General features: G+C 72.5%; 199 protein-coding genes, 1 other RNA gene, 2 pseudogenes and 1 riboswitch (1 of these 203 running past the window's edge). Of the genes and pseudogenes, 105 read left to right on the top strand and 97 right to left on the bottom strand.

Annotated elements, in window-relative coordinates; translation table 11 throughout:
• The 3 genes from ACIPUC_RS08335 to ACIPUC_RS08325 all read right to left on the bottom strand — a co-directional run.
• On the bottom strand, window positions 1–567 hold the 5' portion of the coding sequence (locus tag ACIPUC_RS08335; protein ID WP_446587568.1) for an NlpC/P60 family protein. It extends 462 nt beyond the left edge of the window; only the first 567 of its 1029 coding nucleotides appear in the window; it begins with the start codon at window positions 565–567; its stop codon lies beyond the left edge, outside the window.
• A gap of 252 nt (window positions 568–819) precedes the next feature.
• On the bottom strand, window positions 820–2184 hold the full coding sequence (locus tag ACIPUC_RS08330) for an NYN domain-containing protein (RefSeq protein ID WP_446587684.1): 1365 nt from the start codon (window positions 2182–2184) through the stop codon (window positions 820–822).
• 38 nt (window positions 2185–2222) lie between these two features.
• Window positions 2223–2462: a hypothetical protein gene (locus ACIPUC_RS08325; protein WP_008738811.1), complete on the bottom strand. Its 240-nt coding sequence runs from the start codon at window positions 2460–2462 to the stop codon at window positions 2223–2225.
• Between the two features lie 137 nt (window positions 2463–2599).
• Here ACIPUC_RS08325 and ACIPUC_RS08320 point away from each other — a divergent pair, with 137 nt between their 5' ends.
• Together ACIPUC_RS08320 and ACIPUC_RS08315 are read left to right on the top strand one after the other, a co-directional pair.
• Window positions 2600–3322: a rhomboid family intramembrane serine protease gene (locus ACIPUC_RS08320; protein WP_446587565.1), complete on the top strand. Its 723-nt coding sequence runs from the start codon at window positions 2600–2602 to the stop codon at window positions 3320–3322.
• Window positions 3319–3600, top strand: coding sequence for an Lrp/AsnC family transcriptional regulator (locus tag ACIPUC_RS08315; RefSeq protein ID WP_008738815.1), 282 nt, complete (start codon window positions 3319–3321; stop codon window positions 3598–3600). Before ACIPUC_RS08320 ends, ACIPUC_RS08315 begins: the two co-directional genes overlap by 4 nt.
• A 374-nt stretch (window positions 3601–3974) precedes the next feature.
• Here ACIPUC_RS08315 and ACIPUC_RS08310 read toward each other — a convergent pair whose 3' ends face one another.
• The 6 genes from ACIPUC_RS08310 to ctaE form a co-directional block, all read right to left on the bottom strand.
• Window positions 3975–5372 (bottom strand): aminotransferase class V-fold PLP-dependent enzyme, encoded by a 1398-nt coding sequence (locus ACIPUC_RS08310; RefSeq protein WP_446587564.1) that lies wholly within the window; start codon window positions 5370–5372, stop codon window positions 3975–3977.
• Window positions 5373–5591: 219 nt separating this feature from the next.
• A riboswitch (SAM riboswitch) is annotated at window positions 5592–5708 on the bottom strand.
• Between the two features lie 84 nt (window positions 5709–5792).
• The gene (gene trpD / locus ACIPUC_RS08305) at window positions 5793–6857 is read right to left on the bottom strand and encodes an anthranilate phosphoribosyltransferase (protein ID WP_446587563.1); all 1065 of its coding nucleotides are present in this window, start codon (window positions 6855–6857) and stop codon (window positions 5793–5795) included.
• A gap of 164 nt (window positions 6858–7021) precedes the next feature.
• Entirely contained in the window at window positions 7022–8653 is a 1632-nt protein-coding gene (gene qcrB, locus ACIPUC_RS08300) for a cytochrome bc1 complex cytochrome b subunit (protein ID WP_446587562.1), read from the bottom strand.
• Window positions 8650–9705, bottom strand: coding sequence for a cytochrome bc1 complex Rieske iron-sulfur subunit (gene qcrA, locus ACIPUC_RS08295; protein ID WP_446587561.1), 1056 nt, complete (start codon window positions 9703–9705; stop codon window positions 8650–8652). Before qcrA ends, qcrB begins: the two co-directional genes overlap by 4 nt.
• Window positions 9702–10511 carry a cytochrome bc1 complex diheme cytochrome c subunit gene (gene qcrC, locus ACIPUC_RS08290; RefSeq protein WP_446587560.1) on the bottom strand — a complete coding sequence of 270 codons (810 nt, stop codon included), beginning with the start codon at window positions 10509–10511 and terminating at the stop codon, window positions 9702–9704. The genes qcrA and qcrC overlap by 4 nt, the downstream gene beginning before the upstream one ends.
• Window positions 10512–10587: 76 nt before the next feature.
• The gene (ctaE, locus tag ACIPUC_RS08285) at window positions 10588–11208 is read right to left on the bottom strand and encodes an aa3-type cytochrome oxidase subunit III (protein WP_446587559.1); all 621 of its coding nucleotides are present in this window, start codon (window positions 11206–11208) and stop codon (window positions 10588–10590) included.
• A 199-nt stretch (window positions 11209–11407) separates the two neighbouring features.
• On the opposite strand from ctaE, the gene ACIPUC_RS08280 reads away from it, so the two are divergent.
• Window positions 11408–11812 carry a hypothetical protein gene (locus ACIPUC_RS08280; protein WP_446587558.1) on the top strand — a complete coding sequence of 135 codons (405 nt, stop codon included), beginning with the start codon at window positions 11408–11410 and terminating at the stop codon, window positions 11810–11812.
• 60 nt (window positions 11813–11872) lie between these two features.
• Here ACIPUC_RS08280 and ACIPUC_RS08275 read toward each other — a convergent pair whose 3' ends face one another.
• From ACIPUC_RS08275 to ctaC, 4 genes are all read right to left on the bottom strand, one after another.
• Window positions 11873–13117, bottom strand: a complete 1245-nt coding sequence (locus ACIPUC_RS08275) for an Ig-like domain-containing protein (RefSeq protein ID WP_446587556.1) — start codon at window positions 13115–13117, stop codon at window positions 11873–11875.
• Window positions 13118–13234: 117 nt separating this feature from the next.
• The gene (locus tag ACIPUC_RS08270; protein WP_422465332.1) at window positions 13235–13633 is read right to left on the bottom strand and encodes a cytochrome c oxidase subunit 4; all 399 of its coding nucleotides are present in this window, start codon (window positions 13631–13633) and stop codon (window positions 13235–13237) included.
• Entirely contained in the window at window positions 13630–15366 is a 1737-nt protein-coding gene (gene ctaD / locus ACIPUC_RS08265; protein WP_446587554.1) for an aa3-type cytochrome oxidase subunit I, read from the bottom strand. The genes ACIPUC_RS08270 and ctaD overlap by 4 nt, the downstream gene beginning before the upstream one ends.
• On the bottom strand, window positions 15363–16337 hold the full coding sequence (gene ctaC / locus ACIPUC_RS08260; RefSeq protein ID WP_446587552.1) for an aa3-type cytochrome oxidase subunit II: 975 nt from the start codon (window positions 16335–16337) through the stop codon (window positions 15363–15365). The genes ctaD and ctaC overlap by 4 nt, the downstream gene beginning before the upstream one ends.
• A 283-nt stretch (window positions 16338–16620) precedes the next feature.
• On the opposite strand from ctaC, the gene ACIPUC_RS08255 reads away from it, so the two are divergent.
• Window positions 16621–18000 carry an aminotransferase class V-fold PLP-dependent enzyme gene (locus ACIPUC_RS08255; protein ID WP_446587551.1) on the top strand — a complete coding sequence of 460 codons (1380 nt, stop codon included), beginning with the start codon at window positions 16621–16623 and terminating at the stop codon, window positions 17998–18000.
• 50 nt (window positions 18001–18050) lie between these two features.
• Here ACIPUC_RS08255 and ACIPUC_RS08250 read toward each other — a convergent pair whose 3' ends face one another.
• Window positions 18051–19025, bottom strand: coding sequence for a carbohydrate kinase family protein (locus tag ACIPUC_RS08250; RefSeq protein WP_446587549.1), 975 nt, complete (start codon window positions 19023–19025; stop codon window positions 18051–18053).
• A 133-nt stretch (window positions 19026–19158) separates the two neighbouring features.
• Here ACIPUC_RS08250 and ACIPUC_RS08245 point away from each other — a divergent pair, with 133 nt between their 5' ends.
• A complete protein-coding gene (locus ACIPUC_RS08245) occupies window positions 19159–19398 on the top strand; it encodes a hypothetical protein (RefSeq protein ID WP_446587547.1) in 240 nt (79 codons plus the stop codon).
• Window positions 19399–19471: 73 nt separating this feature from the next.
• Entirely contained in the window at window positions 19472–20926 is a 1455-nt protein-coding gene (locus tag ACIPUC_RS08240) for a hypothetical protein (RefSeq protein ID WP_446587545.1), read from the top strand.
• A gap of 73 nt (window positions 20927–20999) precedes the next feature.
• Here ACIPUC_RS08240 and erpA read toward each other — a convergent pair whose 3' ends face one another.
• Entirely contained in the window at window positions 21000–21356 is a 357-nt protein-coding gene (gene erpA / locus ACIPUC_RS08235) for an iron-sulfur cluster insertion protein ErpA (RefSeq protein WP_030010511.1), read from the bottom strand.
• A 324-nt stretch (window positions 21357–21680) separates the two neighbouring features.
• Between erpA and nadA the strand changes: the two genes are divergently transcribed.
• The 3 genes from nadA to ACIPUC_RS08220 all read left to right on the top strand — a co-directional run bounded on the left by nadA (window position 21681) and on the right by ACIPUC_RS08220 (window position 25635).
• Window positions 21681–22868 (top strand): quinolinate synthase NadA, encoded by a 1188-nt coding sequence (gene nadA, locus ACIPUC_RS08230; protein ID WP_446587542.1) that lies wholly within the window; start codon window positions 21681–21683, stop codon window positions 22866–22868.
• Window positions 22869–22952: 84 nt separating this feature from the next.
• The gene (locus ACIPUC_RS08225) at window positions 22953–23342 is read left to right on the top strand and encodes a hypothetical protein (RefSeq protein WP_446587540.1); all 390 of its coding nucleotides are present in this window, start codon (window positions 22953–22955) and stop codon (window positions 23340–23342) included.
• A complete protein-coding gene (locus ACIPUC_RS08220; protein ID WP_446587539.1) occupies window positions 23329–25635 on the top strand; it encodes a caspase, EACC1-associated type in 2307 nt (768 codons plus the stop codon). Before ACIPUC_RS08225 ends, ACIPUC_RS08220 begins: the two co-directional genes overlap by 14 nt.
• A 53-nt stretch (window positions 25636–25688) precedes the next feature.
• Here the strand turns inward: ACIPUC_RS08220 and ACIPUC_RS08215 are convergent, their stop codons facing one another.
• Both ACIPUC_RS08215 and ACIPUC_RS08210 read right to left on the bottom strand, forming a co-directional pair.
• Window positions 25689–28808 (bottom strand): efflux RND transporter permease subunit, encoded by a 3120-nt coding sequence (locus ACIPUC_RS08215; RefSeq protein ID WP_446587537.1) that lies wholly within the window; start codon window positions 28806–28808, stop codon window positions 25689–25691.
• A 146-nt stretch (window positions 28809–28954) separates the two neighbouring features.
• Entirely contained in the window at window positions 28955–29680 is a 726-nt protein-coding gene (locus ACIPUC_RS08210; protein WP_446587535.1) for a response regulator, read from the bottom strand.
• Window positions 29681–29786: 106 nt separating this feature from the next.
• Between ACIPUC_RS08210 and ACIPUC_RS08205 the strand changes: the two genes are divergently transcribed.
• Entirely contained in the window at window positions 29787–30683 is an 897-nt protein-coding gene (locus ACIPUC_RS08205; RefSeq protein WP_446587533.1) for an alpha/beta fold hydrolase, read from the top strand.
• A 52-nt stretch (window positions 30684–30735) separates the two neighbouring features.
• Here ACIPUC_RS08205 and ACIPUC_RS08200 read toward each other — a convergent pair whose 3' ends face one another.
• Window positions 30736–31557 (bottom strand): adenosylcobinamide-GDP ribazoletransferase, encoded by an 822-nt coding sequence (locus ACIPUC_RS08200; protein ID WP_446587531.1) that lies wholly within the window; start codon window positions 31555–31557, stop codon window positions 30736–30738.
• A 70-nt stretch (window positions 31558–31627) separates the two neighbouring features.
• On the opposite strand from ACIPUC_RS08200, the gene ACIPUC_RS08195 reads away from it, so the two are divergent.
• A complete protein-coding gene (locus tag ACIPUC_RS08195) occupies window positions 31628–32404 on the top strand; it encodes a hypothetical protein (protein ID WP_446587529.1) in 777 nt (258 codons plus the stop codon).
• 69 nt (window positions 32405–32473) lie between these two features.
• On the opposite strand, the gene pspAA is transcribed toward ACIPUC_RS08195, so the two are convergent.
• Together pspAA and ACIPUC_RS08185 are read right to left on the bottom strand one after the other, a co-directional pair.
• On the bottom strand, window positions 32474–32752 hold the full coding sequence (pspAA, locus tag ACIPUC_RS08190) for a PspA-associated protein PspAA (RefSeq protein WP_446587527.1): 279 nt from the start codon (window positions 32750–32752) through the stop codon (window positions 32474–32476).
• Between the two features lie 13 nt (window positions 32753–32765).
• On the bottom strand, window positions 32766–33560 hold the full coding sequence (locus ACIPUC_RS08185; RefSeq protein WP_446587525.1) for a PspA/IM30 family protein: 795 nt from the start codon (window positions 33558–33560) through the stop codon (window positions 32766–32768).
• Window positions 33561–33842: 282 nt separating this feature from the next.
• Between ACIPUC_RS08185 and ACIPUC_RS08180 the strand changes: the two genes are divergently transcribed.
• Together ACIPUC_RS08180 and ACIPUC_RS08175 are read left to right on the top strand one after the other, a co-directional pair.
• A complete protein-coding gene (locus ACIPUC_RS08180) occupies window positions 33843–34451 on the top strand; it encodes a DUF3043 domain-containing protein (protein ID WP_446587523.1) in 609 nt (202 codons plus the stop codon).
• Window positions 34452–34513: 62 nt separating this feature from the next.
• Complete coding sequence (locus ACIPUC_RS08175; protein WP_446587682.1) at window positions 34514–35272, top strand: class I SAM-dependent methyltransferase; 759 nt, start codon at window positions 34514–34516, stop codon at window positions 35270–35272.
• 114 nt (window positions 35273–35386) lie between these two features.
• On the opposite strand, the gene ACIPUC_RS08170 is transcribed toward ACIPUC_RS08175, so the two are convergent.
• Window positions 35387–35599 (bottom strand): hypothetical protein, encoded by a 213-nt coding sequence (locus ACIPUC_RS08170; RefSeq protein ID WP_446587521.1) that lies wholly within the window; start codon window positions 35597–35599, stop codon window positions 35387–35389.
• A gap of 93 nt (window positions 35600–35692) precedes the next feature.
• Between ACIPUC_RS08170 and ACIPUC_RS08165 the strand changes: the two genes are divergently transcribed.
• The 6 genes and pseudogenes from ACIPUC_RS08165 to ACIPUC_RS08140 all read left to right on the top strand — a co-directional run bounded on the left by ACIPUC_RS08165 (window position 35693) and on the right by ACIPUC_RS08140 (window position 42681).
• Window positions 35693–36898 (top strand): bifunctional adenosylcobinamide kinase/adenosylcobinamide-phosphate guanylyltransferase, encoded by a 1206-nt coding sequence (locus tag ACIPUC_RS08165; protein ID WP_446587519.1) that lies wholly within the window; start codon window positions 35693–35695, stop codon window positions 36896–36898.
• Between the two features lie 13 nt (window positions 36899–36911).
• Window positions 36912–37832 carry a DMT family transporter gene (locus ACIPUC_RS08160; protein ID WP_446587518.1) on the top strand — a complete coding sequence of 307 codons (921 nt, stop codon included), beginning with the start codon at window positions 36912–36914 and terminating at the stop codon, window positions 37830–37832.
• 33 nt (window positions 37833–37865) lie between these two features.
• Window positions 37866–38930 (top strand): nicotinate-nucleotide--dimethylbenzimidazole phosphoribosyltransferase, encoded by a 1065-nt coding sequence (gene cobT, locus ACIPUC_RS08155; RefSeq protein WP_446587516.1) that lies wholly within the window; start codon window positions 37866–37868, stop codon window positions 38928–38930.
• Between the two features lie 83 nt (window positions 38931–39013).
• Complete coding sequence (locus tag ACIPUC_RS08150) at window positions 39014–40906, top strand: phosphatidylglycerol lysyltransferase domain-containing protein (RefSeq protein ID WP_446587514.1); 1893 nt, start codon at window positions 39014–39016, stop codon at window positions 40904–40906.
• Window positions 40903–41417: pseudogene (locus tag ACIPUC_RS08145) on the top strand (hypothetical protein). Before ACIPUC_RS08150 ends, ACIPUC_RS08145 begins: the two are co-directional and overlap by 4 nt.
• An 85-nt stretch (window positions 41418–41502) precedes the next feature.
• On the top strand, window positions 41503–42681 hold the full coding sequence (locus ACIPUC_RS08140) for a sensor histidine kinase (protein ID WP_446587680.1): 1179 nt from the start codon (window positions 41503–41505) through the stop codon (window positions 42679–42681).
• A gap of 50 nt (window positions 42682–42731) precedes the next feature.
• Here ACIPUC_RS08140 and ACIPUC_RS08135 read toward each other — a convergent pair whose 3' ends face one another.
• From ACIPUC_RS08135 to ACIPUC_RS08115, 5 genes are all read right to left on the bottom strand, one after another.
• On the bottom strand, window positions 42732–43550 hold the full coding sequence (locus ACIPUC_RS08135; protein WP_446587512.1) for an endo alpha-1,4 polygalactosaminidase: 819 nt from the start codon (window positions 43548–43550) through the stop codon (window positions 42732–42734).
• Window positions 43547–44197: a spherulation-specific family 4 protein gene (locus ACIPUC_RS08130; protein ID WP_446587510.1), complete on the bottom strand. Its 651-nt coding sequence runs from the start codon at window positions 44195–44197 to the stop codon at window positions 43547–43549. Before ACIPUC_RS08130 ends, ACIPUC_RS08135 begins: the two co-directional genes overlap by 4 nt.
• Before the next feature lie 56 nt (window positions 44198–44253).
• Window positions 44254–45777, bottom strand: coding sequence for a hypothetical protein (locus ACIPUC_RS08125; RefSeq protein ID WP_446587508.1), 1524 nt, complete (start codon window positions 45775–45777; stop codon window positions 44254–44256).
• On the bottom strand, window positions 45774–47342 hold the full coding sequence (pelF, locus tag ACIPUC_RS08120; RefSeq protein WP_446587507.1) for a GT4 family glycosyltransferase PelF: 1569 nt from the start codon (window positions 47340–47342) through the stop codon (window positions 45774–45776). The genes ACIPUC_RS08125 and pelF overlap by 4 nt, the downstream gene beginning before the upstream one ends.
• 101 nt (window positions 47343–47443) lie before the next feature.
• Entirely contained in the window at window positions 47444–49471 is a 2028-nt protein-coding gene (locus tag ACIPUC_RS08115) for a hypothetical protein (protein WP_446587505.1), read from the bottom strand.
• Between the two features lie 345 nt (window positions 49472–49816).
• On the opposite strand from ACIPUC_RS08115, the gene ACIPUC_RS08110 reads away from it, so the two are divergent.
• The 8 genes from ACIPUC_RS08110 to ACIPUC_RS08075 all read left to right on the top strand — a co-directional run bounded on the left by ACIPUC_RS08110 (window position 49817) and on the right by ACIPUC_RS08075 (window position 65644).
• Window positions 49817–51358: a leucyl aminopeptidase gene (locus tag ACIPUC_RS08110; RefSeq protein WP_446587503.1), complete on the top strand. Its 1542-nt coding sequence runs from the start codon at window positions 49817–49819 to the stop codon at window positions 51356–51358.
• 300 nt (window positions 51359–51658) lie between these two features.
• Window positions 51659–53047, top strand: a complete 1389-nt coding sequence (gene lpdA, locus ACIPUC_RS08105) for a dihydrolipoyl dehydrogenase (protein WP_446587501.1) — start codon at window positions 51659–51661, stop codon at window positions 53045–53047.
• 53 nt (window positions 53048–53100) lie between these two features.
• On the top strand, window positions 53101–54864 hold the full coding sequence (sucB, locus tag ACIPUC_RS08100) for a 2-oxoglutarate dehydrogenase, E2 component, dihydrolipoamide succinyltransferase (protein WP_446587499.1): 1764 nt from the start codon (window positions 53101–53103) through the stop codon (window positions 54862–54864).
• Window positions 54865–54994: 130 nt separating this feature from the next.
• Window positions 54995–56380, top strand: a complete 1386-nt coding sequence (locus tag ACIPUC_RS08095; protein WP_446587497.1) for a lipase/acyltransferase domain-containing protein — start codon at window positions 54995–54997, stop codon at window positions 56378–56380.
• Window positions 56373–61361: a caspase family protein gene (locus tag ACIPUC_RS08090; RefSeq protein WP_446587495.1), complete on the top strand. Its 4989-nt coding sequence runs from the start codon at window positions 56373–56375 to the stop codon at window positions 61359–61361. Before ACIPUC_RS08095 ends, ACIPUC_RS08090 begins: the two co-directional genes overlap by 8 nt.
• A 121-nt stretch (window positions 61362–61482) precedes the next feature.
• On the top strand, window positions 61483–62106 hold the full coding sequence (locus tag ACIPUC_RS08085; RefSeq protein WP_215140754.1) for a GntR family transcriptional regulator: 624 nt from the start codon (window positions 61483–61485) through the stop codon (window positions 62104–62106).
• A gap of 219 nt (window positions 62107–62325) precedes the next feature.
• Window positions 62326–65010 (top strand): pyruvate dehydrogenase (acetyl-transferring), homodimeric type, encoded by a 2685-nt coding sequence (gene aceE, locus ACIPUC_RS08080; RefSeq protein ID WP_446587493.1) that lies wholly within the window; start codon window positions 62326–62328, stop codon window positions 65008–65010.
• Window positions 65011–65125: 115 nt separating this feature from the next.
• Window positions 65126–65644, top strand: coding sequence for a DUF4240 domain-containing protein (locus ACIPUC_RS08075; protein WP_446587491.1), 519 nt, complete (start codon window positions 65126–65128; stop codon window positions 65642–65644).
• 3 nt (window positions 65645–65647) lie between these two features.
• On the opposite strand, the gene ACIPUC_RS08070 is transcribed toward ACIPUC_RS08075, so the two are convergent.
• Complete coding sequence (locus ACIPUC_RS08070; protein ID WP_446587490.1) at window positions 65648–66418, bottom strand: SDR family NAD(P)-dependent oxidoreductase; 771 nt, start codon at window positions 66416–66418, stop codon at window positions 65648–65650.
• Window positions 66419–66505: 87 nt separating this feature from the next.
• On the opposite strand from ACIPUC_RS08070, the gene ACIPUC_RS08065 reads away from it, so the two are divergent.
• Window positions 66506–67159 (top strand): TetR/AcrR family transcriptional regulator, encoded by a 654-nt coding sequence (locus ACIPUC_RS08065; protein ID WP_446587488.1) that lies wholly within the window; start codon window positions 66506–66508, stop codon window positions 67157–67159.
• Between the two features lie 57 nt (window positions 67160–67216).
• Here the strand turns inward: ACIPUC_RS08065 and ACIPUC_RS08060 are convergent, their stop codons facing one another.
• Both ACIPUC_RS08060 and glnA read right to left on the bottom strand, forming a co-directional pair.
• Entirely contained in the window at window positions 67217–67777 is a 561-nt protein-coding gene (locus ACIPUC_RS08060; RefSeq protein ID WP_446587486.1) for a hypothetical protein, read from the bottom strand.
• 286 nt (window positions 67778–68063) lie between these two features.
• The gene (gene glnA / locus ACIPUC_RS08055; RefSeq protein ID WP_446587484.1) at window positions 68064–69473 is read right to left on the bottom strand and encodes a type I glutamate--ammonia ligase; all 1410 of its coding nucleotides are present in this window, start codon (window positions 69471–69473) and stop codon (window positions 68064–68066) included.
• A gap of 186 nt (window positions 69474–69659) precedes the next feature.
• On the opposite strand from glnA, the gene ACIPUC_RS08050 reads away from it, so the two are divergent.
• On the top strand, window positions 69660–70127 hold the full coding sequence (locus tag ACIPUC_RS08050; protein ID WP_446587482.1) for an RDD family protein: 468 nt from the start codon (window positions 69660–69662) through the stop codon (window positions 70125–70127).
• An 82-nt stretch (window positions 70128–70209) separates the two neighbouring features.
• On the opposite strand, the gene ACIPUC_RS08045 is transcribed toward ACIPUC_RS08050, so the two are convergent.
• From ACIPUC_RS08045 to ACIPUC_RS08025, 5 genes are all read right to left on the bottom strand, one after another.
• On the bottom strand, window positions 70210–70908 hold the full coding sequence (locus ACIPUC_RS08045; protein ID WP_362597079.1) for a DUF4191 domain-containing protein: 699 nt from the start codon (window positions 70906–70908) through the stop codon (window positions 70210–70212).
• Window positions 70909–70918: 10 nt separating this feature from the next.
• Complete coding sequence (locus tag ACIPUC_RS08040) at window positions 70919–71116, bottom strand: SCO2195 family GlnR-regulated protein (RefSeq protein WP_446587678.1); 198 nt, start codon at window positions 71114–71116, stop codon at window positions 70919–70921.
• Window positions 71117–71396: 280 nt separating this feature from the next.
• Window positions 71397–72350 carry a lipoyl synthase gene (gene lipA / locus ACIPUC_RS08035; RefSeq protein WP_446587480.1) on the bottom strand — a complete coding sequence of 318 codons (954 nt, stop codon included), beginning with the start codon at window positions 72348–72350 and terminating at the stop codon, window positions 71397–71399.
• A 131-nt stretch (window positions 72351–72481) separates the two neighbouring features.
• Complete coding sequence (gene lipB, locus ACIPUC_RS08030) at window positions 72482–73279, bottom strand: lipoyl(octanoyl) transferase LipB (RefSeq protein ID WP_446587478.1); 798 nt, start codon at window positions 73277–73279, stop codon at window positions 72482–72484.
• Window positions 73280–73322: 43 nt separating this feature from the next.
• Window positions 73323–73619: a hypothetical protein gene (locus ACIPUC_RS08025; protein WP_446587476.1), complete on the bottom strand. Its 297-nt coding sequence runs from the start codon at window positions 73617–73619 to the stop codon at window positions 73323–73325.
• Window positions 73620–73791: 172 nt separating this feature from the next.
• On the opposite strand from ACIPUC_RS08025, the gene ACIPUC_RS08020 reads away from it, so the two are divergent.
• The gene (locus ACIPUC_RS08020) at window positions 73792–75231 is read left to right on the top strand and encodes a regulator (protein WP_446587474.1); all 1440 of its coding nucleotides are present in this window, start codon (window positions 73792–73794) and stop codon (window positions 75229–75231) included.
• 91 nt (window positions 75232–75322) lie between these two features.
• On the opposite strand, the gene ACIPUC_RS08015 is transcribed toward ACIPUC_RS08020, so the two are convergent.
• The 3 genes from ACIPUC_RS08015 to ACIPUC_RS08005 form a co-directional block, all read right to left on the bottom strand.
• The gene (locus tag ACIPUC_RS08015) at window positions 75323–76594 is read right to left on the bottom strand and encodes an NAD(P)/FAD-dependent oxidoreductase (protein WP_446587472.1); all 1272 of its coding nucleotides are present in this window, start codon (window positions 76592–76594) and stop codon (window positions 75323–75325) included.
• 176 nt (window positions 76595–76770) lie between these two features.
• Entirely contained in the window at window positions 76771–77658 is an 888-nt protein-coding gene (locus tag ACIPUC_RS08010) for a TIGR01777 family oxidoreductase (RefSeq protein ID WP_446587470.1), read from the bottom strand.
• 101 nt (window positions 77659–77759) lie between these two features.
• Window positions 77760–78521 (bottom strand): VIT1/CCC1 transporter family protein, encoded by a 762-nt coding sequence (locus ACIPUC_RS08005; protein WP_446587468.1) that lies wholly within the window; start codon window positions 78519–78521, stop codon window positions 77760–77762.
• Window positions 78522–78610: 89 nt separating this feature from the next.
• On the opposite strand from ACIPUC_RS08005, the gene ACIPUC_RS08000 reads away from it, so the two are divergent.
• Together ACIPUC_RS08000 and ACIPUC_RS07995 are read left to right on the top strand one after the other, a co-directional pair.
• On the top strand, window positions 78611–79708 hold the full coding sequence (locus ACIPUC_RS08000; protein ID WP_446587466.1) for a PP2C family protein-serine/threonine phosphatase: 1098 nt from the start codon (window positions 78611–78613) through the stop codon (window positions 79706–79708).
• A gap of 39 nt (window positions 79709–79747) precedes the next feature.
• Window positions 79748–80626 (top strand): thermonuclease family protein, encoded by an 879-nt coding sequence (locus tag ACIPUC_RS07995; RefSeq protein ID WP_446587464.1) that lies wholly within the window; start codon window positions 79748–79750, stop codon window positions 80624–80626.
• Between the two features lie 75 nt (window positions 80627–80701).
• On the opposite strand, the gene ACIPUC_RS07990 is transcribed toward ACIPUC_RS07995, so the two are convergent.
• Entirely contained in the window at window positions 80702–80953 is a 252-nt protein-coding gene (locus tag ACIPUC_RS07990) for a hypothetical protein (protein WP_446587462.1), read from the bottom strand.
• A 140-nt stretch (window positions 80954–81093) separates the two neighbouring features.
• On the opposite strand from ACIPUC_RS07990, the gene ACIPUC_RS07985 reads away from it, so the two are divergent.
• Window positions 81094–81465 (top strand): ArsC/Spx/MgsR family protein, encoded by a 372-nt coding sequence (locus tag ACIPUC_RS07985; RefSeq protein ID WP_446587460.1) that lies wholly within the window; start codon window positions 81094–81096, stop codon window positions 81463–81465.
• Window positions 81466–81654: 189 nt separating this feature from the next.
• Here the strand turns inward: ACIPUC_RS07985 and ACIPUC_RS07980 are convergent, their stop codons facing one another.
• The gene (locus tag ACIPUC_RS07980) at window positions 81655–82560 is read right to left on the bottom strand and encodes an alpha/beta fold hydrolase (RefSeq protein ID WP_446587458.1); all 906 of its coding nucleotides are present in this window, start codon (window positions 82558–82560) and stop codon (window positions 81655–81657) included.
• Between the two features lie 46 nt (window positions 82561–82606).
• Here ACIPUC_RS07980 and ACIPUC_RS07975 point away from each other — a divergent pair, with 46 nt between their 5' ends.
• Window positions 82607–83086: a MarR family transcriptional regulator gene (locus ACIPUC_RS07975; RefSeq protein WP_446587456.1), complete on the top strand. Its 480-nt coding sequence runs from the start codon at window positions 82607–82609 to the stop codon at window positions 83084–83086.
• On the top strand, window positions 83083–84534 hold the full coding sequence (pdxR, locus tag ACIPUC_RS07970; protein WP_446587454.1) for a MocR-like pyridoxine biosynthesis transcription factor PdxR: 1452 nt from the start codon (window positions 83083–83085) through the stop codon (window positions 84532–84534). Before ACIPUC_RS07975 ends, pdxR begins: the two co-directional genes overlap by 4 nt.
• A gap of 484 nt (window positions 84535–85018) precedes the next feature.
• Here the strand turns inward: pdxR and ACIPUC_RS07965 are convergent, their stop codons facing one another.
• Window positions 85019–85636, bottom strand: a complete 618-nt coding sequence (locus ACIPUC_RS07965) for a DinB family protein (protein WP_446587452.1) — start codon at window positions 85634–85636, stop codon at window positions 85019–85021.
• Window positions 85637–86236: 600 nt separating this feature from the next.
• The gene (locus ACIPUC_RS07960) at window positions 86237–87190 is read right to left on the bottom strand and encodes a Gfo/Idh/MocA family protein (RefSeq protein ID WP_446587450.1); all 954 of its coding nucleotides are present in this window, start codon (window positions 87188–87190) and stop codon (window positions 86237–86239) included.
• A gap of 224 nt (window positions 87191–87414) precedes the next feature.
• Between ACIPUC_RS07960 and glnII the strand changes: the two genes are divergently transcribed.
• The 3 genes from glnII (at window position 87415) to ACIPUC_RS07945 (ending at window position 89830) form a co-directional block, all read left to right on the top strand.
• Window positions 87415–88434 carry a glutamine synthetase gene (gene glnII / locus ACIPUC_RS07955; RefSeq protein WP_446587448.1) on the top strand — a complete coding sequence of 340 codons (1020 nt, stop codon included), beginning with the start codon at window positions 87415–87417 and terminating at the stop codon, window positions 88432–88434.
• A gap of 116 nt (window positions 88435–88550) precedes the next feature.
• Entirely contained in the window at window positions 88551–88880 is a 330-nt protein-coding gene (locus tag ACIPUC_RS07950; RefSeq protein ID WP_446587446.1) for a hypothetical protein, read from the top strand.
• Window positions 88881–89230: 350 nt separating this feature from the next.
• A complete protein-coding gene (locus tag ACIPUC_RS07945) occupies window positions 89231–89830 on the top strand; it encodes a winged helix-turn-helix domain-containing protein (protein ID WP_446587444.1) in 600 nt (199 codons plus the stop codon).
• 81 nt (window positions 89831–89911) lie between these two features.
• On the opposite strand, the gene ACIPUC_RS07940 is transcribed toward ACIPUC_RS07945, so the two are convergent.
• Entirely contained in the window at window positions 89912–91411 is a 1500-nt protein-coding gene (locus tag ACIPUC_RS07940) for a PepSY-associated TM helix domain-containing protein (RefSeq protein WP_446587442.1), read from the bottom strand.
• 58 nt (window positions 91412–91469) lie between these two features.
• A complete protein-coding gene (locus ACIPUC_RS07935; RefSeq protein ID WP_446587441.1) occupies window positions 91470–92045 on the bottom strand; it encodes a hypothetical protein in 576 nt (191 codons plus the stop codon).
• 212 nt (window positions 92046–92257) lie between these two features.
• Between ACIPUC_RS07935 and ACIPUC_RS07930 the strand changes: the two genes are divergently transcribed.
• The 7 genes from ACIPUC_RS07930 (at window position 92258) to ACIPUC_RS07900 (ending at window position 99025) form a co-directional block, all read left to right on the top strand.
• On the top strand, window positions 92258–92836 hold the full coding sequence (locus ACIPUC_RS07930; RefSeq protein ID WP_446587676.1) for a rhomboid-like protein: 579 nt from the start codon (window positions 92258–92260) through the stop codon (window positions 92834–92836).
• A gap of 28 nt (window positions 92837–92864) precedes the next feature.
• Window positions 92865–93662 (top strand): tyrosine-protein phosphatase, encoded by a 798-nt coding sequence (locus tag ACIPUC_RS07925; protein ID WP_446587439.1) that lies wholly within the window; start codon window positions 92865–92867, stop codon window positions 93660–93662.
• Between the two features lie 68 nt (window positions 93663–93730).
• Window positions 93731–95653, top strand: a complete 1923-nt coding sequence (locus tag ACIPUC_RS07920) for a hypothetical protein (protein WP_446587674.1) — start codon at window positions 93731–93733, stop codon at window positions 95651–95653.
• Window positions 95654–95767: 114 nt separating this feature from the next.
• Window positions 95768–96688: a metal-dependent hydrolase gene (locus tag ACIPUC_RS07915; RefSeq protein ID WP_446587437.1), complete on the top strand. Its 921-nt coding sequence runs from the start codon at window positions 95768–95770 to the stop codon at window positions 96686–96688.
• A complete protein-coding gene (locus ACIPUC_RS07910; protein WP_446587435.1) occupies window positions 96685–97728 on the top strand; it encodes a PDR/VanB family oxidoreductase in 1044 nt (347 codons plus the stop codon). The genes ACIPUC_RS07915 and ACIPUC_RS07910 overlap by 4 nt, the downstream gene beginning before the upstream one ends.
• A 23-nt stretch (window positions 97729–97751) precedes the next feature.
• Window positions 97752–98468: a TetR/AcrR family transcriptional regulator gene (locus ACIPUC_RS07905; protein ID WP_446587433.1), complete on the top strand. Its 717-nt coding sequence runs from the start codon at window positions 97752–97754 to the stop codon at window positions 98466–98468.
• Window positions 98469–98488: 20 nt separating this feature from the next.
• Window positions 98489–99025: an N-acetyltransferase family protein gene (locus tag ACIPUC_RS07900; RefSeq protein ID WP_446587431.1), complete on the top strand. Its 537-nt coding sequence runs from the start codon at window positions 98489–98491 to the stop codon at window positions 99023–99025.
• Here the strand turns inward: ACIPUC_RS07900 and pulA are convergent.
• Window positions 99012–104357, bottom strand: a complete 5346-nt coding sequence (gene pulA, locus ACIPUC_RS07895) for a pullulanase-type alpha-1,6-glucosidase (protein ID WP_446587429.1) — start codon at window positions 104355–104357, stop codon at window positions 99012–99014. The genes ACIPUC_RS07900 and pulA overlap by 14 nt on opposite strands.
• A 97-nt stretch (window positions 104358–104454) precedes the next feature.
• Complete coding sequence (locus ACIPUC_RS07890; protein WP_446587427.1) at window positions 104455–106143, bottom strand: carbohydrate-binding module family 20 domain-containing protein; 1689 nt, start codon at window positions 106141–106143, stop codon at window positions 104455–104457.
• 150 nt (window positions 106144–106293) lie between these two features.
• Here ACIPUC_RS07890 and cutA point away from each other — a divergent pair, with 150 nt between their 5' ends.
• The gene (gene cutA / locus ACIPUC_RS07885; protein WP_446587425.1) at window positions 106294–106620 is read left to right on the top strand and encodes a divalent-cation tolerance protein CutA; all 327 of its coding nucleotides are present in this window, start codon (window positions 106294–106296) and stop codon (window positions 106618–106620) included.
• Window positions 106621–107122: 502 nt separating this feature from the next.
• Here cutA and ACIPUC_RS07880 read toward each other — a convergent pair.
• From ACIPUC_RS07880 to ACIPUC_RS07860, 5 genes are read right to left on the bottom strand one after another with little or no spacing between them, the layout of a single operon-like run.
• Window positions 107123–108145, bottom strand: a complete 1023-nt coding sequence (locus tag ACIPUC_RS07880; RefSeq protein ID WP_446587424.1) for a LacI family DNA-binding transcriptional regulator — start codon at window positions 108143–108145, stop codon at window positions 107123–107125.
• The gene (locus tag ACIPUC_RS07875) at window positions 108130–109719 is read right to left on the bottom strand and encodes a glycoside hydrolase family 13 protein (RefSeq protein ID WP_446587422.1); all 1590 of its coding nucleotides are present in this window, start codon (window positions 109717–109719) and stop codon (window positions 108130–108132) included. Before ACIPUC_RS07875 ends, ACIPUC_RS07880 begins: the two co-directional genes overlap by 16 nt.
• Before the next feature lie 51 nt (window positions 109720–109770).
• On the bottom strand, window positions 109771–110643 hold the full coding sequence (locus ACIPUC_RS07870) for a sugar ABC transporter permease (RefSeq protein ID WP_446587420.1): 873 nt from the start codon (window positions 110641–110643) through the stop codon (window positions 109771–109773).
• Window positions 110644–110645: 2 nt separating this feature from the next.
• Window positions 110646–111674 (bottom strand): carbohydrate ABC transporter permease, encoded by a 1029-nt coding sequence (locus ACIPUC_RS07865; protein WP_446587418.1) that lies wholly within the window; start codon window positions 111672–111674, stop codon window positions 110646–110648.
• Window positions 111675–111683: 9 nt separating this feature from the next.
• Entirely contained in the window at window positions 111684–112958 is a 1275-nt protein-coding gene (locus ACIPUC_RS07860; protein WP_446587416.1) for an extracellular solute-binding protein, read from the bottom strand.
• Between the two features lie 222 nt (window positions 112959–113180).
• Here ACIPUC_RS07860 and ACIPUC_RS07855 point away from each other — a divergent pair, with 222 nt between their 5' ends.
• The 3 genes from ACIPUC_RS07855 (at window position 113181) to ACIPUC_RS07845 (ending at window position 116823) form a co-directional block, all read left to right on the top strand.
• Window positions 113181–114791, top strand: a complete 1611-nt coding sequence (locus ACIPUC_RS07855) for a glycoside hydrolase family 13 protein (protein WP_446587414.1) — start codon at window positions 113181–113183, stop codon at window positions 114789–114791.
• Window positions 114792–114817: 26 nt separating this feature from the next.
• On the top strand, window positions 114818–115858 hold the full coding sequence (locus ACIPUC_RS07850; protein ID WP_446587412.1) for a LacI family DNA-binding transcriptional regulator: 1041 nt from the start codon (window positions 114818–114820) through the stop codon (window positions 115856–115858).
• A gap of 74 nt (window positions 115859–115932) precedes the next feature.
• The gene (locus tag ACIPUC_RS07845) at window positions 115933–116823 is read left to right on the top strand and encodes a phosphatase PAP2 family protein (RefSeq protein ID WP_446587410.1); all 891 of its coding nucleotides are present in this window, start codon (window positions 115933–115935) and stop codon (window positions 116821–116823) included.
• 57 nt (window positions 116824–116880) lie between these two features.
• Here ACIPUC_RS07845 and ACIPUC_RS07840 read toward each other — a convergent pair whose 3' ends face one another.
• Complete coding sequence (locus ACIPUC_RS07840) at window positions 116881–118470, bottom strand: amidohydrolase (RefSeq protein ID WP_446587408.1); 1590 nt, start codon at window positions 118468–118470, stop codon at window positions 116881–116883.
• A 96-nt stretch (window positions 118471–118566) separates the two neighbouring features.
• Here ACIPUC_RS07840 and ACIPUC_RS07835 point away from each other — a divergent pair, with 96 nt between their 5' ends.
• A complete protein-coding gene (locus tag ACIPUC_RS07835; RefSeq protein WP_446587406.1) occupies window positions 118567–119100 on the top strand; it encodes a SigE family RNA polymerase sigma factor in 534 nt (177 codons plus the stop codon).
• Complete coding sequence (locus ACIPUC_RS07830; RefSeq protein WP_446587404.1) at window positions 119097–120017, top strand: hypothetical protein; 921 nt, start codon at window positions 119097–119099, stop codon at window positions 120015–120017. The genes ACIPUC_RS07835 and ACIPUC_RS07830 overlap by 4 nt, the downstream gene beginning before the upstream one ends.
• A 98-nt stretch (window positions 120018–120115) precedes the next feature.
• Here the strand turns inward: ACIPUC_RS07830 and ACIPUC_RS07825 are convergent, their stop codons facing one another.
• Window positions 120116–123103, bottom strand: coding sequence for a bifunctional [glutamine synthetase] adenylyltransferase/[glutamine synthetase]-adenylyl-L-tyrosine phosphorylase (locus ACIPUC_RS07825; protein ID WP_446587402.1), 2988 nt, complete (start codon window positions 123101–123103; stop codon window positions 120116–120118).
• Window positions 123104–123274: 171 nt separating this feature from the next.
• On the opposite strand from ACIPUC_RS07825, the gene ACIPUC_RS07820 reads away from it, so the two are divergent.
• Complete coding sequence (locus ACIPUC_RS07820; RefSeq protein WP_446587400.1) at window positions 123275–125974, top strand: PIG-L family deacetylase; 2700 nt, start codon at window positions 123275–123277, stop codon at window positions 125972–125974.
• A gap of 243 nt (window positions 125975–126217) precedes the next feature.
• Complete coding sequence (locus tag ACIPUC_RS07815; RefSeq protein WP_446587398.1) at window positions 126218–128272, top strand: PIG-L family deacetylase; 2055 nt, start codon at window positions 126218–126220, stop codon at window positions 128270–128272.
• Between the two features lie 31 nt (window positions 128273–128303).
• On the opposite strand, the gene ACIPUC_RS07810 is transcribed toward ACIPUC_RS07815, so the two are convergent.
• Complete coding sequence (locus ACIPUC_RS07810) at window positions 128304–129125, bottom strand: helix-turn-helix transcriptional regulator (RefSeq protein WP_446587672.1); 822 nt, start codon at window positions 129123–129125, stop codon at window positions 128304–128306.
• A 161-nt stretch (window positions 129126–129286) separates the two neighbouring features.
• Here ACIPUC_RS07810 and ACIPUC_RS07805 point away from each other — a divergent pair, with 161 nt between their 5' ends.
• Window positions 129287–130699, top strand: coding sequence for an MFS transporter (locus ACIPUC_RS07805; protein WP_446587396.1), 1413 nt, complete (start codon window positions 129287–129289; stop codon window positions 130697–130699).
• A gap of 126 nt (window positions 130700–130825) precedes the next feature.
• On the opposite strand, the gene ACIPUC_RS07800 is transcribed toward ACIPUC_RS07805, so the two are convergent.
• The 3 genes from ACIPUC_RS07800 to ACIPUC_RS07790 all read right to left on the bottom strand — a co-directional run bounded on the left by ACIPUC_RS07800 (window position 130826) and on the right by ACIPUC_RS07790 (window position 132909).
• Window positions 130826–131023, bottom strand: a complete 198-nt coding sequence (locus ACIPUC_RS07800) for a hypothetical protein (protein ID WP_446587394.1) — start codon at window positions 131021–131023, stop codon at window positions 130826–130828.
• A 46-nt stretch (window positions 131024–131069) separates the two neighbouring features.
• Window positions 131070–131411 (bottom strand): hypothetical protein, encoded by a 342-nt coding sequence (locus ACIPUC_RS07795; protein WP_446587392.1) that lies wholly within the window; start codon window positions 131409–131411, stop codon window positions 131070–131072.
• A 136-nt stretch (window positions 131412–131547) separates the two neighbouring features.
• Window positions 131548–132909 (bottom strand): glutamine synthetase family protein, encoded by a 1362-nt coding sequence (locus tag ACIPUC_RS07790; protein WP_031148703.1) that lies wholly within the window; start codon window positions 132907–132909, stop codon window positions 131548–131550.
• Window positions 132910–133353: 444 nt separating this feature from the next.
• On the opposite strand from ACIPUC_RS07790, the gene ACIPUC_RS07785 reads away from it, so the two are divergent.
• The 4 genes from ACIPUC_RS07785 to ACIPUC_RS07770 all read left to right on the top strand — a co-directional run bounded on the left by ACIPUC_RS07785 (window position 133354) and on the right by ACIPUC_RS07770 (window position 135547).
• Window positions 133354–133554 carry a hypothetical protein gene (locus tag ACIPUC_RS07785; RefSeq protein WP_446587390.1) on the top strand — a complete coding sequence of 67 codons (201 nt, stop codon included), beginning with the start codon at window positions 133354–133356 and terminating at the stop codon, window positions 133552–133554.
• Between the two features lie 53 nt (window positions 133555–133607).
• On the top strand, window positions 133608–134279 hold the full coding sequence (locus tag ACIPUC_RS07780; protein ID WP_446587388.1) for a DUF3105 domain-containing protein: 672 nt from the start codon (window positions 133608–133610) through the stop codon (window positions 134277–134279).
• The gene (locus tag ACIPUC_RS07775) at window positions 134276–134995 is read left to right on the top strand and encodes a DUF305 domain-containing protein (protein ID WP_446587386.1); all 720 of its coding nucleotides are present in this window, start codon (window positions 134276–134278) and stop codon (window positions 134993–134995) included. The genes ACIPUC_RS07780 and ACIPUC_RS07775 overlap by 4 nt, the downstream gene beginning before the upstream one ends.
• A gap of 132 nt (window positions 134996–135127) precedes the next feature.
• Complete coding sequence (locus tag ACIPUC_RS07770; RefSeq protein ID WP_446587384.1) at window positions 135128–135547, top strand: CBS domain-containing protein; 420 nt, start codon at window positions 135128–135130, stop codon at window positions 135545–135547.
• Here ACIPUC_RS07770 and ACIPUC_RS07765 read toward each other — a convergent pair.
• A complete protein-coding gene (locus tag ACIPUC_RS07765) occupies window positions 135532–136539 on the bottom strand; it encodes an alpha/beta fold hydrolase (RefSeq protein ID WP_446587382.1) in 1008 nt (335 codons plus the stop codon). The genes ACIPUC_RS07770 and ACIPUC_RS07765 overlap by 16 nt on opposite strands.
• Window positions 136536–137237 (bottom strand): DUF998 domain-containing protein, encoded by a 702-nt coding sequence (locus ACIPUC_RS07760; protein WP_446587380.1) that lies wholly within the window; start codon window positions 137235–137237, stop codon window positions 136536–136538. The genes ACIPUC_RS07765 and ACIPUC_RS07760 overlap by 4 nt, the downstream gene beginning before the upstream one ends.
• A 153-nt stretch (window positions 137238–137390) precedes the next feature.
• On the opposite strand from ACIPUC_RS07760, the gene ACIPUC_RS07755 reads away from it, so the two are divergent.
• The 3 genes from ACIPUC_RS07755 (at window position 137391) to ACIPUC_RS07745 (ending at window position 142141) form a co-directional block, all read left to right on the top strand.
• Window positions 137391–138989, top strand: coding sequence for a multicopper oxidase family protein (locus tag ACIPUC_RS07755; protein WP_446587378.1), 1599 nt, complete (start codon window positions 137391–137393; stop codon window positions 138987–138989).
• 91 nt (window positions 138990–139080) lie between these two features.
• Window positions 139081–140331, top strand: a complete 1251-nt coding sequence (locus tag ACIPUC_RS07750) for a DUF4352 domain-containing protein (protein WP_446587376.1) — start codon at window positions 139081–139083, stop codon at window positions 140329–140331.
• A gap of 55 nt (window positions 140332–140386) precedes the next feature.
• Window positions 140387–142141: an NAD+ synthase gene (locus ACIPUC_RS07745; RefSeq protein WP_446587374.1), complete on the top strand. Its 1755-nt coding sequence runs from the start codon at window positions 140387–140389 to the stop codon at window positions 142139–142141.
• A 77-nt stretch (window positions 142142–142218) separates the two neighbouring features.
• Here the strand turns inward: ACIPUC_RS07745 and ACIPUC_RS07740 are convergent, their stop codons facing one another.
• Window positions 142219–143244: an endonuclease/exonuclease/phosphatase family protein gene (locus ACIPUC_RS07740; RefSeq protein WP_446587372.1), complete on the bottom strand. Its 1026-nt coding sequence runs from the start codon at window positions 143242–143244 to the stop codon at window positions 142219–142221.
• Between the two features lie 309 nt (window positions 143245–143553).
• Here ACIPUC_RS07740 and panB point away from each other — a divergent pair, with 309 nt between their 5' ends.
• The 3 genes from panB (at window position 143554) to ACIPUC_RS07725 (ending at window position 146420) form a co-directional block, all read left to right on the top strand.
• Window positions 143554–144432, top strand: a complete 879-nt coding sequence (panB, locus tag ACIPUC_RS07735) for a 3-methyl-2-oxobutanoate hydroxymethyltransferase (RefSeq protein WP_446587370.1) — start codon at window positions 143554–143556, stop codon at window positions 144430–144432.
• 135 nt (window positions 144433–144567) lie between these two features.
• Window positions 144568–145569, top strand: coding sequence for an ATP-binding cassette domain-containing protein (locus ACIPUC_RS07730; protein WP_446587368.1), 1002 nt, complete (start codon window positions 144568–144570; stop codon window positions 145567–145569).
• Window positions 145566–146420 carry an ABC transporter permease gene (locus ACIPUC_RS07725; RefSeq protein ID WP_446587366.1) on the top strand — a complete coding sequence of 285 codons (855 nt, stop codon included), beginning with the start codon at window positions 145566–145568 and terminating at the stop codon, window positions 146418–146420. The genes ACIPUC_RS07730 and ACIPUC_RS07725 overlap by 4 nt, the downstream gene beginning before the upstream one ends.
• Window positions 146421–146477: 57 nt before the next feature.
• Here ACIPUC_RS07725 and ACIPUC_RS07720 read toward each other — a convergent pair whose 3' ends face one another.
• Window positions 146478–149819 carry an AfsR/SARP family transcriptional regulator gene (locus tag ACIPUC_RS07720; protein WP_446587364.1) on the bottom strand — a complete coding sequence of 1114 codons (3342 nt, stop codon included), beginning with the start codon at window positions 149817–149819 and terminating at the stop codon, window positions 146478–146480.
• 73 nt (window positions 149820–149892) lie between these two features.
• On the opposite strand from ACIPUC_RS07720, the gene ACIPUC_RS07715 reads away from it, so the two are divergent.
• On the top strand, window positions 149893–150693 hold the full coding sequence (locus ACIPUC_RS07715) for a site-2 protease family protein (protein ID WP_446587362.1): 801 nt from the start codon (window positions 149893–149895) through the stop codon (window positions 150691–150693).
• Here the strand turns inward: ACIPUC_RS07715 and ACIPUC_RS07710 are convergent.
• The gene (locus ACIPUC_RS07710; RefSeq protein WP_446587360.1) at window positions 150690–150869 is read right to left on the bottom strand and encodes a hypothetical protein; all 180 of its coding nucleotides are present in this window, start codon (window positions 150867–150869) and stop codon (window positions 150690–150692) included. The genes ACIPUC_RS07715 and ACIPUC_RS07710 overlap by 4 nt on opposite strands.
• 238 nt (window positions 150870–151107) lie before the next feature.
• On the opposite strand from ACIPUC_RS07710, the gene ACIPUC_RS07705 reads away from it, so the two are divergent.
• Entirely contained in the window at window positions 151108–153135 is a 2028-nt protein-coding gene (locus ACIPUC_RS07705) for a TerD family protein (protein ID WP_446587358.1), read from the top strand.
• Window positions 153136–153193: 58 nt separating this feature from the next.
• Here the strand turns inward: ACIPUC_RS07705 and npdG are convergent, their stop codons facing one another.
• A complete protein-coding gene (npdG, locus tag ACIPUC_RS07700; RefSeq protein ID WP_446587356.1) occupies window positions 153194–153910 on the bottom strand; it encodes an NADPH-dependent F420 reductase in 717 nt (238 codons plus the stop codon).
• Between the two features lie 141 nt (window positions 153911–154051).
• Between npdG and ACIPUC_RS07695 the strand changes: the two genes are divergently transcribed.
• Window positions 154052–154663: a hypothetical protein gene (locus tag ACIPUC_RS07695; protein WP_446587354.1), complete on the top strand. Its 612-nt coding sequence runs from the start codon at window positions 154052–154054 to the stop codon at window positions 154661–154663.
• A 22-nt stretch (window positions 154664–154685) separates the two neighbouring features.
• Here ACIPUC_RS07695 and ACIPUC_RS07690 read toward each other — a convergent pair whose 3' ends face one another.
• Window positions 154686–154922 (bottom strand): hypothetical protein, encoded by a 237-nt coding sequence (locus tag ACIPUC_RS07690; RefSeq protein ID WP_446587352.1) that lies wholly within the window; start codon window positions 154920–154922, stop codon window positions 154686–154688.
• A gap of 81 nt (window positions 154923–155003) precedes the next feature.
• Here ACIPUC_RS07690 and map point away from each other — a divergent pair, with 81 nt between their 5' ends.
• Together map and ACIPUC_RS07680 are read left to right on the top strand one after the other, a co-directional pair.
• Window positions 155004–155861: a type I methionyl aminopeptidase gene (map, locus tag ACIPUC_RS07685; protein ID WP_446587350.1), complete on the top strand. Its 858-nt coding sequence runs from the start codon at window positions 155004–155006 to the stop codon at window positions 155859–155861.
• Between the two features lie 126 nt (window positions 155862–155987).
• A complete protein-coding gene (locus ACIPUC_RS07680) occupies window positions 155988–156635 on the top strand; it encodes a biliverdin-producing heme oxygenase (protein ID WP_446587348.1) in 648 nt (215 codons plus the stop codon).
• Between the two features lie 84 nt (window positions 156636–156719).
• On the opposite strand, the gene ACIPUC_RS07675 is transcribed toward ACIPUC_RS07680, so the two are convergent.
• The 3 genes from ACIPUC_RS07675 to ACIPUC_RS07665 are packed head-to-tail and all read right to left on the bottom strand — an operon-like array spanning window position 156720 to window position 160231.
• On the bottom strand, window positions 156720–157382 hold the full coding sequence (locus ACIPUC_RS07675) for a PhzF family phenazine biosynthesis protein (RefSeq protein WP_446587346.1): 663 nt from the start codon (window positions 157380–157382) through the stop codon (window positions 156720–156722).
• A gap of 26 nt (window positions 157383–157408) precedes the next feature.
• Window positions 157409–158803, bottom strand: coding sequence for an HtaA domain-containing protein (locus ACIPUC_RS07670; protein WP_446587345.1), 1395 nt, complete (start codon window positions 158801–158803; stop codon window positions 157409–157411).
• A 51-nt stretch (window positions 158804–158854) separates the two neighbouring features.
• The gene (locus ACIPUC_RS07665) at window positions 158855–160231 is read right to left on the bottom strand and encodes an HtaA domain-containing protein (RefSeq protein ID WP_446587343.1); all 1377 of its coding nucleotides are present in this window, start codon (window positions 160229–160231) and stop codon (window positions 158855–158857) included.
• Between the two features lie 115 nt (window positions 160232–160346).
• Between ACIPUC_RS07665 and ACIPUC_RS07660 the strand changes: the two genes are divergently transcribed.
• The 6 genes from ACIPUC_RS07660 to efeU all read left to right on the top strand — a co-directional run bounded on the left by ACIPUC_RS07660 (window position 160347) and on the right by efeU (window position 166820).
• Window positions 160347–161360, top strand: coding sequence for a heme/hemin ABC transporter substrate-binding protein (locus ACIPUC_RS07660; RefSeq protein ID WP_446587341.1), 1014 nt, complete (start codon window positions 160347–160349; stop codon window positions 161358–161360).
• Between the two features lies 1 nt (window position 161361).
• Window positions 161362–162399 (top strand): FecCD family ABC transporter permease, encoded by a 1038-nt coding sequence (locus ACIPUC_RS07655; RefSeq protein WP_446587339.1) that lies wholly within the window; start codon window positions 161362–161364, stop codon window positions 162397–162399.
• 71 nt (window positions 162400–162470) lie between these two features.
• The gene (locus tag ACIPUC_RS07650; RefSeq protein WP_446587670.1) at window positions 162471–163307 is read left to right on the top strand and encodes a heme ABC transporter ATP-binding protein; all 837 of its coding nucleotides are present in this window, start codon (window positions 162471–162473) and stop codon (window positions 163305–163307) included.
• A 123-nt stretch (window positions 163308–163430) separates the two neighbouring features.
• Window positions 163431–164564 carry an iron uptake system protein EfeO gene (gene efeO, locus ACIPUC_RS07645; protein ID WP_446587337.1) on the top strand — a complete coding sequence of 378 codons (1134 nt, stop codon included), beginning with the start codon at window positions 163431–163433 and terminating at the stop codon, window positions 164562–164564.
• Between the two features lie 32 nt (window positions 164565–164596).
• Complete coding sequence (efeB, locus tag ACIPUC_RS07640; RefSeq protein ID WP_446587335.1) at window positions 164597–165892, top strand: iron uptake transporter deferrochelatase/peroxidase subunit; 1296 nt, start codon at window positions 164597–164599, stop codon at window positions 165890–165892.
• Between the two features lie 43 nt (window positions 165893–165935).
• Window positions 165936–166820, top strand: coding sequence for an iron uptake transporter permease EfeU (gene efeU / locus ACIPUC_RS07635; protein WP_446587333.1), 885 nt, complete (start codon window positions 165936–165938; stop codon window positions 166818–166820).
• A 74-nt stretch (window positions 166821–166894) separates the two neighbouring features.
• Here efeU and ACIPUC_RS07630 read toward each other — a convergent pair whose 3' ends face one another.
• On the bottom strand, window positions 166895–167758 hold the full coding sequence (locus ACIPUC_RS07630) for a PhzF family phenazine biosynthesis protein (protein ID WP_446587331.1): 864 nt from the start codon (window positions 167756–167758) through the stop codon (window positions 166895–166897).
• A 40-nt stretch (window positions 167759–167798) separates the two neighbouring features.
• Window positions 167799–168560: an SDR family oxidoreductase gene (locus ACIPUC_RS07625; RefSeq protein ID WP_446587329.1), complete on the bottom strand. Its 762-nt coding sequence runs from the start codon at window positions 168558–168560 to the stop codon at window positions 167799–167801.
• 108 nt (window positions 168561–168668) lie between these two features.
• Between ACIPUC_RS07625 and ACIPUC_RS07620 the strand changes: the two genes are divergently transcribed.
• Together ACIPUC_RS07620 and ACIPUC_RS07615 are read left to right on the top strand one after the other, a co-directional pair.
• A complete protein-coding gene (locus tag ACIPUC_RS07620) occupies window positions 168669–169967 on the top strand; it encodes a Bcr/CflA family multidrug efflux MFS transporter (RefSeq protein WP_446587327.1) in 1299 nt (432 codons plus the stop codon).
• A 115-nt stretch (window positions 169968–170082) separates the two neighbouring features.
• Window positions 170083–171090: a small ribosomal subunit Rsm22 family protein gene (locus ACIPUC_RS07615; protein WP_446587326.1), complete on the top strand. Its 1008-nt coding sequence runs from the start codon at window positions 170083–170085 to the stop codon at window positions 171088–171090.
• Here the strand turns inward: ACIPUC_RS07615 and ddaH are convergent.
• Entirely contained in the window at window positions 171087–171896 is an 810-nt protein-coding gene (gene ddaH / locus ACIPUC_RS07610) for a dimethylargininase (RefSeq protein ID WP_446587324.1), read from the bottom strand. The two genes, ACIPUC_RS07615 and ddaH, sit on opposite strands and share 4 nt — an antisense overlap.
• A 131-nt stretch (window positions 171897–172027) precedes the next feature.
• Here ddaH and ACIPUC_RS07605 point away from each other — a divergent pair, with 131 nt between their 5' ends.
• Both ACIPUC_RS07605 and ACIPUC_RS07600 read left to right on the top strand, forming a co-directional pair.
• Entirely contained in the window at window positions 172028–172663 is a 636-nt protein-coding gene (locus ACIPUC_RS07605) for a TetR/AcrR family transcriptional regulator (protein ID WP_446587322.1), read from the top strand.
• A 149-nt stretch (window positions 172664–172812) separates the two neighbouring features.
• A complete protein-coding gene (locus ACIPUC_RS07600) occupies window positions 172813–173562 on the top strand; it encodes a bifunctional DNA primase/polymerase (protein WP_446587320.1) in 750 nt (249 codons plus the stop codon).
• Window positions 173563–173716: 154 nt separating this feature from the next.
• Here ACIPUC_RS07600 and yaaA read toward each other — a convergent pair whose 3' ends face one another.
• On the bottom strand, window positions 173717–174520 hold the full coding sequence (yaaA, locus tag ACIPUC_RS07595; RefSeq protein WP_446587318.1) for a peroxide stress protein YaaA: 804 nt from the start codon (window positions 174518–174520) through the stop codon (window positions 173717–173719).
• Between the two features lie 264 nt (window positions 174521–174784).
• Here yaaA and ACIPUC_RS07590 point away from each other — a divergent pair, with 264 nt between their 5' ends.
• On the top strand, window positions 174785–176227 hold the full coding sequence (locus ACIPUC_RS07590; protein ID WP_446587316.1) for an RNB domain-containing ribonuclease: 1443 nt from the start codon (window positions 174785–174787) through the stop codon (window positions 176225–176227).
• Here ACIPUC_RS07590 and ACIPUC_RS07585 read toward each other — a convergent pair.
• Window positions 176178–176525 (bottom strand): annotated as a pseudogene (locus tag ACIPUC_RS07585) (hypothetical protein); the annotation flags it as partial. The gene ACIPUC_RS07590 and the pseudogene ACIPUC_RS07585 sit on opposite strands and share 50 nt — an antisense overlap.
• An 86-nt stretch (window positions 176526–176611) precedes the next feature.
• On the opposite strand from ACIPUC_RS07585, the gene rnpB reads away from it, so the two are divergent.
• Window positions 176612–177013, top strand: an RNA gene (gene rnpB / locus ACIPUC_RS07580) — RNase P RNA component class A.
• Window positions 177014–177119: 106 nt separating this feature from the next.
• Entirely contained in the window at window positions 177120–177317 is a 198-nt protein-coding gene (locus tag ACIPUC_RS07575) for a hypothetical protein (RefSeq protein ID WP_446587315.1), read from the top strand.
• A gap of 128 nt (window positions 177318–177445) precedes the next feature.
• Here the strand turns inward: ACIPUC_RS07575 and ACIPUC_RS07570 are convergent, their stop codons facing one another.
• The 4 genes from ACIPUC_RS07570 to ACIPUC_RS07555 form a co-directional block, all read right to left on the bottom strand.
• The gene (locus ACIPUC_RS07570; RefSeq protein WP_446587313.1) at window positions 177446–178858 is read right to left on the bottom strand and encodes a bifunctional RNase H/acid phosphatase; all 1413 of its coding nucleotides are present in this window, start codon (window positions 178856–178858) and stop codon (window positions 177446–177448) included.
• Window positions 178858–179601 (bottom strand): zinc ribbon domain-containing protein, encoded by a 744-nt coding sequence (locus tag ACIPUC_RS07565; RefSeq protein ID WP_446587668.1) that lies wholly within the window; start codon window positions 179599–179601, stop codon window positions 178858–178860. The genes ACIPUC_RS07570 and ACIPUC_RS07565 overlap by 1 nt, the downstream gene beginning before the upstream one ends.
• Entirely contained in the window at window positions 179598–180455 is an 858-nt protein-coding gene (locus ACIPUC_RS07560) for a Nif3-like dinuclear metal center hexameric protein (RefSeq protein WP_446587311.1), read from the bottom strand. Before ACIPUC_RS07560 ends, ACIPUC_RS07565 begins: the two co-directional genes overlap by 4 nt.
• A gap of 71 nt (window positions 180456–180526) precedes the next feature.
• Complete coding sequence (locus tag ACIPUC_RS07555; RefSeq protein WP_446587309.1) at window positions 180527–181567, bottom strand: ABC transporter substrate-binding protein; 1041 nt, start codon at window positions 181565–181567, stop codon at window positions 180527–180529.
• 217 nt (window positions 181568–181784) lie between these two features.
• Between ACIPUC_RS07555 and ACIPUC_RS07550 the strand changes: the two genes are divergently transcribed.
• A complete protein-coding gene (locus ACIPUC_RS07550; RefSeq protein ID WP_446587307.1) occupies window positions 181785–182867 on the top strand; it encodes a hypothetical protein in 1083 nt (360 codons plus the stop codon).
• On the opposite strand, the gene ACIPUC_RS07545 is transcribed toward ACIPUC_RS07550, so the two are convergent.
• Genes ACIPUC_RS07545 through ACIPUC_RS07535 form a run of 3 tightly spaced genes read right to left on the bottom strand, consistent with a single transcriptional unit; the run spans window position 182854 to window position 185782 of the window.
• Window positions 182854–183795 (bottom strand): 3-oxoacyl-ACP reductase, encoded by a 942-nt coding sequence (locus tag ACIPUC_RS07545; protein WP_446587305.1) that lies wholly within the window; start codon window positions 183793–183795, stop codon window positions 182854–182856. The two genes, ACIPUC_RS07550 and ACIPUC_RS07545, sit on opposite strands and share 14 nt — an antisense overlap.
• A gap of 33 nt (window positions 183796–183828) precedes the next feature.
• Entirely contained in the window at window positions 183829–184905 is a 1077-nt protein-coding gene (locus ACIPUC_RS07540) for a Zn-dependent alcohol dehydrogenase (protein WP_446587303.1), read from the bottom strand.
• 22 nt (window positions 184906–184927) lie between these two features.
• Window positions 184928–185782: a MaoC/PaaZ C-terminal domain-containing protein gene (locus ACIPUC_RS07535; RefSeq protein ID WP_446587301.1), complete on the bottom strand. Its 855-nt coding sequence runs from the start codon at window positions 185780–185782 to the stop codon at window positions 184928–184930.
• Window positions 185783–186045: 263 nt separating this feature from the next.
• On the opposite strand from ACIPUC_RS07535, the gene ACIPUC_RS07530 reads away from it, so the two are divergent.
• Window positions 186046–186402, top strand: a complete 357-nt coding sequence (locus ACIPUC_RS07530) for a DNA-binding response regulator (protein ID WP_446587666.1) — start codon at window positions 186046–186048, stop codon at window positions 186400–186402.
• Window positions 186403–186431: 29 nt separating this feature from the next.
• On the opposite strand, the gene ACIPUC_RS07525 is transcribed toward ACIPUC_RS07530, so the two are convergent.
• Complete coding sequence (locus ACIPUC_RS07525) at window positions 186432–187622, bottom strand: lipid-transfer protein (protein WP_446587299.1); 1191 nt, start codon at window positions 187620–187622, stop codon at window positions 186432–186434.
• A gap of 12 nt (window positions 187623–187634) precedes the next feature.
• The gene (locus ACIPUC_RS07520) at window positions 187635–189779 is read right to left on the bottom strand and encodes an acyl-CoA dehydrogenase (protein ID WP_446587297.1); all 2145 of its coding nucleotides are present in this window, start codon (window positions 189777–189779) and stop codon (window positions 187635–187637) included.
• A gap of 152 nt (window positions 189780–189931) precedes the next feature.
• On the opposite strand from ACIPUC_RS07520, the gene ACIPUC_RS07515 reads away from it, so the two are divergent.
• Window positions 189932–191620, top strand: coding sequence for a serine/threonine-protein kinase (locus ACIPUC_RS07515; protein WP_446587295.1), 1689 nt, complete (start codon window positions 189932–189934; stop codon window positions 191618–191620).
• Window positions 191621–191627: 7 nt separating this feature from the next.
• Here the strand turns inward: ACIPUC_RS07515 and ACIPUC_RS07510 are convergent, their stop codons facing one another.
• The 4 genes from ACIPUC_RS07510 to ACIPUC_RS07495 are packed head-to-tail and all read right to left on the bottom strand — an operon-like array spanning window position 191628 to window position 195781.
• Entirely contained in the window at window positions 191628–193196 is a 1569-nt protein-coding gene (locus ACIPUC_RS07510) for a serine/threonine-protein kinase (RefSeq protein WP_446587293.1), read from the bottom strand.
• Window positions 193193–194710: a serine/threonine-protein kinase gene (locus ACIPUC_RS07505; RefSeq protein WP_446587291.1), complete on the bottom strand. Its 1518-nt coding sequence runs from the start codon at window positions 194708–194710 to the stop codon at window positions 193193–193195. The genes ACIPUC_RS07510 and ACIPUC_RS07505 overlap by 4 nt, the downstream gene beginning before the upstream one ends.
• On the bottom strand, window positions 194707–194973 hold the full coding sequence (locus ACIPUC_RS07500) for a DUF397 domain-containing protein (RefSeq protein ID WP_446587289.1): 267 nt from the start codon (window positions 194971–194973) through the stop codon (window positions 194707–194709). Before ACIPUC_RS07500 ends, ACIPUC_RS07505 begins: the two co-directional genes overlap by 4 nt.
• A complete protein-coding gene (locus tag ACIPUC_RS07495) occupies window positions 194933–195781 on the bottom strand; it encodes a helix-turn-helix domain-containing protein (protein ID WP_446587287.1) in 849 nt (282 codons plus the stop codon). Before ACIPUC_RS07495 ends, ACIPUC_RS07500 begins: the two co-directional genes overlap by 41 nt.
• An 84-nt stretch (window positions 195782–195865) precedes the next feature.
• Between ACIPUC_RS07495 and ACIPUC_RS07490 the strand changes: the two genes are divergently transcribed.
• The 6 genes from ACIPUC_RS07490 (at window position 195866) to ACIPUC_RS07465 (ending at window position 199114) form a co-directional block, all read left to right on the top strand.
• Window positions 195866–196300, top strand: coding sequence for an ATP-binding protein (locus ACIPUC_RS07490; RefSeq protein WP_446587285.1), 435 nt, complete (start codon window positions 195866–195868; stop codon window positions 196298–196300).
• Between the two features lie 83 nt (window positions 196301–196383).
• Window positions 196384–196641 (top strand): hypothetical protein, encoded by a 258-nt coding sequence (locus tag ACIPUC_RS07485; protein ID WP_446587283.1) that lies wholly within the window; start codon window positions 196384–196386, stop codon window positions 196639–196641.
• A gap of 20 nt (window positions 196642–196661) precedes the next feature.
• On the top strand, window positions 196662–197171 hold the full coding sequence (locus ACIPUC_RS07480; RefSeq protein ID WP_446587281.1) for a hypothetical protein: 510 nt from the start codon (window positions 196662–196664) through the stop codon (window positions 197169–197171).
• Between the two features lie 19 nt (window positions 197172–197190).
• Window positions 197191–197340 carry a hypothetical protein gene (locus ACIPUC_RS07475; protein WP_446587279.1) on the top strand — a complete coding sequence of 50 codons (150 nt, stop codon included), beginning with the start codon at window positions 197191–197193 and terminating at the stop codon, window positions 197338–197340.
• A gap of 87 nt (window positions 197341–197427) precedes the next feature.
• Entirely contained in the window at window positions 197428–198078 is a 651-nt protein-coding gene (locus tag ACIPUC_RS07470; protein ID WP_446587277.1) for a class I SAM-dependent methyltransferase, read from the top strand.
• Between the two features lie 88 nt (window positions 198079–198166).
• Window positions 198167–199114 carry an N-acetylmuramoyl-L-alanine amidase gene (locus ACIPUC_RS07465; protein ID WP_446587275.1) on the top strand — a complete coding sequence of 316 codons (948 nt, stop codon included), beginning with the start codon at window positions 198167–198169 and terminating at the stop codon, window positions 199112–199114.
• 15 nt (window positions 199115–199129) lie between these two features.
• Here ACIPUC_RS07465 and ACIPUC_RS07460 read toward each other — a convergent pair whose 3' ends face one another.
• Window positions 199130–200401, bottom strand: a complete 1272-nt coding sequence (locus ACIPUC_RS07460) for an RNA-guided endonuclease InsQ/TnpB family protein (protein WP_446587664.1) — start codon at window positions 200399–200401, stop codon at window positions 199130–199132.
• 228 nt (window positions 200402–200629) lie between these two features.
• Between ACIPUC_RS07460 and ACIPUC_RS07455 the strand changes: the two genes are divergently transcribed.
• A complete protein-coding gene (locus ACIPUC_RS07455; RefSeq protein ID WP_446587274.1) occupies window positions 200630–201448 on the top strand; it encodes a hypothetical protein in 819 nt (272 codons plus the stop codon).
• Between the two features lie 159 nt (window positions 201449–201607).
• Window positions 201608–202621 (top strand): LLM class F420-dependent oxidoreductase, encoded by a 1014-nt coding sequence (locus ACIPUC_RS07450; protein WP_446587272.1) that lies wholly within the window; start codon window positions 201608–201610, stop codon window positions 202619–202621.
• Window positions 202622–202628: 7 nt separating this feature from the next.
• Here ACIPUC_RS07450 and ACIPUC_RS07445 read toward each other — a convergent pair whose 3' ends face one another.
• From ACIPUC_RS07445 to ACIPUC_RS07430, 4 genes are all read right to left on the bottom strand, one after another.
• Window positions 202629–202856 (bottom strand): hypothetical protein, encoded by a 228-nt coding sequence (locus tag ACIPUC_RS07445; RefSeq protein WP_446587662.1) that lies wholly within the window; start codon window positions 202854–202856, stop codon window positions 202629–202631.
• A gap of 17 nt (window positions 202857–202873) precedes the next feature.
• On the bottom strand, window positions 202874–203587 hold the full coding sequence (locus ACIPUC_RS07440; protein WP_446587270.1) for a TNT domain-containing protein: 714 nt from the start codon (window positions 203585–203587) through the stop codon (window positions 202874–202876).
• A 355-nt stretch (window positions 203588–203942) separates the two neighbouring features.
• Window positions 203943–204338 carry a hypothetical protein gene (locus tag ACIPUC_RS07435; protein WP_446587269.1) on the bottom strand — a complete coding sequence of 132 codons (396 nt, stop codon included), beginning with the start codon at window positions 204336–204338 and terminating at the stop codon, window positions 203943–203945.
• A 41-nt stretch (window positions 204339–204379) separates the two neighbouring features.
• The gene (locus ACIPUC_RS07430) at window positions 204380–204883 is read right to left on the bottom strand and encodes a hypothetical protein (RefSeq protein WP_446587660.1); all 504 of its coding nucleotides are present in this window, start codon (window positions 204881–204883) and stop codon (window positions 204380–204382) included.
• Between the two features lie 253 nt (window positions 204884–205136).
• On the opposite strand from ACIPUC_RS07430, the gene ACIPUC_RS07425 reads away from it, so the two are divergent.
• Entirely contained in the window at window positions 205137–205439 is a 303-nt protein-coding gene (locus ACIPUC_RS07425; RefSeq protein WP_446587267.1) for a hypothetical protein, read from the top strand.
• On the opposite strand, the gene ACIPUC_RS07420 is transcribed toward ACIPUC_RS07425, so the two are convergent.
• The 3 genes from ACIPUC_RS07420 to ACIPUC_RS07410 form a co-directional block, all read right to left on the bottom strand.
• Window positions 205436–206533, bottom strand: a complete 1098-nt coding sequence (locus tag ACIPUC_RS07420; RefSeq protein ID WP_446587265.1) for a prenyltransferase — start codon at window positions 206531–206533, stop codon at window positions 205436–205438. The genes ACIPUC_RS07425 and ACIPUC_RS07420 overlap by 4 nt on opposite strands.
• Complete coding sequence (locus ACIPUC_RS07415) at window positions 206530–207273, bottom strand: class I SAM-dependent methyltransferase (RefSeq protein ID WP_446587263.1); 744 nt, start codon at window positions 207271–207273, stop codon at window positions 206530–206532. The genes ACIPUC_RS07420 and ACIPUC_RS07415 overlap by 4 nt, the downstream gene beginning before the upstream one ends.
• Before the next feature lie 85 nt (window positions 207274–207358).
• Window positions 207359–208675, bottom strand: coding sequence for a glycosyltransferase family 4 protein (locus tag ACIPUC_RS07410; RefSeq protein WP_446587262.1), 1317 nt, complete (start codon window positions 208673–208675; stop codon window positions 207359–207361).
• A 226-nt stretch (window positions 208676–208901) separates the two neighbouring features.
• Between ACIPUC_RS07410 and ACIPUC_RS07405 the strand changes: the two genes are divergently transcribed.
• Window positions 208902–209525, top strand: a complete 624-nt coding sequence (locus ACIPUC_RS07405; protein WP_446587260.1) for a TetR family transcriptional regulator — start codon at window positions 208902–208904, stop codon at window positions 209523–209525.
• A gap of 31 nt (window positions 209526–209556) precedes the next feature.
• Here the strand turns inward: ACIPUC_RS07405 and ACIPUC_RS07400 are convergent, their stop codons facing one another.
• The 3 genes from ACIPUC_RS07400 to ACIPUC_RS07390 form a co-directional block, all read right to left on the bottom strand.
• Window positions 209557–210759, bottom strand: a complete 1203-nt coding sequence (locus ACIPUC_RS07400; protein WP_446587258.1) for an acyltransferase family protein — start codon at window positions 210757–210759, stop codon at window positions 209557–209559.
• A gap of 172 nt (window positions 210760–210931) precedes the next feature.
• Window positions 210932–211165, bottom strand: a complete 234-nt coding sequence (locus ACIPUC_RS07395; protein ID WP_446587256.1) for a ferredoxin — start codon at window positions 211163–211165, stop codon at window positions 210932–210934.
• Window positions 211165–212628 (bottom strand): aldehyde dehydrogenase, encoded by a 1464-nt coding sequence (locus ACIPUC_RS07390; protein WP_446587254.1) that lies wholly within the window; start codon window positions 212626–212628, stop codon window positions 211165–211167. The genes ACIPUC_RS07395 and ACIPUC_RS07390 overlap by 1 nt, the downstream gene beginning before the upstream one ends.
• A gap of 180 nt (window positions 212629–212808) precedes the next feature.
• Here ACIPUC_RS07390 and ACIPUC_RS07385 point away from each other — a divergent pair, with 180 nt between their 5' ends.
• The 7 genes from ACIPUC_RS07385 (at window position 212809) to ACIPUC_RS07355 (ending at window position 220855) form a co-directional block, all read left to right on the top strand.
• Window positions 212809–213867, top strand: coding sequence for an MBL fold metallo-hydrolase (locus ACIPUC_RS07385; RefSeq protein WP_446587252.1), 1059 nt, complete (start codon window positions 212809–212811; stop codon window positions 213865–213867).
• A 303-nt stretch (window positions 213868–214170) separates the two neighbouring features.
• Window positions 214171–215436: a prenyltransferase/squalene oxidase repeat-containing protein gene (locus ACIPUC_RS07380; RefSeq protein WP_446587250.1), complete on the top strand. Its 1266-nt coding sequence runs from the start codon at window positions 214171–214173 to the stop codon at window positions 215434–215436.
• Window positions 215436–216101, top strand: a complete 666-nt coding sequence (locus tag ACIPUC_RS07375) for an SCO2322 family protein (RefSeq protein WP_446587249.1) — start codon at window positions 215436–215438, stop codon at window positions 216099–216101. Before ACIPUC_RS07380 ends, ACIPUC_RS07375 begins: the two co-directional genes overlap by 1 nt.
• Window positions 216098–217417, top strand: a complete 1320-nt coding sequence (locus ACIPUC_RS07370; RefSeq protein WP_446587247.1) for an energy-coupling factor transporter transmembrane component T — start codon at window positions 216098–216100, stop codon at window positions 217415–217417. Before ACIPUC_RS07375 ends, ACIPUC_RS07370 begins: the two co-directional genes overlap by 4 nt.
• Window positions 217414–219252: an ABC transporter ATP-binding protein gene (locus ACIPUC_RS07365; protein WP_446587245.1), complete on the top strand. Its 1839-nt coding sequence runs from the start codon at window positions 217414–217416 to the stop codon at window positions 219250–219252. Before ACIPUC_RS07370 ends, ACIPUC_RS07365 begins: the two co-directional genes overlap by 4 nt.
• On the top strand, window positions 219249–220130 hold the full coding sequence (locus ACIPUC_RS07360; protein WP_446587243.1) for an ECF transporter S component: 882 nt from the start codon (window positions 219249–219251) through the stop codon (window positions 220128–220130). The genes ACIPUC_RS07365 and ACIPUC_RS07360 overlap by 4 nt, the downstream gene beginning before the upstream one ends.
• 320 nt (window positions 220131–220450) lie before the next feature.
• Window positions 220451–220855, top strand: coding sequence for an aggregation-promoting factor C-terminal-like domain-containing protein (locus tag ACIPUC_RS07355; protein WP_446586157.1), 405 nt, complete (start codon window positions 220451–220453; stop codon window positions 220853–220855).
• A gap of 160 nt (window positions 220856–221015) precedes the next feature.
• Here ACIPUC_RS07355 and ACIPUC_RS07350 read toward each other — a convergent pair whose 3' ends face one another.
• Window positions 221016–222185 (bottom strand): steroid 3-ketoacyl-CoA thiolase, encoded by a 1170-nt coding sequence (locus ACIPUC_RS07350; protein ID WP_215140956.1) that lies wholly within the window; start codon window positions 222183–222185, stop codon window positions 221016–221018.
• Window positions 222186–222428: 243 nt separating this feature from the next.
• Here ACIPUC_RS07350 and ACIPUC_RS07345 point away from each other — a divergent pair, with 243 nt between their 5' ends.
• Window positions 222429–223673 carry a cytochrome P450 gene (locus ACIPUC_RS07345; RefSeq protein WP_446587241.1) on the top strand — a complete coding sequence of 415 codons (1245 nt, stop codon included), beginning with the start codon at window positions 222429–222431 and terminating at the stop codon, window positions 223671–223673.
• A gap of 287 nt (window positions 223674–223960) precedes the next feature.
• A complete protein-coding gene (locus ACIPUC_RS07340; RefSeq protein WP_446587239.1) occupies window positions 223961–225415 on the top strand; it encodes an FAD-binding oxidoreductase in 1455 nt (484 codons plus the stop codon).
• Here ACIPUC_RS07340 and ACIPUC_RS07335 read toward each other — a convergent pair.
• The gene (locus tag ACIPUC_RS07335) at window positions 225384–227411 is read right to left on the bottom strand and encodes a bifunctional glycosyltransferase 87/phosphatase PAP2 family protein (RefSeq protein WP_446587237.1); all 2028 of its coding nucleotides are present in this window, start codon (window positions 227409–227411) and stop codon (window positions 225384–225386) included. The two genes, ACIPUC_RS07340 and ACIPUC_RS07335, sit on opposite strands and share 32 nt — an antisense overlap.
• Before the next feature lie 119 nt (window positions 227412–227530).
• On the opposite strand from ACIPUC_RS07335, the gene ACIPUC_RS07330 reads away from it, so the two are divergent.
• Entirely contained in the window at window positions 227531–227869 is a 339-nt protein-coding gene (locus ACIPUC_RS07330) for an antibiotic biosynthesis monooxygenase family protein (RefSeq protein WP_446587235.1), read from the top strand.
• Window positions 227870–227967 lie beyond the last annotated feature (98 nt).

Below are 227967 nucleotides of genomic sequence, written 5' to 3'. Positions count from 1 at the left end.
GGCCGCGGCGAGCTTCTCCTGCGAGACCTTCTTCTTCTCGCCGAGCTCCTTGCGGGTGGCGTCGAGGTCGGCGAGCTTGCCGGCGGCCTCCTGGCGCTGCTGCGCGAGGGTGCGCTGCTTGGCCTGGATCTTCTGGACCGCCTCGACCTGCTTGCCGCTCAGGTGCTCCAGGGAGGAGGCCTTGTCGAGGTAGCTGTCGGGGTCCTCGGAGAGGAGCAGGGCGAGCGACTGGTCTATGCCGCCGCTGCGGTACTGCGCGCTCGCCATCGAACCGAGCGTGCCGCGCAGCTCGTTGAGGTCGCCCTGGCCGCGCGCGACCTGGTCCTGGAGCTGCCCGATCTCCTTCTCGAGCTTCTCCTGGCGTTCCTTGGCCCCGTTGAACTTCTCGGTGGCCTGCTCCGCCTCTTCGTAGAGCGCGTCGACCTGGGACTTGACCTCGTCCTTGCTCGGCTTCGCCGGGGCGGCGGTGGCGCCCTGGGTGGAGAGCGCGACGGCCGCGGCCGCGGTGGCGGTCAGTACGGTCACACGAGCGCGGGTCGGCTGCTTGGGTCGACGGTGGGACGCCACGAAGGCGAGCTCCTTCTTCCTAGAGCCGCCGAAGAACGCAACTCGGCAGCACCTTCGCTGCCACCCCGAATGAGTGATCTACCGCACGAAGGTTTGAGCAGACCCTAGTGACCCGACTGTGATCAGTTCAAATCCTGCCGGGAAAAAAGTCGGTCCCCGACCAGCTTCTTTACCTACAGCGCACGCTCTGTGCAGGTCACTTGACGGTACGTTCCCTGAGAGCCCTGCCAATTCGGGCATGCGGGGCGGGAGTTACGAAACGCGCGAAAGCCGCTTCAGTAGCAAAGCGGACGCGACCGGCCGCGCACCCGCCTTGGCCACCCCGTCCGCGACCTCCCGGTCGGTGGAGACCACGACCACCGGCCGGCCGGGCGGCTCCGCGCGCACCAGCTGGCGGATCAGCTCGTCCGCCGTCACCCCTGCCTTGGAGAACAGCACCCGGACCCCGCGCGGCGGCGCGAGCAGCACCGGGGCGGCCAGTTCCGCCCCGTCGAAGACGCAGGTCATCTCCGCGCCCGTCTGCGCGGCCAGCATCGACAGCCCGCCCAGCAGCCGCAGCCGCTGCTTCTCCAGCGGCATCGTCGGATAGCCCGTCTTGGTCACGTTGTAGCCGTCGACCACCAGGTGGGCCTGCGGCAGCGCCAACAGCTGGTCCAGCAGCGCCGGGTCGGTCTCCGACAGGGCACGCGCCGCGATGTCCTTCGGCGTCATCCGGCCCGGCTCCACGGCCTCCACGGTGTCCGCCGGGCGTGTCGACACCGGCGGCAGCGCCAGCTCGCGGCGCAGCCCCGCCGCCGCGTCCAGCACGGTGTCCAGCAGCAGCCGCAGCCGCATGTCCTCGATGCTGCGTCCCTCGCGGGTGGCCCGGCGCGAGGTCTCCAGCGCCGTCTCCACCTCCGCCAGCCGGGACTTGAGCCGCCGGGTCTCGCTCTCGGCGGCGGCCACCCGTGCGGCCGCCTCGCCGCGGATCCCGTCGATCTCCGTGTTGACCTTGCGCAGGGCCGCCTCGCCGCGCTTGACGTCGCTGAGCGCGCTGCGCAGCTTGCGCTGAAGCGATTCCGCTTCCTTGCGGGCCTCGTCCAGCTCGGCCCGCACCTGCTCGCCGCCCGAGCGCTGCAGGTTCCGCACCTGCGCCAGCTCCTCGCGCAGCCGGTCCAGCTCGCGCCGGGTCTCCTCGCCGACCCGCTCGGCGTCGGCGCGCTGCGCCTCCTCGCCCGCGGCGGCCACCAGCTTGACCCAGCCGACCGGCCTCAGGACGTACGCGGCGGCCGCCACGTCCAGCGGATCCGCGGCGGCGGGCGGTGCGCCGGACTCCAGCGCACCGGCCAGGTCCGCCTGCGCCTCGCGCAGCTTCTCGGCGACCCGGCTGCGGAACACGGGGTCGGTCTCGACCGCCGCGGCCATCGCGTTGCCCGCGAACTTGGCGCGCCGGGTCGGGGTGAAACGGGCGTACTGGCGCAGCTGCGCCGGGAGGTCAGCGACCGTCAGTCCGCCGAAGGCGTCCGAGACGAGCGCGACGACCCGGCGCCGCACGCCTTCCGGCAGCGGGCGGTCGAGCACCTCGGCGGCGTCGCCGGCCGCATCGGCCGGCTCAGCGCCGCTTGCTGGCTCCACAATCCGTCACCCCTACCGATCTACCTGTGGGCGGGGCTCCGTCAGGAGTCCGCGCCCGGCCTGTCCACGAGCTCGATCTGGTCCACCGCGTTGCACCAGCGGCAGCGGACCGACTCGATGGTCTCATTGACCACCTCGCGCTCCTCGACCTTGGGCTCCCCGGCGAGGTCCAGGTGGACGTACTCCACGACCTTCGACGAACGGGTGACGTCGAAGCGCGTGAGGTTGCCGCACAGGGTGCAGCGCCACCGGGTGGTGTCGGTCGGCAGGGGAACCGTCATCAGGCCGCTCTCTCCTTCGTAGCTGATTCAATTAAAGCCGTCTGCTGAGCCGTCCGCGCCGATTGGGCGGACGCCGGCTCGTAACCCTACGGCCTGCCACCGCCTCGGGTGGGGTGGGTTGCGTCATGCTCTGTCACATGATCGTAAGGTGGCAGGCCGTTCGCGAGGCCGCCCGGGGACCGGTGGTCACCCATGCGCTGATCGCGGGCTGCGCCCTGGTGTTCGTACTCGGCCCGGCCTCGGGGCTGAACCCGGCCTACGGGACCGGCGAGGGGCTGCTGACCGCCGGTACGGAGTACTTCCGGCGCTGGGGAGTGGTACCGGACGAGTTGTTCACGGGCCGCCCGCGGGCCTGGCTGACCCCGCTGACCGCGCTGTTCGTGCACGGGAGCTGGCTGCACCTGCTCGGCAACATGCTCTTCCTCCACGTGTTCGGCGCGATGGCGGAGGAGCGGATGGGCCGGCCGGCGTTCCTCGTGTTCTACGTCTGTACGGGGTACGCGGCGCTGGCGGTGTACGCGGCGGCCAACGCGGGGTCCGCACAGACGCTGGTCGGGGCGTCCGGGGCCATCTCGGCGGTGCTGGGCGCCTTCCTGTACCTGCTCCCGCGGGCCAGGGTGACGAGCCTGTTCCCGTTCCTTTTCTTCCTGCCGCTGCGGTTCCCGGCGTGGATCGTGCTGCTGTTCTGGTTCGCCCTCCAAGGGGTGGCGGCGCACCGTGCGGGCAGCGGTCCCGGGGTCGCCTATCTGGCCCATCTGGTGGGCTTCTCCGTCGGCTTCCTGTACGCGTGGGCGCGTTATCGGCCTGCGACTAGAGTGGGGCGACCAGCGACGGCCACCGAGGGAGACAGCCAGCCGTGATCACCGCGATCGTGCTCATCAAGACCAGCGTGGACCGCATCCCCGAGATCGCCGAGTCCATCGCCGCGCTGGACAGCGTCAGCGAGGTCTACTCCGTCACGGGGACGTACGACCTGATCGCGCTGGTCCGCGTGGCCCGCCACGAGAACCTGGCGGACATCATCCCGGGCCGCATCAGCAAGATCCCGGGCGTCGAGGCGACCGACACGCACGTGGCGTTCCGTACGTACTCGCAGCACGACCTCGAGGCGGCGTTCGCCATCGGCCTCGACGCGTAGGTCGCCCTCGGCTCCGCCCCGGTCCGCCTCGAACGCCGGCGGGGCCGGGTTCTCCGTCAGAGCCCGGGCAGCCGCTCGCCCGGCCGGGCCGGGCGCCCCATCCGGCGCCCGCCGCCCACTCCCGGACGCGGCCGCGGTCGCGCCACCAGTCCCGGACCGACTCCGGGGTCAGGTCGTCGTAGAGCACGAGCTCCGGAGCCCGCAGCCGTACCGTCCGGCAGCTGTCGGTCTCCGCCCCGTAGAAGGGGCCCGGCACGGTGCGCCAGTTGCGCTCCTGCCACCGTCCCGTCCACGGGGCCCCGGAGGGGAGCCGTACCGGTTCCAGCGTGGCGGCGGTCGGTATCGGGTCCCAGTACGTCATGGTCCGCAGCCTGTCAGACGGCCGGGACGCAGCGGCCCTGCTCGGTGCGGTACTGCCACTTCGCGCCGTCCGCGACGAGTTCGCGCACCGCGCGGACGAAGCGCTCCACGTGCTCGTCCGGGGTGCCTGCGCCGAAGCTGACGCGGATGGCGTTCAGGGCGGGGGTTCCGCCGGACGAAGAGGCCGCCTCCGGGGCGCCGCATTCGCCCTGGGCCTGCGGCTCGCTGCCCAGCAGGGTGCGGACCAGCGGGTGGGCGCAGAACAGGCCGTCGCGCACGCCGATCCCGTACTCCGCGGACAGGGCGGCCGCGAAGTGGGAGCTGTTCCAGCCGTCCACGACGAACGAGATGACGCCGACGCGCGGGGCGCCGTCGCCGAACAGGGAGAGGACGCGGACCGCCGGGACGCCGGCCAGGCCCTCGCGGACCTTGGTGATGAGGTGCCGCTCGCGGGCCACCAGGTTCTCGAACCCGGCTTCCCGAAGGGCCCGGCAGGCGGAGGCGATCGCGTAGACGCCGATCACGTTCGGGGAGCCGGCCTCGTGGCGGGCGGCCGTGGCGTGCCACTCGACGTCCACCCCGCCGTCCGCGCGGCGGGCGACCGTGCGGGAGGCGCCGCCGCCGGCCAGGTACGGCTCGGCCTCCTGGAGCCAGTCCGCGCGGCCGGCGAGGACGCCCGAGCCGAAGGGGGCGTAGAGCTTGTGGCCGGAGAAGGCGACCCAGTCCACGTCGAGGTCCTGGACCGAGACGGGGTGGTGGGGGGCCAGCTGGGCGGCGTCCAGGACGATCCGCGCGCCGTGGGCGTGCGCGGCGGCGGCGAGCTCCTTCACCGGCCACAGTTCACCGGTGACGTTGGAGGCGCCGGTGACGCAGACCAGGGCCGGGCCGTAGGGCGCCCGGTCGGCGAGCGCCCGCTCCAGGGTGGCGACGGCCTCGTCCGAGGTGCGGGGGGCGTTGAGGTAGGTGACCTGCGCGTCCGTCCACGGCAGCAGCGCTGCGTGGTGCTCGGTCTCGAAGACGAAGACCTGGCAGCCGGCCGGGAGGGCGGCCGCGAGCAGGTTCAGGGAGTCGGTGGTGGACCGGGTGAAGACCACCTGGTCGGCGGGGCGGCAGTCGAGGAACTCGGCGACCGTGGCCCGGCTCTGCTCGAAGAGGTCGGTGGAGAGCTGCGAGAGGTAGCCGGCGCCGCGGTGGACGCTGCCGTAGTACGGGGCGTACGCGGCCACGTCGTCCCAGACCCGCTGGAGCGCGGGGGCGCTGGCCGCGTAGTCGAGGGCGGCGTAGGTGACCTCGCTGCCGGTGACGAGCGGGACGGTGACGTCCCGTCCGAGGACCGGCAGCGGCTCCGCGCAGGCGGGGTCGACGGCGGTGACGGGGGCGGCGGTGGCGGCGGCGTTCAGGGATGCGGACATGGCGGAATCTCCCGGCAGGCAGGGGTGAATGGCTTCGGTGTGCCCGTACGCGGCCACGGCGCGGCGCCGTGCGGCGGGGTACGGGAAGCCCTCGGAGCTGAACGCGGGTACGCGGAAACGACCCTGGTCCGAGGGTTGAAGAAGGGGCGGAGTCGCCCTATCGCATTCGCTTGCTCACGGAAAACGCTCCTCGAGAGACCAGGACCCCTGGTGTCGAGGGATCCGCGCTTGCCGTAGACCTCGCTGCCTACGACCTGGTCATCACCCGGGGCACCCCGCCACGGAAGGAGGGTTGCCGGACAGCAAGCCGGGGCCTAAACGCTGTCACTCGTGACCTGGTCAGCATCCTGCCACAAGATCCCGCACGCGCAAGGCCCCGGTCCACCATCCGGACCGGGGCCTTGACCGAAAAGCACGGCGTCAGGCGTTGCTGGCCGCCACCCAGCGTTCCAGGGCGGCCCGGGCCGCGCCCGAGTCGACCGACTCCGCCGCGCGGGCGATGCCCGCCGCGATCTGCTCCTCCAGGCTGCCCGAGCCCGGGTCCAGCGCCACCAGGGCCGCCGCCGAGTTCAGCAGGACCGCGTCGCGGACCGGGCCGGTCTCGCCGGCCAGCAGGCGGCGGGCGATGTCGGCGTTGTACGAGGCGTCCGCGCCCCGCAGCTCCGACACGTCGACCAGGGAGATGCCCACGTCACGGGGGTCGAAGGGCTGCTCGGCGACCTTGCCGTCGCGTACCCACCACACCCGCGAGGTGGCGGTGGTGGTGAGCTCGTCCAGGCCGTCGTCGCCGCGGAAGACGAGCGCCGAGGAGCCGCGCTCGGCGAGGACGCCGGCCACGATCGGGGCAACCCGGGGGTCCGCGACGCCCGTGGCCTGGGCACGGACCTTGGCCGGGTTGGTCAGCGGGCCGAGGAAGTTGAAGGTGGTGCGGATGCCCAGCTCCTTGCGGGCCGCGGCCACGTGCCGCAGCGCCGGGTGGAACTTCACCGCGAAGCAGAAGGTGATGCCGGCCTCCTCCACGACCTCCGCCACCCGCGCGGGGGTGAGGTCCAGGTTGACGCCGAGCTTCTCCAGCACGTCCGAGGAGCCGCTCGCGGAGGACGCGGCCCGGTTGCCGTGCTTGACCACCTTGGCGCCCGTACCGGCCACGACGATCGCCGACATCGTGGAGATGTTCACCGTTTTCGCCCCGTCGCCGCCGGTGCCGACGATGTCCACCGTGCGGCCCGGCACCTCGATGAGGTTGGCGTGTGCGTACATGGCCCGGACCAGGCCGTTGATCTCCGCGACCGTCTCCCCCTTGGCCCGCAGCGCGACCGCGAAGCCGGCGATCTGGGCGTCGGTGGCCTCGCCGCGCATGATCCGGTCCATGGCCCAGGCGGTGTCCTCCGCGTTCAGGTCCCGTCCGGTGAGCAGCGCCTCGAGTACGCCCGGCCAGCCACGGGCCGCCACGCTGTCGCCGCCTGCCGGGGTCGCAACGTTCATGGTCCGCTCCTGCTGTCGTCGCCCGCCGATGTGGGGCCCACGTCGAATGGGAAGGGCTTCAGCCTATCCAGCCCCGGAGACGGCAAAGAGCCCCGTCCAGACACTGGACGGGGCTCTCGCCGTGGCGACACGAGGACTGACCGAAATCAGTCCCTCAAACGGGATCAGTGGTGGCCGTGGCCGCTCTGGATCTCCTTGTACTCCTCCACCGTGGGCTTCGGGATCTGGTTGCCCTCGGCGTAGAAGCCCTTGCTGAGCTTCGCGCGCAGCTTCTGGCTGAGCTTCACCTTGCGCTCGACACCGTTCTCGTCGACCGTCGGGCCGATCTCGATCGGCTCGTAGGTGACGTACGAGGTGAGCGTGTGCAGCTTGTCCTGCGAGAGCGGCTCGTGGACCTCGACGAACTCACCGTGCGGCAGGCGCTTGATGATGCCGGTCTCGCGACCGTGCAGCACCTTGTCCCGGTCCCGGCGCTGGAGGCCGAGGCAGATCCGCTTGGTGGCGATGAAGGCGAGCACCGGGACGACGAAGAAGCCGATCCGGACGAACCAGGTGAGCGCGTTCAGCGACAGGTGGAAGTACTGCGCGAACATGTCGTTGCCGCCGCCGATGAGGAGCACGATGTACTCCGCGATCCAGGCGACACCGAAGGCCGTACGGGTCGGGACGTTGCGCGGGCGGTCCAGCAGGTGGTGCTCGCGCTTGTCACCGGTGACCCAGGACTCGATGAACGGCCAGACGGCGATCGCGCCCAGCACCAGCGGGAAGAGCAGCAGCGGGATGAACACGCCCAGGACGAGCGTGTGGCCCCACAGGTTGATCTCCCAGCCGGGCATGGCCCGGATCAGGCCTTCCGGCATACCCATGTACCAGTCGGGCTGCGCACCGGTGGACACGTGGTCCGGGCGGTACGGGCCGAGCGCCCAGATCGGGTTGATCGAGGCGAGCGCCGCGATGGCCGCGATGACACCGAAGACCAGGAAGAAGAAGCCTCCGGCCTTGGCCATGTAGACCGGCAGCAGCGGCATGCCGACGACGTTGTTGTTCGTCTTGCCGGGGCCGGGGAACTGGGTGTGCTTGTGGTAGAAGACCAGGATCAGGTGGGCCACCAGCAGGCCCATCATGATGCCGGGCAGCAGCAGGATGTGCACCGAGTAGAACCGCGCGACGAAGTCGCCGCCCGGGAACTCCCCGCCGAACAGGAACATCGACAGGTACGTGCCGACGACCGGGACGGACAGGATGGCGCCCTGCATGAAGCGGACACCGGTACCCGAGAGCAGGTCGTCCGGCAGCGAGTAACCGGTGAAACCGGTGAACATGCCGAGGACCAGCAGCAGGAAGCCGAAGATCCAGTTGATCTCGCGCGGCTTGCGGAACGCGCCGGTGAAGAAGACGCGCATCATGTGCACGACCATCGCCGCGACGAAGATCAGCGCGGCCCAGTGGTGGATCTGACGGATGAGCAGGCCGCCGCGGACGTCGAAGCTGATGTCCAGGGTCGAGGCGAAGGCCTCGGACATCATGACGCCCTGCATGGGCACGTACGAGCCGTGGTAGACGACCTCGTTCATGCTCGGGTGGAAGAACAGCGTCAGGTACACACCCGTGAGGATGATGATGATGAAGCTGTAGAGGCAGATCTCACCCAGCATGAAGGACCAGTGGTCCGGGAAGATCTTGCGCATGTTGGCCTTGGCCAGGCCGTAGATGCCCAGGCGGCCGTCCGCCCAGTCGGCTACGCGCTCGCCGGCCGGCGCTTTGCGCGCCTTGGTGTCAGTGGTCGCAGTGCTCATCCGCGCTCCCAGAATGCAGGACCGACGGGCTCTTCGAAGTCGCCGAGCGCTTCGAGGAAGCCTTCGTCATTCACACCGATCCGCAGCTGCGGAAGCGCGTGACCAGCCGGGCCGAAGATGACACGGGCGCCGTCGGAGAGGTCGAAGGTGGACTGGTGGCACGGGCAGAGCACGTGGTGCGTCTGCTGCTCGTACAGGCTGATCGGGCAGCCGACGTGGGTGCAGATCTTGGAGTAGGCCACGATCCCGTCGTGGGACCACTCCAGCTCCTGCTTGTCCTTGATGTCCTCCGGCTTGATCCGGACGATCATCAGGGCGGCCTTGGCGATCTGGACCTGGAAGTCGTGCTGCTCCTCCTCCAGGCCTTCCGGCATGGCGAAGGTCAGCGAACCGACCAGGACGTCCTCGGGACGCAGCGGCTCCATCGTGTTCTGGTTGATGAGCAGCTTGCCCTTGGCCCACAGGGTCTTGCGCAGCTTGTCCTCGGGCAGCGGGCCCAGGTCACGCATGATCACGACGGCGGAGAGCGGCAGCATGGCCAGCGCGCCCAGCAGCGTGTTGCGGATCAGCGGGCGGCGGCCGATGCCGGACTCGTCCGCACCGTCGCGGAAGTCCTGCATGACCTGCGCCTTGACCTCCGGCGGAGCGGCGATCTCGTGCCGCTCGGCCGCGACCTCGACGTCGGACATCAGGGTGCGGGCCCAGTGGACCGCGCCCGCGCCGATGCAGAACAGCGCCGTGCCGAGGGTCATGCCCAGCGCGAAGTTGAGCGCGCTCACCTTCCCGATGGGGAAGATGTACACGATCTTGTCGACCGGGAGGGTGACGTAGGAGGCGATGAAGGCGACCGTGGCCAGCATCGACAGCGTGAACAGCATCGCGACGGTGCGCTCGGAACGCTTCGCCGCACGCTCGTCGATGTCCTGGATGCGCGGCCTGTGGACCGGCAGGCCCGGGTCGGCGAACGGGTTGTCCGCGACCGCTACGGCACCGTGGTGCGCGTCGCCCTGCTCACTCGGCAGGTGCTTCTCTTCGGGAATGTCTTGACTCATGACTTCTTGGCCTTAGCGGTGTGGGCCCCGACCCAGACGGCAACAGCGATCAGCGCACCCAGACCGAAGATCCAGCCGAACAGACCCTCGGCAACGGGACCGAGGCCGCCGAGCTTGAGGCCACCGGGGCTGGTGGACTTCTCGCCGTTGACGTTCTCGAGGTACGCGATGATGTCCTTCTTCTGCTTCTCCGGCATGGTTCCGTCCGGGAAGGAGGGCATGTTCTGCGGGCCGGTGAGCATGGCCTCGTAGATGTGCTTCGGCGAGACGTCCTCAAGGTTGGGGGCGTACTTGCCGTTCGTCAGGGCGCCGCCCTCGCCGGTGAAGTTGTGGCACTGCGCGCAGTTGTTGCGGAACAGCTCACCACCAGCGGCGACGTCGGCACCTGCCGGGTCGTACTGCTTCTCGGTCGGCGTGATCGGACCGGCACCGAGGGAGGCGATGTACGCCGCCAGCTGGTCGATCTGCGCCTGCGTGTAGATGTTGGGCTTCTTCGGCACCTGGGCGCCGGGCTGCTGGGCGGGCATGCGGCCCGTGCTCACCTGGAAGTCGACGGCCGCGGAGCCGACGCCGACCAGGCTCGGGCCGTCAGAGGAACCCTGACCGCCGGTTCCGTGGCAGCTTGCGCAACCCACGGCGTAGAGCTTCTTGCCCTCCTCGATGGCGAGGGACTGGGCGGTTTCATCGGCCTGCGCCTTGCCCGCGGGCGCGAAGGCGGCGTACAGCCCCCCAGTGGCCGCCAGCGCGAGGAGTAGAACGACGACCGCCGCCAGCGGATGGCGTCGTCGTGCGGAGAGCTTTTTCACGGATTACCCCGGTGTCAGGATCTTCTGCGTCGGTGTGTCTGGATGGAGTGCCGGGTCGGGCCCGGTGACGTGTTCGCTACTTGATCAGGTAGATCGTCGCGAAGAGGCCGATCCAGACGACATCGACGAAGTGCCAGTAGTAGGACACGACGATGGCCGACGTGGCCTGTTCGTGGGTGAACCTCTTGGCCGCGTACGTCCGGCCGAGGACCAGCAGGAAGGCGATGAGACCGCCCGTCACGTGCAGACCGTGGAAGCCGGTGGTCAGGTAGAACACCGACCCGTACGGGTCTGACGAGAGGCTGAGGCCCTCGTGCTTGACCAGCTCGGTGTACTCGAACACCTGGCCGCCAATGAAGATCGCACCCATGACGAACGTGATGATGAACCACGTCCGGAGCTTCTTCACGTCACCGCGCTCGGCGGCGAATACGCCGAGCTGGCAGGTGAGCGAGGAGAGCACCAGGATCGTCGTGTTCGTCGCCGAGAAGGGCAGATTCAAGGCCGCGGCCTTCTCTGTCCAGAACTCGGCGCCTGTCACGGATCGCAGGGTGAAGTACATCGCGAAGAGGGCCGCGAAGAACATCAGCTCGGAACTCAACCAGATGATGGTTCCGACGCTGACGAGGTTCGGCCGGTTGACCGTCGGGTGCGCGTGCCCGGTATCTACTGTCGTTGCTGTCGCCACGACCGACATTATGTCGGTCGCTTATCCCGCCCTCACCCCGGGGGGTGCCGTTCGGAGTGTCCGGGGCGTGTGCAAGGCCCGAACGGCCCATCAGATGAGCGAATGAGCGTCTCGTGCGAGGGTGTCCGAACCGATGTTGGCAGCGCATGGGGAGGAGTAGCATCCCGCGCAACATCAACGTGATTCACGTGACACGTGGAGGAACGAAATGCGGGCGACTGCGCGGGTTCTGGTGTACAGCGACGACGCGGGCACCCGGGAGCAGGTGCGGCTGGCGGCAGGGCGCAGGCCGGCCGCGGACCTGCCGCCGGTGGAGTTCCTGGAGTGCGCGACGCTGCCGGCGGTTCTGTCGGAGCTGGACGCCGGCGGCATCGACGTGTGCGTGCTGGACGGCGAGGCGGTTCCGGCCGGGGGCATGGGCGTGTGCCGGCAGATCAAGGACGAGATCTTCCGGTGTCCGCCGGTGTTGTTGCTGATGGGGCGCCCCCAGGACGCCTGGCTGGCCACGTGGAGCCGCGCGGACGCGGCGGTGACCCTGCCGGTGGACCCGGTGGAGTTCGCGGACGCGTTGGCGGCCCTGCTGCGCTCCCGCCTGGCCTCCTCGGCCGCCTGACGGGCCGTCCGCGGGCCCCGGGGTTCCCGTGGGCCCTCGGACGGCCTGACGGCCCGACGGTCAGACGGTGGGCCGCAGGCGGGCCTGGTCGACGGGGCTGCGGCCTTCCTGGGTGCCCTTGAGGAGGGCGCTGCCCTGCCGCCAGTCCTTCCAGTCCATGTTCCAGTCGCCGAAGCCGTTGCCGAAGATGTCCATGTCGTCGCCGATACTGTTGATCACCTGGACGATGTCGCCCTCGGTGATGTTCTCGTAGAACCAGGCGGCGTTGCCGGTGCTCATGCCGGTGCAGCCGTGGCTGACGTTCGCATAGCCGTGCGAGCCGACGGACCACGGCGCGGCGTGGACGTATTCACCACTCCAGGTGACGCGCGTGGCGTAGTAGACGGGCAGGTTGTAGTACTCACTGCCGCCGATGCCGACGGTGTCCCCGCGCATCTGGACGTAGTACTGCTTGCCGAGCACCACCTTGACGCCGTTGCGGGTGGAGAAGCCGGGCTTTCCGGTGGTCACCGGAATGGTGTTGATCACTTCTCCGTTGCGCTTGAACGTGAGGTAGTGCGAGGAGGCGTCGGTGGTGACCTCGACGCGGTCGCCGATCTCCAGCTTCAGCGGCTTGGCCGCGGCCCCGTAGAGGTGGTCCTGGATCAGAACGCCCTCCAGGTTGCTCCGTACGGAGACCTCCGTGTTGGCCGGCCAGTACTCCTTGGGCCGGTAGTGGAGCGTCTTGTCGTCGACCCAGTGCCAGGCGCCCTCGACGCCGGCGGGGGCGGTGACGACGAGCCCCCGTTCGACGACGGCGCGGGCGGCCTTGTCCTTGACGGGTTCGCTGAGGTCGGCGGTGAGGGGCTGTCCGACGCCGTACTTGCCTTCCTCCGGCCCGAATTCGACCTTCAGGACGCCTTTGGCCGGGGTGGTGTCGAACGAGATCGTGCGCTGCCCCGGGGCTCCCTTGCCGTTCTCGGTGCTGACGGTGACCGTGTAGCGGACGCCTGCCGCCATGGACGCCGTGTTGTGCCAGCGGTCTCCCTTGGCGGACAGCTCGCCCGCCAGGCGGCGTCCGTGGGTGTCCACGACGGTGACGTCGGTGATGCGTGCCTCACCCCCCTTCGTGGTGACTTCGAGGGGCTTGTTGGGGTCCACGGGGCGCCCGCCGGCGGCCTGGTTGAAGGCGACTTGCTCGCCCGCGTCGTACGGGCGGGCTGACAGCGGGTTGTCGCCGGACCCGCATGCGGTGGCGCCGGCCCCGAGGGACGCGACCAGCAGTGAGCAGCTGAGTACCGTCCAAAGACGCGGTGAGTGCTTCATGGAGCCAACGCTATGAAGATATGACAATTACGGCGCGCGGGGTGACTGCAAACGAGGGGCCCGGACTCCTCCGAAGAGGTGTCCGGGCCCCGGGTTCACTGCGTGCTACGGGTCTTGCTACTGGTTCTGGTTCTCACCGCGGTAGTACTCGTACACCCAGCCCCACAGGCCGATCAGGATGATCGGGGCCGAGAAGTACATGAGCCACCAGCCGAAGATGACGCCCATGAACGCGAGCGCGCCACCGATCCCCAGCGAGAGCGGCTGCCAGCTGTGCGGGGCGAAGAACCCCAGCTCGCCGGCCTCGTCGGCGACGTCGGCCTCCAGGTTGTCCTGGGCCATCTCGTCTACGCGCTTGGCCGTGAAGGCCAGGTAGTAGCCGATCATGACGCTCAGGCCGAAGGCCAGGAAGAGCGCGGTGGTGCCTACGGGCTCCTTCGACCACACGCCGTACACGACGGCCATGACCAGGATGAAGAAGGAGAGCCAGAGGAACATCTTGCCCTGGATCTTCACTTGCCGGCCTCCTTGTCACCGGTGAGCGCCTTGGTGCCACCGGCGGTGTGGTCCTCGAGGTGGTCGAGGGCCGCGATCTCCGGGTGGTGCAGGTCGAACGCCGGGGACTCGGAACGGATCCGCGGCAGGGTGAGGAAGTTGTGCCGCGGCGGCGGGCAGGACGTCGCCCACTCGAGCGAACGGCCGTAACCCCACGGGTCGTCGACCTCGATCTTCTTGCCGTACTTGGCCGTCTTCCAGACGTTGTACATGAACGGCAGCATCGACAGGCCGAGCAGGAACGAGCTGATCGTCGAGACCGTGTTCAGCGCGGTGAAACCGTCGGCGGCCAGGTAGTCCGCGTAACGGCGCGGCATGCCCTCGGCGCCCAGCCAGTGCTGCACCAGGAAGGTGCCGTGGAAACCGATGAACAGCGTCCAGAACGTGATCTTGCCGAGGCGCTCGTCCAGCATCTTGCCCGTGAACTTCGGCCACCAGAAGTGGAAGCCCGCGAACATCGCGAAGACCACGGTGCCGAAGACGACGTAGTGGAAGTGCGCGACGACGAAGTACGAGTCGGATACGTGGAAGTCCATCGGGGGCGAGGCCAGGATGACGCCGGTCAGGCCACCGAAGGTGAAGGTGACCAGGAAGCCGATCGTCCACAGCATCGGAGTCTCGAAGGACAGCGAGCCCTTCCACATGGTGCCGATCCAGTTGAAGAACTTCACACCGGTCGGTACCGCGATCAGGAAGGTCATGAACGAGAAGAAGGGCAGCAGCACACCGCCGGTGACGTACATGTGGTGGGCCCACACGGTCACCGAGAGGCCGGCGATCGCGATCGTCGCCGCGATCAGGCCGATGTAGCCGAACATCGGCTTGCGGGAGAAGACCGGAATGACCTCGGAGACGATGCCGAAGAACGGCAGCGCGATGATGTACACCTCTGGGTGTCCGAAGAACCAGAAGAGGTGCTGCCACAGCAACGCGCCGCCGTTGGCCGCGTCGAAGATGTGCGAGCCGAACTTGCGGTCGGCCTCCAGCGCGAAGAGCGCGGCGGCCAGCACCGGGAAGGCGAGCAGGACCAGGACACCGGTCAGCAGCACGTTCCAGGTGAAGATCGGCATGCGGAACATCGTCATGCCGGGTGCGCGCATGCAGATGATCGTGGTGATGAAGTTGACCGAGCCGAGGATCGTACCGAAGCCCGAGAAGGCCAGACCCATGATCCACATGTCGGCGCCGATGCCCGGCGAGCGGACCGCGTCCGACAGCGGGGAGTAGGCGAACCAGCCGAAGTCGGCCGCACCCTGCGGGGTGACGAAGCCGGCCACCGCGATGGTCGAGCCGAAGAGGTACAGCCAGTACGCGAACATGTTCAGCCGCGGGAACGCCACGTCGGGCGCGCCGATCTGCAGCGGCATGATCCAGTTCGCGAATCCGGCGAACAGCGGCGTCGCGAACATCAGCAGCATGATCGTGCCGTGCATCGTGAACGCCTGGTTGAACTGCTCGTTCGACATGATCTGCGTGCCCGGACGGGCCAGCTCGGCGCGCATGAAGAGCGCCAGGAGGCCGCCGATGAGGAAGAACACGAACGACGTGACCAGGTACATCGTGCCGATGGTCTTGTGGTCGGTGGTGGTGAGCCACTTCACGACCACGTTGCCCGGCTGCTTGCGCCGTACCGGCAGCTCGTTCTCGTACGAGTCAGCTGCGGCGGCACCCTGGGATTCGTTGAGGATGCTCACAGTTTGTTCGTCTCCGCATTCCGGGCCGGGTCGGTCTGCTTGATGCCGGCCGGGAGGTAGCCGGTCTGCCCCTTCTCCGCCAGCTCCTTCAGGTGCGCCCGGTACTCCTCGGGCGAGACCACCTTGACGTTGAAGAGCATCCGGGAGTGGTCGACGCCGCAGAGCTCGGCGCACTTGCCCACGAAGGTGCCTTCTTGGGTCGGGGTGACCTCGAAGACGTTGGTGTGGCCCGGGATGACGTCCTGCTTGAACAGGAAGGGAACCACCCAGAAGGAGTGGATGACGTCGTTCGACGACAGGATGAAGCGGACCTTCTCACCCACGGGCAGGACCAGGGTCGGCCCGGGGTTGTTCGTGTCCGCGTTGCGGTCGCCGGGGACACCCTTCTGGTAGACGCCTTCGGCGCCCTTGGGGAAGTCCTTGGTGAAGCGGTCCGGGATGGAGGCGAGTTCCTTGGGAACCGCGTCCGCCTTCGGGGTCGCCGCGTCGCCGTCGACGTTCTCGATGTAGTTGAAGCCCCAGCTCCACTGGAAGCCGATCACGTTGATCGTGTGCGCCGGCTTGGCGGAGAGGGAGAGCAGCTTCGACTCGTCACGCGCGGTGAAGTAGAAGAGCACCGAGACGATGATGAGCGGGACCACGGTGTACAGCGCCTCGATGGGCATGTTGTACCGGGTCTGTGGGGGGACCTCCACCTTCGTCCGGCTGCGCCGGTGGAAGATGACGCTCCACATGATCAGGCCCCACACCAGGATGCCCGTGACGAGCGCGGCCGCCCAGGAGCCCTGCCACAGGGAGAGGATGCGCGGCGCCTCCTCGGTGACCGGCGTCGGCATTCCGAGGCGGGGGAAGCTTTTCCAGTTAAACGAGCAACCAGTGGCGGTCGCCAGGACCGCGCCCGCAGTCAGCGCCTGCAGCAGCTTCCGCCGCATCGGGCGCCGCGGCGAGCGGTCGGAGCCGTAGGGACTCACGTAGCGCCTTCCCGAGAGTCTCGGCCCGCGCGGCCGGCCGCGGCCGTGTTCGGGTCGGTCGCCGGCCCTGACGCAGGCAGGGGTTTGGATGTTTATGCGGACCAAACCCTACTGGACGCTATTTGGGGTCGCGCGGGGAGGGTGCCCAACGCGCCGCTACTGCCCCCGAAGGGATGGATCCGCCGTCCGGGGGATGGTGCAAGCAGCCCTGAATGGGGGCCTCCGGAAGACATCTGACGGCCCCTGACCTCGGGCGCTCCCGGTTGCCGGTTAGCGTGCGCCTATGCCGTACTTCGACATCGCGTCCGCCGCCCCCCTGCACCCCGTGGCCCGGCAGGCGTTGCAGGCCGCCCTGGACGAGGGCTGGGCCGATCCGGCCCGCCTGTACCGGGAGGGCAGGCGGGCGCGGCTGCTGCTGGACGCGGCGCGGGAGGCGGCCGCGGAGGCGGTCGGATGCCGGGTCGACGAGCTGGTGTTCACTCCTTCGGGGACGCACGCGGTTCACACGGGGGTCGCGGGGGTCCTCGCGGGGCGCCGCCGCGTCGGGAGGCATCTGGTCCTATCGGCGGTCGAACACAGTTCTGTACTCCACACGGCGCAGGTGCACGAGGCCGCCGGGGGCACGGTCGCCGAGGTCCCGGTGGACCGGTACGGCGCGGTGACCGCCGCCGGGTACGCGGACGCCGTGGGCCCGTCGACCGCCCTGGCCTGCCTCCAGTCCGCCAACCACGAGGTGGGCACGGTCCAGCCGGTGGCGGAGGTGGCCGGGGTCTGCGCGGAGGCGGGGGTCCCGCTGCTGGTGGACGCGGCGCAGTCATTGGCCTGGGGCCCGGTGGAGGGTGCCTGGTCCGTGCTGGCCGCCAGTGCGCACAAGTGGGGCGGCCCGCCGGGGGTCGGTCTGCTCGCCGTCCGCAAGGGAGTCCGGTTCTCCCCCCAACACCCGGCGGACGAACGGGAAGCGGGCCGCTCCCCCGGCTTCGCGAACCTTCCCGCGATCGTGGCGGCGGCAGCGTCCTTGCGGGCCGTACGGGCCGAGGCCGACGCGGAGGCGGACCGGTTGCGGATCCTGGTGGACCGGATCCGGCGGCGGGTGGTCCGGCTGGTCCCGGACGTGGAGGTGGTCGGCCATCCGGACCGCCGGCTGCCCCACCTCGTCACGTTCTCCTGCCTGTACGTGGACGGCGAGATCCTGCTGCACGAGCTGGACCGGGCCGGGTACTCGGTGTCCTCGGGCTCCTCGTGCACGAGCTCGACGCTGACCCCCAGTCACGTGCTGCGGGCGATGGGCGTGCTGTCGGAGGGCAACGTACGGGTGTCCCTGCCGCCGGGGACCACGGCGGAGGAGGTCAACGGGTTCCTGGAGGTGCTGCCGGGGGCGGTGTCCGGGGTACGGGAGCGGCTGGGCGTGACCGAAGCCGTGCCGCCGGTCGCGGAGTCGGAGTCCCTGGAGCTGGACGCGCTCGGGCTGCGGTGTCCGCAGCCGGTGATCGAGCTGGCCGCCGCCATCGGCCGGGTGCCGGTGGGCGGCACGGTCACGGTCGTCTCCGACGACGAGGTGGCCCGGCTGGACATCCCGGCGTGGTGCGGCATGCGCGGCCACGCGTATCTCGGCGAAGCCGAGCGTCCCGTGGGTGTGGCGTACACGGTCCGCCGCCTGCTCTGACCCCGCGGGGGTGCGGGGGGGGCGCCCCCCCCCCCCACCCCTGGCGGGGGCTACGACAGGTGGGCCTGGACTTCGGCCGCGGCCTCGTCGCCGTACGCCTTCGTGAAGCGCTCCATGAAGTGGGCCCGGGCCAGGGTGTACTCCTGCGTGCCCAGGGTCTCGATCACGAGGGTGGCGAGCATGCAGCCGACCTGCGCGGCGCGCTCCAGGCCGACGCCCCAGGTCAGCCCGGTCAGGAAGCCGGCGCGGAACGCGTCGCCGACACCCGTCGGGTCGACCTTCGCGTTCTCCTCCGGGCAGCCGATCACGAGGGGGGCCTCGCCGACCCGCTCGATCCGGACGCCGTTCGAGCCCAGCGTGGTCACCCGCGTGCCGACCTTCGCCAGGATCTCCGCGTCCGACCAGCCCGACTTGGACTCGATGAGGCCCTTCTCGTACTCGTTCGAGAAGAGGTACGTCGCGCCCTCCATCAGGGTGCGGATGTTCTCGCCGTCCATCCGGGCGATCTGCTGCGAGAAGTCGGCGGCGAAGGGGATCCCCCGCGTCCGGCACTCCTCCGTGTGGCGCAGCATCGCCTCGGGGTCGTCCGCGCCGATCAGGACCAGGTCCAGGCCGCCCACCCGGTCGGCGACGGCCTTCAGCTCGATCAGGCGGGCCTCGCTCATCGCGCCCGTGTAGAAGGAGCCGATCTGGTTGTGGTCGGCGTCCGTGGTGCACACGAAGCGCGCGGTGTGCAGCACCTCGGAGATCCGGACGGACTCGGTGTCGACGCCGTGCCGGTCGAGCCAGGCGCGGTACTCGTCGAAGTCGTAGCCGGCGGCGCCGACGAGGATCGGGCGGGTGCCGAGCTGACCCATGCCGAAGCAGATGTTCGGGCCGACACCGCCCCGCCGGACGTCGAGGTTGTCGACGAGGAAGGAGAGGGAGACCGTGTGCAGCTGGTCCGCGACCAGCTGGTCGGCGAAACGGCCGGGGAAGGTCATGAGGTGGTCGGTGGCGATGGAGCCGGTGACTGCGATGCGCACGGCGTGGACGCTCCTGCGGAGGAAGGCGAGGGGGACAGTCAAAACTACCCGGTCAACGGCCCGGAGCCGAACGGCCGAAACTACCCCGTAGTAGGTCTTTCTTCCCGTACGGCGCGGTGCCTACGGTGCCTGCATGACGTATACCGACGACTTCGGCTACTCCGAGTACACCGCCGACAGGCGCGGCGCGGAAGGCTCGCGGCAGCCGGGTTTCGCCCGGTTGCTGGGAGACTGCGCCCGGATGGCCCCGCACTGGGCGGTTCCCGCGGGTCCCCGGCCGGTCCGCGTGGCACCCTCGCAGATCCACGGGATCAGCGTCCCGCCGGCCTCGGCGCGGCTGATCGCCTCCACCGCGGCGTACGGGGACCAGTAGGACGGGAACCGGTTGCGCCTGCGTTCCGTCCCACCCGCATCAGGCAGGACGGGACAGGTAGAGGAGCGATGCGGTGACCAGCGAACAACCCGGCACACCACGCGGTACACGACGGCGGCCGTCCTGGGCCGTCGGCTCGATCGCGGCTGCCGTCCTGCTGACGGGCGGCGGTACCGCGTACTGGGCGTCCACCGCCCACGGCGACGGTGCGGGCCCCCGTACGGAGGGGAGCGCGGCCTCCGCGCCCCGTGACGCGGGCGACCCGTCGGGCCCGGGCATCGCGCCCGGGGAGCCCGACCCGTCCGGCGAGGGCGTGGTCTACCGGGCCGACGTCACGCTGCCGGAGGCGCCGGCCTCCGCGCCCTCCTTCAGCGCGACCGGTGAGGTCACCTCGGCGCAGGCGGCCCGCCTCGCCGCGGCCCTGGGCGTGCCGGGCACACCGCGGCTGAACGGGGACGTCTGGCTGGCCGGGGAGGCCGCCGACGGGTCCGGGCCCCGGCTCACGGTGGCCCGTACGGCCCCGGGGACATGGAACTTCAGCCGCTTCCAGGCGGGGACCGGAAACGGGACGGGCAACGGGGCCGGCGACGACTGCGTCCGCGGCAAGGACACCTGCGGCCCCGCCACCCTGCCGCGGGACGCGGGGAACGCGAGCTCCGGCAAGCCGGTGTCCGAGGAGGCCGCCAAGGCGGCGGCCCGCCCGGTGCTGGCCGCCGTCGGCCAGGACGAGGCGAAGCTGGACGCCCGGCTGACGCACGGCTCCGTACGGGTGGTGACCGCGGACCCGGTGGTCGGCGGGCTGCCCACGCAGGGCTGGTCCACCACCGTGAGCGTGGGGGACGACGGCTCGGTGGTGGCGGGCAGCGGCGAGCTGACGGCCCCCGTACGGGCGGCCGATCAGAAGGTGGTCGGGGCCGTGGAGGCGCTGGCCCGGCTGAACGCGCGCTCGGGCGGTTCGGGCGGCACCGGTACCGGGCCCAGCGGCTGCGCGACCTCGGTCCCGCTGGATCCGGACCATCCGGTGGGAGCCACGGACACGCCGCCGTGCAACCCGGAGCCGCGCCCGATGAAGCCGCCGCGCACGGAGACGGTCAAGGGCGCCGTGCTGGGCCTGGTGTCCGGGACGGTGGACGGGGCCCGGGGTCTGGTTCCGGCCTGGCTGTTCGAGGTGGCGGGCAAGGGCGACGCCCCCGGCCGCACGGTGGCCGAGCCGGCCGCCGCCGCGCAGGACGCCGGCACGCCGGTCCCCGGCCCGAAGGACGGTCGTACCGTGCCCGGATTCTCGTACGCGCAGGCCGACCGGAAGCTGACCGTGAACTTCTGGGGCAGCGTCTGCAGCAGCTACTCCGCGTCGGCCCGGGAGTCCGCCGACGCGGTCCTGGTGAAGATCACGGACACGCCGAACCAGCCGGGTCAGGCCTGCATCATGCTCGCGCAGGAGATGTCCGTCACGGTGACGCTCGAGAAGCCGCTGGGCGACCGGAAGGTGGTCGACGCGACCACGGGCAAGCCGCTCCCCCGGCAGTAGGCGCACGACGAGGGCCCGCCTCCGGTCGCGTGTGCGACGGGGGCGGGCCCTCGGGCGTGCGTACGGTCCAGGCTTAGCTGAACGAGTCGCCGCAGGCGCAGGAGCCCGTGGCGTTCGGGTTGTCGATCGTGAAGCCCTGCTTCTCGATGGTGTCGACGAAGTCGATGGACGCACCGTGCAGGTACGGGGAGCTCATCCGGTCGGTGACGACCTTCACGCCGTCGAAGTCCTTCACGACGTCGCCGTCGAGGGAGCGCTCGTCGAAGAAGAGCTGGTAGCGCAGGCCGGAGCAGCCGCCGGGCTGGACGGCGACGCGGAGCGCCAGGTCATCGCGGCCTTCCTGCTCCAGCAGGGTCCTGACCTTCTCGGCGGCGGCGTCGGACAGGAGGATGCCGTCGCTCACAGTGGTCTTGTCGTCCTGTACGGACATCTGCATTCACTCCCGAAGTGGGCGGCTCCCCGCCGGAGGCAGGGAAACGTCGGACTCTTGCCGTCGGTGGCAACGAGCGGGACCGCGGATTCATTCCGGGACCCGACGCTTGTTTCAGATATTCATGCTCGCACACCACGGGTCGGGCGCCCCCTGCGGATCGACGGCATCGACGGGGTGATGCGTCACATTGACACTATCGGCATCGTCAAACTGACGTGAAGCGGTTATGATAGATAGCGTCAAGTAGACGAGAAGTCGAACCGGCGCCAGAAGAAGTCCCTTGTCAGTACCTCGTCAGTACCTCGTCGCAGAACAGAAAGGGTGCGTGTCGTGACCACCGCCCAGCCTTTGGACGTCCAGCCGACGCCCCTCGCCCTGCTGCTGCTCGGCCGCGAAGCCGACCCCAAGAGCGAGCGCGGGGTGGAATGCCCCGGCGACCTGCCCTCGCCGTCGGACCCGGACCTCGTGGCGCGCGCCCGCGCGGCCAAGGAGAAGCTCGGGGACAAGGTCTTCATCCTCGGCCACCACTACCAGCGTGACGAGGTCATCGAGTTCGCCGACGTCACCGGTGACTCCTTCAAGCTGGCCAAGGACGCGGCCGCCAAGCCGGAGGCCGAGTACATCGTCTTCTGCGGCGTGCACTTCATGGCCGAGTCCGCGGACATCCTGACCTCGGACGACCAGAAGGTGGTCCTGCCGGACCTGGCCGCGGGCTGCTCGATGGCCGACATGGCCACCGCCGAGCAGGTCGCGGAGTGCTGGGACGTGCTGACCGAGGCCGGCATAGCCGGTGCGACGGTCCCCGTCTCGTACATGAACTCCTCCGCCGACATCAAGGCCTTCACCGGCAAGCACGGCGGCACGATCTGCACCTCGTCCAACGCGAAGAAGGCCCTGGAGTGGGCGTTCGAGCAGGGCGAGAAGGTCCTCTTCCTCCCGGACCAGCACCTGGGCCGCAACACCGCCGTCCGCGACATGGGCATGTCCCTGGACGACTGCGTCCTGTACAACCCGCACAAGCCGAACGGCGGCCTGACCGCCGAGCAGCTGCGGGGCGCCAAGATGATCCTGTGGCGCGGGCACTGCTCGGTGCACGGCCGGTTCTCGGTCGACTCGGTCAACGACGTGCGCGCCCGCATCCCCGGTGTGAACGTCCTGGTCCACCCCGAGTGCAAGCACGAGGTCGTGGCGGCCGCGGACTACGTCGGCTCGACGGAGTACATCATCAAGGCGCTGGAGGCGGCCCCGGCCGGTTCCAAGTGGGCGATCGGCACCGAGCTGAACCTGGTCCGCCGCCTGGCGAACCGATTCGCCGCAGAGGACAAGGAGGTCGTCTTCCTCGACAAGACGGTCTGCTTCTGCTCGACGATGAACCGCATCGACCTCCCCCACCTGGTGTGGACCCTGGAGTCCCTGGCCGAGGGCAACCTCGTCAACCAGATCCAGGTCGACAAGGAGACCGAGAGCTTCGCGAAGCTGGCCCTGGAGCGCATGCTCGCGCTGCCGTAGCCGCCGCACCGATCAGCGAAAGGGGCACCCCGAGGGGTGCCCCTTTCGTTTAACCTCCCCCCTACGAAGGGGGAGTTGATCGCCATGACGCGCTACATCGAGGTACTGGCCGACGCGGGTCCGGACGCCGACGCGCAGGCTCAGGAGGAAGCCCGCGCCGAGCTGGTGGCCGCGCTGGACGAACTGGGCGTGGACGAGGTCCGCGTACGGGAGCTGCCCGCGCCGCCGGGGTCCAAGTCCGGTGGCCTGACGACCGCCGAGATCCTGGTGGCCGTGGGACCGCCGCTGTTCGCGGCCGTGGTCGCGGCGTTCGAGTCCTGGGTGCAGTGGGCGGGCTCCCGGCAGGTGCGCGTGCGCATCGGGGAGGACGAGTTCGAGGCCGCGCGGCTGACCGACGCGGAGCGGCAGCGGCTCCTCGACCACTTCATCAGCCGGACCACGAGGGCGGAGGAGCCACCCGGTGGCGGTGCGTGAGGCGCTGGTCGTCGCCACCTCGTCGTACGAGGACACCCGGCTCAACCAGCTGAGCTCCCCGGGCCTGGACGCGATGAAGCTGTCCGAAGTGCTCAGCGACCCCGGCATCGGCGGCTACGCGGTCCGGCCCGTCATCGACCAGCCGGCGCATGTCGTACGGCGCGAGATCGAGCGCTTCTTCGTCCGCCGCAAGCCGGACGACCAGCTGCTGCTGTACCTGTCCTGCCACGGCATCAAGGACTCGAAGCTCCAGCTGTACTTCGCCGCCGCGGACACCGACCGGGACCTCCTGGAGTCCACCTCCGTCCCGGCGGCCTTCGTCAACGGCCGGCTGACCGGGTGCAACTCGCGCAAGATCCTGGTGCTGCTCGACTGCTGCTACAGCGGGGCGTTCAGGCCGGGCGGCGCGAAGTCCGCGGACACGTCCGTGCACCTGCTGGAGGAGTTCGAGGACACCGGCGTCGCGGTGATCACGGCCACGGACGCCCTCCAGCAGGCCTGGGAGGGCGACGGCCCCGTCACCGAGACGGGGGAGGGGAAGCTGTCCGTCTTCACCGCGGCGGCGCTGGAGGGCCTGCGGTCGGGCCGGGCGGACCGGGACGGCGACGGCTGGGTCTCCGTGGAGGACCTGTACGGCCACGTCCGCGAGGAGATGCTGGCCCGCGACGCCCGCCAGAGCCCCCTGCGCTGGATCCTGGGCGGCCAGGGCACGCTGAAGGTGGCCCGCCGGGCCGCCACCGGCTCGGCGCCGCAGCCCCTCCCCCAGCCGCTGCCGGCCCTCGCCAGCCCGGCCGTCGAGATCCTCGCCGGCATCTCGGCCGCGGCCGCGCCGCTGCGCCGGACCCTGGGGCCCGTCCCGCGCCGCGTCCTGCTCCCGGGTCCGGACGGGACCCCGTACACCAGCACGGACACCCGGGAGATCGTCGCGGCGCTGCCGGCCGGGTCCGGCCACGCGGCGCTGGGTGTCGGCCTCGTCCGCGATCTCGTGGCCGACCAGTACGGGCGGGCCGGGGACGGCACCGCGACCGCGGTCGTGCTCCTCGAAGCACTGGTCCGTGCACTCCAGCCGCCGCTGGCGCGGGGCTCCCACCCCACCGTGCTGGGGAGAACCGTCTCAGCGGTCCTCGAAGCGGCCCGGAACCTCCTTTTCGAGTGGTCACCCTCCGGAGTGACCGTCAGCGAGGCGGACCTGCGCCGTGCCGTCGCCCCGGCGCAGGCGCACCCCTCCCTCGCCTGGAACGTGGTCAGGGCCGTACACGGCGCGGGGCTCGGCGCCTTCGTCATGGTGGAACCGTCCGCCGGCTCCACCACCCCCTCCACCCACCGCGTATCCGGGGCCTGCGTCCTGGGCGGCCATCGGTCGCCGCACCTCCCCGCCGACGAAGCGACGGGATGGACGGTACTGCGCAACGCCGACGTGCTGCTCTTCGAACACCCGCTCTCCCCGGAAGACGTCGCCCGGTGGCCCGCCGCAAAGCCGGAAGTCGTCGGCGTGTGGCCCGCCACGAAGAGCGTGGGCGCCCTGATCGTCGTGGCCCCGCGTTTCGCGGAGGAGACCCTCGCCGCTCTCGCGGCACGCTTCCGGGACGCTCCGTACATGGCCGTCCCCCTCCCCGGTCTGAACCCCGTGTGGCTGCGGGCCCAGTGCGAGATCGTGTCGCGCTTCACCGGTGCCCGCCGCCTGAGCGGGGCCGAGACCTCGGGGTACGGCGCCAAGCACCTCGGCACCGCCCGGCTCGTGGTCGCCACGGCGCACAGGACGGCCCTGGTCGGCGGCGGCGGGAACACCGAGGACCATGCCGCGTACCTCGAGCACCTCCGCACCGAGAACAGCGGGGAGGACCGGGCATTCCTCGAAGGGCAGCTGCTGGCCGGGAAAGTCGCCGAGATCTTCGTCGGCGGGGCGGACGAAGCGGCGCTCCAGCAGCACATCGCGGAGGTACGGCAGGCCGTGCGGTGTGGGCAGGCCACCCTGGTCCGCGGCGCGCTGCCGGGCGAGGCCGCCGCTCTGGCGGTGCTGGCGCAGCGGCTCGACGCGCAGGACGAGGTCACCGCAGCGCTGCTGCGGGCGTTCGCCCAGCCGCTGCGGGCCCTGGCCGAGAACCACGGAGAGCAGGATCCGGGCGGGCTGGTCGAGCGGATCGGTACGGCGTGGCCCGCGCTCACGTACGAAGCCGTACGCGGCCTGGTCGCCCCGTCCGAGGACGCCTGGGTCTGGACTCCCGCCACGCAGACCTGGGTGATGCTGCACGCCGTCGAGGCGGCCGTGGCCGCCTACTTGTCGCTTGTCTGAGAAGGGGCGCCCCGCGATTGCGGGACGCCCCTTCCGCTACGGCACGGTCATGGTCAGACCGTTGCCGGGGACTCCTCGTCCGAGGGCTGCGCCGGGTTCGGGACCACCGTCAGGCGGGCCGTCTTCTTCGCCCGGCGGCGTTCCTTGCGGAGCTCGACCATCGTGTAGAGGGTCGGCACCAGGAGCAGGGTCAGCAGGGTCGAGCTGACCAGGCCGCCGATCACCACGACCGCGAGCGGCTGCGAGATGAAGCCGCCCTCGCCGGTGACGCCGAGCGCCATCGGAAGCAGCGCGAAGATCGTCGCCAGGGCCGTCATCAGGATGGGGCGGAGCCGGTGGCGGCCGCCTTCGACGACGGCTTCCACGACGCCCAGGCCCTGGGCGCGGTACTGGTTGACCAGGTCGATCAGGACGATCGCGTTGGTCACCACGATGCCGATGAGCATCAGCATGCCGATCATCGCCGGGACGCCCATCGGGGTGCCGGTGACGATCAGCAGGCCGAGCGCGCCGGTCGCCGCGAACGGGATGGAGACCAGCAGGATCAGCGGCTGGATCAGCGACCGGAAGGTCGCGACCAGCAGCATGAACACGATCGCGATGGCCGCGAACATGGCCAGGCCCAGCGAGGCGAAGGCCTCGTCCTGGTCCTCCGAGACGCCGCCGATGGAGGCCGTGGCGCCCTCCGGCAGGTCCAGGTCCTTGAGCTTGGTCTGGAGCTCGGCGCTGACCGCGCCCGTGTTGTCGCCCAGCGGCTTCGCCGTGACGGTGGCGGCGCGGGCGCCGTCGATCCGGGTCATCGCGACGGGGCCGGGGACCACCTTGACCTCGGCGATGTCGCCGAGCTTGAGCGGGCCGACCGGCAGGGCCTGCAGTTCGGCCAGGGTGGTGGCGGGCTGGGCGGACTTGATGACGATGTCGCGCTCGGTGTTGTCCAGGACGGCCTTGCCCGCCGGGTTGCCCCGTACGGCCTGGGCGACGATCGCGCCGAGCGCGGCCTGGTTCAGGCCCGCGTCCGCGGCCTTGGGGGTGGCGGTGACCGAGATCCGCGGCACGGACTGCGACAGGTCGCTCTGTACGTCGGTGACGTTCCCCAGCTTTGCCACTTCCGCGCGGACCTGCTCGGCGGCCTTGGCGAGGACCTCGCCGTCTCCGGCCTTGACGACGACGCTCAGGTTCTGGCTGCCGAAGCCGTCGCCCGCCGCGATCCGGGTCTCGCCGATGCCGTCGAGGGCGGCCAGCCTGCCCTCGATCTGCTTCTTGACGGCCTCCGCCGTGCCGGAGTCCTTCACGGTGACCTGGTACGAGGCCTGGTTGGAGCCCGTACCGCCACCGAAGGCGGCGAGGAAGCCGGAGGAGCCGACGGTGACCTGGTAGCTCTTGACGCCCTCGACCGAGGCCAGCGCCTGCTCGATCTTGCGGCTCGCCTCGTCGGAGGCGGCCAGCGAGGTGCCGGGGGCCAGCTCCTGCTTGACCGTCAGGACGTCCTGCTCCCCCTGGTCGAAGAAGTTGGTCTTCAGCAGCGGGGTCATCCCGAAGGTGCCGATGAGGATGACGACCGCGATGGCCACGCTGGTCAGGCGGCGCCGGGTGGCGAAGCCCAGGACCCGTACGTAGATCCGCTGGAGCTTGCTGCGCGCCTCCTTCTCCTCGGCGTCGCGACGGGCCTTCGCGGGGTCCTCGGCAGCGCCCTTCGGCGCGCTGAGGAACCAGTACGAGAGCACCGGCACGACCGTCAGCGACACGAGCAGCGAGGCCAGCAGGGCGGCGGTGACGGTGAGCGAGAAGGAGCCGAAGAGCTCGCCGATCATGCCGCCGACCAGGCCGATCGGCAGGAAGACGGCGACGGTGGTCAGCGTGGAGGAGGTGACCGCGCCGGCGACCTCCTTGACCGCGGTGATGATGGCGGCCTCGCGCTCCTCGCCGTAGCCGAGGTGGCGCTTGATGTTCTCCAGCACCACGATCGAGTCGTCGACGACGCGGCCGATGGCGATGGTGAGCGCGCCCAGCGTCAGCATGTTGAGCGACAGGTCGCGGGTCCAGAGCACGACGAGCGCGAGGACCACGGACAGCGGGATGGAGACCGCGGTGACCAGGGTCGAGCGCAGCGAGGCCAGGAAGACCAGGATCACGATCACCGCGAAGAGCAGGCCGAGCAGGCCCTCGGTGGTGAGGCTGGAGATGGACTTGGCGACGGCCGGGCCCTGGTCGCTCACGACGGTCAGGTCGGCGCCGGAGCCGAGCGTGGAACGCAGCTCGGGCAGCTTGTCCTTGACCGCGTCGGAGATGGCGACGGCGCTGCCGTCCTTGTCCATGGTCAGGACGAGGGCGAGGCTGGGCTTGCTTTTGGTGCGGGTGATCGAGACGGCCTTGGCCGCCTCCTGCTTCACGGTGGCGACGTCGCCGAGGCGGACGGCCGGCTTGCCGGGGCCGGGGCTCAGGCGCAGGTCCTCGACCTGGGCGAGGGAGGTGTAGCCGGCGCCCACGCGGACGGTCCGGTTCTTGCCCTCCTCGTCGAAGGAGCCGGCGGGTACGGTCGCGCCGCCCGCCTGGAGGCCTTGGGCGAGGGCGGCGCCGTCGAGGCCGGCGGCCGCGAGCTTGGCGTTGTCGGGGGTGACGGCGACCTGGAGGTCCTGGACGCCGTCCACGGTGACCTGGCCGACGCCCTCGATGTCCGACAGGACGGGGACGACGGAACGTTCCAGCTGGTCGGCGAGGGCCTGCTGGTCCTTGTCGGAGGTGACGGCGAGGATGACGGTCGGGATGTCGTCGGTGGAACCGGCCACCACCTGCGGATCCACCTCGGCGGGCAGCCGGACGCGGGCCCGGTTGACGGCCTGCTGGACGTCCGCGACGAGCTGCTTGGTGCCGCTGTCGCCGTAGTCGAAGGTGGCCATGACGAGGGCGTTGCCCTCGCTGGCGGTGGAGGTGATGCCGGTGATGCCGTCAACGCCCTTGAGCATGGCTTCGATCGGCTCGACGACCTGCTTCTCCACCACGTCGGGCGAGGCGCCCTGGTACGGCGCGAGCACGGACACCATCGGCAGTTCGATGGAGGGCAGCAGCTGCTGCTTGAGCTGCGGGATGGCTATGGCGCCGAAGAGGAGCGCGACGATCGACACGAGGCCGATCAACGCCCTTTGGGCAAGGCTGAAGCGGGACAGCCAGGACATGGATAGGGATCTCTCTGCTGTGACGTCGGCGAAGGGCACTCCAGCCTTTCGCACGCCGCGGCGCCGTTGCGTCGCTCGCAGGTCCCGTCCTTATGTGCGGCATACCGCGTCCGGAGTACGCCGCACTACTCCATCCGCTCCCGCCGCTACTCGGCCCGGGGCCGGACCAGTCCCGATTCGTAGGCAATGACCACCAATTGGGCCCTGTCGCGGGCACCGAGCTTGGCCATGGCCCGGTTCACGTGGGTCTTGACGGTGAGCGGGCTGACCTCGAGCCGTCCGGCGATCCCGTCGTTGGACAGTCCCGCGGCGACGTGGACGAGGACCTCGCGCTCCCGGACGGTCAGCGCGGCGAGCCGCTCCGCGTGCGATCCGGCGACGGCCGCGGCGGCGGCCGGGTCGGCGCCGCCGCCCTGGGCGAGGAAGGTGGCGATGAGCCCCTTGGTGGCGGCCGGCGAGAGCAGCGCCTCGCCGGCGTGGGCGACACGGATGGCGTTGAGGAGGTCCTCGGGCTCGGCGCCCTTGCCGAGGAAGCCGGAGGCGCCGGCCCGCAGGGCGGCGGCCACGTACTCGTCGACCTCGAAGGTCGTCAGCATGACCACGCGCACGGCGGCCAGTTCCGGGTCGCCGCTGATCATGCGGGTGGCGGCGAGCCCGTCGGTCCCGGGCATCCGGATGTCCATGAGCACGACGTCGGCAAGGGTCCGGCGGGCCATCGCGTAGGCCTGCGCCCCGTCGGAGGCCTCCCCGACGACCTCCATGTCCGGCTCGGAGTCGACGAGCACCTTGAACGCACTGCGCAGCAGCGCCTGGTCGTCGGCGAGCAGCACCCTGATCGGGCGTACGGGGATGGCGTCGGCAGGCTCGGTCATACGCCCCACAGTAGGCGCGTGAGCCCCGGTGGACCGTGCCGGGCCTGCCCTTGCGAAGATCGCGTCCGCGGGGGCCGCACGGGCCGCCAGACGGGGGAAGTCGACGATGGCCGCACGGATCAGCTGCTTCACCGATGACACCGCGCGAGCGCGTGTCCTGGCCGCCTATGACCGCGCCATGGCGTACTGGCCCGATCCGCGCGAGGAGCAGGACGTCGCGACCCGTTTCGGAAGGACCCGGGTCCACACCTACGGTGCGGGTGACCGGACACCGGTGGTGCTCCTGCACGGGCAGAGCGCGACGCCCGTCGAATGGGCCCCGCATGTCGTCGCGTTGGCCCGGCAGGGCCGCCGCGTGCTGGCCGTCGACCGCGTGGGCGAGCCCGGATACAGCACGCAGAGCCGTCGGATCGGCGGCGCCGACGACACGGCGGCCTGGCTGGAGGAGACGCTCACCGGGCTGGGCCTGCAGCGCGTCCACCTGATCGGGCACTCGTACGGCGGCTACGTCGCGCTCCGGCACGCCGCACGCAGGCCGGAGCGCATGGTGTCCGTCACGGTGTACGAACCGCCCCGTGCCCTGGCCCCGCTCAAGGCGGGCTTCCTGCTCGGCTCCGTCGCCGCCTTGCTGAGCGGCTCCGAGAGCCTCCAGCACCGCTGGTTCACCGGCCTCATCGGTGAGACGGGCGCACCCCCGGAGGAGGCCGAGGCGGGGGTGCGGCTGTCGCTGGAGGCGATGCGCGGCTTCAGGATCCGGCTGCCGCAGCCACAGCGCATGAGCGATGAGGAGTTGCGCTCGGTCGCCGTGCCCACGCTCGTGCTGCTCGGCGGCGCCGACCGCGTCATGGACTCCCGCCGCGCCGAGGCCCGTGCGCGTCGCCTGATCCCGGACGTACGGACCGAGGTCATACCCGGCGCCGCACACGGCATCCCCGTGCAGGCCTTCAACGCCCGGGTTCCCGAGTTCCTCCACGACGCGGAGCAATCGCGCACCAGTGGCTGACCGGCCCGGCGTCGGGGCGGCCGGGCACCCCCCGGCCGTCAGCCCCCGGCCGTCAGCCCAGGGCGAGGACGATCAGGGCGGTGGTCGCGGAGACCTCGGCCAGGGCTCCGAAGACGTCGCCGGTGACGCCGTCGAACCGGCGGACGCAGCGGCGCAGGAGCAGTTCCGCGACGAGGAGCGCGGCCAGGACCGCCACGGCGGCGCGGCCGGCGGCCGGGAGGCCCAGGGGGAGGGCGGCGGCCGCGGCGAGCGCGACGACCGCGGCGGTGACGGCGGTGGCCGCGGCGCGCGGCACCACCCCGGCGACGGCCGCGCCGAGGCCCTCCGGGCGGGCGGCCGGGACCCCCTCGCGGGAGGCGAGGGTCATGGCCAGGCGAGCGGTGACGGCGGCGGTCACCGCGGCCAGGGCGCCGCGGATCCAGCTGTCGGCGTAGGCGTCGGCCACGGCGGCCACCTGCACCAGCAGGGCGAGCACCAGGGTCACGACGCCGAAGGGGCCGATGTCGGACTGCTTCATGATCCGCAGGGCCTGGTCGGCGGGTTTGGCGCTGCCCAGGCCGTCCGCCGTGTCGGCGAGTCCGTCCAGGTGCAGGCCCCGGGTGAGCGCCGCCGGGACGGCGACGGTGACGGCCGCGGCGAGCAGCGGGCCCCCGCCGAGCACCAGCAGGAGCGCCCCGGGCACGGCGGCGCACAGGCCGACGACCAGCCCGGCGAGCGGGGCGCAGGCCATGCCGGTGCGGGCGGCGGGGCGGTCCCAGCGGGTGATGCGGGCGGGCAGCACGGTCAGCGTGCCGAACGCGAAGCGGACGCCGTCGGCGAACGAGGCGCGGTCCGCCGGCGGGGCGGGGGGCGGATCTTCGAACGAATCTGTCATCGGCGCGAACGCTACCCGCCCACCGTGACCGGTAAATTGCCCATTACCTACCAAACAGGGAGTCAGTGGGATGGGTCACTGGTGGTATCGGAACATCATCGAACCGGGGAAGCTGCCCATGCTCCTCGCCCTGCTCTCCTTCGTGACGTCGTTCCTGGTCACCCGTGTGATCACCCGGATGATCCGGGCCGGCAGGGGGCCCTTCAAGAACGTCACCCCGGGCGGCATCCACGTCCACCACGTGGTGCCCGGCGTCATCCTCGTGATCATCGGCGGCTTCGGAGCGGTCGGCAGCGCCCGGCACGGCTTCGGCGCCGGACTCTCGGCCGTCATCTTCGGCTTGGGCGCGGGCCTGGTCCTGGACGAGTTCGCGCTGATCCTGCACCTCGACGACGTGTACTGGAGCGAGGAGGGCCGCAAGAGCGTGGAGGTCGTGGTCCTGACGGCCGCTCTGGTGGCCCTGGTCCTGGGCGGGTTCGTGCCCTTCGGGGTGAACGACCTGACCGCCGAGGAACGGCAGAGCCGCGGGCTGGTCGCCATGAACACGGCCACCAACTTCTTCCTGGCCCTGATCGCCCTGTGGAAGGGCAAGGCGCGCACGGCCGTCTTCGGCGTGGTCATCCCCTTCGTTGCGCTCATCGGCGCGGTCCGGCTGGCCCGCCCCGGATCCCCGTACGCGAAGAAGTTCTACGCGAACCGGCCGCGCGCCCGCGCCAAGGCCGGGCTGCGCGCCTTCCACCACGACCGGCGCTGGTCGGGACCGCGGCGCAGGTTCGAGAACTTCATCGGGGGAACCCCGGACCCGGAGCGGCCCGCCGTCTCCCTGAAGAAGCCGCCGGGGCACTGAACGGCGGCGGGCCCGCCCCGGGGAGTCCGGAGCGGGCCCGCCACCGTGTCGGTGTGGCCTGGCGTGCGCTCAGCCCGGGATCAGGCCGTTGTCGCTGAGCATCTCCCTGACCTCGTCGAGGGTCGCGTCGTCCCCGGGCAGGATCAGCTCCGACGGCTCCAGCGCCTCGTCGGGAAGCGGCTCGCCGAGCCGCCGTACGGCATCGAGCAGCGCGCCCAGCGTGCGCCGGAAGCCCTCCTCGTCACCGCCCTCCATCTCCGCGAGCAGCTCGTCGTCCAGCTTGTTGAGCTCGGTGAAGTGGCTGTCGGCCACCATCACCTGGCCTTCCCCCATGATGCGGACAATCATGACGGACCCCGTCCTACTGCTTGTCGAACCGGTGCTGGGTCTGGGGCTGCTGGGCGGTGCCCGGGGCGCCGCCCTCGAGGGCCTGCTGCTGGGCGGACGGGCCGCCCGCCAGTTCGGCCTTCATCCGCTGGAGCTCCAGCTCCACGTCCGTACCGCCCGACAGGCGGTCCAGCTCGGCCTGGATGTCGTCCTTGGAACCGAGCCCGCTCTGGTCGTCGAGCGCGCCGGAGGCCAGCAGCTCGTCGATCGCTCCGGCACGGGCCTGGAGCTGGGCGGTCTTGTCCTCGGCCCGCTGGATGGCCAGGCCGACGTCGCTCATCTCCTCGGAGATGCCGGAGAAGGACTCCGCGATCCGGGTCTGGGCCTGCGCGGCCGTGTAGGTGGCCTTGATGGTCTCCTTCTTGGTGCGGAAGGCGTCCACCTTGGCCTGCAGCCGCTGGGAGGCGAGGGTCAGCTTCTCCTCCTCGCCCTGCAGGGTCTGGTGCTGCGCCTCCAGGTCGCTGACCTGCTGCTGGAGGGAGGCACGGCGGGACAGGGCCTCGCGGGCCAGGTCCTCGCGGCCCAGGGCGAGGGCCTTGCGGCCCTGGTCCTCCAGCTTTCCGGACTGGCTCTGGAGCTGGTTCAGCTGCAGTTCCAGGCGCTTGCGGGAGGTCGCCACGTCGGCGACGCCGCGGCGCACCTTCTGAAGCAGCTCGAGCTGCTTCTGGTAGGAGTAGTCGAGGGTCTCGCGCGGGTCCTCGGCCCGGTCCAGGGCCTTGTTCGCCTTCGCGCGGAAGATCATCCCCATACGCTTCATGACACCGCTCATGGGCTTCGCGCGCCCCCTTCTAGACGGACTGTGCTCCAGGTCACCAACAGGACCCACAGTACGGGCCCTGTCTCCATTACCGCACTGTTCGAGTACGGATGCGCTCCTCCTCCAGGACGACTACGTCCCCGCCCTGTCAGGCGTAAGGAGTAGGTGGGCCCCCGACCGGTACGGACCGGTGCGGACAGCGGGCCACCGCGCGCTCCCTGTACGGGGGAAGACGCCCGCCGTTGCCGGATCGTTCCCCACCGGGGTGGGGCCCATGCCCGCAACCACGTAGGCTTGGGTTTTGTGTTTGGTAACCGCTCCTCCAAGGAAGAGAAGGACGCCGCCGCCGACAAGGTGAGCGCCGACCTCTCGCAGCCTCGTGACCCGCAGGCCCCGAAGGGCCGCCCGACGCCGAAGCGTGCTGTGGCCCAGTCGCAGCGCAAGGCCGTCGTGGCCTCGACCGGCAACCGCAAGGAGGACGCCAAGCGAGCCCGTGAACGCCGCCGTGTAGAGATGGCCAAGCAGCGCGAGGCGCTGGCCAGCGGCGACGAGCGGTACCTGCCCGCGCGCGACAAGGGCCCCGTCCGCAGGTTCGTCCGCGACTACGTGGACTCCCGCTTCTCGGTCGCCGAGATGTTCCTGCCCCTGGCAGTGATCATCCTGGTGCTGAGCATGGTGCGCGTGCCGTCCATCCAGAACATCGCGCTGACCCTGTGGATGGGCGTGATCGCCCTGATCGTGGTCGACTCCATCGGCCTGGTGTTCCGCCTCCGCAAGGCCCTCAACGAGCGCTTCGCGAACGAGCCCCGCCGCGGCGCCGTCGCGTACGGCCTCATGCGCACCCTCCAGATGCGCCGGCTGCGCCTGCCCAAGCCGCAGGTCAAGCGCGGGGAACGGCCCTGAGCCGAGGCACGCCCGGAGCGTCGGGGGACGGTTTCGCCTGGGGTGGTCCTGGAGGAGCCCGGCTGTGGCTCGAGGGCCTGGGCGGACTGCGCAACGCGGTCCGGCAGGAACTCGTGGGCCGGCAGGTCGACGAGCAGATCGCGCAGCGCTTCCCGGTCGGGCAGCGGCTGCGCGTTCTCGACGTCGGCATGGGCCAGGGCACCCAGGCGCTGCGCCTCGCCCGCGCCGGGCACAAGGTGACCGGCCTGGAGAAGGACCCGGGGATGCTCGCCGTCGCCCGCGAGGCGCTGGAGGCGGAACCCGCCGGGATCCGCGACCGGGTCCGGCTCATGGAGGGCGACGGCCGCGAGACCGGCGCCCACTTCCTGCCGGGCAGCTTCGACGTGGTGCTGTGCCACGGGGTGCTGATGTACGTGCCCGAGCCGGACGCCATGCTCGCCGGGCTGGCCCGGATGCTGGCACCCGGCGGACTGCTGTCCCTGCTGGTGCGCAACGGCGACGCGCTCGCCATGCGGCCCGGGCTGGGCGGTGACTGGACGGGCGCGCTGACCGCCTTCGACAGCGTCGACTACCGCAACCGGCTGGGCATGGACGTACGGGCCGACCGGCTGGCCGGGCTGACGGCCACGCTGAGCGGGATCGGGGCGCCCCTGCAGTCCTGGTACGGCGTGCGCGTCTTCACCGACGGCACCGAGGCGGGCGAGAGCCTGCCGCCCGAGGAGGAGCTGGAGCGGCTGCTGGCCGCCGAGGACCGCGCCGGGCGCACCGACCCCTACCGGGGCGTGGCCGCGCTGCTGCACCTGTGCGGTGTGCGGGGCTGACGCCGTGCCCCGCTGCGCGGGGCGTTTGCGGCGGCTCCGCCCCCACACCCCCGCGCCTCGAACGCCGGCGAGGCTGGAATTGCCCTCCGTGGCAACCCAGCCCCGCGGCAGGGGCTACGCGTCGAGCGCCGCGCGCAGGCTCATCGTGTAGAGCTCGGTACCGCCGTCGTCGGACAGCTTCACCTGCTCGACACCGCCCTCCAGCAGCTCCTTCCAGACCTCACCGATCCAGGACTCCGCGTCCCCCTGCGTGGTGAACTCCTCCGGTTCCACCGCCGGGCTCGTCTCCGTGCCCTCGGCCGTCTCGAACCGCCACGTCCACGCCATGTCCGCCTCCGTTGCTCGTCCGCTGCTCGCCTTGAGTCTGCCCGCAGAGTAACCGGGCGCGCACCACTCCCGGCGACGCGGGAGGATCTCCCTGTGGAACTCACTCTGCTCGGCACCGGCACACCCGAGGGCCTGCCCCGCCCCGGCTGCCCCTGTGCGGCCTGCGCGCTCTCCGTCGGTACCCGGGCGCGCGCCGCCACGGCCGTCCTCGTCGACGGCGCGCTGCTGCTCGACCTGACCCCCGGGGCGGTGCTGGCGGGCGCCCGCGCCGGGCATTCGCTGGCCGGTGTACGGCAGGTCCTGCTGACCCACCCGCACGACGGGCCCCCCGTGGAGCTGCCGCCGGGGCTGCCGGCCGCCGGGCGGGTACCGGACGGGCGGGAGCTGTCGGTGATCTCCGGGCACCGGGTGCGGGCGGTGCCGATGGACGCGCCGGGCACCGGGTACGAGGTGACGGGCCCGGACGGCGGCCGGCTGCTGTACCTGCCGCCCGGCGGGGCCCCGGCGGGGACGAAGGGGCGGACCGGCCACCGCCCGTACGACATGGTCCTGGCCGATGTGCTGGGGCGGCCCGAGGCCCTCGCCCGGCTGCGGGCCAGCGGCGCGGTGGGCCCGGCCACGGACGTGGTCGCCGTCCACCTCGACCACGACGTCGCGCCCGGCCGGGAGCTGGCGCGCCGGTGCGCGGCCGCGGGGGCCCGGGCGGTGCCGGACGGGAGCACGGTGATCGTCGGGGAGTACCACGCGGTCCCGGACCTGCCGCGCCGGACGCTGGTGCTGGGCGGGGCCCGCTCCGGCAAGTCCGTCGAGGCGGAGCGGCGCCTGGAGGCTTTCCCCGAGGTGGTCTACGTGGCCACCGGCGGCAGCCGGGACGGCGACGCGGAATGGGCCCAGCGGGTCGGGCTGCACCGGGAGCGGCGGCCCGCGAGCTGGCGGACCGTGGAGAGCTGCGACCTGGTCCCGCTGCTCGCCGACGCGGGTCCGCCGCTGCTGATCGACTGTCTGGCGCTGTGGCTGACGGACGCGATGGACCGGGCCGGGGCCTGGGACGACGAGGTATGGGCCAAGACCGGGCAGCACGAGCTGCGCGACCGGATCGCCGAGCTGGTGGCCGCCGTACGCGCGACCCGCCGCCGGGTGGTGCTGGTCAGCAACGAGGTCGGGTCCGGGATCGTCCCGGCGACGGCCTCGGGCCGCCGCTTCCGCGACGAACTGGGCCGCCTGAACGCGACGGTCGCCGGCCAGTGCGAGCACGTGCTCCTCGTCGTCGCGGGGCAGGCGCTCGTACTCAAGGAATAGCTGGGGTGATCCCGTGGAGCCGTCGCGCCTCGGCGGAGAGAGAACCGGCCTCGCCGCATTCGCCGGGTGCTGCCTGCTGGGCGGCGGCAACGCGGTGGGCGTGCGGTTCAGCAACCGCGAACTCGATCCGCTGTGGGGCGCGTCGGTGCGGTTCGGGGCGGCCGCGCTGCTGCTGCTGGCGGTCATGGCCGTCATGCGCCTCGCCCTGCCGCGCGGTCGGGCGCTGGCCGGCGCCGTGCTGTACGGGATCCTCAACTTCGGGGTGACCTTCGCCCTGGCCTACTACGCGCTGGTCCGCATCCACGCGGGTCTGGGCCAGACGCTGCTGGCCCTGGTTCCGCTGGTGGCCTTGTTGCTGGTGGTGGCGCAGCGTCAGGAATCCTTCCGGAGGTCCGCGCTGCTGGGCACGCTCGTCGCGGCCGCCGGGGTGGCACTGGCCTCGCGGGCTCCGCTGCAGGGCGACGTGCCGGTGCTGTCCCTGCTGGCCATGCTGGGCGCCGTGCTGTCCTTCGCCGAGGCGACCGTGCTCGTGCACCGCCTGCCGCCGGTGCACCCGGTGACGATGAACGCGGTGGGCATGGGCGCCGCGACGGCGTTGCTGCTCGTCGGCTCCTTCGCCGTCGGGGACACCTGGCGGCTGCCGGAGCGGACGGCGACCTGGTGGGCGCTGGCCTACATGGTCGTGGCGGGCTCGGTGCTGACGTTCGTCTTCTATCTGGTGGTGGTGCGCCATTGGGGCGCGTCCCGCGCGGCCTACGTCTTCGTCGTCATCCCGGTGGTCACGATCATGCTCTCCGCCTGGCTCGACGACGAGGAGCTGACGGTGGGTCTGCTGCTCGGCGCACCCCTCGTGATGGCAGGCGTGCACCTCGGTGCCCTGAGGCCCGGCCGACACCGGGACGGGCCCACGGACGGGCCCCAGGACAGGCCCTGAGGGGAGGGCCTTACCGGCTGTACTCTCTGGCAGATGAGCACGCTGAATCTCGACGACTTCTCCGATCTGATCGAGCGCCCCGACGGGGGCGTCCGGCGTGACGCCGAGGAACGCCGTGAACGCCTCGCCGTGCCGCCCGGCGCGCTGGGCCGGCTCGACGAACTCGCCGAGTGGCTCGCCGCCGCGCAGGGCCGGGTGCCGGTCGCGCCGATCGAGCGCCCCCGCGTGGTGCTGTTCGCCGCCGACCACGGGATCGCCTCCGAGGGGGTCTCCGCCCGGTCCGCGTCCAGCGCCCACGAGCTGGTGCGGAGCGTGCTGGACGGGTCCAGCCCCGTCGCCATCCTCGCCGGCCGGCTCGGCGCCACCGTGCGGATCGTCGACGCCGGGCTCGACTGCGACCCCGAGCTGCTCCCCGCGGACGTGGTCCGCCACCGCGTGCGGCGCGGCAGCGGCCGGATCGACAAGGAGGACGCGCTCACCCCCGAGGAGGCCCGCGCCGCCCTGGAGCTCGGCATCAAGATCGCCGACGAGGAGGCCGACTCCGGTACGGACCTGGTCGTCCTCGGCGACCTCAGCGTCGGCGGGACCACGGCGGCCGCGACCCTCGTCGCCGCCCTGTGCGGAACCGACGCCTCGGTGGTCACCGGCCGCGGCGGCCTGCCCATCGACGACCTGGCCTGGATGCGCAAGTGCGCGGCCATCCGCGACGCGCTGCGCCGGGCCCGGCCGGTCCTCGGCGACCAGATCGCGCTGCTGGCCGCGGTGGGCGGGGCCGACCTGGCCGCCATCACCGGCTTCCTGCTCCAGTGCGCGGTGCGCCGTACGCCGGTCATCCTCGACGGCGTCGTCTCGGCGGCCTGCGGCCTGGTGGCCCAGCGGGCCGCGTTCCGCGCCCCCGACTGGTGGCTGGCCGGCCAGGCGAGCGGTGAGCCCGGCCAGTCGAAGGCCCTGGACCGGATGGCACTCAACCCCGTGCTCGATCACGGCGTCACTGTGGGAGAAGGTACCGGGGCGCTGCTGGCCCTCCCCCTGGTCCAGGCGGCCGCCGCACTCGCGGCGGAACTCCCGGAACAGGCGGCGCAGGAGCCGGCGGAGTGAGCCGCCGGGGTCCGGGGTCCTGACCAGCCCGCGATCCCGGAGCCGGCCACTATGGACGGCAACGCCCCATAAGATCGATTTTTATGGGAGAGGTCCGTTTGAGCAGGGCAGAGACCGGCCGCGGCACCGTCACGGTGCCCCGACCGGCATCCGGCAGGAAAGAGACCGGCGGCGACCCCGCCGGCAAGGGGACGGGGGGCGGCCGGGAGACCGGCCGGGGGAGCACCCGTTCGCGGCGCGGCGCCGCGTTCGCGGTCTGGTACCTGCGGGCCGTCACCTTCGTCAACTTCCTCAGCGCGGTGTGGGTTTCGCTCGGGCAGGACCTGCGCCGGCACAACGCCGCGGACTTCTACACCCCGTACCTGCTCACGGCCGGTTTCGCCTCCGGGCTCTTCTGCCTGCTGCTGGCGGTCACCATGGGCCGCCGCAAGCGGGCCGCCTGGATCCTGAACCTCGTCCTGGGCGGGGTGCTGCTGCTCGACTTCGCCCGCGCGGCCTTCGTGCCCTGCTCGTGGGGTCCCGAGGTGTGCTATCCGGAGTTCCGCGAACACCCGCAGAACTGGGTCTCGCTGGGCCTGACCGCCGCCTTCGTCGCCGCCCTGCTGCTGGGCCGCCGGGAGTTCTACGCCAGGGGCGACCGCTCCAACCCCGCGCTCGCCACCGTCGTCGCCGCCGTCGGCCTGCTGGTCACCTCGCTGGTCGCGGCCATGCTCGTCGGCGCCACCAACACCGCCGCGGACAGCGCCGGGGCCACGTTCCTGACCCGCTGGCGGTACGGGGCGATGCGGCTGATCACCCTGGACCCGGACGCCAGGGCGTACAGCACCATCGACACCCCCGGCTGGGTGGACGTCTTCGTCAACGTGATGTCGATGCTCCTGCTGCTCGCCGTACTGTTCGCGGCCTTCCGCTCGCGGCGCGCCGTCGACCCCCTCTCCGAGGACGACGAGGAGCGGCTGCGCGCGCTGCTCGCCCGGCAGGGGGACCGCGATTCGCTCGGCTACTTCGCGCTGCGCCGCGAGAAGTCCGTCACCTGGTCCCCCACCGGCAAGGCCGCCGTCACCTACCGCGTCGTCGGCGGGGTCTCCCTGGCCTCCGGCGACCCGATCGGCGACCCCGAGGCCTGGCCCGGCGCCATCGAGCCGTGGCTGGCCGAGGCGCGCGAGCACGGCTGGGTGCCGGCGGTGATGGGCGCGAGCGAGGAGGCCGGGCAGATCTACGCGCGGCACGGGCTGGACGCGCTGGAGCTCGGCGACGAGGCGATCGTGGAGACCGCCGAGTTCACCCTGGAGGGCCGCGCCATGCGGACCGTCCGGCAGGCGTACAACCGCGTCAAGCGGGCCGGGTACACCGTACGGATCCGCCGCCACGCCGACATCCCCGCACAGGAGATGGACGAGCTGGTCGAGCGGGCCGACGACTGGCGCGACGGCGCGACCGAGCGCGGCTTCTCGATGGCGCTGGGCCGGCTGGGCGACCCCGGCGACGGCCAGTGCGTGATGCTGGAGTGCACCGACGGCAACGGCGATCTGCGGGCCGTGCTGTCCTTCGTACCGTGGGGGGCCAAGGGCCTGTCCCTGGACCTGATGCGCCGTGACCGGGACTCCGAGAACGGCCTGATGGAGTTCATGGTCATCGAACTCCTGGAACGCTCCAAGGAGATCGGGATCACCCAGGTCTCGCTGAACTTCGCGATGTTCCGGTCCGTCTTCGAGCGCGGGTCCCGGCTCGGCGCCGGTCCGGTGCTGCGGATGTGGCGCTCCCTGCTGAGCTTCTTCTCGCGCTGGTGGCAGATCGAGTCCCTCTACCGGGCCAATGCCAAATACCGGCCGATCTGGGAACCGCGGTTCATGCTCTTCGAGAAGAGTTCGGACCTGCTGCGGATCGGTATCGCGGCGGGCCGGGCCGAAGGCTTCCTGGAAGCCCCCGGCCTGCCGAAGTGGCTGCACCGCAGACACCTGGAGACCCGCCGTTGACAGCGTGGAGCACCCGAAACACCTCAGCACCCGGGCGGTTCGCCCAGCGCGAATGGGGTCCCCTGTTCCGGACCGTCCGGGACGCGCTCGCCCGCGACACGTGGCGGGCCATCCCGATGACCATCGGCGCGGTCTGCTGACCTCGCTCTTCCAGATCGTGCAGAACACCTCCTGGGGCTTCCAGCCGGTGCAGAACCTCGGGTCGGTCAAGGCCGTCGACCCGCTCTGGCTGGCCCTGCTGCGGACCCGCTGTCGCTGTTCGTGCCCGCGCAGGACCTGCCGGCGTCCGACCGGATCGTCAACGACACCGGGCCCTCGGCGGCGGTGGTCGGCCTCGCCCTCTACGTCTGCCGGCGAGGTGCTGGTCAAGAACAACCTGGCGGGCAAGGAGCACCCGGCGGCCATCGCCGCGGTGATGGTCCTGTGCGTGGTCCGGGCGAAGTGGGGCCCCGAGCGCTCCCGGACGCCGCTGGGCGGACGACCGCCGCCGCTGGACACCCGGCCGCGATGAACCGGCCGGACGGGCCGCGCGGGGCAGGCCGTACCGTATCGGGGTGACGACAGACCTCGGGCGGTTCGCGCCCACCCGGCAGTGGATGCGGACCCACCCGCTCGCCACCGATGCCGTGCTCGCGTTCGGGGCGCTCGTCAGCATGGTCCTCGGCTCCTTCGCCGATCCGCACGGGCCGCACGGACCCACCTTCGGGACGCGCAACCCCGATCCGTTCTCGCTGCTGCTGATGCTGTTCGGCGCGGCCGTCCTGGTGTTCCGGCGCCGGCACCCGCGCGCCGTGCTCGCCGTGACCTGCGGGCTCTCGCTGCTGGAGCTGACAACCGGGGAGCCGCGGGCGCCCGTCGCCATGTGCACGGTGATCGCCCTGTACACGGTGGCCGCGGCCACCGACCGGCCCACGACCTGGCGGATCGGGCTGCTCACCATGGCCGGCCTGACCGGCGTGGCGATGCTCGCCGGGCCGCTGCCCTGGTACGCGCAGGAGAACATCGGGATCTTCGCCTGGACCGGGATGGCCGCCGCCGCCGGCGACGCCGTGCGCAGCCGGCGGGCCTTCGTCGACGCCATCCGGGAGCGGGCCGAGCGCGCCGAGCGGACCCGTGACGAGGAGGCGCGGCGGCGGGTCGCCGAGGAGCGGCTGCGGATCGCGCGGGACCTGCACGACGTGGTGGCCCACCACATCGCCCTGGTCAACGTCCAGGCGGGGGTGGCCGCCCACGTCATGGACAAGCGGCCGGACCAGGCCAAGGAGGCGCTGGCCCACGTACGGGACGCCAGCCGGTCGGCGCTGAACGAGCTGCGGGCCACGGTCGGGCTGCTGCGGCAGTCCGGAGACCCGGAGGCGCCGACCGAGCCCGCGCCCGGGCTGTCCGTCCTGGACGAGCTGGTGGACACCTTCCGGCACGCCGGGCTGCCGGTGGAGGTCATCGTCCAGCTGGGGCCCGCGCCGGGCCCGCTGCCGGCCGCGGTGGACCTGGCGGCGTACCGGGTGGTCCAGGAAGCGCTGACCAACGTACGCAAACACGCGGGCCCGGGCGCCCGGGCGGAGGTCAGCGTGGTGCGGGTGGGTCCCTCGGTGGAGGTGACGGTGCTCGACGACGGCGGCGACTCCGCGGACTCCTCGCCCGACCCGGCGGAGCCCGGCGGCGGCCACGGCCTGCTCGGCATGCGCGAGCGCACCGGAGCCCTGGGCGGGACCTGCTTCGCGGGGCCCCGCTACGGGGGCGGGTACCGGGTGCACGCGATCCTGCCGGTGGCCTAGCCGTTCAGCCTCGCCGGCGAGGCTGGATTTCGCCCGGCCGAAGCGACGGCCTAGTGGCAGGCGCGGCGCCACGCGTCCAGGTCGTACCGCTTCTGCAGAGAGCTCAGCTTCAGTTCGCGCGAGCGGTCGCAGAACCGGGACGCCGGCAGTTCGTACTCCACGTGGAACACGGCCTTGCCGGCTTCGATGAACGGCGTCAGCCGCTCGCACTCGCGGTACTCCGCGCACTGCTCGTTGACCGCGAAGTCGAAGTCGCCGACGAGCTGCGGGATCTGGTCGAGGTCGTTCTTCAGGCCGACCGCCAGGCCCCGGTCGTGGGCGAGCTTCGCGATCAGCCGGTTGTAGCGCAGCTGGTCCTCGGCGGTGAGCGGGAAGCCCGACGTGTTGCGGTAGGCGTCCATGTTGTCGGGCTCCACGGCGTCGAAGCCCTTGTCCCGGCACATGTCGAACCGTTTGGCGATCAGCGGTTCCAGCTCGGTCAGCCGCCGGATGTCCAGCCAGCGCTCGCCCTCCCAGCCGTTGCCCTTCCCGATCATCGATGCCGGGAAGGCCTCCGCGTCGGGCCGGAAGTCCTCCCAGGCGCCCGTGGACAGGTAGCAGATGGTCTTGCGGCCGGCCTTCTTCAGGGCGGCGACCTGCTCCTTGGCGGTGGTGAACCCGTCCACGTCGTACACGGGCGCCTTCACCGACATGTCGAGCTTCCCGGTGAGCTGCCACTGCCAGCCCACGCCCGGCGGGGGCCGCCACCGCTCCCCCGGCGCCTGCTCGGGCCACGGGTACGGCTCGTCCTCGCCGTCGTCCGGCGGCTCCGCGGTGCAGGCGGTGAGCAGCAGCAGAGCCGCGACCAGCAGGGTGGCGAAACGCTTCATCCGGCTGCCTCCAGGGCGTACGGGAGGGTTCCCCACGGATGTGCGCCGGTCCCGGGGACCGCGCAGTGCACCCCCGCCCGCCGCTCCTGGGCGAGTTCGGCTGCGGGGGCGTCCGGCGGGACGGCGTACACGAGGTGGCAGAACCGCTGGGCGGGATGGTCGGCGGTCCAGGGCGGCGCGGTGGCCGCGTCCCGGTAGGCGTCCCACGGGCCCTCGAAGGTGACGAGCAGGTCGGCGAGCCCGGCGTACCCGGGGTGCGGGTGGACGCCGTGGTTCAGGACGAGGGTACGGGCGCCCGCCGCCCGGGCGGCGACGGCGAGCCGCCCGTAGTGGGGCAGCAGTGCGGGATCGGCGGAGGCCTGGTCGAGGAAGGCGCCGTCGGCCTCGTACCAGTCGCGGTGGCGCAGCAGGTCCTGGACGACCTCCGCGTGCGGGCGCCGCCCGTAGTCGGTGTCGACGTAGCCGAGGACGGGTACCCCGGCGGCCCGCAGTCGCCCGGCGACGGCGGCGAACCGTTCGTCGGGGGCCCGGCCCGGCCCGCTGTCGGGGTTGAGCACCACGGAGTGCAGCCGCCCGGCGGAGCGGATCAGCAGTTCCCACTCCTCGGGCCGGTCGGCGGGGTGCTCGTAGAGCGGCACCAGCAGCATGGGGTCCCTCTCGTACGGGGTCGCGGGTATCGGCGGAGGCATCGGCGGCCGGGACATCAGCGGTGCGCCGTCGCGCGGCCCAGCAGCAGGCAGACCAGCGCGGCCAGCGTCGCGGCGGCCGCGCCCGCCACCGCCAGCTGGACCAGCCGGGGCTGCCCCAGTCCGGTCAGCAGGGCCAGGCTCTGGGCGACGGCGGCCGAGGCGCAGACGACGGCCGCCGGCCGGACCGCGCCGAAGGACTGGAGCAGCAGCCCGGTCCACATCACGGCGCCGAGCAGCAGCAGGGTCGCGCCGCGGGCCCCGGTGAGGGCCGGGGCGCCCGGCCAGAGCAGGGTGCCGGCCAGCCCCAGGGCGAGCAGCACCACCAGGTAGACGGCGAGGCACTGGGCCAGCGTGGCGAGCATCCGCCGCCGGAAGGACCGGGGGGAGCGGGCCGCCCGGAGCCCGGCGAGGCTGCCGCTGCGGAACCGGTGCAGCAGCCATTCGGCGGGACCCATGCTGAGGGTGAGGGCCACCGCCGACGGGGCGGCGACGGCCTCGGCCGGCCCCCCGGCGAGCACCTCGCCGAGGGCGGCGTACAGCACGAGCAGGCCGGTGCCGAGGCCGAAGACCCCGTACGGGACGGAGTCCCCGAGCCGGGGGCCGCGCACCACGTGCTCCTCCTCGGCGCCGCGCAGCATCCGCCAGCGCACCGGGCCGGTTCCGGGCCTGCGGATCCACCAGCCCCGGACCCGGGCGGCGGCCGCCCGGGTCCCCTCGGCCAGCGGGAGCTCCCGTACGGCCAGGGTGCATGCGGTCAGCAGGGACACGCCGAGCAGGGTCATCCGTACCGGTACGGGAAGGTCCACGAAGAGCACGAGCAGGGCCCCGGCGGCCATCGGGCCGAGGGCGGCGAGCAGCACCCGCTCGCGGCCGAGGACGAGCAGGACGGTGGCGGCTCCGACGTAGACGGCCTGGCCGGCGGCGAAGGCGTACGAGAAGGGCGGTCCGCCGGGCACGGCCAGCGCGGCGGCGGTGCCCAGCAGGGATCCGGCGGGGGCCCCGGCGAGCAGGGTCCGCCCGGCGGCGGCCCGGTCGCCGAGCCCGAGCCAGGAGTAGGCCCGGTGGGAGAGGGTCTGGTCCCAGACCCAGCCGATCAGCGCTCCGGCGAGCAGGGTCAGGGTGCCGGCGGGCAGGCCGAGGCGGTCGGGCGGGCCGTCGAGCAGGGGCGCGCCGAGCAGGTACGCGAGTCCGGGCAGGGCGAAGATCACCCCGCGCAGGAGGCAGGCGGTGAGGGGCACCTTCCAGGGGTCGGGGGTGTCCTCGGGCTCCGGGAAGGAGCGGGGCACCCGGGCGTAGAGCTCCTCGGCGAGTGCGAAGGAGTCGTGGCGGCCGTAGGTGAGCCGGATGTACTCGTCGGTCATGCCGTCGGATTCGAGGACGGCGGCGATCTCGTCGGGGTGGACGGCTGCGGCGATGAACGGGTCCAGGCGCTCGGCGAGTTCGTCCATGGGGTCGGCGGCGGGGCTGCCGCGGCGCGGCCGGGGGATCGCGGGCAGGGTGTCCCCGCCCGGGGCCTTCAGCCAGAGGGATCCGCTCACCACATGCTCCCGTCGGCCGCGAGTTCGCGGTACCAGGGGTCGGCGATCCGCCGGCCCCACTCGTCGCCGGCGCGGACGGGCAGGATGGGCCGGCCTGCACGCTTCTCATGGGCGAGGCCCCGGTAGATGTGCCGGAAGCCGTCCACGGACTGGTGCAGGGTGAACTTCTCCACCACCCGTTTGCGGGCCGCCCGGCCGAGCTCGGCGCGCCGTTCGTCGTCGCGGAGCAGGGCGAGGGCGGCGCGGGCCATGGTCTCGGGCTCGCGCGGCGGGACGACCAGGCCGGTGTCCCCGACGGCCTCGCGGACCCCGCCCACGTCGGTGGAGACGGTGGTGCGGCCGCAGGACATGGCCTCGATGATGCTGAAGGGGAAGCCCTCGCTGATGGAGGAGAGCATCACGATGCTGCCGGCCGCGTAGGCCCGGGCGACCTGCTCGATGCGGCCCTCGTACGAGATGCCGTCGGTGACGCCCAGGTCGGCGGCGAGCTTCTCCAGCCGGAGCTTGTACTCCTCGCAGCCGGCCGGGACCGGTCCGAACAGGCGCAGCCGCAGCGCGGGCAGCTCCTCGCGCATGAAGGCGTAGGCCCGGACGAGGGTTTCGAGGTCTTTGATGGGGTCGATGCGGCCGCACCAGCTGAGGGTGGGCACCTCGGGTTCGGGGCCGGCTTCGGGGAAGGCGTGCGGGTCGACGCCGTTGTACACGGTGCGGATCCGATCGGAGGCGGCGCCTCCGCGCTCCTCCCAGCGGCGGTTGTACTGGTTGCAGGGGGTGATCAGGTCCGCCTGCCGGTACCCCTCGGTGTTGAGCTCGCGGTAGAAGCCGAGCATGAGGGCCTTGACGGGCCAGCGCTGGGCGGCCGAGCGGTAGCCGAGGTAGCGCTCGCGCAGGTAGATGCCGTGCTCGGTGAGGAGGAAGGGCACCTCGTCGAGGTACTTGGCGGCGAGGGCCGGGAGGGTGGCGAGGCCGCTGCTGACGGCGTGCGCGACGCTGTCGGGCGGGATCCGCACGGAGAGCGGGCGCAGCGCGTGTTCCAGCAGGTCGGTGGCGGTGAGCGCGTCGTGGATGGTGGGTGCGGCGGCGGCGGTGCTCAGGCCGGGGCGGGTCCACACCGTCATCAGCAGGCGGAGCACGGACTCGGAGCGCAGGGCCGGGGCGAGGCGGCCGGCGCGGGCGAGGAGGGCCAGTTCGCGCAGGGCCGTGGAGAACGCGTCACCGGCCGGCCCCTGTCCGGGGGTGCCGGCGGCGGTGGCCGGGGGAGGTTCGAGCAGGGAGAGCAGAAAGGTTTCGTAGACCTCGGTGAAGCGGCGGCGGTCCTTGCCCCGCAGGGCGGTCCGGCGGCCTCGTGCGGGGGCAGCCCCCCAGAGCGGTACGGAGGTGTGCCGGTACACGTTGCGCGGCAGTTCCCAGGTGACCGGCTCGCGTCCGGAGCCGGTCAGGGCTATGACGTTGAAGTCGACCTCCGGCATACCGCGGACCAGCTGGTCGCACCAGGTGCTGACGCCCCCGTGGACGTGCGGGTAGGTGCCTTCGGTGAGCATGGTGACATGGCGCCCATGGCTCATGCGGTGTGTCCCCCCAGGACGTGAAAGGGGCCGGCGCCCGTGGTTCGCGGAGCGCCGGCGCTCGTGTTGCTCGTTACTCGGCTTGCGGAAGGCCCGTACGGTCAGGCGGGCAGCTTGAGCGTGACGGCGCTCTGGAGCAGTTCGGGTCCGGCCCAGGTGGAGCGGGTGCCGGCGTAGGCGGTGCCGAAGTCGGCGGTGCCGAGCAGGAGTTGCTTCTTGGTGCCGTTGGGGGCGGTGACCGGAGCGACGACTCCGGAGGGCGCCTTGACGGTGACGGTGGTGCCGATCCGGTAGGCCGTGACCCTGCCCTCGGCGAGGGCCTTGTCCCAGGCGGCGCGGCGGCCGAGCTCGACGCCGGCTTCCCTCATCGTCTGGTTGACGATCGGGGCGCTGGGCGCGTAGAGGGACCGGTAGGTGTCGAGGACCTGGTTGAGCACCGGGTAGAGGGTGCGGTCCTCGGCGAGGTTGGACTGGTGCACGTAGTGCGGGCGCGGGTCGTTGGCCAGGACGTGGCGCAGTGCGGTCCGCGCCTCCTGGGGGACGATGGTGTCCAGGTAGCCGGTGGCGGCGTCCACCGGGGCCGGCAGGCAGGTGGAGGTCGCCGGGTTGTCCTCGCAGATGCCGCTGCCGCCGTGTGCGCGGCTGGTGTAGATCCAGTTGTACTCGTCGGCCATCTCCGCGTTGGTGCCCGTGTTGTAGTACACGTTCATCGGGTGGCGGGGCACGGTCAGGGCGGCGCCGACCGCCCGCTGCGCGGGTTCGCGGGAGTTGTCGCTGCCCGCCCACTTCACGCCGTTGTCGGCGAGCGCGCCCGCCAGGTTGGGGTTGTCCTGGGGCTGCTGCGGGTTGGTCTTGAGGCCCGAGTGCTCGCCGGTGACGAGCTCGGTCCGGTCGGTGGTGATGCCCTTGAGGGCGGCCCAGTTGTTGTTGTCGCGGATCTGCGCGGAGATCTCCGCACGGCTCATGTACTGGACGGCGCCCTGGGCGTTCTTGACGCAGGACCAGGGGATGGTGGTGGTGTCCTGGACGCAGCCGAGGAAGGGGTGCGTGTAGGTGTGGTTCATCCAGCGGTACTTGGCCCGGTCGGCGACGAGCTGGGCGGTGAGGGCGTCGGTGCCGCCGTTCTCCGCCTTCCACTCCTCGCCGGCGCCCGCGTTGAAGAGCATGTCGAGCTTGAAGTCCTTGGACGTCTGCCACTGCGCCGCGTAGACGGCGTCGGCGGCGGTCATCCGGATGGTGCTCTCCTTGCCCTCGCCGCCGGGGCAGGCGTAGTCGCCGGGCGTGCAGTTGAGCTCCTTGTTCCAGCGGGCGTCCGGCGCGAAGACGTCGTCGACGTGGACCGCGAAGTAGCTGCGGCTCTGGCCGAGGTGGACCCCCTGGGTGAGCCAGTCGACGATGCCGCGCGCCAGCAGCCGGAACTGCTGCTGGTACTGGTTGTAGCCGAAGGTGACGACGAGCTCGCTGCGCCCGTCGTGGGTGTACTCGCCGACGAGCGAGGCCCGTCCGGAGCCGACCGGGGCGTCGAGGTAGCTGGTGTAGCCGGCCCGCGGCTTGCCCATGAACCCGAAACTCTCTGGAACGAGCGCGGAGTTGTCCTCGAAGGCGACTTGTCCGCCGAGGTAGCCGAACGGCCCCGTCTTGCCGGCCGCGGTGACCGCGGCCCGGGTGCCGTCGAGCTGGCCGCTGTAGCCGCCGTTGTCGGTGTACTCGAGGCCGACGCCCGGGTGGGCCCAGGTGTAGGCGTCGACCTGGCGGACCCCGTACGCCGTCTCGTACGCGGTGAGCGCGGCCATCTCGGCCGAGCCCTCGCCGAAGGGGTTCTCGTTCGGCAGGACCACGCCCTGGTACTTGGCGCGGGGACGGCCGTCCACCGTGTCGCTGAGGAAGCCCGCGTTGATGACCGGGCGGCCGCTGCTGCCCAGTTGGACACGGGTGTACGGAACTCCGGTGTCGCGGAGTTCCGCGGTGATCGCCTCGACCGAGCTGCCGCCGTCGTCGACGACCAGCACCTTCAGGTCGATGCGCGGCGCCGTGGCCGCCTGGGCGGTCGCGGCGGGTGCTGCCACGGATACCAGGGCTGCCGCGGCCATGGCGGCGGCGAGCCTGTTCATCCGGTTCTTGTTGACCATTTCGGCCTTTCCCCCCGCAGGCATCCCTCGGCTCGGCCCATGGCGGTCGGCCGGACCGGGGAGGCTCTGTGGAAATGATGCAAAGGAACCCCGCGTCCCCTTGCGAGAGTGGACCGAGTCTTTCGGACCTCGTCAGGTCTACAAGGCAAACCTGGAGCAGAGTCCACAGATGGGTGAATCTCCCGGCATCTTGATCGAACAACTTGACAAACCTTCGAGTGACGTACGGCAGAGTGCGTACGCGTAGGCTCTTTTCCGGCAGCCGTCGGGCCGGAATACGATCGCCACGGATGGCCGTCCACCCACTCGGCCCACACACACAAACGGAAGCGAGACTTCACCACCGTGACTGCTCTGACTCTCAGCACTGCCGGCGCGGCGACGCTGCGCGCCGACGCCCTCGTCGTCGGTGTCGCCAAGGGCCCCAAGGGCCCGGTTGTCGCCGCGGGCGCCGAGGCCGTGGACAAGGCGTACGACGGAAAGCTCGCCGCCGTGCTCGACGCGGTCGGCGCCTCGGGCGCCGAAGGCGAGATCACCAAGCTGCCGGCCCCGGCGGGCCTGAAGGTCCCGGTCGTGCTGGCGGTCGGGCTCGGCTCGGTCCCCGAGAAGGACGAGTCGTTCGACGAGGAGGTGCTGCGCCGCGCCGCCGGCGCCGCCGCCCGTGCCCTGCACGGCTCCAAGAAGGCCGCCTTCGCCCTCCCCCTGGACGACGCCTCCGCCGTCACCGCCGTCGCCGAGGGCGCGCTGCTGGGCGCGTACACCTTCACCGCCTACCAGGGCGGCGAGACCAAGACCTCCAAGAACACCGACAAGAACGGCGGCCCCAAGCTGCCGCTCGCCGAGATCGCCCTGCTCGGCGCCAAGCCGCGCGACAAGGAGCACAAGGCCGCGGCCGAGCGCGCCACGGTCGTCGCGACCGAGGTCAACATCGCTCGCGACCTGGTCAACACCCCGCCGAACGACCTCACCCCCGAGGCCTTCGCCGCCGTCGCCTCCGCGACCGCGAAGGAGCACGGCGTCAAGGTCCAGGTCCTGGACGAGAAGGCGCTCGTCAAGGGCGGCTTCGGCGGCATCATGGGCGTCGGCAAGGGCTCGCAGAACCCGCCCCGCCTGGTGAAGCTCTCCTACACCCACCCCAAGGCGGAGAAGACCCTGGCCTTCGTCGGCAAGGGCATCACCTACGACTCGGGCGGCATCTCCCTGAAGCCGGCCGGCCACAACGAGACGATGAAGTGCGACATGGCCGGCGCCGCCGCCGTCTTCGCCTCCGTGGTCGCGGCCGCGAAGCTGGGCCTGCAGGTCAACGTCACCGGCTGGCTCGCGCTCGCCGAGAACATGCCCTCCGGCTCCGCCACCAAGCCCGGCGACGTGCTGCGCATGTACAGCGGCAAGACCGTCGAGGTCCTCAACACGGACGCCGAGGGCCGCCTGGTCCTCGGTGACGCGCTGACCCGGGCCTCCGAGGAGAACCCGGACGCGATCGTCGACGTCGCCACCCTGACCGGCGCGATGATGGTGGCCCTGGGCAACCGCACCTTCGCCATCATGTCGAACGACGACGCCTTCCGTACCTCGGTCCACGAGATCGCCGAGGAGGTCGGCGAGTCCTCGTGGCCGATGCCGCTCCCCGCCGAGCTGCGCAAGTCCATCGACTCCCCCACCGCAGACATCGCGAACATGGGCGAGCGCATGGGCGGCGGCCTGGTGGCCGGCCTCTTCCTCAAGGAGTTCGTCGGCGAGGGCATCACCTGGGCCCACCTCGACATCGCCGGCCCGGCCTTCCACGAGGGCGCGCCGTTCGGCTACACGCCCAAGGGCGGCACCGGCTCCGCCGTGCGCACCCTGGTGCGGCTGGCCGAGCGCACCGCCACCGGCGACCTGGGCTGATGTAGCCCCGTAGCACCGGATGTGACATGCCTCAAGCCTTGGTCATTCACTTGATCAAGGCTTGAGGCATGTTCACCGACAACGAAATCCGTAGGTTTCTACGCACTGGTAACCCTCGCTCGGGGCAGAACGACCTGCCACATCGTGGGCCCGGCGTCCCGCGTTCCGCCGACAAATGCGAAGATGGGTTCTCGGCAGGACAGGGCCCCCACCACAGGGCCGAAGAACTAGCGGCCGATTACCAGCCGCCGCCCGGTCACAGAGGACCGGTGCCCGGCGCACATGCATGGAGGACGTGACGTGGCGAACGACGCCAGCACCGTTTTCGACCTAGTGATCCTCGGCGGTGGCAGTGGCGGTTACGCCGCGGCTCTGCGCGCATCCCAGCTGGGTCTGGACGTTGCCCTGATCGAGAAGAACAAGCTCGGCGGCACCTGCCTGCACAACGGCTGCATCCCCACGAAGGCTCTGCTGCACGCGGGCGAGATCGCGGACCAGGCTCGTGAAGCCGCCCAGTTCGGTGTCAAGACCTCTTTCGAGGGCATCGACATCGCGGGTGTCCACAAGTACAAGGACGAGGTCATCTCGGGCCTGTACAAGGGCCTGCAGGGCCTGGTCGCCTCCCGCAAGGTGACCTACATCGAGGGTGAGGGCCGCCTCTCCTCGCCGACTTCCGTCGACGTGAACGGCCAGCGCATCCAGGGCCGCCACATCCTGCTGGCGACCGGCTCCGTGCCGAAGTCGCTGCCGGGCCTGAACATCGACGGCAACCGCATCATCTCCTCGGACCACGCGCTGGTCCTGGACCGCGTGCCCGAGTCCGCGATCGTCCTGGGCGGCGGCGTCATCGGCGTCGAGTTCGCCTCGGCGTGGAAGTCCTTCGGCTCCGACGTCACCGTGATCGAGGGCCTCAAGCACCTCGTCCCGGTCGAGGACGAGAACAGCTCGAAGCTGCTGGAGCGCGCGTTCCGCAAGCGGGGCATCAAGTTCAACCTCGGCACCTTCTTCGACAAGGCCGAGTACACGGAGAACGGCGTCCGCGTGACGCTGGCCGACGGCAAGACCTTCGAGGCCGAGGTGCTCCTGGTCGCGGTCGGCCGCGGTCCGGTCTCGCAGGGCCTGGGCTACGAGGAGCAGGGCGTCGCGATGGACCGCGGCTACGTCCTGGTCGACGAGTACATGCAGACCAACGTGCCGACCATCTCGGCCGTCGGCGACCTCGTCCCGACCCTCCAGCTCGCGCACGTCGGCTTCGCCGAGGGCATCCTGGTCGCGGAGCGTCTGGCCGGTCTCAAGACCGTCCCGATCGACTACGACGGTGTCCCGCGCGTCACCTACTGCCACCCCGAGGTCGCGTCCGTCGGCATCACCGAGGCCAAGGCCAAGGAGATCTACGGCGCGGACAAGGTCGTGGCCCTGAAGTACAACCTCGCGGGCAACGGCAAGAGCAAGATCCTCAAGACCGCGGGCGAGATCAAGCTCGTCCAGGTCAAGGACGGTGCCGTGGTCGGCGTCCACATGGTCGGTGACCGGATGGGCGAGCAGGTCGGCGAGGCCCAGCTGATCTACAACTGGGAGGCTCTGCCGGCCGAGGTCGCGCAGCTCATCCACGCGCACCCGACCCAGAACGAAGCGATGGGCGAGGCCCACCTGGCCCTCGCCGGCAAGCCGCTTCACTCCCACGACTAATCGTCACGGGCGCGACGACCACTTCCGCACATTCGTTAGGAGCAACTGAAACCATGTCGGTTTCCGTAACCCTTCCGGCGCTCGGAGAGAGCGTGTCCGAGGGCACTGTCACCCGCTGGCTGAAGGCCGAGGGCGAGCGCGTCGAGGCCGACGAGCCGCTGCTCGAGGTCTCGACCGACAAGGTCGACACCGAGATCCCCTCGCCCGTCGCCGGCATCCTGGCCTCCATCAAGGTCGCCGAGGACGAGACCGTCGAGGTCGGCGCCGAGCTGGCCGTCATCGACGACGGTTCCGGCGCTCCGGCCGCCGCCGCGGCTCCGGCCGCCGAGGCCCCTGCCGCTGCGGCTCCCGTCGCCGAGGCTCCGGCCGCTCCGGCTCCCGTCGCCGAGGCCCCCGCGGCTCCGGCCGCCGAGGCCCCCGCCGCCGCTGCCCCGGCCGCGTCCGGCACCGATGTCGTGCTCCCCGCCCTGGGCGAGTCCGTCACCGAGGGCACCGTCACCCGCTGGCTGAAGCAGGTCGGCGAGTCCGTCGAGGCCGACGAGCCGCTGCTCGAGGTCTCCACGGACAAGGTCGACACCGAGATCCCCGCGCCGGTCGCCGGCACGCTGCTGGAGATCCTGGTCGGCGAGGACGAGACCGCCGAGGTCGGCGCCCGTCTGGCCGTCATCGGTGTCGCCGGTGCGGCCCCCGCCGCCGCCCCGGCCGCCGCCGCTCCGGCTCCGGCCGCCGCCCCGGCTCCGGCCCCGGTCGCCGCTCCGGCCCCCGTGGCCGCCCCGGCCCCGGTCGCCGCCCCGGCCCCGGTCGCCGCCCCGGCCCCGGTCGCCGCTCCGGCTCCGGTTGCCGCTCCGGCTCCGGTCGCGCCCGCCGCTCCCGCCGCCCCGGTTTCCGCCGGTGACGAGGGCGCGTACGTGACCCCGCTGGTGCGCAAGCTCGCCACGGAGTCCGGCGTCAACCTGAACACGGTCACGGGCACCGGCGTCGGTGGCCGTATCCGCAAGCAGGACGTCCTGGCCGCCGCCGAGGCCGCCAAGGCCGCGGCCGCCGCCCCGGCCGCCGCCGCTCCGGCCGCGAAGGCCCCGGCCGCCGCGGTGTCCGAGCTGCGCGGCCAGACCGTCAAGATGACCCGCATGCGCAAGGTCATCGGCGACAACATGATGAAGGCCCTGCACTCGCAGGCGCAGCTCAGCTCCGTGGTCGAGGTGGACATCACCAAGATCATGAAGCTGCGCGAGAAGGCCAAGGCCGGCTTCCTCGCCCGCGAGGGCGTCAAGCTGTCCCCGATGCCGTTCTTCGTCAAGGCCGCTGCCCAGGCGCTGAAGGCCCACGCGGTCGTCAACGCCCGGATCAACGACGACGAGGGCACCATCACCTACTTCGACTCGGAGAACATCGGCATCGCCGTGGACTCCGAGAAGGGCCTGATGACCCCGGTCATCAAGGGTGCCGGTGACCTCAACCTGGCGGGCATCTCCAAGGCGACCGCCGACCTGGCCGCCAAGGTCCGCGGCAACAAGATCACGCCGGACGAGCTGTCGGGCGCGACCTTCACCATCAGCAACACCGGCTCGCGCGGTGCCCTGTTCGACACGGTCATCGTGCCGCCGAACCAGGTCGCCATCCTGGGCATCGGTGCCACGGTGAAGCGCCCGGTGGTCATCGAGACCGCCGAGGGCACCAACATCGGCATCCGGGACATGACGTACCTGACCCTGTCCTACGACCACCGCCTGGTGGACGGCGCGGACGCGGCCCGGTACCTCTCGGCCGTCAAGGCCATCCTGGAGGCCGGCGAGTTCGAGGTCGAGCTCGGCCTGTAAGGCTCCCGCCGCAGGACGGCAGTCACACGTACGGCGCCCTTGTCCGGAAACCACTCCGGGCGGGGGCGCCGTCGTCTTACCCTGCCGGTCCAGGGACGACCAGCGGGGGCATCGCATGTCACGTGCACGGGTGAACGATCTCGTAGTGGTACTGCCGGGCATCATGGGGAGCCGGCTGGCGGACGCCGACGGCAAGCCGGTCTGGGACCTGTCGGGCGGCGCCCTGTGGCGGGGCCTGCGCACCTTCGGCGGCTCGGTGAACCGCCTCCGCCTCCCGAAGGACATCGGCGACGACCATCCCGGCGACGGCGTGGTCCCCGTCGGGGTCATGCCCGACGTGCACGCCATCCCCGGGATCTGGCAGCCGGTCGACGGCTACACCGACCTGCTGGGCTGGCTGGAGCGGTCCTTCAGCCTGTCCCCCGGCGGCAACCTCGTCGCCTTCCCGTACGACTGGCGCCTGTCGTGCCGCTGGAACGCGGAACGGCTGAGGAAGGTCGTCGCCCGCGAGCTGGAACGCTGGCAGGCCTCCGCCCCCGAGCGCCGCGACGCCCGGGTGGTCTTCATCTGCCACTCCATGGGCGGGCTGGTGGCCCGCCACTACGTGGAACTCCTCGGGGGCCACGAGGTCACCCGCCGCGTGATCACCCTGGGCACCCCGCACCGCGGCTCCCTGGACGCCCTCGGCCATCTGGTCAACGGCCTGCACAAGGGGTGGGGACCCCTGGGCGTCGACCTCAGCGCGTTCGCCCGCAGCCTGCCGTCACTGCACCAGCTGGCTCCCGACTACGCGTGCGTGGCGGGCCCGGGAGGCCTCGCGTACGCCCGTGACCTGCCGGGCCTGCCCGGCGTCGACCCCGAGCTGCTGGCGGACGCGGCCCGCTTCCACGCCGACCTGCGCCGGTCCGCCGACCGCCCCGGCCCCACCCCCCTGCACGCCATCACCGGCATCCGCCAGCCGACCCTGACGACGGCGGAGATCGCCGACGGCGGACTGACCCCGCTGTGGCTCATCAACGGCACGGACGAGCGCGGCGACGGCACGGTCCCCCGCCTCGCCGCGCGCCCCGCGAACGCCGACAACTCCGGCTACGCCGTCGACGAGGCCCACACCCCCTGCGAGCAGCACGGCTCCCTCCAGAACAACCGGGGCGTACGGGACGCGCTGGCCGGCCTCCTGGGGCAGGAGCGCCCGTTCCACCGGGACGGGGAGGACGGCGACGTCCCGCTGAGCGTGCTCGCTCCCCCGCTGCTGGAGGCGGGGGAACCGTACGGGGTGGCCGTGACGGTCCCGCCGGAGATCCCGGACCACGACGCCCTGCACCTCACGGCGGAGCTCCGCCCGGCCGACGGCGCGCAGGCGCTCTCGCGGACGCTGCGCCCCCTGGGCGGGGGCCGGTACACCGCGGCCTTCCCGGCGCCGGGCCCCGGGGCGTACCGGCTGGCGGTACGGGTCACCGCGCACGCGGAGACGACCGTGACGGCGCTGACCCTGGTGGGAGGAGCCGGTGAGTGAGCGCTCCGGCGAGATCCGGGGAACGGCCCTCGGGATCGTGGTCGAGAACCACCTGCACCCGGCGAAGTTCCGCACCCTGACCGGCGCGATCTCCCAGATGCGGGAGCTGTGCGCACTCCTGGAGGCCCGGGGCTACGCGCCGACCGTGCTTCCGGACCCCGGGCAGCCGGAGATCAAGGCGGCGGTGAAGGACTGGGCGACGGGCCGGAGCGCGGCGCAGGTCCGCGGCCCCGCCGTCGTCCTCTGGTCCGGCCACGGTGTGCTCGATCCCCGGGGGCTGCGCCTGGTGCTGCACGACACCGAGGACGCCCAGTACGGAGATGAGACATATTCGGCCATCCTCCTGACGGAGGCGGCCATGCGCAGCGGGGCGGACCAGATGCTGCTGCTCATCGACACCTGCCATGCGGGCGCGGGGGTCATGGAGTCCCTGGACACGGCGTTCGGCGTGCTGACCGCGAAGAACCTGCCCCCGGGCCGGTCCACGTGGCTCGGGGTGCTCGCGAGCAGCCGCCCTCAGGAGAAGGCCGAGGCCGCCGGCATCCTGCTGGAGACCCTCACCCGGGTGCTGCGCGAGGGACCGGCGAGCGAGGAGTACCGCCACGAGTGGAGCAGCCGGAACGGGCAGGTCAGCGGGGCCACGGTCATCAACACCGTGCTCGCGCAGTGGCCCGAGGAGGTCGGCCACAAGCCGGTCCCGGCCATGTTCGGCGAGCCCCGGCTGATGTTCGACAACCCGCTGCGGAAGACCGGCTCGGAGCCGGAGCTGGTCGAGCACCTGGTGCAGGCGAGCCGGGGGGCGCCCGTGGACGACGGGGGCTGGTTCTTCAGCGGCCGGCGCAACGTGCTGGGGCAGATCACCGAGTGGCTGGACGCGCGGCAGCCGGGCCTGTTCCTGGTGACGGGCAGCGCCGGATGCGGCAAGTCGGCCGTCCTCGGCCGCGTGGCGACCCTGTCCGACCCCGCCCACCGGAAGGACATCCTGGAGCACCGGGCCCTCGCCCCCGAGGATCCGGACCCGGGCGAGCGGTCGGTGGACGCCTCCCTGCACCTGCGGGGCTACACGGTGCAGGAGCTCGCCGAGGCCGTCGCCCGCGAACTGGCCCTTCCCGTTCCGCAGACCCCCGCGGCCCTGATCGCCGAGGTGGAGAAGAAGTGGCCCGCGGCGTGCCCGGACCGCCTCCCGGCCCTGGTCCTGGACGGCTTGGACGAGGCGGCCCCCGAACAGGCCCACCCGATCGTCGAACAGCTCCTGGCCCCGCTGAGCCGCCTGGTCTGCGTCCTGCTGGGCTCCCGGGACCGCCCGTTCCGCCCGCAGAACGAACTCCAGGAGCCGCTGGACGAGGCAGTGAGCCGCCTGCTGGACGTCCGGGCCCGCGCCTTCGACCTGGACGACGAGACCGACACCGAGAACGACATCCGGACGTACTGCCTGCGCCGGCTGGAGGCCCGCAAGCTGCCGCCCGGGGACGCGGCGACCGCGGCCGGTCTCATCGCGGACCGCGCGTCCGCCCATACCGGCGGCTTCCTCTTCGCGAGGATGGCGACGGACTCGGTGCTGAGGCGGTTCGCCGCCGCGTCGGATGCGGAGGACTGGGTGGAGGCCATTCCGTCCTCCATCAGCGCCGCGTTCACCGAGGACCTTGCGGAGGGCCCGAAGCGGGAGCGGGACGGTGAGACCCTTCCGCATGCCGCCCAGGACCTGCTGGCCGCGCTGGCCTGGAGCGCCGGGAACGGCATGCCCGCGCGGGGCGTCTGGGAGGCGGCGGCCTCGGCCCTCGCCTCCGGCGGGACCGCGTACGGCCCCGAGGACGTGGACTGGCTGCTGAACACGTACGGCCGCTACGTCGTGGAGGACAGCGACGGCGTGCAGGCGGTGTACCGCCTCTACCACCGCGAGTTCATCGGCCACCTGCGGTACACCCCGGAGGGGGCCGACCCGGCGTACCGCGTGGCGCGGGCGCTGGTGGACCTCCTGCTGGAGCAGAGCGCCGACGCCACGGCGATGGAGGCCGCGAACCCCTACCTGCGCCGGTCGCTGGCGGCCCATGCGGCCGCGGCGGAGGGCCGCGGCATCGCCATGGTCCGTGAGCTCGTCGGCGTCCGGGAGGACGAGTTCCGCCCTGATCTCGCAAGCGCGCTGGGCAACGTGTCGATTTCACTGTCGCAGGCCGGGCGGCGCCTCGATGCCGTCGCACCGGCCCAGGAAGCCGCCGACCTGTACCGGGACCTCGCCGACAGCGACCCGGCCGCCTACCGCCCCGAACTCGCCAGGTCCCTCAACAACCTCTCCAACTTCCAAGTCGAGGCCGGAGACCGACAGGGCGCACTGGCCACCATCACCGAAGCCACGTCCCTCCGCAGGGACCTTGCCGAGAGCAACCCGGCCGCCTACCTCCCGGAACTCGCCGGCGCCCTCAACAACCTCGCCACCGCCCAAGGCGCGACCGGGAACCTGCGGGGCGCACTGGCCACCATCACCGAAGCCGCCGACCTGTACCGGGACCTCGCCGACAGCAATCCTGCCGCCTACCTCCCCGACCTCGCCATGGCCCTCAACAACCTCGCCAACTTCCAAGGCGACACCGGAGACAGCCAGGGCGCACTGGCCACCATCACCAAGGCCGCCGACCTGTACCGCGGCCTCGCCGACAGCAACCCGGCCGCCTACCTCCCCAACCTCGCCAGCGCCCTCAACAACCTCGCCACCACCCGGGGCGACAGCGGAGACCGACAAGGCGCACTGCCGATCATCACCGAAGCCGTCGAGCTGTACCGGGACCTCGCCGACAGCAACCCGGCCGCCCACCTCCCCAACCTCGCCGGCGCCCTCAACAACCTCGCCAACTTCCAAGGCAGTACCGGAGACCGACAAGGCGCGCTGCCGACCATCACCGAAGCCACCGACCTGTACCGGGACCTCGCCGACAGCAATCCGGCCGCCTACCTCCCCGACCTCGCCATGGCCCTCAACAACCTCGCCAACTTCCAAGGCGACAGCGGAGACAGCCAGGGCGCACTGGCCACCATCACCAAGGCCGCCGACCTGTACCGGGACCTCGCCGACAGCAATCCGGCCGCCTACCTCCCCGACCTCGCCATGGCCCTCAACAACCTCGCCACCGCCCAAGGCGCGACCGGAGACCTACAGGGCGCACTGGCCACCATCACCGAAGCCACCGCCCTCCGCCGGGACCTCGCCCACACCATCCCGGCCGCCTACCACCCCAAACTCGCCATGGCCCTCAACAACCTCGCCAAGTTTCAGAGCGCGACCGGAGACAGCCAGGGCGCACTGGCCACCATGACCGAGGCCACTGGCCTGTACCGGGGCCTCGCCGACAGCAACCCGGCCGCCCACCTCCCCGACCTCGCCATGTCCCTCAACAACCTCGCCACCACCCTGGGCCATGTCGGAGACCGGCAGGGCGCGCTGGCCACCATCACCGAAGCCACCACCCTCTACAGAGACCTCGCCCACACCAACCGGGTCGTTTACCTGCCCAGCCTCGCCATGGCCCTCAACAACCTCTCCAACTTCCAAGGCAGTACCGGAGACCGACAAGGCGCACTGGCCGCCGTCACCGAAGCCACTGACTTCTACCGGGATCTCGCCGACAGCAACCCGGCCGCCCACCTCCCCGAACTCGCCGGCGCCCTCAACAACCTCGCCACCGCCCAAGGCGCGACCGGAGACCTCCAGGCCGCACTGGCCACCATCACCGAAGCCACCGACCTGTACCGCGACCTCGCCGACAGCAACCCGGCCGCCCACCTCCCCGACCTCGCCATGGCCCTCAACAACCTCGCCAACTGCCAAGGCAGTACCGGAGACCGACAGGGCGCACTGGCCACCATCACCGAAGCCACCACCCTCTACACAGACCTCGCCGGCACCAACCCGGCCATCTACCTCCCCAACCTCGCCAGCACCCTCAGCAACCTCGCGCACATGGCCACGGCCCAGGACTCCCTCGCGGCCTACGCCGACGCCGAGCGTGCCCTGGACGCGCATGCGGAGGCGGCACGCTACCTGGCCCTACGGCGCGCGGCATTCGAGATCACCCATGCGGACGACGGCGCCGGCTTGCGCACCCTCATCCTCCTCGCGGACGATTCGGACCCGACGGCTTTTCACGCGCGGCATCTCCTGCGCACCCACAGCCAGGGCAACGCCGAGAGCGCCGCCCAGGTCAGCGCCCTATGGCGCGACGCGACCGGAGCCGAACCACCGCTCTGGCTGGCGATACCGGAAGCCTCGATCGATCTTGCCGTCAACTGGATCAACTGCCCGACCTGGGCCGACTCCCGCGCCTACTGGGACGAGCACGCCGAAGACCTCGGCTCAGCCGAGACCGCGGCAGCGCTGGAGGAGCTCGCCCTGTTCACCCAGACCGCAGAAGAGCATCTGCGGATCGCGGGCCAGGCAGCGGCAACCGACCCGGACCACGCCTTCCGCCCCTACCTCACTGGTGAACTCCTCCACGCTTGGACCGGCCTCTCGACCTGGGAGGAATCGCAGGCCTATCTCACCGACCACGCGGCGGAGCTCCTGCACGACCAGGCCCTCGATGTGCTCGGCACCGACCTCGGTACAGCCGATACGGCCCTGCGCCACGCGCTGATCGTCCTTGCCCGCGCGGACGGCATCCCCGCCGCCTACCAGAACGTCGAGGACCGCCCCCTCCTGAACGACCGGCTCCAGCAGCTCCTGGCCGCACCCGAGACGCAGCCGGACCTCCTGCGGGCCGTCGCCCTCCTGGAGTTCTTCGTCCACCAAGAGCAGTTCACCGGCGCGGCCCACCTCGCCATCGCCGACGCCCTGTCCGGCGACGTCCCGCCCGCTCCCCCCACCGGCTGGCCCCCCGCCGAGCCCGCCGAGCGGGACCGGGTCATCTCCGAGATCGCCGCCCTCATCGGGCGGCACCCCGCGCACGCCGCGGCCCTGAGCGCCCTCATCCAGAGCCTCCTGGCGGCGTGACCGGCCCTTGTAACCAGCCTCACTCTGCGTCCCTGAGCGCGAACCCTTCGCGCCGGGCCACTGCGCCGTATTGTCTAGGCATCAGAGCTCTGCATGCCCCACAGGAGATGAAGCCCGGATGATCACCCCACCCGTCGTGCACTCGCTGCGCGAGCAGATCCGCGAGCACATCGTGGAGGGGATCGTCAGCGGGCGCTGGAAGCCCGGCGAGCGGATCGTCGAGCGCCGGATCGCCGTGGAGCTGGAGGTCAGCCAGACTCCGGTGCGCGAGGCGCTGCGCGAGCTGGAGACGCTGCGGCTGATCGAGTCGGCGCCGAACAAGGGCGTGCGCGTACGGAACCTGTCCGCGGCGGACCTGGAGGAGATCTACCCGGTCCGGGCCGGTCTGGAGCAGATCGCGGCCGAGCTCGCGGCGCCGCGGCTGGCGGCGGACTGCTCGGCGCTGGAGCCGCACGTGGCCGCCCTGTGGGAGGCCGACCGCAGCGAGGACGGCACGGCCCAGGTGCGGCACACGGTGGGCTTCCACCGGGAGATGGTCCGGGCGGCCGGGAACAGCGTGCTGCTGCACACCTGGGAGAGCCTGGGCATCGAGGTGTTCACGGCCCTGTCCATCCGCTGGCTGGGAACGGTCCAGAAGTCCTACGCGGAGGAGCACGAAGCCCTCGTCGAGGCGTTCCGCAGCCAGGACCCGGAGATCGGTCTGCTCGTGAAGCGGCACGTTCTCGGGTGCGCTCCGAGGGCCTGACCCGCCTTATTGCCCCGATTTGCCCGGCACCGGGTGCCTTGTTCGCTGGCACCGGGTGCCGACTTTCGTCGTATGGACATTTCTTCGTCACTTTTATTTGATCGATCATCGATCAGCGATTTACAGTCGTCGCGGGCCTCAACCAGGTCCAACGACCCTGTCCTGCCCGTCAGGGATTTTTTCACCACCTCTCCTTTGTCCGGAAGGCGGCGCACACCGATGTCCGACCCCGTAGGAAAGCTTCCGAGCGAGCTCGACCAGCTCCCGGACCGCGACACCGAGGAGACCGCCGAATGGGCGGCCTCCCTCGACGCCGTCGCCCAGGCCGCCGGTACGCGCCGCGCCGAATACCTGCTCCGCCGCACCCTCCAGCACGCCGAAGCCGCCGGCCTCGCCCTGCCGAAGCTGCTGGAGACGGACTACGTCAACACCATCCCCACCGCCGCGGAGCCCGAGTTCCCGGGTGACGAGGCGATGGAAGCCAAGATCACCGCCTGGAACCGCTGGAACGCGGCCGCCATGGTGACCCGCGGCTCCAAGTACGGCGTCGGCGGCCACATCGCCACCTTCGCCTCCGCCGCGTGGCTGTACGAGACCGGCTTCCAGCACTTCTTCCGCGGGAAGGAGGCCGACGGATCGGGCGACCAGCTCTACATCCAGGGCCACGCCTCCCCCGGCATCTACGCCCGCGCCTTCCTCGACGGGCGGATCTCCGAGCAGCAGCTCGACAACTTCCGCCAGGAGTCCGGCGGCAACGGCCTGCCGTCCTACCCGCACCCGCGGCGCCTGCCGTGGCTGTGGGAGTTCCCGACGGTGTCCATGGGCCTCGGCCCGCTCTCCGCGATCTACCAGGCGCGCTTCAACCGCTACCTGCAGAACCGGAGCATCAAGGACACCGCCAACTCGCACGTCTGGGCCTTCCTGGGCGACGGCGAGATGGACGAGCCCGAGTCGACCGCCGCCCTGGCCCTCGCCTCCCGCGAGCAGCTCGACAACCTGACCTTCGTCATCAACTGCAACCTGCAGCGCCTCGACGGTCCGGTCCGCGCCAACTTCCGCGTGGTCCAGGAGCTGGAGGCCCAGTTCCGCGGCGCCGGCTGGAACGTCATCAAGTCGCTGTGGGGCTCCGCCTGGGACGAGCTGTTCCAGCTCGACACCACGGGCGCCCTGGTACGCCGCCTGCGCGAGGTACCCGACGCGCAGTTCCAGACGTACGCGACCCGCGACGTGGCCTACATCCGCCAGCACTTCTTCGGCGCCAACGCCGAGCTCGTGCAGCTGGCCGGCGTGCTCTCCGACGCGAAGATCGCCGAGTGCTTCCACAGCTCCCGCGGCGGCCACGAGCCCCGCAAGGTCTACGCCGCGTACAAGGCCGCCCTGGAGCACAAGGGCGCTCCGACGGTCATCCTCGCGCAGACCGTCAAGGGCTACACGCTGGGCGCCGGGTTCGAGTCGAAGAACGCGAACCACCAGATGAAGAAGCTGACGATCGACGAGTTCAAGGACATGCGCGACCTCCTCGGCCTCCCGATCCCGGACAGCGCCTTCGCCGACGGCCAGGTCCCGTACGGCCACCCGGGGGCGAACAGCCCCGAGGTCCAGTACCTGAACGAGCGCCGCGCGGCCCTCGGCGGCCCGGCCCCGGCCCGCAAGGTCAAGCACGTGGCCCTGCCCGCCCCGGCCGACCGTTCCTTCGCCGCGCTGCTCAAGGGCTCCGGCAAGCAGGAGATGGCCACGACGATGGCCTTCGTCCGGCTCGTCAAGGACCTCATGCGGGACAAGGAGACCGGCAAGCGCTGGGTGCCGATCGTCCCCGACGAGGCCCGCACCTTCGGTATGGAGTCCCTCTTCCCGTCGGCCGGCATCTACTCGCCGCTGGGCCAGACGTACGAGCCGGTCGACCGCGACCAGCTCATGTACTACAAGGAAGCCAAGGACGGCCAGATCCTCAACGAGGGGATCACCGAGGCCGGCGCCATGGCCGACTTCATCGCCGCCTGCACGTCGTACGCGACGCACGGCGAGCCGATGATCCCCTTCTACATCTTCTACTCGATGTTCGGCTGGCAGCGCACCGCCGACCAGATGTGGCAGCTCGCCGACCAGCTCGGCAAGGGCTTCATCGTCGGCGCCACCGCCGGCCGCACCACGCTGACCGGTGAGGGCCTGCAGCACGCGGACGGCCACTCGCACCTGATCGCGTCCACGAACCCGGCGTCGCTGAACTACGACCCGGCCTTCGCGTACGAGATCGCGGTGATCGTCAAGGACGGTCTGCGCCGGATGTACGGCGAGAAGCCGGAAGACGTCTTCTACTACCTGACGGTCTACAACGAGCCGAAGGTGCAGCCGGCCATGCCCGAGGGCGTGGAAGAGGGCATCCTCAAGGGCCTGTACCGCTTCAACACGGCGGCCGACCTGGCCGAGGCGGCCCCGGCCGCCGACGCCCCCAAGGTCCAGCTGATGGCCTCGGGTACGGCGATCCACTGGGTCCTGGAGGCGCAGAAGCTCCTCGCCGCCGACTGGAACGTGGCCGCCGACGTCTGGTCCGCCACCTCCTGGGGCGAGCTGCGGCGCGACGCGCTGGAGTGCGACGAGGCGCTGCTGCGCGGCGAGCTGCGCACCCCGTACGTCACCCGCGCGCTGGAGGGCGTCACCAGCCCGGTCCTCGCGGTCTCCGACTGGATGCGCCAGGTCCCGGACCAGATCAGCCAGTGGGTGGAGCAGGACTACACCTCGCTGGGCACGGACGGCTTCGGCCTGTCCGACACCCGTGAGGGCGCCCGCCGCCACTTCGGTGTCGACGCCCAGTCGATCGTCGTGGCCGCGCTGGCCCAGCTCGCCCGCCGCGGCGAGGTACCGGCGTCCTCCGTCAAGGAGGCCCGGGAGCGCTACGGCCTCTGAGCCGAGTGACCGACCGACCGTGAAGGCCGGTGTCCGCCCCTCAGGGGTAGGACACCGGCCTTTCGCCGTACGCGCGGTGGCGGCGCGGGGGCGGACCCGTGATGCTGGAGCGGTGATGGACGAGACGGAGTTCTGGGAGATCGTCGACCGTACCCGCGAGGCCGCCGACGGCGACCCCGAGGAACACGCCGAGCTGCTCGTGGAGCGGCTGGCCCAGCTCGACCCGGACTCCGTCCTGGACTTCGCCCGGCACTTCGAGTCGCGGTACAACCGGGCGTACACCTGGGACCTGTGGGGCGCGGCCTGGGTGCTGCTCGACGGGGCGAGCGACGACGCCTTCGACTACTTCCGCTGCTGGCTGATCGGCCAGGGCCGGGAGGTCTTCGAGGGCGGGGTCCACGACCCCGACCACCTCGCGGAGCTCCTGGGCGACTTCGACGAGGAGATCGACGGCGACGGCGAGGAGCTGGGGTACGCGGCCGACGAGGCGTACGAGCAGCTGACCGGGGCGGTGGCCCCGGACCTGGGCATCCCGCTGCAACCGGCAGAGCCGGAGGGCACCCCGCTGGACTTCGAGAACGAAGCCGTGCTCGCGGAGCGCTTCCCCCGGCTCTGGGCCCGCTTCAGAGGCTGACGGCTAGCTGTGCGTACCGCCGTCGATACGGATCTCCGTGCCGGTGATGAACGCACCGTCCTCGGAGCCCAGCATCGCGACGACGCCGGCCACGGTCTGCGGGCCGGCGAAGCCCTGGCCGATGGCAGGGGCGAGCTTGGCGAAGAGGGACCAGTCGGTGTCCTCGGGCAGGCCGGGGCCGTTGCCCGTGGTCATGCCGCTCTCGATGGAGCCGGGCGCGACGGCCACGCAGCGCAGGCCCTGCTTGCTGTACTCGGCCGCCAGTGCGTGGGTCATCGACTGGATGCCGCCCTTGCTGGCCGCGTAGGCGGACATGTAGGGGTGGGCGAAGGACGCCGAGGTGGAGCTGAAGTTCACCACCACCGGCCGGTCGCCCGCCAGCAGCGCCGGCAACGACTCGCGGATCATCAGGAAGGTGCCGGTCAGGTTGACCCCGATGACCTGGTTCCACAGGTCGAGCGTGGTCTGGTGGGTGTGCGCGGAGCGCAGGATGCCGGCGGCGTTGACGAGTACGTCGACCCCGCCGAGGGTCTCGACCGCGGCGGCCACGCCCTCCTTGACCGCGTGCTCGTCGGATATGTCCAGCAGGGCGGTGGTGAGGCGGTCCTGGTGGCCCTCGGCCGCGGCCCGGTCGGCCGTGACCTTGAGACCGGCCTCGCTGACGTCGACCGTGTGGACCCGGCCGCCTTCGGCGAGGATCCGGTGGACGGTGGCCTGGCCGATGCCGGAGCCGCCGCCGGTGATGAGGACGCGACGTCCTTCGTAACGGTTCATGGGGTGAGCGTACCCAAGCGCTGACACGCTTTGCCATAGCGGCAAAGCATGCAATCAGCCGCGTATGCGAGAGGTACGCTTCACTGCGTGAGATCCCCTCGTCCGTACTCTCCCCAGGCCGGCCCCGGAGCCCAGTCGCTGACCGAGCGCCGCAAGGCCGCCACCCAGCTCGACATCGCCCGCGCGGCCTGCGCACTCTTCGCCGAGCACGGCCCCGACGGCACCACCGCCGAGGACATCGCCCACCGCGCGGGCGTGGCACTGCGTACGTTCTACCGCTACTTCCGCAACAAGCAGGAGGCCGTGGCCCCGCTGCTCGCGATCGGCGGCGACGCCTGGCGCGCCCTGCTCGCCGAGGAGGACCCCGGCACTCCGCTCGCCGAAGCCCTGGAACGCGCCGTCACGCGGACGCTGAGCGAACCCCAGGCGGTCGAGGAGGGCCTGGAGGTGACCCGCGGCCTGCTGCGGGCGGCGGCGACCGACGAGGCCCTGCGGGCGGTCTGGTACCGCGTGAACCAGGACTCCGAGGAGCGCCTGGTCCCGGTGATCGCCCGCCTGGCCGGTCCGGACGCCGACCCCCTGGACGTGCGCCTGCTGGCCGCGGCGGCGACGGACGCGATCCGGATCTCCCTGGAACTCTGGTCGACCACGGACGCCGCGCTCTCGGGCCCCGGCTCCCCGATAGAACTCGCGGTCCGCTCCCTGCGCCACCTCACAGGCGCGATGCCCTTGTTCCGCTGATGTCAGCGGGACAAGGGCATCGGGTCGGGCCCGTGGCCCTCGGTCTCATGACCGGCCTCAGCCGCCCCAGTCGCCGCCCCCGCGACCATCGCCGCCGCCGCCCCAGTCACCGTTGCCGCCGTCGCCGCCGCGACCGCCGCCGCCCCAGTCACCGTTCCCGCCGTCGCCGCCGCCCCAGTCACCATTGCCGCCGTCGCCGCCGCGACCGCCGCCGCCCCAGTCACCGTTCCCGCCGTCGCCGCCGCGACCGCCGTCGTTCCAGTTCCAGTCGCCGTTGCCGCCGCGACCGCCGTCGCCCCAGTCACCCCAGTCGCCGTTGCCACCGCGGCCGGAGTCGTTCCAGTCGGCGTCACGCCAGTTCGAGTCGTTCCAGTTCCAGTGGCCCCAGTCGTGGCGCCCGTTGCCGCCGTTGCCGCCGACCCCGCCGTCGTTCCAGCACCAGGAGGGCCGGTCGCGCCAGTCGCGGTCGCAACAGAAGTCCCAGCGGGCGTCCGAGCGGTTGGAGGGGTACCGATAGCAGTCCCAGCCCCCGTCACCCCCGCCACCACTGGTGACGGCCGAGGCCGAGGCGCTGGCGACGGGCATCAGGCCTATCGCGATTCCAGCGGCGCCCGCCATGGCTGCCGCAACGATCCTACGGCGCATTCTCATGCACCTCCGAACATGTCTCGCTTATCCGGCTCTTAGGTCATTTCCACCCTTACCCGCCCCCGCGTCCCTGTCAAAGCGGAAAGGCCCCCACCGCACTCCGTAGAGCGCGGCGAGGGCCTCCCATCAGGCATTTCCCTCAGATACCGATCTTCAGCCGGCGCGCCCGGCAGCAGGGGCCCGGTCGCACGGCTGAGGGCCGCCCCCCTCATGGGTGGCGGCCCTCAGCGCGGATCAGGGCATCGAGCCCCGTTTCCTAGATGTCGAAGTAGAGCTCGAACTCGTGCGGGTGCGGACGCTGCGCGATCGGGGCGATCTCGTGCGTGCGCTTGTAGTCGATCCACGTCTCGATCAGGTCGGGGGTGAAGACACCGCCGGCCAGGAGGTACTCGTGGTCGGCCTCGAGGGCCTTGAGGACGTCCTCGAGGCTGGTCGGGACCTGCGGGACGCTCGCGTGCTCGTCGGGCGAGAGCTCGTAGAGGTCCTTGTCGATCGGCTCCATCGGCTCGATCTTGTTCTTGATGCCGTCGAGGCCCGCGAGGAGCAGCGCCGAGAAGGCGAGGTACGGGTTCGAGGACGGGTCCGGCGCGCGGAACTCGACGCGCTTGGCCTTCGGGTTCGAGCCCGTGATCGGGATGCGCATGGCGGCGGAGCGGTTGCGCTGCGAGTACACCATGTTGACCGGCGCCTCGAAGCCCGGCACCAGGCGGTGGTAGGAGTTCACCGTCGGGTTGGTGAAGGCCAGCAGCGACGGGGCGTGCTTGAGGATGCCGCCGATGTAGTAGCGGGCGGTGTCCGACAGGCCCGCGTAGCCGGCCTCGTCGTAGAACAGCGGGTCGCCGTTCGCCCACAGCGACTGGTGCACGTGCATGCCCGAGCCGTTGTCACCGAAGATCGGCTTCGGCATGAAGGTCGCGGTCTTGCCGTTGCGCCAGGCGACGTTCTTCACGACGTACTTGAAGAGCATCAGGTCGTCGGCCGCGGCCAGCAGCGTGTTGAACTTGTAGTTGATCTCGGCCTGGCCGCCGGTGCCGACCTCGTGGTGCTGGCGCTCGACCTGGAGGCCCTGGGCGTCCAGCTCGAGGGAGATCTCGGCGCGCAGGTCGGCGAAGTGGTCGACCGGGGCGACCGGGAAGTAGCCGCCCTTGTAGCGGACCTTGTAGCCGCGGTTGTTCTCCTCGGAGCCGGTGTTCCAGGCGCCGGCCTCGGAGTCGATGTGGTAGAAGCCCTCGTTCGCGGAGGTCGCGAAGCGCACGCTGTCGAACACGTAGAACTCGGCCTCGGGGCCGAAGAACGCGGTGTCGGCGATGCCGGTGGAGGCGAGGTACGCCTCGGCCTTCTTCGCGATGTTGCGCGGGTCGCGGCTGTAGGCCTCACCCGTGATCGGGTCGTGGATGAAGAAGTTGATGTTGAGCGTCTTGTCCTTGCGGAACGGGTCCAGGCGCGCGGTGGTGATGTCGGCACGCAGCGCCATGTCGGACTCGTGGATCGCCTGGAAGCCGCGGATCGAGGAGCCGTCGAAGGCGAGCTCCTCCGCCGGGTCGAACGCCCGCGCCGGGATGGTGAAGTGCTGCATCACACCAGGCAGGTCGCAGAAGCGGACGTCGACGAACTTGACGTCGTTCTCCTCGATGTACTGCTTCACTTCGTCGGCGTTCTGGAACATCCAACTCCTCCTACTCCCGGTCCCCGGGGGAGGGACGGGCTTTATAGCTCGTGGTGCGTCAGTGCGGTGCCGCACGCTGACCCGACCATAAGCAGACGGGATTTCTCAAGCATGACCCATTTGTTTCGCACAAGTTAACCAGGGTCCCGCCCGAGGGTCGCGAGGCCGCACCGGTACCGTGGTCGGGTGGACAACAGGCAAGCAATCGGATCGTGGCTCTCCGGCCCTCGCGCGGCCGCGGAGGAGATGGGCGTCGACTTCGGCTATCCCGGCCAGCGCCTCGGCCTGCCGCAGCAGGGGCCCGGCTCGGTGGCCCGGTTCGGCCGCCGCCTCGGGGCCGTCCTCCTGGACTGGGTCGGCTGCCAGGTGATTGCGTACGGGCTGATCACGGGCGGCGACCTGGGCGCGGCGGGCAACTGGACCCTCGGGCTCTTCGCGGCCCTGAGCATCCTGACGGTCGGCACCGTGGGCTTCACGCCCGGTAAGCGGATCGTCGGACTCCGGGTGATCGCGGAGGACGGCGGCCGCCTCGGCATCGCCCGTGTGCTGCTGCGCACGGTGCTGCTGGTCCTGGTCATCCCGGCGCTGATCTGGGACCGCGACGGCCGCGGCCTGCACGACCGCCTGTCGCGCGCCGTCCAGGTCCGCATCTAGAACGGTTGCGAGAACGAGGGTGCCCCCGAGCCGGACGGCTCGGGGGCACCCTCGTTTCGTATACGAAAATCAGCTCAGCAGGTCAGCGCATCTTCCCGCCGCGCGGCATGCGCATGCCCTTAGGCATCGGGCCCTTTGGCAGGGGCATGTTCGACATCAGGTCGCCCATCGCCCGGAGCTTGTCGTTGACCTGGGTGATCTGGGGGCCGGCCAGTACGCGCGGCAGCTTGAGCAGGGTGGTGCGCACCTTCTTGAGCGGCACCTCGCCCTCGCCCGTACCCACGATGAAGTCGTGCACCGGCACGTCCGGCATGATCCGGGCCAGCTTCTTCTTCTCGTTCGCCAGCAGCGGCTTCACCCGGTTCGGGTTGCCCTCCGCGATCAGCACGACGCCGGCCTTGCCGACCGCCCGGTGGACGATGTCCTGCTGCCGGGTCATCGCGACGGCGGGGGTGGTCGTCCAGCCCCTGCCCACGTTGTCCAGTACGGCCGCGGCCGCTCCCGGCTGTCCCTCCATCTGCCCGAAGGCAGCCCGCTCGGCCCGTCGTCCGAAGACGATCGCCATCGCGAGGAACGCCACCAGGAAGCCCAGGATGCCCAGGTAGACCGGGTGGTCGATCAGGAAGCCGATCGCAAGAAAGACACCGAAGGTGACGATTCCCACGCCCGCGACGATCAGACCGACCTTCGGGTCGGCCTTGCGCGTCATCTTGTACGTCAGGGCGATCTGCTTCAGTCGCCCGGGGTTCGCAGCAGTCTCTGCGTTTGACTTCCTCGCCATAGAGCGAAGTTTACGTGGCCTGCGGAGTCCGGGTCGCCGCGGCCTCAAGTACGTGTTCGGTTTCGACCCGGTCCTTGGCCCTGCGGCGGTCTTCCAGCACCGCCGTCCAGGCGTTGCGCCGGGCGCCGCTCATGAGCAGCGACTCGAAGCCCCGGAAGGCGTCGGAGAAGGTCGGGATGGCGATGGCGCGTACGGGCGCGGCCTGCATGATGTCGATCCCTTTCACGGTGCTCACGTCTACCTGCGGGGGTGTGCGGTGCCTTCGGTGCAGTCGGTGTGTGCGGTGCGTGGACCCATCGTCACTGATTGGTGTTACCAGCGCATGACCAGCTGGTCAAACGTTTTCGAAACATTGACGCGGCCCACCAGAACTCTTTCCCGCGAAAGAGCCTAGGGGCCGCGCCGTTACGGTGTTACTGCTTAGTAGCGTTCTGTGCGCGAGTTCACACGGTCGCCATGCGCCGCTCGCTCGGATGGTCGAGCTCCGCCTACGCTCCGGCTCGGCTGCGCTTCTCCATCGCCTGGGTGTACAGGCGTCCCGCACGGTACGAGGACCGGACCAGCGGACCGGACATCACACCGGAGAAGCCGATCTCCTCGGCCTCCTTCGCCAGCTCCACGAACTCGGCCGGCTTCACCCAGCGCTCCACGGGGTGGTGCCGCGGCGAGGGCCGCAGGTACTGGGTGATGGTGATGAGCTCGCAGCCGGCCTCGTGCAGGTCCTTCAGGGCCTGCGAGACCTCCTCGCGCTCCTCGCCCATGCCGAGGATCAGGTTCGACTTGGTGACCAGGCCGTAGGCGCGCGCCTTGGTGATCACCTCGAGCGAGCGCTCGTAGCGGAAGCCCGGGCGGATCCGCTTGAAGATCCGCGGCACCGTCTCGACGTTGTGCGCGAAGACCTCGGGGCGGGAGGCGAAGACCTCCTCCAGCAGCTCCGGGACCGCGTTGAAGTCGGGGGCCAGCAGCTCGACCTTGGTGTGCCCGGCCTCGCGGCCGGCCGTCTGCTGGTGGATCTGGCGCACGGTCTCCGCGTACAGCCAGGCGCCGCCGTCCGCCAGGTCGTCGCGCGCGACGCCGGTGATGGTGGCGTAGTTCAGGTCCATGGTGACCACGGACTCGCCGACACGTCGCGGCTCGTCCCGGTCCAGGGCCTCGGGCTTGCCCGTGTCGATCTGGCAGAAGTCACAGCGCCGGGTGCACTGGTCGCCGCCGATGAGGAAGGTGGCCTCGCGGTCCTCCCAGCATTCGTAAATGTTCGGACAACCGGCTTCCTGGCACACCGTGTGCAGTCCTTCGCCCTTCACCAGGGCCTGCATCTTGGTGTACTCGGGGCCCATCTTCGCCCGGGTCTTGATCCACTCGGGCTTGCGCTCGATGGGGGTCTGGCTGTTCCGGACCTCCAGGCGCAGCATCTTGCGTCCGTCGGGTGCGACTGCGGACACGACCGGCTCCCTGTGACTTCGATTGTTCGGGCGCCCACCAGGGTACGCCCGTAATTTCATACGCTCTTACGTCGGCCAACCTGCGAGGGGCCGGACCCATTCCCCGGCGGCCGGCTCGAGGCCGGCCCGGGCTAGCTCGCGGCCGGCTCTATCTCGCGCGGCTTCAGCTCCGCGTGCTCCAGTACGTCCTTCAGGTGCCGCTCGACGACCGGCAGCACCTCGGCGATGGTGATCTCGCGGCCCAGTTCGTACGAGAGCGAGGTCACACCGGCGTCGCGGATGCCGCAGGGCACGATCCGGTCGAACCAGGTGTTGTCCGGGTTCACGTTGATCGCGAAGCCGTGCATCGTGACGCCCTTGGCGACGCGGATGCCGATGGCGGCGAGCTTGCGGTCCTCGCGGCGCTGGCCGGCGTTGGACGGGGCGTACTCGGGGCCGTTCAGGCGGGCGTCGAACTCCTCGTCGTGCAGCCGCGGGTCCAGGTCGAGGGAGAGCCCGCCGATCATGGGGCGCTCCTCCACCGGGTCGCCGAGCACCCAGACCCCGCTGCGGCCCTCGACCCGGGTGGTCTCCAGTCCGAACTCGGCGGCGGTGCGGATCAGGGCCTCCTCCAGGCGGCGCACGTGGGCGACCACGTCCACCGGGCGGGGGAGCTTCATGATCGGGTATCCGACCAGCTGGCCCGGGCCGTGCCAGGTGATCTTGCCGCCCCGGTCCACGTCGACGACGGGCGTGCCGTCGAGCGGGCGCTCGCTGGGGTCGGTGCGCCGGCCGGCGGTGTACACCGGCAGGTGCTCCAGCAGCAGGCAGGTGTCCTCGACCTCGTCCGCGAAGCGGGCGGCGTGCACCCGGCGCTGCTCTTCCCAGGCCCGGGTGTACTCGACGGATTCCGGTCCGAAGCCCAGATGGACAAACCCAAGCTCAGCCACCGCAGCGCCTCCTCGTTGAACCTGCTGTGTGCACGTATCGCACTCAGCAAGGGTACGGCGGGCCCTCCGCAGGCTCGGGCGGGGGCCACGGCAGCTGCCTGGGCCGGCGCCGGCCCTTCGGCGGCCGGTCCGGGTCCTCGTCCGCCCGCGGCAGCCGCCGGTGGCCCTCCGAGTGGTCGTTGACCCAGCCGCAGACCCCGCACGCGTACCGGCCGTCGAGCCCCGCGATGTAGGTGCCGCACCGCCGGCACTCCGCCTCGGTCAGCTCGGGCGGGGGCAGCGGAGCGGTGGATTCGGGACGCTCCTCGGGAAGGTGCGCCCGATGGGGCCGGCGGTTCATGGCCGCAGCGTACGCGGGCGGAGGGGGTCGGTCCGTAAAGCGCCCTACCGATTCTGCACACGATCGGATGAATGTGGGGCAGAGAGGGCGGTGCGGACGAGGTTCGCCGCTACATTCACGCCGTTCACAGGGCCGGGACTCCGGTCCGTCACGTCAGGAGACCGTGGAGCCGATGACGGAACGACCTGCCCAGCGCGTCCCCAACCGGCAGCTTGCGGCGCTGATCGCGGAAGCCGGGTTCTCCAACGCCGGGCTCGCCCGCCGCGTCGATCAGCTGGGCCTGGAACACGGTCTCGATCTGCGGTACGACAAAACCTCCGTGACCCGCTGGCTGCGCGGGCAGCAGCCGCGCGGGACCACCCCCGCGCTGATCGCCGAGGTCTTCACCCGGCGCCTCGGGCGGCGGCTCTCCGCACAGGATCTGGGACTGGACGCCTGCGCGCCCGTCTACGCGGGCCTGGAGTTCGCGGCCACCCCCGAGGAGGCCGTGGACATCGCCAGCGGCCTGTGGCGCAAGGACTCCGGATCCCACGCCGAGCTGCGGAAGATCGCCTTCACCCCGGCCGGCCTGGTCGTGCCCAGCCGGGACTGGCTGATCGGGCGGGCCGACGAGCGGGTGGGGCGCGGCGCGGACCCGGTGGCGGCCCGGGTCCCGGTGCAGGGCCGGACCTCGGTGCCCCGGCAGCGGCAGATCGACCGGGGGCCCGGGCAGCGGGTCACGGGCGGGGACATCGCGGCCCTGCGCTCGGTGAGCGAGCTGTTCCGGGCCCTGGACCACGCCTACGGCGGCGGGCACGCCCGGCAGGCCCTGGTGCGGTACCTGGAGCACGAGGCCGAGCCGATGCTCCGGGGGACCTACGGGGAGACCACCGGGCGGCGGCTGTTCTCCGCCGCGGCCGACCTGACCCGGCTCGCGGGCTGGACCTCGTACGACATCGCCGCGCACGGCCTGGCCCAGCGGTACTTCGTACAGGCGCTGCGGCTCGCCCAGGCCGCCGGGGACCGGCCGTACGGCTCGTACGTGCTGGTCACCATGAGCCGCCAGGCGGTCTACCTGGGCCACGGCCGGGAGGCGGTGCAGCTGGCCCGGGTGGCCCAGCAGGGTGTCGGCTCGGGTCCGCCGCCGGTGGTGCAGGCGCTGCTGCACTCGGCGGAGGCGCGCGGGCACGCGGTCCTGGGCGAGGTGCGGGCGTCGACGGCCTCGCTGGTGCGGGCCGAGCGGGCGCTGGGCGCGGCCCGGCCGGGGGACGACGTGCCGCACTGGGCGCGGTACTTCGACGAGGCGCAGCTGGCGGACGAGTTCGGGCACTGCCACCGGGACCTCCAGCAGTACCGGGCCTCGGCGCAGCACGCGGAGCGGTCGCTCCAATTGCGGGCGCCGGCGTACGCGCGGTCCCGGCTGTTCTGCCGGGTGGTGCTGGCCACGGCCCGGCTGGGGCTGGGCGAGCTGGACCAGGCGTGCGCGCTGGGGGCGGAGGCGGCGCAGCAGGCGATGGAGATGCGGTCGGTGCGGGCGGTGGAGTACGTACGGGACTTCGAGCGGCGGCTGGAGCCGTACCGGGACGCGTCTGCGGTGCGGACGTACCGGGACAGGGTGGCGGCGTTGTCGTGACCTGCGGGTCGGCTGCCGGGGGCTCGACACCGCACGGCGCGCCTCGGACGCCGGCGGGGCCGCAGACGCCCCGCCGGCGTACGTCGAGCAGTCAGGCGGCCACCGGAATGGCGCGCTCCGCGGCGGTCGGGAGCGGGATGCCGAAGTCGCGCAGGACGGCGTGGGTGGCGCGGCGGGCCGAGTGCAGGGCGCCCTGGACGGTGTTGGTGTCGCGGTGGTCCCCGCACACGTACAGGCCGGCCAGGACGCGCACCGGGCGCCGTACGTCGTAGGGCGGGGGCATGGCGGGAACGGCCTCCGGAGTGTGGTGGACGGCCAGCGTTTCCCAGTCGCGGGTCGCGGTGTCGTAGAGCCGCGCGAGGCGGGAGGCGACCGTGCGCGCCGGGGGCGGCGGGCCGAGCACGGTGGTGGTGACCAGGCTGCGGCCGGCCGGGGCCCGCGTCGGGTCGACCGCGCTCATCACGGCGGTGTGCGAGACGGGCCACTTGGGGTCGCCGTCCAGGAGCAGCGAGCCGTCCCAGGGCAGGGGCGCGGCGGTGGCGTGGTGCAGGACGGTGACCTCGTGGAAGGCGGGCACGCGCAGGCCGGGCAGGAGTTCGGCGGCCGCGCGGGCCCCGGTGGCCAGCAGGACGGAGCGGCAGCTGAAGTCGCCGTGCTCCTCGGTGGTGACCAGGTTGGTCGCCACCGACCGGACCCGGACCCCGGTACGGACGGTGCCGGGCGGCAGGCCTGCGGCGAGCCGGTCGGGCAGGGTCGCGGCTCCCCCCTCGGGCACGGCGAGGCGGCCGCGGGAGAAGGTGCGCAGGGCCAGGTCGGCGACCCGGCTGGAGGTGGTGAGTTCCGGGTCGCGGAGCAGGGTGGAGAGCAGCGGCCGCAGTACGCCGGCCGCGGTGCGCGGTGGCAGGCCCCGGGAGCGCAGGGCGGCGAGGGCGGTGCGTTCGGGCCGGGCCAGCAGGCGTTCCTCGGGCAGGGCGGCGAGCCGGCCGAGGGCGGCGCTGAGCCGTGCCTGGTCGAGGGAGCCGCTGGCCAGGGCGCGGGCCGGGGTGAGGGCTCCGGCCCGGAGCTGCTTTCCGTCGGTGTGGACCAGGACCCCGGGGGCGAAGCTCCGCAGGGTCAGGCCCGCCAGGCCCGGGGTGCGTCCGAGCTCCGGGTAGGCGGTGTTGAGCAACTGGCCGATCCGGTCCAGCCGGAACCCGTCGGCCGACACGGTGGCCATCCGGCCGCCGGGGTCGCCCGCGGCCTCCAGGACGGTGACCGTGACCCCCGCTGCGGTCAGGTGGTGCGCGGCCGCGAGTCCTGAGACTCCGGCTCCTACGATGACGACGTCCGCATGGTGTGCGGAATGGTGTGAGCTGCTGAGCACGTGCCCCTCCCCGAGGTCGGCGCGGCTGTGTCTCGACCTCCTTCCCCCAACCCGCTCCAGAGGAACCCGAGTTGACCGGAGTATTGCGGGATTGTGGTCAACTCCGGTCGCACGGTGGTCGCATCCGGGTCACGAACGGTCGCACGCTGGTCGCACAGCACAGGCAGACCGGCTTTTCACAGGGCGGCGCGGAGGGCGTCCTCGATGCCGGGGTGGCGGAAGACGAAGCCGGACTCCAGCAGCCGGGCGGGCCGGGCCCGCTGGCTGCCGAGCACGTCCTCGGCGAGCTCCCCGAGCACGATGCGCAGGGCCACGGCCGGTACGGGCAGCAGCGCCGGCCGGTGCAGCACGCGTGCCATGGCCGCCGTGACCTGGCGGTTGGTCAGCGGCTCGGGCGCGGTGAGGTTGACCGGGCCGGAGACGGCCGGGGTGTCGATGATGTGGCGCAGGGCCGCGATCTCGTCGTCGAGGGAGATGTACGACCAGTACTGGCGCCCGTTGCCGAGCCGGCCGCCGATGCCGGCCCGGAAGATGGGGAACAGCTTCCCAAAGGCCCCGCCTTCGCGGGCGACGACCAGGCCGGTGCGGGCGAACGCGGTACGGACCCCGGCCGCGCGGGCCGGTTCCGCGGCCGCCTCCCACTCCACGCAGACGGAGGGCAGGAAGCCGTGCCCGGCGGGGGCGTCCTCGTCGACGGCCCGGTCGCCGGTGTCCCCGTAGTAGCCGACCGCCGAACCGCTGACGAGCACGGCGGGCGGCTCGTCGAGCGCGGCGAGGGCCTGCGCGAGGGCGGCTGTCCCGAGCACCCGGCTGTCCCGGATCTCCTTCTTGTACGCGGTGGTCCAGCGGTGCTCCCCCACCCCGGCGCCCGCCAGGTGCACGACGGCCGCGCACCCGGCCAGCCCGGCGGCGTCGACGTACCCGCGCGCGGGATCCCACCGCGCCTCGTCGCCCGCGGCGGGCCGGCGGCGCACGAACCGCACCACCTCGTGCCCGTCCGCCCGGAGGGACCGCACGAGGGCGCTGCCGATGAGGCCGGTCGAGCCGGTGACCGCGATACGCATGGCCCCATCCTGCCGGGTCGCTGCGCCGGCTCGGGCGGATCCGGGGCTCAGCTGCGCTTGCGCCTGCCGCGACAGCGGCAGAGCCGGCCCGTCCGGCCTCGTCAGAGGGTGCCCAGCCAGGTGCCCACCGCGTAGGTGACGGCCATGGCCACGGCGCCGCCGGCGACGTTGCGCAGGACCGCGCGGAGCGGAGGGGCTCCGCCCAGGCGGGCGCTCAGCACCCCGCAGAGCGTGAGCGCGGCGAGAACGGCCACCGCCGTCACCGGGACCCGGCCGGACGGGCCGGTCAGGACGATCGCCAGCAGGGGCAGCAGCGCCCCCACCGTGAAGGCGACGAAACTGGCGAAGGCCGCGTGCCACGGGTTGGCCAGCTCGTCGGGGTCGATGCCGAGCTCCACCCGGGCGTGGGCCCGCAGCGCGTCCCGCTCCGTCAGCTGCACGGCGGCCTCCCGGGCCAGCTCCCGGCTCAGCCCGCGCGCGGTGAGCAGGTCGGTGAGCTCCTCGAGCTCCGCCTCCGGCTCCTCGGCCAGCTCCCGGCGCTCCGTCTCCAGCGCGGCCCGTTCGGAGTCCCGCTGCGAGCTGACCGACACGTACTCCCCCGCCGCCATCGACAGCGAGCCCGCCAGCAGCCCGGCGACGCCCGCCGCCAGGATCGCCGCGCGCGAGGTGGTGGCCCCGGCCACGCCGACGACCAGGCCCGCGGTGGAGATGATCCCGTCGTTGGCGCCCAGCACCCCCGCGCGCAGCCAGTTCAGCCGCGTGCCGATCTCCGCACTCGGCGACCCGCCGCTGCCGCCGCCACCGCCGTGCGCCTCGATGTGCGCCCGCGTCGGGGGCTTGCGGGAGGCATCGTCGTCCGTCACGGCACCACTGTCCCGGCACGGCCCGCGCCGGGCCACCCGGCAGGCCGGTCCGGGGTGCGCGCGCCTGGCCCCCGTACCAGGGTGGAGGGGTGAGACGCGGACGCGAGGAGCCGGGCTGGCTGCGCGGGGAGCCACCGCCGCGCTGGGCCCGGTTCGCGCCCGCGGTGGCCCTGGTGGTGCTGGTCCTCGCGCAGGTGCTCACCCCGGGCGACGTGGAACTCGGCTACTTCCTGGCCGGTCTGCCCCCGGTGGCCGCCTTCGCCTACGGCGCGGGCGGGACCGCGTTCTTCGCCGCCCTCGTCCTCGTACTGCTCGGTGTGCCGAGCCTCGGCATCGCCCGCGCCACGGGCTCCGACCTGGCCACCGTGGCCACCGTCGGGCTGCTGAGCGTGGTGATCGCCTGGGTGCGGCGGCGCCGGGACGCGCAGCTGGTCAGCGTACGGACGGTGGCGGAGGCGGCGCAGCTGGCCGTCCTCCCGCCGGTCCCGGAACGGGTGGGTCCGGTGCGCTGCTCCGGCCTCTACCGGGCGGCGCAGCGCGGCACCCTGGTCGGCGGCGACCTGTACGACGTACGGGCCGGGCCGTACGGGGTCCGGGCGCTGGTCGCCGACGTACAGGGCCACGGCCTGGCGGCGGTCGGCACGGTGGTGGCGCTGCTGGGAGCCTTCCGGGAGGGGGTGCTGGACGACACGGAACTGGCGGCGGTCGCGGCCCGGCTGGACCGGCGGCTGGCGTCGGACGCGGCGGCCGCCCCCGACGGGCACCCCGAGCTGTTCGCGACGGCCCTGCTGCTGGAGTTCCCGCCCGGACTGGACCTCGTACGGCTCGTCTCGTGCGGGCATCCGCCCGCCCTGCGCCTGCGCGGGGCGGCGGTCGAGGAGGTGACCGTGGAACCGGGCCCGCCGCTCGGCCTGGGCCTCGCGGGACCGGACCCGCCGCCGGTGACGGAGCTGACGGTGCGCGCCGGGGACCGCTTCCTCCTGCACACCGACGGGGTGACCGAGGCCCGGGACGCGTCGGGGCACTTCTATCCGCTGGCCACGCGGCTGACCGTGGTGACGCGGGACCCGGCGGGCCTGGTCCGGGCCGTCTGGCGGGACCTCGTCGCGTTCACGGACGGCGGACCGCGCGACGACGTGGCCCTGCTGCTGCTGTCACCGGACCGCCCGGATGTGTACCGTGCGTAGCCACCGAACACTCACAGTGACGCCTGGACGGGAGTCATCATGGCCATGCTGCTGATCAGTGGAAAGTTCAAGGTGGAGGGGGGCGCCAAACCGGACGGCGACACCCTCCCGTTCATCCCGGACAACGTGGCCGACTGGAAGCTGGTGCCCGGGGGCCAGATCGTGCCGAAGGCCGACGGCCGCGGGACCGTCCGGCTCGAAGCGGTCGACGCCCTGGAGACCCACTACGGCGAGCGGGACAAGGAGCAGCACCAGCCGCGGGGCCTCGCCCACGCGGCCGCGGACGCGCTGCTGAAGTTCCTCGACTTCAAGACGGTCCTCCGCGACGACGACGAGACCGTCGCCACCTCGCCGGACAGCGTGCCCGGCTGGATCCTCACCCGGGGCGCCGACGCCTACGGCCGCTGCGTGGCCTTCGTCGGCAAGGGGACCGGGCCCGTGTACAGCGGCTACTGGACGGAGGTCGGCGAGAACCTGCTGAAGAGGACCGCCAACCACCACCTGCTCCTGTCCGGGCTGGCCTACCCGACCTTCTACTCGGGCCTGCCCGAGTACCTGCGCGACCTCCTCGCCGAGGCCTCGGAGAAGGCGCGGGCGGAAGGGAAGGGCGTGTGGGCGGTCGACAGGACCGTCTTCGGGGCGACGGTCACCACGATGGACTCGATCACGCACGACAAGACCGGCGCGGTGATCCTGCCGAAGCTCTTCCGCCGGCTGAAGGACTACCTGGACTTCACCGGCAGCCCCGCGTCCATGGCATGCTTCCGCGCCTTCCTGGCCGGGATCGCGGACGATGAGTACCGCCTCCTCCCGGACACCGAGCGGCTCTTCAAGGGCCTGCACCACATCGTCGAGGTCACCGACGGCACCGTGAAGATGACCCGCCCGGCCAGGGAGATCATCTTCAACGAGAAGTGACCACCGGTCACCGACGCCGGCCCGCCGGGGCCTCGCCCCGACGGGCCGCCGCCTGCCCGACCCGGTACGGCCGGCTCACGCCGCCTGGATGAAGGCGCGCACCATCTTGCAGGTGACGTTGGACGGCCGGTGGATCCCCGTCCGGACGGCCATAGTCCGGATCTTCCGGTTGGTGGCGCGCCGGGCGTCGTACGTCCCCGAGTCGAGCAGGGATATCGCCAGGCGCATCGCCTTGAGACGGCGGTTGTGGGTCTCGTACCACTCGCGGGGCAGACCCGCCGGCAGCGGCTTCTTCTTGACGTGCTGAATGGTGGTGGCAGTGGCCATCTACAGCCTCCCAAACGGTAGTTGGCTTCCTGTCGTTCTCCCTCGATTTTACTGGGCACCACTGACAAAAGCCCTGGCCGGACCAGCCCCGGACCGGCCGGGGACGGGCCCCTGGACGCGCCGTCGATAGGCTGGGCGGCATGGAGATCTGGATCAATCCCGCGTGTTCCAAGTGCCGCAGCGCGCTGACCCTGCTGGACGCCGAGGGCGCCGACTACACCGTGCGCCGCTACCTGGAGGACGTGCCCTCCGAGGACGAGATCCGCGAGGTGCTCGGCCGCCTCGGACTGGAGCCGTGGGACATCACGCGCACCTCGAACCCCCTCGCCAAGGAGACCGGCGTACGCGACCTGCCGCGCGAGGAGACCGACGCGGCGCGGGCACGGTGGATCGCGCACCTGGCCGCGCACCCGAAGCTGATCCAGCGCCCGATCATCACCGCCGAGGACGGCACGGCCGTGGTGGCCCGCTCCGAGGAGGCCGTCCGCGAGGCCCTGTCCCGCAAGGGCTAGGTCGTCTCTTTCGGATCTTGCTCCCCCAGCTACCGCTGGGAGGTGCCCCCAGTTAAGCCCGCGTCGTCCGGTGCCGTGCCTCGGCGCGCTGCCGGGGCTCCCGCGCACTGGACGTACTCGGGTGCTCCGGCAGTGCGGCGAGGTGCGGTGCCGGGCGGCGCGGGTCAGGCAAGATCCGGAAGAGGCGGCCTAGCCGGACGCGACGAAGCGGGCGATCTCCTCGGCCGCCGTCAGCGGCAGCGCGTGGTGCGAGACCCCGGGCAGTACGTCGACACGCGCACCCGGCAGCACCCGGCGCGCGGCCCGGGCCGCCCGGTCGGCGTCGTGGCAGCGGGCGCGCCCGGCGAACAGGACGTGGACGGGGACCGGGACGGGGGCGGGGGTGGGGGCCGGGGCCAAGGCCGGAGCCGGGGCCGGCGGTTGCCCGAGCCCTGTCAGGTCCGGGCGCGGCCCGGTGACCGGCCGGACGGTGGGGAAGCGGGCGGTCTCGTCCTGGAGCCGCAGCCAGGCCGGGTCGAGCGCGGCTCCGCCGCTCTCCCAGGCGAGGAAGGAGCGGATCCGCTCCGGGGCGGGCCGCACCAGCATGGGCAGCGCGCGCAGCACGTAGCCGGGGCGGAGCCCGGCGAAGACCTGGGTCGGGTCGAGCAGCACGAGGCGGCCGAGCCGGGCGGGCCGCGAAGCCGCGTAGTGGGAGGCGATCCAGGCTCCGTACGAGTGGCCGCCGAGCGTGACGGGGCCGCGCGGGCCGAGCCCGTCGATCACCGCGTCCAGCCAGCCGACGAGGTCCCCGGCGGTCCGCATGGCCCGCCCGGGCTCGGGGACGCTGAGCCCGGGATCCCCCACCAGGTCCACGGCATGCAGCCGGTGGCTGCGCGCGAGCCCGGCGGCAGCGCAGGCCCCCCACACCGTGGAGGTGGCGCCCCCGCCGGGCAGCAGCACCAGCGGCGGAGCCCCGGCGGGGCCGCAGCTGTTGACGCGGGTGAGGCCGTAGGGGGTGGGCAGGTCGGCCGTGTCGACCGGCCCGGGCCACCGGGCCAGGACCGCGTCGTAGGCGGTACGGAAGTGGGCGGTACGGAAGAGAGGCGTCCGGGACACGGCTGGCTCCAATACCTCGTCGGGCGATAATCTCGCTCAGCGAGAGATGTTAGAGGAGGGTGATGTGAGCGACAAGCAGGAACCCGAGAACCTGCAGTTGGTGCACCTGCTGCGGGCCGTGACCGTCGAGTTCGGGCTGCGCCAGGCGGAGTTCGCCGCCCGCAACGGCATGCACCCCACCGATGTGCGGGCCCTGATCTGCCTGCTGGACGCGGCCCGCGCCGGCGAGGCGGCCACGGCGGGCCTGCTCGGTGCCCGGCTCGGCCTCAACTCGGCGGGCACCACGGCGCTGATCGACCGGCTGGAACGGCTCGGCCACGTGGCGCGGGCCCGCGACGACCGCGACCGGCGCCGGATCCTGCTGCGCGTGGAGCCGGAGGCGATCCGGCTGGGCCGGGAGTTCTTCGGCCCGCTGATCGACGGGGTGCTGCGGGTGCTGGACTCCTTCGACACGGCCGAACGGGACACCATCCGCCGTTTCCTGACGGCCACCCACACCGTTTTCGCACCGGAGGCCGACGCATGACGGCCGCCGACGGCGGCACGGGCGCCGACCTGCATCTCGACCTCCCCGCCGAAGGAGCCCGGCGGACCGCCCTCGCCCAGGCCCTGCGCAACGCCGTCCGCAGCGGGCGACTGGCCGCCGGGACACGGCTACCGCCGTACCGGACGCTGGCCGCCGACCTCGGACTGGCCCGCAGCGCCGTCGCCGACGCCTACGCCGAACTCGTCGCCGAGGGCTGGTTCACCGCCCGGCAGGGTTCCGGCACCCGGGTCGCCGAGGGGGCAGCCGAACGCGCCGCCGGTCGAGTCGGCGAACGCGGCGCGGGACGAGTCGGCGAACGCGGCGCGGGCTCGGGCGTGCCGTCGGCGGCGGGCGCGGGGCCGCGCTACGACCTGCTCCAGGGGAAGCCCGACTCGGCCTCCTTCCCCCGGGGCCCGTGGGCCGCCAGCGCCCGGCGGGCCCTGGCCGAGGCGCCCACCGAGGCCTTCGGCCCCGGCGATCCGCGCGGCCGGCCCGAGCTGCGGCGGGCACTGGCCGCCTATCTCTCCCGGGCGCGGGGCGTCCGTACCGGCCCCGAGAACATCGTGGTCTGCTCCGGCTTCGCCAACGGGCTGCGGCTCCTCGCGTCCGTCCGGCCCCGGGAGTGGGCCGTCGAGGCGTACGGACTCCCGTTCCACCACGGCATCCTGGACGCCGCCGGGATCCGCCCGCACCCCGTCGCGGTCGACGAGGACGGTGCCCGGACGGCCGAGCTCCCCTCCCGGGCCCGTACGCTGCTGCTCACGCCGGCGCACCAGTTCCCGACCGGGGGTCGCCTGCTGCCCGCGCGGCGCGCCGCCGCCGTGGAGTGGGCCCGTACGACCGGTGGCGTGATCGTGGAGGACGACTACGACGGGGAGTTCCGCTACGACCGCAAACCCGTCGGCGCCGTGCAGGGCCTGGCCCCGGAGCACGTGGTGTACGCGGGCTCGCTGAGCAAGAGCCTCTCGCCGGCGCTCCGGCTCGGCTGGCTGGTCCTGCCGGACCGGCTGATCGACGAAGTCCTGGCGGCGAAGGGACAGCGGGAGTCCTGGGCGAGCGCGCTGGACCAGCTGGCGCTGGCCGACTTCATCGGCTGCGGCGCGTACGACCGGCATGTCCGCCGGATGCGCAAGCGCTATCGGGAGCGCCGTGACCAGCTGGTTTCCGTACTGGCCGCACGGGCCCCGGACATCCGGGTGACGGGCATCTCGGCCGGTCTTCACGCGGTACTGGAACTCCCGCCGGGCAGCGAGGCCCCGGCCCTGTCGGCGGCCCGGGCGGCAGGCCTGTCCCTGGACGGCCTGTCCTCCTACCAACACCGAGCGGACCCGACCCCGCCCCGCGAAGGCCTGGTGGTGGGGTACGCGGCACCCCCCAACTCGGCGTTCGCGAGAGCGGTGGAGGTACTGGCGGGGGTGGTGGGTGCTCGGGGGCTTCGGGGGGCCTGATCCCCACACTGCTCATCAGGGAGGGTTTGGGGGTTTCCCGCCAGTCCCACTGTCTCTCCGGGTCGGGCCGCCCTGTCAAGGGCGCTCCTTCGTCGCGTCGCTTCGCGATGGCCTTCGGCCACCCTTGACAGACCGACCCGCCCCGGAAAGACAAGGACTGACGGGAAGCCCCCAAAAGAACGGTCCACTGGTTCACGATCAGGGGCATTGCCCATCAGGGACCGGATCCTTGGTTCCCGGGGCCATGGCCCCCGCCCGGGCCCGTAGAGAGGTCATCCGGGGTCGGCGGGTGCGCGCCAGATCGCTACACGCTCCTCATATCTAAGCGTCCGACGGCCGTCCGGGGCACAACCCGCACCCCAGGCAGCGATGAGAAGCCCCGGGCAGCTCTGGGGCGCATCAGATCGCTACGCGCTCCTCATATCTCGGCGTCCGACGGCCGTCTGGGGCTGGGAAGCACTCATCGGCGGAAGGGAGCGGCTGGTCAGTGCTGACGTTCCCGGTGGAGGTCGCGGAGGAGGGCGATCTCGGCTCCGTGGTGCAGTACCTCCTGGTTGACCCACCATGCGATGTCGATGAAGGGTTCTTCCGCGTCGCTGCCGTGTGGGTAGGTGCAGTACCCCACGGTGTCGAGTGCGGCGTCGTCGACGCTCAGCAGCGCCTTCCGCCAGGCGGCGGCTGCGGTGTCGAATGCGGCGACTGCCTCCTCGACGTCCCCGCTGACGGGGTAGTCGTCCCGGGTCCGCGTGCGGCTGCCGGCCGTGTGGTCGGCGCGCAGGGTCAGCATTTCGCTGAGGTGGCTCAGGCGCCACGCGATGGTGGTGAAGGGCGGCGGCCAGGGGTGGGGGTAAGTCGCCGCGTCGCGGCCCCAGTCGCCGGTGCCGGCGAGGAGCGTGGCACGCGGGCCGGGTCCGTCAGTTCGCCGCCGCACCGACCAGCACCCCGCCACCGGCTCCCAGAGGTACTCCTCGCCGGTCATGCGTCCGACCTTGGTGTCCGTCCCGTCACCGCTGTCCATGACCGGCCCTGACATGCGGTTGGTGAGGCGCTCACGCGCGAAGTCGAACTGCTTCACGAGTGGGACGAGACGAGGCGGGATCACACATCACTCCTGTGACGAACTGCAGGACTCCGGGCTGACCCGCCACCCTCTCAGAGCAGGCCCGACACCGCGTCTCATTTTCCGCGAGCGTCGGTCGCCGTCAGAGGGAAGCGCGTAGCGATCTGATGCGCCCCAGAGCTGCCCGGGGCTTCTCATCGCTGCCTGGGGTGCGGGTTGGGCCCCGGACGGGCGGCGGACGCCGAGATATGAGGAGCGCGTAGCGATTTGGTGCGCCCACCGACCCTGGACCACTTCCCATACGGGCCCGGGCGGGGGCATGGCTGCGGGAACCAAGGATCCGGTCCCTGATGCCCAATGACTGTCCTTGGAACCAGTGGACCGTTCTTTTGGGGGCTTCCCGCCGGTCCTTGTCTTTCCGGGGCGGGTCGGTCTGTCAAGGGTGGCCGAAGGCCATCGCGAAGCGACGCGACGACGAAGGAGGAGCGCCCTTGACAGGGCGGCCCGACCCGGAGAGACAGTGGGACTGGCGGGAAACCCCCAAACCCTCCTTGATCAGCAGCAACCGGAATCAGGCCCCCGAAGCCCCCGACCGACCGACCCGGCGCCCAGCCTCCCGCATCAAGTAGGGGCGAGAACAACTCAAGCCGGCAGCTGCGCCTCCGCCTCCGCCAGGATCTCCGTCACCCGGGCGCCGAACTCCGCGCCCTGCGGGTCCGGCACCCCCGTCCGAGCCGCAGTGAGCAGCGCGTCCAGGGCGCGCCCGTAGGCGCCGGGTACGTCGCTCCAGCCGGGCAGCGTGTGGATGCCCTCGGTCCCGCGCAGCTCCAGCCCCACCCCGGCGGCCGCCTTCGGCGCGCCCAGGCTGAGCACGGCGGTGCTGGACGCGCCGGAGGTGTGCCGCAGGGACAGCTGGACCACGTCGGAGGGGCCGCGGGTGGCGCTGACCGAGGTGACGTCGCCGAGGATCGGGACCAGTACGGAGAGCGCGTGCGGGCCGACGTCCCACAGCCCGCCCTTGGCCTTGCGCCAGGGCGAGGCGGCGTACGCGCTGGGCGTGCCGTCGGGCGGGAAGACGGCGCCGAGCCAGTGCGCGGCGGCGGTGAACCAGCCGGTGCGGGCGGCTTGTTCCGCGACCCAGCCCGCGGTGGGCTCGGCGAAGCGGAGGGTGAAGAAGACGACGGAGGCGACCTGGTGCCGCGCAGCGGCGTCGGCGACGGCCCGGGCGTCCTCGACAGTCGTCGCGACGGGTTTGTCGAGCAGCAGGTGACAGCCGGCGGCGGCCGCGCGCACGGCGAGCGGGGCCTGGACGTCCGGCGGCAGGGCGAAGGCCACGGCGTCGCAGTCGGCGAACAGCTCGTCCGGGTCTTCGTACACCTTCACCCCGTACGCCTGCGCCAGCTCGGCGGCGGCCTCGGGGCGGCGGCCCCACACTCCGGCGAACTCGGAGCCGGCGTGCGCGGCGAGCGCGGGGGCGTGCGTACGGTGTGCCCAGGGGCCGGTGCCCAGCAGTCCGACCCGGGGTCGGGGACCTGCGGCGGCACTCTCGGGGGCCCGCGCGGCCGGGTTCTCGGCAGGGTCTCCGGCGGATGTCACATCAGACAAAATGCTCACCCGCCCAGTCTGCCCCACTCGGACAGGTGTACCTCCCGCAACCCGCGACCCACCCGCACAACCCACTCGACCTGCGGTGCAAACCTCGGTAACACGGGGTTCACACATGGGCAACGGAAGGGAAATCGCGCGCGGGCACGCTGCGGTCATCACCGCAGCGATGAAGCAGCGACCAGCAGCACCCGCAGAGTCTGAGGATGGGGCCCGTGAGCTACAAGGCTGAGTACATCTGGATCGACGGCACCGAGCCGACGGCGAAGCTTCGCTCCAAGACGAAGATCCTGGCCGACGGCGACGCGCTGCCGATCTGGGGCTTCGACGGATCGAGCACGAACCAGGCCGAGGGCCACGCATCCGACCGCGTCCTGCAGCCGGTCTTCTCCTGCCCGGACCCGATTCGCGGCGGGGACAACGTCCTCGTGCTGTGCGAGGTCCTGAACATCGACATGACCCCGCACGAGTCGAACACCCGCGCGCTGCTGCGTCCGATCGCCGAGAAGTTCGCGGGGCAGGAGCCGATCTTCGGCATCGAGCAGGAGTACACCTTCTTCGACGGCATCCGCCCGCTCGGCTTCCCGGTCAACGGCTTCCCGGCCGCGCAGGGCGGCTACTACTGCGGTGTCGGCTCGGACGAGATCTTCGGCCGCGAGATCGTCGAGAAGCACCTGGACCACTGCCTGGCGGCGGGCCTGAGCATCTCCGGCATCAACGCCGAGGTCATGCCCGGCCAGTGGGAGTTCCAGGTCGGCCCCGTGGGCCCGCTGGAGGTCTCCGACCAGCTGTGGATCGCGCGCTGGCTGCTCTACCGCACCGCCGAGGACTTCAACGTCTCCGCGACGCTGAACCCGAAGCCGGTCAAGGGCGACTGGAACGGCGCGGGCGCGCACACCAACTTCTCCACGAAGGCGATGCGCGAGGGCTACCCGGCGATCATCTCCGCGTGCGAGGCACTGGGCGAGGGCAGCAAGCCGCTCGACCACGTGAAGAACTACGGCGCGGGCATCGACGAGCGCCTGACGGGTCTGCACGAGACCGCCCCGTGGAACGAGTTCAGCTACGGCGTCTCGGACCGCGGCGCCTCGGTCCGCATCCCGTGGCAGGTGGAGAAGGACGGCAAGGGCTACATCGAGGACCGCCGCCCGAACGCCAACGTGGACCCGTACGTGGTGACCCGTCTGATCACGGACACCTGCTGCACGGGCCTGGAGAAGGACGGCCTGGTCTAGGCGCACGCCTGACCACCACGCTTCGCCGCGCCTCAACTCCCGCACCTGCCGACGCCCGCCATGCCGCCCCAGGCCTGGCGGGCGTCGTTGTCAGTGCCTTGTGGCACGGTGTGGACATGTTGGCGATCAGGATCCAGACGGAGCGCGGCGAGTCCTACGAGCGGCCCGCGCTCGCCGTGTTGTCCGAACTCGTGGAGCGCATCGGCGCGGACGGGGACCGCTTCGTCATCGTCGAGCGGGTCATCGACGAACCGGACCTCTACATACAGGTCTGGCACGACGAGGGCGAGGACTACGAGTTGGAGCACCGGGACGGGTCCGCGGAGCGGCACTTCCAGGCGTATGTGCCCACGGCCGCCGGGGTCGTGGAGGTGATGGCCCGCTGGGCCCGCCAGGAGAAGGGCTGGGACCTCGGACCGGACTGGGCGCGGCTGCACCTCGACTGAAGAACCGCGTTATGTCCCGCATTGAGGGGGGTCACTGGAGGGAATATGGGATTCCGCTCCACTACGTGAGACGCACCCTGCCCCCGGGCCGACGCGTCTGCTTGAATGGGGCCATGGCCAGCCACTCGTACACCTCGTCAGGTCGCAGCGACCTCGAGCCGTTCTGGCCCTCCCGTCAGGACCATGATTTCGACCGGGTGTGTTGCCGCGCGAAGAACGCGCCGGCCCTCTAAAGCCTCCGGGACCTCCCACCAGAGCTGCCCCAGGCCTTCGGTCTGCGCGGAACGACATCGATGACGTACGTACGCACGTCTCCTGCCGACTCCTCCGCGTGAAAGAGCTGACCACTCATGGCGAACACCCGCTCCCTGACCTCCGCTGCGACCGCCACCCACCTCACCTTCCCGCCCAGTCCGCGCCACCGGCTGCGATCCGTGGACCGGGACGAGGTGGCCCGGGTGGCGGACCTGCTCCCGCCCGGTGCCACCTGGCTGCCCGCGCCGCAGCACACGCTCCCGACGCTGCCCGGCCAGCCGCCGATGGTCGGCTACCTGATCCTGGTGCCGGCCGACCAGCAGCAGCCGATCGCCTTCGCCCCGCAGGCCGTGGCCGCCGCCCGGGCGACACCCGTACCGCAGGCACCGCCGGCACCGTCCGCCCCGGAGGGCGACGCCCTGGTGCGCATCGACCCGGCGCAGCGCACCGCCGAGGTCGACGGGCGGGTACTCGATCTGACCTACCTGGAGTTCGAGCTCCTGGCCCACCTGGTGAAGCACCCGCACCGGGTGCACAGCCGGGACCAGCTGGTGACCACGGTCTGGGGCTACGGCCATGTCGGCGACGGCCGGACCGTGGACGTCCACATCGCCCGCCTGCGCCGCAAGCTGGGCGCCGCGCACCGCGGTGCCATCCAGACGGTGCGCCGGGTGGGTTACAAGTACGCGCCCTGAACGTGCGCGCCGGGCCCGTACTCCCGAGCGGAGTACGGGCCCAGCGGCGTACTACGGCTTACTACGGCGTACTACGACGCGCTACGCGGCCTTGGCGCGGCGCGCGGCGACGAAGCCGAGCAGCAGGTCGAACGCCAGGAACACGAGCAGGCTGATCCCGAGCATCGGGACGAACCAGCCGACCGCGGCGGTCCCCGCGGCCAGCGGCAGCACCACGGTCACCGGCAGCTTCCGCCAGGCACCGCGCGGCTGGGCGCGGCCGACGGACAGCTTGCGGTCCTTGGTCGGGCGGCGCAGCCACCACATCCGGTAGCCCCAGAAGACGAGGAACATCAGCCCGACGGCGAGTGCGGCCAGCGCGATCTGGTTGGCGAGCCCGAAGGTCAGGCCCATGTGCAGGTCGATGCCGAAGCGGGTCATCTGGGCGAGCACGGGGTAGTCGGCGAAGCGCAGTTCGTCCATGACCCGGCCGTCGGCGGGGTCGACGGCGACGGAGTCCAGGTGTACCGGCACCTGCTTGTCCTGCTCCTTGACGACGTACCCCTTGCCCTTGGCAGGCAGGGTCACGCGGAGGCTCTCGGTGACCCCGGCGGCCCGGGCGGCCTCCACGGCCTTGTCGATGCCGACGTCGGCGGTGGGCGCGGGCGGGGTCATCTCGGTGCCCTCGGGCATGGTGTGGCCCGCGTGTTCGTCGGAGCCGCCCGCTTCGGCGCCCGGGTTGAGCTGGGCGGAGACGGCCGGGGTGGCCCCGCCGAGGCTGTCCTGGAGCTGCCCGATGTTCTCGCCGGCGTACTTCGACCAGGTCAGGCCGGTGGCGGAGAGCACGACGAGTCCGGCGACCGACCAGAGCCCGACGACGCCGTGCCAGGACAGGGTCCGGCGCCGGCCGGTGGCCTCGCGGTCCGGGAGGACGAGTTCGGCCCTGCGCTTGCGGCGGCGGCCGATCCACAGGGCGAGTCCGCCGAGGGCGACCACCCACAGCCAGCTCGCGGCGAGCTCGCTGTAGTTCCGGCCGAACTCCCCGAGCTGGAGGCTGGAGTGGAACTCGCTCAGCCAGGTCCGCAGCGGCAGCGCGTCGCCGGAGGTGGCGAGCTGTCCGCGCACCTCGGCCGTATACGGGTCGACGAACACGGTGAGGGTCTCGCCCTCGGGGAGCCCCTCGCTCTCCATGATCACCCGGGTGGTCGCCCCGGCCTCGGACGCGGGCCACACGGAGACGATCTCGCCCTGGGGGGCCGCGCCCTTGGCCGCCTCGACCTGGGCGCTGAGCGGCAGGGCGCTCTCGCCGACGCGGGAGACGGTCAGCTCGTCGGCGTAGACGATCTCCTCGGCCTGCCACGAGGCGGCGTAGAGCAGCCCGGTGGCGGCGGCGAGGAACAGCAGCGGGGCGATGAGCAGGCCCGCGTAGAAGTGCAGGCGCAGGAGCAGCGGCCGCAGGGCGGCCCAGCCGCCGGTGCGGCGCTTGGCGGGGTCGGCGGGGTCGGCAGGGTCGGCAGGGTCGGCAGGGGGGTCGGATATGCCGGCCGGGTCGGTGGATGCAGCGTCCGGGGTCCGGACGTCCTGGACATCGTCAAGGGACATGGCGGTCCTAAGGGTTGGCGAAGACATGGGGAGTCGGCCCCGGGTCTCGCCCCCTCGCTCAGGCGTGGGCGGGCCGGCCGGGGGCCGTGGTGCGGAAGGCTCGGTCCGCGGGCGGGCCGCGCCGCACCACGGCATGGGCGTGCACGGCTCCGCGCAGGCAGCGCGGCCGCTCGCACGAGCGGCGGGGTGCGGGCGGGACCGGTACGGCGGCCACGCTCGCCCCGGCCAGGGCGAGCGCGCGGGACAGCGGCCGGGCCGCGTGCAGTGCGGCGGCGCCCAGGGTCCGGGCCAGCCGGAAGACGGCGGCCTCGCCCCACGCCAGCCAGCCGGCGCAGCACAGTCCTGCCAGCACGTGCGCGGCGATCATCCCGGCCCCGCCGTGCCCGGCCATGTCGGCCGTACCGGCCGCGTTCGCCATGTCAGCCATGTCCGCCATGCCGCCGGAGGTTCCGGCGGCCGTCGGGCCCATGTCCATGCCGGGCATGTGGTGGTGCACCGCCCCGGGCTCGGGCTTCGCCGCCCGGCTCCCGGAGAAGAGGAGGTGCAGCACCCCCTGGACGGCGAGCACCGAGGCGGCGATCCCCGCCGGTCCCCGCCGTCGGCCGGCGGCTGCCCAGGCCAGTCCGCCGGTCACCGCGAAAGCTCCCAGAAGCCCTGTAAGGGGAAGGTCACTGCCGGACATGTACGAATGCCCCACCGCACCCAAAGAGGTACACACCGCCGCGAACATCGCGGCTCGCGTGGCGCGCATCGGCGCGGGGTGCTGGGACATCGCCGGAACATGCTCGCACGGGGCCCGGTGGTGTCCGCCAGAGGGCCGTATCCGATCATGAGCGGGTGAAGCCAATGCCACTGGGAGCCGTTTACGCGGGCGGGGTCCAGCTCGGGGCGTACGCGCTGGAGCGGATGGGCCTGGAGGAGCGGGAGCGACTGCTCCGGGAGTGCTCGACGAATGTCGACAATCTCGCCGCCGGGCGCTGGGAAACGCTGCTGACCAGCGCTCTCGTCGTCGAGGAGCCCATGCCCCTGCCCTACGCGCTGCTGCTCGTCGCCGTCCTCGGATACGCCGAGTACGCCTACGGCGCCTGGTGGACGGCCGCGGTGTTCCTGTTCGGGCACGCCTCGGCGACCCTCCTCGTATACGGCGCCCTGCGCAGGACAACCGATCCGTGCACGCGACGCGCCCTGGACGTGGGGACGAGCTACGGGTTCAACGCCGTACTCGGCGCGCTGACCTCGGCCCTGCCGCGCGGGGTGGTCCGCACGACCGCCCGGGTCGGGCTGCTGGCGCTCGCCGCGGCGCCGGTCGTCAAACGGGGGCGGACCTTCACGGACGCCGGACACCTGGCGGCGCTCGGGATCGGCGTCGGGGTCTCGCTGGCCCTCGATTGTCTTTCCGGGGCGAAACATCTGAAAATTGCATGAACTGCACGAACCACCTGGAGCCACCACGATGACCGCCACCCCCGCCGCCACCGTCGCCAACCTCCGCGACCTCGGCGGCACCCCGCTCTCCGGCGGCCGCACCGTCCGTCCCGGCCTGGTGCTGCGCTCCGGCCAGCTCGACCGGCTGGACCTCGACGCCGACCCGGCGGTGGCCGCACTGGGGCTGCGGACCGTCATCGACTTCCGCACCGACGCCGAGCGCGTCGACCACCCCGACCGGGTGCCGGCCGGAGCCCGGCTCCTGGTCGCCGACGTGCTCGCGGACAAGGTGTACGCGGGCTCGGGCCGGATGCCCGCCGCCGCCCAGCTCAAGGACCTGCTGTCCGACCCGGTCGTCGCCGAGGAGTACCTGGGCGGCGGAAAGGCGCGGGCCCTGTTCGGCGACGTGTACCGCTCCTTCGTGCACTCCGCCTCCGCCCAGGCCGCGTACAGGCTGCTGCTCACCGAGGCCGCCGACCCCGCGGCCGGCCCGCTGCTCTTCCACTGCACGGCAGGCAAGGACCGCACCGGATGGGGCGCCACGGTCATCCTGTCGCTGCTCGGCGCGGACGACGAGACGCTGATGGCCGAGTACCTGTCGGTGAACCCGGCGGTCAAGCAGGCCTTCGCCCCGATGATCGAGGGCTTCACGGCGGCCGGCGGCGACCCGGACATCGCGCTCGCGCTGATCGGCGTCTTCCCCTCCTACCTGGAGGCCGCGCTGACCGAGGTCGAGACGCGCTACGGCTCGATGGAGAAGTACGTGCGCGAGGGGCTCGGCGTCTCCGACGAGACGGTCGAGGCGCTGCGCGCCCGCCTGGTCTAGCGCTGGAGCGCGCACCGGAGAGGGGCACGTGCACGGGGCACCGGTGACCATCCGACGATTCGCTCGTTCTGCTGAACGTGACTGCGCCGGATACCGCCACCCTCGTCCCGTCTCCCGATGTCGAGCAGGCCGAGGCCGCCATCGTCGAGCACTACCCGCGGCTGGTGCGGCTCGCCTATCTGGTGCTGCCGCCCGCCCTCGGCCGCAACCGCCGGGTGCTCACCGCCCACTCGCTGGTCCAGCGGTCGCTGCCGCGCGGGCGCCGGGACGGAGCGGCCGCCGTGCGCGGCGGGGTCCCGGGCCAGCGCGGCGGCGAGGGTGAGGCCGGGTACGCGTACGTGCGGCTGCGCGTGCTGCGCGCCGCCCTGGAGGCCGGGGTTCCGCTGACCTTCCGGGCGCTGCCCCGCCGTGCGCAGCTCCCGCCGGCGCTGCCGCAGGTGTGGGGGCTGCGGCTGTTCCCCCGTTCCGGCGGTGCCGAGGAGCTGGCCCTCGACCAGTGGCTGGCCACCCTCGACGGACCCGGCCGGGCCGCGTGCGTGCTGCGGGCGCTGGAGCGGCTGCCCGAGCCGGAGGTGCTCCGGGTGCTGGACCAGGCCGGGGTCGCGGACCCGGCCGCCGCGGTGGCGGAGTCCGGCGATCCGGCGAACGACGCCCTGTTCGCCTCCCCGGAGTTCGACCCGTGCGTGCTCCAGGCCCGGCCCACCGACCTGCTGCGGCGGCGCCGGCTCGCGCGTGCCGCGCTGGCCGCCGGGGCCGCCCTCGCCGTGTGCGGGGCGCTGCTCGCGCTGCCGGGCGGGGGCTGGGGCTCGGACGGGGCCGCCGCCCCCTTGTACGCGCGCAACGCCGCGGCCGAGCAGGCGCTGGATCCCGGCAAGCTGCTGCGGGCCGCGCCCGCCCTCTGGCGCACGTCCTCCCGTACGGACTTCTCCGCCTGGCCCGCCCGCGGCGACCGCGCCGACGACGCCGAGCTGCTGCGCCGGGCGCTGGCCGTGTGGGCCCGCCCCGGCTCCTCCGTGGTCGTCTCGGCCACGCCGGGAACTCCGGCCGGGCCGCCGATGGGTCCGGCGCAGCTGCTGTTCGCGGGCGCGGTCGACCAGGCCGTCGTGGTCCTGCTGTACGACGGGCTGCGCGTGGTCCGGTACGCCGAGCCGCTCACCGGGGCCGCCGGCGCGGCCCTGGACTTCGCCCGGACCGACGGCGCCTCGGCGGACACCGCGACCGCCCTCGTGCTCAGCAGGGTGGACGGCAACGTCCGCTACCTGACCGCCCCTTGGGTGACCGGTGCGGCCCGGCGGGACCTGCTCAAGCCCGGCGAGGCCGCGGTGGCGCTGAAGCCGACTGCGGACGGGGTGACCCCGCCGGTGCCGAGTCCCGCTCCGGCGGGCAGTTGCACCAGCTGGAACGCGCTTGCCCTGACCGGCGACGGCGCCACCCGGCTGATCACCGACCTGGGCGAGCTGACCCCGGCCCGGCTCACTTCGGGCGCGCCGGGTGCCGAACGCGATGTGACGGAGGGCGCGGAGCTGGGCGACTGGTCGCGGATCGCCTGCCTGCTGCCGTCGGTGCGCTCGCACGGGGTCCGTACGGTCAACGCCTGGACGTACGCCAAGCAGCCGCTGCCGGAGGGCGACGGGGCGGCGACCTGGCTGTGCACGCGGGCCGAGACCTGGCAGGGCTCGGCGGACCGGGTGCAGGCGCAGTTCCTGGCGCCGGGAGCGCCGCTCGCCGCGCAGGCCGCCCGGTCGGAGGGTTCGCCGGCGTGCGGGCCGCGGGAGCCGCGGGTGCTGGCGGGCGTGCTGTGGAAGTCGCGTGCGGGCCAGTGGTACGTGCTGGCGGCGGGCAGTGCGCAGTTCGCCTCGCTGTCGGTGTCGGGCGGCGGGGTGAGCGGTTCGGCGAACGGCAACCGGCTGGCGGTCAAGGCACCGGCCGGTGCGCAGGTCGATCTGTCGGGCAAGCTGACGGACGGCACGAAGGCCGGGTCGCTGCGCTAGTCGCCGTGGCCGGGAGGGTGGTGGCCGTGGCCGGGAAGGCTGGCCGGGTCACGGCACGGGAGAAGTCCGCGCAGAGGGGTTCTCCTCTCCGCTACCCCTCAGTACATTGACGCCATGTCTAATACGCCGCTCGCGCCCGCCCCCGTGGCGTCGGAACACGTGGATCTGAGGCCCCGGAACGTGTCCTTCGGCTGGGAGGACACCCCGCTCCACTGGCTGCCGAACGACCCCTTCACCGGGCACATGATCAATGTGCTGCACCTGCTGCTCCCCGCGGGTGAGCGGTGGTTCGTGCACGTCTACAAGCAGGTGCTCCCGTACATCAAGGACGAGCAACTGCGCACGGACGTCGTCGGCTTCATCGGCCAGGAGGCCATGCACGCCGCCGCGCACGACGAGGTACTGCCCCACCTGAAGCGGCTGGGGCTGGACCCGACCCCGTACACGGCGCAGGTCGACTGGCTCTTCGAGAAGCTGCTGGGCGACAAGACCCTGCCGCCGGGCAGGGCACGCCACTGGTGGCTGATGGAGCGGGTCGCGATGATCGCCGCCATCGAGCACTACACGGCGTTCCTGGGCGACTGGGTGCTGAACGCGGACGAGCTGGACCGGCGCGGCGGCGACCCGATGATGCTCGACCTGCTGCGCTGGCACGGGGCGGAGGAGGTCGAGCACCGCTCGGTGGCCTTCGACCTCTTCATGCACGTGGACGGCGGCTACCGGCGCCGCGCGCGGACCTGGGCGACCGCCTTCTCGGCGCTGGTCTTCCTGTGGCAGCGGGGCGTCCGCTTCTTCATGGAGAACGACCCGCACCTGGTGGACGGCAAGGCCTCCTTCGGCCAGTTCTTCCGGGCGGGGCAGCAGGGCGTCCTGCCGTCCACGGGCGCCATGCTGAAGTCCATACCGACGTACCTCGCCCGCACCTACCACCCTTCGCAGGAAGGCTCGACGGCGCAGGCGGTGGCCTACCTCGCCGCCTCCCCCGGCGCGAACGGCGGCGCGACCGGCGGCGCGACCGGCGGGGTGAAGGCATGAGGCGCGCCCTCGCGGTCACCGCCGCGGCCGGCGCGGCCTGGATGGCCAAGCGCGCCCTGAGCCGGCGCATCGCGGCCTCCCCGCTCTGGCCGCTGCCGGCCCTGGAGACCCCGGTCTCGGGGTACTCGCCGCGCCGCCCGCTGCGCGCGCTGATCGCCTCCCGTACCGAACCGGCACAGGGGGTGCTCCGGCTGACCCTGGAATCCCCCGAGCTCCCGGCCTGGACCGCCGGCGCGCACGTGGACGTCGTCCTGCCCTCGGGCCTGGTCCGCCAGTACTCCCTGTGCGGCGACCCGGCGGACGCCGGTACGTACACGATCGCCATCCGGCTGATCGAGGACGGCCGCGGCGGCTCCCGCGAGGCGCACGCCCTGCTGGTCGAGGGCGCCGAGCTGGAACTGCGCCCGCCGCGCAACCGGTTCGAGCTGGTCCCGGCCCCCTCGTACGCGTTCGTCGCGGGCGGCATCGGCATCACCCCGATCCTGCCGATGCTGCGGGCGGCCGCGGCCGCGGGCGCCGACTGGACCCTCCTCTACGGGGGCCTCTCGCGCGCCTCGATGCCCTTCCTGGCCGATCTGGCGGTCCACGGCGACCGGGTGACCGTCGTCCCGGAGGACGAGGCGGGCCTGCCCGACCTGTCCTTCCTCTCGTCGGCCGGGCCCGGCACGCTGGTCTACTGCTGCGGTCCGGAGCCGCTGATGCAGGCCGTCACGGCGGCGGCCGCGGACCCGGCGGCGGTCCGTCTGGAGCGCTTCGCGCCCTCGGCTCCCGGGCCGGCCCGGCCCTTCACGCTCGAACTGCGGCGCTCGGGGCGCACGGTGGAGGTGGGCGCGGCCGAGACCGCGCTCGCCGCGGTGCGCCGGGAGCTGCCGGACACCCCGTACTCCTGCGAGCAAGGGTTCTGCGGAACCTGCCAACACCGGGTGCTGGCGGGCGAGGTGGACCACCGCGACGACCTGCTCACGGACGGCGAGCGCGAGGACTCGATGCTGCTGTGCGTATCGCGCGCGAAGGACGGTCACCTCGCCCTGGACCTGTGACCGGTCCGAAGTAGGGTGTCCGCATGACAACCGGGGTGCGGCGCAGGATGGGTGTCGAGGAGCGGCGGCAGCAGCTGATCGGGGTTGCCCTGGAGCTGTTCAGCCACCGCTCCCCCGACGATGTGTCGATCGACGAGATCGCGGCGGCCGCGGGGATATCGCGGCCGCTCGTCTACCACTACTTTCCGGGCAAGCTCAGCCTGTACGAGGCCGCGCTGCGGCGGGCGGCCGACGAGCTGGCGCTGCGGTTCGTGGAGCCGCAGGAGGGGCCGCTCGGGGCCCGGCTGCTGCGCGTGATGGGGCGGTTCTTCGCCTTCGTCGACGAACACGGGCCGGGTTTCTCGGCGTTGATGCGCGGCGGCCCGGCGGTGGGGAGCAGCCAGACCAACGCCATGATCGACGAGGTCCGGCAGGCGGCGTACGAGCAGATCCTCTCGCACCTGGGCATCGGCCTCGCGGACCCGCCGGCGCGGCTGGAACTGGTGGTGCGTTCCTGGGTGTCGCTGGCCGAGTCGACGGCGCTGATCTGGCTGGACGGGCGGAAGATCCCGCGGGCCGAGCTGGAGTTGCAGCTGGTGCACGACTTCGCGGCGCTGGCCGCGGTGAGCGCGGCGTACGACGCCGAGATGGCGGGGATCCTCGTACGGATCCTGACCGGCGAACCCGCCGACGGGCCCTTCGGGGAGCTGGCGGGGCGCCTCGCGGGGCTGGTTCCGACCGGGGTGCCCGACCCGAGGTGATCTTGCTCGATAATGCCCGCGTGATCATTGACGACGGGATCTTGTTCCGGCAGGCCGAGGAGAAGGACGCCGGCCTGCTGGTGCGGCTGTACGACCAGGCTGCCCGCTGGATGCAGAAGCACGGGATCGAGCAGTGGAAGCCCGGGGACAAGGACGCCGCGCACTTCCGTTCGAAGATGCGCGAGGGCGAGGTGTGGATCGCCGCCGACGCCGACGGCCACGTCTGCGGGGCGTACGAACTGTGGTGGTCCGACGAGGAGGCCTGGGGGGTCCAGCCGCCGGTCGCGGGCTACGTGCACCGGCTGATGGTCGCCCGCGAGGCCGCGCCCGCCGGCGCCGGGCGCCGCATGCTCGAACATGCCGAGCGGCGGATCGCCAGGACCGGGCGGGAGCGGGCGCGGCTGGACTGCGTCTCCACCAACCCCCGGCTGCTCGCGTACTACCGGGGCGCGGGCTACCGGGTGGTCGGGGAGTTCCCCCACAAGGAGGGGAAGGACGGCAGGATCTACGGGGTGATCCTGCTGGAGAAGCGGCTGGACCGGCTCAGCGTCGCGTGAAGACCGACACCGTGCGGCCGGGGACGGTGAACTCTCCTGTCGTCGTGTCGTACGTAGACCGCTTGACGGTGGCGTCGGAGCCGGCGGCCTGCACCGGGTGCAGGCCGTAGGCGGTGCCCGCGAGGGCCGGGACGCGCTGGGGCCGGGCGGTGGGGGTGGCGTTGAAGACCACCACCAGGTCGCCGAGGACCATGGTGATCACCCCCGGAGTCTCCTGCGTGCCGGAGAGCGGGAACGACAGCCGGTCCTGGACCGCCTGCGGGGTGGTGAGGGCGAAGGCCGCTTCCGTCGTGCGGATCTTCAGCAGGTCGCGGTAGGCCGCGGAGGCTCCGGTGATCTCGGCGCAGCCGGGGGCCGGGGCGGTCAGCAGGGGCTTCGCGTAGAGCCACTTCGAGGCGTTGTCGGCGGCCGGGGGCAGGCCGCGGCCGAAGCCGTTGCCGTCCCGGCAGTCCCAGTGCAGGGCGTTGAACCAGTCGCCGCTGTCGTAGGAGTTGCGGTCCAGGGACTTGGAGCGGAGCAGGTCGGTGCCCGCCTGGGAGAGGGCCGGACCCTGCGAGAGGGCGGCCGTGGCCATGGCCAGGACCTGCATCCGGGCCTTGTCCGCGGCGCCGGTGGCCGGCGGGAGCTTGTAGGTCAGGGCGTCGGCGAGGGTCTCGTTGTCGTGGGCGTCCGCGTAGGCGAGGGCGTCGCCGGGGGCGGCCGCGTAGCCGGCCGGGGCGCCGTTGTAGTCCACTTCGGAGCCCTTCACCCGGCGGCCGGTGGTGTCGGTGAAGGTGTAGGCGGCGAGGTTGCCGGACAGGCCGACCTTGATCAGGTCCTGGGCGTGCAGGAGGCGGGCCTTCTGCTCGGCCGGGGTGCCGTTGGCGGGTGATCCGTTGGGCTCGGTGAACAGGCCGGAGGCGAAGCCCTGGACGCGCGGGTCCTCGTCGAAGGGGCCGCCGCCGCGGACCGCGTCGCGCGCCCGGTCGGAGAAGGTGGCGATGCCGGTTCCGGCCATGTTCTGCTGGGTGGCCTGGACGAAGCGGGCGTCGTTCGCGATCTCGCCGAAGTTCCAGCCCTCCCCGTAGAGGACGATCTTCTTGCCGTCGACCCCGTCCTTGGCGACGGTGAGCTCGTCGAGGGCCTTGCGGACGGCGAGGATGTTGTCCTTCGGGTGGTGGCCCATCAGGTCGAAGCGGAAGCCGTCGACCTTGTACTCCTTCGCCCAGGTGACGACCGAGTCCACGACCAGGCGGCCCATCATGGCGTTCTCGGGAGCGGTGTTGGCGCAGCAGGTGGAGGTGGCGACGCTGCCGTCGGCGAGCAGGCGCTGGTAGTAGCCGGGGACGATGCGGTCCAGGACGGACTTGTCCGACTGCCCGGAGGCGACGGTGTGGTTGTAGACCACGTCCATCACGGTGCGCAGCCCGGCCCCGCCCAGGGACTGGACCATCCTGCGGAACTCGACCGTGCGGGCCGTGCCGTTCGGGTCGCTCGCGTAGCTGCCCTCGGGGACGGTGTAGTGCAGCGGGTCGTAGCCCCAGTTGTAGGCGTCCTTGGCGGCCGCCGCGGCCACGCAGGCCTGCTGCTCCTGGGAGTCCGGGGCGTAGACCTTCAGGTCGCAGGCGGGCTCGGTGCGGTCCGCCGCCTTCTCCGGGATGGTGCCGATGTCGAAGGCCGGCAGGAGGTGGACGTACGAGGTTCCGGCGGCGGCCAGGTCGCGCAGGTGGGTCATGCCGGCCGAGCCGGTGTCGGTGAAGGCCAGGTACTGGCCGGGGTGCTTCGAGGTGGGGTCCGCGACGGAGAAGTCGCGGATGTGGAGCTCCTGGATCTGGGCAGAGGTGAAGGGGACGGGCGCGGGCTTGCGCAGCTCCTTCCAGCCGGGCGGGGCGAGCTTGGGGTCGGCGAGGTCCACGGCCAGGCTGTGCGTGGAGTCGGCGGTCAGGGCCGTGGAGTAGGGGTCGGTGACGAGGTTGCGGACCACCTGGCCGGTGCTCGGCGCCCAGACGGTAACGGCGTAGCGGTAGGGCTTCCCGGTCCAGGAGCGCTCGCCGCGCACCGACCAGACGCCGGTCGCGTCGTCGCGGCGCATGGCGACGGTGCGGCCGTCGAGTTCGAGGGAGACGTCCTGGGCGGTCGGGGCCCAGACGGAGAGGGTGGGGCGGCCGTCCTTGAAGACGGGGCCGAGGGACGCGGTCGTGGCGTACAGGTCGTCCAGGGCCCCGGCGAGCTGTACGCCGGTGGCGGCGAGGACGGCGCCGTTCGCGGCACGGGCGCTGGCGACGAGCTGGCCGCGCAGGGCTTCGCGTACGCGGTCCCGGTCGCGGGGGTCGACGGTGAAGGCGGAGTACGCCGCCAGGTGCGGGAACTTCTGCTTCTGGGCGGCGGTGAGCTCGGTGCGGTTCAGGCGCAGCCAGCGGGCCCCGCCCTCGTGCAGGCGGCCGTTCTCGGCCTTGACGGCGCCGTCGCGGGAGGCGAGGAGCTGGGCGGAGGCGGCGGCCGCGGGGGCGTTCCAGGCGAGGGTGTCGCGGTCGATCCAGACGGCCTGGGCCTTGGTGAGGTCCAGGGCGGCTCCGGAGCCCACGGGCTGCGGAAGGAGGTACTTCTCCTTGCCGCCCAGCATCCAGACCTCGTGGCCGGTGGCCTTCAGGTCGAGGGACTGGTCGGAGGGGAGGTCCTTCTCGTCGCCCTTGTGGAGGATGTAGCTGAGGCTGGTCGCCCCGGCCGCGAGCGGGACCTCGTACACCGCGCCGTAGGCGTCGAAGCGGGCGGGGAGCAGCGGCTTGGACCAGTCGGTGGGGGTGGCGGCGCCGGTCCAGACGTGCAGTCCCCAGCCCTCGTAGGCGCCGTCGGGGCGCTGGTGGTGCAGGACGGCCTTGGCCGTGTCCTGCGGCGGGTAGGCGGGGCGGTCGGTGCGGGCGGGTTCCTTGCCCTGCTCCAGCCAGATCTCGCCGGTCCGGGTCACGTCGATGGTGCGGTCGGCAGCGACGTCCTTGTTGCCGTCCTTGTCGATGACGAGGTAGCCGACGGAGGAGGCACCGGGCTTGAGCTTGACGTACGCGAAGGCGCCGTACGCGTCGCGGCCGGTGAAGCCGTGTCCGGCGGGCCACGGCGTCGCCTCGCCCTCGGCGATGTCGCCCCAGGCGTAGAGGCGCCAGTCGGTGTAGTCGCCGTCGGGGCGGTTGTAGTGGACGACGGCGTAGTCGCGCTGGGTGGCGGTCGGGATCTCCTTCGGCGGGACCTGTCCGGCAACGGACTCGGCGCGCGCGCTCGCGGTGCGGCCGGCGGCGTCGACGGCGACGGCCTTGTAGCGCAGGGGGGTTCCGGGGGCGGCTTCGACGTGCTGGGTGACCTTGTACGGGGCGTGGTCGGCGGAGCCGAGGACCTGCCACTTGCCGTTGCCGGTCTGTGCGGCGAACACGACCCGGTTGAGGCCGCCGCCGGTCACGTCGGCGGTGAGCTCGACGGTGCCGGTGGCGCCGGGCGCCGGGGCCTTGAGGGTGAGTGCGGGCTTGGCGGCCGGGGCGGCGAGGGGGGCGGCGGCCTGGAGCACCACGGAGCCGAAGGCGGGGACGACGACGGTGAGCTTGCCGGCCGCCGAGGCGCGGATCAGTGCGGTGCCGCCGTACAGGGTGCGGTACTGGGCGCCGGCCGGGGCGTCGATCTCCACGGACACGGACTCGGCCGCGTTGTTGGCGGCGACCAGGTACTCGGTGCGGCTGCGCGTGTCGGTCCGGGCGAAGGCGTAGACGGAGCCGTCGGCGAGGCGCTCGCTCTGGACGCCGTCGCGCAGGGCGGGGTGGTCCTTGGCGAGCTTGGAGAGAGCACTGATCTGCCGGTAGAGCGGGTGCTCCGGATCGTAAGCGTCGCTCGCGTGTGTGCGCACCGTTCCGAGCTGGTCGTCGTCCAGGTAGTCGGCGACCTGAGAGGCGAACAGCGTCTGCCGGGCGTCCTTGTCACCGCCCGCGCCCGTGAACCCCTGCTCGTCACCGGAGTAGATCACCGGGTTGCCCCGGGAGAGGAACATCAGCTCGTTGGCCAGCCGGTAGCGGTCCAGCAGCTCCTGCTCCCCGGCGCCCGGCCGGTCCTGCTTCAGGAAGGAGCCGAACCGTCCCATGTCGTGGTTGCCGAGGAAGGTCACCTGCTCGTAGGCGTTGGCCTTGTCGGTGGTGTACCGGTAGTCGTCCCCGAGGACGGCGGCCAGCCGCCCGGCTCCGCCGCCCTGGGCGGCGTACGAGCGGATGGCGTCCTGGAGCGGGAAGTCGAGGGTGGCGTCGAGGCGTCCTCGCGTCACGTACGGGGAGGTGACGGCCGTGTCGGCGGAGTAGACCTCACCGAACATGAAGAAATCGTCCCGGCCGCGCTTCGCCGCGTACGCATCGAGCGCGGTGGCCCACTGACTCCAGAACCCCAGATTCACGTGCTTGACGGTGTCGATCCGGAACCCGTCGATATCGAATTCCTCGACCCACTTCTCGTAGATCTTCTCCATCCCGCTGACGACCTCGGGACGCTCGGTCCACAGGTCGTCGAGGCCGAAGAAGTCCCCCTGCTCGGAGGACTCGCCGGCGAAGGTGGAGTCGCCCCGGTTGTGGTACATCTGCGGGTCGTTGAGCCAGGCCGGCACCTTGAGGTTCTTCTTGGCGTCGGCCACGAAGGGAGTCCGCGGGAACGAGCCGCTCCCCGTCTTCGGGAACTTCCCCTTCCCGCTCGCGTAATCCTCGTCGTCGAACGGCACGCCGTCCTTGGTCAGATAGGGAAACGCCCCCTTGGAGAGATAGCCGTAAGACCCCTCCCGGTAGTCGACGACGTCGGCGGTGTGGTTGGTGATGACGTCGAAGAAGACCTTCATCCCCTTCCCGTGCGCCTTGTCGATCAGCCGCTCCAGATCGGCGTTGGTGCCGAAGTGCGGGTCGACCTGGGTGAAGTCGGTGATCCAGTACCCGTGGTAGCCCGCCGAGACGTCGTCGCCCTTGCCCTGCACCGGCTGGTTCTTGAAGATCGGCGCCAGCCAGATGGCCGTGGTCCCCAGGCCCTTGATGTAGTCGAGCCGGTCGGTGAGCCCCTTGAGGTCGCCGCCCTGGTAGAAGCCCTTGTCCGTCGGGTCGAGGCCGGTCTCCAGGCGGGAGCCGGTGAGGCCGCCGCGGTCGTTGCGCGGGTCGCCGTTCGCGAACCGGTCCGGGAGTACGAAGTAGAACTGCTCCCGGGTCAGGTCGTGCCGGGCCGGCTGGGCGGCGAGTTTCGCGTCCGAGGGCGGGGCCGGCGGCCCGGCCGTCGCGGCCGCGGCGGGGATGGCGGGCAGGAGCGTCACGGCCAGGGCGGCGGCGAGGACTCCTGCGGCAGGGCGTATCAAGGCGGATCTCCTTGTGTACGGGTCGCATGGATGAGGGCCGCCCGGCGGTGGCGGGAATCGGAGTGCCGGGCGGCCCTGGTCTGTGGGGCGGGGGGGGTCAGCTGCGCCAGGTGTCGGCCAGCGCGACCTTCCCGCTCGCGGGGACGGTTGCCGTGCGGTTGGCGCCGCTCTCCCAGGTGACGCTGCCGGAGGCGTCCTTGCGGACGTACTTGTACGCGAAGGAGGTCCCGGCCGGGAGCGTGACGTCGCGCTTCCAGACGGGGTAGGCGGCGGGGTCGAGCTTGAGGGCGCTGCCGGTGTTCCAGGCGCCGAGCTCGGCGCGGTCGCCGACGACGTAGACGTCCTGGCCGGGGACGGTGGTGGCGTTGACGGCGAAGGAGGCGCCGGCGGAGGCAGCCGGCGTGCCGGAGCAGGTGCGGGCGCCCGCGTGCAGCGCGACGGCGGTCCCGGCGGGGAGGGTGGCGCTGAACTGGCCACCGGAACTCACGTTCACCACCCGCCCGCTCTGCACGTCGCAGTAGTCGCCGCCCGGCAGGGAGGTCTGGAAGGTACGGGTGAGGGCGCTCGCCTCGTGGTTGATCGCCACGTACGCCTTCGAGCCGCGCCCGAAGGCGATCTGGTCGCCGCCGTTGTCCCACCAGTCGGTGACGGCCTGCCCGCGGGCCGCGTTGCGGAAGCCGACCATGGAGGAGATCTCCCGCCAGGCGTGCTGGCACTTCCAGCCGTCCGCGTAACAGGCGCTCACCGCGCCGCCGTTGGGCGGCCCGGCATCCTTGTCGGTCCACTCGTAGCCGGAGTGCACGTCCGGGGACCCGTAGGGCCAGGCCAGCATGAACACGCTCGCGAGCGTGTATTTCGAGCCGTCCTTGTAGCTGAGGGTGTCGCCACCCCGCTCGGTGTCGTGGTTGTCGACGAAGACGGCGGACTGCCCGCCGGCCATGTACCCCCAGGCCTCCCCGAAGTTCTTCAGGTAGGCCAGGTTCTCGTTCTGGAAGACGCGCTTGAGATCCCGCGCGTACCGGAACTCCTGGACGTCCCCGCTGCCGAGGTACTCGCTCGGCGACACGGCCTCACCGGCCCCGTGGATCGCCTCCTGCTTCCAGTAGACGCCGGGATTGCTCAGCCGGGACTTGATGTTGGCGAGGTCGGCGGCGGGCATGTGCTTGGCGGCGTCGATCCGGAAGCCGTCGACTCCCAGTGACAGCAGGTCGTTCAGATACCCGGCGATCCGCCCCCGCACGTAGTCCTCGCCGGTGTCCAGATCGGCCAACTGCACGAGTTCGCAGTTCTGGACGTCGGCCTTGTCCTGGTAGTTGGAGATGGTCGCCCGGCAGTCGTCCATGTCGGAGCCGGAGTAGATCCCCGGATAGCCGTACTTCGTGTACGAACTCCCCCCGGTCCCCGTCCCGTCCCCGGCGGCCATGTGGTTGATGACGGAGTCGGCGACGACCTTCACCCCGGCGGCATGGCAGGAATCGACCATGGCCTTGAAGGCGGTCCGGTCCCCCAACCGCCCGGCGATCTTGTAGCTGACGGGCTGATAGGACGTCCACCACTGAGCCCCCTGGATGTGCTCCTGCGGAGGCGAGACCTGCACGTACCCGTACCCGGCGGGACCGAGGCTGTCGCCGCAGGCCTTGGCCACGGCATCGAACTTCCACTCGAACATCACGGCGGTGACGTCCTTGTCGCCGGGCGGCGCGGCCTGGGCCTGCGGCGCTGGTGCGGTCAGCGTCGCAGCCGCGACGGCGGCGGCGACCAGCAGGGATCTGCGAGTGGGGGGCATGTGGGGCCTCCTGGCGGAGAGGTGGGGATTGCACGCGACCGTATGGGCCGAAACCCGCCCCTGCAAGACCTTGCGCAAGAGATTGCAGAATTGTTTCTTCGACGTGTCCTCCCGGGGCCCCTCGACCAACCGGCTGGGTAGGGTCGCGCCATGGCAACCGACATCGTGATCGCGCAGACCACCATCGACAGCGAACACCGGGCGACCGAACTGGCGCGAGGCGCGGTGGAGGCCCGCCTGGCCGCCTGCGCCCACATCGACGCGCCGTTCACTGCCGTCTACCGCTGGAAGGGCACGGTCGAGACGGCCACCGAATGGCGCATCTCCTACAAGACGACCCGAGAACGCCTGCCTGCCCTCGGCGCATGGGTCGCCCAGGAGCACGGCTACGACGTACCGGAGTGGATCGTCATCCAGGTGGACGCCGGCTCAGACGCCTACGTGTGGTGGGTCACCGAGGAAACCACCCCCGAGTAAGTCTCCGTGAAGACGGCCGGAGGACACATGGCGAGCCCACCGATGCCCAGCCACAGACGGCCGCCGGACGCCAAGCTGCAGGAAGCGCGTAGCGATCTGACGCGCCCACCTGGCTTCGGAGGGGCTTCTCCCCGCTGTTCGGTGCGGGTCGAGCCCCAGACGGGCGGCGGACGCCGAGACGTGAGGAGCGCGTAGCGATTTAGTGCGCCCCCCGACCCCGGATGGCCTCGCTACGGGCCCGGGCGGGGCATGGCTACGGTGACCAAAGATCCGGTCCCTGATGGGCAATGCCCCTGCTCATGAACCAGTGGACCGTTCTTTTGGGGGCTTCCCGCCGGTCCTTGTCTTTCCGGGGCGGGTCGGTCTGTCAAGGGTGGCCGAAGGCCATCGCGAAGCGACGCGACGACGAAGGAGGAGCGCCCTTGACAGGGCGGCCCGCCCCGGAGAGACAGTGGGACTGGCGGGAAACCCCCAAACCCTCCCTGATCGGCAGCGGCCGGAGTCAGCCCCCCGCCCTCACCTGCCCCGTCGAGCCCCTCACCACCAACTCCGGCTGGAAGACGTACTCCGTGCGCTGGACCGGGGTGCCGGCCACCGCCTCCAGCAGCGCGCCCACCGCCGCCGTCGCCATCGCGCGGACCGGCTGGCGGACCGTCGTCAGCGGCGGGTCCGTGAAGGCGATCAGCGGCGAGTCGTCGAAGCCGACCACCGACACGTCCTCCGGCACCCGCAGTCCCCGTTCGCGGGCCGCCCGTATGACGCCGAGCGCCATCGGGTCGCTTCCGCACACCACCCCCGTGCAGCCCCGGTCCAGCAGCGCGCCGCCCGCGGCGTGGCCGCCCTCCACCGTGAACAGGGTCCGCTGGATCAGGCCCTCCGACTCCGCGGAAGGACAGGCGGCCACGAAGCCCTGCTCCTTGCGGGCCGACGGCACGTACCGCGTCGGCCCGATCGCCAGGCCGATCCTGCGGTGCCCCAGGTCCTCCAGGTGCCGCACCGCCATGTCCGCCGCCGCCCGGTCGTCCGGGGAGATGAACGGCGCGTTCACCTGCTCGTTGAAGCCGTTGATCAGGACGAACGGGGTGCCCCGCGCGGCCAGCCGCTGATAACGCGCCGGATCCGCAGCCGAGTCGGCGTGCAGGCCCGACAGGAACACGATCCCCGTGACCCCGCGCTCCTCCAGCTGCTCCACCAACTCGTCCTCGGTGGCCCCGCCCGGCGTCTGCGTACACAGCACGGGCGTGTACCCGTGCCCGGCCAGCGCCTGCTCGATGACCTGCGCGAACGCCGGGAAGATGGGGTTGGTCAGCTCCGGGATCAGCAGCCCCACCAGGCCGTTGCTGCGCCGCTTCAGCCGTACCGGCCGCTCGTAGCCCAGCAGGTCGAGCGCGGCCAGCACCTTGTGCCGGGTGCCGGCCGCGACGCCCGACTTGCCGTTGAGCACACGGCTGACGGTCGCCTCGCTGACCTGGGCCTGCGCGGCGATGTCCGTCAGCCGCAGCGGGGAAGTCACCCCTTCCACCACACCGCGGTGTCGGCGGGCAGTACGTCCGGCTCGGCGAGCGGACCGCTCGCCAGGAGCACCGTTCCCGGCGCGGGAAGGCGTACGTCCGCGGGCGTCGTGTTGACCGTGCAGACGAAGCCGCCGCGCCGGAAGGCCAGCACCCCCTCGGGGGCGGCCAGCCACTCCACGGCGTCGCCCGCTCCCAGGTCCGGGTGCTCCCGGCGGATCCGCAGCGCCGTCCGGTACAGCTCCAGGGTGGATGCCGGGTCCCCGGTCTGCGCCTCCACGCTGAGTCCCGCCCACTCGGCCGGCTGCGGCAGCCAGCTGCCCCCGCTGCCGAAGCCGTACGGGGCCTGGTCGCCGGACCACGGGATCGGCACCCGGCAGCCGTCGCGCAGCCCGTCCTGGCCGTTCGCCTTGAAGAACGAGGGGTCCTGGCGCACCTCGTCGGGGAGGTCGGTCACCTCCGGCAGGCCCAGCTCCTCGCCCTGGTAGACGTACGCCGACCCGGGCAGGGCCAGCATCAGCAGCGCGGCTGCCCGCGCCCGCTCGAGGCTGCCGAAGCGCGTGCGGTGCCGTACGACGTCGTGGTTGGACAGCACCCACGTGGTCGGCGCGCCCACCGGCCGCATCGAGTCGAGCGAGTCGTCGATGGCGGCGCGCAGCGCGTCCGCGTCCCAGCCGGTGCTCAGGTAGTGGAAGTTGAAGGCCTGGTGGAGCTCGTCGGGGCGCAGGTACAGCGCGGTGCGGTCGGCGCTCGGCGTCCAGGCCTCGGCGACGCCGATGCGGTCGCCCGCGTACTCGTCGAGGACCCGGCGCCAGGAGCGGTAGATCTCGTGGACCCCGTCCTGGTCGAAGAAGGGCAGCACCTGGTTGCCGAGCAGCTTGAGCTGCTCGTCGCGGCCGAGGTCCGGCAGGCCGGGGGCCTTGACCAGGCCGTGGGCGACGTCGATGCGGAAGCCGTCGGCGCCGAGGTCGAGCCAGAAGCGCAGGATCGAGCGGAACTCGTCCTGGACGGCGGGGTGTTCCCAGTTGAAGTCGGGCTGTTCGGGGGCGAAGAGGTGCAGGTACCACTCGCCGTCGGCGACGCGGGTCCAGGCGGGGCCGCCGAAGATGGACTCCCAGTCGTTCGGGGGCTCCGAGCCGTCGGCGCCCCGTCCCGCCCGGAAGTGGAAGCGCTCGCGCAGCGGTGTTCCGGGGCCTTCCCGCAGGGCCTGCTTGAACCATTCGTGCTGGTCGGAGCAGTGATTGGGAACCAGGTCGACGATGATGCGCAGGCCCAGCTCATGGGCCTCGCGGATCACGGCGTCGGCGTCGTGCAGGGTGCCGAACATCGGGTCGATGGCCCGGTAGTCGGCGACGTCGTAGCCCGCGTCGGCCTGCGGGGAGGCGTAGAAGGGGCTCAGCCAGACGGCGTCGACGCCCAGTTCCCGGAGGTAGGGCAGACGGCTGCGGATGCCTTCGAGGTCCCCCATGCCGTCCCCGTTGGAGTCGGCGAAGCTGCGCGGATAGACCTGGTAGATCACCGCTTCTCTCCACCAGCCGGGCAGGGTGCCGGTGGAGGTGGGAAGTGCGTCGGCGAGGTGCTGGGTCATGTCGTCCTTGGAGAGATCGGGCCGGGGGTGAGAGGGGGCAGGCACGGGTGGTCAGCCCTTGGTGGCGCCTGCCGTCATCCCGGCGACGAGGTGACGCTGGGCGAAAACGAAGAAGATCGCCGCGGGGATGGCGATGAGGACCGAAGCGGCGCTCATCGCACCCCAGTTGGAGGTGTACTGGGTGACGAAGGTCTGCAGCCCGCCGGCCAGGGTGAGGTTCTCCTCGCCGACCATGAAGGCGGAGGCGTACGCGACTTCTCCCCAGGCGGTGATGAAGGCGTAGAAGCCGGTGACGGCGAGGCCGGGCTTGGCGAGCGGCAGGATCAGCCGCCAGAACGTGCCGAAGGGGTTGAGCCCGTCGACGCGGCCGGATTCGTCGATCTCCACCGGGATGGTGTCGAAGAAGCCCTTCATCATCCAGGCGCAGAACGGCACGGCGATGGTGAGGTAGGTGATGATCAGGCCGACCGGCTGGTTGAGCAGGCCGAGGTCGCCCATCAGGTTGTAGAGCGGCACGATGAGGATGGCCATGGGGAACATCTGCGTGATGAGCAGGGTCCACATGAGCGGCTTCATGCCGGGGAACTTGAAGCGGCTGACCGCGTATCCGGTGGTGGCGGCGATGAACACACCGAGGACGGTGGTGACGCCGGCGACCAGGACGGAGTTCGCGAACCAGCTGAGGAAGTGGCTCGACTCCAGCAGGTACTGGTAGTTGCCGAGGGTGGGTTCCTTGACGAAGTCCGTCGTGATCGCGTGCTGCGCGGGCTTGAGCGAGGTCAGCAGGATCCACAGCACCGGGAAGACGGCGATGACGGACGCCCCGACGAGGGTGGCGTGCAGGCCGACGGAGGCGAGCGGGGAGCGGCTGCCCCGGGTACGGGGGCCGGTCTTGGCGCGCGCATCGGTACGCGAAGTGGTCACGGTCACCACACCTCTCCCTGCTTGCGCAGCGAGCGCCGGTAGACCAGCGCGAAGATCATGAGCACGGCGAGGATCAGTACGCCCCAGGTGGCGGAGCCGGCGAAGTCGCGCGGGCTTTCCACGAACGCCTCGCGGAAGGCCTGGGTCACCAGGATCTCGGTGGAGTCTCCCGGTCCGCCGCGGGTGAGCAGGAAGATCACCGGGAACATGTTGAAGGTCCAGATGGTGGAGAGCAGGATCACGGTCATGCTCACCGCGCGCAGCCCGGGCAGCGTGATGTGCCGGAACCGCTGCCAGGCGCTCGCGCCGTCCATCTCGGCGGCCTCGTACAGCTCGCCGGGGATCGACTGCAGTCCGCCGAGCAGGGCGACCATCATGAAGGGGACGCCGAGCCAGACGTTGACGGTGATGACCGAGAACTTGGCCCAGGTCGGGTCGTCGAGCCACGGGACGGCGGCGATGCCGCCGCCGTCGAGGATCTTGTTGAGGATGCCGCTGTCGCGGTTGAAGAGGAACCGCCAGGCGAAGACGGAGACGAAGCCGGGGACGGCCCAGGGCAGGATGAGCGCCATCCGGTAGGCGGCGCGGCCCCGGAAGTCCCGGTTGAGCATGTTGGCCAGGACCAGGCCGAGCGTGAAGGTGACGGACACGCACGCGACGGTCCACATCACGGTCCACACCAGCCGCTGCAGGAACACCGGGTCGCTGAGCACGGCCGCGTAGTTGTCGAGTCCGACGAACTCGTACGTGGCCTCGATGTGCCGGGCGCCGATGGTGCGCGAGACGTTGCGCTCGTTGGCGTCGGTCAGCGACAGGTAGATGCCCCGGACCAGCGGCCAGCCGATGATCACGCCGAGGACGAGCACGACCGGGGCGATCATCGCCCAGGCGTACCAGTGGGTGGCGAGGGCGCGCCTCAGTCCACCGGGGTTCCTGCTGTCAGTCCTGCGGCTCCGGCCGCGGGCGCCGGCGTCGTCTCCGACGCCGTCACCCGCGGCCTTCGCCACCGACTGGCTGGTGTGAGCAGCCATCTTTATCTACTACTTCCAACCCTTGAGGATCTTGCGGAACTCGACGCCGGCCGCCTTGGCCGCGTCCTCGGGGCTCGAGGCTCCGGTGATCGCCTTGGTGTATTCGATCTTCAGCGGCTCGAAGAGGGAGCCGTTCTCCGGGATCCAGGCGCGCTCGACGGCCTTGTCCACGGCCGGCTTGAAGAACTGCACCATCTCGCTGCTCTTCACGTCCGGCTGCTCGTAGGCGGCGGTGCGGGTGGGGAGCAGGCTCAGGTCCTTGGCCGATTGCACCTGGACCTCCTGCGAGGTCATGTACTCGACGAAGGCGTGGGCCGCGTCGCGGTTCTTGGAACCGGCGTAGACGCCGAGGTCGTGGCCGCCCTGCGGGGCGCCGGCCTTGACCGAGCCGGCCGGGACGGCGGCGACGCCGAGGTTGGCCTTGTCCTTGAACTGGTCGCCGGCGTAGGTGTCGGCGACGGCCCACGGACCGTTGATCATCATGGCGGCCTCGCCGGACTTGAAGGCCGTCTGCATGTTGGTCCAGCCGTCGGTGGCGTTGGTGATCGCAGCGCCCGAGGTGACCAGGTCGCGGGCGGTCTTGAACGCCTTGACGCCCGCCGCGTTGTCGACGGTGACCGTCTTGTTCTTCGCGTCGACCAGGTCGCCGCCCTCGCCGTAGATCAGCGGGAGGAACCAGTAGGAGTCGTCGCCGCGCAGGTAGAGGCCGGCCTTGCCGGTCTTCGCCTTGATCGCGGCGGCGGCGGTCTTCAGCTCCTCGAGCGTCTTGGGGGGCTGGACCCCGGCGTCGGCGAGCATCTTCTTGTTGTAGAAGAGGCCGAGGGTGTCGATGACCTGCGGCACCGCGTAGGTCTTGCCCTCGTACTTGCCGCTGGCCGCGGCCTGCGGGAGGAACTCGGCGTCGACCTTCTTCGCCGTCTCGGCCGGGACCTCGTCGAGGTAGCCCAGCGAGGCGAAGTCGGCGACCCAGCCGACGTCGGCGCGGATCACGTCGGGGGCGTCGGAACCGCTGCTGAAGGCGTTCTTGACCTTGTTCTGCGCGTCGCCGTAGGGAACGTTGACGTACTTGACGGTCACCTTCGGGTGCTTCGCGGTGAACGCCTCGGCGATCTTCTGGAAGCTGGCCTTTTCGGCGTCGTTGGACGTGTCCCACCAGGTGACGGTGCCGGACAGCTCGCCACCGGCCTTCGTCTCGCCGCTGTCGTCCTTGGTGTCACCACCGCAAGCCGTCGCCGCGAGCGCCAGGGCCGCGACCAGCGCGGTGGCCGCTATGCCACGCCGCATATGAACTCCTTCGATGATCCCGGACGCGCCCTCGCGGTCCCGAGTTGCCAGGAACGTAACAAGGCTGAAAGAAGACCGAAAGGGCTTGCGGCAATTTTCTGCAAGAAGGGCTGATCGTTACATCCGTGTGTCCGTACGGTTGCCGCAGCTTGCTGTTAGTTCGAAGCACCTTCGACTGTCCGGGCCCGCAACCAGGGGGCGTGTACCCGCGTTGACCCCGATATGACGCATGAGTCGACGGCCGTCCAGCTTGCAAGCGCTTCCAGCAACGCCACCGCGAGCAGCGGCTGGTGGCGTGATGCCGTCATCTACCAGGTGTACGTCCGGTCCTTCGCCGACAGCGACGGCGACGGCGTCGGGGACCTGCGCGGAGTGCGCGAGCGGCTCCCGCACCTCGCCCGGCTGGGGGTCGACGCCGTGTGGCTCACCCCCTTCTACGTCTCCCCGCAGGCCGACGGCGGCTACGACGTGGCCGACTACCGGGCCGTCGACCCGCTCTTCGGGGACCTCTCCGACGCCGACGACCTCGTGCGGGCCGCGCACGCGCTGGGCCTGCGGATCATCGTGGACGTGGTGCCGAACCACACCTCCGATCAGCACGCCTGGTTCCGGGCCGCCCGCGCCGGGGATCCGCGGGCCCGGGCGCGCTACCACTTCCGCCCCGGCCGGGGGCCCGGCGGCGCCCAGCCCCCCAACGACTGGGAGTCCGTCTTCGGCGGTCCCGCCTGGACCCGGGTCGAGGACGGCTCCTGGTACCTGCACCTCTTCGCCCCCGAGCAGCCCGACCTGGACTGGGAGCATCCGGAGGTCGCCGCCGAGTTCGCCTCCGTGCTGCGCTTCTGGCTGGACCTGGGCGTCGACGGCTTCCGCGTGGACGTGGCCCACGGCATGGTCAAGGCCGCCGGCCTGCCCGACATCGGCCGGGGCGCCCAGGCCACCCTCATCGGCACGCAGCCGCTCCCCTTCTTCGACCAGGACGGGGTCCACGCGATCCACCGCGCCTGGCGCCGGCTCCTCGACTCCTACGAGGGCCCGCGCATCGGCGTCGCCGAGGCCTGGGCGCCCACCTCCGAGCGCCTCGCCCTCTACGTCCGCCCCGACGAACTGCACCAGGCCTTCAACTTCCGCTTCCTGAACTGCCCCTGGGACACCGTCGCCATGCGGACCGTCATCGACGAGTCCCTGGCCGCCACCGGGTCGGTGGGGGCGCCCACCACCTGGGTGCTGTCCAACCACGACGTCGTACGCCACCGCACCCGCTACGGCAGCCTCGAGCGGGCGCGGGCCGCCGCGCTGCTGATGCTGGCCCTGCCCGGGTCCGCGTACGTCTACCAGGGCGAGGAGCTGGGCCTGCCGGAGGTGACCGACCTCCCCGACGGGGTCCGCCAGGACCCGGCCTTCCTGCGCACCGCGGGACAGGAGGGGCTGCGCGACGGCTGCCGGGTGCCGCTGCCCTGGTCCGGCGCGGAGCCCCCGTACGGCTTCGGGCCCGCGGGCGCCTGGCTTCCGCAGCCCGCCGGCTGGGGCGGCCTCAGCGTCGCCGCCCAGACCGGCGATCCGCACTCCACCCTTGAGCTCTACCGGGCCGCCCTGGAACTGCGCCGGGCCCTGCCCGGCCTCGGCTCCCCGGACGCGGGCCCGCTGACCTGGCTGCCCGCGCCCGAGGGCGTGCTCCTCTTCACCCGGCCCGGCTTCGCCTGCACCCTCAACAGCCGGCCCGCCGCCGTCGAACTCCCCGCGCCCGGACGCCCCGTCCTGTCCAGCGCGCCCGTGGAAACGGACGGCCGCACCGTGCTGCTGCCGGCGGACTCGTGCACGTGGTGGGCAATCTGAACGTGCGACCGGTACAGTCCAATCCCGTGACCGCACGGCTAGCCGACATCGCAGCCCAGGCGGGGGTCAGCGAAGCCACAGTCAGCCGCGTGCTCAACGGCAAGCCCGGTGTGGCCGCCGGCACCCGTGAATCCGTACTGGCCGCTCTCGACGTGCTCGGCTACGAACGGCCCGTCCGGCTGCGCCAGCGCAGCGCGGGCCTCGTCGGGCTGATAACCCCCGAGCTGGACAACCCCATCTTCCCGGCGCTCGCCCAGGTCATCGGTCAGGCGCTGACCCGGCAGGGCTACACGCCCGTGCTGGCCACGCAGACGCCCGGCGGCTCCACCGAGGACGAGCTGACCGAGATGCTCGTCGACCGCGGGGTCTCCGGCATCATCTTCGTCTCCGGCCTGCACGCCGACACGACCGCCGACATGGGCCGCTACGACCAACTGCGCGGCCAGGGCGTCCCGTACGTCCTCATCAACGGCTTCTCCGACAAGGTGCAGGCGCCCTTCGTCTCCCCCGACGACCGCGCGGCGATGCAGCTCGCGGTCACGCACCTGACGGCGCTGGGGCACACCCGGATCGGGCTCGCCGTCGGACCGAAGCGCTTCGTGCCGGTGGTCCGCAAGATCGAGGGCTTCCGGCTCGGGATGAAGGAGCGGCTCGGGCTCGACGAGGCCGAGACCGAGGAGCTGATCCAGCACTCCCTGTACACGCTGGAGGGCGGCCAGGCGGCCGCGGCCGCGCTGATCGCGCGCGGCTGCACGGCGGTGGTGTGCGCGAGCGACATGATGGCGCTCGGCGCGATCCGGGCCGCCCGGCAGCAGGGGTTGCGGGTGCCCCAGGACGTGTCGGTGGTCGGCTTCGACGACTCCCCGCTCATAGCGTTCACCGATCCGCCGCTCACCACCATCCGGCAGCCGGTGCAGGCCATGGGGCAGGCGGCCGTCCGGACCCTGCTGGAGGAGATCGGCGGTACGCCGGCCCCGCACAGCGAGTTCGTCTTCCTGCCCGAGCTGGTGGTGCGGGGCTCCACGGCCTCCGGCCCCGGGCAGACTCGGGGCCGGAGTCGTCCGTAGGTCGGAGCGCAGGCGCCGAAGACCGTCCCGGGGGATGATCGAAGGCGAGATCGTATCTGGCAGACTCTCTCCCCATGGGTGAAGCGAGCGTGAAGACACTGGAAACCCGGACGGACGTCTCGTCACCCCTCGTGACCGAGAGCGAGGTCCGGGCGGAGTCCGAGCGCACCCTCCTGACCCGGCTGCGCAGCCCGCGCCGGCCGCGGATCTGGTTCGAGATCCTGCTCATCGCGGTCAGCTACTGGACCTACTCGCTGATCCGCAACGCGGTGCCCGAGCAGAAGGCGGCCGCCCTCGCGAACGCCGACTGGATCTGGAACGCCGAGCGGGCCCTGGGCATCGCCGTGGAGCAGACGGTCAACCACACGGTGAACTCCGTGACGTGGCTGATCGTGGGCATGAACTACTACTACGCCACGCTCCACTTCATCGTGACCATCGGCGTGCTCGTGTGGATCTACCGTTTCCATCCGGGCCGTTACGCGGCCACCCGTCTGGTTCTCTTCGCCACCACGGGCGTCGCCCTGGTCGGCTACTACCTGTACCCGCTCGCGCCGCCCCGGCTGATGAACGGGCAGGACTTCGTGGACACCGTGCTGGTCCACCACACCTGGGGCTCCATGGCCTCCGGAAACCTCAAGAACATGTCGAACCAGTACGCTGCGATGCCGTCCATGCACATAGGGTGGTCGCTCTGGTGCGGGCTGACGATCTTCGCGGTCGCCACGGCCCCCTGGGCCCGGATCCTGGGCCTGCTCTACCCCGCGGCGACCCTGGTCGTGATCGTGGCCACCGCCAACCACTTCTGGCTCGACGCCGTGGGCGGCCTGCTCTGCCTGGCCTTCGGCTACACCGCCTCACGGGCCTGGTTCGGCTCGCTCCCGCACCGGCTGCCGCGCCACCCGCAGCACGCGGGTCCGCACCCGGCGGCGGACCTCCTGAACCGCATCCGCACCCGCACCTGACGAGCCCCGGCCTCCCCTCGGCACGGACCGCGGGTTCCTGCCGGCCCGACCCGCCCGTCACGAGGTGGCGGGGTCCCGGTGGGTGACGCGGCCGCCGGACATCGTGAGGCGGACCGGTGCCCCGGCCAGCTCGTCCACCCCGGCCGTGACCGGATCGAGCGCGAAGGCCGTCAGATCCGCCCGCCGGCCGGCCGCGATCCGGCCCGCCACCTGCTCCTCCCCTGCCGCGAGCGCCGCGTGCGAGGTCATGCCCTCCAGTGCCATCAGCCCGGTCAGGGTGGATCCCGCCGATGCCGCGCCGAGAGGGCTGCGGGCGGTGACGAGCACCTGGCGGGCGTCGTAGTGGGCGACGGGCCAGTCGGAGCCGAGCGCGAGGACGGCTCCCGCGTCCCGCAGGTCCCGGCAGCGCCAGGCGCGCCCGGCCCGGTCCTCCCCCAGCCGCCGGGACCACTCGTCACCGTGGTCGGCACGGGTGTACGCGGCGTGCAGCGGCTGCATGGAGGCGATCACCCCGAGCTCCGCGAACCGCTTCAGCTGGTCGTCGGGCACGGTCTCGATGTGCTCGATCCGGTGCCGCATCCGGGCCCGGTCGCCGAGTGCGGCGACCGTGTCGAGGACGTGGCGGACCGCGGCGTCGCCGATGGCGTGGGTAGCGGTGCGCACGCCGGCCCCGTCGAGGACCCGCAGCGCGCGGGCGTAGGCCCGCGGGTCGGGCCAGAAGGCGTCGGTGCCCTGGCCGTGGCAGTCGGCGTGCTCCAGCCAGGCGGTGCCGCCCTCGACGGTGCCGTCCATGAAGAACTTCACGCCGCCGACCTGCCAGTGGCGGCCGGCCAGGCGCTGGAGTTCGATCAGCGCGGCGAGTTCCTCGTCGTCCGCCCCCGGCATGCACCAGGGGGCCAGGCGCAGCCGAAGCGGCAGGTGGCCCTCGTACTCCACGGTCGAGAGCAGGGCCGGTACGTCTCCGTCGCCGAGGTCCATGACGTGGGCGCCGGTCAGTCCGGTGGCGGCCATGGCGTCGAGGAGGGCGAGGAGGCGGCTGCGGCGTTGGGCGGGGGAGGGATGCGGGACCAGGGTTCCGACCAGCGCCATCGCGGCGTGCTCGACGAGGTGTCCGGTGGGGCGGCCGGCCGTGTCGCAGACGATGGCGGAGCGCTGGGCGAAGGTGCGGGGTCCGGTGATGCCGGCGGCGGTCAGGGCCGGGCCGCTCGCGAGGGCGGAGTGGCCGTCGTAGAGGCGCAGGAAGGCGGGGGCGCCGTCCAGGACGTCCTCGATCAGTGCGCGGTCGACGGGCTGTCCGCCGAAGGCGTTGTGGTCGAGGCCGTGGCCGACGACCCAGCCTTTGGCGCGCTCGGCGGTGCGCAGGGCGGCCCGCAGCTGGTCGAGGTCCCGTACGGCGGACAGGTCGGTGCCGGTGGCCGTCTCGATGCCCCAGACGGGGTGGCTGTGGGCGTCGGTGAGGCCGGGGGTGAGGGTGGCGCCGCCGAGGTCGATCAGCTCGGTGCGGGGGCCGCGCCAGTCGCGTACGTCGGCCTCGTCGCCGACGGCGAGGATCCGCCCGTCGCGGACGGCGACGGCGCGGGCCCCGGGGCGGCCGGGGTCGAGGGTGCGGACGCGGGCTCCGGTGAGGACGGTGTCGGCAGCGGGCACGGCTCTGCTCCTTCGGGGTGGGCGGGCTGAACCAGTTTCCGCCCCCGGGCAACCGAATCCGGGCGGGAGGTGGTCAAGAGGGCGAAGGGGGTGCCGATGCAGGCCGAGCAAGAAGCGCAGTTCCAGTCGTTCGTGGCCGCGCGCTGGAGTCATCTGGTGCGGACCGCGTACCTGCTGACCGGCGATCCGCACGACGCGGAGGACGTGACCCAGAGCGCGCTCGCGAAGGCGTACCGGTCGTGGCGGCGCGTGTCGCGCATGGACAGCCCGGAGGCGTACGTACGCCGGATGCTCGTCACGTGCAACAGCGACCGGTTCCGCAAGCGCCGGGTCGCCGAGCGGCTGACGGACAGCGTGCCGGACACCTCGGTGCACGACAACGCCGTGGCGTGGGCCGACGAGCGCAACGTGCTGATGGCCGCGCTGGCCCAACTGCCCGCCCGGCAGCGGGCGGTCGTGGTCATGCGGTACTGGGAAGACCTCTCCGAGGCCGAGACCGCCGACGTCCTGGGGTGTTCCCCCGGCACCGTCAAGAGCCAGGCGTCCAAGGCCCTGGCGAAACTGCGCGCCTGGCCCGGGCTGGGCCGGATCGCGCCGGTGAACGAGATGAACGAAGGGGCAGTCCTGTGAACGGGCGAGGCGACGACGGACAGGACCGCTTCGAGCGGGACCTGCGCGAGCGGATGGCCCAGGACGCGGCGGCCGTGCGGCCCGCCGCCGTGCCGTATCCGGAGATCGTCCGGCAGGGCCGCGCGGAGCGGCGGCGCAGGCTCGCGGCAGCGGGGGCGGCGCTGATCGCGCTGGCCGTCGTACCGGCGACGGCCCTCGCCTTCACGGGCGACGCCGGCGGCGGGCCGTCGGGCCACGTGACCGTGGGCGGCGGCCCCACGACGAGCGCCGCGCCCCGGCCGCCCGCCGGGCCGGCCGCTCCCGCGACTCCCGGGCAGCTCGCCGACGGCATCACCCTCGCGGACGCGGCCACCGGACTGGAGCAGTGCCTGGAGTACGACCGGCAGCGCCCCGGCGGTGCCGATTCGGCACGCGGCAGCCTGGGCAGGGCCGCCGACTACCGGATCCTGCTCGCGCACCGCAGCATCGGCAACGACAACTCCCCGGGCGACGGCCGCTACATCGTCGCCGTCAAGGAGACCCCGGTGCCCGTCCGGATCATCTGCACCGTCAAGAACGGCGAGACGAGCGGCATCAACGCCCACGTCGGCGCGGACGACGACCCCGCGCGGGGCCCCGTCGTTCCCGACATCAACGGAGGCAAGCTCTACCTGCAGCGACTGAGCTCCGAGGGCCCGTGGAAGCTGCCCTACCGCTGGGGCAGCATCGGCACCGTCGTCGACCCCCGCGTCGCCCGGGTCACCGTCAGCTACGGCGGCGCCACCGCCGAAGCCGCCCTCGACCACGGCTGGTTCGCCGCCACCGGCATCCTGGAACGGGCCGTCACCAAGGCGCCGCGGATCAGGGGCTATGACGCCGAGGGCACGCAGGTCTACGACTCCGACACGGACAAGTCCTACGACAAGCCCATCCCGTAGGGGGATGACCCGGGAGCGGGGCCTCGCCGGCGTACAGGGGTCGGCGGCGAGGCCCCGCCCCCGCTCCCCCGCCCCCGCCCCCGCCCCCGCTGCCCTGCCTACGCTCCGTAGAACAGCTCGTCCACGACCGCGCGGGCCCGTCGCGTGATGCGGCGGTAGTCGTCCAGCATCTCGCCGACCGTGCCCTCCGCGTAGCCGAGGTAGCGGCCCACCGCCGCCAGTTCGCGGGCTGCGGAGGGGAAGGTGTCCCCGGCGCGGCCGCGGACCAGCATCACCGCGTTGCGCACGCGGGTGGCCAGGACCCAGGCCTCGTCCAGGATCTGCGCCTCCTCGGTCGGGATCAGCCCGGCCGCGTGTGCGGCGGACAGGGCCTCGCGGGTGCGGGTCGTGCGCAGGCCCGGCTCGGCCCAGGCGTGCTGCATCTGGATCAGCTGGACGGTCCACTCGACGTCGCTGAGGCCGCCGCGGCCGAGTTTGGTGTGCAGCGTCGGGTCGGCGCCGCGCGGCAGCCGCTCCGATTCCATCCGGGCCTTGAGCCGTCGGATCTCCCGTACGGCCTCCTCGCCGAGGCCCTCCACCGGGTAGCGCAGCGGGTCGATCAGGTCGATGAAGCGCCGGCCCAGGTCGGCGTCGCCCGCGACCGGTTCGGCGCGCAGCAGGGCCTGGCTCTCCCAGGTCAGGGCCCAGCGCCGGTAGTACGCGGCGTACGAGGCCAGGGTGCGCACGAGCGGGCCGGAGCGGCCCTCGGGGCGCAGGTCGGCGTCGATGAGCAGCGGCGGGTCGGCGGTGGGCAGTTGGAGCAGGCGGCGCATCTCGGCGATGACGGTCTGGGCGGCCTTCGCGGCCTCCTGTTCGTCGACGCCCTCGCGGGGTTCGTGGACGAACAGGACGTCGGCGTCGGAGCCGTAGCCCAGTTCGTGGCCGCCGAAGCGGCCGACGCCGATGACGGCGAAGCGGGTGGGCAGGGTGTCGCCCCAGTGGGACCCGACGGCGGCGCGCAGGGCGCCGGCGACGGTGGCGGCGGTGAGGTCGGAGACGGCTCCGCCGACCCGGTCGACGAGGGCTCCGAGGTCCTCCTCGGCCGGGCTGTCCTCCGTACCGTACGAGCGGATGATGTCGGCCGCGGCGGTACGGAAGAGCTCGCGGCGGCGGACTCCGCGGGCGGCCGCGACGGCGGCCTCGGGGTTCTCGGCGCGGCCGACGGCGGCGAGGACCTCCTGCTCCAGGGCCTCGGGGGTACGGGGCTGGAGGCCTTCGGGGTCGCCGAGCAGGGCGACGGCCTCGGGGGCGCGCATCAGCAGGTCGGGGGCGAGGCGGCCGGCGGACAGGACGCGGGCGAGGTTCTCGGCGGCGGCCCCCTCGTCGCGCAGCAGCCGCAGGTACCAGGGGGTCTTGCCGAGGGCGTCGGAGACCTTGCGGAAGCCGAGCAGGCCGGCGTCGGGGTCGGCGGAGTCGGCGAACCAGCCGAGCATGACCGGCAGCAGGGTGCGCTGGATGGCGGCCTTGCGGGTGACGCCGGAGGCGAGGGCCTCGAGGTGGCGCAGGGCCGCGCCCGGGTCGGCGTAGCCGAGGGCTTCGAGGCGCTGTCCGGCGGCGCGCGGGGAGAGCCGGGTCTCGCCGGGGGCGAGCTGGGCGACGGCGTCGAGGAGCGGCCGGTAGAAGAGCTTCTCGTGCAGGCGGCGCACGACGGAGGCGTGGCGGCGCCAGGCCTTGTTGAGTTCGGCGACGGGTTCGGTGCGCAGGCCCATGGAGCGGCCCAGGCGCCGCAGGTCGTGCTCGTCCTCGGGGACGAGGTGGGTGCGGCGCAGCCGGTAGAGCTGGATGCGGTGCTCCATGGTGCGCAGGAAGCGGTACGCGTCGTGCAGCTGGGCGGCGTCGGCGCGGCCGACGTAGCCGCCGGCGGCGAGGGAGTGCAGGGCGTCGAGGGTGGTGCCGGAGTGCAGGGTGTGGTCGCTGCGGCCGTGGACGAGCTGGAGCAGCTGGACGGCGAACTCGACGTCGCGCAGGCCGCCGGGGCCGAGCTTGAGCTCGCGGTCGACCTGGGCGGCGGGGATGTTGTCGACGACGCGGCGGCGCATCTTCTGGACGTCGGCGACGAAGTTCTCGCGCTCGGCGGCCTGCCAGACCAGGGGGCTTATGGCCTGGATGTACTGCGCGCCGAGGTCGGGGTCCCCGGCGACGGCGCGGGCCTTGAGGAGGGCCTGGAACTCCCAGGTCTTGGCCCAGCGCTGGTAGTAGGCGAGGTGGGAGGAGAGGGTCCGGACGAGCGGACCGTTTCTGCCCTCGGGGCGGAGGTTGGCGTCGACGGGCCAGATGGTGCCTTCGACGGTGGTCTCGGAGCAGATCCGCATGAGGTGGGAGGCCAGGCGGGTGGCGGCCTGGAGGCCCTTGCCCTCGTCGGTTCCGGGGACGGCCTCGCCGACGAAGATGACGTCGACGTCGGAGACGTAGTTCAGCTCGTTGCCGCCGCACTTGCCCATCGCGATGACGGCGAGGCGGCAGTGGGCGGCGTCGTCGGGGGCGGCGGCGCTCGCGATGCGCAGGGCCGCGCGGAGGGTGGCGGTGGCGAGGTCGGCGAGCTCGGCGGCGGTCTGGGCGATGTCTATGGTGCCGCAGACGTCGCGGGCGGCGATGGAGAGCAGGCAGCGGCGGTAGGCGATGCGGAGGTCGACGGGGTCGTGGGCGCCGGCGAGGCCGCGCTCGAACTCCGGGAGCCCGGGGTGCAGGTCGGCGGCCTCGTAGGTGACGAGGGCGTGCCAGTCGCGGGGGTGGCGGGCGAGGTGGTCGGCGAGCGCCTCGGAGGCGCCGAGCACACCGAGCAGGCGGTCGCGCAGCGGCTTGGCGCTGACCAGGGTGTCGAGGAGCAGGGACAGCTCCTCGGGCGGCTGCGCCTCGGCGAGCCGGACGAGCCCGAGCAGGGCCAGGTCGGGGTCGGCGGTGGCGCCGAGGGCGTCGAGGAGCACGGGATCGGCGCGTACGGAGGCCAGCGCGTCGGCGTCCAGCAGCCGGGCGGCGGCCGAGGGGTCGGTGAACCCGCTGCGGAGCAGCCGGATGAAGGTGCTGCTCCTGCGTCCCGGGACTGTCATCCCGCCGCCTCCCGCGGTCGTCGCTGCCACTGCCCTGGCGTGCCTCGTGGTGAGCCTAGCCGGAGCAGGCGTTCGACTCACCGACACGTACCATGACGGGGATTATCGGATTATCCGAATACTTATGGCGTGATGGGGCCAGCTCCCCGCCTACCGGCCGCGAGGAGCCCCATGTCCGACGGACGCCCCTACCCCGGCTCCGCCTGGCCCGGGCCGGAGCCGATACCCGGAGCCGGGCCCCCGCCGGCCCCGCCCGCGGCAGCCTGGCAGTCCGACCGCCAAGCCGGGTCCCCGCCGGCCCCGCCCGCGGCAGCGTGGCAGCCCGCCCACCAGGCCGAGGCCCCACCGACCCCGGCCGCGGCAGCCTGGCAGTCCGACCGCCCGACCGAGGCTCCGCAGCCGGACGTTCCGCGCGGCGGCCGCAAGGCCGCCCGACTGGCCCGCGACGCCGAACGCACCGTCAGCCGGGCCGGCCGCGCCAAGGCAACCACCGCACCGGGGGCCAAACGCAGCCGCCGCCAGGCCGGAACCCCCGCCACCCCGCCGGAGGCGCGAGGCAGGCGCGGCCGCCGCCGAAGCATGCCCCAAGCCACCGGCTCCCCGGCCGGGTCACCCACCCACGGGACGGCCGCCACCGCCGCCTCCCCCACCCCGCCGGAGGCGCACGGCAGACGCGGCCGCCGACGGACCGAGGCCGCCACCGCCTCCCCCACCCCGCCGGAGGCCCGAGGCCGACGGGCCGCGGCGGCCGGCGGCGGCAGGTCGTCCACCGCGCCGGAGGCGAAGGGCCACCGCTGGGCCGGCTTCGTCAAGGTCGTCGCCTTCTGCGCGGCCACCGCCGCCGGCAGCATGCTCATGCTCCGCGGCCACGAGGCCCTCGACCGCCTGGCCGCCCCCGTGGTCCCCGACAGCAAAGCCACCGCCCCCGCGGCCCCCGCGGACGCACCCGACCCCGGCCGGGTGCTCCAGATCATCGCTCATCCCGATGACGATCTTTACTTCATGAATCCGGACCTGCGCTATTCCATATCCGCCGGCCTCCCCGTCACCTCGGTCTACCTGACCTCCGGCGAGGCCGACGGCGTCAACGCCGGCTCCGCCAAGCAGGCCACCACCGCGCCCGACAAGCCCGCTTACGCCGAAGCCCGCCAGAACGGCATCCGCGCCGCCTACGCCAAGATGGCCACCGGCGACCGCGGCAGCGCCTGGAAGCGCACCGCCGTCCCGACCAAGGGCGGCGGGCACGCCGAGGTCGACGTCCTCGTCGCCAAGCCCCAGGTGAACCTGGTCTGGCTGCAGCTGCGCGAGGCCGGCAACGTCTACGCCGACGTCCCCGACAGCCTGCACGGCCTGTGGGACGGCAAGGTCCCCCGACTGGAGTCGATGCTCGCCTCCGGAAGCCCCGTCAAGCAGAGGTTCACGTACACGAAGGACCAGGTCGTCCAGACCGTCGTCGGCATCCTGGAGCAGTACAAGCCGACCACGATCCGCTCCCAGGACCCGACCCCCGGCCGGCACCCCGACACCAAGCGCTACACCGACCACCAGGACCACTTCTACGGCGCCCGCTTCGTGCAGCTGGCCACCGCCGCGTACGCGAAGGACGTCAAGGACCGCCCGCACTTCGTGCTGCAGAACTACCTCGGCTACTTCAACGGCTCCCTGCCCAGCGCCCTTGACCCGGACGAGGCCAGGGAGAAGCTGGACATCCTCGACACCTACGCCTGGCTCGACCGGCAGAACCACTGCGGCAGCGACGCCGGCTGCGGCGACCTCAAGGTCGCCGACCACCCGGCGGGCAACCGCTGGTCGGACTCCATCAACTACGCCCGCGGCACCGGTACCTCCTGGCTGACCTCCGACAAGGAGCACGGGCTGTGGGCCTTCAAGGTGCTCGACGGCCAGGTCGCCGTCTGGCACCGGCCGGGCCCGATCGGCCGCTGGAGCGGCCCGAACCTGCTGCCCGGCACCGGCACGGACCCGGGCGTGTCCACCGTCACCCTCCAGGACGGCCGGATAGCCGCCTTCGGCACCCGCACCTCCTTCGGCGCGAAGCCCGCGGACTACCGGCGCGAGATCGTGTACGCGGTCCAGAAGGGCCCCGGCTCCGAGGAGTTCGGCGCATGGCAGTCGCTGGGCACCCCGGAGGCCGCGGACGAGAACTGGACCTCCGACATCAGCGCCCCGGCCGTCTCGGTCGACGGCAGCGGGCAGCTGGCGGCGTACGTCCGCGACGGCGCGTACACCCTGCGCGGCAGGGTGCAGCAGGCGGACGGCAGCTGGGGCCCGTGGGAGAAGTACGGCGGCTCCGACCTGCACGGCACCCCCGCCACGGCGATCGACGGCGCCGGGCGGCGGATGGTGTTCTCGGCGACCCCCAAGACGGTGGTGGGCTGGGTGCAGCCGAGCCCGGGCGGGCCGCTGGGCCCGGCCACCGCCACCGGGCTGCCGGACACCACGCTCCCGCTCACCGCGGAGGGCCGCGAGGGCGGGGTGCGGCTGTGGTTCCGCAAGCCGGGCTCCGGCAACGTCCGCACCGCCCTCGTGACGGGTGACGGCGGACTGAAGGTGAACCACCTCACGGACCTCGGCGGCCTGGGCGGCTTCGGCTCGGTGACGGCGAGCGGGCACGTACTGGCGGGCCGCGCGGCGGGCGGACAGCTGGGGTCGGACGTCGGATGGGGCCGGCCGTGGGAGCGGTCGCCGCTGATGTTCGTCGGCGCCCCGTCCTCGACGATGACCGGCAAGAACCTGGTCAGCCTGGCCGTGGTGGGGCTCGACGCGCGGCTGTACGTGACCTCGTCGGCGGACGCCCCGGACGCCCACCTGGCACCGTGGCAGCCGGTGGGCCCGCGCAACACGGGCCCGTAGCGCGCCCCCGCACGCCCCCGACCACCCCCCACCAGTACGCCGGTTGACCCCGGGAGCGGACGAACGGCGTCCACATCTTGGTCACATATCCGGATCAAAATCTCCACAGGGCACAATCACGTCCGGTCATTTCCGGAAGGCAGCAGTCATCGCCGAAACCGGTGAACCAAGTTCCCCGTATTGGCCTCTCTCTGACTGCTCAGCGGTTTTCCCGCCCGGACGATCGAACCCTAGGCGTGCCCGATGCCCATGACCCGCCGCCGCTTCGCGGCCCTGCTCGGCGTGCTCACCGCCGGTACCACCGGTGTGCTCGCCGTCGCCTCCGGCCAGCAGACATCGGCCGGGGCCACCCAGGAGAACAGCGCCGCCGCGGTCCTGCCCGCGAGCGTCACGGCCGGCTCGGTCGTCCAGGTCGTCGCGCACCCCGATGACGACCTGTTCTTCATGAACCCGGACCTCAGCCGCTCGCTGCTCTCCGGGGTCCCCGTCACCACCGCCTACCTCACCTCGGGCGAGGCCGACGGCCGCAACGAGGCGCGCGGCGCGACCATCCGGGACCCCGAGCAGCCCGCCGACCGCACCCACTACGCGGAGGCCCGGCAGAACGGCATCCGCTCCGCCTACGCGCAGATGGCCACCGGCGACCGGACCAGCGCCTGGAAGCGCACCGTCATACCCACCGCGGGCGGCGGCCAGGCCGAGCTCGACGTCCTCGTGGCGAAGCCGCACGTGAACCTGGTGTGGTTCCAGCTGCGCGAGGCCCGCAGCACCGCCGCGGACAACCCCGACAGCCTGCGCGGCCTGTGGAACGGGCGGATACCCGCACTGGGCGCCCAGCTGGCCTCCGGCACCCCGGTCAAGCAGCAGTTCACGTACACGAAGGACCAGCTGATACAGGCGATAGCCGGGGTCCTGGCGCGCTACAAGCCGACGACGATACGGATGCAGGACCCGACGCCGGGCCGGTACGGGGAGACCGGCCCCTACACCGACCACCAGGACCACATGTACGGGGCGCGCTTCGTGCAGGCCGCCTCCGCCGCCTACGCCGCGCAGTACACGGACCGCCCGCGGTTCTCGGTCCAGAGCTACCTCGGCTACCACAACAGCACCCTCCCGCACGCGCTGGACCCGCAGACGGCCGAGACGAAGACCGGCTACCTGCGGACGTACGCCTGGCAGGACCGCAAGGACCACTGCGGGTCCCCCTCGGGCTGCGGCGACCGCAAGGTCGCGGGCAACCCGACCGGCCGCAACTGGGCCCAGTCGCTGCGCTACACCCGCGCCGACCACACCTCCTGGCTGGTCGAGGGAACGCCCGGCCGGCTCTGGGCGTTCGCCACGCTGGACGGCCAGACCGCGTACTGGACGCGGACCCCCGGCGGCGACTGGGCGGGCCCCTCCCTCCTCCCGGGCACGGGCATCGACCCGGGGGCGACCACCGCCCGCCTGCCGGACGGCCGGATCGCGGTCCTCGCCACCCGCACCGCCTTCGGCGCACGGCCCGAGGACTACCGGCGCGAGGTCGTGTACGCCGTCCAGTCCGCGCCCGACGGCCCGTTCGGACCGTGGCAGTCGCTCGGCACCCCCGAGCGGGTCGACGAGGACGGCACCTCGTCGATCAGCGCACCGGCCGCGGCCGTGGACGCGGAGGGCCGGCTCACCGTCTACCTGCGCGACTCCCGCCGCACCCTGCGCGCCGCCGCCCAGCAGCCGGACGGCGGCTTCTCCCCCTGGCGGCGGCTGGGCGGCGAGGACCTGCAGAGCGACCCGGTGACGGCGGTCGACTCCGCCGGGCGCCGCCACGTGTACGCCACCACCACGAAGTCCGTCCTGGCCTGGACCCAGGCCGCCCCGGGCGCCCCCCTGCTCGGGCCGCAGCCGACGGGCCTGCCCGCCACGACGGTTCCCCTCTCGGCGGCCCCGGACGGCGCGGGCGTCCGGCTGTACTTCCGCCGCCCGGACTCGGGAGTCGTCCGCTCCGCCCTGGTCACGGCGGGCCCGGGCAAGCCCCAGGTCTCCAGCGTCTCGGAGGCGGGCGGCCGGGCCGGCTACGGCGCGGTCGGCGTCGCGGGCCGCCACATCTCGGGCCGGGCGGACAGCGGCACGGTCGGAACGACGGGCCTGGGCGGCCCGCCCGCCTGGACGGAGTCCGGGATGCTGTACGCGGGCGCCCCGGCGGCCGTGGTCGAACCGGCGGGCTCGACGATGGCGGTCGTGGGCCTGGACGCGCAGCTCCACACCACCACGGCGGCCGCGGGCCCCGGCCGGCCCGCGTGGCGCCGCGCGGTGCGCTGACCCCGCCCGGACGTACGGGCGCGGAGGCCGCTCAGCCGGCGACGGGGTACATCGACCCCCGCCGGCCCTCCGGCGAGGTCAGCCACTCCAGCTTCTCCGCCGTCTCGGTGCCCGGCAGCGGGGTGTGGAGCACGATCGCCAGGTCGGGGCGGGCCGGGACGCGCAGCTGCGTGGACTCCACGTACAGCCTGCCGACGACCGGATGCTCCATCTGCTTCTGGAGCTGCCCGCCGGGCTCGACGTCCCGCCGCTCCCACAGCCCGGCGAACTCCGGGCTGAGCTCGCACGCCTCCTCGACCACGGCCCGGAACCCCTCGTCGTGGGGGTGGTCCGAGCAGGCCGCCCGGAACTGGGCCACCACCTGGCACGCGACCTCCTCCCAATGAGGGGTGCGGGCCCGGTGGATGGGGTCGGTGAAGAAGGCGATCAGACAGTTCTGCACGATGTCCGGGCGCATGCCGAAGACCAGCGCGGCCGCGTCGTTGTACATCACCGTGTTCCAGTACCGGTCCATGATGTGTGCGGGGAACGGCATCCAGGCGTCGATCAGCCGCCGCAAGCCCTGGCACATGTCCCGGTCTGCGGGGGCGACTTCGAGGGCGGGCGGATTGAGTCCGGCGAGTACGTACAGGTGTCGCCGCTCGGCGCTGGTGAGCTTCAGCACCCGGCCCACCGCGTCCAGTACCTGCGCGGACACCGTGATGTCGCGGCCCTGTTCCAGCCACTGGTACCAGGAGGCCCCGACTCCGGCGAGCACCGCGACCTCTTCCCGGCGCAGGCCGGGGGTGCGGCGGCGGGCCCCGCCGTCCGGCAGGCCGGCCTCGGACGGGGTGACGCGGGCCCGTCTGCTCATGAGGAACTCGCGCAGTTCGGCCCGGCGGTGCTCGTCGGACGGTGTGGCCACGAAATCCCCCTGCTCGGCTGCCTGATGACACCTGGTGGTGCCTGGTGGTGCCGCCACCAGGATAAGTTCCCACTCTGCACGGGCATTCCCGGGCCGCGAGGGTGGTGGCCATGGCGATCAACACACGGGCTCCCGAAGCTCCCGAGACCACCCGGCTGGCGGGCCGGGCAAGACTGGTCCTCTTCGTACTCTGCGCCGCCCAGTTCATGGTGGCGCTCGACTTCTCCGTACTGAACGTGGCCCTGCCGGTGCTCGGCGAGGACCTCGGGCTGAGCCGGTCCGCCCTCCAGTGGGCGGTCACCGCGTTCGCGCTGCCGTCCGGCGGCTTCCTGCTCCTCTTCGGCCGGATCGCCGACCTGTTCGGCCGCAAGAAGCTGTTCCTGGCCGGCCTCGCGGTCTTCGGCGCGGCCTCGCTGCTCGCCACCCTCGCCTGGGACCCGGCGTCCTTCCTGACCGGGCGGGCCCTGCAGGGCATGGGCGCGGCGGTCATCGTGCCGACGGGGATGTCCCTGCTGACCACGACCTTCCCGGAGGGCCCGCTGCGCGACAAGGCGCTCGGCATCTCCGGCACCCTGCTCTCCCTCGGCTTCACCGTCGGCATGCTGCTAGGCGGCGTCATGACCGACACCCTGGGCTGGCGCTCCACCATGGGCCTGCTCGCGGTCGCCGCGGTGGTCGTGCTGCTCCTCGCGCCGGGGCTGCTGCCGGAATCGCGTACGCCCGAGCGGCCGCGGCTGGACGTGCCCGGCGCGGTCACGGTCACCGGCGGTCTGCTCGCGCTGATCTACGCGCTGTCGACGGCGGCCCAGCGCGGCTTCGGCGGTGCGGACGTGTGGGGCACGCTGGTCGCCGGACTCGCCCTGCTCGCCGCGTTCGTGGTGGTGGAGTCGAAGTCCCCGGCTCCGCTGGTCTCCTTGCCCATGCTGGGGCGGCGTACGGTCGCCTGGGGCAATGTGGGCGGCCTGGTGACGTTCTCGATGATGTCGACGGTCATCTTCGTCCTCACCCTCTACCTCCAGGAGACGCTGGGCCTGTCGTCCTTCCTCACCGGGCTGGTGTTCGGCGTCCAGGGCGCAGCCTCCGTGGTGGCCGGTTCGTACGCCCCGCGGGTCATCGGCCGCTTCGGCGCCCGCCGCACGCTGGTCGCCTCACTGGCCGGCCAGGGCGTGCTCACCGCCGCGCTGCTCGGTGCCGGCGCGGACTCGGGTGCCCTGCTGGCGACCGTGGCCGTATCCCTGGCCAGCATGTGCCACCTCGGCGCGATCATCTCGTACGGCCTGGTGGTGACGAGCGGCGTGCCCGACGGGGAACAGGGCCTGGCGACCGGCCTGGTCACCACCACCCAGCAGGTCGGCCTCACCATCGGCATCCCGCTCCTCGGCGTACTGGCCACGACCCAGACGGCACTCCTCGACGGGGTCCGCACGGTCCTCGCCGTCGACGCGGCGATCGTCCTCACGACGGCCCTCCTGACGGCGGCAGCCCTGACCCGCCGCGGCAACCGCCCCACCGGGACGGCATGACGACGGCGGTACCCCGAACACGGCGACCAGCGGCGCAGCACCCGGCGACGGGACCCCGCTCCTACCATCGCCCTCTCCCCCGGTCCCATCGGATCGACGTGATCACACAAGGCGTCTGACGGCTGCTCACCAGGGCTGGTCCGGGCCGTCCTCGGACTGCGGGTAGTAGCGCATGGCGGGGCCGGCCCGGTGGCGGCTCAGGAAGGGCGGGTGGTGCGGGCCTTCGACGCAGCCGAGGAGCTGGGGCCGCGCCCAGCCCCAGCTTGCCGGCTCGTCCAGCAGTTCCCGCAGTCGCGCCGCAGCGGGCGTCGGTCGCTCGTTCATGCGGGGCACGTTGCCAGACCCCGCTGACAGGCCCGCGCCCCGCGCTTCAGAGTCCGAGCACGAGCAGGATCACGATCACCGGCGGGACGAGCGCGGTCCATGCGCTCCAACGGCCGGCGGCGGTCCCGGAGAAGAGCCAGGACGCCAGGACGAGCAGCGGGGTAAGGGTCCAGCTGGCGAACCAGCAGACGGCGACCACCGCGAGCGTCGCGTCCAGACCCGGCGCGCAGTGGGCGGGACCGCAGCTGTCCGCCGCCATCGGGGCGAGCCCGCCGAAGAGGAAGGCCACGGGGGCGAGCAGCACCGTCAGGACGGAGGTCCAGACGGGCACCGCTCGACTGTCCCGGTCGGCGGGGGCTGCCATGGTGGCCCTGGTCGTTTCGCTCATGGGCCCAGCCAACCGTGCCGGACTCCGCAGCACCTGAGCGCTCGTACTCACCCATGTCGCCGGCCGTACTTACGTCGAGACGGCCTCGGGCTGGTGGTCGTCGACCACCAGCCCGAGGTGCCAGAAAAGGCTGCTGTTACAGCACCGGCAGGTTCTTGCGGAGTTCGAAGGCGGTGACCTCGCTGCGGTACTCCTCCCACTCCTGCTTCTTGTTGCGGAGGAAGAAGTCGAAGACGTGTTCGCCGAGGGTTTCGGCGACCAGTTCGCTGCGTTCCATCAGGGCGATGGCCTCGCCGAGGTTCTGGGGGAGGGGTTCGATGCCCATGGCGCGGCGTTCGGCGTCGGAGAGGGCCCAGACGTCGTCGTCGGCGCCGGCCGGGAGTTCGTAGCCCTCCTCGATGCCCTTGAGGCCCGCCGCCAGGAGGACGGCGTACGTGAGGTAGGGGTTGGCGCCCGAGTCGATCGAGCGGACCTCGACGCGCGAGGAGCCGGTCTTGCCGGGCTTGTACATCGGGACGCGGATCAGGGCCGAGCGGTTGTTGTGGCCCCAGCAGATGTACGAGGGGGCCTCGCCGCCCGAGCCGGCCGTGCGGGAGGAGCCTCCCCAGATGCGCTTGTACGAGTTGACCCACTGGTTGGTGACCGCCGCCGTTTCGGCGGCGTGCTTCAGCAGGCCCGCGATGAAGGAGCGGCCGACCTTGGAGAGCTGGTACTCGGCGCCCGACTCGTAGAAGGCGTTGCGGTCCCCCTCGAAGAGGGAGAGGTGGGTGTGCATGCCCGAACCGGGGTACTCCGAGAAGGGCTTCGGCATGAACGTGGCCTGGACGCCCTGCTCGAGCGCGACCTGCTTCATGACCAGGCGGAAGGTCATGATGTTGTCGGCCGTGGAGAGGGCGTCCGCGTAGCGGAGGTCGATCTCCTGCTGGCCCGGGGCGCCCTCGTGGTGGCTGAACTCGACCGAGATGCCCATCGATTCGAGCATGGTGATCGCCTGGCGGCGGAAGTCCATGCCCACGTTCTGGGGAGTGTGGTCGAAGTAGCCGGAGTTGTCGGCCGGGACCGGACGGGTGCCGTCCAGCGGCTTGTCCTTCAGCAGGAAGAACTCGATCTCGGGGTGGGTGTAGAACGTGAAGCCCAGGTCCGAGGTCTTGGCGAGGATGCGCTTGAGGACGTAGCGCGGGTCCGCGAAGGACGGCGAGCCGTCCGGCATCAGGATGTCGCAGAACATGCGGGCGGTCCCGGGGGCCTCGGCGCGCCACGGCAGTATCTGGAAGGTGCTCGGGTCCGGCTTGGCGATCATGTCGGACTCGTAGACCCTCGCGAAGCCCTCGATCGCGGAGCCGTCGAAGCCGATGCCCTCGTCGAAGGCCTGCTCCAGCTCCGCGGGGGCGACCGCGACGGACTTGAGGAAGCCCAGTACGTCGGTGAACCACAGGCGCACGAAGCGGATGTCGCGCTCCTCAAGCGTCCGGAGGACGAATTCCTGCTGCTTGTCCATGCCTTCATCCTCGCAGTTCAGACGGCCTGTGCACCACCACCGAGGGGGCCCGGCGCACAGCTGGGGGCGGACCAGTATCGCCAGCGGTGGTTTCCGCCACATTACGCACCCCGCAAAGGTCGTGACACCCCCGCTCTGACCATGCAGTGGTCATGAGCATTACCATCTGCGCCCATGGGGGGCCGGCAGCACACGCATGGGGGGCGTCACACACGCCCCGGCCTTCTGCGCGCCCTGCTGCCGAGGGCCTGCGGCCCGCTCGTCGGCACACTGGCCGGGGCGGTCGTCGGGGTGCTGCTTTTCTGTGCGCCACCCGGTGAAACCCGGGTTCCGGCATCCGCCCGAGGGCACGTCCAAGAGCACGTCCAAGAGCACGTCCAAAGGCATGGCCAGGGGCATGTCCAGCGGCACGTCGAGGGGCACGGACCGGCGCGCGCCGTCTGCGTGTCCCCGTACGACCTGCCCGGCTGCTCGGCCCTCGCGCACGTGATGCCGGGGCTGCTGCCCGTGCCGCCGCCCGCCGTGACCGTGGCCGGCGGCGATCCGCCGCCCCTCGCCGCGGCCGGCGCTCCGGGCCGGATCCGGGCTCCCCTCGCCCTCGCGCCCGCCCCCGACCTGCACGCCCTCCAGGTGCTGCGGACCTGACAGGTCCGGTTTCGCGTCCGTCCACCCCCCTCAGCAGAAGGAACCAGGGCACCATGGCCAGCAAGTCCGGAAACACCTCAGACCAGCACTCCCGCCAGGCGCGCATAGCCGAGATGCGCCGCGCCGAAAAGGCGCGCGACCGCCGCAACAAGGCCATCGCGATCACGACCTCCTCGGTCATCGTCGTCGGCCTGGTCGGTTTCGGCGCCTGGGTACTGATCGACCAGAAGCAGACCGAGCAGCGCAAGAAGGACGCCATCGAGCTGGCCCGCAAGACGCCGGTCGACGGCGAGCAGACCTGGGACGCGAAGAACCTCGGCCGCAACCACGTCGAGACCCCGGTGAAGTACGAGATGAACCCCCCGGTCGGCGGTGACCACCACCCCCGCTGGATGAACTGCAACGGCGACGTCTACAAGAACCCGGTGCCCGAGGTGAACGCGGTGCACGCGCTGGAGCACGGCGCGGTCTGGGTGACGTACAACGACAAGGCCGCCCAGGGCCAGGTGGACAAGCTCGCCGAGACGGTCGGCAAGACCCCGTACACGCTGATGAGCCCGGTCAAGGAGCAGGCCGGCGCGATCATGCTCAGCGCGTGGGGCAAGCAGCTGACGGTGGAGAAGGCCGACGACCCGCGCGTGGCGCAGTTCTTCACCAAGTACGTGCAGGGCCCGCAGACCCCGGAGCCGGGCGCCGCCTGCACCAACGGCGTGGTCGGCCAGTGAGCCGACGGCCCGGCGGCACCCCCCGTACGTACTGGGTCGCCGGCACGGCCGTGCTTCTGGCGCTGCTGTTCGCGGCGGCCGCCACCGTCACCGCCGCGACCGGCGACGCCGGCGATACCGGCGGCAGCGGTACGGCGGCCCGCACCCCGGCGCTGCACTCGCCGGACGCGGGCTTCGCGCGGGACATGGCGGTGCACCACCAGCAGGCGGTGGAGATGTCGTTCCTCGTACGGGACCGCACGCAGGACGAGGCGGTGCGCAGCCTCGCCTACGACATCGCCAACACCCAGGCCAACCAGCGGGGCATGCTGCTCGGCTGGCTGGACCTGTGGGGGCTGCCGAAGGTGGTGGCGGGCGAGCCGCCCATGTCCTGGATGGGAACCTCGGGGGCCTCGGGGGCCTCGGGGGCCGGGAGCGGGCACGGCGGCCACGGCGACGGGCACACCGCCAAGCCCGGCGCGCTGATGCCCGGCATGGCCACCAAGGAGGAGCTCGCCCGGCTGGAGGCGGCCTCCGGCCGGGACGCCGAGGTTCTCTACCTCCAGCTGATGACCGACCACCACCAGGGCGGCGTCGCGATGGCCGAGGGCTGCGCGCGGCAGTGCCAGACCCCGGTGGAGCAGGAGCTGGCGCAGGGCATGGCCGACGCGCAGCGCTCGGAGCTCACCCTGATGGCGGACATGCTGGGGCGGCGCGGGGCTGCGCCGCGCGGGTGACGGGGCACGCCCGTACGGTGGTGGGAGGGCGCCTCCGAGCCGTACGGGCGTGTACAGCCCCGCCCCGGGCGGAGGCGCCGAGGCGGGCGCGACCGCGTCCCGCCCCACAACGGCGCTCAGGAGGTTGATGCGATGACCACCGCCGGAGAGATCATGCACGCCGGGGCCCAGTGGATCCCCGCCACCGAGACCCTGGACCGGGCCGCGCAGATGATGGCCCGCCTCAATGTGGGCGCGCTGCCCATCAGCGACAAGACGGAACGGCTCTGCGGCATCCTGACCGACCGCGACATCGTGGTCGGCTGTGTGGCCAAGGGCCACAACCCGGCGAAGGTGACGGCCGGCGACATGGCCAAGGGCACGCCGCGCTGGATCGACGCGGGGGCGGACGTCTCCGAAGTGCTCGAGGAGATGCAGAGCCACCAGATCAAGCGGCTGCCGGTGATCCGGAACAAGAAGCTCGTCGGCATGATCAGCGAGGCCGACCTGGCCAAGCACCTCTCGGACGACCAGATCGCCGGCTGGGCGGAGAAGGTCTACGCGCGGTCCTGATCCGCCGCGGCGTGCAGGACCGCCCGGGCCACCTGGTCCGGGCGGTCCAGCATGACCAGGTGGCCGGCGGGCTCGGCGACCTCGAAACGGGCCCCGAGCCGGTCGGCGAGGTCCGCCTGCCGGGCCGGCCAGCGCAGGGCGCCGCGGCCCCGGGAGCCGTCGTGGCCGACGAGGACGATGGCCGGCGCGGTCAGCGGGTGCGTCCCGCGCAGCGTCAGGACCTCGGCGGCCGCGTCCGGGTAGCCCGCGTTCTCCAGCAGGGCGCCGCGCCAGACACGGCCGGTGCGGTAGCAGCGGCGTACGAGGTCCCGCGCGGCCGGGTCGCCGCCGCCGGTGCGGGAGGCCCGTACGGTCGCCCGCCGGGCCGCCGGTCCCAGCGCCGCGGGCAGTCCGGCGGCCGTCGCCGCCCGGCCGAGCGCGCGGGCGGCGGCGGTGCGCAGGGCCGCGGGCAGCACCGGACGGGGGGCCTCCTCCACGCTGGAGTCGACCAGCACCAGGGCGGCGGTGCGCTCCGGGTACAGGCGTGCGAAGGCCTCGGCGTGGAATCCGGCGATCGAGTGGCCGACGACGGTGACGGGGCCCGGGAGGCGCAAGGCGTCCAGCAGTCGCGCGATCCGGTGGGCCTCCCCGGCGGCGGTCGCCGGAGCGGTGGCGTGGCCGCTGAGGCCGTGCCCGGGGCGGTCGAAGCGGACAACGGTGCGGCCCCGGGCCACCAGCAGGCCGGCGACCGCGTCCCAGTCGAACCAGGCCATGGCGAGCCCGGCGCTGAGCACGGCCACCGGCCCCCGGCCCTCGACCACGACGTGCAGCGGGACCCCGTCCACGCGGACGAACCGGCCGGCGCCGTTCCCGTACGGCGCGTTCCCGTACGGCGCGTTCCCGTACGGCGCGTTCCCGTACGGCGCGTTCCCGTACGGCGCGTTCCCGTACGGCGCGTTCCCGTACGGCGCGTTCCCGTACCCCTTGTCCTCCGTTCCGTCCCCCGCGGTCATGTACGGCGCTCCCAATGGACGGAGTACGCGAGCAGGCCCAGCCAGAGCGCGACGAACAGCACCTGGAGGCGCTGGCCGGCGCCCAGCGCCCAGGTCCCGCGGCCCGCGGTGAACAGCGCGATCGAGAACAGGGTCCAGGCGGTGGCGAGCAGTTCGAGGGCGACGAGCACGGGTCCGTAGCGGGCGAGCGGGGCGAACCAGCCGTAGCGGCGGGCCGCGACGGTGAGGGCCGCGATCCCGACGAGGGCGCCGGTCATGGCCAGGCCGCTGCTGACGGCATGGGCCTGGTGGGTGGCGGGGACGAGCCCGGCGGTCTCGCGGGCCGCGCACTCCGGGTCCGCGGTGGGCGCGCAGCTCAGCGGCAGCCACGCGTCGGCGGCGGTGGCCGCGCCGAACAGGGTGATCCCGGCCCAGCCTGCGACCGCCCACAGGCGGCGGGACTCGGCGTGCCGCACCAGCCGGAGCAGCGCCAGCAGCCCGCCGAGGAAGGCCAGGAGCCCGGCGGTGAAGTCGGTGGCCCGGAACAGTCCGCCGAGCGGCTGGTCCTGGGCGGCCAGCTCGCTCACGTACGTCTCGATGGGGTTGAGGCCCGTGGAGAGGACGACTTCGAGCACCCACGCGGTGTAGGCGGCGGCGCCCAGGCCGATGAGCGCGGCGACGGGTCCGGCAGTGCGCGGAGAGAGGCCATGGGGGGACATAGTGTGACTAATCCTATGCACACGCGGCGTCGCCTCCTTCGACGGGATACCCGCCCCGGGTAACGTCCCGGCCTGACGTGCAGTTCCCGACGAGCCGCCACGCCGCTCGGGGGCGTGGCAACACCCGACCCGTTAGGTGCTCCCATGACTCCCATGCGCTCTCTCCCCAGCCGTCGGGCCGTGCTCGGCGCATCCGCCGCCGTCGCTGCCACCGGGGCCGGTTTCGGCTTGCTCACCGCCTGCGCCCGCCCTCCCGGACCGGACACCGCCCGCGCCGGTCAGGGCGGCCACGGGTCCGTGCACCACGGCGGGTCCGCCGCCGACGGACCCCCGGGGTACGTGGACCCGGCCGGGCCGGAGGTCAGGGCCGCCGAGGCCGCGCGCAACGCCACCGGGCCGGTCACCGAGGTCAAGCTCACCGCCACCGCGACCCCGCTCGACCTCGGCGGCGGGCACACCGTCCGCTCCTGGGCGTACGGGGACCGGCTGCCGGGCCAGGAGGTGCGGGTCACCGCGGGCGGCACCCTCGCCCTCACCCTGGCCAACAACCTTCCGGAGGCCACCTCCCTGCACTGGCACGGCCTCGCGCTGCGCAACGACATGGACGGCGTGCCCGGGCTGACCCAGCGCGACATCGCCCCGGGCGGCTCGTTCGCGTACCGGTTCGCCGTCACCACGCCCGGCACGTACTGGTTCCACCCGCACACCGGTGTGCAGCAGGACCGCGGCCTGTACGCCCCGCTCATCGTCGAGGACCCGAAGGAGCCCCTCGCCTACGACAAGGAGTGGGTGGTGGTGCTGGACGACTGGATCGACGGGGTCGACGGCGCCACCCCGGACGCCGTCCTCGCCGAACTCCGCAAGGGCCAGAACGGCTCCGCCCACGCCGCGCACGGCGGACCGGCCCCCACCGGCGGGCCCTCGCGGCTCCTCGTGGGCGCCGACAGCGACGTCCTCGGCAGGGAGGCGGGCGATGTCGCGTACCCCCACTATCTGATCAACGGCAAGGTCGCGGACGACCCGTCGGTCTTCACCGCCCGCCCCGGCGACCGGATCCGGCTGCGCCTGGTCAACGCGGGCGGGGACACCGCGTTCCGGATCGCCCTCGGCGGCCACGAACTGACGGTCACCCACACGGACGGCTTCCCGGTGGAGCACGCGAAGACGAACTCGCTGCTGCTGGCGATGGGCGAGCGGTACGACGTCCTGGTCACCGCGGGGGACGGGGTGTTCCCCCTGACCGCGCTGGCCGAGGGCAAGGACCGGTCGGCGCTCGCCGTGCTGCGCACGGGTGCGGGGACGGCGCCCACCGCCGCGACCCGGCCGGCCGAGCTGAACGGGCGCCCGCTGATGGCGGACGCGCTGAGGCCGGCCGAATCCGCGGCGCTGGCCCCGCGCGAGCCGGACCGGACGGTCCGGATCAGGCTGACCGGATCGATGTCCCGGTACAACTGGGCGTTCGACGGCAAGCCCTACACGCCGGACCAGCGGCATCCGGTCAAGGCGGGCGAGCGGGTAAGGCTGGAGTTCCGCAACGCGACGCCGATGTGGCACCCGGTGCACCTGCACGGGCACACGTTCGCGCTGCGCGGCGCGGCGGGCGGGGCCCGCAAGGACACCGCGATCCTGCTGCCGGGCGGGCGGCTGACGGCCGACTTCGACGCGGACAACCCGGGGCTGTGGATGACGCACTGCCACAACGTCTACCACTCGGAGTCCGGGATGATGACGGTGCTCGGCTACCGGCTCTAGAGGCTGCGCGGAAAACCCGGCGGGGGCCGGGCGGCGGCGTGGCACCCTTGCGGTGATCAAACTGCTGCGACAGAAGGACGCCTCCGCCGGTATGAGCACCCCGCCGAACCCGCCCAGCACCCCGGACGACCCGCCGACGGAACCGGCCGGCACCCCCATACCCGAGGCGGCCCCGGCCGAGGGACCGCCCACGCCGGTGTCGCTGCCGCTCGAGAAGAGCTCGCCGCCCGCACGGCCCGAGACACCCGAGACCACCGCGCCGTCGCTCGAAAAGGCCGCGCCGCTCGAAAAGGCCGCGCAGCGCGAGACGCCCGAAGAGCCCGCGGAGCTACCGGCGCCGGAGCAGGCCGCTTCGCCCCCCTCGCCCCCGCGGAACCCGTTCGCCCCGCCCACCCCGGGTGCGCCCGCTCCCCCGGCTCGTCCGACGGGCCCTGCGGCCGCCGACGGCCTCGGCCCCGGCGGCCCCGGTGCCCCCGCGCAGCCGTGGGCCCAGCCCGCGCCGGGCTTCGTCGGGGGTCCGTACCCGGGACCGGGATACCCGGGATACCCGCAGGTCGCCCCGGCCACCAACGGGCTGGCCGTCGCCGCCCTGGTCGTCGGGATCATCGGCATCCTGCTCGCCCTCGTCCCCTTCTTCTTCTGGGCCGGCGCCATCCTCGCCGCCACCGCCCTGGGCCTCGGGATCGGCGCGCTGGTCCGCGCTTCCAAGGGCGGCCCGCGCAAGGCGATGGCCGTCACCGGCACCGTCCTCGGCGTACTCGGCCTCGGCGCGGCCGCCGGCGGCGTGTTCCTCACCGCCCTCGTCATGGAGAAGGCCGTCGACCGGGCCGGACGGAACCTCGACCGGCAACAGGACCGCGAGCTGGTCCCGTACCCCGACTCCCCGCCGAACGCGAAGCCGATGCCCACGCCCACGCCCTCCCAGGTCCCGGGCCTGACCAGCGCGCTGGCGTTCGGCGAGACCTTCACGTACGACAACGGCGTCAAGGTGACCCTCTCGGCGCCGAAGAAGTACCGGCCGAAGGGCATCATCGCCCGCGAGAAGGTGAAGAACGCGGTCCAGATCACGATCACCATCACCAACGGCTCGACCAAGCCGCACGACGTGATCCACGCGATGCCCAACGTCCGCGACGACAAGGGCATGACCGCCGAAACGGTCTTCGACATCGACGGCAGCGGCAGCAGCGTCCCCAAGATGATCCGGGGGTCCATCCTCCCCGGCGAGTCCGCCAGCGGGATCGTGGCCTTCGAGCTCCCCGAGGGCACGACGAGCATCAACGCGGACATCTCCGCCGGAACCGGGCTCGACGACGTGAAGTACGCCGGCCCCATCGGCTGACGAAAACAGCCGGGGCCCAGGACATCGCGTCAGAAAGACGATTAGACTGGGCCCCGTGCCTCAACTTCGCCTCGCTCTGAATCAGATCGACTCGCACGTCGGCAACATCGCGGCCAACGCCGACTCGGTCGTCCACTGGACCCGGCACTCCGCCGAGCAGGGCGCCCATCTGGTGGCGTTCCCGGAGATGGTGCTGACCGGGTACCCCGTCGAGGACCTCGCCCTGCGCGAGACCTTCGTCGAGGCCTCCCGCACCGGCCTGCGCGAGCTCGCGCGGCGGCTGGCGGACGAGGGGCTCGGCGAGCTGCCGGTCGTCGTCGGCTACCTCGACCGCACCGAGAAGGCGGCGCCCCGGCTCGGCCGCCCGGCCGGCTCCCCGGAGAACGCGGCCGCCGTCCTGCACCGCGGCGAGGTGGTGCTGCGCTTCGCCAAGCACCACCTGCCCAACTACGGCGTGTTCGACGAGTTCCGGTACTTCGTGCCGGGCGACACCCAGCCCGTGGTCCGGGTCCGCGGCATCGACGTGGCCCTGGCCATCTGCGAGGACCTCTGGCAGGAGGGCGGCCGCGTCCCGGCCACCCGGTCCGCCGGGGCCGGGCTGCTGATCTCGATCAACGCCTCCCCCTACGAGCGCAACAAGGACGACCTGCGCCTCGAACTGGTCCAGAAGCGGGCACAGGAGGCCGGCTGCACCCTGGCCTACGTGGCGATGATCGGCGGCCAGGACGAGCTGGTCTTCGACGGGGACTCGATCGTCGTCGACGCCGACGGCGGGGTCATCGCCCGCGCCCCGCAGTTCTCCGAGGGCTGCGTACTCGTCGACCTCGACCTGCCCGCTGCAGGGCCCGACGCCCCCGGGGGCGTGGTCGACGACGGGCTGCGCATCGACCGGGTGGTCCTCTCCGAAGAGCCGGTCGAGCCGTACGAGCCGGTCGTCCCCGGCGGGTACGCCGACCGCCTCGACGACGACGAGGAGATCTACGACGCGCTGGTCGTGGGCCTGCGCGCGTACGTCAAGAAGAACGGATTCCGCTCCGTCCTGATCGGGCTCTCCGGCGGCATCGACTCCGCCCTGGTCGCCGCGATCGCCTGCGATGCCATCGGCGCGCAGAACGTGTACGGCATCTCGATGCCCTCGAAGTACTCCTCGGCCCACTCCAAGGACGACGCGGCCGATCTGGCCGGGCGGACCGGGCTGAACTTCCGCACCGTGCCGATCGAGCCGATGTTCGACGCGTACATGGGCTCGCTGGGCCTCACCGGCCTCGCCGAGGAGAACCTCCAGTCCCGGCTGCGCGGCACCATGCTGATGGCGGTCTCCAACCAGGAGGGCCACATCGTGCTGGCCCCGGGCAACAAGTCGGAGCTGGCCGTCGGCTACTCCACCCTGTACGGCGACTCGGTCGGCGCGTACGGTCCGATCAAGGACGTGTACAAGTCGGACATCTTCCGGCTGGCCCAGTACCGCAACCGGGCCGCGGCCGAGCGCGGCGAGGTCCCCCCGATCCCGGAGAACTCGATCGTGAAGCCGCCGAGCGCCGAGCTGCGCCCCGGCCAGGTGGACACGGACTCGCTGCCGGACTACCCGGTGCTCGACGCGATCCTGGCCCTGTACGTGGACCGCGACAAGGGCATCGAGGAGATCGTCGGGGCCGGCTTCGACCGCGAGCTGGTCGCGAGGACCCTGCGGATGGTGGACGTGGCGGAGTACAAGCGCCGCCAGTACCCGCCGGGCACGAAGATCTCCGCGAAGGGCTTCGGCAAGGACCGCCGGCTGCCCATCACGAACGGCTGGCGCGAGCACGCGTAGCCGCTGCGCCCGGCTCACGGGACAGGGGGCCCGCCGCATCACGGCGGGCCCCCTGTCCGTCGCTTCCGACAGCCGCCCTACAGCGCCAGCCGCGCGGCGATCGGCAGGTGGTCGCTGCCGGTGCGCGGGAGGGTCCAGGAGGCCTGCGGGGTGATCCCGCGCACCATGATCTGGTCGATCCGGGCCATCGGGAACTGGGCGGGCCAGCTGAAGCCGAAGCCGTCGCCCGCGGCGCCCTGCGTGGAGCGCATCTGCGAGGTGACCTCGGACAGGGCGCGGTCGTTCATCGTGCCGTTGAGGTCGCCGAGCAGGATGACCTTCTTCAGCGGTTCGGCGGCGAGCGCGGCGCCGAGCGCGTCGGCGCTGTTGTCGCGCTGGTTGGCGGTGAAGCCCGCGTTCGGCTTGACCCGTACCGAGGGCAGGTGGGCGACGAAGACGGCGACCTGCCCCTGCGCGGTGTCCACCGTGGCGCGCATGGCCCGGGTCCAGCCCATCTTGATGTCCACGGGGCTGCTGGCGGTCAGCGGGTACTTGCTCCACACGCCGACCGTTCCCTCGACGGAGTGGTATTTGTACGTGCCCGCCAGGGCCTTCTCGTAGACCGGGACGACGCTTCCCTTGAGCTCGGTCAGGGCCAGTACGTCGGCCCCGGACTTCGCCACGGACTCGGCGGTTCCGCGCGGGTCGGCGTTGTCGGCGTCCACGTTGTGGGTGGCGACCATCAGGTTGCCGCCGGAGCCCGACTTGTCGGTGACCAGGCCGCCGAACAGGTTCGCCCAGACCACGGCCGTCAGCAGTATCGCAATCAGCGCGGTCGCCGACCTGCGGAACACGGCGGCGGCCAGCAGCACCGGGACGGCCAGGCCCAGCCAGGGCAGGAAGGTCTCGGTGAGGCTGCCGAGGTTGCCCACGTCGTTGGGCAGCTGCGCGTGGAAGATCATGACCAGGGAGATCAGTACGGAGATCCCGGCCAGCACCAGCCCGCGCCGCCAGATTCCCCGGTCCCCCCGTAGTTCGGCCAGCCGGCGTCGGAAGCGGGATTCGGAGGGCTCGGGCTCCGAGCCGCCGCCGTTCCCCTTTTCCGTCATGTACGCCTGTGCCATGCCGCTGCCCTCACTGCCGTGCTCGCGCTCCGTCCCCGCCCCTTGACCCTAGGCGATGTACGGAGCCTTCCGTGCGCTATGTCACGACCGCCTGTCGCGGCCGTACGTTCCGGAGGACGAACGGCCGTGCGCCAGGGGTTCCGCTTGTCACGAAACGCGCACATTGGCTGGAGGGACCGTGGAGGGGGCGCCGAGCCGCCCGGCGCGCCGCCCGTACCACTTCCGCCGCGGGCCGCGCGGGTGTCACCATGGGGGGTGAGTCCGGGGACGCCGTAAGGGCGCCTCGAGATGACACTAGGAGCAGTTGCAATGACGCATGCCGTTTCGCCTGCCCGCGAACCCGCAGCAGCATCTTCTTCGGGCCCCGCCACCCTGTACGGAGGCTCGGGCACCCGGCGCATCACCATCCGCGACCTGACCCTCGCCAAGGAACGCGGCGAGAAGTGGCCCATGCTCACCGCGTACGACGCGATGACGGCGTCGGTGTTCGACGAGGCCGGCATCCCGGTGATCCTCGTCGGCGACTCCATGGGCAACTGCCACCTGGGCTACGACACCACCGTTCCGGTCACGATGGACCAGATGACCATGCTGTCGGCAGCCGTCGTACGGGGCACGAGCCGTGCCCTCGTCATCGGCGACATGCCCTTCGGCTCGTACCAGGAAGGCGCCGTGCAGGCGCTGCGGAGCGCCACCCGCCTCGTCAAGGAGGCCGGAGTGGGAGCGGTGAAGCTGGAGGGCGGCGAGCGCTCGCTGCACCAGACCGAGCTGATCGTGCAGGCCGGCATCCCCGTCATGTCCCACCTGGGCCTGACCCCGCAGTCGGTCAACGCCATGGGCTACCGGGTCCAGGGCCGGGGCGACGAGGCCGCGCACCAGCTGCTGCGGGACGCCAAGGCGGCGCAGGACGCGGGAGCCTTCGCGGTGGTGCTGGAGCTGGTTCCGGCCGAGCTGGCCGCCGAGGTCACCCGGTCCCTGCACATCCCGACGGTCGGCATCGGCGCGGGCGCGGAGTGCGACGCGCAGGTGCTGGTGTGGACCGACATGATGGGTCTGACCGGCGGGAAGATGCCGAAGTTCGTGAAGCAGTACGCGAACCTGCGCCAGACCATGAACGACGCGGCGAAGGCCTTCGCCGAGGACGTGGTGGGCGGAACGTTCCCGCAGCCGGAGCACGCCTTCCACTGACCGACCGGCTCGTACCCCCCGACGGCCCGCCGACGCGATGTCGGCGGGCCGTCGGCTGCGTGTCGGGTGCGCGTCGGGTGCCTGTCGGCCCGCTGTCGGCCGGCTGTCGGTGCTTTGTCAGTGGCGGCTGGTCCCATGGTGGGCATGACGCGAAACGGCAAGAATCCCAACTCCGTGGAAGTGCGGGGGCTGGTCAAGCACTACGGCGAGACCAAGGCATTGGACGGTGTCGACCTGGACGTCCGCGAGGGCACCGTCCTCGGGGTCCTCGGACCCAACGGCGCCGGCAAGACCACCCTGGTGCGCTGCCTGTCCACCCTGATCGTCCCGGACGCCGGGACCGCGACCGTCGCCGGCTTCGACGTGGTCCGCCAGCCGCGGCAGCTGCGCCGCACGATCGGCCTCACCGGCCAGTACGCCTCGGTCGACGAGAAGCTCTCCGGCTGGGAGAACCTCTACATGATCGGGCGGCTTCTCGACCTGTCCCGCAAGGACGCCCGGTCCCGGGCCGACGAGATGCTCGAACGGTTCTCCCTGACCGAGGCGGCGAAGAAGGCCGTCATGAACTACTCGGGCGGCATGCGGCGCCGGCTCGACCTGGCCGCCTCCCTGATCGGCAACCCGGCGGTCCTCTACCTGGACGAGCCGACCACCGGCCTGGACCCCCGCACCCGCAACGAGGTCTGGGACGAGGTCCAGCGGCTGGTCGCCGAGGGCGCCACCGTCCTGCTGACCACCCAGTACATGGAGGAGGCCGAGCAGCTCGCCGGCGAGCTGACGGTCATCGACCGCGGCAAGGTCATCGCCAACGGCAAGGTCGACGAGCTGAAGGCCCGGGTCGGCGGCCGCACCCTGCGGATCCGCCCCGTGGACTCCGCCGACCTGCCGGGCATGGCCCGCTCGCTGGCCGAGGCCGGGCTCGACGGCGTGGCCGGCTCGCAGGCCGTGCCGGACGAGGGCGTCCTGCTGGTGCCGATCCTGAGCGACGAGCAGCTGACCGCCGTGGTCGGCCTGCTGGCCGCCCGCGGGTACGCGATCGCCGACCTCAGCACCTACCTGCCCAGCCTGGACGAGGTGTTCCTGTCCATCACCGGCCAGAAGCCCGCCATCGAGATGACCGAGGAAGTCGCGGCATGAGCACCGTCACCACGACGAAGCAGCCCGCCGAGAGCGCGCCCGCCCGGGCCGCCGCGGCGGCTCTCCCCGGCGAGGGCCGGATCGGCCTGCGGGCCAACCTGCGGCACATCGGCGCCCTGGTGCGCCGCAACGCCCTGCAGATCAAGCAGGACCCCGAGTCGATGTTCGACGTCCTGTTCATGCCGATCATCTTCACGCTGCTGTTCGTGTTCGTCTTCGGCGGCGCGATCTCCGGCAAGGGCAACCAGGGCCAGTACGTCAGCTACCTGATCCCGGGCCTGATGGCCATGATGGGGATGAACATCGCGATGGGCGTCGGCACCGGCGTCAACGACGACTTCAAGAAGGGCGTGATGGACCGCTTCCGGTCCATGCCGATCGCCCGCTCGTCCGTACTGCTCGCCAAGATCGTCGTCGAGATCGGCCGGATGCTGGTCGCCATCGCCATCCTGCTGGGCGTGGGCTTCGTCCTCGGCCTCTCGATCCAGGGCTCGGTGCTGGACCTGTTCTTCGCCATCGGACTGTCGCTCGTCTTCGGCGCCTCGCTGATGTGGATCTTCATCCTGCTCGGTCTCACCATGAAGACCGCGCAGGCCGTCCAGGGCATGGCGATGCTGGTCCTGATGCCGCTGCAGTTCGGCAGCTCGATCTTCGCCCCGCCGGCCACCATGCCGGGCTGGCTGCAGTCCTTCACGGACTACAACCCGCTGTCCAACCTGGCCGACGCGGCCCGCGCCCTGATCAACGGGGCGCCCGTCGGCAACTCGGTGTGGATGACCCTGGCCTGGTCGGTCGCCATCACGGCCGCCACCATGCCGCTCGCGGTGCGCAAGTTCCGCCAGAAGACCTGATCCGCGGACCGGTCCGTTCCGGATCGCGTCCCGGACGGGCTCCGGCCGGGGGCCGGGTCAGATGAGGGCGGTGGCCTCCTCCAGGGTGAGGCCGCCGCCTTCGGCGTACGCCGCCTCGTACGCGGTGTCGCCGAGCGCCGCCCGCGCCAGCTCCTCGGCGCGGGCGGAGTCCTCCCGTTCCGTGGTGACGGCGAAGTGCCGGGGCGGCAGCAGCGCCCGGTAGGCGCCGAGCAGCCGGGCGGCGTCGTACGCGCGCCGCGGGCCGCCGAGCGAGACCAGCGAGAGCGCCCCGGTCATCAGGTAGACCGCCGGCATCTGCGGGGCCACCATCCGGGCGAGCGGGTCCTGGATGGCCCCCATCGCCTCGCGCAGCAGGGCGAGCGCCTCCTCGTAACCGCCCTCCTGGTTCGCCAGCCAGGCCAGCGTGCCGAGCAGGAAGCCGTCGAAGACGGCGAACGCGCCGAGGGCGAACTCGTCCCGCAGCGCCTGGAGCTGGGCACGGGCCTCCGCGATCCGGCCGGTGCGGCCGAGGATGCCAGCGAGGAACATCCGGGCGGCCGGCATGGCCTCGTTGCCGTACTGCTGCACCGTGGCGACGATCCCGGCGAGGATCTCCTCGGCCTCCTCCATCCGGCCGCTCTCGGCGAGGGTCCCGGCCATGCGTACGCGCAGGACCGTCACCTGCGCCTTGGCGCCGAGGCGTTCGGCGTACGCGATCGCCTCGCGGTAGTCCCGGGCGGCCAGGGCGTACTCGCCGCGCTTCTCCAGGGACTCTGCGCGGGCGGACAGCGCCTCGGCGCAGCCCCAGGCGTCGCCGAGCCCGCGGAACAGGGCCAGGCTCTCGTCGGCGTCGCGGGAGGCGTCGCCGGCCCAGTCGGCCCGGTTGGCGAGGACGTTGGCCCGCAGCTGGAGGGCGGAGGCGAGCTCCCAGCGGTAGCCGAGCGCGCGGGCGGTCTCGACGGTCGCGTCGACGACCCGCTGGAGCAGTCCGGGATCGCCCGCGATCATGACGGCGTAGATCCAGAGGGAGGCCGGGGTCCGGCAGGTCTGCGGGAGCCCGGGGCGGTAGGTGGCGATCACCCCGTCGACCTGGGCGCGGACCTCCGGGCTGTTCCAGCCGACGTTGGTCTGGTCGCGGGAGGCGAGGCGGACCAGGTGGACGGCGCGCCAGGCCTCGGTGAGCAGTTCGCCGCTGTAGGGCGGGGGCGTGTCGACGAGCCGCTCGTACACGGGCTCCGCCGGAACCACCTGCTCCGTGAAGGGGTCGGGGCCGAGGGTTGCGGCCGCCTCGGACCAGTGCCGGGACTCGGCACGCAGGTCGTGCATGTGCCAGTACCAGCCCAGGGAGTGGATGAGGCAGAGCACTTCGTCGGCGTCGCGGGCGGCGACGGCCCGGCGCAGGGCGGTACGGACGTTCTCGTACTCGGTGGCGAGCCGGTCGGCGGCCGCCCGCTGGCCGTGGCCGCGGAGCAGCGGCTCGCTGGTGCGGGCCAGTTCGCGGTAGTGGACGAGGTGGCGGCGCTCGGTGTCCTCCCGGTCGCCGGCCTCGGCCAGCCGCTCGGCGGCGTACTCGCCGACCGTCTCCAGCAGCCGATAGCGCATGCCCGAGCCGTCGGGGCCGGGGGCGGCCACGACGAGGGACTTGTCGACGAGGGAGCCGAGGGAGTCGGCGACGTCGAGGTCGCCCTCGGCGCACACCGTCTCGGCGGCGGCCAGGTCGCAGCCGCCCGCGAAGACGGACAGCCGGCGCAGGACGGTGCGCTCGGGCTCCTCCAGCAGGTCCCAGGACCAGTCGACGACGGCGCGCAGGGTCTGCTGCCGGGGCAGCAGGGTGCGGCTGCCGCCGGTCAGGAGCCGGAACCGGTCGTCGAGGCGGTCGGCGATCTGGCGGGGGGTGAGCAGCCGCAGGCGGGCCGCGGCCAGTTCGATGGCCAGCGGGAGGCCGTCGAGGCGGCGGCAGATCTCCGCGCAGGCGGCCGGGTCCCGGTCCACGGTGAACCCGGCGTGGGCCGCGGCCCCGCGGTCGGCGAGGAGCCGCAGCGCGACCGGGTCGGGCAGTGGCTCCACCGGGCGCAGCGTCTCCCCGGGCACGCCGAGGGGTTCGCGGCTGGTGGCCAGGATCCGGATGCCGGGGCAGTGGGTGAGGAGCCGCTCGGCGAGCTCGGCGGCCGCCTCGACGACGTGCTCGCAGTTGTCGAGCAGCAGCAGGAGCCGCCGCCGCGCGCAGTGCTCGGCGAGGCGGTCGAGGGGGTCGTCGCCGGCGCGCTCGGTCAGCGCCCGCAGCTCCTCGGCTGCGGCGCCGCGCAGCTTGGTCTCCCGCGCCCCGAGCGCGGCGAGCACGGCTTCGGCGACGTCCTCCGGGTCGTCCACGGGGGCCAGCTCGACGAGCCACACCCCGTCCGGCCAGCCGCCCGGGTCCTGCGCCTCGGCGGCCTCCTGGGAGAGCCGGGTCTTGCCCGCCCCGCCGGGCCCGAGCAGGGTGACGAGCCGGGCGCGGGCGAGGTCCTCGCCGATGACCCGGATGTCGTCCTCCCGCCCGACGAAGGTCGTGAGCCGGGCCCGCAGGTTCCCCCTGCCGGCCTGCCGGTCCGGCTGCGCCGGCGCCTGACCGGGCTGCTCCGGAGCCGGGGGCTGCGGCTGGGCACCCGGCCGCGGGGCGGCGGTCGGGACGGAGCGGGGCACGGGGTTCAGGAGCTCGGCGTGCAGGGCGCGCAGGGCCGGGCCCGGGTCCGTGCCCAGGCGGGCGGCCAGGTCCCGGCGGACGGTGTCGTACGCCTCCAGGGCCTCCGCCGGGCGGCCCGCGTCGCGCAGCGCCCGGACGCGCAGGACCTGCAGGGACTCGTCCAGCGGCTGCTGCGCGCACAGCGCGGTCAGCTCCGGCAGCGCCTGCTCGGCCCCGCCCAGGGCCAGGGCCGCGGCGAGCCGGCCCCGGCGCGCGTCCCTGCGTACGGCGTCCCAGCGCGCGGACTCCGCGGCCGGGCCGGGGAGGTCCGCGAGGGCGGGCCCGCGCCACAGGGCGAGCGCCTCCTCGTACTGGGTCGCGGCCTTGGCGGGGTCGCCGCTCTCCAGGGCCTCCGCCCCGGCCCGGGCCAGCCGCTCGAAGCGGTACAGGTCGACGTCCTCGCGGTCCGCGGCCAGCAGGTAGCCGCCCTCGGCGGAGCGCACGGCCTGGTGCCCCAGCGCCCGCCGCAGCCGCGCGACCAGCGCCTGGAGGGCGGCCGGTGCGTCGGCCGGCTGATCGCCGTCCCACACCTCGGCGACCAGCAGGTGCGCCGGCACCGCCCGGCCGGGCCGCAGCGCGAGCGCGGTCAGCAGCGCCCGCAGGCGCGCTCCGCCGACGGCGACGGGGGTCCCGTCGTCGCGCATGGCCTGGGTCGTTCCGAGAATCGCGTAACGCACCGGCCCATTGTCCCCGGACCTGCCCCCGGCCCCGACCTTATTTCCGTCCCGCGACCGGGATAGGTTTCGCGGCATGGGTCATCAGGGCAGCCGCGGTGAGCGGCGGATCAGTTCCGTATTCCTCGGCATCGCGGCCGTCATGGCGGTCACCGGCTGGGCCGTGTGGACCGGGTACTCGACGAGCACCGGGCTCGCCGTGTTCCTCTTCGTGACCTCGGCGTGGGTGGTCTCCCTGTGCCTGCACGAGTACGCGCACGCCCGCACCGCCCTGCACGGCGGCGACCTCTCGGTCGGCGCCAAGGGCTACCTGACCCTGAATCCCCTCAAGTACACGCACGCACTGCTGAGCATCGTGCTGCCGGTGGTCTTCGTGATCCTGGGAGGTCTGGGCCTGCCCGGCGGCGCGGTGTACATCGAGCGCGACCGCATCCAGGGCCGCTGGAAGCACAGCCTCATCTCGGCGGCGGGCCCGCTGACGAACGTGGCCTTCGCCGTGGTGTGCACGGCCCCGTTCTGGCTGGACGCCCTGGACGGCGTCCCGCTCGCCTTCCGCTACGCGCTGGCCTTCCTGGCCCTGCTCCAGGTCTCGGCGGCGATCTTGAACTTCCTGCCGGTGCCGGGCCTCGACGGCTACGGGGTGATCGAGCCCTGGCTCCCGTACCGGGCCCGCCGCGAGCTGGCGCCGCTGGCGCCGTTCGGCCTGATCGCGGTGTTCGCGCTGCTGTGGATCCCGGAGGTCAACGCGTTCTTCTTCGACGTGGTGCGCGACATCCTGTCCGGCCTGGGCGTGTCGGACCTGGAGACGTACTGCGGCCGCGACCTCTACCGCTTCTGGCAGGAGGCCAACGGCCTCTGCGAGGTCCCGCAGGACTAGGCCCGCGCGGCCTTCTCGGCCTTGGCCTTGCGGATGTAGTACCAGGCCATGTTGGACGTGAGGCCCGCCAGCAGCACCCAGACGATCCCGAGGAAGCTCCCCTCCACGAAGGCGACGACGGCCGCGGCCACGGCAAGAACGCAGACGACAACGGCGAACACGGCAAGGCGGGGCATGGGGAGAACTCCTCGAAAACACTGAACGGGGTCGAGCCCCTCCAGTGTCTCCCATGCCCCGCAGTGTTCCCGTAAGGGCGGCAGGAATCCCATCCGGCCCAATTCCTCCTTCTACCTGATCTTCTGTCCCGCGCGGCGCTACGGTTCGCCGGGTACGCGCCATGTCTGGCGCGCGAGAGAACGACAGCCCGGCCTGCTCGGCCCGTGACGGACGACGCCGGGCAGGTGGGGGGAATACATGCAGGAGATCCCGAAGGGCGCGAACGTCAGCCTGACCGCTCTCAGCGAAGACACCGGGTCGGTCGTCGTGAGCCTGAGCTGGACCAGTGCCTCCGGAGCCGGCGATGCCGACGTCTCCGTGCTGCTCCTGGACGACAACGGCAAGATCCGCAGCGAGAACGACTTCTACTTCTACAACAACCCGGCGGCCGCCGACGGAAGCGTGCAGCTGCTCGGCAAGACTCCGACCGACAGCGGCGACGAAGACCGGATCAGCGTGGACCTGACCGCGGTCCCGCCGGACGTCGCGCGAATCGTCGTGGCGGCGAGCCAGTACGGCGGCGCCCGGTTCGGGGATCTGGACGACCTGCGGATGACGGTCGCCGACCGGTCGGGCGAACCGCTCGTCGGATTCTCCATCGACGACGCCGGAGCGGAAACGGCCTTCATCTTCGGCGAGCTGTACCGGCGGGACGAAGAGTGGAAGTTCCGCGCGGTCGGACAGGGGTACGAGACCGGCCTGGCCGGACTGGCCACGGACTTCGGCATCGACGTCCTGGAGGATTCCGACGAGCCGCCGGTGTCCGGGGCCGTGGAGACGGCGGTGCCCGGAGTCGACGCCCCGCCCGCACCGGTTCCGCTCGGCGACCAGGCCTTCCCCGAGCCTGCCGCGCCCGCCTCAACCGAGTCGGCGGCCTCCGTCGGCGCCGTGCCCGCCCAGTCGCGCGGCCGGAGCCCGCGCACGACGCGGAAGAAGGTCACCCTGCCCAAGGTGGCCAAGAAGTCGCTCGCCGAGAACGACACGTGGCGGACCGCACGGCTCTTCCCGGTCCCTTCCCTGAAGAGCGACAAGGAGCGCGAAGTACGGGCGACCTCGGTCCTGTTGTCCGTCATGGCCCAGGTCCCCGAGCTGGGCCGCCGCCTCACCGCCGCGTTCGGTGCACCCGCCGGCCGCATGGAGACGTTCACGGAGGTGCCCCTGCCGCACGGCGACGCGCCGAAGCGCCCCGACGGCATCATCCGGGTGGAACGCGCGGGCAAGCTGTGGACTGCGCTCGTCGAGACGAAGACGAACGGCAACCCCCTGAAGGCCGAGCAGGTCCAGCAGTACATGGACATCGCCGCCCGCCGCGGCTACGAAGCCGTGATCACGCTCTCCAACGACGTCGCCCTCGAAGGGTCCGCCATGGTCGACGTCAAGATCGACGGTCGGCGCAAGCACAAGGTCAGCCTGTGGCACCTCTCGTGGGCCGAGGTGGCCCACCAGGCACAGATGCTGATCCGTCACGAGGGCGTGGGCAACGCCGCCCACGCCTGGCTCCTCCAGGAGCTCCTGGAGTACCTCCAGCACGAGAACTCGGGATGCCACGGATTCCAGAACATGGGGCCCGCCTGGGTACCGGTGCGCAACGGCATCGAGGACGAGACCCTCGGCCTCGGTGATGCCCGCGCCGTCGACGTCGTGGAGAGCTGGGAGCGGCTCATCCGCCAGGTCTGCCTGCGCCTCGGCGGAGAGCTCGGACAGAAGGCGCTGCCCGTGCAACGCGCCCGGCGCGGCAGCGACCCGCAGACCCGTCGGATCACGGCGGCCGAGAAGCTGTGCGCGGACGGCAGGCTCTCCGCGGAACTGCGCATCGACGGGACCAGCTCCGTCATCGGGGTCGTCGCGGATCTGCGCACGGGCAAGGTGCGCACGTCCGTCGACGTCCCGGCCCCGGAGGGGGCCTACCCGCTGAGCACGGTGAAGCGGCTGATGCGGCTCCTCACCGAGGCACCGGCCGATCTGCACGTGCAGAGCCTCGTGGAGGGGGAGAACGGACCGCGCGGCACCCTGGAGCGGCTGCGTCCCGAACCGGGCGATCTGCTGCCCAAGGGCGGCGCCGCGCTCACCGGGTTCAGGCTGTCGCTGATCAAGGGAATGGGCAACAGCCGCGGCAACACGGAGTCCGGGTTCATCCGCAGCGTCGACGACGCCGTCGACCGCTTCTACCACGGCGTGGTGGCCCACCTGGCTGCCGTCGAGGCGCGCCCCGGCCGCCGCGGCTGAGGACGGGAGGGGACCTGCCCTGCGAGCCGGCGGTGGCGCCGGGTCGCAGGGCGCCCGGTCAGACGTCCGTGATGCGGAGGCCCGCGTGGGCCTTGTAGCGGCGGTTGGCCGAGATGAGGTTGGCGACCAGGGATTCGACCTGGTGGGCGTTGCGGAGGCGGCCCGCGAAGACGCCGCGCATGCCCGGGATGCGGGCGGCGAGGGCCTGGACCAGGTCGGTGTCCGCGCGGGATTCGCCGAGGACCATCACGTCGGTGTCGATCTCCTCGATCGACTCGTCCTGGAGCAGGACCGCCGAGAGGTGGTGGAAGGCCGCGGTGACGCGGGAGTCCGGGAGCAGGGCGGCGGCCTGCTGGGCGGCGCTGCCCTCCTCGACCTGGAGGGCGTAGGCGCCCTGCTTGTCGAAGCCGAGCGGGTTGACGCAGTCCACGACGAGCTTGCCCGCGAGGTCCTCGCGCAGCGCTTCGAGGGTCTTGGCGTGGCCTTCCCACGGCACCGCGATGATCACGATGTCGCTGCGGCGCGCGCATTCGGCGTTGTCGGCGCCCTCCACGCCGAGGCCCAGTTCCGCGGCGGCGGTGTGCGCGCGGTCGGCGGCGCGGGAGCCGATGATCACCTTCTGGCCGGCCCGGGCGAGCCGGTAGGCCAGGCCGCGGCCCTGGTCGCCGGTGCCGCCGAGAACGCCGACGACGAGGCCGGAGACGTCCGGAAGCTCCCAGGGGTCCTTGGCGGGCGCCTTGGCCGGGGGCTGCTGCGTGCTGTCTGTGGAGGTCATGGGGGCGAGGGTACTGCCGAGTACCGCACAGCCGAAGAGGAGGGAGGAGGGAGGAGGAAGAGGAGGGAGAAGGGGAGGGGAGCCGAGGGGGGACCGGAGGAAGTGCTCCCGCTTGTCCGGTTCATGGTGCAGGATGCCGCTATGGATGCCGTGAGAGTCGCGCTGCTGCGCGAGGTCCTCGCCGGTACGGAGTGGCCCGGCGCCGCGCGCCGCTTCGCCGGCTCGCTGCGGCGCTCGGTCGTCCCGGCCGGCGGGAACCTGCTGCTCGTGGGGACCGAGCGGTACGAGCCCTGGCACCTGGCGGCGCACCTGGTGGACGAGGCCGCCTGGTCGGGGCAGCCGGAGCTGGCGCCCACCCTCGTACGGCACCGCGTGCTGCCCGGGGAGCCGCCGCACCTGTCGGTGGGGCTGGGCAGGCTCGAGGCGGCCCGGCGCGGGCACACGCTGCTGGTGGTGGCTCCCGAGGAGCCGGGCGAGGGGCTGCTGGAGCGGGTCCACGACGCCCGGCGCGCGGGGGCGACCGTACTGTCCCTCGACGGCGGGGACCCGGATCTGGGCACGCTCGCGCACGACGCCCTCTCGGTGCCGCAGGGTTCCGCGGAGCTCGATCTGGATCTGGACACCGTGCAGCACCTGGTCAGCGCGGCGGCCGGGGAGAACAGCCTGCCGGTGCAGCGCGGGCCGCGCCGGTTCCGGGACCGGCTGGCGCGGCTGGCCGATCAGCTGACCGCGCCGCCGCCCAGCCGCTGGTAGTCCGGTACGCGCCAGCCCCCCGTCAGGTGGCCGAGCCCTCGTCTTCCTCGCGCGTCTTGTCGTTCCACTTGGGATCGGTCTGCCATTCGAGGTTGCGCTCCTGCGCCGTCTCCATGGCGTGGGCCGCCTCCTCGGGGGTCCCGTACGGACCGAAGCGGTCCTTGGCGGGGCACTCGGGGCCTTCCTCGACCTTCTGGTGGACCAGGCAGTAGTACCACTCGCCCGGTTTGCCCACTTGGCGCTTCTTGAAAAGGGCCATCGCTGTCGGGCTCCTCTCGATACCGCTGCTACCGCTCTCTGCCGCCATGCTGCCCCATCCCCGCTGGATACACTCGCTTGCATGTCTGGCCAGTCGCTGCTCGTACCAGGCGAGCTCTCCCCCGTCCGTTCCGTTCCCGGAAACATCCGCCGTCCCGAGTACGTGGGCAAGCCCGCGCCCACCCCGTACACCGGACCGGAGGTGCAGTCGGCCGAGACCATCGAGGCCATGCGCATCGCCGGCCGGATCGCCGCCCAGGCGATGGAGGAGGCCGCCAAGCTGATCGCTCCGGGGGTGACCACCGACGAGCTGGACCGGGTCGCGCACGCGTACATGTGCGACCACGGCGCCTACCCGTCGACGCTGGGCTACCGGGGCTTCCCGAAGTCGCTGTGCTCCTCGGTGAACGAGGTCATCTGCCACGGCATCCCGGACTCCACCGTGCTGCGCGACGGCGACATCGTGAACCTCGACGTGACCGCGTACATCGGCGGGGTCCACGGCGACAACAACGCCACCTACCTGTGCGGGGAGGTGGACGAGGAGTCGCGGCTGCTGGTGGAGCGCACCCGTGAGGCCCTGAACCGGGCCATCAAGGCCGTCAAGCCGGGCCGCCAGATCAACATCATCGGCCGGGTCATCGAGTCGTACGCGAAGCGCTTCGGCTACGGCGTGGTCCGGGACTTCACCGGTCACGGCATCAATTCCTCGTTCCACTCCGGCCTGATCATCCCGCACTACGACAGCCCGCACGCCACCACCGTCATCGAGCCCGGGATGACCTTCACCATCGAGCCGATGCTGACCCTGGGCACCCACGAGTACGACATGTGGGAGGACGGCTGGACGGTCGTGACGAAGGACCGCAAGCGGACCGCGCAGTTCGAGCACACGTTGGTGGTGACCGACAGCGGGGCGGAGATCCTGACCCTGCCGTAGCCGTACCCAGGCGGATTTTTTTACCGACATGGCGTCGGGAACTCATTGACTTAGGCATACCTAAGTAGGAAGATCGGACGTGGCGGGCATGCCGCCACGTCTGTTTCCCCTTCCTGGAGGTCCGTCTTGGACGCCTTCTCTACGGTCATCCGCGTCGCCTCGCACGAGCAGCACACCGAAGCAGAGACGTCGACCTTCATGAGCGACCTGCTGGGCGGCCGGCTCGGGGTGGACGCGTTCACGCGCTACACCGAGCAGCTGTGGTTCGTGTACCGGGCGCTGGAGGACGCGGCCGAGTCCCTGAAGGACGACCCGGTGGCCGGCCCGTTCATCCGGCCCGAGCTGATGCGCGTCGCCGAGATCGAGCGGGACCTCGCGCACCTGCTGGGTCCGGACTGGCGCGAGAACGTGGTGGCCCTGCCCGCGACCGAGGCCTACGCCGCCCGGGTGGCCCAGTGCGCGGCCGAGTGGCCGGGCGGCTACGTCGCCCACCACTACACCCGCTACCTGGGCGACCTGTCCGGCGGCCAGATCATCCGCGACAAGGCGGAGCGGACCTGGGGCTTCGACCGCAAGGGCGACGGCGTCCGCTTCTACGTCTTCGCGGACATCTCCAACCCGGCGGCCTTCAAGCGGACCTACCGCGAACTGCTGGACGCGATCGCCGCCGACGACCTGGAGAAGCAGCGCATCGTCGACGAGTGCAAGCGCGCCTTCGACTTCAACGGCGCGGTCTTCCGGGAGCTGGGCGAGCAGTTCCCGCTCAGCGCGTAGCCCCTCCGGGGAGGTCGGCGGTACGAGGGCCGGTCCCGTGCGAACGCACCGGGCCGGCCCTTTCGCGCGGGTCCTGCCCGGGCCCTACGGCCTCGGACCGGCGAAGCGGACGCGGCCGCCGATCTCCACGGTGCCGTCGGGGCCGGGGGCGGTGAGGATCTGGGAGCCCGCGCCCTGGGTGATGTTCAGGGCGCGGTTGAGCTGGGCGGTGAGCAGGATCGCCGCCGAGCCGGTGGCCTCGTCCTCGGCGATGACCCCGTCGGCGCGGCGCGGGAAGCCGCGGGCCCGTACCCGTCCGGCTGTCTCGTCCTCCCAGGCCCACGCGTACAGCCAGCCCTCGCCCGGCGGCGGGGCCGGCAGCGCCTCGACTTCGGCGACCGACCCGTACTGCTCGGTGCGCTTGCCCTCCACCCACTCGGGCCGGGCCGTGATCCAGGTGAACTCCCCGTCGTCACGGGCCCATACGGAGCCGGCCGGCGGCTGGAGCTCCTCGATGTCCAGCAGCCAGGCGAGCCCGACCAGCGGATGCCCGGCGAAGGACATCCGGGTGCCGGGGGTGCGGATGTCGACGACCCCGCGCTCGGGATCGTCGACGAACACCGTCTCGCTGTAGCCGAGTTCGGCGGCCAGCGCCTGCCGCGACCCGTCGTCGGGGCAGACCCGGCCGTCGCGTACGACCCCGAGCAGGTTGCCGTGCCGGCCGTCACCGGCGCAGAAGACCCTCAACACGTCGAGATGATCGTTCACTCGGGCATTCAAGCACGGCTCGGGCTCTAGGCCGTACGCCGCCTGCGGGCGAGGAACACGGCGCCCGCGCCGGCCGCGATCACGGCGCCGGAGGTACCGAGCAGGGCGCCGGCGGGGATCTCGGCGCCGGTGGTGGCGAGGCTGCCGCCGACGGTGGCCGCGGTGGCTCCGGTGGTTCCGGAACCGCCCGTACCGCCCGTACCGCCCGTGCCTCCGGTGGTGCCGCCGCCCGCCGGGAGGGTGGCGTCCTTGTCCACCGCCACGGAGAGGGTGATCGGGTCGATCGGGTCGCCCGCCTTGTACATGGAGCCGGTGGTTCCGTTGGCGAAGAGGGCCGCGCCCTTGGCGGTGAAGGCGGCCGGTACCGCATTCAGCGTCAGTACGCCGCCCTGGGTCTTGTAGTCCGTCTTCGACAGGTCGAGCGTGGCGAAGGGGAGCTGGTTCACCCAGAGGGTGCCGGTCTTGCCGGTGGCCTCGACGCGGACGTCGCCGAAGGTCATGTCGATCCCGTGGGCCGCGTACTGGAAGCGGAGACTGCCCTCGAACGAGGCGTTCAGCTTCTGGTTCTTCGCGTCCAGATCGCCCTTGCCGAAGGCGAAGTCGAAGAGGTCGCCGTTCTTGGCGGCGCCGCCGGACGGGGTGATCGAGCCCGCGCTCAGGACGTACCGGCGGAAGGACTCCTTCACACCCCACGTCAGCTTGCCGCTGAGGACCTTCTGCGGACCGTCGGCAGGAGCTGTGGGCGTCGCGGTGGGGGTGGCCGACTTCGTCGGAGTCGGAGTCGGAGTCGGGGTCGGGGTGGGCGTCGGAGTCGGGGTCGGCGGGGCGGGCTTCTCGAACTCCAGCTTCGCGGTGAGCGGGTCGCCCGCCTTGTTCTCGTACGACGCCGAACCGAGCGCGTCCGCCGCCTCCTTGGTGAGGGTGGTCGCCAGGCCCGTCATCGACTGGCCGGCGAAGGCCACCGCGGCCAGCGGCACGTCCTGGGCCGTGGCGCCGCCCTTGGTGACGTCCGCGGTGAGCTTCTTGGTGCCGGTGTCGATGCGGAAGTCCGAGAGCTTGACCTCGAAGCCGTGGCCGGTCGGCGGGGCCGGCGAGGAGAAGGTGACGCTGCCCTTGAAGGCCGCCTTCACCACGTGACCGGCGGCCGGCTCGTACTGCCCGGTCGGCTCGCCGAACCGCAGGCTGCCGTCCGCGTTCTGCTGGGCGCCGTCCGCCACGGTGATCGTGCCCTTGGCCATGCCGGTCACGTAGGCGCGGTAGTTGGCGAGCACACCCCAGTCGAGGGTGCCGCCGACGATCTTCACCGGGGCGGTCGGGGGTCCGCCCGCGGCCGAGGCGGGCAGGACCAGGGCGGTGGCGCCGAGCGCGGCGGCCGTCAGGACGGCGGCCGCGACGGCGATCGGGCGGCGGTGGGACGACATGGCTGGGAACTCCTGGGAAGAGAGGGGGAGGTGGACGGGGGGAGGGAGCCGTTACGGTGCTTCGGCCGCGGCACGGCGCTTGCGGATCACGAGGAAGGCGCCACCGGCGGCGAGCACCAGCACGGCCACGGCGAGGGCGATGTACATCCCGGCGTTCGAGGACGTCCCGCCCTTGGCGACCGCCTCGGCGGAGGCGCTGGGTGCGGGCGAGGGCGCGGCCGTGGAGCCCAGGTCGGGCAGCGCGGGCAGTTTCGCGGTGGCGTCGAGGGCGATCGCGAGCGAGACCGGGTCCATCTCGGTGCCCGCCTTGTACATGGCGTTGAAGGCCTGGGAGCCGCCCTCGGTGAGGGTGGCGGGGGCTTCGGCCAGGGTGGCGAGGCCGCCCTCGGCCTTCAGGGCCCCGGCATCGAACTCCACCAGCGCGACGGCGTTCTTCGTCGTACCGCCCGAGGTGACGTCGGCGGACAGGACGCCCTTGCCGTTCTGCACCGTGACGCGCACCGCGCCGAGCTTCAGGTCCAGGTGGGTGCCGGTGAAGTGGACGGTGCCGGCGAAGGCGGCGTCAAGGGTGCCTTTCCCGCCGTCGTACGCGCCCTTGCCCTGCGGGAAGCGGAACAGTGCGCCGCCGTCCTGGGCGCCCTCGGCGAGGCTCCACTTGCCCTGGCCGACGGAGCCGGTGACGTACTCGCGGAAGGTGCGGCGGACCCCCCAGTCGACGGCGGCGTCGGCGAAGGCACCCGGCGCCTGCGAGGTCTCGGCGGACGCGCTCGGCTGCGCCGCGGTGGGCAGCTGCGAGGGCTGCGCGGCCGGGGCGGCCTTGACGTCGGCGGAGAGCGAGACGGGGTCGAGCTGCGCGCCGGCCGCGTAGTAGCCGGCGAAGGCCTTGGCGCCCTGTTCGGTGAGGGTGGCCGGGATGTTGGTGAGGGTGAGCGGGCTCGCGCCGCCCTTCATGTCGACCCCGCCGAGGCCGAGGGTCGCGAACGGCACCTGGGACAGGCTGGTGACCGCGCCGGTGTCCTTCGCCTTGCTGGAGACGTCCACGTACAGGGTGCCGCTGCCGCCGTCGATCTTGACGGTCGGGCGGCTGACGGTCATGTCCAGTTCGTAGACGCCGTCGGGCTTCTGGTGGCCCTGGAAGGTCACCCCGCCCGAATACGAGGCTTCGAAGGCGCCGGACTCCGGGTCGTAGGAGCCGGTCGCGGTGTGGAAGCGGAACAGGCTGCCGCCGACGGTGGCTGCTCCGCTCTTCAGCTTGAAACCGCCTTTTGCAACAGGGCCCGTGACATAACTCTGGAAAGACGATTTGATGCCCCAGTCGAGACGACCCCCCTGCACGGTGCCCGCCCGGGCGACGGCGGCCGGGAGCAGCGCTCCCAGCAGGGCCGCCAGCAGGGCGATGGCGAACGCACGGACGGGTCTTGTGGGCATGACCGCCCCCTCCAGGGTCTAGCGAGCAAGGTTAGGCTAACCTAAGCTACCCCTGGCCGGATGGGAAACCCCCCGGTCTCCACAACCTCAGTCGGACGATCAGGACGGTGCCCTCGTGCCTACGCCCGCCGCGTCACACCGCTTCCCCCGTCTCGCTCTCGCCGCGGCAGCACTGGCACTTGCGCTGACGGGCTGCGGGGGTACGGCCGCCACCCCGGGCCCATCCGCCCACACCGCCGCCGCCCCGGACCGGGTGGAACCGCTCACCCCGGCTCCGGCGCCCGCGATGCCGGCGACCGTGGTCTCGGCCGACGGCTCCCGGGTCACCGTCGCCTCGGCGGACCGGGTCGTCCCGCTGACCGGCAGCCTCAACGAGATCGTCCACACGCTCGGCCTCGGCGACCGGGTGGTCGCCAAGGACATCACCGCCACCTTCGAACAGGCCGCCGCGCTGCCGGTGGTGACCCGGGGCCACGACGTCTCCGCCGAGAGCGTGCTCTCGCTGCGCCCGACGATCGTCCTGGCGGAGACCACCACCGGCCCCGCCGAGGCGATCCAGCAGATCCGCGACGCGGGCGTTCCGGTCCTCGTCATCGCCCCCGCCAAGGCACTGGAGGACGTGCCGAAGCGGATCGACGCGGTCGCCTCCGCGCTCGGGGTCACCGAGGCGGGTGCGCGGCTGAACCAGCGCACCGCCGACCGGATCGCCGCCGTCCGCAAGGAGATTCCGGCTGCCTCCGGCAAGAAGCCCCGGGTCGCCTTCCTCTACCTGCGCGGCACCGCCTCGGTCTACCTGCTCGGCGGATCCGACTCCGGAGCCGCCTCACTGCTGGAGGCGGCCGGCGCCGTCGACACCGGCAAGGAGTCCGGACTCGGCAAGGACTTCACCCCGATCACCAGCGAGGCCCTGGCGGCCGCCGCCCCCGACGCGATCCTGGTCATGTCCAAGGGCCTCGAATCGGTCGGCGGCGTCGACGGCCTGACGAAGATCCCGGGCGTCGCCCAGACCCCGGCCGGCATGGACCGCCGGGTGGTCTCCGTCGACGACGGCGTCCTGCTCAACTACGGCCCGCGCACCGACCAGGTGCTGTCCTCGCTCATCGCCCAGCTCTACGGCAAGGCCGCCTGACGTGGCCCTCCCCGGCAGAAGGGCCTACCTGCTCACCGCGGCCCTCGTCGTCACCGTGCTCGTGCTCGCTCTGGTCTCCGCCGGAACCGGGGCGTACCGGATCCCCCTCGGGGACGTACTCGCCTCCGTGCAGCACCGCACGGGGCTGGGCGGGGCGCCCCTCGACCGGGTCGGGGAGAGCGTGCTGTGGAACGTACGCCTGCCCCGCGTCGTGCTCGCGCTGCTCGTCGGCGCAAGCCTGGGCTGCGCCGGCGCGCTCATGCAGGGCGTCTTCGGCAACCCCCTGGCCGAGCCCGGCGTCATCGGGATCTCGGCGGGAGCCGCGGTCGGCGCCGTCGCCGCCATCGGGCTCGGGCTCAGCTTCCTCGGCAACTGGACGATTCCCCTCTGCGCGTTCGTCGCGGGCCTGGTCACCGTCGGCTCCGTCTACTTCCTCTCCCGCAACGGCGGGAAGACCGAGGTCGTCACCCTCATCCTCACCGGCATTGCCGTCAACGCCTTCGCCGGCGCCCTGATCGGGCTGTTCGTCTTCTTCGCGGACAGCGGGCAGGTCAACCAGATCACCTTCTGGCAGCTCGGCTCCCTCGCCCAGGCCACCTGGCCCAAGGTGCTCGCCGTACTCCCCTGCGCCCTCGCCGGCCTGCTCGTCGCCCCCTTCTACTCGCGCCGCCTCGACCTGCTCTCCCTCGGCGAACGCCCGGCCCGCCACCTCGGCATCGACGTCGAGCGGCTGCGCCTCGCCCTCATCCTCGTCGTGGCGCTGCTCACCGCCGCCGCCGTCGCCGTGGCCGGCGTCATCACCTTCGTGGGGCTGCTGGTCCCGCACCTGCTGCGGATGGCCAACGGGCCCGGTCACCGCTTCCTGGTGCCGGGCAGCGCGCTCGCCGGAGCCGTCGTCCTGGTCGCGGGCGATCTGGCCGCGCGGACCCTCGCCCAGCCGGCCGAACTGCCGCTCGGTGTCCTGACCGCCCTGCTCGGCAGCCCGTTCTTCTTCTGGCTGCTGCGCCGCACCCGCCGCAAGCAAGGAGGCTGGGCGTGACCGAAGCGACCCGCGAGACCCGTGCGACCGGCACGTCCGCCGCCGCCCGCGCGACCCGCAGGCTCACCGGGCTGCTCTCCCGGAACCGGCGGACCGTCCCGGCCCGGCCCGGCCCCGGATCGGCCCTCGCCGAAATCACCGGCCTGCACGTCCGGCTCGGACAGCGCGAGGTGCTGGCCGGCATCGACCTGACCGCCCGGGCCGGAGAGGTGCTGGCCCTGGTGGGCCCCAACGGCGCGGGCAAGTCCACGCTGTTGGCGGCGCTGGCCGCCGACCTGCCGGCCGCCTCCGGGGAGATCCGGATCGACGGCCGCCCGGTGCACGACTGGTCGGCCCCCGACCTCGCGCTGCGGCGCTCGGTCCTCCCCCAGTCGGCCGCGCTGTCCTTCCCCTTCCCCGTGGCGGACGTCGTACGGATGGGCCGCGCGCCGTGGGCCGGCACCCCGCTCGCCGACGCGGACGAGGAGGCGGTGGCCGCCGCCATGGCCGCGACCGAGGTCGCCGATTTCGCCGACCGCCCCTTCTCCGCGCTCTCCGGCGGCGAGCGCGCCCGCGTCGCGCTGGCCCGCGTACTGGCGCAGCGGGCGCCGCTGTTGCTCCTCGACGAGCCCACCGCCGCCCTGGACCTGCGCCATCAGGAACTCGTGCTGCGGATCTGCCGCGAACGGGCCGCCGCCGGGGACGCGGTGGTCGTCGTCCTGCACGACCTGGGCCTGGCCGCCGCCTACGCGGACCGGGCCGCCGTCCTGCACGACGGGCGGATCGCGGCGGCCGGTCCGCCGGCCGAGGTGTTCGAGGACGCGCTGCTCAGCCGCGTCTACCGGCAGCCGGTCGAGGTCCTCCCGCACCCGCGCACCGGCGCTCCCCTGGTGGTCCCGGTGCGCCGCACGCCAACCGGGCTGGTTTGACCTTCCTTTGACCCGGTCATGGAATGACCCTGGTATGGGTCAGGTAAGCCTCGATTAAGTTAGGTCCGCCTCACCGGCCTCTCCCCCTTGGGACGGCCCGTCGTCCGACGCCCAGGAGCCCCTATGCGCCCCGCCCGCCTCACCGTCATAGCCGCCGCCTCCGTGGCGGCCGCCCTGGCCGCCGTCACCGGCTGCTCCCAGAAGAGCGACGCGGGCGGCGACGGCGTGGTCAGGGTCGCGGCCTCCGACAGCGCCTGCGAGGTGTCGAAGACGGAGTTCCCGTCCGGCAAGGTTCAGATCGACGTCGAGAACAAGGGCTCCAAGGTCACCGAGGTCTACGTCCTCTTCCCGGACGCCCGCATCGTCACCGAGCGCGAGAACATCGGCCCGGGCACCAAGGCCTCCATCACCGCCGAGATCAAGGCGGGCGAGTACGAGATCGTCTGCAAGCCCGGCATGAAGGGCGACGGCATCAAGCAGAAGGTCAAGGCCACCGGCAAGGGCGGCGAGGAGAAGCGCAGTCCCGAGGCGGACGCAGCGGTCGCCGAGTACCGCGCGTACCTGGTCGTGCAGACCAACCTGAGCCCGGCGAGCATGTTCACCGGCGCCGTCAAGGCCGGGAACATCGAAATGGCGAAGAAGCTGTACGCCCCGTCCCGCATCGGCTGGGAGAGCACCGAGCCGGTCGCCGAGTCCTTCGGTGACATCGACCCGAAGGTCGACGTCCGCGAGGACGGCCTGGAGCCCGGCCAGGAGTGGACGGGCTGGCACCGCCTGGAGAAGTCCCTGTGGGCCGAAAACAAGATCGACGACAATGACAAGAAGCTCGCCGACACCCTGATGGCGGACCTGACCGACTGGCAGAAGCGGGTCGGCACGGCCGAGATCACCCCCAGCTCGATCGCGAACGGCGCCAAGGAGCTCCTCGACGAGGTCGCCACCGGCAAGGTCACGGGCGAGGAGGAGCGCTACTCCCACACCGACCTGGTCGACTTCAAGGCCAACGTCGACGGCGCGCAGAAGGCGTTCGAGGTCCTCAAGCCGATCGTCTCGAAGACCGACCCCGAGCTCACCAAGACGCTGGACACCCGCTTCGCGGCGATGCACGCGCTGTTGGACAAGTACTACGCCGACAAGGCCACCCTCACCTTCGTCTCCTACGACACGGTCGGCGAAGCGGAGCGCAAGGAGCTCTCGGACGCCGTGTCCGCCCTCGGCGAGCCGCTGTCCAAGCTCGCCGCCGCGGTCACGAAGTAACCGGCACCAGCGGAACCAGGCGGGAGACCCGAATGTCCGAGTCGGAGCCGGCCGTGCAGCCGGAGACGGTGACGGAGACCGAACACAACGACGGCGGCAGGGCCGCGCCTTCGCGGCGCTCCGTGCTCGGCTGGGGCGGGGCCGGGCTCGCGCTCGGCGCCGCCGCGGCCGGCGGCACGGTGGCGGCCCTGGGCACCGGCTCGGACGCCGTCCCGGCGGCCTCGGCCGGGGCGGCCGTGCCGTTCCACGGCGAGCACCAGGCCGGTATCGCCAGCGCCGTGCAGGACCGGCTGCACTTCGCGGCCTTCGACGTGAAGACGAAGGACCGCGGGGAGCTCGTCGCGCTCCTCAAGGAGTGGACCGGGGCGGCCCGGCTGATGACGGCCGGCCGGCCCGTCGGCGAGGGCGGCTTCGGCGGACTCCCGGAGGCGCCCCCGGACGACACGGGCGAGGCACTGGGCCTCAAGCCCTCGCGGCTCACCCTGACCATCGGCTTCGGGCCCGGCCTGTTCGCCAAGGACCGCTTCGGGCTGGAGGACAAGCGCCCCGAAGCCCTGGTGGACCTGGAGCTGTTCCCCGGCGACAACCTGGACGCGGCCCGCTCCGGCGGCGACATCTGCGTCCAGGCCTGCGCCGACGACCCGCAGGTCGCCGTACACGCGATCCGCCAGCTGGCCCGCATCGGCTTCGGCCGCACCGCGGTGCGCTGGTCGCAGCTCGGCTTCGGCAAGACCTCGTCGACCACGCCCGAAGAGCAGACCCCGCGCAACATGATGGGCTTCAAGGACGGCACCCGGAACATCTCCGGCACCGACGAGGCCGCCCTGGACAAGCACGTGTGGGTCGGCCCGGGCGACGGCAGCGACTGGATGACCGGCGGCTCCTACCTCGTGGCCCGCCGGATCCGGATGAACATCGAGACCTGGGACCGCACCCCGCTGGGCGAGCAGGAGGACATCTTCGGCCGCGACAAGGGCGAAGGCGCCCCCGTCGGCAAGTCCAAGGAGCGCGACGAGCCCTTCCTGAAGGCGATGAAGCCGGAGGCGCACGTGCGCCTCGCCCACCCGGACACCAACAACGGCGCGATGATGCTGCGCCGCGGCTACTCCTTCACGGACGGCACGGACGGTCTGGGCCGCCTCGACGCGGGCCTGTTCTTCCTCGCCTACCAGCGCGACGTCCGCAAGGGCTTCATCCCGGTGCAGCGCAGCCTGGCGAAGGCCGACGTCCTCAACGAGTACATCCAGCACGTGGGTTCGGCGATCTTCGCCGTCCCGCCGGGCGTCCGCGACCAGGACGACTGGTGGGGCCGGGCGCTGTTCGCGTAGTCCCCGTCGTACGGCTCGTAGAGCCCGGAGAGGAACAACCGCCGTGTTCGGCAACTATCTGATCGGCCTGCGCGAGGGGCTGGAGGCCGGCCTGGTCGTCTGCATCCTCGTCGCCTACCTGGTGAAGACCGGGCGCAGGGACGCCCTGCGTCCGGTCTGGCTCGGCATCGCGATCGCCTGCGGGATCTCGCTCGCCTTCGGCGCGACGCTCGAATTCGGCACCCAGGAGCTGACCTTCGAGGCGCAGGAGCTGCTCGGCGGCACCCTGTCCGTCATCTCGGTGGGCCTGGTGACGTGGATGGTCTTCTGGATGAAGCGCACCGCGCGGCATCTGAAGGCCGAGCTGCACGGCAGGCTCGACACGGCGCTCGCCATGGGCACGGGGGCGCTGGTCGCGACCGCGTTCCTGGCCGTCGGCCGGGAGGGTCTGGAGACGGCGCTGTTCGTGTGGGCCTCGGTACGGGCCAGCGGCGAGGGCTCCTCCGCCCCGCTGGCCGGCGTACTGCTGGGCATCGCGACGGCAATCGCGCTGGCCTGGCTGTTCTACCGCGGCGCCCTGAAGATCAACCTGGGCCGGTTCTTCACGTGGACGGGCGCCATGCTGGTGGTCGTCGCCGCGGGCGTGCTCGCGTACGGGGTCCACGACCTCCAGGAGGCCCGCTTCCTCGGCGGTCTCGGCGACAAGGCCTTCGACGTCAGCGCGGCCGTCCCGCCGGACAGCTGGTACGGGACCGTGCTCAAGGGCGTCTTCAACTTCCAGCCGGACCCCACCGTGCTGCAGCTGTGGGTGTGGGCGCTGTACCTGGTCCCCGTGCTGGTGCTGTTCTTCGCCGAGCGCTCACGACCTGCCGACGCGAAGGCACGGCCGGCGGACTCCCCCGGCTCGGCGGAGTCTGCGGAGGCACCCGACGCCGCGCCCGCCGGCTGAACGCCGTGGGCGCCTCGGCCCCGCCGAAGCCGAGCACCCTCATGCGGGGCTCGCGTCGGGGCCGAGGCGCGCGCTCACGCGATCCGCACTCCCGTGCCGCCGACCCTGACCCGGGGGTCGCCCGCGCGCAGTTCCACCGTGAGCTCCCCCGGGCGGCCCATGTCCGCGCCCTGGTGGAGGGTGAGCACGGCGTCGTCCGGGACCAGGCCGAGCTCGCGGGCGTACGCGCCGAAGGCTGCCGCGGCCGCGCCCGTCGCCGGGTCCTCGACGACTCCGCCGACCGGGAAGGGGTCCCGTACGTGGAACTCCGCCGGGCCCGCCCGGTGCACCAGCTGCACGGTGATCAGGTCCAGGCGCCGCATCAGCGCCTCCAGCCGGGCGAAGTCGTACGCGAGGTCCGCGAGCCGGGCCCGGGTGCCGGCGCCGAGCACCAGGTGGCGGGCTCCGGCGTAGGCGATCCGGGGCGGGAACGCCGGGTCCAGGTCGGCCTCCGGCCAGTCCAGCGCGGCCAGCGCCTCGGCGAGGTCGGCCGCGCCGATCTCCTCGGTGTGCGGCTCCACGCTCGTGAGCGTGGCCCGCAGCAGCCCGTCCCGCGCCGCGGTGACGGACACCGGGACGGTTCCCGCCCGCGTCGCGAACACCAGCTCCCCGGGGCCGATCCGCTCCCCCAGCGCCACGGCGGTGGCGACGGTGGCGTGCCCGCAGAACGGCACCTCCGCCTTCGGGCTGAAGTAGCGCACGGTGAAGGCCCGGCCCGGCTCCCCCTCCAGCCCCTCGGGCGGGGCGGTCAGGAAGGCCGTCTCGCTGTAGCCGAGCCCGGCGGCGATGCCCAGCATGGCGGAGTCGTCCAGTCCGGCCGCGTCGAGCACGACCCCGGCCGGGTTGCCGCCCGCCGGGTCGCCGGAGAAGGCCGTGTAGCGCAATACCTCAGTCGTCATGATCGTCTCAACTGCGGGGCCGCGGCGGGCATTCCCCGGCTCAGCCGCGCCCGATGTACGGCATCGCCGTCGCCATCACCGTCGCGAACTGCACGTTCGCCTCCAGCGGGAGCTCCGCCATGTGCAGCACCGTGCGCGCCACGTCGGCGGCGTCCATCACCGGTTCGACGGCGAGCTGCCCGTTGGCCTGGAGGATGCCGGTCTGCATCCGCTCGGTCATCTCGGTGGCGGCGTTGCCGATGTCGATCTGGCCGCAGGCGATCTTGTACGGGCGCCCGTCCAGCGACAGGGACTTGGTCAGGCCGGTCACCGCGTGCTTGGTCGCGGTGTAGGCGACGGAGTGCGGGCGCGGCACGTGCGCCGAGATCGAGCCGTTGTTGATGATGCGGCCGCCCTGCGGGTCCTGCGCCTTCATCTGCCGGAAAGCGGCCTGCGCGCACAGGAAGGCGCCGGTCAGGTTGACGTCGACCACCGAGCGCCAGGCCTCGTAGGAGAGGTCCTCCAGCGGGACGCCGCCCGGGCCGAAGGTGCCCGCGTTGTTGAAGAGCAGGTCGACGCGCCCGTACCGCTCGCGTACGGCCCCGAACAGCGCAGCGACCTCGTCCGGATCGCTGACGTCCGTCCGGACGCAGAGCACGTCGGCGCCGTCGCCGGCCGCCCCGGCGGTCTCCTCCAGCGGCTCGGTACGGCGGCCCGCCACCGCCACGGCCCAGCCGGCCGCTGCCAGGGCCAGGGCCACGGAGCGGCCGATCCCGGAGCCGGCCCCCGTGACTACAGCGATCTTCTTCGTACGTTCGTCCATGGGGCCGCAGAGTACGTCACACGGCGCCCCGGTCCCCGGACGTTCCGATTGCTGAGAGCATGGGTCGGTCAGGGGTGCATAAAGAAGACAAGCAGACTGGAGTTCCGCATGTCGGAGAGAGGCCCCGTGACGGCCCGCTCGCACGAACCGTCGCCCGAAACGCCCTCCGCCCCCACCGCCACCGCACCCCTGAAGGCCGCACGCCGCACCGGCCTGCTGGTCACCTTCATACTCGGGGGGCTGACCGCCCTCCCCCCGCTGTCGATGGACATGTACCTCCCGGCGCTGCCGGAGGTCACCAATGCCCTGCACAGCCCGGCCTCCACCGTCCAGCTCACTCTCACCGCCTGCCTCGCCGGCATGGCGCTGGGCCAGCTGGTCATCGGCCCGATGAGCGACAAGTGGGGCCGCCGCCGGCCGCTGCTCATCGGCATGGTCGTCTACGTCCTGGCCACCGCGATCTGCGCCCTCGCCCCCACCGCCGAACTGCTGATCGCCTTCCGCCTGCTCCAGGGCCTGGCCGGCGCGGCCGCGATCGTCATCGCACGGGCCGTCGTACGCGACCTGTACGACGGGGTCGAGATGGCCCGGTTCTTCTCCACCCTCATGCTCATATCCGGCACCGCGCCGATCGTCGCCCCGCTCATCGGCGGCCAGGTGCTGCGCTTCTCCGACTGGCGCGGGGTCTTCGTCGTCCTCACCGCCGTCGGCATCGTGCTCACCGTGATGATGTGGCGCAGCCTCGGCGAGACCCTGCCGCCCGAGCGGCGCCAGACCGGCGGCGTCGGAACGGCCCTGCGCACCATGCGGGGGCTGCTCGGCGACCGCGTCTTCACCGGCTACACGCTGGCCGGCGGTTTCGCCTTCGCCGTGCTCTTCTCCTACATCGCCGCCTCGCCCTTCGTGGTGCAGGAGATCTACGGTGCTTCGCCCCAGGCCTTCAGCCTGCTGTTCGGCATCAACTCCTTCGGCCTGATCGCCGTCGGCCAGATCAACGGCAAGCTGCTGGTCGGCCGGGTGGACATGGACAAGACCCTGTCCGTCGGGCTCGCGGTCACCACGGCCGCCTCGGTGGCCCTGCTGCTCATGGCCGCCGGGGTGTTCGGGAGGGTCGGGCTGGTCCCGATCGCCACCGCGCTGTTCGTGCTGATGTCGGCGATGGGCCTGGTGATGCCGAACACCAACGCGCAGGCGCTCATGCGCACCCCGCACGCCGCCGGCTCGGCGTCCGCGCTGATCGGCACCTCCTCCTTCCTGGTCGGCGCGATCGCCTCACCGCTGGTCGGGATCGCGGGCGAGGACACGGCGGTGCCGATGGCGGTGGTGCAGCTGGTGTGCTCGCTGCTGGCGGTGGGCTGCTTCCTGGGCCTGTGCCGGCCGTGGCAGCCCCGCGAGGCCGCCGCCTAGCCTCCTGCGGGCAGCGCGGCCCTGGTCCTGCGGGCCCGATGGCCCGCAGGGCGCTTGCGCAGCGGCGGCGCCGCACCCGGCGGTGACCATCCGGCCGGCGCCGTAAACTCGGCGGGTGAACGCCTCCGCCCCCACCACCGCCGAGACCCTCCGCAGCGCACTCGCCGGCCTGCTCGACGGGCTCCCGCACAAGCAGGCCACGGCCGCCGTCGAGCGGCTCATCGCCAGCTACCGGGGGCAGACCCCGACCGACGCGCCCGTGCTGCGCGACCGTTCCGACGTGGCGGCGTACGCGGCGTACCGGATGCCGGCCACCTTCGAGGCCGTCCGGTCCGCCCTGGACGGCCTCGCGGAGGCGGCCCCGCAGTGGGCACCGGGCTCGCACGTGGACGTGGGCGGCGGCACGGGCGCGGCGACCTGGGCGGTGGACGCCGTCTGGGACGGCCCGCGCGAGACCACGGTGTTGGACTGGGCGGAGCCGGCGCTGGAGCTCGGCAGGGAACTCGCGCAGGCCTCCGGCTCCCCCGTGCTCCGCGCGGCGGACTGGCGGCGGGCCGTCATCGGCTCCGGGCTGGCGCTGCCGGAGGCGGACCTGGTGACGGTCTCGTACGTGCTGGGCGAGCTGACCCCGCAGGCCCGTACCGCCGTCGTCGCCGAGGCGGCGCGGGCCGGCCAGGCCGTGGTGCTGATCGAGCCGGGCACGCCGGAGGGCTACCTGCGCATCCGCGAGGCCCGCGACCAGCTCATCGCGGCCGGGCTGCGGGTCGCCGCCCCGTGCCCGCACGACGGGACCTGCCCGATCGAGGTCGGCCGGGACTGGTGCCACTTCTCGGCGCGGGTCAGCCGGTCCTCCCTGCACCGGCAGGTCAAGGGCGGCTCCCTCCCGTACGAGGACGAGAAGTTCAGCTACGTCGCCGCCACCCGCTTCCCGGCCGGGCCGGCCGCCTCCCGGATCACGCGGAAGCCGCAGATCCGGAAGGGGCTCGTCCTGCTGGAACTGTGCGGACCCGAGGGTGAGGGCCTGACCCGGGTCAACGTGACCAAGCGCCACGGCGACCTCTACAAGGCGGCGCGGGACGCCGACTGGGGCCAGGCCTGGCCGCCCCCCTCCGACGAGGGCTAGGGCCTCAGCTCCTGGGTGCAGCACTTCACGCTGCCGCCGCCCTTGAGCAGCTCGCCCAGGTCCATCGGGACCGGCTCGAAGCCCCGGTCCCGCAGCGGCGCCAGCAGCCCGGTCGCCGCCTGCGGGAGCAGCACGTGCCGGCCGTCCGAGACGGCGTTCATGCCCAGGGCCGCCGCGTCCTCGGGCTCGGCGAGCAGCGCGTCGGGGAAGAGGCGTGTGAGTACGGCCCGGCTGCCCGGCGAGAAGGCGGGCGGGTAGTACATGACCTCGTCGCCGTCGAGGACGCACAGGGCCGTGTCCAGGTGGTAGTAGCGCGGGTCCACCAGGTCGAGGCCGATGACGGGGCGGCCGAAGAACTCCTGGGCCTCGTCGTGCGAGAGCGGGCTGGAGCGGAAGCCCCGGCCGGCGAGGATGTAGCTGGCGGTGACGGCGAAGTCGCCCTCGCCCTCGTTGACGTGGGACGGCTCGTGGACGTCCCGGTAGCCGCGGCCGCGGAACCACTCGAGGTGGATCTCGGCCTCGGCGGCCCGCTCCGGATGGGCGAACCGGGCCCCGAGCACCCGTCCGTCGACGACGAGGGCCCCGTTCGCCGCGAAGACCATGTCCGGCAGCTCGGGGTGCGGTTCGAGGGTTTCGACGGTGTGCCCGAGGGAGCGGTAGCGGTCCCTCAGGTCCTCCCACTGGGCGAGTGCGAGGGGCAGGTCCACCGGTTTCGTGGGATCCATCCACGGGTTGATGGAGTAGGTGACCTTGAAGTGTGCCGGTGGGCACATCAGGTAGCGCCGGGGTGTGGCGTCTCTGCGCAAAGAAGGCTCCTCACGACTTACGACGAGTGTGGAGAGAATCGTCTCTCCTCACGCGGGACAGCGCAGTGAACTGATTGGGTGGTTTAACGGACAAGAGGAAGACGAGACGTCTCGGTTGGTAGTTTCAGGACATGACCACCAAGCCCCCTGGCAAGAGCGCCAAGAGCCCTGACGCCACCCGCCGCAGCGACCGCTCCCGGCGGGCCATCCTCGACGCCGCGCTCGCCCTGGTCGGGGAGGTCGGCTACAACAAGCTGACCATCGAGGCGATCGCCGCCCGCGCCGGGGTCGGCAAGCAGACCATCTACCGGTGGTGGCCGTCGAAGGCCGCGGTCCTCCTCGACGCCTCGCTCTCGCTCGCCGGGGACGCGCAGACGCAGGCCGAGTGGACCGGCTTCCCCGACACCGGGGACCTCGCCGCCGACCTGAAGCACGTCCTGCGGGCGACGGTGGACGAGCTGTGCGACGAGAAGTACGAGGCCCCCGCGCGCGCCCTGACGGCGGCCGGGGCGACCGACCCCGAGCTCGGCGCCCGTTTCAACGAGCGGCTGCTGGAGCCGCAGCTCGCCCTGTACGAGGCGCGGTTGCGCACCGCCCGGGAGGCCGGACAGCTCGCGCCGGACACCGACCTGCGGCTGACGGTGGAGATGCTGCTGGGCCCGCTGACGTACCGCTGGCTGCTGCGGACGCGGCCGCTGACGCACGCCTTCACCGACGCGCTCGTGGACCGGGTGCTGGGCGGGGTGGCCAACGTCACCGTCACCTGACCGGACGCCAAATGGCCGAATTCTGTGGTTATGTGGGGGTTGCCGGTCACCAATCCCCAACCCCCCGGTCACCGAGACCGGTCACCCGGGGCGCAGGATGGTGGGACCATGTGAAGGTCCGCCGGGGATACGGTGAGGTGAGGGGATAGATGGGGTCTGAGTCCGGCCGCGTCAAACGCGGCGAGCAGAGCAGGATTTCCCAGTGGCTGCGCCGGCGGCAGAAACCCACCGCCGAGGACCCCGGAAAAGAGCGCGAGGCGCTCCTCCTGGCCGTCGCCGCCGCCGGACTGCCGCTCGCCCCCGCCGCCCATCCCGCCGGTTACCGATGTTCGTGCGACCGCATCGGCTGTCCCACGCCCGCGCGCCACCCCGTCTCCTTCGCTTGGCAGACCCAGTCGACCACCGACCGCGCCCAGGTCGAACGCTGGGCGCGCAACCAGCCCCAGGCCAACTTCATCACCGCGACCGGCATGGTCCACGACGTACTCGACGTCCCGCTGGAAGCCGGCGCCGCCGCGCTCGCCCGCCTGCTGGAAGCCGGCATCGAGGTCGGCCCGGTCGCCGAATCGGGCGGCACCGGGGACCAGGCGCGGATGCTCTTCTTCACCGCCACCCGCGGCACTCCCGAGGACGAGGACGAGTGGTGGCCCTGCGAACTGGACTGCCACCCCGAGACGATGGACGAGCACCCGGGCCTGCGGTGGCACTGCCGCGGCAGCTACGTCCTGGTCCCCCCGGCGGCGCTCCCCGGTGAGCACGCGGTGACCTGGCTCCGCGGCATGGAGCACCCCCTCCCGGACCCCCTGACCCTCCTGGAAACCCTGACGGACGCCTGCGCCGCCTACGCGGGCACCACGAACCGAACCCCAGCGGCAGTCGCCTGGCCGTTGGGCCGCTAGCCGCCCGGGCCGGCGGGGCTGGGTTGTGCCCGGCTGGACTGAGATTGCCTGCGGCAATCCAGCCCGGCCGGCGTTTGAGGCGCGGGTGCCCCCCCCGGACGGAGTCGGGGGGAGGGTCCGGGGCAGAGCCCCGAGCCTTCAGCCGCGCCCGGGCTCAGTGGTGGATCTGCGTGACCACCACGTCCAGGGCCCAGGCCTTGCCCGGCTTCGCGGGGGCCTCGGCCTCGACGACGTAGCCCAGGTCCCGCAGGGCCGTCACCAGCTCGGCCGGCGACGCCGGCACCGCACCGGCCAGCAGCAGGTCCCGGACCAGCCGCCCCTTCGTCGCCTTGTTGAAGTGGCTCACCACGGACCGCTTCTCCACCCCGTCCACCACCTGCGCATGCAGCACCCGCACGGTGGCCGTCCGCTCCGCCACCTCCCCCTTCGGCTTCCACGCGGAGCCGTACGCCGCCGACCTCAGGTCCAGCACCAGCCCCTCCCCGGCCACGGTCGGCAGCACCTCGGCCATCGGCCCCCGCCAGTACGCCCCCAGCGCCCCGCACCCCGGCAGCTTGACGCCCATCGAGCAGCGGTACGACGGGATCCGGTCGGTGATCCGCACCGCACCCCACAGCCCCGAGAAGACCAGCAGCGCGTCCTCGGCCAGCGCCCGCGCCGCCGGAGTCAGGTCCGCCAGCCCCAGCGCGTCGTACAGCACACCGGTGTAGACCTCCCCGGCCGGCCGGGCCGGCGCCGACCGCAGCTCCACGTTCTTCGCGACCTCGCCGCGCAGGCCCTCGCTCAGGCCCAGCACCTCGCGCGCCTTGAGCTCGTCGCCCGCGCACAGTTCGACCAGTTCGTCCAGGACCCCCGCACGGGCCGCGGCCAGACCGGGCAGCGACAGCGACTCCGGCTTCAGTGGTGCGCCGGAGCCGCCGGCGGCCTTTCCTTCGGACGGCGGCAGCAGCACGAGCACGGTGGATCTCCTTCGGTACGACACGTCGCAGGGGATGCGGCCCCCGAGCCAGGGTAGACGCCTCGCCGCGCCGTCCGGCCCGGCCGCCCCTAGGGGCTGTCGTCCGGATCAGGCCGGGCCCGCGGCGTCCGGTGCCGCGCCTCGCCGCGTTGTCGTCGGTCGCCGACGCTCCGCGTCGACTCCCTCCTCCGCCTTGCGATGCACGGCACCGGACGCCGCGCGCTGATCCGGCCTGATCCGGACGACAGCCCCTACGCTCGGTGCATGCCACGCCGCCAGATGCACATGACCGGCGCAGACGGGGCTGCCCTGCGGGCCGCCCTGCGCGAACTGCGGACGAAGCTGGGCGTGCCGGACGAGTTCCCGGACGAGGTGCTCGCCGAGGCCGAGCGGGCCGTCCGGGAGCCCCGCCTGCCCGACACCGACGCCACCGGCCTCCCCTTCTTCACCCTCGACCCGCCGGCCTCCCGCGACCTCGACCAGGCCATGCACCTGGCCAAGCGGCCCGGCGGCGGCTTCCGGGTCCACTACGCCATCGCCGACGTCGCCGCCTTCGTCACCCCGGGCAGCCCGCTCGACGCGGAGGCCCACCGCCGCGTCACCACCCTCTACTTCCCCGACGGCAGGGTCCCCCTGCACCCGCCCGTGCTCTCGGAGGGCGCGGCCAGCCTGCTGCCCGGCGAGACCCGCCCCGCGCTCCTCTGGTGCCTCGACCTGGACTCCGAGGGCCGGGTGGAGACCACCGACGTCCGCCGCGCCCTCGTCCGCAGCCGGGCCAAGCTCGACTACGGCGGCGTCCAGAAGGCCGTCGACAGCGGCACCGCGGAGGAACCCGTCGCCCTCCTGCGGGACATCGGCCTGCTCCGCGAGGCCCTCGAGGTGGAGCGCGGCGGCATCTCCCTGAACGTGCCCGAGCAGGAGGTCGTCGCGCACGACGGCTCGTACGCCCTGGCCTACCGCGCCCCGCTCCCCGCCGACGGCTGGAACGCCCAGATCTCCCTCATGACCGGCATCGCCGCGGCCGACCTGATGCTGGCCGCCGGAACCGGAATCCTGCGCACCCTCCCCACCGCTCCCGACGGCGCCGTCGGCAGGCTCCGGCGGGCGGCGAAGGCCCTGCGGATCGACTGGCCGCACCACGTCCCGTACGCCGAACTCGTGCGCTCCCTCGACCCGCACCGCCCCGACCACGCCGCGTTCCTCCAGGAGTGCACGGCCCTGCTGCGCGGCGCCGGCTACACCGTCTTCAGCGGCGGCGAGACCCCGGACCCGGCGCTCCACGCGGCGGTCGCGGCCCCGTACGCCCACTGCACCGCGCCGCTGCGCCGGCTCGTCGACCGGTACACCGGCGAGCTGTGCCTGGCGGCGGTGGCTGGGGCGGAGCCCCCGCACTGGGCGGTGGCGGCGCTGTACGCACTGCCGAAGGAGATGGCGGACGGCGCCCGGCTGGCCAACGCGGCCGAGCGGGAGTGCGTGGACCTCGTCGAGGCCGCCCTGCTCAAGGACCGCGTCGGGGAGACCTTCGAGGCCACGGTGATCGACGTCAAGGACCACGAGCCGCTGGAGGGCACCGTCCACCTGGCGGACCCGGCGGTGGTCGGGCGCGTCGTGTCCACCGACCGGGAGCTGCCCCTGGGCGAGCGGATCCGGGTCCGGCTCACGGCGGCCGACCCGGGCTCCGCCAAGGTCGTCTTCGCCACGGCGTGACGACGCGGACAGGCTGCGCGGGCCGCCGCAGCGCCCTGACCAGCGCGCGCGGGTCGTCGGCGTGGAAGCGGACGGTCCGCGCCGCCCCCCGGGCCCCCAGCGGGCGGACGAACGGCAGGGGCCGGGTCAGCTCCAACGTCACCGTGGTCTGGCTGCCCACGATCAAGTCGAGGACCCCGTCGTCGGACACCGAGACCAGCCGCCCCTGCGGATAGCGCCGGTCGACCCGGACCGAGGCCACCGCTTCCGGCGGGACGACGAGGTCGAACAGGGCCCCGTACCGGATCCGAATCTCTCCGATCCGCATGGCCCCAGTAGAAACCCTGCCGCCGCGTCAAGGTCAAGCCGCGACGGCACAGCCGGTAGCATGGTCGCCACGGCAGACGAGTCGGCCGGGCGGCCGCGTCGGGATCTCCGGATCCCGCCGAGGAACGTCCGGGCTCCACAGGGCAGGGTGGTGGGTAACGCCCACCCGGGGTGACCCGCGGGACAGTGCCACAGAAAACAGACCGCCGGGGGCTTCGGTCCTCGGTAAGGGTGAAACGGTGGTGTAAGAGACCACCAGCGCCTGAGGTGACTCAGGCGGCTAGGTAAACCCCACCCGGAGCAAGGTCAAGAGGATCCGTCTCCGGACGGGTCTGCGCGAACGCTTGAGGGCTGCCCGCCCGAGTTCGCGGGTAGACCGCACGAGGCCGGCGGCAACGCCGGTCCTAGATGGATGGCCGTCTCCCCGGCGACCGCGAGGTCTCCGGGCGACAGAACCCGGCGTACAGGCCGGCTCGTCTGCCGCTCCGCCCCGAACCGGGGTCTCTCCGGTCCGGGGTGGTTCTGCATCCCCCCGGGGGAGATGCCACCGGCAGGCGCGTGCCGGCACACACAAGAGGTGGGGAAAATGACCGTTCTGCTCCTGCTGCTCCTGGCTGCCGCCGTCGGCGGGGCCGTCTGCGTGGTCTGGGCGGAGCGCGGCGGGCCCCGCTGGGTCCGCATCGTGGCGAGCGTGACGCTCGGTATCGGCAGAGCGGTGCGCGGCGCCGACAAGAGCAGGCGACGGGGCGTGAAGGGCAGCGGCAACGGCGACGGCGGCGAATAGGCCCTGCTCGGGCGGCGGCCTTGGGCACCTGCCTGGGGCCGCGGACGCGGCAGCCGCGGGGCGCCCCCTGCGAAAGCCCCCCGCGCGCGGCACGGGGGGCTTTCGTACGGCTTCGCCGGCGGGGCCGGCTAGCGCAGGTGCGAGGTGTCGTTCAGCAGCCGGACCGAGGCGTTGCCGTCCGCGTAGTAGGCCACCGCCGACAGGGAGGCCGCCGAGAGTTCCATGCGGAACAGCGACTCCGGCGGAGCGCCCAGGGCGAGGCGGACCAGGATCTTGACCGGGGTCACGTGCGAGACCAGCAGGACCGTGCGGCCCGCGTGCTCGGCGAGCAGCCGGTCCCGGGTCGCCGAGATCCGGCGGGTGGCGGCCGTGAAGCTCTCGCCGCCGCCCGTGGGGGCGGCCCGCGGGGAGTCCAGCCATGCCTGGAGGTCGTCGGGGAACCGCTCCCGCACCTCGGCGAAGGTCAGGCCCTCCCAGGCGCCGAAGTCCACCTCGCGCAGGCCCTCTTCGACCGTCACCGGCAGGCCCAGGCGGTCGGCGACGGCCTGGGCGGTCTCGCGGCAGCGGCGCAGCGGGGAGCTGATGACGGTCTGGACGGTGCCGCGGGCGGCCAGCGCCTCGGCCACGGCCGACGCCTGGCGCCGCCCGGCCGGGGACAGCTCGGGGTCGCTGCCCCCGCTGCCGGAGAAGCGCTTCTGCGGGGTGAGGGCGGTCTCGCCGTGGCGCAGCAGCACGAACGTGGCGGGAGTGCCCATGTCGGGCCCCCAGCCGGTGCCTCCGGTGGTGGGCCGGGGCAGACCGGCGCCGGGGGCGAGGACGTCTCCCGCCGCACCGGATACCGATGCCGGAGCCGGAATCCGGCCCGGCTCGGCGAACAGAGTGTCGGCGCCCGCCGGTTCGGCGGAGGCGGCGGCGCGGGCGGCGCGCGTGTCCGCAGCCTCCGCCGCGCCGGTGCCCGCGGCGGAGCCCGAGGCGGTCGCAGCCGCGGCTGCGGTGACCCGCGTACTCCCGCCGGAGGCAAGGGCGGCGCGCACGGCGGCAGCACCCTTCGCCGCATCCCCGGGAGGCCCGGCCAGGGCAGCGGCCCCGCGGTCGAGGGCGGCCGAGGAGGCCGACGGCTCCCACTGCTTGCCGCGCTTGCCCGCGTCCATCGCCTCGTTGGCGAGCCGGTCCGCGTGCTTGTTCTTCTCGCGCGGGATCCACTCGTACGTCACTTGGGAGCGGGGCAGGATCGTCGCCGCTTCCGCCGCGAGCGGCTTCATGTCCTGGTGCTTGATCTTCCAGCGGCCGGACATCTGCTCGACGACCAGCTTGGAGTCCATCCGGACCAGGACCTGCGCGTCCGACGCCAGTTCGCGCGCCGCCCTGAGCCCGGCGATCAGGCCCTTGTACTCCGCCACGTTGTTCGTCGCGACGCCGATGTACTCCGCGCGCTCGGCCAGCGTCTCGCCCGTCGCCGGGTCGAGGACGACCGCGCCGTAGCCGGCGGGCCCCGGGTTGCCCCGGGAGCCGCCGTCCGCCTCCACGACAAACCGCGGCATCAGATGCCCGAGTCGGCCGTACGGACCAGGATGCGGCCGCAGTTCTCGTGGCGCACGACCTGGTCGCGGGCCGCGGCCTTGATCTCGTTGACCTCGGCCATGTCGAGTTCGAGGCGGCAGCCCTCGCAGCGGCGCTGGTACAGGCGCGCGGCGCCGACCCCGCCCTGCTTGACGCGGATCTTCTCGTACAGGGCCATCAGGTCGGCCGGCATGGAGCCGACGATGACCTCGCGGTCCTTGACGATCTTGGCGGCCTCGGCGTCGAGCTCGCCGGTGGCCGCGTCGCGGCGCGCGGTGGCGTCGGCCAGCTTGGCCTCCAGGGCGGAGACGCTCCCGGTGAGTTCGGTGACCCGCTCCTGCGCGCCCTCCAGGCGCTCCATGACCTCCAGGACCACGTCCTCCAGGTCGGCCTGCCGCTTGGCCAGGGAGACGACCTCGCTCTGCAGGTTGGCCAGGTCCCGGGCCGAGATGCCCACGCCGGAGTCCAGGCGCTGCTGGTCGCGGGCGGCGCGCGTGCGCACCTGGTCCACGTCCTGCTCCGCCTTGGTCTGCTCGCGAGCGGCGTCGCTGGCCTGCGTCTGGGCGGCGACGAGCAGGTCGCGCTGCTGGGTGAGGTCCTTGGTCAGCGAGTCGACCTCGGCGTGCTCGGGCAGCGACTTGCGCTTGTGGGCGAGCTGAGACAGCCGCACGTCCAGGGCCTGGACGTCGAGAAGTCGGATCTGGTCGGCGGGCTCGGCGTTCAGTTGGGGGCTCCAGAGATAGAAGGGTGTGTGACGGACGGCGCGTGCGCCGTCCACGGGTCGGTGACGGCGAGCGAGACGTGGGTCCGCAGACCCCATCCGTGGCGCTCGGAGATCGCGTCGAGCTGGGCCGCGGCCTGCTCGCACCAGGGCCACTCGGTGGCCCAGTGGGCGGCGTCGACGAGGGCGAGCGGGCTCTGCTCGCGGGCCTCGGAGACCGGGTGGTGGCGCAGGTCGGCGGTCAGGAAGGCGTCCACGCCGGCGGCGCGGACCTGCTCGAAGAGGCTGTCGCCGGAGCCGCCGCTGACGGCGACGCGGCGGATCAGGGCGTCCGGGTCGCCGGCGAAGCGGATGCCCTGGGCGGTCTGCGGCAGCCAGGCCGCGGCGCGCGCGGCGAACTCGCGCAGCGTCTCGGGGCGGTCCAGTTCGCAGATCCGGCCGAGGCCGCGGCGGCCCGCGGGGTCGGTGGGGTCGGGCACCAGCGGGCCGACGATGCGCAGGTCCAGGGCGCCCGCCAGGGCGTCGGAGACGCCGGGATCGGCGGTGTCGGCGTTGGTGTGGGCGACGTGCAGCGCGATGTCGTTCTTGATCAGCGTGTGCACGACGCGGCCCTTGGAGGTGCCGGCCTCGACGGTGGTGGTGCCGCGCAGGTAGAGCGGGTGGTGGGTGACGATCAGGTCGGCGCCCAGCGTGAGCGCTTCGTCGGCGATCTCCTGTACGGGGTCCACGGCGAACAGGACCCGGGAGACCTCGGCGTCGGGATCGCCGCAGACGGTGCCGACGGCATCCCACTGCTCGGCCCGCGAGGGGGGCCAGAGAGCGTCCAGCGCGGCGATGACTTCAGAGAGACGGGGCACGGTGCAAGGCTACCGTCCGTGGCGCCCGCCCCATGGCCCGGCCGCTTGCCGGCCGGGCCGCGGGGGCCCCGCTACCTGACGAGGAAGCCGCGCAGGTCGTCGAGGACCTTGTCGGCGGCGGTCACGCCGAGGCCGAGGTACCAGGTCTCGTCCGGGACGTCCTTGGCGCGGCCCTGCTGCACGGCCTCCAGGCCCTTCCACAGCGGGTTGGCCTCGGCGGAGTCGCGCTTGGTCTTGTCCTTGGCCCCGTAGACGCCGGTGAAGATCCAGTCGGCGGCGGCCTCGTCCATCCGCTCCGGGCTGATCTCGACGGCGAGGTCCTCCACCTGCTGGTTCTGCGGGCGCGGGATGCCGGAGTCCTTCAGGACGGTGCCGATGAAGGAGGCCCCGGCGTACAGGCGGGTCTTGCCCGGCATGTAGCGCAGCATCGTGACGGTGGGCTTCTTCTCTCCGAGGTCGGCGCCGAGCTCGGCCGCCTTGGCCTGGTAGGCGTCGAGCTTGGCCTTGGCCTCGGCGGTCTTGTCGAGCGCGGCCGCGTTCAGGAGGTAGTTCTCCTTCCACGGGAAGCCGGGGCGGATGGAGAAGACGGTCGGGGCGATCTTCGAGAGGGCGTCGTACTTGTCCGCGGCGCGCAGCTGGCTGCCGAGGATCAAGTCGGGCTTGAGGGCGTTGATGGCTTCCAGGTTGAGATTGTTGATCGTGCCGACCGACTTGGGCTCGCCCGCGTCCTTCTTGAGGTACTCGGGGATGCCCGCGTCGCCCTCGGACGGCGCGTAGCCCACCGGCTGCATCCCCAGGGAGACAACGTTGTCCAGCTCGCCGACGTCCAGGACCACGACGCGCTGGGGGGCGGCCTTGAGCTCGGTGGAGCCCATGGCGTGGGTGACGGTGCGCGGGAACTGGCCGGCCGCGGCGGTGGTCCCGAAGGCGGCCGTCTTCTTCGCGGCCTCGCCGAACTCCTTGCCGCCCTGGGCGACGGCCTTCTTCTCGCCGCCTCCGGCGGGGGCCTTGTCCGCGGCCGCCTTGTCGTCCTGTCCGCCGCAGGCGGTGAGGACGAGCGCGGCGGCAGCGGCGAGGGCGACGGCGGCGGCTGGGCGGCGTCGGAAGGACATGTCACAACTCCAGGGGTGGGGGGACCGGGGCGGCCAGGGTCGAGTTAGGCATACCTAACCAATTCCCCACCCTAAACGTCCCGATCTCGCCCAGCACAATCGCCTCCCCGCCCTCAGGAGAACCGCCGCCCGGCCACCCGTACGTGTGAAGCGGGGTTGGGGGTGTTGTTCGGCAGGAAGGGCCAAAACTAGCTTCCTCACCGGAGGTGACGCACGGATGACTGTCTGTGCCATCGATACGACGAACACGGCCCCGTTCACGCTCGCCGCGGACGGGGCGTACGCCGCCCGGCTCGCCGGGGACGGCGAGGCGCTCTACGCGGAGCGCTGGACCCTGGCCGGGCCCGAGCCGTACGCGGTACCGCTGCCGCTCGCGCAGCCCGAGGAGGCCGACAGCGAGGTGCTGCCGCTGGCCGACGGGCGGGTGCTGATCCACCGGCGGGTGGCGGAGCGGCACGCCTTCGCGCTGCTCTACCCGACGGGCGCCGCGGCGGGGCCGCGCACCGGGGAGCTCCAGCTGGGCGGGGTGGAGCAGCAGGACGGGGTACGGGTCCGCCTGCTGCCGCCGTCCCCGGACGGGCGCGGCGCCTTCGCGCTGGCCGCGGGCGACGGGGGGACCACGCTCTGGCAGGTCGCCGGGGCCGCCTTCGGGCCGCAGCGGGTGGCCGAGGTCCCGGGCCGCTGCTCCGGCGGCGTCTGGCTGGACCGTACGGGCCGGCTGCTGGCCCTGGACCGCGAGCTGGACGGCACCACCAAGGCCGTGGCCGTGGACCTGGAGCGCGGCGGCGAGGTGTCCCCGCTGCTCCAGATCGCGGAGGACAGCGAGGACCGGCTGCTGCTCGCCGACCCGGACAGCGGGCTGCTGCTGATCCGCTCCGACGCGCCGGGTGAACCGCGCCTCGGCTGGGGGGTGCTGGGCAGCTCCCTGCCGGTCCGCTTCCCGGAGTGCCTGCGCCACCTGGACGCGGCCCCGTTCGCGGTCCAGCCGGGCCAGGCGCTGATGCCGGAGACCTGCGGGGTGGCCTTGCGGCTGGGCCCGTCGGGGGAGGGCGGCATCGGCCTGTGGCGCCCCGCCGACCGGCACGTCTTCCGGCTCGGGGCACCCCGGGGCTGGCTGGGCACGGGCCTGTGGAGCACACAGGGCCGCCTGCACCTGCCGTACGCGACCTCCGAAGTGCCCTGCGGCGTCGTCGGGTTGGGCATTCCGCCCGCCCCTCCCCCGCCGGTCCGCCTGGACCCCGTACCGCCGTCGGCGCCCCGCCCGGTCCCCCTCCAGCAGGCTCCGCTCAGTCGTGCTTGAGGCCCAGTACCTCCGTCGCGGCGAAGGTCTCGTTCGCGGGGCGGGAGTCGTAGTGCGGGGTCAGGACCCCGTCGAGCTCCTCGTAGGAGAAGGCCTCCTTGGCGGTGTCGAACTTCGCGGCCACCCTGGGGCGTTCCATGACGACCACGATCCCGCCGTGTACGACGAACAGCTGCCCGTTGGCCTTGGCCGCGGCGGGTGAGGCCAGGTAGCCGACGAGCGGGGAGACGTGCTCGGGGGCGAGGGCGTCCAGCTTGCCCTCCTCCGGGACCTCGAAGCCCGCGAAGACGTCCTCGGTCATCCGGGTGCGGGCGCGCGGGCAAATGGCGTTGGCCGTCACCCCGTACTTCGCCAGGGCAAGGGCGGTGGAGGTGGTGAGCCCCACGATGCCGCCCTTGGCCGCCGCGTAGTTCGGCTGGCCGGCCGAGCCGCCGAGGAAGGCCTCGGAGGAGGTGTTGACGATGCGGCCGTAGACCGGGCCGCCCGCCGCCTTCGACCGCTCCCGCCAATGCGCGGACGCGAAGTGCGTGGTGTTGAAGTGGCCCTTGAGGTGGACCCGGATCACCGAGTCCCACTCCGCCTCCGACATGGAGAAGACCATCCGGTCGCGCAGGATGCCCGCGTTGTTGACCAGGATGTCGAGCTTGCCGAAACTGCCGACCGCCAGCTCGACCAGCTCGCGCGCCTGCTCGAAGTCGGCCACGTCGCCCAGGTGCGCGACGGCCTGCCCGCCCGCGGCGCGGATCTCCGCGGCCACCTCCTCGGCCGGGGCGGCCGAGGCCTCTCCCGAGCCGTCCCGGCCGGGCTGGCCGAAGTCGTTGACGACCACGCTCGCGCCGAGCCGCGCGAGTTCGATCGCCTCGGCCCGGCCGAGCCCGCGGCCCGCGCCCGTGACGATGGCGCAGAGCCCTTCAAGTGGCAGTGACATCCGTACGGTTCCCCTCGGAATCGGTAGAACGGGTCAGAGTTCGATGCAGGTGCGCAGGGCCACGCCCGTGCGCATCTGGTCGAGGGCGTCGTTGATCTCGGCGAGCTGCACCCGGTGGGTGATCAGGCCCGCCAGGTCCACCCGGCCGGCCCGCCACAGCGCGATGGTGCGCTCGTAGGACCGGAGCACGTCGCCGCCGCCGTACATCGACGGAAGGATCTTCTTCTCGTCGAAGAAGAGCGAGAACATGTCGATCTGGAAGGTGTCGTCCATGGCGCCCGCGCCGACGATGACCACGCTGCCGCCGCGCCGGGTCATCTTGTACGCGGTCTGCGCGGTGGCGGACTTGCCGACGACCTCGAAGACGCAGTCGAAGCCCTCGCCGCCGGTGATGCGGTTCTTGGCGTCGTCGAAGGCGTCCGGCGCCACCGCTTCGGTGGCCCCGAACCGCAGGGCCGCCTCGCGCCGCGACTCCACCGGGTCGACGGCGATGATCTGGGCCGCGCCCTGCACCTTGGCACCCTGGATGACGGATATGCCGACGCCCCCGCAGCCGATGACGGCGACCGAGGAGCCGGCCTCCACCTTGGCGGTGTTGATGGCAGCACCGAGGCCGGTGGTGACCCCGCAGCCGATGAGGGCGGCGATGTCGAAGGGGACGTCGTCGGGGATCGGGACGGCGCACGCGGCGTCGACCACGAGCTCCTCGGCGAAGGTGCCGGTCGCGGCGAATCCGAAGATGTCGCCGCCCGCCCGGCGGAAGTTCGGGGTGCCCGCGTTGACCAGGCTCGCCAGGCACAGGTGGCCCTGGCCGCGCTTGCAGGACGGGCAGTGGCCGCACGGCGGCAGCCAGCAGACGAGGACCCGGTCGCCGATCTGGTGGCTCGTGACGCCGTCGCCGACGTCGGAGACCACTCCGGAGCCCTCGTGGCCGGGGATGAAGGGGGCGGGCTGCGGCAGGACGCCGCTCATCGCGGAGAGGTCGGAGTGGCACAGGCCGGTGGCCTTGATCCGGATCTTGACCTTGCCGGGACCGAGGCCCACGGCCTCCATGTCGTCGACGACCTCGAGCTTGTCCTGGCCGATCTCGCTCTGCAGTGCTGCGCGCACGGTGCGGCTCCTTCTGTGGGTGCTACGAGTGTTCGACGACGGTGTCGGCGAGGACCGGCGCGTCGTCGCGGTCGGCGGCGCTCACGGCCACCAGGACGCGGCCGGTCTCCTGCCACATCCGGATGCGCAGGGTCTCGCCGGGGAAGACGATCCCGGCGAAGCGCGTGCGGTAGGCGCGGACCCGGGACACGTCCCCGCCGAGGGCCGTGTCGACGACGGCCTTGAGGGTCATCCCGTACGAGCACAGGCCGTGCAGGATCGGCCGGTCGAAGCCGGCCGTCTTGGCGAACTCGGGGTCGGCGTGCAGGGGGTTCCAGTCGCCGGAGAGCCGGTACAGCAGCGCCTGCTCCTCGCGGATCGTGCGTTCCTCGACCCGGTCCGGCGCGCGTTCGGGCAGCTCCTCGCGGACGGAGGGCCCGCGCTCGCCGCCGAACCCGCCTTCGCCGCGTACGAAGATCTGCGCGTCGCTGGTCCACAGCGGCCCCTCGGCGTCCGCGACCTCGGTGCGCAGCACGATCACGGCGGCCTTGCCCTTGTCGTAGAGGGCGGCGACCTTGGCGGAGGAGGTCGCGCTGCCCTTGACGGGGATGGGCCGGTGCAGCTCGATGGACTGGCCGCCGTGCAGGACGTCGGCGAGGTTGACCTCGATCCCGGGGGCGGCGAGGCCGCCCATCATGGCCATGCCGGCGCCGGCGACGGTCGCGAAGCTGGGCAGGACGTGGAGCTTGGACTCGAGGGTGTAGCGCAGCTCGTCGGGGTCGGTCGCCGGGAGACCGGCGCCCAGGCCGAGGTGGTAGAGCTGGATGTCCTTGTGGTCCCAGGCGATGTCCCCCTGGCGGGGGTCGGCGGCGAGGGCCTTGGCGGCATCGATCGGCATGAGGATGCTGCTCCCTGTCGTTGAAAAAAGGGGGGCCATGGGAAGACCTCGGTGCGGCCGTCCGCACCGTCGGCCGCACCGAGGTCGTATGCGGGCCGGTCCGCAGGGCACGTTCTAGAACGCGTTCTAGGACCGGTGAGGGAATGTATAACGCACGTCCCAGCACTTGGGAAGACTGCTGACTTCACGTCAGATGAAGTCGCGGCGGGGCGTGTTGCGCACGGTCGGGACAGCGGGACCCGTAGCCTTCGCGGGTGGAGGAAATGCCCGTGCAGCACCGTCCGGCACGCTCCCTGCGGGTCCTGCTGGAACCGCCGGACCCGGCTCTCGCGCTGCAGCTCGCACTGCAGCCCGACATCGAGGTGGTGTCCTCCGCCACGGCCCGCCCGGTGGTGGCGCTGGTGGACGAGGAGGCCGCCGTACCGGCACTGCTGGCGGAGGACCCGGAGTGCCGGGTGCTGGTCATGACCGGATCCGCACACCCGGGGCTGTCGGCCTCCGTCTTGGCGGCGGGCGCGGCGGGGCTGGTCCTGCGCGACGGCCCGATCGAGGACCTGGCGGATGCGATCCGCCGTGCCTCGATGGGCGAAACGGTGGTCGACCCGGCCCTCGAGGCCTAGTGCTGTGACCCGGTGGCGGCGGTGAGCCGCTACCTCCGGAGGAGGGTCACCACCGCCGCGCCGCCCAGGCCGATGTTGTGGGCGAGGCCCACCCGGGCCCCGGGGACCTGGCGCGGGCCCGCCTCACCGCGCAGCTGCCAGACCAGCTCCGCGGCCTGCGCCAGCCCCGTCGCGCCCAGCGGGTGCCCCTTGGAGATCAGCCCGCCGGAGGGGTTGACCACCCACCGCCCGCCGTACGTCGTGGCCCCGCTCTCGACCAGCTTGCCCGCGGCCCCGTCCTCGCACATGCCCAGCGCCTCGTACGTCAGCAGCTCGTTGATCGAGAAGCAGTCGTGCAGCTCGATCACGTCGACGTCCTCGATGCCGAGCCCCGAGGCCGAGAACACGGCACGCCCCGCCGCCGCGGTCATCGGCTTGCCGACCACGTCGATGCACGAGCCCGACGAGAAGGACTCCTCCGTGTCCGTCGTCATCGACTGGGCGACGAGCTCGACCGCCTTGTCGTGGAGCCCGTGCGCGACGAGGAACCGCTCCGAGACCACCAGCGCCGCCGCCGCACCGTCCGAGGTCGGCGAGCACTGCAGCTTCGTCAGCGGCGCGTGGATCTCCTTCGCCGCCAGGATCTCCTCCACCGAGTACACGTCCTGGAACTGCGCGTTCGGGTTGTTCGCCGAGTGCCGGTGGTTCTTCGCGCCGACCGCCGCCAGCTGCGCGGCCGTGGTCCCGTACCGCTCCATGTGCTCCCGCGCCGCGTTCCCGAAGATCTGCGCGGTCGGCGGGGACATCTCGAAGCCGTGCCCGGCCGCCATGATCCCGTAGTGCCGGGCCACCGGCGAGGTCTTGAAGTCGGAGCCCCCGTCGGCCCCGCCCCCCAGCGCGCCCCGCTTCATCTTCTCGAAGCCGAGCGCCAGCACGCAGTCGTTCAGCCCGCCCTCCACGAACTGCCGCGCCATCATCAGCGCCGTCGACCCCGTCGCGCAGTTGTTGTTCACGTTGTAGACCGGGACCCCGCTCAGCCCCAGCTCGTACGCCGCCCGCTGGCCGGCCGTGGAAGCCTGGAAGCAGTAGCCCACCGGCACCTGCTCCACCAGCCCGTAGTCCACTCCCGCGTCCGCCAGCGCCGCGGTCCCGGCCTCCTTGGCCATGTCCCAGTACTGCCACTCCCTCGACTCCGGCTTCTCGAACTTCGTCATGCCGACGCCCACGATGTACGACTTCATGCCCGACAACTCCTAGTCCCTGGGAAGGCCGAGGATCCGCTCGGCGACGACGTTGAGCTGGACCTGCGTGGTGCCCCCGGCGATGGTCAGGCAGCGGGACATGAGCATCCCGTGCACCGCCCGCTCCCCCGCCCCCTCCCGTACCGCGCCCGCCGGGCCCAGCAGTTCGAGTGCGAGCTCCGCGGTCCGCTGCTGGTGCGGGGTCTGCACGAGTTTGCGTACGGAGGCACCGGCGCCCGGCTCCAGCCCCGACACCTGCTGGAGCGTGGTGCGCAGCCCGATGCAGGCCAGTGCGTGCGCCTCGGCGGCGAGCGCCCCGATCCGCGCCCGGTACGCCCCGTCGAGCTCGGCCGAGCGGGCGATCAGGGCTTCGAGGCCGGTATCGAAGGCCATCTGGTCGGCCATGTGGACCCGCTCGTCGCCGAGGGTGTTGCGGGCGACCTTCCACCCGCCGTCGGCCGCCCCGACCAGCGCGTCCGCCGGGAGCTCCGCGTCGTCGAAGTACACCTCGTTGAAGAGGGCCTCGCCGGTGATCTCCTTCAGCGGCCGGATGTCGATGCCGGCAGTGCGTTTCATGTCGACGACGAAGTAGCCGAGCCCCTTGTGCTTGGGGGCGTCCGGATCCGTCCGGGCCAGCAGGATCCCGAAGTCGGCGCTGCGCGCGGAACTCGTCCACACCTTCTGTCCGTTGACCCTCCAGGAGCCGTCCTCGGCGCGCTCGGCCTTCGTCCGCAGCGAGGCCAGGTCGGAGCCCGCCCCCGGCTCGGAGAAGAGCTGGCACCAGGTCACGTCCCCGCGCAGCGTCGGCAGGACGTAGGCCTCGCGCTGCGCGTCGGTCCCGTAGGCGAGCAGCGAGGGCAGGACCCAGGTGGCGATGCCCAGGTCGGCGAGCTTGACCCCGGCCGCGCGCAGCTCCTGCTGGACGACGAGCTGCTCGACGGGCCCGGCGCCCAGGCCGTAGGGGGGCGGCAGGTAGGGGGCCGCGTAGCCGGTGGGGGCCAGGATCCGCCGGGCGGCCGCCGGGTCGAGTCCGCGCGCGTCCTCGATGGCGGCCCGCGCCCTCGCCCGGTACGCCGCGCCTTCCCGCAGGCCCTCCTCCGTGAATTCCAGCCGCAGCTCGCGCCGGGCGCCCGCCGCCGCGAGCCGCACGGCCCGTACGCGGTGCCCGTCGCCCGGGCCGAGGAGCTGGCGGGCGACCAGGGCCCGGCGCAGGAAGATGTGGGCGTCGTGCTCCCAGGTGAACCCGATCCCGCCGAGCACCTGGATGCAGTCCTTGGCGCAGGAGTACGCGGCGTCCAGCGCGGTTCCGGCGGCCAGCGCCGCGACGAGCGAGCGCACCTCCGCGGGCTCGTCCATCGCCTGCGCCGCGTCCCAGGCCAGCGCCCTGGCCTGCTCGAGCCGGACCAGCATGTCGGCGCACAGGTGCTTGATGCCCTGGAACTGCCCGATGGGCCGGCCGAACTGCTCGCGGACCTTTGCGTACTCGGCGGCCGTGCCCAGCGCCCAGGCGGCGGTGCCGCAGGCGTCGGCGGCGAAGAGCGTGCAGGCCAGGTCCAGCACCAGGGCCGCGTCCAGCTCCAGCACCCGGCCGGGCCCGGCGGTGACCCCGCGCGCGTGCACCTCGGCGGTGGGCCGGGTCGGGTCGGCGCTCTCGTGCGTACGGATGTCCAGCGCGGCGGCGTCCACGGCGAACCAGCGGGTGCCGTGCGCGGCCTCGGCGGCGAGCAGTACGAGGTCGGCCTCGCCGGCGCCGAGCACCGGGGGCGCGGTCCCGTCGAGCAGGTAGCCGCCGCCCTCGACGGCGACGGCGGTCAGGCTCCCGGGACCGAGGGCGACCGCCCCGACCCGGCCCTCGAGCGGCTCGGCCCCGGCCCGGTGCAGCAGGACGGAGGCCAGCGCGCTCGGCAGGTACGCCCCGGGCAGCGCCGCCCGGGCGGCCTCCTCGACGACGACGGCCAGGTCGAGCAGGGTCCCGCCCTCCAGGTGCGGCTCCAGCAGCCCCTGCGCGCCCATCGCGTCCCAGTAGGAGGGGCGCGCCCCCGTCTGCGGCGGGGTGTCGAGGAGCTTGCGCACCTCCTCGGGCGGGACGGTCCGCGCCGCCCATCCGCGCACCGCCTCGGCCAACTCCCGCTGCTCTTGCGTGATTCCGATGCCCATGCGCGGCAGACTAGAACACGTTCCAATCTGACGGAAGGTCAGATGAGAACGTGTTCTTCCTCGGGAAGGCCGCCGGACTCCCCCCGCGCGCCTGCCTCTACCCTTGAGGCCGCCGGCTGATGGATGACGAACGGGTGGGAACGGAGCGTGCGGTGACGACGGGGGAAGCGAATGGCGGAGAGCTGACGGGCAGGGTCCTCGGAGGCCGCTACCGGGTGACCTCCATGATCGGGCGCGGCGGCATGGGCGTGGTCGCCCGGGCGGTGGACGAACTGCTGAACCGCGAGGTCGCCGTCAAGGTGCTGCGAGCCTTCAACGACGCCTCCGCGGCCGAACTGGCCGATCTGCGGACCCGGATGCAGCGGGAGGCACAGGCCGCCGCCCGCATACGGCACAGCGGCGTGGTCACCGTGCACGACGTGACCGAGGAGCAGGGCCTGCCGGTCATCGTCATGGAACTCGTCGAGGGGACCTCCCTCGACGGCCTGGTGATGGAGCGCGGCACTCTGGAGCCGCACGAGGCCGCGGCGATCGGCGCCAAGCTGATGGACGCACTCGACGCCGCACACCGGGCCGGCGTACTGCATCGGGACGTCAAGCCCGCGAACGTGCTGCTGGAGCACGGCGGGAGGGTCGTCCTCACCGACTTCGGCATCGCCACCATGGAAGGCTCCGGCGACGAGGCCGTGGCCAAGCTGACCCGCAGCGGTGACATCATCGGCTCCCTCGACTACCTGCCCCCGGAGCGCGCGCAGGGCAGGGAGCCCGGTCCCGCGTCGGACATCTGGTCGCTCGGCATGACGCTGTACGCGGCCGTGGAGGGCACTTCGCCGTTCCGCCGCAACTCCGCGTGGTCCACGCTGTCGGCCATCGTCACCGAGCCACTGCCGGAGCCCCGCCGGGCGGGACCCCTCGCACCGGTGCTCCGGGCGCTGATGGCGAAGGAGCCGGAGGACCGGCCCACCGCGGACCAGGCGCGCGACATGCTGGAGCGCGTCGCCTCGGGCCGGCCGGTGCACGGCACGTCCGCCGCCCCGGCTCCCGCTCCCGCTCCCGCTCCCACGGTTGATCCCGCGGCTGCGGCCGCCGTCGCACCGCCCCCCGGGTTCGGTCCCCCGCTGTTCTCCCAGCCCGGCCCGCAGCCCCAGCCCCAGCCTCCGCATCCCGGCTACCCCCATCCCCACATGCCGCCGGCAGCGGGCCCCGCCGGGGTCCCCTCTCCCGAAACGAGCCGCTCCACGGCCCGTCGCGCACGGCGCCGCAGCCGCACCCTCGTCGCATCGGCGGCCGCCGTCGCACTCCTCGCCGCAGGCGGCGGAATCACCTACGCCCTGACCGGCCAGGAGGGCGGCACGACCGCCGGGGGCGGGCAGGCGACGCCGCCCGCCGTCAGCTCGCCGACGGGCATCCCTCAGCCGGCCGGGGGCAGCACCCCGTCGTCCGCCGGTTCCGCCGGCGCGTCCCCGAAGACGGGTTCCACGCCGACGCCCGGCAGCTCCGCCGCCAAGCCGGCCGCGACGCCGCCCGCCTCGCCGACCAAGCCCGCCTCCCCGGTGAAGGAGCCCACCCCGGTATCGACGGCGTGCACCGGCTGGGCCCACGAGAACCGCAGCAACGGCTTCGGCTACCTCGTCGACAACTCCCACTTCTACACCGGCCCGTACGCGGAGTGCAGCTACGTGACCGTGGTCAAGACCGGCGTGAAGGTCTTTTACCACTGCTACATCACCAACGCCCACGGCAACAAGTGGGTCTACGCCCGTATCGAGGGCACGAACACCGAAGGCTGGATGTCCAGTACCCACCTCACCCGCGAGAGCGGCACCCTGGCCCGCTGCTAGGCCGTGCTCAGCGCGGTACGGCGGCCAGCGCGGCCCGGGCGATCTCCTTCGCCTCGGCCTCGCAGGTCGCGGCGGGATGCTCGGGGCCGCCCAGGCCCACCCGCACCTCCAGGTTCCCGTCGCGCACGTACAGCAGGCAGGTCTGCCTCTCCCCCGGGGCCACCCAGTGCGCCTCGTCCCCGGCGCCCAGACCGGCATCGGGCCACCCGCTGCCGAAGTCGGCCCGCTGGCGCCGCGTCGCGCTGCCGGGGCTGCGGCCGCTGCGCTCCAGGTACCAGGCGAGGGAGGCGTGCGGCGGGGGTTCCGGGGCGCCGCCGACCACGTCGTAGGCCGCCGTCCAGGCACAGGTCGTATACGCCTGGTCGACGCTCTCGCCGTGGCTGTCCTTCTCCGTGTTCCGTTCCGGCAGCGGGAGTTTCCCGGCCGTCTCCGCGCAGAGCGGCACGCTCGCGTACCGGTCCGGTTCGGCCGGCGGGCCCGGCGGCGGCTCCTCCTGCGTCGCGTAGAGCGCGTACGCCAGCCCGGCCCCGGCCGCCGCGAGGACCCCTGCGGCCACCAGCAGGCGCAGACGCGGGCGGCGGCTCCGAGGCAGGTGCGCCCGCCCCTCGGGGACGGCCCGCGGAGCGGTGGCCGTCGCCGCGTCCGGGTCCACCCGCCCAGCCGCCTCCCCGGGCCCCGGCCGGGGGCCGTGGAGCAGCCGGTCGATCTCCTCCTGCTGTACGGCGGCCAGCCGGCGCACGGCGGGCGGCCACGCCGCGCCCGTGCCGTCGGCCGCGCCCGTCAGCCCCAGCAGCTCGGCGGGGGTGGGACGGGCGGCCGGGTCCTTCGCCAGGCACCGGGCGACGACGCCGCGCAGGCCCGGCGGGAGGCCGCCGAGGTCGGGTTCGGTGTGCACCACGCTGTACAGGGTCAGCGGGACGGTCGCCGCCGCGAAGGGGCTGCGGCCCGTCGCGGACAGGACCAGCACCGACCCGAGGGAGAACACGTCGCTCGCCGGGGTCAGTTCACCGCCCTGCGCCTGCTCGGGCGACATGAACGCGGGCGAGCCGATCACCGTCCCGGCCCGCGTCAGCTCGGTGACCTCGCCGGGCTCGGCCACCCGCGCGATGCCGAAGTCGATCACCCGTACGCCGTCCTCGGCGAGCAGCACGTTGTCGGGCTTGAGGTCGCGGTGCACCAGCCCCGCCCGGTGGATCTCCGCCAGGGCCGTCGCCAGGCCCGCGGCCAGCCGCCGTAGGGCCTCCTCGGGCAGCGGCCCCGCGCTCTCCACCGCGGCCCCCAGCGAGGGCCCGGGCACGAACACCGAGGCCAGCCACGGCGCGGGCGCGTCCGCATCGGCCTCCAGCACGGCCGCCGTGTAGGCCCCGGACACCTTCCGCGAGGCGGCGACCTCGCGCCGGAACCGGACCCGGAAGCCGTCGTCCTCGGCGAACCGGGCGTGCACCAGCTTGACGGCGACGAGCCGCCCGTCCGGCGCGGCGCCGAGGAGCACGCGGCCCATGCCGCCCCGGCCGATCTCGGCGAGCAGCCGGTACGGTCCCGCCGCGGCCGGATCGGACGCTCCGAGCGCTCTCATCGTCCCCCCATGGCGTCCACGATCGACTCGGCCGCCTCCCGGACCACGGCCTCACAGCCGCCGGGCGGGTAGCGGGGACCCGTCACCGAGACGGAAGAGGTCATGTTGACGTCCCGTACGTGCAGCGTGCAGCTCGGGTCCTGGTCGTCGTCCGGCGGCCGCCACAGCCCCTCCTCCGCGAACCCGAGGCCGAGGTCGCGCCGGGTCCGGCCCGGCTGGTGGGAGACCTCGTGGTAGCGCTTGGCCTGCTCGGCGCCGGTGCCCTCGCCGGTCCCGGTCGAGAAGAACCGCCAATCGGCCCGGATCTCGTCCCCGGTCCGGGTGTTCCAGACGCAGGTGGTCGCGAGCGCGCCCGAGTTCCGCTCCGGGCCGTGCCCGCCCGTGGAGGCGAACGCGGACGGCACGCGCACCGTGACCTCCGAACAGCCCGGAGGCGTCCGGTAGGCGTCCCCCACCTGGGAGAGGGGGGTGGTGCCGGGCGTCGGCACGGGCTCCGGCACGAGGTCGCGGTAGGCCTGCACCACGTACGGCCGCCCGACGGTGAACCCCGTCGCGGCCACCGCCGCCACCAGTACGACGGCCAGCAGCGGCCGCAGCCACCGGCGCCGTGCGCGGTGCGGGGCCGGGGCCGGGGCCGTTGATCCCGCCACCAGCCGGGCGGTCTCGTCCCGCTGCCCGGCGAGGAGCTGCCGTACCGCCTCGGGCCAGGGCCGCGCCGCGGGCGGGACGGGCCCGATCAGGGCGAGCAGCTCCGACAGGGCCGGCCGGTCGGCCGGATCCTTGGCCAGGCAGGCCCCGACGACCGGCCGCAGCCCGGCCGGTACGCCGTCCAGGTCGGGCTCGCCGTGCGTGATCTCGTACAGCAGGCCGGGCACGGAACCGGAGGTGAAGGGCGGGTTCCCCGTACAGGCCGCGACGAGGGTGGCGCCGAGGGAGAACACGTCGCTCGCGGGCGTCAGTTCCCGCCCCAGCGCCTGCTCGGGCGACATGAACGCGGGCGAGCCGATCAGCGCGCCCGCGTGCGTGATCCGCGTCTGGTCCCCGGCCGCACGCACGATGCCGAAGTCGATGACGCGTACGCCGTCCTCCGCGAGCAGCACGTTGGAGGGCTTCAGGTCCCGGTGGATCAGGCCCGCCCGGTGTACGTCGGCCAGGGCGTGCGCGAGCCCGGCGGCCAGCCGGCGCACCGCCTCCTCGGGCAGCGGCCCGGCCTCGCCGAGCGAGGGCCCGGGCACGAAAAGCGAGGCGAGCCAGGGCGTCTCCGCGTCCGGGTCGGCGTCGACCACGGGCGCGGTGAACGCCCCCGACACCTGCCGCGAGGCCGCCACCTCACGCCGGAACCGGGCCCGGAACCCGTCGTCCTCGGCCAGGTCGGCATGCACCTGCTTGACCGCGACGAGCCGCCCGTCGGGCCCGACCCCGAGCAGCACCCGCCCCATCCCGCCCTGCCCGAGCAGCGCGACGCACCGGAACGGGCCTATGTGCGCGGGGTCGGCCGACCCCAGGCCCTTCATGCAGACAGGGACCCGACGAACGCCTCGAAGGCGGCGAGCCCGACGGTGAAGGCGGGGCCGTGGGGGTTCTTGGAGTCCCGCACGGCGACGCGGCAGGGCTGGGCGGCGACTTCTACGCAGTCGCCGCCGGTGTCACCGCTGTACGTGGACTTCTGCCAGGCGGCGCCGTTGAGGGGGGCGCACTCGACGCACTCTCCGCCGGTGTCTGAGCTGTACGAGGACTTACGCCACCGCGCGCCCGTCAAGTCCTGGATGGTGTCCATAGCGTTCCTCCATTACGCGGGCGATCCGTGCCGCCGATTTCTCCACAGAGAGAGCGGCAGCCTGCAAGTGATCGTAACGGAGCGAACCTTCCCTGAGAGCCTGCGGATTGGCCGTCATATGGCCCTGGACAAAGTCCTCCGTATAGACAAGGTCCGGGTCGTCGTCGAAGCGCAGGAGAGTGTACGAACCGGGCAATCCCGCATGAGCGCCCGCCTCGAAGGGCAGGATCTGCACCTGCACCCACTCCCGCCTCTGCAAGGCCAACAAATGGGCGAGTTGGTTCCGCATAACCTCGCGTCCACCGATCTCCTGGTGCAGGACGGCCTCGCTCAGTACGACCCACATCAGTGGCGGGTTCTTGCGGTCGAGGATGCGCTGCCGCTCCATCCGGGCGGCCACCTTGGTGTCGAGATCCCCTTCGGTCCGTACGCCCAGCACCGCACGCGCGTAGTCCTCGGTCTGCAGCAGCCCGTACACCAACTGCGCCTGGAAGGAGGAGAGGTAGGCCGCCTTGGCCTCCATCTCCGCGTACGCCTGGAACCACGCCGGCAGCTGGCTCCTCAGCACGAGCCCCACCAGCCGGGAGAACACCCCATCCGTCCCCAGCGCCGCGTCCACCCGTTCCGAGAAGTCCCGGGTCGGCACCTTCCTCGCCGTCTCGATCTGGCCGATCAGCGAGGCGGTACAGAAGATGCTGTCGCCCAGCTGGGCCTGCTTGAGCCCCGCATCCTCCCTCAGGCGGCGCAGCTCCGCGCCGTAGTAGTCCAGCGGCGAGGCGCTGGGGTCCAGATCACGGATGTTGACCATGAGGTGGTCACCCCCAAGTTCACACGGTGCGGCGTTCGTTTCAGGCCGTAGCCGAGCGTAACGACGACACCCCACCCTGGTGACATGAATCACGCAACTGACGCCCCTCCGGCGGAAATTGGCGGCAGCTACCGGATGGGTTTCACTGTCGGTGAGCACTCGGCCCGCCACATGCGCCGGATCCTGCGGGTCTTCCTGGACCGCTGGGGCATGGCCCGGCTGGCCGATGACGCCGAGCTGGCGCTGACCGAGCTGGTCGCCAACGTCGTACGGCACGTACCCGACCGCCGGTGCACCGTACTCATCCTCCGCCGGCCGGAAGGGCTGCGCGTCGAGGTGGCGGACGCGGACCCCCGCCCGGCGAGCCCCGTACGCGGCGGCGACGCCCTCGCCGAGGGAGGCAGGGGGCTGCTCCTCGTCGAGGCCGTCACGGACCGCTGGGGCACGCTGCCGCAGGCGCCCGGCAAGACGGTGTGGTTCGAGTGCGACGGTCAGAGGCAGGTGGACCGAATCGCGTAACCGGCGGCTCCAGTCGGGCGAAAAAGCCGCCCCGCCCGGCCTATCGCCCATAACCGGGCGACGCCGTCGGCGTTGGCGCCGTCATGGCCCACCTCACCTTTGCCCGCATCGCGTCGGGGGCAGCCCTGGCGATCGCCGTCGGGCTCGCCTCCGCTCCCGCCGCCCAGGCCGCTCCCCCCACCGGACGCCCGAGCGCCAGTCCCCTCAGCGTCGACAACCTGCTGTCGCTCCGCTTCCTCACTCCGACGGTCCGGGACGCGAAGCGCCAGATCACCGGCCTCGCTTCCGGCCTGTCACCGGCGCCGGCCAATGCCGTCGGCCTCGGCCAGCTCCTCAAGTAGACGACGAAAGGACGGCCCGAGTGAAGCTCACCAGGACGCTCGCCACCCTTTGCACGACTGCCGCTGCGGCGGTCATCCTCTCCGCCGGCGGAGCCGCCGCCGACGACGACCTGATCTCCGCTCTCAACAACCCGGCGGTCGGAGCGGCCTGCCTCCCGTCCGGGCAGGCGGGCGTCGGTAACACCGTCAACGGCACGCAAAACATCACCTGCGCCCAGAGCACCGACCAGACCATCACCAACCCGACACCCCCGGTGGACGGCGGTGTCACTGGGCATCAGATTGTGTACAGCGAGCTCCCCTCCTTCACGGAGCCGCATGGGACGGAAACGGCCACAGCCACGTGCCCGGCTGGTAAGACACTCACGGGCGGCGGCTTCACCAAGTCCGCGGAGCTCCAACCCACGTACAACGGTCCCGCCTCGCTTTCACCCAACGAAGGTACTTGGCGGGTGGACGTACAAAACCCTACGGACTCCTCCTCCCTGTCCTTCAGGGCGTTTGCGGTCTGCGTGGACTCCGCCGAATGAAGCGGGCGGGGGCGTCTACGTGAACATCGAGGCAGAGAGCGTCCGCGTCGTGCGGTCCGGCACGGTCCCCGGGGAGGACAACACCCGCTGGGACGGCGCGATCTTCAACGGCCACACCGCTCCGGTGGACCTCACGGTCCAGGCGATCTGCGCCGACGTCGACGGCTGACGCCGCGGCGAGACGGCCCCGGCATGGTGCCCTACCCGGCGGTAGGGCACCATGAGCCGCCAGAGACGCTCACCGCCGGAGGAACCCATGGCCGCCACCCCCAAGCCGGAGACCCTCGCCGCTTTCGAGGCGGCCAAGGGGTTCATGCCCGTACGGGAGGGCCTCGCCCTGTACGAGGCTGCCGCCGAGGCCGCCGCGCTCGGGCTGCCGCTGCTGGAGGTCGGGACGTACTGCGGGCGCTCGACGATCCTGCTGGCCGACGCCGCGCGCGAGGCCGGGGTCGCCGCGATCACCGTCGACCACCACCGCGGCAGCGAGGAGCAGCAGCCCGGCTGGGAGTACCACGACCCGACGGTCGTGGACCCGGAGATCGGGCTGATGGACACCCTGCCCACCTTCCGCCGCACCCTGCACAAGGCCGGGCTCGAGGACCACGTGATCGCGATCGTCGGCCGCTCCCCCCAGGTCGCCGCCACCTGGGGCGGCCCGCTCGGCTTCGTCTTCATCGACGGCGGCCACACCGACGAGCACGCCACCGGCGACTACGAGGGCTGGGCCCCGCACCTGGCCGAGGGCGGGACGCTCGTCATCCACGACGTGTTCCCGGACCCCGCCGACGGCGGCCAGGCCCCGTACCGGATCTACCTGCGCGCGCTGGCGTCCGGCGCCTTCGAGGAGGTCTCGGTGACCGACTCCCTGCGCGTCCTGCGCCGCACGGCGGCCGACGTCCGCCCCTAGGAAACACCGGCCCGGCATATAAGCACACCACGCCCCCGGATGGCCCACGGTCCGGATCCGGCCGGGGGCCTCGGTCTAGCATCGCGGCGTGCGCAACGACGACAGCCCCCCACGCCCCGAAGCCGCCGCGTCGGCCGGGCCGGACCACCGGCCCTGGTTCACGCGCCGCTCCACCCTCGTCATCGCGGCCGCCGCGCTGGCGCCGACCGCCCTGGCCGGCTGGGTCCTGACCCAGGTGCTGACCGGGGCCGGGCCGGACGGCCGCGACGCCAAACCGGCGGCCGCGACCGGAGCCGCCGCCCCGGCCGCCGCGGAAACCGCCGCGCCCTCCCCCGCCACACCCGCGGCGGCCCCCGCGAAGGGGCCGCTGTCCGGCCGGACCGTCGTCATCGACCCCGGCCACAACACCGGCAACTTCCGGCACACCGACGAGATCGACCAGCAGGTCGACATCGGCACGGGCCGCAAGGAGTGCGACACCACCGGCACGACCACCAATTCCGGCTACATGGAGGCCGAGTTCACCCTCGACGTCTCCCTGCGCCTGCGGACCGCCCTCGAGGCCCAGGGCGCCGCGGTGGTCCTCACCCACGAGGCGGACCGCCCCTGGGGCCCCTGCATCACCGAGCGCGCCCGCATCGGCAACGAGGCGAAGGCCGACGCCGTCGTCTCCGTCCACGCCGACGGCGTCTCCTCGGGCAGCCGCGGCTTCCACGTCATCCTCCCCGCCAAGGTCAAGGGCGGCGCAGCCGACACCTCGGCCATCGTGGAACCCTCCCGCCGCCTCGGCGAGCGCATCGCGGGCAACTTCGCCCGGACCACCGGCTCCTCCCCCGCCAACTACCTGGGCAGCGGAACCGGGTTGGTCGTCCGCGACGACCTCGGGGGACTGAACCTGTCGACCCAGCCCAAGGTGTTCATCGAATGCGGCAACATGCGTGACGCCAAGGACGCGGCGCAGCTGACGAGTCCGGACTGGCGCCAAAAGGCGGCCCAGGGCATCGCCGACGGCATCGTGACGTTTCTCGCTCCATGAACGGGGCGATTCCCCTCAGCCCGCACAGGCGGGCTTGGGGGCTTCACGCATCCGCCTCCGGCCGGAGGCCGGGACTCGCACCCTGGGGATGCTGCGCGTGCTGTTGATGTCCGAGCCACCCGTCCGGCGGGCTCGGGCCTCGATCTCCACCGAGGCATTGTGGTCGGCGTCATCTACGTGCCCGCAGCGGGTGCAGGCGAACAGCCGACCGCATCCCTTACGGGATTCAGGATCCACCAGGCCGCAAGCGGCGCAGGTCTGGGAAGTGTGGAACGGCGGCACGGCGACGAGTACGGACCCGTACATGCGGGTCTTGTACTCAAGCTGTCGCCGCCGTTCCCCGGGGGTGTTATCGAGGATCGACCGGTTAAGCCCGGCCTTCGCCCGGACGTTCCTCCCCGGCGACTCGGCGGTTCCCTTCGCGGACTTGCTCATGTTCCTCACGCGCAGGTCCTCAATACCGATCAGGCCGTGGTTTTTGGCGAGGTCGGTGGTGAGTTTGTGCGTGAAGTCCCTGCGCCGATTGACCCGCCGGGCGGTGAGCTTCGCGATCTGGGCAATCGTCGTGCGCAGGCGCCGGCTGTACTTACCGCCCTGGTGCTTCTTCGCGTAGGCGATCTGGCGGGCCTTGCGCTGCTCCAGCGCCTTGAGACGCTTCCTCTCGTTGGCGGTGAGCGTCGGCGCCATGAGACGGGGTGAGGTCTCGGTGGACACGAATGCCGAGGCGGCGACGCCGAAGTCCACCCCGCACGCGGGCTTCCCGTTCGGCGCGTCCGGTCGGCGGCCGGTGTGGACGCCGAAGGAGATGTTCCAGCCGCTGCCGTCCCGGGACACCGTGGCGTTACGGATCGTGCCGCCGATCGCGCGGGAGAGGCGGAACCGCAGCCAGCCGACCTTGGGCAGACGCACCTCGGCCCACTTGCGGTTCAGCTTGCGGACCTCGACCGCCTGCCCGGGAAACGGGACCGACAGACGGTGAGTGCGTTTCTTCCGCGCCGGAAACCGAGCCGAATGCCGGGGGTTCCAGAAGTTGGCGTAGCTCTGGTCCAGCTGACGCAGGATCTGCTGCCCCGTCTGCGCGGGCAGATCACCCATCCAGTCGAGATCCGTACGAGCCGCCGTCAGGAACCTGCACTGCTCGACCGACCTCAGTGTGTACCGGCGCTGCTCCCACAGATACACCCGCTGCTCAAGAGCCACATTCCACAGAGCACGCGCCGTATGACCCCACCTGGCCAGGACCTGGTCCTGCTCACAAGGGGGGTACGCACGGTACTTGCGCCCCACGTCCGCCTTCACGCCCCCACTGTGACCGTGGTTGCCGCCGACATGACCCGGATCCCGAAAGGTCCGATGCAGTGCGATCAGTTCCGGTATTCTCCCGGGGCTCCCCCGCCGCCCCCGATCCTTTCAGCCGCGGGACACTCCGTACCATGGTGCCGCCCGCCCCGCTCCAGGCACGATCTGCGATCGCGGCACCACGAGACGACCGAGACCGAGAAGGACACCTAAGACGTGAACATCCGCTCCCTCACTCGAGGCGACGGCGTGGTGATCGGAGCAGCGGTGCTGCTGTTCATCGCCTCGTTCCTCGATTTCTACTCCACCACCGGTGGCGACCTCCCGAGCGCGTGGGACACCGACTCCTACCGCCTGGTGCTCCCCAGCGTCTTCCTGATCGGCTTCATCGCCGCCGGCCTGCTGGTCGCCGGCCGCTTCCAGCCCGAGACCCGCAAGGTGCTGGGCCTGCCGCTGGCGGCGTGGGGCTCCGTGCTCGCCGTCTCGGCCGCCTGGGCCGCGCTGTGGGCGCTGATCACCTGCCCGAGCCAGGTCGACCTGGGCGGCGGCTCGATCCTCGCCTTCCTCGCCACCCTGGCCCTGGCCGGTGTCGCCCTGTTCGGCACGAAGGTCCCGGCGCTCGCCGGCGCCCTGATGCCGGAGCCGAAGCCCGCCGCCATCCCGCCGTACGGGGGCCAGCCCCAGCCGGGCGCCGGGTACGGCTACCCGGGCGGGCAGCAGCAGCAGCCGCCTTACGGTTCCACCCCGCAGCCGGTCCCGCCGTACGGCGGCACCCCCACGCCCGCCCCGACGCCGACGCCGGCTCCGCAGGAGGCCTCCCAGGCCCCCTCGGCCGACTTCACCCCGTTCTGGTTCGCCGTCCCGGTGGCCCGCCCCCTCTTCGCCGAGGACGGCTCCCCCACCCCGATCGCCGAACTCGCCCCGGGCACCTGGTACCTGGCGGTCGAGCAGCGCGGCGCGGCCACGCTGATCGCCCAGACCCAGGACGGCCGCCGCGGCGTCCTGAACGACACCTCGGGCATCCAGCGCGGCTGATCCCGTAACGCAGAACGAACGACAGGCCGGGCGGAGGAGACTCCGCCCGGCCTGTTTCCCGTTCGAGGAGTGCGAACCGGACCGGGCTTCCGGGAGAGGGCCGGGTGCCCTACAGTCACCTGACGCACCGTCAGACACGGCCTCGCGGAGGGACCCGGCATGCGCCTCGGACTCGCACTCGGCTACTGGGGCCGCGGCCCCCACGCGGACCACCTCGACCTCGCCACCGAGGCCGAGAACCTCGGCTACGACTCGGTGTGGACCGCCGAGGCCTGGGGCTCGGACGCCTTCACCCCGCTCACCTGGATCGCCGCGCACACCTCGCGGATCCGGCTCGGCACGGCCATCGCGCAGATGGCCGCCCGCTCCCCCACCGCCACCGCCATGCACGCCCTCACCCTGGACCACCTCTCCGGCGGCCGGATGATGCTGGGCCTGGGCCTGTCCGGCCCGCAGGTCGTCGAGGGCTGGTACGGGCGGCCCTTCCCCTCGAGCCCGCTCACCGCGACCCGCGAGTACGTCGACGTCATCCGGCAGGTGCTGCGCCGCGAGGGCCCGGTCGCCCTCGAAGGACGCTTCCACCAGCACCCGTACCGCGGGGAGGACGGCACCGGCATCGGCAAGGCGCTGAGGCCCATCACCCACCCGCTCCGCGCGGACCTGCCGGTCCTGCTGGGCGCCGAGGGTCCGAAGAACATCGCCCAGACCACCCGGATCGCGGACGGCTGGCTCCCCCTGTACTGGTCGCCGACCCGCACGGACGTGTACCAGGCCTCGCTGGCCGACCTTCCCGACGGGTTCGTGATCGCCCCGATGGCCCGGGCGAAGGTCTGCGACGACGTCGCCGAGGGGCTGCTCCCGGTCAAGGCGATGCTCGGCTTCTACATCGGCGGCATGGGCCACGCGGCCCGCAACTTCCACGCCGACCTGATGGCCCGGATGGGGTACGGGGAGGAGGCCCGCCGGATCCAGGAGCTGTTCCTCGCCGGCCGCAAGGAGGAGGCGGTCCTCGCCGTCCCGGACGCGTTCGCCGACGAGATCTCGCTGATCGGCCCGCGCGGGCGGATCGCGGAGCGCCTCGAACTGTGGCGCAAGGGCCCGGTCACCGACCTGCTCCTCACGGCCCCGGACCCGCACACCCTGCGTGTCCTCGCCGAACTCAACGGCCAGTAGCGGCCCTTCAGAGGCCGATCAAGGTACGGAAGTGCACGCAGGCCTGCGCCTCGGTGGCGTGCACGGCGACGGGCTCGTAGGCGCCCCGCTCGTAGACCCCCGTCTCCCACCCGTCACCGCCGGGCCTCGACCGGAGGTAGAGGAAGTCCGGCGGGGTGGGCGCCGGCTCGTGGACCCCCTCGATCCAGTAGTGGCCGTCGGGCACTCCGGCTGCGCGGAGCGCCCGGGCCAGCATCGCGCGGTCGGGCCGGGTCACGCGGGGACGCGCACCAAGTAGCCGTTGTCGATCAGCCACTTGACGTTGAGCCGCTGGCCCTCGCCCGGGTTCAGGAAGGCCGCGTCGAGCTTGATCTGGCGGCCGCCGCCGGGCTGCTCGAACCAGGGCGCGATCGACCCCTCCCACACGACGAACGACCGGGTCACCTCGTACAGGTGGTAGTCGCAGGGGAAGGCCGCGTCCCGGGTGTTCAGGTTCTGCGGGGGCAGGGCGCGCTTGGCGTACGGGTCGCCGGCCGGGGCGAGGTAGGAGCCGAACTCCGACCCGAAGCGGTCGAGCCGCTCGCCCTCCTCCAGCAGCTCGGGGGCCTTGTCGACCTGGCCGTTGACCTCGGCGAAGCCGTCGTTCGGCGGGTACTTCCAGCTGCCGGTGGCGGCCGGGCCCTCCCAGTACTTCTTGAGGAAGTCCTCGGAGGAGAGCGTGCCGGTGCGGTGGTAGCGGTGGACGAGCGGGCCGACGGGCTCCTGCCACCTCTTCGGCAGGAACTTCGGGCCGAGCCGCTTGTCGCCCTCGAACTCACCGGTGCAGGGAGCGGGAGGAGCGGCAGCCGCGGCGGCGCTCACCGCGCTCGCAGCGGCGGGGGCGGGTGGGGCCGCCGCCTGCGCGGAGGGGGCGGCCGCCAGTGCGGCGGTGACGCCCATCGCGGCGAGTACGGCACGGATCCTCAAGTCGGTGCGGCTGCGCTCCATGCGGCGGTCTCCTGTGTGATGGCGTGTCAGTGCACTGCACCGCACACAGTAAAGGATCAGCAGCGCAGAGTGACGGGGGTGGCGTGATCTCGCCCCTCGTCGGGCCGCTCGTCGGGCCGCTCGTCGGGCCGCTCGTCGGGCCGCTCGCCCAAAAGGCAGGCCCAGGGGCTGTGTTGTGACGATCGGAGGTGACAGCGGCCGGCGCCACCGCGGTCGCGCTCAACCTGACCGGTGCGGGTGCGACGGAGAACGGCCACGTCATCGCCTACGCGGACCCGGCCAACCGACACCACCGGGCCCGGCTTCCTCACGGTCTACGGGCACGGCGGCACGCGGCGACCGGGGCTCCCGGCGCTCAGGAGTCCTTGCCGGGGGCCTGCTCCATCGTGGCCAGCAGCTCGCGCAGGTCCAGCGGCATGACGGCGATCTCCATCGTCCCGCCGCCCTCATAGGCGCAGCTGACGATCCGCGAGCCGGGGTTGATGGACAGCCCCTCCTTCACGGAGGGCGCCCGCACCCCGGTGGCCCGGCCGCCGGGCAGGAGTACGGGCTCACCGCGCTGCGGGTCCCAGCGGGCCGCGCCCTGGCCGGCGTACACCCGGCCCGGCCTCCAGCGGCCCTCGCCGGCGGGGTGGCGGGCCATGCAGGGGATGCCGGGCACGGGCCCGGCGGCCGTCCGCGCGAGGTGCTTGCGCCGCAGCAGCCATCCGGCTCCCGCGGCGGCGAGGACGGCCACCACGATTTCGATCACGCGACCATTGAAACAGGCCGCCGGGCCGGGGCCGTGCTGCCCTATCCGCCCAGCTGGGAGACGCTCGGGACCTTGTCGGTGACCTCGGCGCCCGCGCTCTTGCCGGCTTCCTTGACGCCGTTGATGACGTTGTCGAACGAACTGATGTCGGCGTCGCCCGCCTCGCCCTTGCGGAGCTTGCTGCCCAGGCCCTTGAGGGATTCGATGCCGGCCGTCAGCGGGCCCATCGCCTTCGACAGCAGCGGGTCGCCCTTGGCGTTGTCGGCGGCCGCCTTGAGCCGGTTGTACGCGAAGGCGCCCGCGAGTCCGGCCTTGATGAGCGCGAACGTACGGCCCTTGGCGCCCTTCTTGAACTTGCCCGCCCGGTACGGCTTGATGATCCACTGGTACGTGGCCCCGGCCGCGAGCCCGGCGTTGGCGACGAAGCGGGTCTTGGCGAACTTCTGCTTCTCGGCGGTCGTGCTCGGCGAGGGCGTCGGGGCGGCTGCCTCATCGGCTTCGACGGCGGCCGGTTCGGCGGCCGCCAGGGCCGCCAGTTCCGCCATCGAAGCGGAGGAGACCTCCTCGCGCTGGCCCCTGTCACCGCCGCCGCCACTGCCGCAGGCCGTGGCGCCGGCCAGCAGCGCGGTGGACAGGACCACCGCCGTCAGGGCGCGGCGGAATCGAACGGTCGTGGATACGGACACGGTGTCCTCCGGGGAGTGGGGCGTCCCCCGCAGCCTCACCCCGGCTCCGCGACCGCACCACCGCAGGGACCCGTTCGGGTTTGCGGCGCACTCTGGCGGCAAGACGCGGGACATGCGCACACACGCCCGTGTCCACACCCGCGGCAGCCGTACGGCGGGCCGGGCCGTCGCCCTGGCGGCGGACCTGGCCGCCCTCGTGATCGCCGTGTGGATCCTGCTGTACCTGCTGGACGCCAACCGGGGCAACGAGGTGGTGGAGTTCTTCCACGACGCCGCCACCTGGCTGGCCGCCTGGTCGTACGACCTGTTCACCTTCGGCCGCGAGTGGGTCCAAGTGGTCGTCGGCTACGGCGTGGCGGCCGTGGTCTACCTCCTCGTCGGCCACGCCCTCGCCCGCGCGCTCCACCGCTTCTAGGGAGTCTCCCGCAGACCGCAGCAGTCGGGCTCCAGTCCGGCCGGGAGCGAGGTCCCGCCGAACACCTGGGTGGTGGCCTCGTCCCCGCCCAGCGCCGCGACGGCGAGCAGCAGCGACCCGGCGGTCCAGGTGGTCTGCTCGACGGGCCACACCGCCTTGTCCTGGAACACGTACCCCGTCCAGTACATGCCGTTGTCGGCGCGCAGGTGCGTGATCGAGCGCAGGATCTCCAGCGCCCGGTCCGACTCGCCCGTCGCCCACAGCGCGAGCGCCAGCTCGCAGGACTCGCCGCCGGTGACCCACGGGTTCGGCAGGACGCAGCGCACGCCCAGGTCGGCGACGACGAACTCGTCCCAGCGCTCCTCGATGCGCGCCCTGGCCTCGGCGCCGGTCAGGGCCCCGCCGAGGACCGGGTAGTACCAGTCCATCGAGTAGTGGTTCTTGTCGAGGAACCGCTCGGGGTGCCGGCGGATGGCGTGGCGCAGGGCGCCCGCCGCGAGTTCCCAGCCGGGCTGGGGCTCCTCGCGGTGCTCGGCGATGGCCAGCGCGCAGCGCAGGGCCTGGTGGATGGAGGAGGAGCCGGTCAGCAGGGCGTCGGTGACGGGCGTGCCGTCGGCCTCCCGCTTCCAGCCGATTTCGCCGCCGGGCTGCTGGAGGGCGAGCACGCACTCCACGGCCGCGCAGACGGCGGGCCACATCCGGTCCAGGAAGGCGTCGTCGCCGGTGGACAGGTAGTGGTGCCACACGCCGACGGCTATGTACGCGGTGAAGTTGCTCTCCCGGCTCGCGTCCTGCGGCTCGGCGGTGTCCACGCCGTCCGGCCGGTCGGCGTAGGCCGCGTACCAGGAGCCGTCCTGGTTCTGGTGCCGGGCCAGCCAGGCGTACGCCCGCTCGGCGGCCTCGTGTTCGCCGGCCGCGTCCAGGGCCATCGCGGCCTCGGTGTGGTCCCACGGGTCGAGGTGGTGGCCGCGGAACCACGGGATCGCTCCGTCGGCCCGCTGCGCGGCGAGGATCCCCGCCACGGTCTCGGCGGCCTGCTCGGCGGTCAGCACCCCGTCCAGGACGAGGTGTTCGGTGCGCCCGGGCGAGCTCACTTCGCGTCGCCGTCGGCGAGGACCGGAAGGTGCGGCTTGGTCGCGTACGCCACGAAGCTCTTGCCGATGACCGGGTTGAGGGCCTGCTCCGCGAGGCGGGTGAGCGCGGGCTTCTTCATGATGTCCCAGACCAGGAGCTTGTGGTACGCCTTGACGGGCAGCGCCTTGTCGTTGTCGACGCCGAAGGCGCACTTGAGCCACCAGTACGGGGAGTGCAGGCCGTGCGCGTGGTGGGTGCCGTACGGCTTGAGGCCCGCGGCCTCCATCTTGCCGAGCAGTTCGTCCGCCTTGTAGATGCGGATGTGGCCGCCCTCGACCTCGTGGTAGGCGTCGGAGAGGGCCCAGCAGATCTTCTCGGGGCCGTAGCGCGGCACGGTGATGGCGATGCGGCCGCCGGGCTTGAGGACGCGGACCATCTCGGCGAGCACGCCCTTGTCGTCGGGAATGTGCTCCATCACCTCGGAGATGATGACGACGTCGAAGGACTCGTCGGGGAAGGGCAGCGCGAGCGCGTCGCCCTCCATGGCGGTGGCGGTGGCGCCGGCCGGGGCCTCGCCGGCCTCCTTCATCGCGGCGAACCACTTGGCGACCTCGCGGATCTCCTCGCCGTTGCGGTCGACGGCGACCACCTGGGCGCCTCGCCGGTAGCACTCGAAGGCGTGCCGGCCTGCGCCGCAGCCCAGGTCGAGTACGCGGTCGCCTGCGGCGAGCGGGAACCGGGAGAAATCGACGGTCAGCACGGGGTCCTGCCTTCGCGGTCGCGGGGGTGGTGAGGAGGAAGGGGAGGAAGCGGGAGAAAGGGGTGAAGCGGAGTCCGGTGGTGCGTCACCGCGGGCGGCGGGTACGGGCGGCTGCCTGCGCGATGGCGGTGCGGTAGTGCGCGGCGGTGCCCTCGGCGGCCTTGGCCCAGGTGAAGCGGGCCAGGACCCGTTCGCGTCCGGCGGCGCCGAGGCGGGCGCGCAGCTGGGGGTCGCCCAGCATCCGGCCGAGGGCGGCGGCCAGGGCTCCGGCGTCACCGGGGGGCACGGCGAGGCAGGTCTCGCCGTCGGGGCCGGCGACCTCGGGGATCGCACCGCCGGTGGTGGCGACGAGGGGGGTGCCGGTGGCCATGGCCTCGGCCGCGGGGAGCGAGAAGCCCTCGTAGAGGGAGGGCACGCAGGCGACCTGGGCGCTGCGGACGAGGTCGACGAGCTCGGCGTCGGTGACGCCCTTGACGAAGCGGACGGCGTGCTCGAGCCCGTACGTCTCGATGGCGCGGGCGACCGGCCCCTGCTCGGCGCGCTTGCCGACGACGACGAGGTGGGCGTCGGGCTGCTCGGTACGCAGCTTCGCGAGCGCCTCGACGAGGTGGACGAGGCCCTTGAGCGGCACGTCGGCGCTGGAGGTGGTGACGATGCGGCCGGGTACCTCGGCCACGGAGGCGTCCGGCGACCACAGGTCGGTGTCGGCCCCGATGTGCACGACGTGGATGCGCTCGTCCTGCACGCCCAGGTGCTGGGCGATCTCCTGCTTGGAGGATCCGGAGACGGTGAGGACGGAGGGCAGCCGGCGGGCGACGCGGCCCTGCATGCGGGTGAAGGCGTACCAGCGGCGTACGGAGGCCCGCTTCTTGCGGTCCTTCGCGGCGTCGAGGTCGAGCTGCCGGTCCACGGTGATGGGGTGGTGGATGGTGGTGACCAGCGGCGCGCCGAGGTCGCCCAGGAGCCCGTAGCCCAGGGTCTGGTTGTCGTGGACGACGTCGAACTCGCCGGCGCGGGCGGCGAGGTGGCGCCGGGCCCGCAGGGAGAAGGTCAGCGGCTCGGGGAAGCCGCCGGTCCACATGGTCGCCACCTCGAGGGCGTCGATCCAGTCCCGGTACTCGTCCCGCTTGGGGGTCCGGAAGGGGTCGGGCTGCCGGTAGAGGTCCAGGCTCGGGAGTTCGGTGAGGGTGGCGCCCGTGTCGAGCACCGGGTAGGGCTGCGCGCCGATGACCTCGACGGAGTGTCCCAGGCGTACGAGCTCGCGCGAGAGGTGGCGGACGTAGACGCCCTGGCCGCCGCAGAACGGGTTCCCCTTATAGGTGAGGAGTGCGATGCGCAACGGGCGGTCGCCGTCGGTGGCGGAACCCGCGAAAGGGCTCGTCACCATGGCCTCAGCGGTCACTCTCGGCCCCCTTCTCCCTGCAACTTTCGCCGGAGCGTAACCGCTCGGATAATGTAGAACAAGTTTCAGACTTGATCCGTTGAAGACCATTGAATCTACCGGCCGGAAACTACACCGTAAGAGGCGGAGCAGGTGATTCGCGCCACGGCTGCGGCGCCTGCCATGCTGACTCCCGATCAGCCCGGAATCAGCTCGCGCAACGACACGGAACGGGACAACGGGACACATGACAGCGGAAGTGAAGGCCGTCACCACACCGGCGTCGCCTCCCCTGACGGAGCGCCAGGAGGCGCGCCGCCGCCGGATCCTGCACGCCAGCGCCCAGCTGGCCAGCCGGGGCGGCTTCGACGCGGTCCAGATGCGCGAGGTCGCGGAGGCGGCCGGCGTGGCGCTGGGCACCCTCTACCGCTACTTCCCGTCCAAGGTGCACCTGCTGGTCGCCACCATGCAGGACCAGCTCCAGCACATGCACACCACGCTGCGCAAGCGCCCGCCGGCCGGCGACGATCCGGCGGCGCGGGTCGCGGAGACCCTGATGCGGGCCTTCCGCGCCCTCCAGCGCGAACCGCACCTCGCGGACGCCATGGTCAGGGCCCTCACCTTCGCGGACCGCAGCGTGAGCCCCGAGGTGGACACGGTGTCCCGGCTGACCACGGCGATCATCCTGGACGCGATGGGCCTGGACGCCCCGCCGACGGCCGAGCAGCTCTCGGCGGTCCGCGTCATCGAGCACACGTGGCACTCAGCCCTGATCACCTGGCTCTCGGGCCGCGCCTCGATCGCCCAAGTCAAGATCGACATCGAAACGGTCTGCCGCCTGATCACCCTGACGGCCCCGGAAAAGGCCTGAACCCGCCCGTGCGGGCGGGTCCGTCGGACGCCTATGCGGCGGGCTTCGGCGGCCGCCCGGCCTGCGGGGCCATCAGGCGGCGCAGCAGCCGGGTGAGCGGCCGCTCCACCACGCGGTGCAGCAGCCAGGCGATCAGCACCATCGCCGCGGTCACCCCGAGCAGGGTCGGCCAGGCGCCCCACTGCTCGTTCCACCGCCAGATCACCCGCACGCCCAGCGACTGGTGCACGAGGTACAGCGGGTACGAGATCGCGCCCGCGACCGGAAGCCAGCGCCACTGGATCCAGTCCAGCTTCCCGAGCGCGATCAGGCCCATCAGCAGGTACATGACGGTGATCGCGGTCAGGCAGACCTTCCAGTTGATGCCGTGCCCCTCGGCCCTCATGATCGCGGGAAGGTGGTGCTGCATCAGCAGCCAGGACAGCGCCAGGATGCCCAGGGTCTCGCCCTCGATCCGGCCCGCCCGGCGGACCAGGTAGAAGGCGATCCCGGCGATGAAGAAGGGCGCCCACGCGGGCAGCAGGAGCTGGTCCAGCAGCGGAATGCCCGACTTCGGCGCCAGGACCGAGCCCAGGGCCCAGACCCAGCAGAAGGTCGCGATCCGGCGGTAGCTCGTGCCCAGCAGCACGACCAGCGAGAAGAGCAGGTAGAAGCGCAGCTCGGCCCAGAGCGTCCAGTAGACGTTGTCCACGTGGTACACGCCGAGGGGTTCGTGCAGCATCGTCAGGTTGGTCAGCATCTGGCCGAACGTGACCCTCTGCTCGCCCGGAGTCCGCGGGCCCAGGCGGGCGGCCGCCGAGGCGAGCACGACCGCCGCCCAGTAGAGCGGGAACAGTCGCAGGATCCGGCCCCGCCAGAACTGCTGGAGCGACTTGCCCCAGGCGGACATGCAGATGACGAACCCGCTGATCATGAAGAAGAAGACCACGCCCAGCCAGCCGAACCCGGCGACCCGGTGCAGCGTGGGAAAGAGCTCGACCGCCGTCCGCTGCCAGGGGATCGTCCCCGTGCCGGCCAGGTAGTGGAACAGGACCACCGACACGGCCGCGAGCAACCGCAGACCGTCCAGCACCGCGATCCGCGGCGCCCGCACGGCCCCCTTCGCACCGGCAGTCCGCCCGGACCCGCCGACCCTCAGCAGCGCCTTACGGCGACGGGCAGCGTCGGGGGCTGCCTGCGGCGCCTCGGCGGGCGCCGGGACACGGTCCCCGGCGAGGACGAGCCTGTCGGACATGACACCTCTGGCATTCCTGGGGTGTCCGCGACACCGGCATGTATAGGGGGCATAAAGCCCCGCGATCGTACCGGTGCCGCATGCACGTACAGGACCCGCCCCCGCGCCCGCCGGGCCGCGGGACGGAGCCGGGCCCCGCTGCGGGGCCCGGATCCGTCCCGTGGAGCCGGGGCTACTCCTCCGGCGGGAAGACCGGTTCGCCCGTTGCGGCCAGGGTGATCAGGATGGCTTCGACCGGGCAGCCCTCCGCCGCCGTCAGGATCGGCTCGTTCGCGTCCGACTCCGGGGTGCGGGGGTGGGACTGGCGGGCCGCGTCGAGGACGAAGCCGTCCGGCGCGTGGTTGACGCACATGCCCGAGCCGATGCAGACGCCCCGGTCCACCTCGACCTGCCAGCGGTCGCCCATCAGGCGCCCGCCTCGTAGCCCGCCGGCAGGTGGATCATCTTGTGCTCCAGGTACTCGCTCAGGCCCTCCGGGCCGAACTCGCGGCCCAGGCCGCTGTTCTTGTAGCCGCCGAACGGGCCCAGCATGTCGAGGCTGAAGGTGTTCACGTTGAAGGTGCCGGTGCGGATCTGCCGGGCGAAGTCGATGCCGTGGTCCACGTCGGCCGTCCAGACGCTGCCGCTCAGGCCGAACTCCGAGTCGTTGGCCACCCGTACCGCCTCCGTCTCGTCCCCGTACGGGATCAGGCAGACGACCGGGCCGAAGATCTCCTCGCGGGCGATCCGCATGGAGTTGTCGACGTCTCCGAAGAGGGTGGGCTCCACGTACCAGCCGCGGTCCAGGCCCGCCGGACGGCTGCCGCCCGACAGGATCTTCGCGCCCTCCTCCTGGCCGATCCGGATGTAGTCCAGGGACCGCTGCTGCTGGCGCTGGGCGACGAGGGGGCCGAGCTGCGTCGCCGGGTCCAGCGGGTCGCCGACGACCAGCGCGCCGGCCGCCGCCGCGAGGGCCTCGGCCGCCTCCTCGTACCGGCTGCGCGGGACGAGGATCCGGGTCTGGGCCACGCAGGCCTGGCCGTTGTTCATCCAGGCCGCGGGGACGATCCCGGCCACCGTGGTCTCCAGGTCGGCGTCCGGCAGGATCACGGCGGCCGACTTGCCGCCGAGTTCGAGGGTGACCCGGGTGAGGTTGCGCGCGGCGACCTCCATCACCCGCCTGCCCGCGCCGACCGAGCCGGTGAAGGCGACCTTGTCGATGCCGGGGTGGCCGACCAGGTACTCGCTGACCTCCCGGTCGGCGGGCAGGATCGACAGCACGCCCTCCGGCACCCCGGCCTCGCGCGCGATGTCGGCGAGGATGTAGGAGTCGAGGGGGGCCTCCGGGGAGGGCTTCAGGATGACGGTGGAGCCGCTGAGCAGCGCGGGGGCGAGCTTGGCCGCCGCCACGAACTGCGGCACGTTCCACGGGATGACGGCCGCGACGACCCCGACCGGCTCGCGGCGCACCAGGATCGGGCCGAGGACGCCCTGGCGGTGCTCCTCGTACGGGTAGGCGCGGGCGACGGTGATCGCGGCGTCGTAGACCATCATCGGGCCGAGCGCCTGGGCCAGGACGCTCCAGGAGTACGGGGATCCGTTCTGGGAGCTGATCGAGCGGGCGATCTCCTCGTGCCGGACGGCTATGGCGTCCTTGATCCGGGTGACGACGGCGATGCGCTCCTCGAGCGTCATCCGCGGCCAGGGCCCCTCGTCGAAGGCCCGGCGGGCGGCGGCCACCGCGCGGTCCACGTCCCCCCGGGAGGCGTGCGGGACGGAGCCGATGACCTGCTCGGTGTGGGGGGAGACGATCCGGATCGTGTCGGTGCCCAGCGGATCCGTCCACTCCCCGCCGATGAACAGTTGTCCGTGTTCCACGAGCTCGGTCATGGCTGAGGCCTCCTGCGGCTTGGCGTTGCAGAACTGATACCAGTTCTAGTTAGAGGAGTCCACGGCCAGGACGGAACAACGGAGAAGATCCAACGCCTAGTCAGAAACCCGTAAAGATGGTCGACTTGGGCTACTACTGGAACACGTTCTCATCAGAGGGCGGCGACAGGGGGAGGGCTCATGCCGCAGGACACGCCACAGGTCACCGATCACGGCGGAGGGGTGTGGGGGATCAAGGTGCCCATCCCCGACAACCCGCTCGGCCACACCCTCGTCCACGTCCTCGACACCGACCGCGGCCCGGTCCTCGTCGACACCGGCTGGGACGACCCCGCCTCCTGGGACACCCTCGTCGCCGGCCTCGCCGCGCTCGGCATCGCCGTCGCCGACGTCCACGGCGTCGTCATCACCCACCACCACCCCGACCACCACGGCCTGTCCGGCCGGGTGCGCGCGGCCTCCGGCGCCTGGATCGCCATGCACGCCGCCGATACCGAGGTCGTCGTACAGACCCGGGCCGCCGAGCCCGGGGTCTGGTTCGACTACATGAGCGAGAAGCTCGCGGCCGCCGGAGCCCCCGAGGAGCACATCGCCCCGCTGCGCGCCGCCCGGGCGGGCGGCCGCCTGCGCACGCTGCCCGGCCTGCGCGCCGCCGTCCCCGACCGGGAGATCGTCCCTGCCGAGCTGCTCCCCCTCGCCGGACGCCGGCTGCGTGCGATCTGGACCCCCGGCCACACCCCCGGCCACGTCTGCCTGCACTTGGAAGAAGCCCATCCGGCGAACCTGCCCGGCAACGGCCGCCTCTTCTCCGGCGACCACCTGCTGCCCGGGATCTCCCCGCACATCGGCCTGTACGAGGCCCCGGACGAGAACGGCGTCACCCGCGCCACCGACCCCCTCGGCGACTACCTCGACTCCCTCGAACGCATCGGGCGCCTCGGACCGGCCGAGGTGCTCCCGGCCCACCAGCACGCCTTCACCGACGCCCCCGGCCGCGTACGGGAACTCCTCGAGCACCACGAGGAACGGCTGACCGGCCTGTGGACGCTGCTCGCCGAGCCGCTGACCCCGTGGGCACTGGCGGAGCGCATGGAATGGAACCGGCCCTGGGAGCAGATCCCGTACGGCTCCCGCAACATCGCCGTCTCCGAAGCCGAGGCCCACCTGCGGCGGTTGGTGAAACAGGGCCGCGCGGAGCCGGTCCCGGGCAGCGACCCGGTGACCTACCGGGCGCTGTAGGGCACCTGCCGGGCGCTGCCGGGCCGCGCCGGTGTCCGGGGCCCGCACCCTACGGGCCGGTAGAGTGAACGCGTCGTCCACACTTCCGTACGGGGGAAAGCCGGTGCGATTCCGGCACTGACCCGCAACCGTGACCCGCCCCGGCACCGTCCGGCGGAGGGGAGTCGGAATGCCCCGTACCGGAGGTGCGCGGCTCGCGCCGCCGGGGCCTCCGGCGGCCGGCACCGTCGAGGTATACGGAGCCGGAGCCGGGTGCCTGAGCGTGCCTGCCTCCCGTTCCCCAGCAGGAGAGGCACCCGCCCCATGATCGTCCGCCGCAGCGCCGCCGCGCTCGCCGCCTCCGCCGTGCTCTGTGTGGGCGCCGCCCCCGCAGCCCTCGCCGACACCGCGCCGCCCGCCTCGCCCTCCGCACCGCCGGTGATTCCCTCCGGGCTCTACGGCACAGCCGATCCGACGTACGACGGCGTGTGGCGGCAGTCCTTCGCGCTGCTCGCGCAGGACACCGTCGGCGTCAGGCCCGCCGCGCAGGCCGTGGACTGGCTGACCGGCCAGCAGTGCGCGGACGGCTCCTTCCCCTCCTTCCGCGCGGACACCGCCAAGGCGTGCGACGCATCGACGTACATCGACTCCAACGCCACCGCGGCCGCCGTGCAGGCGCTGGCCGCGCTCGGCGGCCACGACGAGACGGTGAAGAAGGCCGTCGGCTGGCTGAAGTCCGTACAGAACGAGGACGGCGGCTGGAGCAGCAACCCCGGCGGAGCCATGGACAGCGGTACGGACGCCAACTCGACCGGCATCGTGATCAGCGCCCTGGCGGCGGCCGGGGAGAAGCCGGCCGAGGTCAGGTCGAAGGCGGGCAAGTCGGCCTACGAGGGGCTGCTCCCCTTCCGGCTGGGCTGCTCCGCCGAGCCGGCCGCCGACCGGGGCGCCTTCGCCTTCCAGCCCGTCAACGGCAAGCTGGTCGCGAACGCCGACGCCACGGCCGCCGCGACCCTGGCCGGCCTCGGCAAGGGCTCGGCCGTCGTGCCGTCCACCTCGGACACCCCGGCGGCCGCGCTGGTCTGCCCGGCGGCGGACGCCGCGGACCCGGTGGCCGCGGCCCAGGGCGCGGCCGGGTACCTGGCCGAGGCCCTCAAGAAGGACGGCCACCTCACGGCCCTGACCCCGGGCTCGGACCAGCCGACCCCGGACACCGGCAACACCGCCGACGCGGTGATCGCCCTGGCCGCGGCCGGGCACAAGCAGTCGGCGGCGGGCGCGCTGGAGTGGCTCAAGACGCATTCGGCGCAGTGGTCGAAGGGCAGCCCGGCGGCCCTCGGCACGCTGGTGCTGGCCGCGCACGCGACGGGCACCGACCCGAAGTCCTTCGGCGGCACCGACCTGGTCGCTGCGCTGAACGCGACGGGCCCGGCCCCGCAGGGCGCGGACACCTCCGCGACCACCGTGGACGGTGAGAAGGACAGGCCGTCCGGCGGCCAGAGCGTGTGGTGGATCATCGGCGCGGGCGCCGCGGCCGGCGTGGGCATCGGCATCCTGCTGAGCGGCCGCCGCAAGAAGAGCCGGCGCTGATGCGCCACCGCCGGTCCTCCATCCCCCTGGCCCTGGCCTTCGGCGTCGTCCTGGCCGTGCTGGCCGCCGGTCCGGCCCTGGCCTCGAGCTACCGCTACTGGTCGTTCTGGGACGGCGCCGGCGGTACGTGGGCGTACGCCTCCGTCGGGCCCTCGACGGCCCGCCCGGCGGACGGCTCCGTGCAGGGCTTCCGCTTCGCGGTGAGCAAGGACGCGGCGGCCGAGTCGGCCCGGCCGCGGGCGGCGGCGGACTTCGCGGCGATCTGCGCCGCGACGCCGGCGGCCGAGGGCCGCAAGCGGGTGGCGCTGGTCATCGACTTCGGCGAGCCGGCGGACGCCCCGCAGGGCGAGACCCCGCCGCAGGCCGAGCCGCGCACGGTCTGCGCGCAGGTCGCCCCGGAGGCCACGGCGGCCGAGGCGCTGGCGTCGGTCGCGAAGCCGCTGCGCTACAACAGTGCGGCGCTGCTGTGCGGGGTCTCGGGCTACCCGGAACAGGGCTGCGGCGAGCCGCTCCCGGACGCCCCGGCCGCCACGGCGGCCCAGGCTCCGCCGAAGCAGCAGGAGAGCGACACCGGCGGCCCGTCCGCAGGCCTCCTGGCAGGCATCGCCGCGGTGGCCGCCCTCGCCGCGGCAGCCCTCTGGCAGTCCCGCCGCCGCACCCGATGACGGAGCCGGCTGCCCACGGCGCGGCGCACTCCGACGGCGCTCAGCCGCCCATCGGGGCCCCCCGCACCCGGGGTACGACCCGCACGGGTGGTGCGGGCGGGTACCCCGCCCGGCCGGAGGCCGGGCGCGCCCCCACCGGAGCCGCACCCGGCGACGTGACCCCGACCGGGCGAAGCCGGCCCGCGGCGTTGGATCTCGCGTACGGGCCGACGTACAAGAAATGGCGGCCCCCGCTCGCCGGCCGGGCCACGGCCCTGCACGCAGGGGCCTGGTGGCTGTGGGCGCTCGGCCTGGCCACCGCCGCCTCGCGGACGACCAACCCCCTCCTCCTCGGCCTGATCACCGGCGTGGCCGGCTACGTCGTCGCGGCCCGCCGCACCAGCGCCCCCTGGGCCCGTTCCTACGGGGCCTTCCTCAAGCTCGGCCTCTTCGTCATCGGCCTGCGCCTGCTCTTCTCGATGCTCCTCGGCTCCCCCATCCCCGGCTCGCACACCCTGTTCACCCTCCCGGAGGTCCCCCTGCCCGCCTGGGCGCAGGGCATCCGCTTCGGCGGCAGGGTGACCGCCGAGCAGCTGGTCTTCGCCTTCTACGACGGCGCGAAGCTGGCCGCCCTCCTCGTCTGCGTGGGCGCCGCGAACGCCCTCGCCAACCCGGCCCGGCTCCTGAAATCCCTCCCGGCCGCCCTGTACGAGGCCGGGGTCGCCGTCGTCGTCGCGATGACCTTCGCGCCGAACATGGTTGCCGACGTGGTCCGCCTGCGGACCGCCCGCCGGCTGCGCGGCCGCCCCACCGGCGGCATCAAGGCCATCCTCCAGATCGGCCTGCCGGTCCTGGAGGGCGCCCTCGAGCGGTCCGTGGCCACCGCCGCCTCGATGGACGCCCGCGGGTACGGCCGCACCGCGCAGGTCCCGCCCGCCGTCCGGCACACCACCAACGTCCTCACCCTCGGCGGCCTGCTCGGCATGTGCGCCGGCACGTACGGGCTGCTCGCCGCCGAGGGCGCGGCGTACGGCCTGCCCGTCCTCCTCATCGGCCTGGTCCTGGCCCTGGCGGGGCTGCGCCTCGGCGGGCGCCGGTCGGTCCGGACCCGCTACCGGCCCGACCGCTGGGGGCCGCGCGCCTGGCTGGTCGCCGGTTCGGGGGCGGCCGTCGCCGCGCTCCTCGTCCACGCGGGCTCCGTCGACCCCGGGTCCCTGCATCCGGGTGTGGTCCCGCTGGTCGCGCCCGCGCTGCCGCTCTGGCCGGCGGCGGCGATCCTGATCGGCCTGCTGCCCGCCTTCGTGGCACCCGTACCGCCCAAGGAGGCGTCCCCGTGATCCGGTTCGAACAGGTCTCGGTCACCTACGAGGGCGCGGCCCGGTCCTCGCTCCAGGGCGTCGACCTGGTGATCCCGGAGGGGGAGCTGACCCTCCTCATCGGCCCGTCGGGTGTCGGCAAGTCGACTCTGCTCGGGGCCGTGTCCGGCCTGGTCCCCCATTTCACCGGGGGCACGCTGCGGGGCCGGGTCACGGTCGCGGGCCGTGACACGCGCACGCACAAGCCGCGGGAGCTCGCGGACGTGGTCGGTACGGTCGGCCAGGATCCGCTCGCGCACTTCGTGACGGACGTGGTGGAGGACGAGCTGGCGTACGGAATGGAGTCGTTGGGCCTGGCTCCCGCCGTGATGCGCCGCCGGGTGGAGGAGACCCTGGACCTGCTCGGCCTGAACGAGCTGCGCGACCGCCCCATCGCCACCCTGTCCGGCGGCCAGCAGCAGCGGGTCGCGATCGGCTCGGTCCTGACCCCTCACCCGAAGGTCCTGGTACTGGACGAGCCGACGTCCGCCCTGGACCCGGCGGCGGCGGAGGAGGTCCTGGCGGTGCTCCAGCGGCTGGTGCACGACCTGGGCACGACCGTGCTGATGGCGGAGCACCGGCTGGAACGGGTGGTCCAGTACGCCGACCAGGTCCTCCTCCTGCCCTCCCCGGGCGCGGCGCCGGTGCTCGGCACCCCGTCGGGGATCATGTCCGTCTCCCCGGTCCACCCCCCGGTGGTGGCTCTGGGCCGCCTGGCGGGCTGGTCCCCGCTCCCCCTGTCGATCCGCGACGCCCGCCGTTCGGCCGCGCCGCTGCGTGCCCGTCTGTCGGCCGCCGCCCCTGCCGGTACAGCCGCGCCGGGCGGACGGCAGCAGCCGCATCCGGCCCCGCCGGCGCTTGAGCCGCGGGTCCGGGCGGAGCCCGGTTTCGGGAAGGGGCGGGGTGGGGCAGGCCGCCCGCAGGGCCCCCGCGCCGGCCTGCTGGCCAGGCTGCGCCGCGGCACGGCGGCGGCGTCCGCCTCCGCGGCGGAGCCGCAGTCCGGCACCATCGCCACAGCCCGAGGCCTCGGCGTCCGCCGCGGCCGCGCCGAAGTGCTCCGCAACATCGACTTCGCGGTGGCGCCCGGCGAGACCGTCGCCCTCATGGGCCGCAACGGCGCCGGCAAGTCCACCCTCCTCGCCGCGCTGACCGGCATGGTCGAGCCCGCCACCGGCTCCGTCACGGTCGCCGGTGCGACCCCGCACAGGACCGCGCCCGCGCAGATGGTCCGCCGCGTCGGCCTCGTTCCGCAGGAACCCCGCGACCTCCTCTACGCCGACACGGTCGCGGCCGAGTGCGCCGCCGCCGACTCCGACGCCGCCGCAGCCCCCGGCACCTGCCGGGACCTGGTCCGCGCGCTGCTCCCGGACGTCCCCGACGACACCCATCCCCGGGACCTCTCCGAGGGCCAGCGCCTGGCCCTGGCCCTGGCCCTGGTCCTCACCGGCCGGCCCGCGCTGCTGCTCCTCGACGAGCCGACCCGCGGCCTGGACTACGCCGCCAAGGTCCGGCTGATCGAGATCCTGCGGGCGCTCGCCGCCGAGGGCCACGCCATCGTCCTGGCCACGCACGACGTGGAGCTGGCCGCCGAGCTGGCCCACCGCGTGGTGATCCTGGCCGGCGGGGAGGTCGTCGCGGACGGGCCGACGGCCGAGGTCGTGGTCTCCTCCCCCGCCTTCGCGCCCCAGGTGGCGAAGATCCTCGCCCCGGGCCACTGGCTCACGGTGAGCCAGGTCGCCGAGGCCCTCGCGGCCCGGGCTCCCGGGACCGCCTCCGGGACGGCCTCTGGCACCGCCTCCGGGACGGGCCCCGCATGACCAGCGCAGCGAGCCGCCCCATCCGCATCGGCCCCCGCGCCGCCGCCGCCCTGGTCCTCGTCACCCTCATCGGCATCGCGGCCTTCGGCTGGCCGCTCCTCGCCGACCGGCAGTCGGGCCTCGCCCACTCCCAGGACGCCCCGTGGCTGTTCGCCGCGCTGCTTCCCCTCCTCGTCGCCGTCGTCGTCGCGACCATCGCCGACGACGGCATGGACGCCAAGGCGGTCGCGATGCTCGGCGTCCTGGCCGCGGTCGGGGCGGCGCTGAGACCGCTGGGCGCCGGCACGGCCGGCCTGGAGCCCATGTTCTTCCTGATGGTGCTCAGCGGCCGCGTCCTCGGTCCCGGCTTCGGCTTCGTGCTCGGCTCGGTGACCATGTTCGCGTCCGCCCTGCTGACCGGCGGGGTCGGGCCGTGGATGCCGTTCCAGATGCTGGCCATGGGCTGGTTCGCGCTGGGCGCCGGGCTGCTGCCGGGCCCGGAGCGGATCCGGGGCCGGGCGGAGCTGCTGATGCTGGCGGCGTACGGCTTCGCGGGCTCGTTCGCGTACGGCACGGTCATGAACCTCCAGGGCTGGGTGATCCTGCAGGGCATGGGACAGGGGATCTCCTTCCACCCGGGCGAGCCGGTCGCGGCGAACCTGGCGCGCTTCCTCGCGTACTGCCTGGCGACCTCGCTGGGCTGGGACCTGGGCCGGGCGGCGCTGACGGTCGTCCTGACGCTCACGCTCGGCGGCACGCTGCTGAGGGCGCTGCGCCGGGCGACTCGCAAAGCTGCCTTCGACGCGCCCGCCACCTTCGATTCGGGTGTGGAAAGTGGCCCGGACCACACCCGCAAAAGGGACCGAACGTGCACGGAAGGTGAGATTCCGACCCCTTGACGGTGACCCGCCCCATAGGACCCAGGTCACACACGAAGCGCGATAGTAGGCCTCAGCGACCCCTATACGCCCCCCTTGCACCGGCGCTCACCTGCGAGGACGCCGGTCGCGTCACGGGAGGGCCGTTCCTCCCCCACTGCGAGTCCCGCTAGTAAGTGGGGTCGTTGCCAGGGCCCCGGGCGGTCTGTAGAACTGGATGAGTCGCAGGGCGGCAGGGGTACTTCACCCGCCGCCGACGAACCCCTCTCCTCCGCGTGAGTGGCTCACGCATGTCATCGGCATGCCCGCGACCGCCCTTGTCCCCTTCGGAAGGTCAATCCGTGTCCAACGCAGTCATCCGCCGCATCGCCGCTTCCAAGAAGACCCTCGCGGGTACCGTCGTCGCCCTGGGCGTCGCCGGTTCCATGCTGGCCGCGGTTCCCGCGCAGGCCGCCCCGATGAGCGCCAAGGCGATCGCCCAGCAGATGATCAAGGACCCGGCCCAGTTCGCCGCCTTCGACAAGATCATCACGCGTGAGAGCGGCTGGGACTACACCGCCACGAACGCCTCTTCCGGCGCGTACGGCCTGGTCCAGGCCCTGCCGGCCTCGAAGATGGCCTCGGCGGGCGCGGACTGGAAGACCAACCCGGCCACCCAGATCAAGTGGGGCCTGGACTACATGAACGAGCGCTACGGCAGCCCGGTCGAGGCCTGGAACTTCTGGTCGGCCAACCACTGGTACTAAGCCGCCAGCGCGGAGCAGCAGACAGCAGCAGCAGCAGACATACGAAGGCCCCGGCGGCCGACCTCCCCAGGTCCGGCCACCGGGGCCTTCTGCATCCCATCCCACGGGGTCTGTGTTGCGGCGCCCGCCAGCACCGCGCGGCACCGCGGCACCGCGGCGCCTACAGGCGCTGGATGATCGTGCCGGTGGCCAGCGCGCCGCCCGCGCACATGGTGATCAGCGCGAATTCCTTGTCGCGGCGCTCCAGCTCGTGCAGCGCGGTGGTGATCAGCCGGGCGCCGGTGGCGCCGACGGGGTGGCCGAGCGCGATGCCCCCGCCGTTGACGTTGACCTTCTCCAGGTCCTGGTCGAAGACCTGGGCCCAGCTGAGGACGACGGAGGCGAAGGCCTCGTTGATCTCGACGAGGTCGATGTCCTTGAGGGACATGCCGGCCTTGCCCAGCACGGCCCGCGTCGCGTCGATCGGCCCGTCCAGGTGGTAGTGCGGGTCGGCGCCGACCAGCGTCTGGGCGACGATCCGGGCGCGCGGGCGCAGCTTGAGCGCGCGGGCCATCTTGCGCGAGGCCCACATCACGGCGGCGGCCCCGTCCGAGATCTGCGAGGAGTTCCCGGCGGTGTGCACGGCGGTCGGCATGACCGGCTTGAGCCGGGCCAGCGCCTCCATCGACGTGTCGCGCAGGCCCTCGTCCCGGTCGACCAGGCGCCACATGCCCTGCCCGGCGGCCTGCTCCTCCTCCGTCGTCGGCACCTGCACGGCGAAGGTCTCGCGCTTGAAGCGCTCCTCGGCCCAGGCGGCCGCGGCCCGCTCCTGCGAGAGCAGCCCCAGCTTGTCGACGTCCTCGCGGGTCAGACCCCGGTGGCGGGCGATCCGCTCGGCGGCCTCGAACTGGTTGGGCAGGTCCACGTTCCACTCGTCCGGGAACGGCTTGCCGGGCCCGTGCTTCGACCCCGACCCCAGCGGTACGCGGCTCATGGCCTCGACCCCGCAGGCGATGCCGATGTCCATGACCCCGCCGGAGATCATGTTGGCGACCATGTGGTTGGCCTGCTGGGAGCTGCCGCACTGGCAGTCCACCGTCGTCGCCGCGGTCTCGTACGGGAGCCCCATGGCGAGCCATGCGTTGCGGGCGGGGTTCATCGACTGTTCGCCGGCGTGGGTGACGGTGCCGCCGACGATCTGCTCGACGCAGTCGGGCTGGATTCCGGTACGGGCGAGGAGCTCGCGGTACGTCTCGCCGAGCAGGTAGGCGGGATGGAGGTTGGCGAGCGCGCCCCCGCGCTTGCCGATGGGGGTGCGTACGGCTTCGACGATGACGGGTTCCGCGGCCATGAGCTCGTCCTCTCCTGCACTGCGACAGCGCGGCGGGCCGTCCCGGCGGCCCCGCCCTGAACTAGTACGCGTTCTAGTTCTCCCCGCAGTCTTATGACCTGAAGCCCCCGCACGCAAGGGTCTTGCACGCGGCCTGCACGGATTCCACACGCAACAGTTGGTGCGCCGACCCTTGTCACTTCTAGAACTCGTTACTACCTTCAAGCCAACTTCTGATGGGCCGTCAGACTTTGGAGTCGCCCGATGTCTTGCCCCGCGCTGCCCGAAGGCTTCGACGCCACCGACCCCGACCTGCTCCAAAGCCGGGTCCCGCTCCCGGAGTTCGCGCAGCTGCGGCAGACCGCCCCCGTGTGGTGGTGTCCGCAGCGGCGCGGCATCACCGGTTTCGACGACGAGGGCTACTGGGTCGTGACCCGGCACGCGGACGTCAAGTACGTCTCCACGCACCCCGAACTCTTCTCCTCCACCACCAACACGGCGATCATCCGCTTCAACGAGCACATCCAGCGCGACCAGATAGATGCCCAGCGCCTGATCATGCTGAACATGGATCCGCCGGAGCACACGCGCGTACGCCAGATCGTGCAGCGCGGCTTCACCCCGCGGGCGATCCGCGGACTGGAGGAGGCCCTGCGCGACCGGGCCCGGAAGATCGTCGAGGAGGCGGTGGCCGGCGCGGGCGACGGCAGCTTCGACTTCGTCACGCAGGTGGCCTGCGAGCTCCCGCTCCAGGCCATCGCGGAGCTGATCGGCGTCCCGCAGAAGGACCGCGCCAAGATCTTCGACTGGTCGAACAAGATGATCGCCTACGACGACCCGGAGTACGCGATCACCGAGGAGGTCGGCGCAGAGGCGGCGATGGAGCTCATCGGCTACGCGATGAACCTGTCCGCCGCGCGCAAGGAGTGCCCGGCCAAGGACATCGTCACCCAGCTGGTGGCGGCGGAGGGCGAGGGCAACCTCGGCTCCGACGAATTCGGCTTCTTCGTCCTCCTCCTGGCGGTCGCGGGCAACGAGACCACGCGCAACGCCATCAGCCACGGCATGCACGCCTTCCTGACCCACCCCGACCAGTGGGAGCTGTACAAGGCGACCCGGCCGTCCACCGCCGCGGAGGAGATCGTGCGCTGGGCCAGTCCGATCGTGTCCTTCCAGCGGACCGCCACCCAGGACACCGAACTGGGCGGCCAGAAGATCAAGGCGGGCGACCGGGTCGGCCTGTTCTACTCCTCCGCCAACCACGACCCGGAGGTCTTCACCGATCCCGGCGCCTTCGACATCACCCGCGACCCCAACCCCCACCTGGGCTTCGGCGGCGGCGGCCCGCACTTCTGCCTCGGCAAGTCCCTGGCCGTCATGGAGATCGACCTGATCTTCAACGCCCTGGCCGACACCCTGCCCGACCTCCGCCTGACGGGCGAGGACCCGCGCCGCCTGCGCGCGGCCTGGCTCAACGGCATCAAGGAACTCCGGGTCAGCCACGGCTGACCCGCGACCCAGGACGGCAGGGGCCCCTTCCTCCCACGCCCGGCCCCTGCCGTCCGCTGGCAGCAGCCTCAGCAGCCGTTCGAGTGGCGGCACCGCCCGAACGGGGCGACCCTTGCAGAGAGCGGCGATCCAGCCGAAGGGGCGCCGGGGCCACTGCGCCCCGGCGCCCCTTCGGCCTGCGCAGGCATCCGGGGGTATCCGGGGGTATCCGGGAGTATCCGGGGGCGACGTACCCGGGCGCCGTCCCGCCGCGTGCAGCCGACACTCCCCGGTGCCAGACTGAAGGCATGGCCACGCTCGGTCAGTCCTTCCGGGGACGGCTCGTGCAGCCCGGGGACCCCACGTACGACGAGGACCGGCGGGTCTGGAACGGCTCCATCGACCGCTCCCCCGCCCTCATCGCCCACTGCACGGGCGTCGCGGACGTCATCGACGCCGTGCGGTTCGCTGTCGGCCCCGCGGCCGGGCTGCCGGTCGCCGTACGGGGCGGCGGGCACAGCTTCCCCGGACAGTCCGTGTGCGACGGCGGCATCGTCATCGACCTCTCGCCCCTGCGCGGCATCCGGGTGGACCCCGAGGCCCGGACCGTCAGGGCGCAGGCCGGGGTGCTGCTGGGCGAGCTGGACCACGAGACGCAGGCGTTCGGGCTGGCCGTACCGGCCGGGATCGTCACGCACACCGGGCTGGCGGGGCTCACGCTCGGCGGCGGCATCGGCTGGCTGATGCGCAAGTACGGGCTCACCGTCGACCAGCTGCTCTCGGTGGACCTGGTCACCGCCGACGGGTCCTTCGTGAAGGCGAGCGAGGACGAGAACCCCGACCTGTTCTGGGGTGTCCGCGGCGGAGGCGGGAACTTCGGGATCGTCACGGAGTTCACGTTCCGGCTCAACCCGCTCGGACCGATCGTGCTGGCCGGCCCGATCGTCTGGCCGATGGCCGAGTCGGCGCGGCTCCTGCGCTTCTACCGCGAGTGGATCACCGACGTACCGGACGAGCTGACGACTGCGGTCGTCCACCGCAAGGCGCCGGTGGCCCCGTACATCCCGCCCGAGCTGCAGGGGCAGCCGGTCGTGATGGTGGTCTGCTGCTACGCGGGCCCGGTCGAGGAGGGGCAGGAGGTGCTGCGGCCGCTGCGCGAGGCCGCCGGGCCGGCGCCCGTACTCGACCTGTGCGCGCCCAAGCCGTTCACCGAGCACCAGGCGATGTTCGACCCGTCCTTCCCGCACGGCCGCTGGTACTACTTCAAGTCCTGTGACGTCGCACGGCTCACCGACGAGATCATCGACCGCACGGCCGAGCACGCGGCCCGGATCGTCTCACCGTTCACCGCCTTCCCGATCTTCCAGCTGGGCGGGGCCATCGCCCGCGTCGGTGAGGACGAGACGGCCTTCGGCGGGCGCGGCGCCGGGCACACCTTCAACATCAACGGGACCACGTTGGACTCCGAGGGCTTCGACGCGGAGCGGACGTGGGCGCGCGGCCTGTGGTCGGCACTCGCGCCCCACCAGGTCGGCGTCTACGCGAACTTCCTGATGGAGGAGGGCGAGGAGCGGGTCGAGCAGGCCTACGGGACGCAGAAGTACCGGCGCCTGCAGGAGCTGAAGCGCCGCTACGACCCCGGGAACCTCTTCCATCTCAACCAGAACATCCCGCCCGCCGCCCCGGCCAGGCCGGCCACGCCGGCCACTCCCGCTGCGGCATCCGCGCCGGCTACGACACCCGCGCCCCCGCCGGTGTCCTGACCTCCGGCTGCTGCCCCTCACCGCCCGTGCGCTGCGCGGGCAGGCTCGCCCGCAGCCGGCGCGGCCCGGAGAGCACGTACACGAGCCCGAATCCGGCGCCCACGACGACCGCGCCGCCCACCGCGTCGAGGATCCAGTGGTTCGCGGTGGCGACGATCGCGCACACCGTGATCAGCGGGTGGAGCGCGCCGAGCAGCTTCTGCCAGCCCTTCGGCGCCAGCACCACGATCACGATCCCGCACCACAGCGACCAGCCGAAGTGCAGCGAGGGCATCGCCGCGTACTGGTTGGAGATCGCGGTCATGGCACCGTACGACGGGTTGGCCAGGTCCTGCGGGCCGTGCACGGTGTCGATGAAGCCGAGACCGGGCATCAGGCGCGGCGGCGCGAGCGGGTACAGCCAGAAGCCTATGAGCGCCAGTACGGTCGCCAGCCCCAGGGAGGCGCGCGCCCAGCGGTAGTCGCCCGGGCGGCGCCAGTACAGGACGGCCAGGATCGTCAGCGGCACCACGAAGTGGAAGGAGGTGTAGTAGAAGTTGAAGAACGCCTCCAGCCAGGGGGTGTTGACGACGGCGTGGTTCACGGCGTGCTCGATGTCGAAGCCCAGGGCCCGTTCGATCCCGAGGATCTGACTGCCGTTGCCCTCGGCGAGGTCGCGGCTGGTGGGGGCCGCGGCCCTGATGTGCGAGTAGAGCGAGTACCCGACCCGTATCAGCAGGAGTTCCAGCAGCAGGTTGGGGCGGGACAGCACGCGCCGCCAGAACGGCAGCAGCGGCACCCGCTGCCACCGGGCGGCCGCGGGCTTCCCGTAGGCCGTGGGGACGGGCTCGCGCCAGTACGGCGAGGAGCGCGGCAGGAACGGTACGGCGCAGGCGGCGGCCAGCGCGGCGAGGAGCAGCACGTTGTCGCGTACGGGGGCCAGCGCGGCCAGGTTCGGCAGCAGCACGGCACTGGGCAGGGTCATGGTCAGGACGACGGCGACGGGCCACACGGGCCGGTCGGCGGCGCGCCTGCCGACCTTGCCCGCGACCGCGAGCAGCACCCACAGCAGCTGGTGGCGCCAGCCAGTCGGGGACACGGCGATGGCCACGCAGCCGGTGATGGCGACGGCGAGCAGCAGCTGCCCGTCCCGGGCGTAGCGGACGGCGCGGCGCAGGCCGATGAAGGCGATGCCGGCCGCGACGGCCAGGTAGAGCAGGATCTCGACGGGTCCGGTCAGGCCGATGCGCAGCAGGGCGCCGTGCACGGACTGGTTGGCGAGGCTGTCGGGGGCCCCGCCGAGGCCGGTGCCGGCCAGGTGGTGGACCCAGTACGTCCACGCGTCGCGCGGCATGGCCGCCCAGGTCAGCGCGGTGGCTCCGGCGAAGGTGGCCGCGGCGGCCCCGGCGGTGGGGCGGCGGCCGGTGAGCCACAGGAAGGGCGCGAAGAGCAGCAGGGCGGGCTGGAGGGCCGCGGCGAGGCCGATGAGGAAGCCGGCCGGGCGCTCGCCGGGGACGCGGAAGACGGCGAGGAGCACCAGGAGCACGGGCAGCACGGCGGTCTGGCCGGGTGAGGAGGCCTCGCGGACGGGCAGCGAGACCATCATCAGGGCGGTCAGCACGGGCGCGGCCAGCAGCGCGGTGCGGCTCGGCACGGGGTCGGGCAGGGCGCGCGCGGCGACGAGTCCGACGGCGGCGACGAACAGCAGCGTCAGGGAGATCCAGGCGACCTCCAGTGACGGCGCGGCGAGGCCGACGAGCGGTTTGAGGACGAGCCCGGCGAACGGCGTGCCGGTGAACTGGCCGGTGTCGTAGAGCGAGCCGGGCAGGCTGCCGGGGAGGTGGAAGCCGCTCAGCCACTGGCCCGGTGGGACGCTCAGCACGACGGCGGCCTGTCTGACGGCCAGTGCGCCCGCCAGCGCCCACAGGAGGAGGCGTGCCGCCCCGAGCCTGCTGCCGCTATCGCCTATGACTCCGGCATGCCCGTTCGCACCGCTGTGCTCTGCCGCGTTAGCCACGCCTCGCCGGCCTCCCGCCCTGTTGACCGCAACCCTGACTTTGCCTGGCTGCCGCGTTTCGTGCCCCGTTCCATTACCTGGACGACGATATCCCGCGCGGGATACCTAGGATGGCCTGCATGAGCATCGTGAAGATCAACGCGCTGACCGTGCCGGCCGAGCAGCGGGAGGTTCTGGAGCAGCGGTTCGCCTCGCGGGCGGGGGCGGTGGAGAGCTCGGACGGGTTCGAGTGGTTCGAGCTGCTGCGCCCGGTGGAGGGCACCGACCAGTACCTCGTGTACACGCGGTGGCGGTCCGAGGAGGACTTCCAGGCGTGGATGGAGGGGCCGATGAAGGCCGCTCACCAGGGTGGCGGCGCGGCCGGCGGCGAGGCCGGCGAGCGCCCGAAGCCGGCGGCCACGGGTTCGTCGGTGTGGTCGTTCGAGGTCGTGCAGCAGGCGGCGCCGAAGAAGGCGTGAGGCCGCAGGGGGCGGGGGGGGGGGGGGGGCCCCCCCCCCCCCCCCCCTCCCCCACCCCCCCCGCCCCCCCCCAAAAGACTCATAAACCGCCCAGTAAG

The sequence above is a fragment of the Streptomyces sp. LARHCF249 genome (assembly GCF_052871255.1).
Note: the sequence above shows the minus strand (reverse complement) of the source record. Positions and strands in the feature narration are given on the sequence as shown.

Bases quoted from the DNA above. Each gene is read 5' to 3' on its own strand.
- ACIPUC_RS08325 (WP_008738811.1), bottom strand. From the start codon at position 2,462: ATGACGGTTCCCCTGCCGACCGACACCACCCGGTGGCGCTGCACCCTG.
- ACIPUC_RS08320 (WP_446587565.1), top strand. From the start codon at position 2,600: ATGATCGTAAGGTGGCAGGCCGTTCGCGAGGCCGCCCGGGGACCGGTG.
- ACIPUC_RS08310 (WP_446587564.1), bottom strand. From the start codon at position 5,372: ATGTCCGCATCCCTGAACGCCGCCGCCACCGCCGCCCCCGTCACCGCC.
- trpD (WP_446587563.1), bottom strand. From the start codon at position 6,857: ATGAACGTTGCGACCCCGGCAGGCGGCGACAGCGTGGCGGCCCGTGGC.
- qcrB (WP_446587562.1), bottom strand. From the start codon at position 8,653: ATGAGCACTGCGACCACTGACACCAAGGCGCGCAAAGCGCCGGCCGGC.
- qcrA (WP_446587561.1), bottom strand. From the start codon at position 9,705: ATGAGTCAAGACATTCCCGAAGAGAAGCACCTGCCGAGTGAGCAGGGC.
- ctaE (WP_446587559.1), bottom strand. From the start codon at position 11,208: ATGTCGGTCGTGGCGACAGCAACGACAGTAGATACCGGGCACGCGCAC.
- ACIPUC_RS08280 (WP_446587558.1), top strand. From the start codon at position 11,408: ATGCGGGCGACTGCGCGGGTTCTGGTGTACAGCGACGACGCGGGCACC.
- ACIPUC_RS08275 (WP_446587556.1), bottom strand. From the start codon at position 13,117: ATGAAGCACTCACCGCGTCTTTGGACGGTACTCAGCTGCTCACTGCTG.
- ACIPUC_RS08255 (WP_446587551.1), top strand. From the start codon at position 16,621: ATGCCGTACTTCGACATCGCGTCCGCCGCCCCCCTGCACCCCGTGGCC.
- ACIPUC_RS08245 (WP_446587547.1), top strand. From the start codon at position 19,159: ATGACGTATACCGACGACTTCGGCTACTCCGAGTACACCGCCGACAGG.
- erpA (WP_030010511.1), bottom strand. From the start codon at position 21,356: ATGTCCGTACAGGACGACAAGACCACTGTGAGCGACGGCATCCTCCTG.
- ACIPUC_RS08225 (WP_446587540.1), top strand. From the start codon at position 22,953: ATGACGCGCTACATCGAGGTACTGGCCGACGCGGGTCCGGACGCCGAC.
- ACIPUC_RS08215 (WP_446587537.1), bottom strand. From the start codon at position 28,808: ATGTCCTGGCTGTCCCGCTTCAGCCTTGCCCAAAGGGCGTTGATCGGC.
- ACIPUC_RS08210 (WP_446587535.1), bottom strand. From the start codon at position 29,680: ATGACCGAGCCTGCCGACGCCATCCCCGTACGCCCGATCAGGGTGCTG.
- ACIPUC_RS08205 (WP_446587533.1), top strand. From the start codon at position 29,787: ATGGCCGCACGGATCAGCTGCTTCACCGATGACACCGCGCGAGCGCGT.
- ACIPUC_RS08200 (WP_446587531.1), bottom strand. From the start codon at position 31,557: ATGACAGATTCGTTCGAAGATCCGCCCCCCGCCCCGCCGGCGGACCGC.
- ACIPUC_RS08195 (WP_446587529.1), top strand. From the start codon at position 31,628: ATGGGTCACTGGTGGTATCGGAACATCATCGAACCGGGGAAGCTGCCC.
- pspAA (WP_446587527.1), bottom strand. From the start codon at position 32,752: ATGATTGTCCGCATCATGGGGGAAGGCCAGGTGATGGTGGCCGACAGC.
- ACIPUC_RS08185 (WP_446587525.1), bottom strand. From the start codon at position 33,560: ATGAGCGGTGTCATGAAGCGTATGGGGATGATCTTCCGCGCGAAGGCG.
- ACIPUC_RS08170 (WP_446587521.1), bottom strand. From the start codon at position 35,599: ATGGCGTGGACGTGGCGGTTCGAGACGGCCGAGGGCACGGAGACGAGC.
- cobT (WP_446587516.1), top strand. From the start codon at position 37,866: ATGAGCACGCTGAATCTCGACGACTTCTCCGATCTGATCGAGCGCCCC.
- ACIPUC_RS08150 (WP_446587514.1), top strand. From the start codon at position 39,014: ATGGGAGAGGTCCGTTTGAGCAGGGCAGAGACCGGCCGCGGCACCGTC.
- ACIPUC_RS08140 (WP_446587680.1), top strand. From the start codon at position 41,503: ATGCGGACCCACCCGCTCGCCACCGATGCCGTGCTCGCGTTCGGGGCG.
- ACIPUC_RS08135 (WP_446587512.1), bottom strand. From the start codon at position 43,550: ATGAAGCGTTTCGCCACCCTGCTGGTCGCGGCTCTGCTGCTGCTCACC.
- ACIPUC_RS08130 (WP_446587510.1), bottom strand. From the start codon at position 44,197: ATGCTGCTGGTGCCGCTCTACGAGCACCCCGCCGACCGGCCCGAGGAG.
- pelF (WP_446587507.1), bottom strand. From the start codon at position 47,342: ATGAGCCATGGGCGCCATGTCACCATGCTCACCGAAGGCACCTACCCG.
- ACIPUC_RS08115 (WP_446587505.1), bottom strand. From the start codon at position 49,471: ATGGTCAACAAGAACCGGATGAACAGGCTCGCCGCCGCCATGGCCGCG.
- sucB (WP_446587499.1), top strand. From the start codon at position 53,101: ATGTCGGTTTCCGTAACCCTTCCGGCGCTCGGAGAGAGCGTGTCCGAG.
- aceE (WP_446587493.1), top strand. From the start codon at position 62,326: ATGTCCGACCCCGTAGGAAAGCTTCCGAGCGAGCTCGACCAGCTCCCG.
- ACIPUC_RS08075 (WP_446587491.1), top strand. From the start codon at position 65,126: ATGGACGAGACGGAGTTCTGGGAGATCGTCGACCGTACCCGCGAGGCC.
- ACIPUC_RS08070 (WP_446587490.1), bottom strand. From the start codon at position 66,418: ATGAACCGTTACGAAGGACGTCGCGTCCTCATCACCGGCGGCGGCTCC.
- ACIPUC_RS08060 (WP_446587486.1), bottom strand. From the start codon at position 67,777: ATGGCGGGCGCCGCTGGAATCGCGATAGGCCTGATGCCCGTCGCCAGC.
- glnA (WP_446587484.1), bottom strand. From the start codon at position 69,473: ATGTTCCAGAACGCCGACGAAGTGAAGCAGTACATCGAGGAGAACGAC.
- ACIPUC_RS08045 (WP_362597079.1), bottom strand. From the start codon at position 70,908: ATGGCGAGGAAGTCAAACGCAGAGACTGCTGCGAACCCCGGGCGACTG.
- ACIPUC_RS08040 (WP_446587678.1), bottom strand. From the start codon at position 71,116: ATGCAGGCCGCGCCCGTACGCGCCATCGCCATCCCGACCTTCTCCGAC.
- ACIPUC_RS08025 (WP_446587476.1), bottom strand. From the start codon at position 73,619: ATGAACCGCCGGCCCCATCGGGCGCACCTTCCCGAGGAGCGTCCCGAA.
- ACIPUC_RS08020 (WP_446587474.1), top strand. From the start codon at position 73,792: ATGACGGAACGACCTGCCCAGCGCGTCCCCAACCGGCAGCTTGCGGCG.
- ACIPUC_RS08010 (WP_446587470.1), bottom strand. From the start codon at position 77,658: ATGCGTATCGCGGTCACCGGCTCGACCGGCCTCATCGGCAGCGCCCTC.
- ACIPUC_RS07995 (WP_446587464.1), top strand. From the start codon at position 79,748: ATGGCCATGCTGCTGATCAGTGGAAAGTTCAAGGTGGAGGGGGGCGCC.
- ACIPUC_RS07990 (WP_446587462.1), bottom strand. From the start codon at position 80,953: ATGGCCACTGCCACCACCATTCAGCACGTCAAGAAGAAGCCGCTGCCG.
- ACIPUC_RS07985 (WP_446587460.1), top strand. From the start codon at position 81,094: ATGGAGATCTGGATCAATCCCGCGTGTTCCAAGTGCCGCAGCGCGCTG.
- ACIPUC_RS07975 (WP_446587456.1), top strand. From the start codon at position 82,607: ATGTTAGAGGAGGGTGATGTGAGCGACAAGCAGGAACCCGAGAACCTG.
- pdxR (WP_446587454.1), top strand. From the start codon at position 83,083: ATGACGGCCGCCGACGGCGGCACGGGCGCCGACCTGCATCTCGACCTC.
- ACIPUC_RS07950 (WP_446587446.1), top strand. From the start codon at position 88,551: ATGTTGGCGATCAGGATCCAGACGGAGCGCGGCGAGTCCTACGAGCGG.
- ACIPUC_RS07945 (WP_446587444.1), top strand. From the start codon at position 89,231: ATGGCGAACACCCGCTCCCTGACCTCCGCTGCGACCGCCACCCACCTC.
- ACIPUC_RS07940 (WP_446587442.1), bottom strand. From the start codon at position 91,411: ATGTCCCTTGACGATGTCCAGGACGTCCGGACCCCGGACGCTGCATCC.
- ACIPUC_RS07930 (WP_446587676.1), top strand. From the start codon at position 92,258: ATGCCACTGGGAGCCGTTTACGCGGGCGGGGTCCAGCTCGGGGCGTAC.
- ACIPUC_RS07925 (WP_446587439.1), top strand. From the start codon at position 92,865: ATGACCGCCACCCCCGCCGCCACCGTCGCCAACCTCCGCGACCTCGGC.
- ACIPUC_RS07915 (WP_446587437.1), top strand. From the start codon at position 95,768: ATGTCTAATACGCCGCTCGCGCCCGCCCCCGTGGCGTCGGAACACGTG.
- ACIPUC_RS07910 (WP_446587435.1), top strand. From the start codon at position 96,685: ATGAGGCGCGCCCTCGCGGTCACCGCCGCGGCCGGCGCGGCCTGGATG.
- ACIPUC_RS07905 (WP_446587433.1), top strand. From the start codon at position 97,752: ATGACAACCGGGGTGCGGCGCAGGATGGGTGTCGAGGAGCGGCGGCAG.
- ACIPUC_RS07890 (WP_446587427.1), bottom strand. From the start codon at position 106,143: ATGCCCCCCACTCGCAGATCCCTGCTGGTCGCCGCCGCCGTCGCGGCT.
- cutA (WP_446587425.1), top strand. From the start codon at position 106,294: ATGGCAACCGACATCGTGATCGCGCAGACCACCATCGACAGCGAACAC.
- ACIPUC_RS07875 (WP_446587422.1), bottom strand. From the start codon at position 109,719: ATGACCCAGCACCTCGCCGACGCACTTCCCACCTCCACCGGCACCCTG.
- ACIPUC_RS07865 (WP_446587418.1), bottom strand. From the start codon at position 111,674: ATGGCTGCTCACACCAGCCAGTCGGTGGCGAAGGCCGCGGGTGACGGC.
- ACIPUC_RS07860 (WP_446587416.1), bottom strand. From the start codon at position 112,958: ATGCGGCGTGGCATAGCGGCCACCGCGCTGGTCGCGGCCCTGGCGCTC.
- ACIPUC_RS07855 (WP_446587414.1), top strand. From the start codon at position 113,181: ATGACGCATGAGTCGACGGCCGTCCAGCTTGCAAGCGCTTCCAGCAAC.
- ACIPUC_RS07845 (WP_446587410.1), top strand. From the start codon at position 115,933: ATGGGTGAAGCGAGCGTGAAGACACTGGAAACCCGGACGGACGTCTCG.
- ACIPUC_RS07835 (WP_446587406.1), top strand. From the start codon at position 118,567: ATGCAGGCCGAGCAAGAAGCGCAGTTCCAGTCGTTCGTGGCCGCGCGC.
- ACIPUC_RS07825 (WP_446587402.1), bottom strand. From the start codon at position 123,103: ATGACAGTCCCGGGACGCAGGAGCAGCACCTTCATCCGGCTGCTCCGC.
- ACIPUC_RS07820 (WP_446587400.1), top strand. From the start codon at position 123,275: ATGTCCGACGGACGCCCCTACCCCGGCTCCGCCTGGCCCGGGCCGGAG.
- ACIPUC_RS07815 (WP_446587398.1), top strand. From the start codon at position 126,218: ATGCCCATGACCCGCCGCCGCTTCGCGGCCCTGCTCGGCGTGCTCACC.
- ACIPUC_RS07810 (WP_446587672.1), bottom strand. From the start codon at position 129,125: ATGAGCAGACGGGCCCGCGTCACCCCGTCCGAGGCCGGCCTGCCGGAC.
- ACIPUC_RS07805 (WP_446587396.1), top strand. From the start codon at position 129,287: ATGGCGATCAACACACGGGCTCCCGAAGCTCCCGAGACCACCCGGCTG.
- ACIPUC_RS07800 (WP_446587394.1), bottom strand. From the start codon at position 131,023: ATGAACGAGCGACCGACGCCCGCTGCGGCGCGACTGCGGGAACTGCTG.
- ACIPUC_RS07795 (WP_446587392.1), bottom strand. From the start codon at position 131,411: ATGAGCGAAACGACCAGGGCCACCATGGCAGCCCCCGCCGACCGGGAC.
- ACIPUC_RS07790 (WP_031148703.1), bottom strand. From the start codon at position 132,909: ATGGACAAGCAGCAGGAATTCGTCCTCCGGACGCTTGAGGAGCGCGAC.
- ACIPUC_RS07780 (WP_446587388.1), top strand. From the start codon at position 133,608: ATGGCCAGCAAGTCCGGAAACACCTCAGACCAGCACTCCCGCCAGGCG.
- ACIPUC_RS07770 (WP_446587384.1), top strand. From the start codon at position 135,128: ATGACCACCGCCGGAGAGATCATGCACGCCGGGGCCCAGTGGATCCCC.
- ACIPUC_RS07765 (WP_446587382.1), bottom strand. From the start codon at position 136,539: ATGACCGCGGGGGACGGAACGGAGGACAAGGGGTACGGGAACGCGCCG.
- ACIPUC_RS07760 (WP_446587380.1), bottom strand. From the start codon at position 137,237: ATGTCCCCCCATGGCCTCTCTCCGCGCACTGCCGGACCCGTCGCCGCG.
- ACIPUC_RS07755 (WP_446587378.1), top strand. From the start codon at position 137,391: ATGCGCTCTCTCCCCAGCCGTCGGGCCGTGCTCGGCGCATCCGCCGCC.
- ACIPUC_RS07750 (WP_446587376.1), top strand. From the start codon at position 139,081: ATGAGCACCCCGCCGAACCCGCCCAGCACCCCGGACGACCCGCCGACG.
- ACIPUC_RS07740 (WP_446587372.1), bottom strand. From the start codon at position 143,244: ATGGCACAGGCGTACATGACGGAAAAGGGGAACGGCGGCGGCTCGGAG.
- panB (WP_446587370.1), top strand. From the start codon at position 143,554: ATGACGCATGCCGTTTCGCCTGCCCGCGAACCCGCAGCAGCATCTTCT.
- ACIPUC_RS07730 (WP_446587368.1), top strand. From the start codon at position 144,568: ATGGTGGGCATGACGCGAAACGGCAAGAATCCCAACTCCGTGGAAGTG.
- ACIPUC_RS07725 (WP_446587366.1), top strand. From the start codon at position 145,566: ATGAGCACCGTCACCACGACGAAGCAGCCCGCCGAGAGCGCGCCCGCC.
- ACIPUC_RS07715 (WP_446587362.1), top strand. From the start codon at position 149,893: ATGGGTCATCAGGGCAGCCGCGGTGAGCGGCGGATCAGTTCCGTATTC.
- ACIPUC_RS07710 (WP_446587360.1), bottom strand. From the start codon at position 150,869: ATGCCCCGCCTTGCCGTGTTCGCCGTTGTCGTCTGCGTTCTTGCCGTG.
- ACIPUC_RS07705 (WP_446587358.1), top strand. From the start codon at position 151,108: ATGCAGGAGATCCCGAAGGGCGCGAACGTCAGCCTGACCGCTCTCAGC.
- npdG (WP_446587356.1), bottom strand. From the start codon at position 153,910: ATGACCTCCACAGACAGCACGCAGCAGCCCCCGGCCAAGGCGCCCGCC.
- ACIPUC_RS07695 (WP_446587354.1), top strand. From the start codon at position 154,052: ATGGATGCCGTGAGAGTCGCGCTGCTGCGCGAGGTCCTCGCCGGTACG.
- ACIPUC_RS07690 (WP_446587352.1), bottom strand. From the start codon at position 154,922: ATGGCCCTTTTCAAGAAGCGCCAAGTGGGCAAACCGGGCGAGTGGTAC.
- map (WP_446587350.1), top strand. From the start codon at position 155,004: ATGTCTGGCCAGTCGCTGCTCGTACCAGGCGAGCTCTCCCCCGTCCGT.
- ACIPUC_RS07670 (WP_446587345.1), bottom strand. From the start codon at position 158,803: ATGTCGTCCCACCGCCGCCCGATCGCCGTCGCGGCCGCCGTCCTGACG.
- ACIPUC_RS07665 (WP_446587343.1), bottom strand. From the start codon at position 160,231: ATGCCCACAAGACCCGTCCGTGCGTTCGCCATCGCCCTGCTGGCGGCC.
- efeO (WP_446587337.1), top strand. From the start codon at position 163,431: ATGCGCCCCGCCCGCCTCACCGTCATAGCCGCCGCCTCCGTGGCGGCC.
- efeB (WP_446587335.1), top strand. From the start codon at position 164,597: ATGTCCGAGTCGGAGCCGGCCGTGCAGCCGGAGACGGTGACGGAGACC.
- ACIPUC_RS07630 (WP_446587331.1), bottom strand. From the start codon at position 167,758: ATGACGACTGAGGTATTGCGCTACACGGCCTTCTCCGGCGACCCGGCG.
- ACIPUC_RS07625 (WP_446587329.1), bottom strand. From the start codon at position 168,560: ATGGACGAACGTACGAAGAAGATCGCTGTAGTCACGGGGGCCGGCTCC.
- ACIPUC_RS07620 (WP_446587327.1), top strand. From the start codon at position 168,669: ATGTCGGAGAGAGGCCCCGTGACGGCCCGCTCGCACGAACCGTCGCCC.
- ACIPUC_RS07605 (WP_446587322.1), top strand. From the start codon at position 172,028: ATGACCACCAAGCCCCCTGGCAAGAGCGCCAAGAGCCCTGACGCCACC.
- ACIPUC_RS07600 (WP_446587320.1), top strand. From the start codon at position 172,813: ATGGGGTCTGAGTCCGGCCGCGTCAAACGCGGCGAGCAGAGCAGGATT.
- ACIPUC_RS07590 (WP_446587316.1), top strand. From the start codon at position 174,785: ATGCCACGCCGCCAGATGCACATGACCGGCGCAGACGGGGCTGCCCTG.
- ACIPUC_RS07575 (WP_446587315.1), top strand. From the start codon at position 177,120: ATGACCGTTCTGCTCCTGCTGCTCCTGGCTGCCGCCGTCGGCGGGGCC.
- ACIPUC_RS07570 (WP_446587313.1), bottom strand. From the start codon at position 178,858: ATGCCGCGGTTTGTCGTGGAGGCGGACGGCGGCTCCCGGGGCAACCCG.
- ACIPUC_RS07555 (WP_446587309.1), bottom strand. From the start codon at position 181,567: ATGTCCTTCCGACGCCGCCCAGCCGCCGCCGTCGCCCTCGCCGCTGCC.
- ACIPUC_RS07550 (WP_446587307.1), top strand. From the start codon at position 181,785: ATGACTGTCTGTGCCATCGATACGACGAACACGGCCCCGTTCACGCTC.
- ACIPUC_RS07545 (WP_446587305.1), bottom strand. From the start codon at position 183,795: ATGTCACTGCCACTTGAAGGGCTCTGCGCCATCGTCACGGGCGCGGGC.
- ACIPUC_RS07535 (WP_446587301.1), bottom strand. From the start codon at position 185,782: ATGCCGATCGATGCCGCCAAGGCCCTCGCCGCCGACCCCCGCCAGGGG.
- ACIPUC_RS07530 (WP_446587666.1), top strand. From the start codon at position 186,046: ATGCCCGTGCAGCACCGTCCGGCACGCTCCCTGCGGGTCCTGCTGGAA.
- ACIPUC_RS07525 (WP_446587299.1), bottom strand. From the start codon at position 187,622: ATGAAGTCGTACATCGTGGGCGTCGGCATGACGAAGTTCGAGAAGCCG.
- ACIPUC_RS07520 (WP_446587297.1), bottom strand. From the start codon at position 189,779: ATGGGCATCGGAATCACGCAAGAGCAGCGGGAGTTGGCCGAGGCGGTG.
- ACIPUC_RS07510 (WP_446587293.1), bottom strand. From the start codon at position 193,196: ATGAGAGCGCTCGGAGCGTCCGATCCGGCCGCGGCGGGACCGTACCGG.
- ACIPUC_RS07505 (WP_446587291.1), bottom strand. From the start codon at position 194,710: ATGAAGGGCCTGGGGTCGGCCGACCCCGCGCACATAGGCCCGTTCCGG.
- ACIPUC_RS07500 (WP_446587289.1), bottom strand. From the start codon at position 194,973: ATGGACACCATCCAGGACTTGACGGGCGCGCGGTGGCGTAAGTCCTCG.
- ACIPUC_RS07495 (WP_446587287.1), bottom strand. From the start codon at position 195,781: ATGGTCAACATCCGTGATCTGGACCCCAGCGCCTCGCCGCTGGACTAC.
- ACIPUC_RS07490 (WP_446587285.1), top strand. From the start codon at position 195,866: ATGAATCACGCAACTGACGCCCCTCCGGCGGAAATTGGCGGCAGCTAC.
- ACIPUC_RS07485 (WP_446587283.1), top strand. From the start codon at position 196,384: ATGGCCCACCTCACCTTTGCCCGCATCGCGTCGGGGGCAGCCCTGGCG.
- ACIPUC_RS07470 (WP_446587277.1), top strand. From the start codon at position 197,428: ATGGCCGCCACCCCCAAGCCGGAGACCCTCGCCGCTTTCGAGGCGGCC.
- ACIPUC_RS07450 (WP_446587272.1), top strand. From the start codon at position 201,608: ATGCGCCTCGGACTCGCACTCGGCTACTGGGGCCGCGGCCCCCACGCG.
- ACIPUC_RS07445 (WP_446587662.1), bottom strand. From the start codon at position 202,856: ATGCTGGCCCGGGCGCTCCGCGCAGCCGGAGTGCCCGACGGCCACTAC.
- ACIPUC_RS07440 (WP_446587270.1), bottom strand. From the start codon at position 203,587: ATGGAGCGCAGCCGCACCGACTTGAGGATCCGTGCCGTACTCGCCGCG.
- ACIPUC_RS07430 (WP_446587660.1), bottom strand. From the start codon at position 204,883: ATGGCGGAACTGGCGGCCCTGGCGGCCGCCGAACCGGCCGCCGTCGAA.
- ACIPUC_RS07425 (WP_446587267.1), top strand. From the start codon at position 205,137: ATGCGCACACACGCCCGTGTCCACACCCGCGGCAGCCGTACGGCGGGC.
- ACIPUC_RS07405 (WP_446587260.1), top strand. From the start codon at position 208,902: ATGACAGCGGAAGTGAAGGCCGTCACCACACCGGCGTCGCCTCCCCTG.
- ACIPUC_RS07400 (WP_446587258.1), bottom strand. From the start codon at position 210,759: ATGTCCGACAGGCTCGTCCTCGCCGGGGACCGTGTCCCGGCGCCCGCC.
- ACIPUC_RS07395 (WP_446587256.1), bottom strand. From the start codon at position 211,165: ATGGGCGACCGCTGGCAGGTCGAGGTGGACCGGGGCGTCTGCATCGGC.
- ACIPUC_RS07390 (WP_446587254.1), bottom strand. From the start codon at position 212,628: ATGACCGAGCTCGTGGAACACGGACAACTGTTCATCGGCGGGGAGTGG.
- ACIPUC_RS07385 (WP_446587252.1), top strand. From the start codon at position 212,809: ATGCCGCAGGACACGCCACAGGTCACCGATCACGGCGGAGGGGTGTGG.
- ACIPUC_RS07380 (WP_446587250.1), top strand. From the start codon at position 214,171: ATGATCGTCCGCCGCAGCGCCGCCGCGCTCGCCGCCTCCGCCGTGCTC.
- ACIPUC_RS07375 (WP_446587249.1), top strand. From the start codon at position 215,436: ATGCGCCACCGCCGGTCCTCCATCCCCCTGGCCCTGGCCTTCGGCGTC.
- ACIPUC_RS07370 (WP_446587247.1), top strand. From the start codon at position 216,098: ATGACGGAGCCGGCTGCCCACGGCGCGGCGCACTCCGACGGCGCTCAG.
- ACIPUC_RS07360 (WP_446587243.1), top strand. From the start codon at position 219,249: ATGACCAGCGCAGCGAGCCGCCCCATCCGCATCGGCCCCCGCGCCGCC.
- ACIPUC_RS07350 (WP_215140956.1), bottom strand. From the start codon at position 222,185: ATGGCCGCGGAACCCGTCATCGTCGAAGCCGTACGCACCCCCATCGGC.
- ACIPUC_RS07345 (WP_446587241.1), top strand. From the start codon at position 222,429: ATGTCTTGCCCCGCGCTGCCCGAAGGCTTCGACGCCACCGACCCCGAC.
- ACIPUC_RS07340 (WP_446587239.1), top strand. From the start codon at position 223,961: ATGGCCACGCTCGGTCAGTCCTTCCGGGGACGGCTCGTGCAGCCCGGG.
- ACIPUC_RS07330 (WP_446587235.1), top strand. From the start codon at position 227,531: ATGAGCATCGTGAAGATCAACGCGCTGACCGTGCCGGCCGAGCAGCGG.